Genomic DNA, 230,686 nt, shown 5'->3' on the forward strand with positions numbered 1-230,686 from the left:
GCACTTGTCCTCGCGCACGGCAAAACTGGTAAAGCCGCATTGACGCATGTGACTCAATTGATCACGCAGTACATCTCCGATTGCACGCAACTCCCCCTGCCAACCCAAGCGCGTGCGCAGCAGATATGCCTGACTGTAGCCTCTGCCATCCCGAAAGCTAGGGAAGTCCAAAGCGATCAAGGGCACGACACCACGCCAAAGCTCGAGGCTTTCAACATCATCATCCGGGCCCAGCCATACCCCATGCAGACTCATTCGCTGCTCGCCCGCCTGATGTTGTCGCCAGCGAACCAACGGCAAAATCAATGGCCCAGCCGGGAGGATCCCATCGCTGTCGCGCACCAGAGTCCAATGGTCGTGCGCAACTAACTGCGCATTGCCGTCACTGAGCTTGAGTACGTTTTTCATGCCCCTGCCCCCGCTTGCGTATGGTAAACGCGCGACTTGAAGGGCTCGATGCCGATACGCTTGAAGGTGTCGATGAACCGCTCCCCTTGGCACCGGTAGTCGACAAAGGTTTCGACGATGTGCTCGATCACTTGGGGCACCTGCTCGGCGCTGAATGAAGGACCAATGACCTTACCCAACGCCGCGGTTTTGCCCTGTGCGCCGCCGAGGGTGACCTGGTACCACTCCTGGCCGTTCTTATCGACGCCCAGAATGCCGATATTGCCGATATGGTGGTGCCCGCAAGCGTTCATGCAGCCCGAGATATTCAGGCTGAAATCACCCAGATCATGGAGGAAATCGAGGTCGGTAAATCGGGCTTGTATCGCCGCCGTGATGGGTAACGAACGGGCGTTGGCCAACGCACAGAAGTCGCCGCCGGGGCAGGCGATGATATCGGTCAGCAAACTGGCGTTGGCGATGCCCAGGCCTTGCTCGCAAGCCAGCGTCCATAACGCCAGCAGAGCGGATTTGCGCACATCGGGCAAAATCAGGTTTTGCTCATGGGCGATACGGACCTCGCCAAAGCCAAAGGCCTCGGACCAATCGGCAACCGCGTCCATTTGCTCGGCGGTCAAGTCGCCGGGCGGGGTTTCGGCGCCTGGTTTGGTCGACAGGATCACGCTGGCATAGCCAGGCACTTTGTGCGCCATCGTATTGCTGGATATCCAGCGGGCGAAGGCTGCGCACGCCATGCGCTGACTGTCGAAAACCAGAGGGTCTTCTACTGCCGCTTCGTAGCGCGGCATCAGGAAAGCATCGGCGACGCGTTGATACTCGGCTTCGGTCAGCTGTGCCGGGCCGTCCTTCAGATGCAGCCACTCCTGCTCGACCTCTGCGGCGAATGCCTGAATGCCCAGCGCCTTGACGAGGATCTTGATCCGCGCCTTGTACTTGTTGTCGCGCCGACCATGGCGGTTGTAGACCCGCAGCACAGCCTCGACGTAAGACAGCAAATGCTGCCAGGGCAGGTCTTCGCGGATCTGCTGCGACAGGATCGGCGTGCGCCCAAGACCACCCCCGACCATCACCCTCAGACGCTTTTCACCCGCGGCGTCGAGGTACAGATACAGCCCGATGTCATGCATCATGATGGCCGCACGATCCTGCTCGGCAGAACAGATGGCGATCTTGAACTTGCGTGGCAGAAACAGAAATTCCGGGTTGATGGTCGACCACTGGCGCAGGATTTCCGCCAGCGGTCGAGGGTCGATGATCTCATCCGCCGCGACTCCGGCGAACGCTTCGGTAGTGATATTGCGCACGCAATTGCCGGAGGTCTGTATCGCATGCATGTCCACTTCAGCGAGGCACGCCAGGATATCCGGGACCTGGTCGAGTTCGATCCAGTTGTACTGAAGGTTCTGCCGCGTGGTGAAGTGGCCGTAGCCGCGATCGTACTGGCGGGCGATGTGTGCCAAGGTGCGCAGCTGACGAGCACTCAAGGTCCCGTAAGGGATAGCCACGCGCAGCATGTAGGCATGTTTTTGCAGATACAGGCCATTTTGCAGCCGCAGCGGCAAGAACTCCTCCTCGCTCAGCTCGCCTGCCTTAAAGCGTTCCACCTGATCGCGAAACTGCGCCACACGCTCGACCACCAAGGCGCGGTCGTAGTCATCGTATTGATACATCCTCAAGGCCTCATCAGCGCCTGCCCTCTGTGACGGAGCAGATTCGATGAAGCCACTATCCTCTGATGCTGATCCGCATCACAGATTCACATGCTTGATAAAAAAACGGATCAGATTCACCCAAACGCCGCACCGGTGCGGCGATCAGTCGCCTTGCAACGACCTGATGATCTTGCCCAGCAACTCCATGGCCCGCTCACTGGCAGGGCTCCATGGATAGCCGTAATTGAGCCGCACGCATTGATTGAAGCCTTGGGTCGCGGAAAATATCGGCCCTGGTGCCAGGCTGATTCCCTGTGCCGACGCCAGCTTGAACAACTGCAACGAGTCCACCGCACCGGGAAGCTCGAACCACAGGAAATAGCCACCTGCGGGCCGGGTGACCCGGGTGGCCGCCGGAAAGTGCCTGGCGGCGGACGCCAGCATGGCCTCTTGCTGGATTTCCAGGGCATGGCGCAACTTGCGCAGGTGTCGGTCATAGCCCCCATGCTGAAGATAATCGGCGATGGCCGCTTGCGCCGGAACCGAAGGCGAGATGGTGGTCATCAATTGCAACTGCGCGATCTTCTTCGCGTAGCGCCCGCCGGCCACCCAACCCACCCGGTAGCCCGGCGCGAGGCTTTTGGAAAACGAGCCGCAGTGCATCACCAAGCCGTGCACATCGAGGCTTTTCATGGGTTTGGGTGGCTCATTGCCGAAGTAGAGCTCGGCATAGACGTCGTCCTCTATCAGCGGCACCTGATGCTCGGCCAACAGCCCGTAAAGCTCGACCTTTTTATCCTGGCTCAAGCTGGCCCCCAAGGGGTTCTGCAGGCTGCTCATGAACCAGCAGGCCTTGATCGACATGCTGTCGAGCGTCTGGCGCAGGACCCCAAGGTCGATCCCTTCGCGCGGGTGCACCGGAATTTCCACGGCCTTGAGCTTGAGGCGTTCGAGGATCTGCAGCGACGCGTAGAACGCCGGCGCTTCGATTGCTACCAGGTCCCCGGGCTCGGTCACTGTCTGCAGGCACAGGTTCAAGGCTTCCATGGCACCGTTGGTCACGACCAGGTCATCAGCCGGCAGCATCACACCGCTGAGCATGTAACGCAGAGCAATCTGACGGCGCAGGTCGGGGTTGCCAGCGGTCATGTCAGCGATGATTTCACTGGGGGATAGTTTGCGTATCACCTGGGCCATGGACCGCCCCAGCCTTGCCATGGGATACAGATCGGGGCTGGGGAACGCTGACCCGAAAGGCACGGTAGCGGGATTTTTCATCGATTCGAGCACTGAGAACACTAGTTCGCTGACGCCCACTGGAGTCGCCTGCAAGTGGTGCCGGCCGACGTCCGGCTCCTGCAGTTTACGGGTGGCGTGCTCGCGCACGAAGTACCCTGAACGCTGGCGAGCATGGATCAAGCCACGATCCTCCAGCAGGTAGTAGGCGCGGAAAACCGTAGCCGGGCTGACGCCATAAGTGCTGCTGGCATGGCGCACCGAAGGTATTTTCTCGTTGGGCGCCAGCACACCGGTACGGATCAGTTGCTCGATCTCATCGGCAAATCGCTCATAGCGTTTCAACTTGTGCATGGTTAGTGCGCCCCATCCTCTAAGAAGCGTCGCAGTGTCCTCCTCGCCCTGCACTGGTAACAGATTCAGAAACGCCGAATAAAGCCATATCAGCGCTGGCCTGCTCCGCTTTTTTAACTGCCATCTGCTGCTCCCCGTGGACGCTACCAGCGCCCATCATATTGCGCCCGGCCCATGCCGGTACTTCCCCCTCGCCTACGCTCAGGCCATTTCACGTCATCCGCGAGGGGCAACTGAATCCTGCCCAGGAGTCGAAATGTTTGGAAAGCTGAGTTTGTCGGCCGTGCCCTACCATGAGCCGATCATCATGGTAACGCTCGCCTGTGTCGCCGTATTGGGACTGGGGCTCGTCGCCGCCCTGACCTATTACCGCAAATGGAATTACCTGTGGTCGCAGTGGTTGACGTCGGTCGATCACAAGAAGATCGGTGTGATGTACATCGTGGTCGCCATGATCATGCTGGTGCGTGGCTTCGCCGATGCCTTGATGATGCGTGCGCAGTTGGCCACCGCCACCGATGGCGCCACGGGCTTCCTGCCGCCCGAGCACTACGATCAGATCTTCACCGCCCACGGCGTGATCATGATCATTTTCATGGCCATGCCATTCTTCACCGGGCTGATGAATATCGTCTTGCCGTTGCAGATTGGCGCTCGTGATGTGGCCTTTCCGTTCCTGAACTCGCTGAGTTTCTGGCTGCTGGTTTCTGCCGTGGTGCTGATCAACTTGTCCTTGGGCCTGGGTGAGTTCGCCAAGACAGGCTGGGTCGCTTACCCGCCGCTATCGGAGGTTGCCTATAGCCCCGGCGTAGGGGTGGATTACTACATCTGGGCGCTGCAGATATCGGGTATCGGCACTACGCTGACCGGCGTCAACTTCATTGTCACGGTGCTGAAAATGCGCACCCCGGGCATGAAGCTCATGCAAATGCCGATCTTCACCTGGACCTGCACTTGGGCAAACATCCTGATCGTCAGTTCGTTCCCGATCCTCACCGCCACGTTGGTGATGCTCACGCTTGACCGGTACCTGGGCTTTCATTTCTTCACCAATGAGCTCGGCGGCAACCCGATGATGTACGTCAACTTGTTCTGGGCCTGGGGCCACCCGGAGGTTTACATCCTGGTGTTGCCGGCGTTCGGGGTGTACTCCGAGGTGATCTCGACGTTCACCGGCAAGAAACTCTTCGGCCACAAGTCGATGATCTACGCCAGCGGCGCGATCACTGGGCTGGGCTTCATGGTCTGGCTGCACCACTTCTTCACCATGGGCTCGGGGGCCAACGTCAACGCCTACTTCGGCATGGCGACTATGGCCATTTCGATCCCCACCGGAGTCAAGCTATTCAACTGGCTGTTCACTATCTACCGTGGCCGATTACGTTTCACCTCCCCGGTGTGGTGGACGCTGAGCTTTATGGTGACCTTCTCGATCGGTGGCATGACGGGGGTGCTGCTAGCCATTCCGGGTGCAGACTTCGTTCTGCACAATAGCCTGTTCCTGGTAGCGCATTTCCATAACGTGATCATCGGCGGGGCAGTGTTCGGCTACTTCGCCGGCTTCGTCTTCTGGTTCCCGAAAGTGTTCGGTTTTACCCTCAACGAAAAATGGGGCAAAGCCGTTGTCGCGTTCTGGACCTCGGGCTTTTTCCTGGCATTCATGCCGCTGTACGCGCTGGGTTTCATGGGCATGACCCGCCGCTTGAACCACACCGACAACCCGCTCTGGACCCCTTGGCTGCACGCGGCTTTCTTGGGAGCGGTGCTGATCCTGATCGGCGTGGCGTGCCAGTTCATCCAACTGTACGTGAGCATTCGCGACCGCGAGAAAAACCGCGACCTGAGCGGCGACCCTTGGAATGGCCACACCCTGGAGTGGTCGACCTCGTCACCGGCGCCTTTCTACAACTTCGCCACCCTCCCCGTGGTCGATGACATCGATGCGTTCTCGGCGCAGAAAAAAGCCGGCACCGCTTACCGCCAACCCGAGCGCTACAAGGCGATCCATATGCCTAACAGCACTGCTTCCGGGCTGGTGATCAGCGCCTTCGTGACGCTGTTCGGCTTTGCGATGATCTGGCACATCTGGTGGCTGGCGATCGTTGGCGTGGTCGGGGCTATCGTGAGCTACATCGCTCATGCACTACGTGATGATCAAGGTTTCATGGTGCCAGCCAAGCAAGTGGCAGGCATAGAGGCGACTCACCTGGCGGCCTTGCCGAAGGCCGCATTGCATTCGCGTGAGCGAGAGACAGCCTGACAGACCCACGGTGTGCATTGGCATTGGCCGATGCACACCCCTTCAACGTGCCAACGGGCCCATCGAACTCATCTTCGAGACTTTCGCCATGAACCTCATGATGCTTTTACCTACCCTCACTGGACTGATGGTGGCAGCGACCACTTTTCGTTCCGGATTACCCAAATTCGCGATAGCGATCGCCGCTTGCCTGCTGCTGGGCTTTATCCTGATCAGCAGTGATTGCGAAGCGCTGGGGTTCGTGTTGTTCGCCGTGGCGCTGGGACTGATTGCCTACAGCAAAAAGCTCATGGAGACTTACAACGTCGGTCCGTTTTCCAGGGACGATGACCGATAGACCGCTTCTGGGTTCTATCAATTGGCCAATTAAACACATAACGAAACCCAATGAATTGAAGAGCCAACAGGGCTAATGCCTGCGCTATAACCCCATAAAACATCGCTAATAGCCGATAGCACTACCTTTATTCGCCTGCTAGTTATAACGATAGGCCATCATTCGCCTGTACTTTCCGCGTTCTAACTTCCTAGAATCTCTTCTGCCGAGAACGGTCATAGGCGCGACGCCGCACCGCACGAGCCATTCGAGCTGGTCAATCAGGTCATGACTCATCAGTAACCGCGAAGGATTTTTTATGTTCAGGACCGCCATTGCCCCCCCGCTGTAGTGGTGGCTATCGCCGCTCGACAAGCCAGTGCCACGGGCTTCCTGAAAGACCGGAAAACGAACTTCCCCGCCCTGCCGCCCTTCGTTCAGATTTCGACATCCAGCGCGATCAGGATCGCAAACGGGTGATCGTCAGCTACATCCTGTCATTGTTTTGAAATTGTAGCGCCCTTGCCCTCACACGCCCCCATGGGCTATAGGTAACCCCATGCATAAAGCTTCGAAAAAGCCCAGTGTGCTCCGCACGCTTACCGCAGCACTCTGCACCAGCGCCATTCTGAGCGCTGCCGTGCACGCCGACGAAACCTTGGACAAGATTCAGGCAAGACACAAAATCTCTGTCGGAGTGATGCTCACCGGGCTGCCATTCGGTACCATCGACCCCGCCACTCGCCAACCGATCGGCTATACGGTCGACCTGGCCAAAGGCGTTGCAAAAGGCCTCAACGTCGACCTCGATGCTGTCTCGGTACTCGCGCCCAATCGCGTGCAGTACCTGCAGCAAGGCAAGGTCGACATCCTTATCGCTAACATGGGTTTCACCCCCGAGCGCGCCGAGATCCTTGGCTATGTACCCACCCCCTATGAACAGATAGGCGGAGCCTTGCTGACCCGCAAGGATAGCGGCATCAAAGACTGGGCCGACCTGCAGGGCAGGCAAGTCTGCGCGTCCCAGGGCGGGCGCTACAACGAACCTCTGGTCCAACAGTACAAGGTCGAGCTCAAGGCATTCCGCAGTCAGGCCGAGTCCCTGCTGGCATTGCGCGGCGGCGGCTGTGATGCTGCCGTACACATCAGCCCGACCATGCACGCACTGCTGGAAAAACCGGATTGGAGCGATTACCACATCGGCGCCACCGCAGACCTGCTGCCTGCTTCATCGGTCATTTGGGTACGCAAGGGCCAGAACGATACCATCGCGAAAATCGACGCCATCGTGCGCCAATGGCACGCCAGCGGCTGGCTGATCGAAACCGGCAAGCACGACGGCCTGTATCCCTCCAGCGCAGTGCTCAAGATGCATGAACTACTGAGCAAGAATCCACAGGCGACGCTCCCATGACTGACGCCCGCTCTGATATCGAGCTGTATTACTGGCCCACTACCAACGGCCTCAAGATCAGCATCCTGCTGGAAGAGCTCGGGTTGCCCTACCAAACTCGTCTGGTCAATATTCGCGAAGGTGAGCAGCACCTTGCGCAGTTCAAGGACATCAGTGCGAGCGGCCGCATTCCGGCCATCATCGACCATCGCCCCGCGCTGGAAGAAGCACCGCTGGCACTGTTCGAGTCTGGCGCCATCATGCTCTACCTGGCCGAAAAGACCGAGCGCTTTCTAGGCGGGCCGCGAGGTCGTCACTTACTGAACCAGTGGCTATTCTGGCAGGCAGCACATATCGCACCCACCCTGGGCAAATTGCAGATGTTGCAAGAGAAAGCTCCACAGCGATTCGAGTGGGTCATCGAGCGCTTCCACACCGAGGCGAATCGGGTCTATGCCACCCTTGATAGCCAGTTGGCCGGAAAAGACTACGTGTTGGGCCACGAAGTTTCGCTGATAGACTTTGCCCTGTTCCCGTGGATCCTGCCAAAGCGCCAAGGGATCGATATAACCCGTTATCCCGCTGTTGCCCGTTGGCGCGAGAGGTTAAAGGGACGCCCAGCCTTGCAGTCAGCTTATGCAAAAGGTAGGGCATCGGCTCCACGGGAGCACGCGTTGATAGACGAATAACCATTTGAAATATTCTTTAGCATGGACGCTATAAAAAAACGGTCTGCTTGCGCTATAAAAACCCCTCCTCTAACTGTGAAAATTTCATTAACCTCCCTTCGCGTTGTTTTCAAGCAGAAACATATACACCGGGAGTCAGCATGCGCAGTTCAACTTTGGCGGTCGCCATTGCAGGAAGCTTATTAGTTCAACAGGCGGTTGCCGCGGGCTTTGTGGAAGATAGCAAAGCTTCTATCAGTTCGCGCACTTTGTATTATGACAATGACCCACATCAGGGTGGCGCCGATCAGAAGGAAACCGGCACGGCGCTGCGTGCCGATTTCATTTCCGGGTTCACCCAGGGCACTATCGGCTTCGGGCTCGATGTGCAGGGTGTGTCGGCATGGCACTTGGACGGTGGCCGTGGCCATCACCCCACCAACAACACACTTTTCCCCAGCGACAGCGATGGGTCCTCTGAAGATTCCTTTGGCGCCGTGGGCGCAACCGGGAAACTGCGCTTCTCCAAGACAGAAGTTAAGTACGGCAACACCTTGACTCCGAATTTGCCGATTCTGGTCGCCAACGATGCGCGGCTGCTGCCGCAGGTCTTCGAAGGGGGCAGCATCACTTCCAAGGAAATCAAGGACCTTACCCTGACGGCGGGCCAGTTGGAGCACCAGCGCGGCCGGGCCTCGACCGACTATAGCGGCCTGGCCCTCGCTGGCGGCACTCAGGAGAGCAACAAGTTTCGCTTCGCCGGTGGCGACTGGAAAGTGACCAAGGATCTGACGCTGCAGTACTACTATGCCAACCTCGAGGACTACTACAAACAGAACTTCCTCGGGCTGCTGCACGTGCTGCCAATTGGCGAAGATCAGTCGCTGAAGACCGATTTGCGTTATTTCAACAACCGTTCCGATGGCAAGAATTCCAACCATACGGCTGGCTATTCGTTCAACAACAATAGCGGTTACGCCAGCCATCCCGGCGAGGTAGACAACAACACCTGGTCGGCCATGTTCACCTATACCTTGGGTAGTCACTCGCTGCTGCTGGGCCATCAGCAAGTATCCGACAACGGCGGCATGGTGTACCTGGGTCAGGGCAGCCTGGCGGACGCGGAAGGCGCCGGCGGATCCAGCTTCTACTTGTTCACTGACTCCATGATCAATGGGTTCAACCGTGCAGGTGAAAACACCAGCTTTGGCCAGTACAGCTACGACTTCGCTCATGCGGGTGTGCCGGGCCTACGAACCTCGATTTCCTATCTGTACGGTAACGATATTCGCAGGGCCGCAGGCAACGGCGGTGATCAGCACGAGCAAGAATCAGACCTGCGCGTCGATTACGTGGTGCAGTCAGGGCCGTTCAAAGGTCTGGGCACTTCGCTGCGCCATGGCATCTACCGCGGCGAAGTTCTCAACAGCAATGGCAGTAAAGTCCAGGACGCCAACCAGACCCGCTTGATCTTCAACTACACCTATAACTTTTTTTAAACAGAGCACCCCGCCAGCCAGCTAAAGTATGGATACATTGGTAGTGACTGCTAATGTATCCAATCATGTCCTTGCGCCCTACTCCATGCCCCCTGCCAACTCAACTCGCGCCATACAACTCACTGTTGTATGAAATGGTAATGATCGCCCTTCTTATACAAGCGATAATCCTGAAAGCGCCCTTGCGCCGAGCCTGCTTACATAGGCCCGAACGTGCCCCATCATCCTTCGATTTCAGGCGGTGACATGAACACGCAGCACCTTGAGGCCTTTCAGCTTCTGGAAAAAGCCACCAATACGCTCAATCGCCGTATTGCCTTGGAGCTGTTGCGCTGGGATCTCAGCGTTATACAGTTTCAAACGTTGGACCTCATCGCTTCCCGAGATGCCTGCATACCCACTCATTGCTCCCATGCCTTGAGCATCTCCACTTCGGGTATTACACGAGTGCTGGACCAACTTGAAGGTAAATCGTTGCTTACACGCGAGCGAATTGGCCAGGACAGGCGCCTGGTGTACCTGACCCTGACCCCGGGCGGCCGGCTACTGCTGCAAAAGGCCAGCGCGGGACTCAACGAACGCTGCATGGATGTTGCCACTCGCTTTCCGGTGGCCGAACTGTCGGCGCTCAATAACGCGCTGAAGAAGCTTTCGAAAGCGATGGACGGGCCCTCCTACTCCTTTGACACCCAGGATCAATCGCCCACCCCATCGCTCAGGGTGCTGCGCGCGATCTGAACTGAAAGGATTGCGCTGCTGACCAACGGGGTATTTCAGAATGCCCGCGATGGCGCGCCGCTAAAACTGGTCCATCCCTACGAAGGCATCTTTACCATGCCCTCCGTCGCTGCGGTCACCAAAGGCGCCACGCATCCGAACGAGGTAGTTGCGCTTCAGAGGGAAGCCGTCATGGACCAGGACTCGCGATACCCCTGATCCGAAACAGTTCATTGCGTGAAATCGCATAGATCAAAGCGCGGGCGGTCAGTAAAAATATAGCTTGATGATGTGCCGGCGAGCATTTCAGTACTCGCTCCGCCACGCCAGCCTCAGGCCCATTGACACGAGCAACGTCGTAGCAAAACCTGCAACGCTCCGCCGCCCTTCCACCGTTGATGCCTGCGCCCAGGCCCGCCATGCAGCGGTCGCCATGCTCGAGCCTGACTGACGTCACCCTGAATACTTATCGTGAGCGACCGATCACAGCCAGGCGGTCGCCTTTTTCTACCGCTGGCTGCAGAGGTTTTGTGCCGATGAACATTTTCGAGGCGCCAGGTGCGGGATCACGACCTGCCAGGCGTAAATGCGCCACGCAGTTGTCGCTGGCCATGGCCCTGGTACTGCTTGGGGGCTGCGGCTACAGCGGCCTGAAAACCCAGTCGCATATGCTTGAGCCGGACGCTGCGCAGCAGACTCTGGCCGATAGCAGCGTGCCGTTGTCCCCCGCTGCCTGGCCTGCCAGTGACTGGTGGCGCAGCTTCAGCGACCCACAGCTGGATACGCTGGTGCGCGAAGCCCTGGCCGACAGCCCGACGCTACGCTCGGCGGCTGCCCGTGTGCATCAAGCCAGCGCGTTCGAGGCTATCGAAGGCGCCTCGCTGCTACCCGACGCCGACGTGAAAATGAGCACGGCCCGTGAACGTTTCAGTGCCAACGGCACCACCCCGGCACCGGTCAAAGGCACCTGGCAAAACATCGACCAGGCGACCTTCAATGTCGGCTACGAGCTGGATTTCTGGGGCAAGAATCGCTCCGCTGTCGAAGCGGCGGTCGGTCGACGCCACGCCCTGGAAGTGGACGAACACGCCGCCGCACTGATGCTATCAGCGTCGATCGTGCAGGCCTATATCAGCTTGCACAATACCTACCAACAGCTTGATGTGGCGCAGGCCCTGCTACACCAGCAAGAGCAGATCGAGCAGCTGACACAGCAGCGTTTCACCGCCGAGCTGGGTACCCAGATCGATATCAAGCAATCCCAAGCGTCCCTGCCAGCGAGCCGTGCGGCCATCGCGGCGCTGAAAGAGTCCATCGAGCTTGATCAGAACAAGTTGGCATCCCTTCTCGGCAAGGGCCCTGACCGCGGTCGCAGCATCACCCGGCCGACGCTGCAAGCCAGCGACAACTTGGCGTTACCGACGAATATCGCCGCCGAACTGATCGGCCATCGCCCGGATGTTGTCGCCCAGCGTTGGCGCGTCGAGGCAAGCGGCCATGAAATAGACGTAGCCAAGGCGCGATTCTATCCCAACGTCAACCTGACTTCGTTCATCGGCCTGCAAAGCCTGGCATTCGATACCTTCAACGATCGCAGCAGCCGCATTCTGGGTTTTTCCCCGGCCATCAGCCTGCCGATTTTCGAAGGCGGGCGGCTGCGCGGCAATCTCGATGCGCAAGACGCCGCCTACGACCTGGCGGTAGAAAACTACAACCAGACGGTGATCGACGCACTGCGCGATATTGCCGATCAACTGGCTTCACTGCGCTGGCTCAAGGAGCGCCTGGCCGAGCAAAGCCAGGCAGTCGCCACAGCCGAGGCCGCTTCGGCTCTGGTCAACCAGCGCTATGGCGCCGGCCTGGCCACTTACTTGCAAGTCTTGGCCACGCAAAACGCAACCTTGGCTGAACGGCGTCGGTTGGTCGATCTGCAATCTCGGGGCCTGTCGCTGCAGGCCAATCTAAGCCGAGCGCTGGGCGGCGGCTACCGCCCCGAAATCGCGACGCCAGCCAACGCCTCCCCATCACTTGCAAACAAATGACCGCTATGACGACTGAACCTACCGCAACTCCATCTTCACGCCCCCGGCTACTGCTGGTTTTGGGCATTGCCGCATTGATCGTCGCGCTAATCGCCTGGTACGCATTTGGACTGGACTCGGTATCGACCGATGACGCCTACGTCAACGGCAACGTGGTCCAGGTGACTTCGCAGGTCAGCGGCACGGTGATCGCCATTGGCGGTGACGACACCGACCAGGTCGACGCCAATGCGCCGCTGGTGACATTGAACGACGTCGACGCCCAGATTCAGTACGAGCGCAGCAAATCCAACCTGGCCCGCGCAGTGCGCATGGCCCGCACGCAGTACTATCAGGTGCAGCAGTTGGAAGCCGAAGTCGAACAGCGCCGCAACGATGTCGGCAAGGCCCGCGACGATGTTCGCCGCCGCAGCCAGTTGGCCTCCAGCGGTGCCGTGTCGCGTGAAGAAATCAGCCATGCCGAGGATATTCTCAAGAACGCCACCGCTGGGCTGGACGGCGCCCGCCACGCCTTGTCGGTACGCCTGGCGATGGTCGATGGCACCACCCTGCGCACCCATCCCGACGTGCTGGTTGCCGCGAGCAACCTGCGCGACGCCTACATCGCTCTGCATCGCACGAAAATCTACTCTCCCGTGGCCGGGTTGATCACCAAGCGCAGTGTGCAGGTAGGGCAACGCATCAATCCGGGGGTTGCCTTGATGTCCGTGGTGCCAATCGAGCAGGTCTGGGTCAACGCCAACTTCAAGGAGTCGCAGATCGAGCATCTGCGTATCGGCCAGCCCGTGGAGTTGCGCGCCGACGCCTACAGCCGCGACCTGTTGTTCCACGGCACCGTGGTCGGCATGGATGCTGGTACCGGCAGCGCCTTCTCGCTGATGCCCGCGCAGAACGCTACCGGCAACTGGATCAAGGTCACACAACGGGTGCCAGTCCGGATCGCCTTGGACCCGCGCGAGGTAGCTGCCCACCCGCTGCGCCTGGGCCTGTCGATGCGGGTGTCGGTCAACACTACCGACTGTACTGGCAGCGCGCTCAACCACAAGGCGCCGAGCCGGCCGAGTTACAGCACCGACATCTTCGAGAACGAACTGAAGGATGCCAACGCCGTAGTCGAGCAAGTGATTGCCGGTAATGAAGGTAGCGGGCCGGCTGCCGTCAGCCGCAACGACTGAGGGGGCGACCATGTTGCGCAAAAATGCCACGCTGTTGCTGGCGATCGGTGTGCTGGTGGCGCTGGAATATCTGCAAGCCGGCATGATCGCTTTTGCCTCGGCACCGATCCGCGGTGAGATCGATGCCAGCCCCGAGGAGTTCACCCTGGTCGCTGCGCTCTATGCGTGCATCGCGGTAGTGGTGATCTCCAAGCAACGCTGGCTGACCGAACGCCTGGGCTGGCGCAATTTCATGCTAGGCTCGATCAGCATAAATGTGCTCGGGGCCTTTGTGTGCAGTGTCAGCAGTGACCTCAGCACCTTTACCGCCGGGCGGGTAATCATGGCCCTGGGCGGTGCGTCGTTCATGACATCGGCCCGCGTATTGGTCAACCGGTTGCCGCCAGGTCCTGGCCGCTTCATGGGTGTGAAGGTATTTGCCACCGGCTTGGCAGTGGGCACCGCGTCTGCACCGTTTCTGTCGTCGCTGGTGGTGGTCCAAGACACCTGGCACGGGATCTTCTGGATTCTGATCGCGGGCGCGTTGAGCGCTGGAGCACTGTGCAGCCGATTCCTGTCCAATACACCAGTGCCGCTCGAGGAGCGCACCCCTTCCAGCCCCGCCAACGTGTTGTTACTGGCAGTCAGCAGCTTCTTTCTGCTGTATATCCTCCAGCGCTCCTACTACGACTTCTACAACGAGACGTTCATTCTCGCAGCGTTCGCGTTGCTGGCAGCGCTGGGGTTGTATATTTTCTTTCACACCGAACACCAGAAGCATCAACCTTTCCTCAAGGTCCGTGATTTGATGCAAGCCCGCTATCTGCAAGGCGTGGCGTTGTTCTGTTTCACCTATATCGTGCTGGGCAGCAATAACTATATCCTGCCCTACTTCCTGCAATCGGGCTTGGGTTACTCGTGGGACACCATCGGCACGTTTCAGGCATTCGGTCTGGGCGGCGCGTTACTGACCTGGCTGGTCATGGCGGTCGTGATTCCCAAGTTCCCAGCACCAAAGAAGTTTTTCGTCACTGGCTTCGCTGCACTGATCGGGTTTGGTTGGCTGCTGTGCGCGCTGACGACCGAAGCCAACATGTGGTCCAATATCCTGCCCGCGTTGATACTCAACGGCTGCTTCGTGATGCTGGTGCTGGCGACCGCAGCGATGCAAACCTTTCGCGACGTCAGCCATCACGACACTCTGTTCACCCATGCGTACCAGATCAAGAGCATGCTCGGCCAGATTGCCATGGCCATGGGCACTGCATTCGCCACGCTGTTTCTGCAATGGCGCACCACGACCCAATACAACAATCTCAATCTGTTCTTTAGTCCGGATGACCCTCGCTACCAGGAGCAGCTCCAACACCTGACGCACGCCCTCACCCCGCAAGTGGGAGTAGGACCTGCCGGGCAGATCTCAACTTCGGTGCTGGCCCAGACGCTGCAACAGCAGTCGACCCTGGTGGCCAGCATGGAGTACTTCTGGGTAGTGATAGGCGTGGCAGCACTCGCACTGGTGGTGTCGACGGTTCAAAAGACGTTCAAGTAACCCAATAAAAATGGCGCCCGATGGAGGGCGCCATTATCTTGCAGCTTACTACGCTTCAGCGACTTTAGGCCTCAGCGGCAGTCATAGGCGTTGGCGGCGTCCTTCGCTCCACCTACGTAATGAAGCTTTTTCGGGTACTGGCACAGCGGATGCTCGACCGTATCGTCCGCGTTGGCAATAGTGATGCCGTCAGGTTCGGTACCCTGCTCGACCCACTTAACCAGATGGCTGTAAAGCTGCTGCGGGCGCGGCAGGGGCGGGTCGGCTTTCGGGCTCACGCCAGCAATACCATCGACCGAACCCACACCACCGCAATGGCCCATGCCCGGCACGGTGTAGAACCGGTAGAAGCTATCCGTTTGTTTCTGCCCGCCGGCCGCTTTCACCACCGACTCGTAATAATGCTCAGTACCTTGAGCCGGAATCACTGGATCTGCCAGGCCATGAAATACCATGATCTTGGCACCCCGGGCGTGGAAGGCCTCGAGGTCGACCTTGTCGGTGTTGATATGGGCAAAAGAGTTCTGCAAAGCGACTCCCTGCTCGTAGGCCCTGGCGAGATCAGCGTAGCTCAGCTTCTTCCAGCCATCGGCACCCTGCTGCGCGGCATTGACGAAATCCGGCGTTGCCACGGTACCATCCTGCAGGTTGAGCGCGACCTGATGGGCTGCGATCGGGAACGGCGCGCCTTGGCCATTGCGCGAGCCTGCCAGCCCGGCAAGGCTGGATCCGCGCTCCGGGCCGAACCACAGATGGTTGGCGGCCAATGTCGCATGGTCGCCGTTGTCCTGTCGCGGGTCGGGAACGCTGCCGTCGGTGGTCTGGCCAAACCAGATCTTGTTGATGGCATTGGCCTGGGCCGTGGAGATGCACTGCGCACTGGCGTCGTTGCCACCACTGGCCTTGCAAAGCACTGCTTTGTCGTTGGCCGGGTTGTAGTGGCAAGCCGAAGGATCAGCGATGTACCCCAGGTGCTGACCGTTCAAGCCGGTGTCACAAGCGCTGACGGCTGCGGCGGATACTCGGTTGAGTTGCTCCGAGCTGATGGGGCCGCCCAGATCTTGCTGCATGACGACCTGAGGGTACAGGTCGGCATTGATGAAACGGGTCCAGTTGATAGCGGGTGAGCCCGCGATGATGCCGTCGTAATCATTCGGGAAGGCCTGCGCATGCTTGTGCGCCTGGCGGCCACCCGTCGAGCAGCCTTCGAAATAGGCATGTTTGGCAGGCTGACCGTAGAAGCCCGCAGCCAGCTTCTTGGTCAGTAGCGCGGTCTGGTGTATGCCCCGTTCCGAGAAGTCCTGCCATTGAGTGGTGTTGATAGCCCCCGTGGCGGTCATCAGGAACGACCCATCCATGGAAGCCGTGGCCGCGTTGTCGACCTTGTGACCCGTGTCGGTAATGGCACTGACCGCGCCCTCGCTACCAGCGATTTGCGACGCTGCGGTGACGCGGCTGACGGCGGGAGCGATCCCATCCGTCGCAGATATCTGCGGCAGGCCGACGAAGCCGCCACCGCCCACGTTATGGATGCGGCCGTTCCAATTGGCAGCAGTGGGCAACCATATTTCGATGCCGATACCGGCCTGGGTCGAAGGCGCACCGGCAGGGCCAGGTGAGCCTGGGCCAACCCGCAGTTTAACCAGGCACAGGTCGTTGAGCGCTTTGGGGCTCTTGTCGCCCAGCTCGGCTGACAGCGGCGCATCTTTGGCGTAAGCCCGGGCCGCGAGTACTTGCACATCCGGTTCATCAGCTAGCAGCTTGCCGATCTGGCCAGCGCCGCAGTTGGCGAATACCGGCGTAGCCGCCACCGCGGGACCGCCGCCCATGAAAACCGCGACCATGGCTGCCGTGGTCAGCAGTTGACCTCGCGTGGTGAAGTAATGTTCGAAGAGGCTTAAAGACACAAATCATCCTATAGCTAGCGGGTAAGAGGAAAAGTTCAGGCAACGATTAGGCGATTGGCGCACGCATTAGTTCGCCGTGCGGCTTCGTTGAACGCGCTGCGGTGGCGATGATGTATCGTGAGGCCAGCTGACGACCTCGGCAGGGCGATAAACTTGCGCTAGCGCCGCTTCGGAATATTGCGCGGTGCTGCGTAATTCACGCAGTGATCTGGCTGCTGCATACAACCCTAAACAATGATCCACGCAGGCGGAAAACCAGATCATGTAGGCAAGCAGCTCAAGGCTTTCCTCGACCATGGTCTTGGCCAGTCTCGCGTAGCCATCGCGTAGAATCAGATGCCACAGATCGCCCATGCCAAAGACACGGGAGAACACCAGCACCAGCCCACCAGAGACCATCGCGCCACATGCCGGTGTTTTGAGAAAACGCGCCAACGCGTTCACCGTATCGACTCGATTGCTTGCCGCCAGCCCTCCTCTCAGGCTAACCCACAGCACCAGCATGAAAGGCCCGCACCAGGCGCTATGGCTGATGGGATCGAACAATCCATCAAGCTCGCGCATCAGCAAGCAACCAAAAAAACCAGCGCCCAACACAGAAAAACCTTTCTGCCCAGCAACGCGCGAGCAGCGCAGGAATATCAGCGCGCAAGCGAACAACAACAATTCTTGAGTGATTTCAGTAAAGGAGATCTCCAGGATCTGGGTCCGGAACACTGCGACATCCAGCCAAATCATAGCTAGGCCGAACAAGCACAGAAATATCTTCAAGACCGTGGATACTACGGCATACCTGATTTCGCTCTCATGGAACTTCAAAATCACCTCTGATTGCGTTGCCTCGGCAGAGGCGATTGAATGAAAACAGCCGTCGGGGATTTTAGCGTCCGCAAGCCACCGGCTACCCCCGTTTCATACAAAAGTGCATTGCGCAAAACACATCAATGGCGCAACTGAAGGGCAACACCAGTTCAGGCAAAGTAGCGCGGATCGCTGAGGATCAGTTCATGCTCGGCGAATACTTTCGGCAATTCGACCTTGAGGAAATCTATCCAAGTGCGAACCTTGGCATCCAGAAACCGCCTGGACGGGTAAACGGCATAGACCGACCGCTCACGCAGTCGATACTGGCTCAGCACCCTAACCAGTTTGCCCTCCTTCAACGGCCGCGAAGTCGTGTAGAAAGGCAGCAGACTGATGCCCATGCCGGCCTCGCAGGCATTGACCATCGCTTCGGCGACATTGCACTCAAAGGTCACGCCGGGGGTGACCGACTGCTCTTCACGCTCATTGCGAAACAGCCACTGATCACCATGAATGGGATCGACCATGCGCAAGCAGCGATGGTTGGCAAGATCATCGGGAACCTGCGGCACGCCATTGCGTGCGATGTAGGCCGGCGACGCGCAGGGGATGCTGTAGATCTCCCCTACACTTTGCGCCACGAATTGGGAATCTGGCAGTGCCTCGGCGATGGAGATCACCACATCGTGGCCGTCTTCCAGATGATCGGGATGACGTTGCGAGAGCGTCAGTTCGAAGTGCACGTCTGGATACTTCTCGCAGTAACGGGCAATCAAAGGTGTCAGCAGGCCACCGATGCCATTCATGCTGTGCACCCTGAGCCGGCCGCTGGGCTTGAGGTGCGCGCCACGGGCTTCATCGGTCGCGGCCTGCATCTCTTCGAGGATTTGCCGGGCGCGTGGCAGGAATCTTTCGCCTGCTTCGGTGATGCCGATCTTGCGGGTGGTGCGCTGCAGCAGCCGAGCCTCTACATGGGTCTCAAGTTCGGCGACCAATCGCGATACCTGGCCGGTGGACAGGTCAAGAATATGCGCGGCGGCGGTAAAGCTGCCGACATCCACAACTTTTACAAATACCCGAAGGCTGTTGAACAAATCCATCAAATAGAATCCTGTCGTGAGGCATCATCCGGCTTGCGCGACATCTGCTTGTTCAACACTCGGTACAAGGTGGTACGCGACAGTCCGAGCAGCTTGGCTGCCTGGCTGACATTACCGTTGGTCTTGCGCAGCGTTTCCAACATATGCAACTCGGACATCTCCCGCAGAGAGCTGGCATGGCGCGTCACCGGCATGGCATGCGCCGGTGTGACGCCGCCCTCAAGATGCCCTTTGGTATAGAACACGATGCCATTCTTGAGGCTTGACTGCAGGCATTGACCGTCGATAAGCAACTCATCCACGAACAGGTCCGTGACGTTAAAGCGCTGGCGGAAGGGGTCGATATGATCGAGCATCTGGGCCGCACTGCGCGTCACAGAAAGAATGTCGCCATAGCCATTGATCGCCATCAGCCCAGCTTGATAGGTGTCGATGAAATCAGCATCGTGGTGAATCCGTATCACCTGATTGGCGCGGTGAGCGTCCAGGAACAGCCGGTTCTCGACCTTGACCGCCGCGCTGGTCAGCTTGGTCTCCACCAGCGAGGATTTGAACTCCTCGCTGCCGGTGATATTGATGACCCCGACCACCGTTCCCCACGGCCCCCAGACCGGCACCGCACAGCAGAACAAATGCGCGAACTCGTCCAGAAAGTGTTCAGCCCCCACCAGTGTGAGGGAGCGCCCTTCCCGTAACGCACAGGCGGGTGCGGTGGTGCCGATGTCACCTTCCTGCAGCCGACGGCCCACCTGCAGCGTAAAGGATCGTGATGCCGGATTGCTCCCGTGGCGCGCACGGACGATAACGCTCTGCTCGTTGGTTACATACACCACCCAGTTCGCGCCACCGAACGAATCCCAGATTGAATCGATCTCCTGACCAGCGATCGCGGAAAGATAACGGTCCTGTTCATCGATCACATGCAAGTGACTGTCGGGCGCGGTCAGTAATTGATCGGCGGGATCGATGCCGTGAACGACGTGGCTACGCCGCCAGGACTGCAATAAAAAGACAGGTATAGCGGCATCGACTGCTGGGGTGCCTTCTAGAAGGGCACGTTTCGCCTGCTGCAGAAGAGTACGGTATCCATCTGAAATCGCACCATATACGGGCTTTCTATCCATTGAACTAACCCTAAACACGATAATTGTTCACTTTCGCAACACTATACATGATTAGTGTTTCGATAAAGCACACTAATACGTTCTAAGCTAAGACTCATGTCACATGGCAGCCTGCGTCAGATTGCCGCACCATTTTCTCAATGAATCAACAGCCATTGTCAAAGGTGTACAAGCATGACAACTCAAAGCTTTGACGTAATTATCGTTGGTAGCGGTGCGGCAGGTTGCGTGGTCGCGGGTTATCTGGCGGAGCAGACCAAGGCCAGCATTGCGGTCATCGAAGCAGGCGGCAAAGATAGCGACCCGCTGATCCATATCCCGGCAGGCTTCGGCAATATCCTCGCCCACGACAAGCATGTGTGGAAAGACAACACCATTCCACAGCACGGCAGTGAGCGGCGATTTCGTTCCGGCAAAGTGCTGGGTGGTGGTACGTCGGTAAATGCCATGTGTTACGTACGCGGGCAAAAGCGTGACTTCGATGCCTGGGAGCAAGCCGCGCGCGGAGAAGGCGGCTGGTCTTACCAAAACATGTGGAAGGCGTTCATCGAGCAAGAGAAGAACGATACCTTTCACAACGAGCACCATGGCATCCGCGGCAACCTGGCGGTGCAGCTGCCCAACGGCATCAACGAACTCAACCAGTACTGCCTCAAGGCTTTTCAGGAATACGGCCTGCCTTATAACCCGGACTACAACGGCGCCAGCCAGATCGGCGTGGCGCCGGTGCAATCGAACATCGAGAACAAGCGCCGCTGCAGCGCGGTGGAGGCTCACCTGCGATGCCACCTGGACAGCGGTCGCATCACCTTACTGACCAAGACCACCGTGACGCGCGTGCTGTTCGAGCAGAACCGCGCCGTCGGTGTAGAGGCACTGGTGGGCAACAGCCGCAGTGAAATCCGTGCCAAACAAGTGGTGATCAGTGCAGGCGCCGTGCACAGTCCCAAGATCCTTATGCATTCCGGGATCGGCCCGCGCGAACAGCTCGAGAAGTTCGGCATCCAAGTCAAGTTTGACCTGCCGGGCGTGGGGGAAAACCTGCATGACCACCCTATCGTGCCGTTGAGCGCCTATGTCACCGGCGACCTCGGTTATCAAAAAGCGGCGCAGGGCCTGGGCACGGTCAATGCCGGACTCCGCTACATCTTGACCAAGGACGGGCCCGCTGCGGGCAATGGCATCGAAACGGTCACCTATTGGGACCCACTGGATTTCAGCGCTGAACCTACCGTGCAGTGCTACCACGTGCCGATCATCTCCAAGGACGGCCTGAGCCCCACCGGCTCGCGCGCCGGGGTCACGTTCGAACTGGTGGTGCTACAACCCAAGAGCCGTGGGCACATCCGCCTGGCTGATAGCGATCCCACCTCCACGCCGTTGATCCACCCTAATTTCATTGGCCATGAATACGACCTCAAGGTCGCCGTAGAGTCGGTCAAGGCCATGCGCGAGGTGATGAAACAAGAATCGCTGGCGCCAGTCATCGACGAAGAAGTGTCACCCGGTCCGCAGGTGCAAACCGATGAACAGATCGGCGAATGGGTCAAAAGCGTTGCCACTACCATGTGGCACCCGGTGGGGACTTGCCGCATGGGCTACGACGAGCAAGCCGTGGTGGATGCCCAGCTACGCGTCCATGGCGTCGACCACCTGCACGTCATCGATGCCTCGATCATGCCCAACATCACCAGTGGCAACACCAATGCGCCGACACAGGCGCTGGCTCTGCACGCGGCGAAGATGTTGGTGGCGGCTTACTTCAAGCGTTGATTCATTCCGCTCACGAATAGAGCCCCAGGAGCATCGCCCTGATGAACGCGACACGGATAATCAAAGCTCGCGCCAGCACGCTGGCTTGCCTGTTTACCCTGCTGCCGGCCACCTGCATGGCCCTGGATATCGACGGCGGCGACTACACGCCGCTGCCTCCCGGCAGCAACATGGCCCTGCTCTACTACCAGCACGGCTACAGCCACAGCGCCTACGCCCACGGTAACAACGTAGGCGGCGGCACCCACCTGACCCAGGATATCGGCATTTTGCGGATGATCCACTTCATGGAAATCGGCGGGTTCACCATGGACCCGCAATTTCTCCTGCCTTTTGGACATGTCGACGGCAAGCAGGCCGGCAGTGACCTCGGTACTGGCAACGGGGTCGGCGACCTGATCCTGGCCAACACCGTGTGGTTGGTCAATAACGCGGCCTCCGGCACCTACTTTGGCGTGACGCCGATGGTGACGTTGCCCACGGGCAGCTATGACAAGGACGACGCCCTGAACATCGGCCAGAACCGGCATAAATACACGTTACAACTGGGCCTTAGCCAGCGCCTGATGGACAAGCTGACCCTGGACCTGGCGTTCGACGGCACTCACTTCGGCGACAATGACCGCTATGGCGGCACCGCCGCGACCTTGTCACAACACACGTTGTACCAAGGCCAGACGATCCTGCGCTACAACCTCACACCCAACCTGGACCTGCGCACTTCGTACTCGCGGGAATGGGGCGGCGAGCAATTCGTCGACGGCGCCAGCCAAGGCCGCCCGGGTGAAAGCAAATACTCCGTAGGCGCCGCTTACATGCTCCCCACCAAAACGCAGCTGATTCTCAACTGGGGCCGGGATACCAGTGTCGACAACGGCTTCAAAACCCAAAGCCAGTTGAACTTGCGCATTGCCCAAGTCTTTTGATTCCAATGAGGTACTTCCCCATGAGCTACACCGACAACCAGACCATCGACGATGCATTCGCCGACCAGAAGGCCTTCTTCGCCTCACGCGCGACCTATGACATCGCCTTTCGCAAACAAGGCTTGCAGCGCCTTAAAGACTCCGTGCTGAGTCACCGAGAAGCACTCTACACGGCGCTCGAGGATGACCTGGGCAAGCCTCGCGAGCATGTCGACCTTGCGGAGATCGGCGCCGTCGTGCATGAAATCGACTTTGCCCTGGAGCATCTGGATGACTGGGCCACCCCCCAGCCCGTCGAGACCCCGGCCAGCCTTGCGCCCTCTACAAGCTTCGTCACCCAGGAGCCGTTCGGGGTCGTCTACGTCATTGGCCCTTTCAATTACCCGGTAAATCTGACCCTGACCCCTCTGGTCGGTGCGCTCATCGGCGGCAACACAGTGATTCTCAAACCCTCCGAGACTACTCCGCGCACCTCGGCTGTGCTGCAAGACATCATTGCCCAAGCGTTCGACCCGGCGTATGTCACCGTGGTCCAAGGTGGGCGGGAACAAAATACTCATCTGCTCGGCCTGCCCTTCGATTTCATCTTCTTCACCGGCAGCCCGAACGTCGGCAAGGTGGTCATGCGCGCTGCCGCGGAGCACCTGACGCCCGTGGTACTGGAGCTGGGAGGCAAATGCCCCTTGGTGGTGCTGCCAGACGCCAACCTGAACCAGGTGGTCGAGCAACTGTTGTTCGGCAAGTTCATCAACAGCGGTCAGACCTGCATTGCTCCGGATTACCTCTACGTGCATAGCAGCATCAAGCAGGATTTGCTCGGCAGGCTGGTCGAAGCGATCGCCCAGCAACTGCCCGACATCGATTCCACCGGCAAACTGGTGACCTCGCGTCAAGTCGAAAAACTGCAATCGCTGCTCGAACACAGCCGCGGTAAAACCCTGATAGGAGGCCAGGCCGATGCGCAGCGGCGCGTCTTCAGCGCGACCGTAGTGGACGAGGTGCAGTGGGACGACGCACTGATGGCCGAGGAGCTGTTCGGGCCGATACTGCCGGTACTGAGCTTCGAAACGGTGAATGAAGCGGTGGAAGGCATCAACCACAACCATGCCAAGCCCTTGGCGTTGTATGTGTTCACCGGCGATGCCGAGCAGGCCAAGCCGATCATCGCCAACGTGCAATCTGGTGACGCCATGGTCAACAGCGTACTGGTGCATGTGTTCTCGCCATACCTGCCTTTCGGCGGCGTGGGCAATTCCGGGATGGGGGAATATCACGGGCACTACAGTTTTTTGACCTTCACTCACAAGAAGTCGGTGCGCTTCGTGCCTTGAGGCGGGTGATGCAACGCCCGCGAGCGTGACTACGAGGCCTGATTCTTGCTTCGATTTTTATCACTAGAAGTCGTGCAGGAATCAGGCTGATGCCTTCGCAACTGAACACCTCCGAACTGGACCATGTCGCCGAGATCACTTGGCGACTCTGCGAGTATCGCGGCAAAGCCGACGCCAGGGCAGCAGTGCTCGATCGCGTCAGCCAGCTGCTGCGGGCTGACTATGCGGCCTCCTTCGTCTGGGACGAAGGGCTACAACGCTCTACCCGACGTGTATCGCGCAATATCGATGAACGCCAGTTGCAGGCCTATGATAGCTACCTGCATCAGGTGGATATCGTCACCCCGGCACTACGGGCCACTGCTTGCGCCACCAACGTCGACCGCGTCATCCGGCGCAGCCAACTGGTCCATAGCCAGTTCTATTGCGACTTCCTGCGACCCGCCGGCATGCATCATGGGATCAACGTGTACTTCTTCGCGAAAGGCCAGGATGTGGGCGATCTGCGGATCTGGCGTGGCGCTGGCGACCCGCCTTTCGGCGAGCGAGAGGAGCGTATCCTTAATGAGTTGACGCCGTATTTCGTCAGGGCGCTGGCGCCCGCGCCCGCGGTTGACCCGCGGCTGTCCAAGCGTGAAGCCGACGTCGCGCGGCTGGTCGCTAGTGGTGCAAGCGACAAAGAAGTCGCACGCATACTGGGCATCGCATTCACCACAGTCAGAACCCATTTGAACAGCGCCATGGGTAAACTCGAGTGCGCCAACCGCACGCAATTGTCCCGTCATTTTTGAGCTCGCCGAGCCCTCCTCAATCTTGAGGAAGCCAACGCCCCCAGCCAATCGTTAAGTTCGTCCCATGGCAGCAACGCCGCTGTTATCGAAAGGGACGAGCTATGCGATATACCCAATGGCTGAAAGGTGCCCCTCTGGCACTCGCTACCACCAGCGCTTGCGCTGCCCATCTGCCTGACGATCTGTTCGAGCTCACCGCCAGTGAAGCCGCCGCGCTGATCTGCGCTAAAGCCGTCAGCAGCCGGCAACTGACCCAAGTGTGGCTACAACGTATCGATGCGCACGCAGGCCTCAATGCCTTTATTTCAGTAGACGCTCAGGCCGCGCTGGCCAAAGCGGACGCCTACGACCGCTATCTGGCCAGCGGTGCAGCCTGCCTGCCGCTGGGCGGAGTGCCCATCGCCGTCAAGGACAATATACAGGTCCAAGGGTTTGCCAACACCGCCGGAACACCTGGCCTGGCGACGTTTTACCCGCAGCGTAACGCACCGATCATCGACCGCCTGGTAGCCGCCGGCGCGATCATTATCGGCAAGACCAATATGCAGGAACTGGCCTACGGAACCTCGGGCTACAACACTGCGTTCCACGTACCGGGCGTGATCGGAGTGCGTAACGCTTACGATGCCAGCCGTATTGCCGGTGGCTCCTCATCAGGCAGCGCCGCCGCAGTCGGGGCGCGCCTTGTACCGGCGGCGTTAGGGACCGACACCGGTGGCTCGATACGCCAGCCGTGCGCGCTCAATGGCTGCGTTGGCTTGCGCCCCACCGTGGGCCGCTATAGCCAGGAAGGCATCACTCCTATCTCCCCGACCCGCGATACGGCAGGGCCCATGACCCGCTCGGTCGAGGATGCGATCCTGCTGGATCAGATTATCACCGGTCAGGCCCCTGCTCCGGCGCTGACCGCCAGGCAGATACGCCTGGGCGTGCCCGAGCAATTCTGGCAAACGCTGGAACCGGCCGTTGCGTCTCGCAGCCGCGAGGCGTTGGCACAACTCGAACAAGCGGGCGTGCAACTGGTCCCCGTATCGATGCCGGGGCTGCTGGAGCTCGACGCCTTGGTCGGTATGCCGATCGCGCTATACGAGGGCAAGTCGGCCCTGGATGACTACCTGCAACGCAACGATACCGGCGTCACGCTCGAACGACTGGTGAGCCAGATCAGCAGCCCGGATGTGAAGTCAATTTTCGACCGCTTCATCATGCCGCAAAAAATCCCCACCGCCGATGGCCATACGGGTGACTTGCACGCGGCGTATCGCTGGGCCATGGACCATGGCCGCGGGCAGATGTTCGAGCAGTATCAAAGCGTGTTCAGCCGCCACGGCCTGGATGCGCTGATCTTCCCGACAACACCGGATCTGGCCATCGCCAGCAACCCCGAGGCTACTCGTTTCGAGGCATTCGGCCGAATGATCCGCAACGCCGACCCAGGCAGTAATGTCAGCTTGCCGGGCATCAGCTTGCCTGCCGGATTAGCCGGTGAGCCTGCACTGCCGGTAGGCCTGGAGATTGACGGCTTGCCCCACAGCGATGCCCACCTGCTCGCCGTCGCGCTGACGCTGCAAGGGATCCTCGGCCGCCAGCCGGCGCCAGCGAACTGATCCGAGATCCACGAGCCTTCTACCTTCTGATCGAGCCAAGACCATGAACGTACCGCCCCGCTACGTGCGTACCTCCCTCTATAGCGCCGCCGCCTCATTGGCGCTGCATGCCACCAGCGCCAATGCCTATCTAGTCACCACCGAGCCGGGCGACTCCGCCACGCTGCCTGCCGGTACTAATTTGGGTGTGCTGTACTACCAGCACGCCGAGCGCAACAGGGTGATGGTGGACGGCCATAAAGCCAACGGCGACTTTCGTCTGGACAGCGATATTGTCCTGGCTCGCTACGTGAAATGGACCACATTAGCGGGCTTTCTAGTGACGCCCCAGGTGATCGTGCCTTGGGGCCATCTGAAAATGGGCGGCGACAGTCCTGGCTCCGAAAGCGCCTTTGGCGACCCGTTCGTGGGTGGCAATATCTGGTTTCTCAACGATACGGTCAATGAGCGTTACTTCAGTCTCGGCACCTACATCGGCGTACCGATAGGCAGTTACGACGCTGACAAGGGAGCGATGAACATCGGCGAGAACCGCTGGAAAGGTGCCTTCGAAATCAACTACGTGCAGGCGCTTATCCCGCACCGGCTATACGGTGAAATGACCCTGGAGCGTGACTGGTTCGGCACGAACGACGACTACCTGGGCGCAACGCTAAAGCAGGACCCGATCTTCGAGGTCCAGGCGCACCTGCGCTATGTCGTCAACCCCATCAACCAAGTGGGGCTGACCTACATCCACACCACCGGCGGCGAGAACCGGCTGGACGGCCAGGCGCTGGATGACGGCCTGAACACTGATCGCTACCTAGTGACCTGGGCTCATTCCTTCACGCCCAAGATCCACCTGCAAACCCAGGCTGGACAAGACCTCAACGTCAACAACGGGCCCAAGGAAAACCTGCGGGTCAACCTTCGCCTGGCATATTTATTCTGAACGGGAGTATCGATCATGACGGTTCAACAACGTTACAAGGTCGCCGCGGTACAAGCTGCGCCAGCCTTTCTAGATGTGGAAAAAAGCATCGACAAAGCCATCGAGCTGATTGCTCAGGCCGCCGATCAAGGCGCCTCGCTGATCGCGTTTCCAGAAGTGTGGATCCCTGGCTACCCATGGTGGATCTGGACCGAGGCGCCGGCCAGCGGCATGCGCTTCGTACAGCGCTATTTCGGGAACGCGTTGGAGGTCGACAGTGAGTCTTTTCAACGCCTGGGTCGCGCAGCGCTGCGATACCACATTCATCTGGTGATGGGGTATGTCGAGCGCAGCGGGGGAAGCCTTTATCTGTCGCAGGCCATCTTCAACGACCAGGGTCAGTTGGTCGGTAACCGACGCAAGCTCAAGCCCACCCACGTCGAGCGCTCGGTTTTTGGCGAAGGGGATGGTAGCGACCTGGCGGTTTACCCTACTGCATTGGGCCGTCTGGGCGCGCTCAATTGCGCGGAGCATCTGCAGCCGTTGTCCAAATTCGCGATGTACGCCCAACACGAGCAGGTGCATGTTGCCGCATGGCCAAGCTTCTCGGTCTATCGTGGGGCCGCGTTCCAGCTCAGCGCAGCCGCCAACAATGCCGCCTCGCAAGTCTATGCGCTTGAAGGTCAGTGCTTCGTGCTGGCACCGTGCGCCATTGTCGATAAGGCTATGCTGGAGTTGCTGGTCGACAGCCCGGAAAAATCCGCGCTGCTGCGCGAAGGCGGCGGCTTTGCCATGATCTACGGTCCCGACGGCGCGCCATTATGCGAGCCCATCCCGGAAACCGAAGAAGGCATCCTGTACGCAGACATCGACCTGGGCGCAATCAGCGTTGCGAAAGCGGCCCTGGACCCGGTGGGCCACTACGCCAGACCCGACGTGCTGCAGTTGATGGTCGACCGTACTGCGCGACGGCCGTTGCTGACGCGAAACACCGAGCAGGCCGCGCCGCTGCTAGCGGCGAAGCTCATCGTCGACGAGCCCGACGCTGACGATTGAGCGACAAAGCAGGCCCTGGCGCCAGCTTTGTCGGTCCTGTGGGCACTGAGGGGCAGCGCTTGCCTAAAACAGTTTCCAGGTGTAAGTCGCGATCAAACGGTTTTCATCGAACTCTGCCCCATAGCGTGCCTGGGTCGCTATATGCCTTGCCTCAAGGCCAAGCCCCTGCAGCGGACCACTCTGCACGACATAATTGAGGGTGATGTTCCCTTCGCTCTCGACGTTGTCCTGCAGATTGGCGCCGCGCTTGATGTCAGTGCCACGCAGGTAGCGCAGCATCAGTTTGAGGCCGGGGACTCCCATGGCCACGAAGTCATAGTCATAACGAGCTTGCCACGATCGCTCCTGGGCCTTGTAAAAGCCCAGTACCGACCAATTGACCAGGTACTGCGCGGGCACATAGCCGTTGAGCAACGGGAACGCATCCTCGCCGTACATGCGCTGGTAGCCCAGGGTGTAGGTGGCCGCGCCCTTGCGCAGGGCGGTCATCACCCCCAGCGACCGATTATCGACGCGGCCGGCCACTTGCTGACCGTCTTCACTGTTGTGGTAGTACCGAACATCGCTCTTGAGGCTATACCCGGCGCCCAGATCGGTGGTTTGCGCCAGGCCAAGATAGTGCTGCTGATAGATGTCCTGCAGGCGGCTGTAGTAATAAGTGCCATTGAAGGTCGGGCTGAAGTCGTACCGCGCGCCTGCGAAATCAAGCCCGTCACTGTGCTGCGCAGGGCTGCGCCCGAACAGGTAAATGTCTTCCTGATTGGTAGACTCCCGCGTGGCGATCTTCCAGAACCGCCCGGCGTTGAGGGTCAGCTTGTCCCATTCACGGGACTCGACTGTCGCCCCTTGATAGGTCGTCATCAGCTGCCGGGAGTCGTCGGTGTAGGCCACCGGCAAGGTTGGCCGGTGCTCGCCCACCCGCAGCTCGGTCTTGGAGGCTCGCACTTTAGCCGTAACACCGGATCGACCGTAGTCATGTACGGGCTCGCCTTTGCTGGCGTCGTAGGGCAGAACGCTGTCGGGGCCACGCCCCCCTCCGCCATCCAGGCGATAGGCGAACTGGGTGCTGGCCTCAAGGCCGAACTGCACCGGTCCGTCGGTGTAACCGGAGCGGTACTTGAGGTCAAAGCCTTGGCTCCAGCTCCCGACCCGGGATTTAGGTGCATCCCGTTGCTTGAAGTCACGGTCGACGTAAAAGTTGCGCAAGCCCAAGGTCATCTGGCTATCGGTGAAAAAGTCTGCACGTGCCGTGGGGCCCAGGCACAAGCTGACCATGGCACTCACTGCGCCGTAGCGTACGGACGGTTTCATGTCCTACTCCTGTTGCGATCTTGTTGTTGTTTTATAAGCAGCAGCAAACGCCCAGGCCTGGCTGCCCGTCATGGACTGACGGCGCGGCCGGCTGGCACCCTTATAGACCTTGCTGGGGTCGAGCTCGAGAGGTCGCGGTCGCCATTGAGGGACGGTAGGCCACCAGGAGTACGGCGAAGACGGCCACCACTGCTGGCGCAGCGAAGACGATGAAGTTCTGCTCGAACGGCAGACCCAGACTGAGCAGCAAGCCGCCTACCAGAGGCCCTGTAACGGCGCCGCACCGCCCCACCGCCGCAGCCATGCTAACCCCGGTAGAGCGCACGTGGGCAGGGTATAGGTCAGCCGCCAGGGTATGCACCACCGACAGGCACCCCACCGTGGAACCGCCAGCTAGCAACAGCAGGGCGTAAAGCGTCGTCATGTCTGGGCGAATGCCGAGCAACGAGATCGACAGCGCCGCCAGCGCGAAGAACAGGACGAGGGTCTTTTTGCAGCCCCACCGGTCCGCGATCACGCCACTGATCAAGGTGCCTATCAGCGAACCGACGTTCATCACCACCAAAAAGACGATACTGGAACCCAACGGATAACCGCCGCTGCTCATCAGCTTGGGCAGCCAGGTATTCAACCCGTAGACCATCAACATGCACATGCCGAAGCCCAGCCAAAGCATCAACGTACTCAACGCGCGAGCATCGTCGAACAAGACCACCAGCGAGGTTTTTCCGGCAGCCCCCTGTTCGGTAGTATCCAACAGGTAGATGACCTCACCCTCGGGCTTGTGTTCGGTATTGATACGGCGCAGCACGGCGTCCACTTCGGCTTGGCGGTCGCGTTGCAGCAAGTAGGCGACCGACTCGGGAAGAGTCTTGTAGAGCAACGGCAATGCGAGCAATGACAGCCCGGCGAGATAGAACGGCGAGTGCCAGCCTGCCATGGGGATCAGATAGATGCCGGCCAGCCCCGACAGCAGCCCGCCCACAGCGAAAAAACTGAGCATCAAGTTGATCAGCCGATTACGGCATGACCCAGGCGACATTTCCTTGAGAATGGTCACCAGATTGGGTACCACACCGCCAAGCCCGGCACCGGTCAGGAAACGACACGTTGCAAAACTGCCAGGCCCGGTTGCAAACGCGTTGGCCAGCGCCGCCAGACTGAACAGCGCCACGCAAAACAGGATCATACGGCGTCGCCCGAAGCGGTCCGCCTGGGTACCCAGTGTAACGGCGCCAAACATCATGCCGGCCATCGAACTGGCACCTAGCACACCGGCTTCACCTGGAGTCAGGGACCACTCACTCATCACATGGGGCAGGACCGACCCATAAATGACCAGGTCATAGCCATCGAACATCATGATGAACGAACACCAGAACACCAGGAGGTAATGGAAGGAATTGAGCCGCGCAGCATTGACGACTTCAGACGCATAGATCGCACGCATGGGAGGTACTCTTATTATTGTCGGTGCAGGCCTGGCGCAGTGGGCAGGTTCCTGTTCGCCGACAATATGGATACACTCCGGATAGATCAAATAGATATTTTTTTGTTACAACTATAAATACAGGCTATACGGATAATCATGATCGATCTCAATCTGGTCCGCGTGTTCGTCACTATTTTCGAAACCGGCAGCGTCAGTGGCGCCGCCGATCGCCTACATGTGACCCAACCCTCGGTGAGCTATGCGCTGGCACGCCTGCGCGACCTCCTGAACGATCCACTGTTCAAGCGCAGCCGCGATGGCATGCAACCGACTTTCCTGGCCACTCAGCTCTACGCCAAGTTTCGCTATTCGCTCTCGGAAATAGAGCGCGCCATTGCCCAGACCAGCCACTTCGACCCGCGGGTATCCTCGCGAGCCTTTCGTCTGGCGTTGACCGATCTGGGTGAGGTGTATTTCCTGCCCTATATCCTGCAGGCGCTGCAAAAGCACGCGCCCCAGGCCGAACTGGAAATCATCCAGATCGAAATCACCAGGCTGGGCGAGTGGCTGAAAACCGGCAAGATCGATGCTGCGATCTGCAACCGTAGTGAGTCTCCCCTGGACGCCAACTGCGATCTGATTTTCCATGAGCGTTATGTTTGCCTGGTCGCAGAAAACCATCCGCGCATAGGCGCCAGCATGACCCTCGAACAATACCTGGACGAACGCCACGCGGTGGTCTCCGAAGGGACTGGCCATCACGTCGTTGAAGACCGCTTGCGCGAGGCTGGCCTGGAACGCCAAGTGCGCCTACGCGTGCCGCATTTCAGCGTGCTGCCCGAGGTGGTGTCGAGCAGCGCTTTACTGGTGACGCTACCCTCTCGGGTCGCGCATATGTTCGCGTCACGCAGCGCCACCAGGGTGGTCGACCTCCCCCTGCCTGTCCCTCCCATCGAGATCAGCCTGCAATGGCACGACCACGACAGCGATATCCTGGCGCAGCGTTGGTTTTGCGGACTATTGAAAGAAACACTGAAGGACCTATGAGCCAATCACCTCACGCACAAAAATAGATAATTCGTATATTTATCAGAAATACCATCTATTTGATCTATTCAAGTTCTGCTCTTACCGTAGGGGCAGAAACCTTGAACGAGATCACTGCAATGACGACTGTGCACGCCACGAGTTACGACCTGCTACGCAAGCAAGGCATCACTACGGTTTTCGGCAACCCCGGCTCCAACGAGCTGCCGTTCCTCAAAGACTTTCCCAAAGACTTCACCTACATCCTCGGCTTGCAGGAAGCCGTGGTAGTAGGCATTGCAGACGGCTACGCCCAGGCCACCGGTATCCCCGCGTTCGTCAACCTGCACTCCGCCGCGGGCACCGGCAATAGCATGGGGGCGCTGAGCAACGCCTGGAACTCCCATTCGCCACTGATCATCACCGCAGGCCAGCAGACCCGCGCAATGATCGGCGTCGAGGCCTTGCTGACCAACGTTGACGCAACCAGCCTGCCACGCCCCTTGGTCAAGTGGAGCTACGAGCCAGCCAGTGCGCAGGAAGTGCCGCACGCCCTGAGCCGGGCCATTCATATGGCCTCGATGGCGCCTCAAGGTCCCGTATACCTGTCGGTGCCTTATGACGACTGGGCCCGCGAAGCGGACCCGCAGTCGGTGCACCTGCTGGAACGCAAGGTGGTCAGCGCCGGTCTGCCTTCCGAGGAACTGCTCAGTGACCTGGTGGCGCAATTGGCCACGGCGCGCAACCCGGTGCTGGTGCTGGGCCCCGACGTGGATGCGGCCAAGGCGAACGATTATTGCGTGGCCCTGGCCGAGCGCCTCAAGGCGCCGGTGTGGGTAGCGCCTTCGGCGCCGCGGTGCCCCTTCCCGACCCGCCACCCGTGCTTCCGCGGGCTGCTGCCAGCCGGCATCGCCGCGATCGGGCGCCTGCTCGGCGAGCACGATCTGATCCTGGTACTCGGCGCCCCGGTGTTCCGCTACCACCAGTACGACCCAGGCCAATATCTGGCCGATGGCACCCGTTTGATCTCGATCACCTGTGATCCACTCGAGGCGGCGCGCGCGCCCATGGGCGATGCCATCGTGGGTGACGTCGGTCTGACCGCGCGTGAGCTTGCTTCGCGTGTCAAAGAAGCGCCAGGCCCTCTCCCATCCGCGCTGCCGGCGCCTGAGCCGGTGGTTCAGGGCAGCGGCCGTCTGCGTCCCGAAGTAGTATTCGACACCCTCGACGCAATCGCCCCGGCAGATGCTATCTATCTGAACGAATCGACCTCCACCACCGCACTGATGTGGCAACGGCTGTCGATGCAGAACCAGGGTAGCTACTACTTTGCGGCCGCTGGCGGCCTGGGCTTCTCGATGCCAGCGGCAGTAGGCGTGCAACTGGCCGAGCCGGATCGCCAGGTGATTGCGGTGATCGGCGATGGCTCGGCGAACTACAGCATCAGCGCGCTGTGGACGGCGGTGCAATACAACATCCCGACGATTTTCATCATCATGAACAACGGTACTTACGGCGCCTTGCGCTGGTTCGCCGGCGTGCTGGAAGTCGAAGACGTGCCAGGCCTGGATGTGCCGGGGATCGACTTCTGCGCGCTCGCCAAAGGCTACGGCATGAATGCTGTGAAGGTAGACACCCAAGGCCAGTTGCGCGATGCACTCGCCAGCGCGCTCGCCGCCAAGGCGCCCATCCTGATCGAAGTCAGTACCTTGGCGCCCAACGCTTGAGGAGCCCCGAAAATGCCCAATAACGCCCCCCTCAACATTGCCGACTACCGCGAACTCGCGCGTAAGCGGCTGCCCAAGATGGTTTTCGACTACCTGGAAGGCGGCGCCGAAGACGAAACGGGGATCGCCCATAATCGCAATGTGTTCGAGCAGATCCGTTTCAAGCCCAAGCGCCTGATCGACGTCAGTCGCCGGGACCTGAGCACCCGTGTGATGGGCAAGAAACAGGCGCTGCCGCTGTTGATCGGGCCTACAGGCTTGAATGGCGCACTGTGGCCAAAAGGCGACCTGGCGCTGGCAAAGGCTGCGACCCGCGCCGGTATCCCCTTCGTGCTGTCCACGGCGTCGAACCTCTCTATCGAAGAAGTCGCCAACAGTTGCGATGGCGAACTGTGGTTTCAGCTATACGTCGTGCAGATTGACCTCGCCAAGCAAATGATCCAGCGCGCCTTTGCCAGCGGCTACACCACGCTGGTGCTGACCGCCGATGTGGGCGTCAACGGCTATCGCGAACGGGACCTGCGCAATCGCTTCAAGATGCCCATGAGCTATACCCCCAGCGTGATGCTCGACGGCTGCCTGCACCCACGCTGGTCGCTGGATCTGCTACTGCATGGCATGCCGCAGTTGGCCAACTTCGTCAGCAGTGATGCTTCGAACCTGGAGGTCCAGGCGGCCTTGATGAGCCGCCAGATGGACGCCAGCTTCAACTGGGAGTCGTTCCGCTGGTTGCGTGACCACTGGCCACATACGCTGCTGGTCAAGGGCATCCTCAGTTCCGAAGACGCTGCGCGCTGCATCGCCGAGGGTGCCGACGGCGTGATCCTCTCCAACCACGGCGGACGCCAACTCGATACGGCGATTTCGCCCCTCGAAGTGCTGGCCGAGACAAAACGCCAGGTCAAGGAGCCGGTGTTGATCGACAGTGGCTTCCGCCGTGGCGCCGATATCGTCAAGGCACTGGCCCTGGGCGCCGAAGCCGTTTTGCTGGGGCGCGCCACCTTGTACGCATTGGCGGCCCGGGGCGAGGTCGGTGTCGACCACGCCCTGACCCTGCTCAAGGACGACATCGATCGCACCCTGGCACAAATCGGCTGCCCCTCCATCGCCGCACTGTCGCCCGAGTACCTCCACCAGCCCGCGCCTGTCGAGCCCCTTGCCACTGCTTCAGCGAATCACTCCCTCAGCCAATCAAGAGCGTGAAGAGATGTCTGATATAAAAATCACTGGCCTCACCTCCCGAGCGGTCGACGTTCCGCTCACCTACCCTATTCATACTGCCGTAGGCACGGTGGCCACCGCGCCATTGGTACTGGTGGACCTGCATACCGACGCGGGTGTCACCGGCCACAGTTATCTGTTCGCCTACACCCCCGTGGCGCTCAAGGCGCTCAAGCAGATCCTCGACGACACCGCCGCCCTGGTCATCGGCCAATCGCTGAGCCCCGTCGACATCGAACACCAGCTGAGCAAGCGCTTCTGCCTGCTGGGCTTCACCGGCCTGGTACGGATGGCTGCCGCGGGCATCGACATGGCGGCCTGGGATGCCTTGGCCAAATCGCAGAACCTACCCCTCGCGAAATTGCTCGGGGGCTCGCTAAAGCCCATCCAGAGCTACGACAGCCATAGCATGGACGGCGAACAGCTGGCCACCTCGCGCGCCGTCGACGCGGCCGAAGCCGGGTTCCGCGCAGTCAAGACCAAGATCGGCTATAGCACCCTGGCAGAAGACCTGCGCGTATTACGCAGCATGCGCAAGGCCGTAGGCGAGGACTTCGCCATCATGGTCGATTACAACCAGAGCCTGGACGTACCCGAAGCGATACGTCGCGGCCTGGTACTGCAGCAAGAAGGCGTGAGCTGGATCGAAGAGCCCACCACGCAGTATGACTACGAAGGCCACGCGCAGATCAACGCAGCGCTGCAAGTCCCCATCCAGATGGGCGAAAACTGGTTTGGCGCCGAAGAGATGTTCAAGTCCATCAAGGCCCGCGCCAGCAATCTGGCCATGGCTGACCTGATGAAGATCGGGGGTGTAACAGGCTGGCAACGGGCCTCGGCATTGGCGCAACAGTTCAGCCTGCCGCTTTCGAGCCATCTGTTTCAGGAGTTCAGCGCGCACCTGCTGGCCGTGTCGCCCACGGCACACTGGCTAGAGCGCCTGGACATCGCCGGCGCGGTGCTTGAGCCGACCCTGACCTTCACCAAGGGCAACGCCGTGATCGCCGACCTGCCCGGCGCCGGGATCATCTGGAGAGAGAGCCAGATCGCCAAATACGCTATCTGAGCCCCGCCCCTGGGTGGGGCGGCAGCACTTGTCGCGCGCGTTACAAAGCGCTGCCACCCGCCCCCTTTCGACTCCCTCAAAGAGAGCCACCATGAACTACCCCGCGTCCAGCACCATCGATACCCTGTTCAATCTCCAGAAAGAGTTCTTCGCCACCCGCCAGACTTACGACCTGGAATTTCGCAAAGCCAGCCTGCAACGCTTGAAAGCGGCGGTGCTCAACAACCGTGAGGCACTTTATGCCGCTTTGCAAGAGGACCTCGGTAAGCCACGCGAACACGTCGACCTGGCAGAAATCGGCGAAGTGATCCACGAGATCGATTTCGCCCTTGCGCACCTGGATGAATGGGCTGCCCCACAACAGGTACCGACCCCGGAGATCATCGCCCCGTCGCAGTGCTACATCACTCAGGAGCCCTTTGGCGTGAGCTACATCATCGGGCCGTTCAACTACCCGGTGAACCTGACCCTAACCCCCCTGATCGGCGCCATCGTCGGCGGTAACACTGCGATCCTGAAACCCTCGGAGACCACACCGCACACCTCCCAGGTGCTGGAAAAGATCATCACCGAAGCCTTCGAACCCGAGTACGTCGCCGTGGTACAAGGCGGTCGGGCGCAGAACACCCATCTGCTCAGCCTGCCCTTCGATTTCATCTTCTTCACCGGCAGCCCGAACGTCGGCAAGGTGGTCATGCAGGCCGCAGCGCAGCACCTGACCCCGGTGATTCTGGAGCTGGGTGGCAAATGCCCGCTGATCGTGCTGCCGGACGCCGACCTCGATCAGGTGGTCGAGCAACTGATGTTCGGCAAGTTCATCAATAGCGGCCAGACATGCATCGCGCCGGACTACCTGTATGCCCATGCCAGCGTCAAGGACGCGCTGCTGGGTAAACTGGTGCACGCGGTCAAACGCGATTTACCGGCGCTCGACGCGACCGGCAAGGTGGTCACCGGCAAGCAGGTCACCCGCCTCGAAGGGTTGCTGCAACAGAGCAAAGGCAAGGTACTGGTAGGTGGGCACAGCGACTCCGAACAACGGCTGTTCAGTGCCACGGTAGTCGACCAGGTGGGTTGGGACGATGCGCTCATGGCCGAAGAATTATTCGGGCCGATCCTGCCAGTGCTGAGTTTCGATTCGGTGGGCGAGGCGATCGAGTCGATCAACCGCCATCATGCCAAGCCCCTGGCCGTCTACGTGTTTACCCGTGACACTGAATCGGCCAAGCCGATCATCGACCACATCCAGTCAGGGGATGCACAGGTCAACGGCGTGATGCTCCATGCGTTCTCGCCCTACCTGCCGTTTGGCGGCGTCGGCGCCTCCGGGATGGGGGAATATCACGGGCACTACAGCTTCCTGGCGTTCACGCACAAGAAGTCGGTGCGCATCGTGCCTGGCACCTAGCCCTCAGCCGCGCCCCTTCAACAAGCGGTTCCAATAGAACCACGGTAGAAAACGCGCCTTGAGCCACCACATCGAGCGCCTTGCGACACGGGTATCGAAGGGAAAACTGGGCAGCAGCGCCCCTCCATAACCGAACTCGGCAAGGATCACCTTGCCCTTTTCGACCGTCAGCGGGCACGCACCATAGCCGTCATAAGCCGCAGGCAAGGCCCGCTGCGCGCGAAGTGCAAGGAGATTGGCGCTGACCACGCGGATCTGATTGCGAACGGCCGCAGCAGTCTTCGCATTGCTGGTGCCGCAGGCATCGCCCAGGCCAAACACGTTGGCGTAGGTGACATGCTGCAGGCTGGCAGGATCGACCTTCAACCAGCCAGCATCATCCGCCAGCGGGCTGGCGCTCACACAGTGATGCGGACGCTGTGGTGGCACCACATGCAACATGTCGAAGGGCTTGTCGATGCTGTGTACACCACCGCCCGCCAGCGCTACTTCGAAGGTTGCTATCTGGTTGCGCCCGTCCACAGCGATCAAGCGGCTATTGAGCTGCAGGTCCACACCATACCGAGCGATATAACGGCTGAGCGCAGGGACAAAATGCGCGACCCCGAACAGCACCGCGCCTGCCGAATGGAACTGCGCGTCGACACCCTTGAGCACCCCGCTGCGACGCCAATGATCACAGGCCAGGTACAGGGCTTTCTGCGGCGCTCCGGCGCACTTGATCGGCATGCTCGGCTGCGTGAACAGAGCAGTGCCCTGGCGCAGATCGCGCACCAGCTGCCAGGTATAGGCCGCCAGGTCCGCTCGATAGTTTGAGGCTACGCCATGCTTGCCCAGGCTTTCTTGCAGGCCGGGGATCTCCTCCCATGCCAGCCGCAGGCCAGGGCAGACGATCAGTTGCTGGTATTGAAGCGCACGTTTGCCTTCCAGTTGCACTTGATTGCGCTCTGGTTCGAAGCCAGTGACCTGTGCCTTGATCCACACGGCACCCGCAGGCATCAACGCTGCGGTGCGGCGGCGCAGCGACTCGGGCTTGAACACGCCGGCGCCCACCAGGGTCAGCCCAGGCTGGTAGGTATGGAAATCTGCAGGCTCGATCACCGCGATACGCAAGTGCCCATCAGCCTTGAGCAAATGCGCACTGATACCGATGCCCGCAGCGCCACCGCCGACCACGACGATATCGAACGAGTCAGCCGCCGGCAGCGGTACGGCTGAAGGATGAGGGGTTGTGGATGAAGTCATGTTGGCGTCCCTGGCAAGTTTGAGAAGTGGGCTTTATCCGCCTGAACCCTACAAAACTCCAATAAAAAAACTCGGATAAATCATTAGCAAAACCGATACTAAAACCTCGTCACCGATAAAATATCCAGAACATAAAAATAATTTTCCTTTAAATACATATATTTATAAAATCACAGCCCACAGATCAAATTAAACCCATCGAAAAAGCATAAGCATATTCAAAGCCAATCGTTGGGTCGCCCCGATTGGATTGCTAGTCTCGCCCCCCTTCAAGTGCCAGAGCTCATCAAGAAGCATGTGCACCGTTCTCAATTTGCGACACCGGGGGATTTTCATGCGCAGGATCGTTTGTTCGCTAGTGCTGTGCTCACTCACACCCAGCTTGTATGCCCAAGGCTTTTTCGACGACAGCAAGCTGACGCTCGATAGCAGGATACTGTCCTATAACCGCGACTGGCGCACCGGCACGGGGACCTCGTTCGGGCGCGAAACCGCCTCGCTGACCCAGCTCAAGTTCCAGTCCGGCTATACGCCCGGCCCTGTCGGCTTCGGGCTCGACTTGACCGGCATGGCGGCGGTACGCCTGGATTCGTCAAAGGCTCACTCGGGGGTGTTGCTCAAGCGCGACGACGATAAGGATGCCTACGATTTTGCCGGCAAGGTGATGCCGACCCTCAAGGTCAAGGTATCCAACACAGTTATCAACGCCGGCAGCATGATCAGCTACCTGCCGGTGTTGCTCTACGATGGGGCCGTGTTGCCACAGGTTTACCGCGGCGCCAGGGTGAGCTCGCAAGAGATCCCCGGCCTAACCTTGAACGCCGGCCACTTCACCGAGGTGATGAACCGCAGCACCACGACCTATGAGCCGATCCAACTGGCAACCACCAACGGACGGTACAAGGCCATCGGCAGCCGGGAGAATTTCGACTACGCCGGCGGTGAATACAAGTTCCAGGGGCTGGGCCTGAATACCCGCTATTACTACGCGCGATTCGAAGATGTCTACAATCAGCAGTTCTTCGGCGCGACCAAGGGCTGGGATCTTGCGCAAGGTAATCTGACCGCCGATGTGCGGGTGTTCAACAGCAAGGACGACGGTAACCAGTTGGGCGGCAAGGTCGATAACCTGCTCTACAGTGGTCTGGTCAGCTATGCCGCCGGCGCCCACAAGGTCAGCGCCTCGTATCAGCGTTCGACCGGCGACACCGCCTTCCCGTATATTTCTGGTACCGACCCCTACCTGACCAACTACCAGTTGATCGGCACCTTCAGCGAAATCGGCGAGCGCTCCTGGAAGGGCCAATACGATTACAACTTTCGCAATCTGGGCGTTCCCGGCCTGACCGTCAGCAACATGTACATCAGTGGCGATGGAATCGAACGTGCCGGCTATACCGGGCGCGAGTGGGAACGCAACACCGACACTACCTTCGCCTTCGACTCGCACGGCCCGTTGAAGAATTTCCGCCTGAAGTGGCGTAACGGTACCTACCGATCCAACTTCACCCGTGGCATCGACGAAAACCGCTTCTTCATTTTCTACACGGTAGCGCTCAAATGACCCCGACTCGATTTCTACTGACCGGCCTGTTCGTCGTCACCGCGCTGATCGGCCAGGCCAGCGCCGCCCAGTTGAACGTGGCCTTGGCGGCACCAGCGACCTCCCTCGACCCGCTATTTTATGTCGGCGGTTCGAACAGCGCGCTAGCGCGCAACATCTTCGACCCGCTGATCATTCAGGATGCCAAGCAGAACCTGACACCGGGCCTGGCGCTGTCCTGGAAACCGCTGAGCGACACCGAGTGGGAATTCAAGCTGCGCCCCGGGGTCAAGTTTCACGACGGCTCGGCGTTCGGCGCGCAGGACGTCGCGGCTTCAATTCGCCGCGTCACCCTGGCGGCGCAAAGCAGCCCCAGCTCGTTCCTGCCCTACGTCAAGGACATCACCGACATCCAGGTGGTCGATGAGCTGACCATCCGCTTCAAGACCGCCGCTGCCACACCGCTGCTGCCCAACAACTTGAGCCGGATCAGCATCTTGCCGCGCGGCGAGGAGCACTTCACCACCCAGCAGCTCAATGAAGGCCAAGGCGTCATCGGCACCGGGCCGTTCAGGTTCGTCGGCTGGCAACGTGACGACCATATAGCGCTGGCCCGCAACGACGGCTATTGGGCCGGGCCGGCGCAATGGGACAAGGTCACGCTGCGCTTTATCGCTGCCGACGGTGCGCGCGTATCGGCGGCACTGGCCGGAGATGTCGACGCCATCGAGAGCATTCCGACCCCAGACGTCGCCCGCCTCAAGGCCAACGCCACACTGAACGTGGTGTCGGCGCCGAGCAACCGGGTTCTGTATCTACACCCGGATCAGGACCGCGAGGTCTCGCCATTCGCTGCCGGCCCGGACGGCAAAAACCCGTTGCGCTCGGTCGATGTGCGCCGTGCCATGGCCCTGGCAATCAACCGTGAGGCCTTGATCGCGCGCATGGCTGACGGTCAAGGCACCATCGCCGAGCAACTGGTGCCCAAGGGCTATTTTGGCTGGTCGCCGAACATCCAGCCGATCCCCTACGATCCGGCGCAGGCCAAAGCGCTGTTGAAAAAGGCCGGGCTCGAAAACGGCTTCAAGCTGACCTTTCATGCCTCCAACGACCGCTATCCCAATGATGCCAAGATTGCCCAGGCACTCGGCCAGATGTGGAGCAGGGTCGGCATCCAGACGCAGATCGTCACGCTGCCGGGCAGCGTGTATTTCCCCCAGGCCGCCAAGCGTGAATTCAGCCTGGTAATGGGTGGCGCGGCCATCGAGACCGGCGAAGCCTCCGGCGTGCTCGGGCCGTTGCTGGCGACCTTCGGCCCGCAACGTGGCCAGGGCAACCGTGGTCGTTATTCCAACCCGCATTTCGATCAACTGCTGGACCAGGCGCTGGTCACCCTCGACAACGAAAAACGCGAGGCACTGCTGCGCCAGGCCGGGGAAACCGGGATCAATGACCTTGGTGTGATCCCGTTGTTCTTCATCACCAACAACTGGGCGCTGCGCAAGGGCCTGGCCTACACCGGCCGCGCCGACGGCTACACCCTGCCCTATTACATCCATTCGCAACCCTGATCCTGGCCAAGCTGGAGGCTGATATGTCGCAAGCAGAATTTCATGGCGTTTACCCTTATCTGGTGTCGCCCATCGACGCCAACGGTCGAGTCGATCGCAAGGAGCTGACGCGCCTGGTCGAGCACCTGATAAACAAGGGTGTGCACGGCCTGACCCCGCTGGGCAGTACCGGCGAGTTCGCCTACCTGACCCTCGAGCAACGCTACGAAATCGTCGAAACCGTGGTCGCTGCCGCCGCGGGCCGGGTTCCGGTGATCGCCGGCGTGGCCGCCACCACCACCGTCGACGCAGTGGCCCAGACCGCGCACATGCAGACCCTCGGCGTGCAGGGCATCCTCGCGGTCATGGAGTCGTACTTTCCGGTTGGCGATGCTGGCGTCGAAGCCTATTTCCGCGCCATTGCCGGCGCCACCACGCTACCGGTGGTGCTCTACACCAATCCGCAGTTTCAGCGCTCGGACCTGTCGCTGCCGGTGATCAAGCGCCTGGCCGAAGTGGAGAACATCCGCTACATCAAGGACGCTTCCACCAACACCGGGCGATTGCTGTCGATCATCAACCAGACCCAAGGTCGCTTGAAGGTCTTCGCCGCCTCGGCGCACATCCCGGCCAGCGTCATGCTGATCGGCGGCGTGGGCTGGATGGCCGGCCCGGCGTGTCTGATCCCAGCGCAAAGCGTGCGCTTGTACGAACTGGCCAAGGCCGGGCGCTGGGACGAAGCCATCGTGCTGCAAAAGCAGTTGTGGGAAGTCAACGAAGTGTTCGCCAAGCACAGCCTGGCGGCCTGTATCAAAGGCGGGCTCGAGCTGCAAGGCTTCGCTGTCGGCAAGCCGTTGCTGCCCCAAGCGCCGCTGTCCGATGCCGGGCGCGATGAAGTGCGCGCGCTGCTGGAGCGCATCGATGCCCTGTGATACCGCCATCGGGAACCGCCCGCTGCCGGTGATCATCGATACCGACCCCGGTATCGATGACGCTATCGCCTTGCTGCTGGCACTCGCCGCGCCGGAACTCGAGGTGCTGGCGGTGACCACCGTGGCCGGTAACGCCCCGCTGAGCGTCACCTTCATTAATGCCCGGCAGATCTGTGCGCTGGCCGGGCGTGCCGATATGCCCGTGTACGCAGGCTGCAGCGCGCCGGTGCTGCGCGAGCCGATCCGCGGCAAGTTCAGCGGCAGCGGCGGCCTGGGCAGCCTGAGCCTGCCGGCGCCGACAGCACCGGTGCAGACGCTGCATGCCGTGGACTACCTCATTGAGACATTACTGGCCGCGCGGGCGAACGGCCGCAAGATCACCCTATGCATGTTGGGCCCGGTCACCAATCTGGCGGTGGCGCTGCGCAAGCAGCCGAACATCGTCGAGGGGTTGCAGCAGGTGCTGATCATGGGCGGCGCCGCCCGTGAGGCCGGCAACCGTACCTGCTGCGCCGAATTCAATATTCTCAGCGACCCGCACGCCGCGCACATCGTGTTCAACAGCCGCGTCGACTTGCGGCTGTTCCCTCTCGATGTCACCCACCAGGCCATGACCACTGCCGCGCGCCTGCGCCCTTTGCAGGCGATGCGGGGGACGGTGGCCGATGCGGTGAGCAAACTGTTTGCCGACTGGGACCGCAACGACAGCGCTCGATTCGGCAGCGCAGGCGGCCCGCTGCACGATCCGCTGGTCATCGCCGCGCTGCTGCGCCCAACGCTATTCAGCGGCTACAGCGCCTTTGTCCAGGTCGAACTGTCCTCGCCGCTGACCCTGGGCCAGACAGTGGTCGACCGCTGGAACACCAGCAACCAGCCGCACAACCTCCATATCGCCGACACCGTCGACGCCGACGGTTTCTTTGAACTGCTGTGGCAAAGACTCTCCAGCTACCACGAAGACTGACATGACCCTCAAGAACATCATCATTGACACAGACCCTGGCATCGACGACGCCGTCGCTATCCTGTTGGCACTGGCCAGCCCTGAACTTCAGGTACTGGGCATCACCACGGTAGCGGGCAACGTCAGCGCACCGGCAACCGCCAACAATGCCTGCAAGATCCGCGAACTGGCGCGACGGCCAGAGGTGCCGGTGCTGCAGGGCGCCGCCGGGCCGATGATCCGCCAGCAGATCTATGGCAAATACACCGACCACGACGGCCTGGGTGCCGACGTGCTGCCAACCCCGCAACAGGGACCGGACGCCGAACACTCAGTCAGCTTCCTGCTGCGTCAATCCCGCGAAGCCAGGCTGCGCAACGAGAAGATCACCCTGTGCTGCATGGGGCCCTTGACCAATGTTGCCTTGGCGATTGCCCAGGATTGCGAGTGGGCCGCCGGCATCGAAGAGGTGGTGATGATGGGGGGTGCCTTCGGGGCCATGGGCAACCGTGTGCCATGGGCCGAATTCAACGTGCTGGCCGACCCGCACGCGGCGCACATTCTGTTCAAATCCGGCCTGCACATTCGCTTGCTGCCGCTGGACCTGACCTTCAAGGTGCTGGTCACCGAACAGCGCCTGCAGCGTATCGCCGCTTTGCCCGGCCACGTGGCCGCCAAGGTCGTGCAACTGCTGACAGCCTACGACCGCAATGACCCCAAGCGCCTCGGCTGCCTGGGCGGCCCGCTGCACGATCCAGTGGTGATCGCCGCGGTGCTCGCCCCGCAGTTGTTCGAGCAACAGCATGTGGCAGTCGGCGTCGAAATCCATAGCCCGACGACCTTGGGCCACACCTATGCCGACTTCTACGGCAAGCTGGACAGCACACCGAACATCCATGTGCAAACCGACATCGACGTCGACGCCTTCTTCGACTTGCTGATCGAGCGCCTCGGTCGCTATGGCCAGCTGGGAGACTAACGGTGCTGGCATTCATCATTCGTCGCCTGCTGCAAAGCGCCGTGGTGCTGTTGGCCATGTCGCTGGTGATATTTTTCGGTGTCTACGGCATCGGTAACCCGGTCGATCTGCTGATCAGCCCGGATGCCGACGCTATCGAACGCGCCCGCGTGATCAGCAGCTTCGGCCTCGATCAGCCGGTGTGGTGGCAGTATTGGCTATTCCTGAAAAACGCCATGGCGGGCGACATGGGCCGTTCATTCGTGTACGGCTCGCCGGCCTTGGGGCTGATCCTCGAGCGCCTGCCGGCGACCCTGGAATTGGCCGGCATCGCGCTGGTGATCGCAGTCGGCGTCGGGGTGCCGTTCGGCTTGTGGGCCGGCTTGCGGTCGCACACCTTCGCCGGCAAATCGATCATGACGGTGTCCATTCTGGGCTTCTCGCTGCCGACATTCTGGGTCGGCCTGATGATGATCATGTTGTTCTCGGTCAAGCTCGGCTGGCTGCCCACCAGCGGCCGTGGCCAGACCGCCGAGTGGCTGGGCATCACCAGCAGCCTATTCACCCTCGACGGCTTGCGCCACCTGGCCATGCCGGCGGTCAACCTGGCGCTGTTCGACATCGCGTTGATCATTCGTCTGACCCGCTCCGGTACCCGCGAAGTTCTGCTGCAGGACTACATCAAGTTCTCGCGGGCCAAGGGCTTGAGCGAGGGGCGCATCGTTGGTGTACACGTGCTCAAGAACATCCTGATCCCGATCGTCACCGTGTGCGCCTTGCAATTCGGCGCCACCTTGGCGTTCTCGATCGTCACCGAATCGATCTTCGCCTGGCCAGGCATGGGCAAGTTGTTGGTGGATTCGATTCGTGCGCTTGACCGGCCGGTGATCGTAGCGTTTCTGTCGCTGATTGTCGGGCTGTTCATCGCCATCAACCTGTTGGTCGACCTGCTGTATTGCCTGCTCGATCCACGGGTGCGCCTGACCGAGAGCAAGGGGTAGACCATGCACGCCTTTACTGACTCATCGCCTTGGCGCGCCGTGTTGCGGCGCTTTGCCGAAAGCCCTGTGGCACTGACCGGGCTAGTGCTGCTGATCGTCATCTTGCTGCTGGCGCTGTTTGCGCCACTGCTCGCGCCACAGAACCCCTACGACCTGCAACACCTGGACTTCATGGATTCGCGGCTCGCCCCCGGCGCCGAAGCCGCCAGCGGTGCCCAGCACTACTGGCTGGGTACCGATGACCAGGGCCGCGACATGCTCTCGGCGATTCTCTACGGCCTGCGAATTTCGGTGGCGGTGGGCTTGGTCAGCACGCTGATCGCCGCGGCCATCGGCCTGGCCCTGGGGTTGCTGGCCGGCTATGCCGGCGGACGCCTCGACAGCCTGATCATGCGCGTGGTCGACATGCAACTGTCGTTTCCGCCGATTCTAGTGGCGATCATCCTGTTGGCACTGACCGGCCGCGGCGTCGACAAGATCATCATCGCCCTGGTGGCCGTGCAGTGGGCTTACTATGCCCGCACGGTGCGCAGCGTGGCCCTGGTGGAACGTAGCAAGGAATACATGGAAGCCGCGCTGCTGCTGGGGTTGTCGCCCCCGCGCAAGATCTTTCGTCACTTGCTGCCCAACTGCTTGTCGCCGGTGATCGTGGTCGGCGCCTTGCAGGTGGGCACGGCCATTACCCTGGAAGCCACGCTGTCGTTTCTGGGCGTCGGCCTGCCGGTCACGCAACCCTCGTTGGGCCTGCTGATTTCGAACGGCTTCCAGTACCTGCTCAGTGGTGACTACTGGATTAGCATGTTCCCGGGTCTGGCCTTGGTGCTGACCATCATCGCGATCAATCTGGTGGCCGATCGCTTACGCGATGTGCTCAACCCACAGATGCAGCTGCATTGAGTAGTCCGCCATGCATACCTTATTGAAAGTCGAACATCTGCAGACCCACTTCCATACGCGTGCCGGCGTGGCGCGCGCCGTCGATGACGTATCGTTCAGCCTGCGCGCCGGTGAGGTGCTGGGGCTGGTGGGCGAATCGGGATCGGGTAAATCCATCACCGGTTATTCGCTGATCGGCCTGGTGAGCAAGCCCGGCAAGGTGGTCGGCGGGCAGGTCCTGTTCAAGGGCGAGGACCTGCGCGGCCTGTCCGGCAAAGCCCTGCGTGGCATCCGCGGCAACCGCATCGCGATGATCTTCCAGGACCCGATGATGACCCTCAACCCAGTGCTGCGCATCGACACGCAGATGATCGAGACCATTGTCGCCCACCGTTTGGTGAGCCATGCACAAGCCCGCCAGGACTCATTGCAAGCCTTGCAGCGAGTGGGTATCGCCGCCGCCGATGAACGCCTGCAGGCCTACCCGCATCAGCTGTCCGGCGGCATGCGCCAACGCGTGGCGATTGCCATCGCGCTGCTCAACGAGCCCGACCTGATCATCTGCGACGAGCCGACCACAGCACTGGATGTGACGATCCAGGGGCAGATCCTCCATCAGATGCAGACACTGTGCCGCGAGAGCGGTACCGCGTTGATCTGGATCAGCCATGACTTGTCGGTGGTCGCTGGTTTTGCGGACCACATCGCGGTGATGTACGCCGGGCGTATCGTCGAGAGCGGCCCCACCGATCAGGTGCTGAGCGCTCCGCGCCATCCCTACACCCAAGGCCTGATTGCCTGCGCGCCTTCACGCAACGCGCCTGGCCAGCCGCTGACACAGATCCCTGGCGCGACGCCTTCGCTGCTCGATTTGCCCCCCGGGTGCGCGTTTCGCCTGCGCTGTGGTTACGCCGATGCTGCCTGTCTACAAGTTCCCCCTGACGTGCAGGATGGGCCCCGCAGCTTGCGCTGCTTCCATCCGCTGCCGCGTCCGCTGGAGACCCCCACCGTATGAATCCGTCAACGCCTCTACTCGCCCTGCAAGGGGTGAGCAAGCGCTTCGCTACACCGCTGGACGCCGTCAGCCGTGGGCTGAACCTGCTCGGTCGCCCATTTGGCTATCATGCCGCTGCACCGGTCGTGCATGCCGTCGATAACGTCGACCTGGCCCTGTTCAAGGGAGAAGTCGTAGGCTTGGTGGGTGAGTCCGGCTGTGGCAAGTCCACATTGGGACGCATTGCCTGTGGGCTGCACCGGCCCTCGCAAGGTCAGCGTTTGTGGCAAGGCCTGCCGCTCGCACCGTTGGGCGACCGCCACGGCGCCGAGCAGTTGGCCATTCAGATGATCTTCCAGGACCCCTACGCCTCGCTCAACCCGCGCCTGCGGGTGGTCGATCTAGTCGGTGAAGCCCCGGTGGCGCACAAATTGGTCGCCCGCAGCGAGCGCGATGAGTTCGTCGGCGCGCTGCTGCACCGGGTGGGCCTGGACCCCGCCAGCATGAACCGCTTCGCCCATCAGTTTTCCGGTGGGCAGCGGGCGCGGATCGGTATCGCCCGCGCGTTGGCGGTCAATCCGCAACTGCTGGTATGCGACGAGGCAGTAGCGGCGCTGGATGTGTCGATACAGGCTCAGGTGATCAACTGCTTCATGGCGCTGCGCGCCGAACTGGGCCTGACCTATCTGTTCATCAGCCACGACCTGGGCGTGGTCCGGCACATCTGCGACCGGGTGGTGATCATGTACCTGGGACGCGTGGTCGAGAGCGCCACCAGCGGCGAGATCTTCGCCAGGGCCAACCATCCTTACACCCAGGCGTTGCTGGCTTCGTCGCCGCGGCTGGAGGTCGGCAAGCGTACCTTTTATGCCGTCGAGGGCGAGATTCCTTCGCCGCTCGATCCCCCCCGAGGCTGCCACTTCCACCCGCGCTGCCCGCATGCCAGCGCGCGCTGCCGCGAGGAAGTGCCCGCACTCAAGGAGGTGGCCGCAGGGCACCTCTCGGCCTGCCATCTCAACGATTGAGCGTGTCGCCCAGGTCGAAGGTGGATTTGAGAATGCCGTAGGCCTGGCGCACGAACGGATTCACCGCCTTGGGGCGTATCCACAGGTAGTAGCTGATGGTTGGCAAGGTCGGCAGCCCGTCCTTTTCCCCGAGGATGCGCATGTTTGGTGCCAGCGCCTCGATGCCCCTGGCGGTAACACCAAGGCCGGCATGGATCGCCGACTTGATGGCGATCAGGTTGGAGGATAAAAACGCCTGGCGCCAAGGCACCTGGTGCTCCTCGAGCGCCGCCAGGGCGTATCGGGCGAACAGGCTCGGACCGTCCGCCAGAATCAGCGGCAACGGTGCCCGACGATCGTAATTGTAGTGCTCGGAACAAAACCACACGATCGGCGAGGTGCGCAGGATCGCGCCTTCGAGTTTGTCGTCCTCGCGGGTCGAAATGCACATGTCGATTTCGCCGCGGTGCAGCGCTTCCATCAGTACCGCACTGTGCTCGATCTTGATCTCGACATCGATATGCGGCGTGGCTTTGACGATATGGCTGAGCAACATAGGCAGGATCGAATCGGCAACGTCATAGGGCGCGCCGATGCGCAGGTGCCCCGTGAGGCTGTTGTCGTACATCGAGCGCACCGTTTCGTCATGCATGGCCAGGAGCTGGCTGGCGTGTTTGAGCAGCTTCTGGCCATGGGGCGACAGCTGCTTGCTGCGCCCGCTCTTCTCGAACAACGGTAACCCCAGCTGGTTTTCCAAACGCTGCATCTGCTGGGAAACCGCCGACTGGGTCTTGTTCAACCGCACCCCGGCCGCCGAAAACGAGGAGGCCTCGGAGATAGCCACAAAGGTTCGTAGCAGCTCCATGTCAATGTTGATATTGAGTGGGTTCTGGCTAAGTAGCTCGTTACCTGGGGACACCCTGGATCACTCTGTTGGTGGGCAAGCATCCAAGGGTACTGTGCCTGATCCCCCGGCTCAATCGCAGCTTATCCAGCCACCGCTACTTCAGCGACCCAGCGCGACTGGCGCAAGCGGGTCGCTGCTCCACTCGCTCCATGAGCCGGGATATAACTGCCCCCCCGTCAGACCGGCGATCTCCAGGGCCAAGAGGTTGTGGCAGGCCGTAACCCCCGAGCCGCACTGCTGCACTGAGCTACTGGCCTCGGCGTGGCCCAGCACCTGGGTAAACTCTTCGCGTAGCCTTACCGGCGATTTGAAGCGGCCGCCATCATCCAGGTTGGCGCGAAAAAAACGATTCCGGGCCCCCGGTATGTGACCAGCGCGAGCATCGAGGGTCTCATTTTCGCCACGAAAGCGGTCCGCCGACCGAGCATCGATGATCGTCAGCGTCTTGCCCTTCTCCAGATCGGCCAACAGCTCCCGGCGCCCGATCGTGCCCACCAGAGCCGCCATACTGGCAAATGAACCCGCCGGCAGAGTGGGCTCCTGGGTCTGCAGCGCCAGACTACTGGCGACCCATGCAGGTAACCCACCATCGAGCAGGGCCACGGCCGAATGCCCTAGCCAGCGTAGCAGCCACCAAGCGCGGGCGGCGAACATGCCGCCTTGCGCGTCATACACGATTACTTGTTGCCCGTGCTGTAGGCCAAGGCTACGCAACCGCGCAGTCAGGCACTCCCGATCGGGAAGCGGGTGGCGGCCGTTACTACCGGTCTGCGCACCGCTCAGATCTCGATCCAGATGCAGGTACCGGGCGCCGGGCAGATGGCTATCGGCGTAGGCAGCTTCGCCGCTGTCAGGTGCGCTAAGGTCAAAGCGGCAATCGAAAATCATCGGCGCCGGGCCTTGCTGCAGCAGTAACGCCAATTGGTCGCAGTCGATCAGTGTGGTGTATTGAGGCATCGCTCAGGTTCCTTCGATAAGTTGGGGGGCGGCCACACAGGGCCTATGCCAGCTGCGTATCGGCCTCAAGCCGCCGGTTGGCGATGAAGGGCAAGCCAAGGTTCTCGCGCAGCGTCTGTCCCGCGTACTCCTGACGAAACAGCCCGCGCCGTTGCAGCTCTGGCACCACCAGCTCGGCGAAATCACTGATACCGCGGTGCAGCCCGGAGAACATCACATTGAAGCCGTCGGCGGCGCCACCTTCGAACCACTGCTGAAAGTCATCGGCAATGCTCTGTGGGGTCCCGATCAGGATCCGATGCCCGCCGGCCGTCAGCTGGTTGAACAACTCGCGCACGGTGGGACGCTCACGACGGATCAAATCGACCACCAGCTTCTGCCGGCTCTTGTGGCCGTTGGTGTCCAGTGGTTCGGTGGGCAGCGGCACCACGGCGTCGAACGGCAGCTCGGAGAGATCGAAGCCCAGGCCGGTGAAACGCGAAATGGAGCGCAGAAACGCCGGCGGATCGAGCAAGGCTTGTTGCTGCTCATAACGGTCCTGCGCCTCGGCCTGGGTACGGCCGACCACGGGGGACACACCAGGCAAGACTCGCACGTGTTCGGGGTTGCGCCCCAGGGCTTGAGCGCGGGCCTTGATGTCACGATAAAACGTGCGCCCCTGCTCGACTGTATGTTGCGCGGTAAAGATCAGCTCCCCTGCCCGCGCCGCCAAAGCACAACCGGCCTCGGACGATCCCGACTGGGCGACCACCGGATAGCCCTGTACGCTGCGCGCCGCATTGAGTGGACCACGCACTTGAAAATGCTTGCCGTGGTGATTGAGGACGTGCATTTTTCCGGGGTCGACGAAGCGCCCCGCGACCTTATCCTGCACGAAAGCATCGTCCTCCCAGCTGTCCCACAAGCCGGTGATCACATCGTAGAATTCTTCGGCGCGCTCGTAGCGATCGGCGTGCAGCACGTGGGCGTCGAGGTTGAAGTTTTCGCCCCCACCCAGTGACGTCACCAGGTTCCAGCCCACCCGCCCGCCGCTGAGGTGGTCGATATTGGCGAGCTTGCGCGCGAGGTTGTAGGGCTCGTTATAAGTGGTGCTGGCGGTGGCGATGAGGCCGATCTGCCGGGTGCTGACCGCCAATGCCGGCAGCAGCACCAGCGGGTCCCAGCGCACGCTGGTCGGGCTGCCGGCCAGCGAGGCGCGCTCGGGTTCGACGTTCACTGCGTCGTTGAAAAACACCGCGTGGAATTTCGCCGCTTCGAGTGTCTGCGTCGCCCAGCGAAAATGCTCGAAATAGCGAAACAGGTCGGTGTGCGCGTCCGGGTGGCGCCATATTGCGCTCATGTACCCGGCACTGGGGAGGAAGGCGCCGAGAATCATCTGCCTGGGCGAAGTGCTCATGTATTGCTCCTAAAAGTCAGGCTGCTCAGTCCAGCAGGTCCGGTTGCTCGCGCACGATGCGGTCCCACAACGGCAGAAAGTTAAGCCAGGCAAAGAACTCCTGCCCGGCGCGATCATCCTTTCGGGGCGCATCCATGTCGGGGACAATCGGAGTGCCTGCGGCATAGGCCAGCAGGTGCGCACGGGCGGTGTCGTCAGCCAGGATGCAACGCCAGGCGGCGGTCTCCACGCTCTGGCCGACCGTCCACAGGCCGTGGTTCTGCCAGAACAGCAGGTTGTTCTGGGCGAAGGTCTGCACAAAGGCCTGGCTGACCCGCTCGCGATTGCGCTCGATGTGGCCCTCGGCGTTGCGCAGGGCCAGGCGCTCGAAGATCACCTGGTCGCCGATAAAGGCATTGGACTCGGCGATGATGGGTTCGAACAGCTTGCCCAAAGATGACCACACTCGGCCATGCAAGCCGTGCACGTGGGCGATGCCGACCACATCGGGCCGCGCTTGTTGCAGATCGTAATGCAGCTCCAGCGCGCTGGTGTTGAGCACTCCTTCGCCCTCCACGACCTCGCCCTGGCCATTGACCCGCTGCAGATGCGACACGCAGATCTGCGAGAACGGCACGCCGAACGGGTTGATCCAGAAATGATCCGGTTCGATCGGGTCGCGCGCGGTGAAGTGCCCCGCTACGCCGACCTCGAAGCCCAACTGCGCGAACAGCCGATACGAGGCCGCCAGGCGTTGTTTGCGGTGCAAGCGCTCTGCCAACGGATCATCCAGGCGCGGCGGTTCGCGTAGGGTCAGGCGCTGGCGATCGGTCGGCAAGCGGTAGGCGCTCTGGGAAAACAGTGGGTTCATGTCGTCAATCCTCATAACGTGTACGTCAGCCGCTCGATCAGCGCGCCGGGGACCAGCAGCGTCTGAATGTCGCGCTGCTGGTGGGTACGGGTGCTGATGCGCAAGGTCTGCTCGCGCGTCAGGGCCAGCAGTTGCGCACCAAAGATCTCGTAGAGGGAGTCATCGAAACGCAGGGTGTCGATGGGCGCGACGATCTCGCCGTTCTCCACCCAGAAGCTGGCGAAACGGGTCATGCCGGTGACGCGCGCCGAGCCCACGTCCGAGTAATTGAGGTACCAGAGGTTGCCGATATACAACCCCGTGCCCAGCGCCTTCAGCACCTCGGCACTGGGCAGCTCGCCGCCGGCCATGACCAGCGAGCCGGGCGATTCGCTGCCATCGACGCCGTTGGCCTGCAAGCCGTACTCCAGCGCCGAGCGCGAGCTGACCAGCTGGCCAGCCAATCGGCCCTGGGTAATCAGGGCCAGGTCCTGGCGCTGCGCCCCTTCAGTGTTGAACAGCGGTTCAAGGCCGTTGGAGGCCTGCTCGCTGAGATTGAAGCGCGGCGAAAACTGCAACGTGCCCAGCTGCAACGCCTGCAGGGGGCTGCGACGGGTATTGAGGGCGCGCGCCGAGAACCCGCCGCGCAGCATATTGAGCATCGCATTGACCGCTGCGGGCGCGAGGTAGGTGCGGTATCGCCCTGGCGGCAGGAGCTTGCGCTCCTTGCCCAAGTGCGTCAGTTGCTCGCGACCAAATGCGAACTGCGCGGCCAGGGCCGCCACGTCCCACTGACTCGCCGCGTAAGTGATCTTCACCGCCTCGCCGTTGGCATGGAACAAGCTGAAGTCCAGGCTCGCGCTGATCGACACGTGCCAGCTGTGGCTCCCCCAGGAGCTGGCGAAACCGCGGTACATCGGCCCGCCGGCGTAGAAGCCGACCATGTCCAGGCCCGCGCTCAGGGTCGCTACTTGCTCGATCAGCTCCTCGGCGCTGGGAAGCTCACCCTCGGCGTGGCGATCACTGCTGAACGGCGGCTGCTCGGCCTGCAAGAATGGGTCGGCAGGCAATATCGCCAGCAGTGCACGCAACTGCTCCAATGTCGCCGCAAGCCGAGCCTGGTCGGTATCGGCATCGCCCGTGAGGCTGAGGCTTTCACTGGCATGGCGTCCCTCGCTGATCAAGCGCAAGGTGACATCCATCTGCCGGACCTGGCTGGCCTGGCGCACCTGACCGTGGTTGAAGCGGATGAACTGCGATGCCTCGGCACTGTAGGCCAAGGAAAACTGCTCGCCCACCGCCAACTGGCGCTGCACCCATTGCTGTAGCACGTCGAAGGCCTGCTGATAGAAAGCGTGGCTCATCAGGCCTGCCCCCCGAATACGTCGATCTGCTGGAACACGCACGCCGGCGTCGCGTGGCCGACCGTGATCGACTGGCTAGGCTCGCCCTTGCCGCAGTTGGGGGTGCCCAATACCTCGAAGGTGGAGCGGTCGCCCACGGCGCTGAGCTTGCGCCAGAACTGCGCGGAGATACCCCGGTAGTTGGGGTTCTTGACCACCCCCGCGAGCTGGCCGTTTTCGATCAACTGCCCCCATTCGCAGCCGAACTGGAACTTGTTACGGGCCTGGTCGATGGACCAGGAGCGGTTGGTGGCCATAAGGATTCCGTGTTCGATGTTACCGATCAGTTGCGCCAGGCTCTGGTCACCCGGCTCGATGTTGAGGTTGGCCATACGGTCGATGGGCGGGCGATTCCAGTCGCAGGCGCGGCTGTTGGCGACCCCTTCCATACCCGTGCGAGCCTGGGAGAGTGCAGCGCCAAGAGGACGCTTGAGCACACCGCGCTCGATCAACAGCTGCTTGTGAGCGGGCAGCCCTTCGTCGTCGTGGCTGTAGCTGCCCAGCTCATCGGGCACGCCGGGGTCGAAGCTGACGTTGAGCAGCGGCGAGCCGTACTGGTATTGGCCGAACATGGCCTGGGTGACAAAGCTGGTGCCGGCCAGATTGCGCTCATCGCCCAAAATGCGGTCCAGTTCCAGCGGATGGCCGATGGATTCGTGGATCTGCAGGATCATCTGGTCAGGCATCAGCAATACATCGCGCGGGCCTTGAGGGGTATTGGGTGCGGCGAGCAGTTGCAGCGCCTCGTCGGCCACTTGCTCGATCTGCCCGATAAATCCCGACTCATGCACCAGCTCCCGGTCGCCTTGGCGCGAGAAGCCCCAACTGCGGCGCTGGCTCTGCCGGCCGTCGAAGGCGGTGACATCGAGCCGTGGATGGAACACCCGCTGATGGGTGCTGATCTCGCTGCCGGTGCTGTCGAGGTACAGCTGCTGGCGGTCGGTGATGCGCAAGCCAGCGGACCAGTTCACCAACCGCTCGTGGCGCCGCACCCGCGCCGACTCGCCACGCAGCACGTCCAGCCAGTGGCGGGTGTCGGTCAACGGCGATCGAGCACCGGGTGAACGATAGTCGGCCTTGAGGCCTTCGCCCTGCAACGGCGCAAGGTGCAGCAGTGCATGGCCGGCCTGCGCCTTGGCCAACTGCAGGGCCTCTTGGTAGGCCCGTTCGAGGCCTGCCTCGGTCAAGTCGCTGGTGGCGGCGAAGGCTTCATTGCCGTCTACACGGACACACAGCATCACCCCTTGGCTGTAATGGCGGCGCGGTGGATCCACGATGTTGCGGCTGACTGACACGCCAAGGTGGTCCTGCTGCACGTAGCGCAGCGAATGGAAATGGCCTTCACGCAACCGTGACAGCCATGCCCTGAGGGAGGATGGAGCTTCGAACATTGAGTCGACTTCCTGTGCCGTTTGTCCAATGACCCGCGCGTCAGAACGCTGGAGCCTGTAGGTGTGAGGGCTGAGCGGGCGTGGCATCGTCTGCCGCCGGCAGTGGACAGCCCGGCCTGAACGCAGCCGCCAGCAGCTGTCGGGTGTAGGGGTGGGTTGGCGCATCGAACACCTGCGCGGTGGCGCCGCGTTCAAGGATCTGGCCGTCCTTCATGACCAGCAGTTCGTGGGCCAGGGCCCGAACCACCGCCAGGTCATGGCTGATGAACAGGTAAGTCAGGCCATGGTCTTGCTGCATGCGCCGCAGCAACTCGATGATCTGCTTTTGCACGGTTCGATCCAGGGCCGAGGTGGGCTCATCGAGCACGATCAAATCCGGCTTGAGCACCAGCGCCCGGGCGATGGCGATGCGTTGGCGCTGTCCACCAGAGAATTCATGGGGGTAACGGTGACGCACGGCGGGGTCGAGGCCGACCTCATGGAGCACTTGCACCACGGCTTCTTCGCGCTGCGCGGGGGTCAACGGGGTGTGGACGCGCAAGCCTTCGGCGATGATCTGCAGCACGCTCAGGCGCGGGCTCAGGCTAGCGAACGGGTCTTGAAACACCACCTGCATGCGCTTGCGCCAAGGGCGCATCTGGCGGCTGTCGAGCCCCTGCACGGAGGTGCCCGCGAACGACACTTCACCGCGCGCCGGGATCAAGCCGAGGATGGCCTGGCCGAGGGTCGATTTGCCCGATCCGGATTCGCCGACGATGCCCAGGGTGGTGCCACGCCGCACACTCAGATCGAGCCCCCGTACGGCGTGCAGATAGCGCCGGCGCCAGAACGGCCCGCCCAATGGGAAGCGCACGTCCAGCCCCTTCACGTTCAGCAACTGAGGCGATACCGCCACCGGCAACGGTTCGGCACCTGGCTCGGCATCGAGCAATTGTCGGGTATAGGCATGCGCAGGGCGTTGGAACAGGGCTTCACATTCGGCCTGCTCGACGATCTCGCCATCGCGCATCACTGCCACCCGGTGGGCAATATGCCGCACCAGGTTGAGGTCATGGCTGATCAACAACAGCGCCATGCCCAGTTGTTGTTGCAGGTCCTTGAGCAGCTCGAGAATCTTGCGCTGCACGGTCACATCCAGTGCGGTGGTGGGTTCGTCGGCGATCAGTAGCTTGGGCTCGCACGCCAGGGCCATCGCGATCATCACCCGCTGGCGCTGGCCCCCGGACAGTTCATGCGGGTAGGCATTGAGGCGCTCTTCGACCTGCTGCAAGCCGACCTGCCGGAGCAGCACCAAGGTGCGTTGGCGAATGCCGTGGCCGTTCAACCCGGTGTGCAGGCGCAGAGCTTCGCCGACCTGTCGCTCTACCGTATGCAGCGGGTTGAGGGAGGTCATGGGCTCCTGGAAAATCATCGCCACCTGGTTGCCACGCAGGGCTTGCAGGCGCCTGGCGCTGGCCCCCAGCAGCTCTTCTGCACCGAGACGAATGCTGCCCTCCATGCGCGCGCTGGCCGGCAGCAGCTGCAGAATGGAATGGGCGGTCACCGACTTGCCTGAGCCCGACTCGCCTACCAGCGCCAGGCATTCACCCCGGTGGATCTGCAAATCGATGCCACGCACCACCGGCTGGTCGTCGAAGCTGACCTGCAGGTTGCGGATATCCATCAGGTGATCGGTCATTTCAGGCTCTCGGGTCGAACGCATCGCGGCAGGCCTCGCCAATGAATACCAACAGGCTCAGCACCAGGGCCAAGGCGAAAAAAGCGGTCAGGCCCAGCCAGGGCGCCTGCAGGTTGTTCTTGCCCTGGCTGATCAGCTCGCCCAGCGATGGCGTGCCTGCCGGCATGCCGAAGCCGAGGAAATCCAGGGCCGACAAGGTGCCGATGGCGCCGGTGACGATGAAGGGCAAGAACGCGAAGGTCGCTGTCAGGGCATTGGGCAGCACATGGCGAAACATCACTTCCAGATTGCTCAGGCCCAGCGCCCGCGCTGCCTTGACGTACTCCAGACTGCGGCCGCGCATCACCTCGGCGCGCACCACGTCGACCAGATGCAGCCACGAGAACGCCGTCATGATCCCCAGCAGCCACCAGAACCCCGGCTGCACGAAACCCGAAAGAATGATCAGCAGGTACAACACCGGCAGGCCGGACCAGATCTCCAGTGCGCGCTGCCCGAACAGGTCGACCCAGCCGCCGTAATACCCCTGCAGGGCACCGGCCACGATCCCGATCAGACTGCTGATCGTCGCCAGGGCAAAGGCGAACAACAGCGACAGCCGAACCCCGTAGATCACCCTCGCGGCCACGTCCCGAGCTTGGTCGTCGGTGCCTAGCCAGTTCTCGCGGCTGGGCGCTGCGGGGGCGGGTGTGCGCAGATCGAAGTTGACCGTAGTGGCGCCGAACTCGATGGGCGCGAACTGCATCCAACCGTGCTGCTTTTCGATCAACTGGCGAAAATAGGTGCTGCGGTAATCCGGCTCGAACGGCAGTTGTCCGCCCAGTTCCTTCTCGGTGTAGGTCTCGAAAACCGGGAAGTACCAATGGCCCTCGCTGACCAGCAGCAAGGGCTTGTCATTGGCCAACAACTCGGCCCCCAGGCTAGTGATGAACAGCGTCAGAAACACCCACAGCGACCAGTAACCCCGGCGGTGAGCCTTGAACTTGCGCCAGCGGCGTTGATTGACAGGCGATAATTGCGGCATCACTTGCCCCCCGCGGAAAAGTCGATACGTGGGTCAATGAGCCGATAGCAGAGGTCGCCCAGCAGTTTGATCAGCAGCCCGGCCAGGGTAAAAATGAACAACGAACCGAACACCACCGGGTAGTCCCGGGACACTGCCGCCTCGTAGCTCATGCGGCCCATGCCATCGAGGGAGAACAGCACCTCGATCAGCAACGAACCACCGAAGAACACGTGCACCATGGCGTTGGGCAGGCCGGCCACCACCATGAGCATCGCATTGCGCATCACATGGCCGTACAACACCTGGCGCTCCCCCGCCCCCTTGGCCCGCGCGGTGATGACGTACTGGCGCGCCATTTCATCGAGAAAGCTGTTTTTGGTCAGCAACGTCAGGGTCGCGAAACCACCCACCACCAGCGCGGTGACCGGCAGCACCAAATGCTTGAAGTAATCCAGCACCTTGCCGAACGCCGACAAGGACGCAAAGCTTTCCGAGACCAGGCCGCGGATCGGGAACCAGTTCAGGCCGCTGCCGCCGCCAAATATCAGGATCAGCAACAGCGCGAACAAAAAGCCGGGCAAGGCGTAGCCGATGATGATCGCCGCGCTGCTCCAGACATCGAAGGCGCTGCCGTGCTTGATAGCCTTGCGGATACCCAGCGGGATGGAAATGCCGTAGGTGATCAGCAATGCCCACAGGCCCAGAGAGAGGGTCACAGGCATCTTCTCCAGGATCAGGTCGGTCACCTGGGTACCGCGAAAAAAACTGCTGCCGAAGTCCAGATGGGCATATTGGGTAATCATCAGCCACAAGCGCTGCAGGGGCGGTTTATCGAAGCCGTACTGGCGCTCGATATCGGCGATCAGCCGGGGATCGAGCCCGCGGCTGGCCGAGGAACCGGCGGGCGTATTCAGGGTGTCGACCGTGGCCGCGCCTGGGTCCTGCCCGCCATCCAGGCCTTGCAGCCGCGCAATGGCTTGCTCGACCGGGCCACCCGGCGCGGCCTGAACGATGGCGAAATTGACCAGCAAGATGCACATCAGCGTGGGCAGGATGAGCAGCAGGCGCCGCACGCTATAGGCCAGCATGGCGTTGTTCCTCGAGTCGGGCTTGCATCTGCACGTTGGTCAGGGGCACTTCGCTGACCTGCCACCAGGCGTCGGTGGTGGAGTCATCGGCCGAGCCCGTGGGCGGCAGGCCGAAGCGGTTCCACCACACCACCGGGCTGCCCGGCGGGTAGAAATTGGGCACCCAGTAGTAGCCCCACTGCAGCACCCGATCCAGCGCCTGGGCGTTGTCCCGCACTTGCTCGCGGGTGTCGGCCTTGATGATGTGCTCGATCAGGTCATCGACCACCGGGTTGCGCAGCACCATGTAGTTGTTGGAGCCTGAGTCCGCGGCGGCGCGGGAGCCGAAGTAGTTCAGCAACTCGCCACCTGGCGTGGCTGACACCGGGTAGCTGGCCATGATCATGTCGTAATCCCGTGTGCGCAGACGGTTGACGTACTGGGCGGAGTCGACCGTGCGAAAGTCCAGGGTGACGCCGATCTGCATGAGGTTGCGCTTGTACGGCATGATCAGCCGGCCGAACGTGGCGCCCGACGTCAGGAAGGTGAAGCGCAGCGGCTGGCCCCGCGCGTTGACCAACTGGTTGCCACGGGGCCGCCAACCGGCGGCCTCCAGCAGCGCCAAGGCCTGTAACTGCTTGTCGCGCAGCATGCCGCTGCCATCGGTGACAGGCGGCTCGAAGGCCTGGCTGAACACTTCATCGGGAAGCTGGCTGCGCCATGGCTCCAGCACCTTGAGCTCGCCAGGTCCGGGCAAGCCTGTTGCCGCCAACGGGCTGTTGGAGAAAAAACTGCGCTGGCGACGATAAGCGTTGTACAGCAGGGTGTGGTTGGTCCACTCGAAGTCCCACAACAGTGCCAGTGCCTGACGCACACGGCGATCGGCAAATTGCGGCTTGTCGAGGTTGAAGAAAAACCCCTGAGTGTTGCGGATGGCACCCGGTGCCAGATGATCGCGCTGCAAGCGCCCGTCGTCGAACGACTCGCCCTGGTAGCCCGTCGCATACTGCGCCGCCGAGCTGACACCTTGCACATCGAAAGCCCCGGCCCGAAACGCCTGGGCCACGCCGCTGCCACCGTTAGCGTAATACTCGATGCTGATCCGGTCGAAATTGAACTGGCCGCGGTTGACCGGCAAATCGGCGCCCCACCAGTGCGCGACACGCTCCAGATGCACGGTGCGGCCCGGGTCGACTTTGCTCACCCGGTAGGGTCCGCTGCCGGGCGCGGGCTCGAAACCACCGCCATTGGGCAGGTCGCGCTGCTTCCACCAATGGGCTGGCAGCACCGGCATCGTCGACAGTTCAAGCGGCAAGGTCCGGTCGTCACCATTGGCGAAATCGAAGCGGATCTGCCGCGGGCCTTCGACCGTCACGTGGCTGACATTGGCGAACTGGATGCGGTAACTCAACTTGCCGTAGGCCATCAGTTGCTCGAAGGTGTAGCGAACGTCTTCGGCGGTGATCGGCTTGCCGTCGTCGAACTTCGCCCGTGGGTCGAGGCGCAACCGCAACCAGCTACGGTCAGGCGCCAGCTCCAGGGTCTGGGCGACATCGCCGTAGACGGTGAAGGGCTCGTCCTTGGCGCGCTGGGCCAACGGCGCGTATAGCCAGCCATCAAGCTTGTCGACCCCCCGACCTTTGTCGACATAGGGAATCAAATGGTCGAACGCGGCAGCCTGGGAGACCAGACTCAAGTGCCCGCCCTTGGGCGCGCGCGGGTTGACGTAGTCGAAGTGCTCGAACTGGCGGGCGTATTTAGGCGCCTCACCATAGACGGTCAGGTAGGTCTGCGGCTGGGCGTGCACCAGCGGAGCCCCCAGCAGCAGCAACCAGACACATCGCGCCAGTTGGCGGATCGTCACTGCACGGCCAGGCTTAGTAATCGAAGCTGACATTGAGCGACACCGTGCGCGGTGCCCCTAGATAGACGGAGTTGTCGGAGGCATAAGCCCAGTAGCGGCGGTTGGCGATGTTGTCCATCGATGCGCGCAGCGTGACTTCGTGGCGGTCGACCGGGATGCGGTAGCTGGCACCGGCACCGAACAAGGTGATGCTGGGCACCTCCAAGGTATTGGCGCTGTTGGCTTGAGCCGCGCTTTTGTACGTCGAGTTGGCGTAAACCTTGAGGCCGTCGACGGCCGTGACCTTCTGGCTGACTTGCAAGCTTTGCTGGAAGCGCGAGACTCCCGCAACTCGGTTGCCGATCAGGTCGTCTTCGCCTTTGGTGAACTCGGCATCCAGCCAGGTCGAACTGCTGGTCAGCGTAGTGGTGTCGGTGGCCTCCAGACGCCCGTTGAGTTCGATGCCCTTGAACACCTGTTGGCCGTTCTGAACATAGTAGCCAGCACTGTTGCCGTACTCGGCACCGCGCTCCAGACGGAACACGGCAAGCGACCCACCCCAGTTCCTGCGATCGGTCTTGACCCCCACCTCATACTGCTTGCTTTGGACCGGCGCGAGGGTCTCGCCCGAGTTCAGATAAGTGGAGCCTGCGGTACTGCCCGCCTCGAGTGCCTCGACGTAGCTGGCATAAAAGGTGGTGTCTGGCCGTGGGCTGTACATCAGCGCGATGGTCGGGGTCAGCGGGACTTGCCGATAATGGCTGGTATTGACCCCGGCAACGTTGAAGGTGTCCTGGATATAGGTGGTCGAACGCAAGCCACCGAGCAGCGACCAGCCGTGGGTCAGGTCCAGGGTATCGCTGGCGAACAGCGAACGTTGTTCGATATCGGAGACGTGATAGGTGGGGAAGTCAGTCTGGCCGGTGTAGTCGATCGGTACCGGCGTGGTGTAGATATTAGTGTTGCCAATATAGGTCCCCAACGACGTGGTGGACGAGCGCCGATCATAGGTTTGCCGCGAGGCGCCCAACACCAGCTTGTGACCGATCGGGCCGGTACTGAAATCGCCCTGCAGCATCGCCTGGAACTGCTCGTAGTCCGCTGTGCCATCGCCGGTATTGAGCTGTTCGCGGGCATCGCCGGCCTTGTTCAGGATCGTCGGATACTCGGACAAATAGTGGCGGTTCTGGAAGAAGTGGTTGTAGTCCAGCGACCCCGACCAGGTGTCGTTGATATTCCAATGCAGGCCCGTGGCGACCATCCACATGCGCGTGTCGAAGGTCGTGCCTTCGATGCCCGGCTTGGTGTCGCGCGGGTTGGGCACCCTCGGCAGGCTGCTGCCAGTGTAGAGCGGCAGACGGTAGTTCTGCTTGCCGCCCGTGATCAGCCGCTCCTGATAGAGTGTGTCGGCAGTCCAGGTAAGGTCTGGCGTGATATGCGCGTCCAGCGACAGGGCGAACGAGTCACGATGAACATGGGAATTGGTGGGCGTTTCACCCTCTTCGTGAACCGCATTGAGGCGGTACCCGAACACATCGTCGGGACCGGTGCGCCCGCCTAGATCCACGTGTTCGCTATAGACGCTATCGGAGCGAAAGCCGGCGTCCATGCTCAATTTGGTTTCGTCGGTGGGCTTCTTGGTGACGTAGTTGACCACTCCGCCCGGCGCGCCGAAGCCGTACATGAAGCCCGATGCGCCCTTGAGCAATTGCACCGACTCGAAGGTCTCGAACGGCAGCTCAAGAGTGGTGATGAACACCGGCAGGCCATTGATCTTGTAGCTGCCGCCATTGTCCAGGCGTACACCGCGTACAGTCACGTTGCTGGCGGTGAGCGAATAGGTATTGCCGTTGGAGCCCACCGAAGAGTCGCCGCTGAACACATCGCTCATCGCCTTGACCTGGCGCTCCTCGAGTTCGGCGCTTTTGACCTCTACCACGGAAAACGGCGTCTTCAATGCGGTAGCATTGCCGAGCGCCCCACCGATGATATCGGGCCGGCGAGCCTGCCCCACGACCGTCACGGTCTTGAGCTGGGTTTGCGTGGCGGGGCGCGGTGCATCGCGTTCGATACTCAGGCCGACATCGCTGCGCACCTGATGCAGACCGGTTCCTTGCAAGGCCCGATCAATCGCTTGCCCGACCGTCAGGTCACCTTCGATGGCGCCACTCTTGAGCCCGCGCAGGGTGTTCTGCTCGAACGAAATGGCCACCGCGCCCTGCCGAGATATCTGCAGCAGCACTTGATCCAGCGCGCCGGAAGGTAACGCGAAATGGACCACTCCAGACTGAGCCAAAGCGTCCGCCGACGCTGATGGGACAGACGTCCCACCCAAAAGCCCCATCACCAGCCACGGCGCCAACACCGCTCCGTTCACATATTTCATCCCGCCGTATCCCTATCGTTTGACTGATGGGCATAGGTGCAACTGGGCGGACGGATTTATAGGGGGGGCGTGAATTTTTTTTTTGCGGCCGTGGCGCAGACGGCAAAACCGGCCCGTCGGACCGGTCAGACAGCGCATGGGCGGTTAGACCCGCGGTTCGATATCGACCCAGAATGGGCTGTGGTAGCGTACCGTTACCGGTAGCGAGCGCTCCAGCAGCTGCAGCGTCTGGTCACTGTCATCAAGGAAATAGACCCCACTGATGCGCAGGCCGGCGATTTTCGGATCCAGCACGATAATGCCCCGGCGATATCGCCGCAGCTGCTCGACCACGTCGCCTAGAGAGGCGTCACGCACCTGTAGCACACCATCGACCCAGGCGCTTTCATAGCCGCTGGCGGCAGCGGTGGCCAGATACGCCGATTGATTGAAGCGCACGCTCTGGCCGGCTGTGGCGATTTGCTGCAGGCCAGAGCGCGTGGTGATCTGGACTTGCGAATGGAGCATCACCAGACGCGTGGCATCGGCTCGGTGAGCCACCAGAAAGCGGGTGCCCAAGGCGCGCATCCGCCCGTGTTCGGTTTCGACCACGAAGGGCCTGAGCGGGTCCCGCGCGACGTCGATCTGCAACTCGCCTTGATCGAGGGTCAGCAGGCGCTCGCGCTCGTTGAAGCGCACCGAAACGCGGCTGCGCGCGTCCAGGGTCAGCGTGCTGCCATCTTCGAGCATAAAGGTGTGCCGTTCAGCGGTGCTGGTCTGCAGCTCGCCCGGCAGTGTTACATAGCCGCAGAGGCGCCCCAAACTCAAGCCTAGGGCAGTGAAGCCCAAGGCCGACAAGCTCTTGCCCAGGAACTTGCGCCGGCTTGAGGGGGCGTTGACGCTGTTGAGCAGCGTCGCCCGCGGCACACCGCGCAAAGCCTCGACGGGCAGCTGCTTGAGCCCGCCGCCCATGCGGCTGAGGATTTCGGCGTGGCGCGGGTTACTGTCGCGCCAGGCCACGAATGCCTGGAGTTCCTCGGGGCTGGCCTGGCCGGACTGCACCAACGCCATCCACTGCGCGGCCTCGTTGATAGCACGGGGATCGACCAGACTCATGTAGGCGTTGCTACCTGATAGAGGCGTTTGAACGCCTGCGCCATGTACTGCTGCACCCGGGCGCCCGAGACACCCAACTGCGCGGCAATCTGCGCATAGGTCATGCCGTCCAGTTGGTGGTACAGGAACGCCGCCTTGGCATTACTCGACAAGCCGTCCAGCAGTTGATCCACCGTCAGCAGCGCCTCGATGATCAGCGCTTGTTCCTCGGCAGACGGGTGGTAAAGGTCACCTTGGTGGGCAAGGCTTTGCAGGTAGGCCTTTTCCAGATCGCGGCGGCGCCAGCCTTCATACATCAGCCGCCGCGCGATAGTGGTGAGGAAAGGTCGAGGAGCGCGCACCGCCAGGACATCGGTAGCCGTCAACACTTGCGCAAAGGTTTCCGAGGCAATGTCTTCGGCACTGTGCGGGCAACCTATGTCTCGCCCAATCCATGACCGCAACCACCGATAGTCACTGCTGAACCATTGGCCGATCAACAGGCTGCGAGATTTATGATCGACATCCACGACTTGACTCCCCCACACCCACTTGTCCTGAAAAGGGGGCCACTATGCTCTGAGGACAAAAAAAATCAAAAGAACAAATAGAACAGGAGCTAGTTATAAAAACACTATGGGCTATCCATATGACGGCGCCACCAAACGCGCGCTCACCCGGCTGCTGAGCGCGCTGAAACGAGCATGGGCTACGACGTCCGGGATACCCACCAAGGGTTAGCTCATCCAGTTCCCACCATCAACGTTGTAGGTCTGGGCGACCACGTAGCTGCTATCGGCAGAGGCCAGGAACACAGCCATGCCGGTCAGGTCCTCGGCTGTGCCCATGCGCCCGAAGGGCACTTCCTGGCCAACCAGTTTTTTCTTCTCCCCCAACGGCCGATTCTCATGCTTGGCGAACAACGCATCGACCCCGTCCCAATGCTCGCCATCGACTACACCCGGGGCGATGGCGTTGACGTTGATGCCATGCTTGATCAGGTTCAGCCCCGCGGATTGGGTCAGGCTGATGACCGCCGCCTTGGTTGCGCAATACACCCCCACTAGGGCTTCCCCACGCCGGCCGGCCTGGCTGGCCATGTTGATGATCTTGCCGCCCTGCCCTTGGCTGATCATCTGCTTGGCCGCCGCCTGCAGAGTGAATAGCGTACCGGCAACGTTGATCGAGAACAGTCGCTCGTAACTGTCGCGGGTAATATCAACGATGGGCGCGAGATCGAACAGCGCGGCGTTGTTGATGAGGATATCGAGTTTGCCGGCGTGGCTGACGACCGCAGCAATGGCCTGGTCGATGGACTGTTGGCGGGTGACGTCCATCTCCACGGCGTAGGCATTCGGGCCCAGCTCGCTGGCGGTGGCCTGGGCGCGCTGCAGATTGATATCAGCGATCGCAACGGTGGCCCCTTCATTGATATAGGCCAGCGCGAAAGCGCGACCGATTCCGCGTGCTGAGCCGGTTATCAACGCGCTTTTACCTTCGAGTCGTTTCATGAATTTTATCCTTGGCGGTGGGGTCGAGGCGCTATCGCCTCCAGAAGAGTTCAGGCCGCGCGCAGCTTCAAGGCACGCATCGCTTTGCCTTGGGCGTCGAACAAGTGGCAGTGGCTAGCGTCAATGCCGAGACGGCGCCTCTCGCCGTAGGCGACTTCGCAATCACCTTGCACGCGCACCGTCAGCGCCTCGCCGGAGATGGCGTTGACGTGACAGAAGGTGTCACTGCCCAAGCGCTCGGTCACATCGGTGGTCACCGGCAACGCGCCTTCCGGGTCCAAGCTAAGGTGCTCGGGGCGAACACCCAAGGTGACAACTTCCCCTGGTGTCAGATCACCTGGATCGCGAGGAATCAACAGGTGCGCACCGCTGGCCAGCTTCACTTCGACACCCCGGTGGTTGGGGACTACGACTGTGGCATCGAGAAATGCCATCTTGGGCGTGCCCAAAAAACCCGCCACAAATCGATTCGCCGGCTGGTGATACAGCTCCAGCGGCGAGCCCACCTGCTCGATCTGGCCGGCGTTGAGCACCACCACCTTGTCGGCCAGGGTCATGGCTTCGACCTGGTCGTGGGTGACGTAAATCATGGTGGCTTGCAGCTCTTTGTGCAGGCGCGACAGCTCCAGGCGCATCTGCACGCGCAGGGCTGCGTCGAGGTTGGAGAGGGGTTCGTCGAACAGGAAGATTTTCGGGTTGCGCACGATCGAGCGGCCGATCGCCACGCGCTGGCGCTGGCCGCCGGAGAGCTGCTTGGGCTTGCGCTCCAGCAGCGGGCCGAGTTCGAGGATGCGCGCGGCGTCGTCGACCTTGCGGGTCACTTCGGCCTTGTCCTGGCCGGCCAGGTTGAGGGCGAATGCCATGTTCTGGCGCACGGTCATGTGCGGATACAGCGCGTACGACTGGAACACCATGGCCAGGTCACGCTTGGCCGGGGTGACTTCGGTGATGTCGCGGCCATCGAGCTCGATGGTGCCGCTGGTGACGTCTTCGAGCCCGGCGATCAGGCGCAACAGGGTGGATTTACCGCAGCCCGACGGGCCGACGAACACCACGAATTCCCGGTCGCGGACTTCAAGGTCGACGCCCTTGATGATCTGCAGCCCTTCGAAGCCTTTTTTCAGGTTTTTTATTTTCAGCGTGGCCATGTCTGTTGCTCCTTATTTTTGTGAACGCCTCTGTGGTGAGGGGGCTTGCTCCCGAGGGGCCAAGCCTGCCTTGCTCGGTGTGTCAGTACCGGCCTCTCGGGAGCAAGCCCCCTCACCACAGGGTTGAAGTGGATATCGGGCATGGTCATTTCACTGCGCCGAACGAGAGGCCGCGCACGAGTTGCTTCTGGCTGATCCAGCCGAAGACAAGGATGGGCGCACAGGCTAGCGTCGACACCGCCGACAACTTGGCCCAGAACAACCCTTCAGGACTGGAGTACGAGGCGATCAACGCCGTCAGCGGCGCCGCCTGGGAGCTGGTCAGGTTGAGCGACCAGAACGCCTCGTTCCAGCACAGGATCAACGACAGCAGCACGGTCGAGGCCAGGCCGCCCTTGCTGATCGGCAGCAGCACCCGCACCATCTCTTGCCACAGCGTGGCGCCGTCCAGCCGTGCGGCTTCGAGGATGTCCTTGGGGATGTCCTTGAAGTAGGTGTAAACCATCCACACCACGATCGGCAGGTTGATCAAGGTGTAGATGATGATCAGCGCCGTACGCGAATCCAGCAGCTCCGCACCCTTGGCCAGCAGGTAGATGGGCATCAGCACGCCTACCGGCGGCAGCATCTTGGTCGAGAGCATCCACAGCAGGGTCTTCTTGGTGCGTTTGGTCTCGTAGAAGGCCATCGAGTAGGCCGCCGGCACGGCGATCAACATGCACAGCGCGGTGGCGGTGAACGAGATCAGCACCGAGTTCCAGGCGAAGTGGAAGTAGTCGCTGCGCTCCTGGATGTGCAGGTAATTCTCCAGCGTCGGCGTGAAGAAGAACTGCGGTGGTGTGGCGAAGGCGTCAATCTCGGTCTTGAAGCTGGTGAGGATCATCCAGAAAATCGGGAAGAAGATCACCAGCGCGATGATCCACGCCAGGCTGCCGAGCAGCGCGCTTTGCAGGCGCCGCGATTGTTTGAGCGTCATCATGGCGTCGTCCTCAGGTCTTGTCGGTCAGATTCTTGCCGATCATGCGTACCAGCACGATCGCCGCGATGTTGGCGATCACTACCGCGATTAGGCCGCCCGCCGAGGCCATACCCACATCGAACTGCACCAGCGCCTGGTTGTAGATCAGGTACGCGAGGTTGGTGGACGCGAAGCCCGGGCCACCGTTGGTGGTGGTGAAGATTTCGGCGAATACCGAGAGCAGGAAGATCGTCTCGATCATCACCACCACTGCAATCGGCCGCGCCAGGTGTGGCAGGGTCAGGTGCCAGAAAATCGCAATGGGCCCGGCACCGTCCAGGCGTGCGGCTTCTTTCTGCTCCTGATCCAGGGACTGCATGGCGGTCATCAGGATGAGGATGGCGAACGGCAGCCATTGCCAGCTGACGATGATGATGATCGACAGCAGCGGATAGTTGGCCAGCCAGTCGATGGGCTGCAGGCCAACGGCCTTGAACAGGGCGGCAAGAATGCCCGAGACCGGGTGGAAGATCAGGTTCTTGAACACCAGCGCGCCCACCGTGGGCATGATGAAGAATGGTGAAATCAGCAGCACCCGCACGATCCCGCGCCCGACGAAGTCACTGGCCTCCAGCAGCGCCGAAATCAGCACCCCGAATACCACGCTGATGAGCAGCACACTGCCCACCAGCACCAGGGTGTTCCAGGCGCCGGGCAGGAAGCCTGAGTCGGTGATGAAGAAGCTGAAGTTGTCCAGCCCGGCGAACTCGTTCTCGCCGGGGTTGAGCAGGTTGTAGCGGATCAGCGAAAAGTAGACGGTCATGCCCAGCGGCACGATCATCCACAGCAACAGGAGCAGGACCGACGGGCTGACGAGGAACCAGCCGGGGTTGATCAAGCGGCGCTTGGCGGTGTCCTTGGGGACATGCAGTTGCGCCTTGGCGGTGTGGGTGTTCATTGTTCTTGTACCTCAACGTGCGCAAATCCAAGGACCTGTGCAGATCCAGTGTGGCGGGGGGGCTTGCTCCCGATATGGTGGGTCTGCAACAACTTCGGCGACTGACATACCGCCTCGGGAGCAAGCCCCCTCACTACAGGGTTGGCGTCCAGCGGCGTGTTACTTCGGATACCCGGCGCGCTTCATGTCGCGCTCGGTGCTGCTCTGAGCGGCTGCGAGGGCCTGCTCCACCGACATCTGCCCCGTCAGAGCCGCCGAGAACAGCTTGCCCACGGAGGTACCTATCGCCTGGAATTCCGGAATGGTCACGTACTGGATACCCGTGTATGGCACCGCCTGCATTGACGGATGCACGGGGTCGGCATGTTTCATCATCTGCAAGGTCACCGCGGCGAACGGGGCCGCCTTGAGGTAGGCGTCGCTGTAGGTCGATTGACGCGTGCCTGGTGGCACGTTGGTGATGCCATCCTTCTCGGTCACCAACTGGATGTAGGTCTTGGACGTCGCCCAGGTGACAAAAGCCTTGGCCGCTTCCTTGTGCTTGGAGCTGGTGGGAATGGCCAGCGACCAGGCATACAACCACGACGAACCTTTGTCGGTTTTTTCCACCGGCGCCGGCGCAAAGCCGACGCTGTCGACCACCTTGCTCTGCTCCTTGTCGGTGGTGAATGAACCGGCCACGCTGGCATCAACCCAGATGGCGCACTTGCCACTGTTAAATAACGCCAAGGTCTCGTTGAAGCCGTTGCTGGACACCCCAGGCGGGCCATTCTTCTTCAAGGTGTCGACATAGAAGTTGGCGGCTGCGGTCCATTCAGGGCTGGTCAGCTGCGCCTGCCACTTTTCATCGAACCAACGCGCGCCAAAGGCATTGGCCATGGTGCTGAGCAGTGCGATGTTCTCGCCCCACCCGGCCTTGCCACGCAGGCACATACCGTACTGGTCCTTGCTCTTGTCGGTGAGTTTGTCGGCGAACTCGCCAAGCTGCGTCCAGGTGGGTTTTTCCGGCATGCTAAGGCCAGCCTGCTTGAAAAGATCGGTGCGGTAATAGGTGACGGTACTTTCACCGTAGAACGGCAGCGCGTAAAGGGTGCCATTGACCGATAAACCCTGGCGGACCGCGGGGAAGATATCCTCGACGTCATAGTCGGCGGGCAGGTCCTTCATCGGCTCCAGCCAGTTCTTGGCGCCCCACAGCGGGGTTTCGTAAGTACCGATGGTCAGCACATCGAACTGCCCGCCCTGGGTAGCGATGTCGGTGGTCAGGCGCTGGCGCAGGACGTTTTCTTCCAGCACGACCCAGTTGAGTTTGATATCGGGATGTTGCTGCTCAAAGACCTTGGACAGGCGCTGCATGCGGATCATGTCGCCGTTGTTGACGGTGGCGATCGTCACCGTGTCGACCGCAAAGCTGAGCGATGCGTAAGACAGGCCAGCCGAAAGAATTAACGCGGGGGTAATCTTCATGGGGCTCTCCGCTCCTGGCTGATGCAGCTGGAGCTATTATTTTTGTTGTTGACCACCGTTGTGCAAAACCGCACGTCACATCGGTGATGGACGATTCGATTAAAGCACCTGCCAAGACCTTCAACAAACGAATCAAGAACCGCAAAGTGATACTTTTTTAACCGAAGCCACCCCCCTACCCTCGAATCAAAAAAGTATCACCGCTCGACAAAATCGCCCCTAGGCACGTTGATGGATTTAAACGTATGGTGACGGCATCAGAACTCAAAAAATTATAAAAGAGGCCCCAGATGCCTGATACCCGCACGGCACTGTTCGAGCACCGACCGGCTGAACTCGAAGTCATATTGCCGCCCCCGGACCAGAGCTTTCGCTGGTACGAGCATGACTATCCGTACGAACTGGCTCGCTGGAACCACCATCCTGAATTCGAGATACACCTGATCCGCCAAGGCAGCGGCAAGCTGCTGGCCGGTGACTACATCGGCCCCTTCGGCCCCGGCCATGTCGCCCTGATCGGCCCGGACCTGCCCCACGACTGGATGGGTGACGTGGCGCCGGGCGAACACCTCGAGGGGCGCGACGTGGTACTGCAATTCGAAGGCACCGCCCTGGTGGCGCTGCGCAGCGCCTGCCCCGAGGTCGGCGAGCTCAAGCAGTTGTTCGAGCTGGCCCGCCGCGGCCTGCAATTCCATGGCTCGACGGCGCTGCAGGCCGCCGCGCTGTTGGAAGATATCGGTGGCGCCCAAGGCCTGGCACGGCTGATTCTGTTCCTGCAACTGCTCGACACCTTGGCCAAGGCACCCGCCCCTGACGTGCAAATACTAGCGAGCGCCTGCTATGCGCCGTCGCTGGACCCGCGCAGCTCGGCGCGCATCCATCAGGCGTTCGACTATCTGTTGAGCGAACTGACTGGGGACCTGCGGGTATCGGTGATCGCCGAACGGTTGCGGATGAGTGAGCCCGGTTTTTCGCGGTTCTTCAAACGCATCACCGGCCATTGCTTCATCGATTTGATGCGCAAGCTGCGCATCCAGCGCGCGTGCCGCCTGCTGGTACAGACCGAGCTGTCGGTAGCTGATATCTGCTTTGACGTCGGCTATGGCAACATCTCCAACTTCAACCGGCACTTCCGCACGGAAATGCAACAGACGCCAAGCGATTATCGGCGGGAAGCTGCCCGTGAGCTGTTCAATAGAGGCGGCCGCCATGCGCCGTTGCCGGGCTCGTCCTACGGCCATGTCCCGCGCTGACGACCGCCACGAAGTGAGAGGGCTGCTCAGATGAACAGCTGAGCGATCACCGTCGCTCCAAGAAACGTACCGGCGTTGGCCACAAAGGAAACCAGAACAATGCGCCAGCCCAGCCGGCGAAAAGCGGGGAGGTCTTTGGCCAATGCCAGCCCCGCCAACGTCAGCAATGGTGTCGCCATGGCCAGGAAATCCACCTTGTTTGCGAAGGAAACCACCGTGGCAGCCCAAGGGAACAGCGGCGAACTGAAATACATCGCCACTAGCGAAACGATTCCCACCGCTGGGATTTTACCTTTCAGCGTGCGAGCAAGTGTATGGCCGGTGATGACACAACCAAGCATGATCAACATGCCTGGGAATGGCGCCCAGAATTCGTTGTGATTGAGGATCGTACTACCCAGCAGCGCGATCAGCGCAATCACCGCCCAGGCAATCAGGCGCTCGCCGGCCGTCAGCGACTGCGCGTTCTCGACGTCTTCGACAGGTGCCAATGGTTTGAGCGAGGCGCTGCGCTTGGAAAATCGACCAATCCGGGGCTCCAGCACTCGATACAACCAGGTCGCCACTGGCAACGAAATGAACAGCGTGAAGTAAGTACCGACAACCGAGGTGAGTAAATTGCTGGCCGCTGCAAATGCGAGAATGGTCTTGCCCATTTCCGGCGGGTGTGCGGCGGCGATAGCAGCGGCGGCGGCTGCCATCACGGTCCCGCTGCCCACGCCCGCGCCCATTGCCAGTGCCTTGGCATCAAAAATATGCAGGCTGGCAATGAAACTGGCCAGCACGGTGATAAAAATCGCTCCGAACAAAGTGCCGGTCAGGTACTCCGCCAACACGCCACGACCTTCAGGAGAATTCATGCCGCGTCTTTCGCCGATGATGGCCAATGCTGGCTCGCGACCGATGGAAAAGGTTGCACCAATGGCCTCTTTCTTTATGCCAAGCAGCAACGCGAGGGGCAACGCCACGATCATCGTCCCGGCAAAATGACCCAGTTCCTGGAACAGCAGCGACCACCCGGAATTAAGCAACACGGGTAGCGACCCACCGACCAACAACCCAGTCTTGGCGGTAAATAGCAATAACCCGACTTGCAACGCACCGGCAGCCTTGAACTGCAACGGCAGGTCGAGCTTCAACGGGGCAGGCAAAACGGACCGCGCCGCGCCAACGGCACCGCCAATAATGATCGCCCAGATCATCGGCAACATTACCAGCGATATAGAACCTAGCTTCAAGGTGGTGGCGCCAATCAAATCGGCGACCACCACAATGGTTAACATGAACAGATAGAGACGGACCGTATTGAAGGACCTTCTCTGCGGGACGGCCGCAGATGCGGTTTGCATGATAGTTGCACCTAGTAGGCAGACTTTGAAAATGCCGGACCATCCTTACAATTCAGCGAGGATGTCGGCGCGCACAAAACAGCGCGAGATATTCGCATGTGCCGCAAAGCAACCAAAGTGACCAGTTGCTCTAAGCTTAGACAGCTAATACAAATGAATAAAACCAATAAAACGGCACTAGCATTAGATTAACCTTGACTAGAACGCAGCCGCCCATCCATCTCGTCGCGGATCTGAACCTGCAACATAAACACCGCCATCGAGCACCCGGATGCAGGATGCGCTGCCCATGCCCTCCAGCGGCGCGATCGGGTACAGGGTGTGGCCCTTGGCCCGGAGCAATCTCTGTTCAGCCATTGGAAAGTCGCTCTCGACCGTCAGCATATCGCCGCCACCGTGCGGCCAATTCGCATCCTGTCCGGGTTGCGAGCTGCCCCAGCGCGGTGCTTCGACCACGCTCTGCGGCGGCTGGTCGAAATCGACCAAACCCACCGCGATCTGCAAGTTGATCTGCACCTGATCGTCTGCGCCAGGCGTGCCGAAGACTGCCCACAACTTTCCATTCTTCAAGATCATTGGAGCGTTCATGGTATGGCGGACCCGTTTGCCGGCTACTAGCCCGTTCGGGTGCGCCTCGTCCAGATGCCAGCAACTCATGCGGTTGTTCATGACAATGCCCGACGCTGGCAAGGTCACACCAGAACCAAAAGTGCTGTTCAAACTTTGAATCGCCGACACCGCGTTGCCGTGTCGGTCGACGACACAAAAATACGTGGTGTTGCCTTGATGGGCGTACGTGCCGACGGGCAACAGCGCCGCCTGGGCGAGGTCTACACGGGCGGCAAGGCGAATGGCGTTGGTGTCGGATAGCAGGCTGTCCAGCGGGATCTCGAGGTGGTGTGGATCGCCGCCATAGCGCTCCCGATCGATGAAGGCCAGCTTCTTGGCTTCAATCAGGATATGCGCGACGTCGGCTGAAAGGTGGGCGCAGTTGCCGAAATCAAATCGCTCTACAATATTCAATGCCTCGAGAAGAACGAACCCGGTGGAATTGGGCGGCGTCTGTCTGAATTCATATCCGCGGTAGGTGCTGGCAATAGGCACCTGTCGCTGAGCGTCGAAAAGTTGCAGATCCGGTGCATTCACGGGAATGCCAACTGCCATAAAATCACCCAGCAGTTGATCGGCAAGCGCACCGCGATAAAAGCTCGGGGCGCCCTCTTGGGCAAGTCGCTCCAATGTCCGAGCCAGGCGCTCTTGGACCACGAAATGACCCAGAGCCGGGATCTCGTCCTGATCAAGGAAAATACTCGCGCTCAGCGCATTGGCTCGCAGACTGTCGAGTGCCCGCTCAGCGTAACGTTGGTAGGTTTGGGTCACCCCAAAACCGCCCCGCGCAGCCTCGATGGCTGGCTGCAGCAAGTCTGCCCAGGCCAGCGTACCCTGCTCTGCGTGCATCATGCCTAACGCCCCTAATGCCCCGGGGACCGAGACGCTGCATGGGCCGTTGAGCGGCAGTTCGTTGACCTTGTACAGCGCCGAGCCAAGTGGCGCGGTACCAGAGCCGTTGTACACGACGCCCTCCCCCGTACGACCGCGCAAGGTGTGATAAAAGCCGTCCCCGCCCAGTCCGGACATGTGCGGTTCAACCACACCCAGGGTCAAGGACACCGCAACGGCGGCATCCACCGCCGTACCGCCCGCTCGGAGGATATCCAAGCCCGCTTGTGTCGCGAGCGGATGATTCGAGGCGACAGCGCCCTGTTTACCGATGATCGATGGGCGGTGAGTGCGTTTGACTTGCATAGTGTTCCTTACTTGCAGAGCATTGATGATTTAAGCCCACCCCGCCTTTTTACAAGTACAACCGCTGCCAGGCAACTTACGGCTGAGTGTTCAAATAGCGTCCTGTGCCCCTTTGACCTTAATGGCTGTTTGAATAAGCCCGCGCAACTGCTGCGTGAGCAACACTTACCGAGCAAACTGTTGGATTATCAACACTTAACCGCCAGCAGAGTTTTCCTTGAATTTAAATGTTACACCCGCATTCATTGCCCCAAACCTAAGTCATTCAATGATTGGCACGGCCGTTGCAAATAGCGACGACTACAAAGGGCGAGCTGCCCCCTGTTTTGACCAGGCCGACTTACCGATTTCAAACCCATCGTTCAACGAAGACCTCATGAAAAACACCAAGTACTTGATTGCTGCCTGCCTTTCGCTCTGCGCGTCCTTCACTTCTGCCGCCTACGCAGGCAGCGACCTCGATGCTATCCGTGCCCGCGGCGTGCTGATCTGTGGCGTCACGCCCGGCACGGCGGGTTTCGGGGTACCCGGCAGCGATGGTAAATGGAAAGGCCTGGATGTCGACCTTTGCAAGGGCATCGCCACCGCGATCCTCGGGGACCCGGAAAAAACCCGCTTCGTGCCGCTGTCTGATCAGGTGCGGTTTGCCGCGCTCAAGGCGGGTGAAGTGGATGTGCTGACCCGTACCGCGACCTGGACGCTGCAGCGCGACGCCGGCCTGGGCATCGACTGGGAAGGCATCAACTTCTATGACGGCCTGGCCTTGCTGGTCAACAAGAAGCTCAATGTCAAAAGCGCCACCGAGCTCAATGGTGCCACTATCTGCCTGCCACAGGGCGGCACTGGTGAAGCCAGTTTCCGTAATTACTACACGGCGCTAAACAAGAAATTCACCCCGATCGTTTTCGAAAGCCAGGCCGAGCTGGTGTCGGCGTACTTCTCCGGGCGCTGCGATGCACTGGGTTACGACTCTTCGGGCCTGGCGGGCTTTCGCGCTACCCGTGCGCCCAACCCGGATGATTACGTGATCTTGCCAGAGCGCATCGCCAAGTCGCCATTGGGCCCGGTAATCCGCGAAGGCGACAGCCGCTTTGGCGATATCGTGCGCTGGACGCAGTTCGCCATGGTGGCCGCCGAGGAGCTGGGCGTGACCTCCAAGAACATCGACACCCCCGCCATCGCCAACAGCCAGAACCCTGATATCAGGCAACTGCTGGGGGTAGTGCCGGGCAACGGCAAGGCATTGGGCCTTGACGAGAAGTGGGCCTACAACATCATCAAGGACGTCGGTAATTACGGCGAATCCTTCGAGCGCAATCTGGGCCCTGGCACACCACTGGGGCTGGACCGCGGGCTGAACGCGCTGTGGTCCAAAGGTGGGTTGCAGTACGCGCCGCCACTGTGATGGCCGAACCTGTCGCGCTTGCCACCACTGCCGACAAGCGGCGGCTGGCAAAGCGCGGGGCGACCTGGGCCGGGGCCTTGCTACTGATACTGCTGGTGGGCCAATTGCTGTCGGCTTACTTGCGCTCCCGTGGCATGCCAATCAGTTTTGGCTTCCTCGATTATCCATCGGGGTTCGATGTCAGCGAGGCGCTCATCGACTACTCGGGCGCCGATACTTATGCCCGTGCATTCGTGGTCGGCGCATTGAACACGTTGAAAGTCAGCGCGCTGGGTATCGTGTTGACCAGTGTTCTGGCACTGTTGATCGCGCTCTGTCGCCTCGCGCAAAACCCGTTGCTATCAGGCCTGGGCCGCGCATGGGTCGAGACGACACGTAATATCCCCCTGCTGCTGCACCTGTTCGCCTGGTACGCGGCTATCACCTTTGGCCTGCCCGACAGTCGGAGCGCGCTGCACCCTTTACCGGGCGTGGTTCTGAGCAACCGCGGAATATGGCTCCCCGCTATCAATGCCGCAGGCCAGGGTTGGCTGCTGTTCGGCGTGGCGGTGGTTTGGCTGCTAGTGGTACGCCTGGGCATGGCCGTTTGGCAACGCCAGCGTCCGGGCTTGGCGACTGCGCTGTGGGGCCTGAAGTGGCCGGTGGCGGCGCTTGGCGCGCTAGTTGGCAGCTATGCGACCAGCGCACTCATGGGCCTGACGCTGTCGATCAGTACCGCCCACCTAGATGGCTTCAGCATGTCCGGCGGCGCGGGTATCTCAACCGAGCTCGCCGCGCTGCTGATCGGCCTGACGGTATACACCAGCGGTTCCCTGGCCGAGGTGTTCCGCGGCGCTATCGTCGCGGTGCCCAAGGCGCAGACCGAAGCGGCCATCTCCGTCGGCCTCGGCGCCGTGTCCCGGCTCCGGCTGATCGTGCTGCCCCAGGCGTTGAAGATCGGCATACCGCCGACCATCAATCAGTACCTGAACCTGATCAAGAACAGCTCGCTGGCCGTCGCCGTGGGCTATCCCGACCTGGTCTCGGTGGGCAATACGGCCATCAACCAGACGGGCCAGGCCTTGGCGATAGTTTTCATTTTCCTGGCGTTCTACGTGGCACTGGGTTTTCTGGTGACCGCGCTGATGCGCTACCTGACAAAGCATCTCGACCATGTTGCATGAAAATGTTGCGGCGCGCGCCGCGCCGCCCCCCGGCGCACCATGGCATCGCCACCCTGCTCTGTTCCCTTGGTACAACGCGCTGATCACCGCCGTGCTGATCGTGCTGCTGCTGACGCTGGGCTGGCAAGTTTGGCATTGGGCGGTGGTGGATGCCATTACCCTGCCGGCTGGCCCGGCTGAATGCCGCGCCGGGCATGGCGCCTGTTGGGCGTTCATCGAAGACAAGGCGGCGCTGCTGTTCTTCGGCCTGTACCCACGGGAAAGCCTCTGGCGGCCGTTGCTAGCGATCCTGCTACCCGTGCTGTTCTTCGCCGTGCGGCCGCTGTTGCCGGCACGGCGGTGCATCAGCACGCTAGCCTGGGGGCTGATCGCCCTGGCGGCGGGGCTACTATTGCACGGTGGCGCGGCCGGCCTCGCAGCAGTCCCCTCGGACCAATGGGGTGGCCTGACGCTGACCTTGATCCTGGCCGTGGGCAGCACGCTGCTGGCGTTGCCGGCGGGTGTGCTGCTGGCCCTGGCGCGGACCTCGAAGGTGCGCGCGCTGCACCTGCTTGCCACCGGTTATATCGAGTTGATGCGCAGTGTGCCCTTGCTTGCGGTGCTGTTTGCCGCGGCGGTGGTGGTACCGTTGTTGTTGCCCCCACAAACCGACGTACCCAAGGTGTTGCGGGCCCTGGTCGGCATTGCCTTGTGCATGTCGGCCTATATCGCCGAGGCGCTGCGCAGCGGTCTGTCGACGTTGCCCAAAGGCCAGTTCGAAGCGGCGCACTCCATCGGCCTGGGCTACTGGAAAACCCAAGGCCTGATCATCCTGCCGCAAGCTTTAAAGGCGGCCCTGCCGGCGCTGACCACCACCTTCCTGGACTTTTTCAAAGGCACCTCGCTGGTGCTGATCATTGGCGTATTCGATTTGATGGGCGCCTCGCGCGCAGCCTTGGCGGATGCTCAATGGCAGGCGTTCTTCCTGGAGCTCTACCTGGCAGTCGGGGTTATCTACTTCTTAATGAGCTTTGTGATTTCAGCGGCTTCCGCACGCTTGGAACGGCGACTGAACAACGGAGCTAACCACTGATGAGCCCTTTCTCTCTTGTGCACGGGAGCACCCACCTGTGAGCGGCAACCCTGTAGTGACCCTGCAAAACGTTAACAAATGGTATGGCGATTACCACGCCCTGGTCGATATCAACCTGCAGTTGGCCGCGCGTGAGCGCGTGGTCATCTGCGGCCCATCGGGCTCGGGCAAGTCGACGCTGATCCGCTGCATTAACAGGCTAGAGGCGCATCAGCATGGCACCATCACCGTCAATGGCATCGTAGTCGATGAGTCCGCCAAGAACCTGCGGGCCATCCAGCGCTCGGTGGGTATGGTGTTTCAACAGTTCAATCTGTTCCCCCACCTCAGCGTTCTGGAGAACCTGGTCACCGGCCCCATATGGGCGCTGGGCCAAAAGCGCGAGGTGGCCGAGGCCAATGCCGTCGCGCAACTGGAGCGGGTGCGAATTCTCGAGCACGCCCACAAGTTTCCCGCACAGCTGTCCGGCGGGCAGCAGCAACGGGTAGCGATTGCCCGCGCACTGTGCATGAACCCGCAGGTGCTGCTGTTCGATGAGCCCACCTCGGCCCTCGACCCAGAAATGGTCAAGGAGGTCCTCGACGTCATGACCGGGCTGGCGCAGGACTCGGGTGTGTCGATGATCTGCGTGACCCACGAGATGGGCTTCGCGCGCCAGGTCGCCGACCGGGTGATCTTCATGGACCGCGGGCAGATCATCGAGGAGAACGCGCCTCAGGCTTTTTTCGAGGCTCCGGAGCATCCCCGCACGCAAGAATTTCTTCGTCAGATCCTGCACTGAGTCCAGTGCCCAGATAGTTACTCAAGGTCGTCCCCTATGAGCTTTCAAGACTTCCCCCGCTACCCCCTGGCGCATCTACCGACGCCACTGCAACACCTCAAGCGCCTCAGCGAGCAGCTGGGCGGGCCACAAATCTGGATCAAGCGTGACGACTGCACCGGCCTGGGCCTGGGCGGCAACAAGGTGCGCAAGCTCGAGTACTTGGTGGCCGACGCCCTCAAACACGGCGCCACGCATTTGCTCACCGCCGGCCCCCTGCAATCGAACCACTGCCGCCAGACCGCTGCCGCGGCGGCCAAGGCCGGCCTGGGCTGCGAGTTGATCATCGACGACCGCCTGGCGGACGCCGACCACAACTACCGCACCAACGGCAACATACTCCTGGACCGCCTGCTCGGCGCAACCTTCCGGGTGGTCGCAGGCGGCTCCGATCTGGACGCCGAACTGGCTCAGGCGGCCGCTGAGGTGCGAGCCCGTGGCGGCGTTCCCTACACCATCCCGGTTGGCGCCTCGGCCCCCATCGGCGCATTAGGCTACGTCAATGCCGCGCTGGAGTTACAGGCCCAGGCCGACCAGGCCGGCCTGCGCTTCGATCATATCTTCCATGCCAGTGGCTCTGCCGGTACGCAGTCCGGGCTGCTGGCCGGCCACGTCCTGTTGAGGAGCAGAACCCGCATCCATGGCGTGAACATTCTCGGCGGCCCGGACCCGGTGCGCCGTCGCGTCGACGAGCTGACCCGCGAAACGCTCGCCCTCATCGGCCATTCGCCAGCCCTGTTGCAAGCCGAGGACGTCATCGTGCATGACCAGTTCGTGGGCGACGGCTTCGGAAAGCCCACCCCTGGGATGCTCGAGGCGCTCGACCTGCTCGGCCGCCAGGAAGCCGTTCTGCTGGACCCAGTGCACACTGGCAAAGCCATGGCTGGCCTGATCGCGCTGGTCCGCCAGAAGGCCTTCAGGCCCGACGAGGCCTTGCTGTTCATCCACACCGGCGGCCAGCCGTCGCTGTTCGCCTACGCCGATCTGTGGAGCAGCACCCCTATCGCCTACCAGAACAAGAAGGATTGACCGCCATGTCGCAAATCGACGCCGCCTGGGGTGCCGGCCCCGGCGCCGACTACGAGGCCCTGGCCGAGCGCTTCCGGCCGCTGTTCGCGCGCATTCGCGAGACTGCGATCAAGCGCGAACTCAATCGCCAATTGCCTCACGAACAACTCGCCTGGCTCAAGGACGCTGGTTTCTTCGCCCTGCGCGTGCCCACAGAGCACGGCGGTAGCGGCATCGATCTGGCGCACCTGTTCGCGTTGCTGATCGAGTTGGGCGAGGCTGACTCCAACCTGGTACAGATCATCCGCGGCCACATGGCCTTCGTCGAAATCGTACTCAATAGTCACCAGGCCGCATTCCGCGAGCGCTGGCTGCCGCGCCTGGCCGCAGGCGAAACGGTCGGCCAAGCCACCAGCGAGGTCGGCGACGCCAAACGCGCCGAGTTCACTGCCACGGTGGTCCGCAAGGACGACCACTGGATACTGAACGGGACTAAGTTCTACACCACCGGCGCACTGTACTCGGACTGGATCGATGTCGGCGCGACTGCGCAGGACGGTACCCGCTCCAGTGTCTACGTCAACCGCCATGCACCCGGTGTGGAAATCATCGACGACTGGGCCGGCTTCGGTCAGACCCTGACCGCCAGCGGTACCGCGCACTTTCGCGATGTGCGGGCGGAGCTCATCGACGTGATCGCCGTTGAAGACCGCTTCCGCTACTCGCCGGGTTATTTCCAGCTGTTCCACCTGGCCAACCTCGCCGGGCTGGGCCGCGCGATGACCAGCGAAGTCGCCCAAGCGGTCGCACAACGGACCCGCACCTTCAGCATCGGCAACGCGCCGCGGGTTGCGCTTGATCCGCAAATCCTGCAGGTGGTCGGCAAAGTCCGCAGCGCGGCTTACTGCGCGGGGGTGATCGTGCTGAAGAACGCCGAGGCACTGCAGCGCGTCGCTGACTTGCGCTTCAGCGACGACCCGCTTCGCGAAGACAAGGCGAGTGAGGTAGCAGAACTGGAAGTTGGCCAGGCCTTGACGGTAGTCAGCGATCTGATTCTCGACGCTTCCACTCTCCTGTTCGATGCCCTGGGCGCGTCAGCGACCTTGCGCCCACTAGGCCTGGATCGCTTCTGGCGAAATGCGCGCACGCTAACGTCGCATAACCCGCGGATTTACAAAGAGCGCATCGTCGGCGACTTTGCCGTCAATGGCAGTGCACCGCCGCCGCAATGGCGGGTGGGGGTTGCATAGGGATAAATGACGACCGCCGGTACCGCGCGGTACACCAATGAAGGGTGTGCCGGCCAAGGCGGGTCAGTGTGGCAGCTTCCAGGAAGTGCAGAATTCAGGCACGCATTATGGGCAGCCTGCGCACGCCACCCGCACAACTAGACGTCAACCCCCTGCCGCGGCTCGCCTCGGCTGATTCCATCACGCACCAAAACTGCCAGCCCCTGCAGAATCGCCAGCTACTGAGCGGGCGCTGCTGGCAGCCAACGCTCAAGCCCCGATGCGATCACATCACGAATGTCGTCACGGCGCCTGGACCGATGACCGCCTGGCGGTGGATCATCCGCCGGCCGCGCCGACGCAGAACCGGGCCGGGAACACAAGCGGCCAAGCCCCAGGACGGACGCAGACCTGCCCGTAAATGATGCGATGACCGCGCAGGGACTTGGCGTCCGGACTCCGGACGCCCTGGGAGGTCTGGCAGCGGTAGAGGCGCCGCTGGAGGAGGTGGCGGCTTTGTTGCCGTTTTCTGCTCTCCTCGCATCACGCTATTGTTCGTCCTACGGCGAGCCTCACCATGGCGTATCTATCGGGTCTGCAGGGGGATGCCATCAACGAGTTTTTCGGCGACCTTGAGGGCAGTTGCGTCCAGCCCCCGACCAACCCAGTCCGATCGTGCGCCGCTGGCCTGCCAAAGTACCTGCCGGTCCGCTACCCGAATGACTGCGAAAGTAACTCCGACCGCCGGTCCGCCAGCGCCGTTGCCCCGATAGCCCCACTCTCCGATGACAGAAGTCAGGATGTATTGGATGCCATTGCCCCTCGCCCAGCCAACCGCCGCTTCCAGGCTGGACGCTTGGTAGGCCTTGACCACGGCTGGGTAAGGCCGGCCAACAATATCCCGCCGTGCCAGCGCGGCACCGAGCATTTGCTGGAGAATCAGATCGGCGTTGGCCGCACCCGCGAGGTTATCGGGCCCGGCGACCGCCCAGCTCGAGCCTTGCGGCAATGCCGGACCGCGAGGTTTGATATAGGTGCTGCACGCCGATAGAGAGACTATCAATCCTGCCACCAAGGCCGTTCGTATCCCCTTGGCGATCTTAGACATGTTGCCCTCCATCGATCTGAATCTCCGCTCCGTTGATATAGGACGCTGCTCTGGAGCACAGAAAGAAAATGGTCTGCGCCACTTCTTCCGGGCTGCCGAGGCGCTTCATGGGGATCTGGCTGTCGACGATGGCCTGGGTGCCGGCCGACAGAATCGCAGTGTCGATTTCACCTGGCGAGACGGCGTTGACACGTATGCCAAAAGGGCCGAGGTCATGGGCGAGCTCGCGGGTAAGCGACGACAAAGCGGCCTTCGAGCAGGCATAGGCGCCCCCCGCGAACGGATGCACCCGCGTACCGGCGATAGAGGTGACATTGACGATCGAGCCGGCGCTTGCCTGTAACTCGGGCAGTAACCCGCGAGACAACACCGCGCAGGAAAAGAAATTGACATTGAAGACCGCCATCCATTGCTCGAAATCGGTTTCAAGAGCGCCCAAACGCTGCCCTTCGCGGTTTTTTGGCGAGATGCCTGCGTTGCACACGATTGCATTCAGGCCCCTGCCACCCAGGCGGCTTCTGATGCTGGAAATCAGTGCGGGATAGGCCTGGATATCCGCCAGGTCGGCCTGGATATGGTCCTGTGCGCCCGACGACCATGGGCACTTGCCATCCAGGGGGGTACGGGACACGGTGATGACCCGCCAGCCTTGCTCTTCGAAATTTTGCGCGGTCGCATGGCCAATACCGCGGCTTGCACCGGTCAACAGGACGGTCTTAGGAGTTGCGGCCGCGTCGATCATGGCTACTCCACTTCCTTGAGAATGTTTTCGACATTGCTCAGGCGGCGCTGGATCTGCGCCAGGCTGTCGCGCACTTCGATCAGCGCAGCGGCGTTGCTGTCGGCAGCCTTGATGGCGTTTTCCAACAACTGCGGATTGGCCGACGGATCACCTGAACGCTTACGCGACAAGTAAAAGAATTTCATGCCGAAGATAAGTATCACCGTCAGCAAAACCAGACACGTAGTGATGAAAATCATCGAGGATCTGTCCATGTGCGCTCCTAGCAATCAGTTGGGTCAGCGGCTTGCTCGGTACTCAACGTATGAGCCGATTCAGCGATGAGTGAAGGCGTAACGGTCAAGGCGAAGGGCGCCACTTGGTAGAGGCTGATAGCTTTGCCGTCCTCGGCAGTCTCGACGGTCCAAGTGACCAGCCCTGCGGCTTCCAGCTTGCGCAAGTGCAGGTGCATCAGCGGCCGACTGATACCGATGTCCCTGGCAAGCTGGCTGATATAGGCCGGCCCCGCACGGGCGAGCCGGGCCACCGCCCGCAGCCGGTGTCGGTTGGACAGGGCTTCGAGGACCTTGAGCAAGTCATCTCCTGATGTAGTCAATGGGGGAACTCCGATAGGCGTCAGAAATACCTTACGGCTTACCCTGCATACCCGTCAACAAAAAATTACGGGTTATCTGGGTTGACCTCATTTCCGTACCGGGCGCGCATTTTCCAATGGCCAAAGCAGCGCCCGCCCCGTTCGGATATACGACGGGGCGGATGCCAGGAGGGCGTTGCAGGGCAACGGATGATCTTGCCTCCTGAGTTGGCAGCCTGCGGCTGCGCGGGTGATTAGGCGTTTACCCCTCCGTCGACGCTCAGCCCCGTACCGGTGATATGCCTCGCGTCAGGGCTGGCAATGAAGGCGACGGCGACCGCCACGTCCTTGGCGGTACCGTAGCGCCCCAGCGCAATATGCGATCTCATCGCCGGCGCACCGTCGCCATCGGCGGGGTTCATGTCCGTATCCGTCGGGCCCGGATGCACTGTATTGACGGTGATGCCGCGCGGTCCCAGTTCGCGAGCCAGGCCACGGGTAAAAGACAGTAGCGCGGACTTGGACATGGAGTAGACAGTCACCGCTTCGAACGCCACCCGTTCGGCCAAGCATGAACCGATGTTGATGATCCTTGCGCCTTCGCGCAGATGAGGAATGGCTGCCTGAGTCGCAAGCACCACAGCTCTGATGTTCACACCGATGATCTGGTCGATCTGCTCCAGCGGCATGTCCTCCAGCGGGCCTATGAAGGCAACGCCAGCGTTGTTGACCAGGATATCCAGCCCGCCCAACAAGGACACAGCGTCGTCCACTGAGGTTTTCACGGCGTCGGGGTCGAGGCTATCCGCCTGGATGGCAAACGCCCTGCCCCCCAAGGTTTGAATTTGCGCCGCTAGTTGCTCCGCCGCCGTTGCCGAGCGCACATAACTGAAGGCGACATCCGCGCCCCTTTGCGCCAACTCGATGGCAATGGCCGCACCGATACCACGCGCCGCGCCGGTGACGAACGCACGTTTTCCTAAAAGATCTTTCATGACTGGCCTATTCGCAGGTGAGTGAATGTTCGCTGATCCATTGCGTTTACCGATGTCCAACACCCCAGCGTAAGGGCAGGTCAGACTTTGACAAACGACGTATATCCCTCGATTTACGCCGCCCGCAATACGATGGAGGCGCCGCTATTGGAGGGATAAATGTCTTTTACGGCCTGCGCAATGTGGCCGATGATTGCGACCGATGCCGGGGGCAGATAGGGCTGCGCGTTGTGCAAGAGCGACCTGGGCAGCGAGGACCTGTGATGCGCCTGGGCCGGATAAAATCCCTTACCTGCGCAGAATCCCTCCATGTTGAAAGCCATCGCTTTTGAGGCGGCCCTATGCTCTGTCCTCTCCGTGCTCGGTACAAATGAATGCATCGCCGACGGCACGCTCGCCACGCCACCTGTCAACGGACCAACGCTTACCTTGGATACCATCGAAGTCACGACCACCCGCCTGCCAAGGGTGCGCCCGGGCGACGCTGCGACGCTGATGCCCCAGGCCCCCGGCGGTCAGACTGCCACGGGTAACCGCCTGGGCGTCCTCGGCAACCGTACTGCGCTCGACACCCCATTCAACTTGACGGGTTACACCGCGCGGTACGTAGACGACAGTCAAAGCCGCAGTATTGCCGATGTGGCGGCAGCGGATCCGTCAGTGCGGGTCATTTTTCCCAGGGCCAGTTACCGCGATGTCTATTCGATTCGTGGCTTTAATCTGTTCTCTTACAACATGGGCTTCGACGGGCTCTACGGGATTGCGCCAAAACAGCGCTATCCAGCGCAATTCGCCGAACGCATCGAGATACTGAAAGGCCCCGATACGTTCTTGAATGGTATCTCGCTCGGCGGTTCGGTCGGTGGCGCGATCAATATAGTGCCCAAGCGAGCCACCGATACCCCGGTCACTCGCCTGACGACTGGACTGGAGTCCGATGCTGCCCTGAGTTCGCACTTGGATGTAGGTCGCCGGTTTGGCGAAGAGCACGCATGGGGCCTGCGGGTGAACGGCCTGACCAGTGGCGGCGACCAAGGCATTGACGATCAATCGGAGCGCAGCACCGCCATGGCCACCAGCCTTGACTACCAGGGCGATAGAAGCCGGTGGTATCTGGACCTTGGCCAGCAACGCCAAACGCTGAACGCCCCGGACTGGGCCGTGACACTGGCTCCTGGGGTCTCATCCCCGCCCAAGGTCGACAACCGCACTAACCTGGGGCAACCCTGGGCGCGCATTCGCACCACCGATCACTATGGCGCCGTCCGTACTGAATATGACTTGAGCGAGCAATGGACGGCATTCCTCGCCCTGGGAACGAGTAAAACCGAGACCACCGGCCTATACATCCAACCCACGGCGTTGCAGGCCAACGGTGATTACCATGCGGCGATCAACTCGTTCCCGTCGAACGGCGAGCATATTTCTGGGCAGGCAGGGCTACGAGGGGCTTTCGAAACCGCCACCGTTAACCATCAGGTAACGTTGGCAGCGGCCTATTGGCAGCAGAACCTGAAAGCCGTATTCGCCCCCCTGGGCGGTTATTCCTCCAATACCCACGAGCCTCGAACCGTGCCCCGGCCCGATGCGGCCACCGTGCCTGACCTGGATCACCTGCATCGGACCTCGCAAGCCCGCTATGGCAGCTGGCTCATGGCCGATACCCTGGGCCTGGCAGACGACCGATTGCAGCTCACCCTCGGCGCCCGCCTGCAAGCGATTCGCAGTGCCAACTTCGCTGCGCAGACCGGCGCACGCACAGCACGCTATGATCAATCCGCGGTATCACCGGCCTATGCCGCAGTCTACAAAATCACCGAGAGTGTCAGCCTGTACGCCAATTATGTAGAAGCGCTGCAACAGGGCCCGACTGCCCCGGCCGGGTCTATCAATGTCGGGCAAACTTTCGCACCCGTGGTGGCCAGGCAAGGTGAAGTGGGTATCAAAGCTCAATGGAGCACTGGGTTTACCAGCCTGAGCGCCTTTCAGATCACTCAGCCAAACGGCACGACCGATACCGTGAGCGGCGTTTATGGTGTGAACGGCCGGCAGCGCAATCGCGGCCTGGAATGGAATGTCTCGGGGCAGCCGGCAGAGCGTTGGCGGATGCTGGGCGGAATCATGTGGCTCGATGCACGCCAAACTAAAACGGGCACTGGCCAATACGATAACGACAAAGCGGTTGGCACACCCGCCTATCAAGCCAATGCCGGCATCGAATATGATACCGACGTCCCGCACTTGACCCTGACCGCGCGCGCCATTCTGACCGCCAAGCAGTACATCGACGCCGCCAACAGCCAGCACATACCGGCCTGGACGCGATCCGACCTGGGCCTGCGTTACTCGCTCGAAGGCGTCACCCGCCAGCCCATCGTGCTGCGGGCATCGGTTGAAAACGTCGCTGACAGAAGCTACTGGGCTTCGGCAGCCTCCGGCCAGGCAGCGGGCATCTCGAGAGGTTCGCCACGCACACTGTTGTTGTCTTCCACCTTCTCGTTTTGAACGAGGGGCCATGGCTTTACGCCTTGGTGCGGCGCCGTCGATAAACGTCGGTGACCGTGGCGCTATCCGCTGAGCCCCAGGCGCCGGCCGGCCTTGACCGCCGCATTGCGAGCTTGCTCGTCCATCCAGCGCCGGCTGTGCAGAACCTCGGCCGTGCGCTGCTCTCCGGCTTCTGCGGGGGTGCCATTGCTGAACGGCGGCTGGGGGGCGTATTCGATGAATAGCTGCACGCGCCTTGCCAGTTCCTCGCCCTTCATCTCTGCGACCAGCGCCAGGGCAAAATCGATCCCGGCGGTTACGCCGCCCCCGGTCATGCGATTGCGATCCTTGACCACACGCTGATCGACATGGCGCGCGCCCATCAGGGGCAGAAGCTGTGCGACCGGCCAGTAGGCGGTGGCGTCATAACCCACCAGCAGGCCGGCGGCGGCCAGCACCAGGCCACCCGTACACACACTGGTGACCCATCGCGCACGCCCCCCGCGGTCCGCGAGGAATGCCAGTACCTGAGGGTCGGCCATGCAGTCGATGGTGCCCATGATTCCCCCGGGAATGAACAGCACATCGACGTTCAAGGGGCACTGTTCGAATGTGTGGGTGGCAACCAGGGGCAGGCCAACGTCGGTCGAGACCGGTTGTTGGTCCTTCCAGACCAGATGCAGATCGAACCTTGCAATCTTGAAGATGGTCATCGGCCCGATCAAATCCAGGGCGACCATCTTGGGATAGATCAACATCGCCACCTTGGGGGCATCAGGTGGGATCGAGTTCATCATTCGCAAGTGTTCGGCGCCGGGCCGATCATCGCCCAGTGCAGGCAGCGCCATGGTCGCCGCCCAGCAGGAAGCGAGTGTCAATAATGTCCGGCGGTCCAGTGAGTCTGGCATAGCATCAGTCCTGCTTTGACAATTGAAAAATCAGTGAACGCTCTCACGGCAGGCGCCGAAGACGAGCGCAGTCACCCGCGCGGCCGTACGGCAGCTGTAGCGGTATCGTGCATAAGGGGGCCACCCATGCACACAGGAGCGGGACTCGGCTAGGCGGTCACGCCTTGCTGCGCGGCAAGGCGCCGAATGCTCTGTGGCGGGTGCCCGGTCACCCTGATAAACGCCCGGCGCATGCGTTCCGGGTCTTTGAAGCCCACTGAACTGGCGATCAATTCGATAGGTTCGAAGCCGCGCTCTACCCGTTGCCGAGCGACCTCGACACGCAAGCGTTCTACGGCTTTGGCGGGCGTTTCGCCGGTTTCGGTGAGGAACGCTCGGCCGAACTGGCGCAAGCTGAGGCAGGCGATCGAGGCCAGGTGCTCGGTAGACAGTGGCTCGTGCAGGTGCTCGCGCATATAGGTAAGCACCTCGCGCATGCGATCGGTGGTCGGCTCCATATCGGCCATTGCGGAAAACTGGGACTGCCCTCCGGGGCGACGGTGGTACACCACCAGATAACGGGCGACCTCGTGGGAAACGGCGCTTCCCAGATCCTCTTCAACCATTGCCAACGCCAGGTCGATACCCGCGGAAATACCCGCTGAAGTCCAGATCTGTTTGTCCTTGATAAAAATCCGGTTGGGTTCGACCCGCACCTTGGGAAAACTGCGTTGCAGCCGCGCCGTTTGCTTCCAGTGGGTCGTCACGCGGCGACCGTCCAGCAAACCGGCGGCGGCCAGCAGAAAGGCCCCGGTACAAACGCTGGCGATACGCCGCGTCCCCTTGAGCGCGGCGTTGGCGAGGTGATCGGAAATCAGGGGCATTTCGTGGGGCCGGGACGGCAACTCGGTACCCACCACGATCAAGGTATCGTAGGGTGTCGATCTGATCTTTCGCGAGCTCACTTCCACGCCGGCCGAACTCATCACAGCCCCTCCCGTCAGTGACACCACCGAGCAGCGATAAGGCTGTGGCACGCCTATTCCATTGGCGATCTCGAATGCGGCCAAGGGGCCACTCAAATCCAGGATCTGAAATCCCGGGAAGATGAAGAATGCGATGTCGCGCATGAGCTTACCTTTCCAACAGTTGTGCAACGAAGTCCAAATCACCCGCTCAGCTCACCAGCGGGATGCGGTCCAGCCGCGCCACGCGGGAAAATCATCCTACAAAAACGCCCCTCAGCAAACCCCATAAATCCCTCATAAAGCGTCACCACAACCTGGGCACGGTGTCGGGCATGGCAACGCACGCCCGCGTTCTTGCCCCTGGGCGCCCATGACGCTAATGGAGGGAACTACGTCCTTTCTCCGGCCTGGGCGATCGCGAGACCATCCAGGCTTCGTCAGCAGGAGAAATGCCATGGTATGGAACTCCAACCGTCTCTCATGGCCGTCAGGATGGACCCGATGAGCGCATCGAAGCCAGCACCGAGCAACCCACAACCCGAGGCACGCTCAGTGGCCCCGAACGTACCGGTGTTGGCGATCGCACAGGGATTGTTCACGGCGGCACTGGCGATCGATCTGACGTTGACTGGGCTGACGGGATATCAACTGGCGCCTGACAAATCGCTCGCCACCCTGCCCTTCGCCCTCATTACGGTGGCCGGCGCGGCTGCGGCCTATTTCGCCTCCTCGCTGATGGAGAAAGCGGGCCGGCGTTACGGGTTCGTGCTGGGCGCCGTGACAGGCGCGGTGGGCGGAGTGGTCAGTGTCTGGGCCGTTTTGCAACAGGCGTTCTGGCTGTTCTGTCTCGGGACGGCTGCCGTCGGCGTGTTTCAAGCCTTCGCCCAGTATTACCGGTTGGCGGCAACAGATAGCGAGCCCATAGCGCGCCAGCCACGGGCAATTGCCCTGGTGCTGGCCGGCGGGGTCATGGCTGCGCTGCTAGGGCCGCTATTGGCGAGTTGGAGCAGGGACCTGTTGCCGACCCTGTTCGCAGGCTCCTACCTGATGGTGTCGCTACTCGGTTTGGCATCCGCCCTATTGCTGTGGCTGGGTTACCGAGACGCCAGCCCAGGCATCGCCCACCCTGGGCAGCCGCTGGCGCCACCCCGTCGCCTGATCACAGTGTTGGCATCGCCCATTTCCCTGGCAGCGCTGGCCAATAACGTGATCGGGGGCATGGTGATGATGTTCATCATGACCGCAGCGCCCTTGGCCGCGATTGCCAGCCGGCACTCGATGGATGATGGCGCCAACATCATCCAGTGGCATCTGGTAGGCATGTATGCGCCCTCGCTGTTTGCCGGTCGATTGATTACCCGGTTCGGCCTGCCTTGGGTGCTGTACGCAGGCATGGCACTGAGCGCCGGCTGTGGCGTGATAGCGAACCTTTCCGACAGCCTCCTGGGGTTTTACACAGCCTTACTGCTGTTGGGCCTTGGCTGGAACTTCATGTTCGTGGGCGGCACTGCGCTGTTGACGGCGTCTCATCTTGCCGCGGAACGCGCGAGGGTGCAGGGAATGGCCGAATTGATTCGCTATGGGTTCACGGCCATCGCCACGTTGGCCGCGGGCCCCGCATTGCAGTGGCTCGGCTGGAAAAACATGAACGCGCTCGCTTTTCCACTGCTCGCGGCGTGTGCGCTGGTCACGCTGAGGTGGATACGGACCAAGCAAAAGGCCTGCCCCGCTTAGCTGTTCACCCGGCCAGCGAAATGGACCGGACGCCCATTCCAACAATATTCACACCCACGTTCACCCCTTTGGAGCATTCATGAGCGCTAAACCCAGGCCCTATTTGAAAGGGTTGCTCTATTCGGCCACCGGCATGTTCATTTTGGCGGCCGTTGGATATGGCACCCTTACCGGGCCCCATCGCGCTCTGGCCAAGGACGGCCGGGGCCCGCTGCAGGAAGTCGACGTTGCAGTGGTTAGGCGAGCGGCGGTCACCGATTGGCAGTTCTATTCCGGCCGTTTGGCGGCAGTGGAAAAAGTCGAGGTCCGGCCTCAGGTCGCGGGCGCTATCATCGCGGTTGGCCTGCACGATGGCCAGTTGGTGAAAAAGGGCGACACGTTGTTCGTCATCGACCCTCGCCCCTATCAGGCACAAGTGGACCGCGCCAGCGGCCAGGTCGCTGCTGCCAGGGCGCGCGTCGCCTATACGCAAAGTGAATGGCAAAGGGCTCAACGGCTGATTGGCGACAATGCCATCGCCAGACGCGATTACGACGAAAAGAACAATGCCGCACGGGAAGCCGCCGCCAATCTCAAAACCGCGCAAGCGGCATTGGACGCAGCGCAAATAGACCTGGGCTACTGCCAGGTGACCGCGCCCATTGCGGGCCGGGTCTCCAGGGCTGAGTTGACGCTGGGCAATATCGTCAGCGCCGGTGCGAGCGCTCCGCCCTTGACGACGATTGTTTCTGTCGACCCAATCTATGCCGAATTCAATGCGGACGAACAAACTTATCTCAAATATATAAGCAGCGTCAGCCACGACGCTAATATCCCCGTCGAGCTGGGCCTCGCGGATGAGAAAGGCTACTCGCGGCGAGGGGTGATCCAATCCGTCGACAACGAACTGGACACGTCGTCGGGCACCATCCGCATGCGCGCCCGGTTCACCAATGTCGACGACGCCTTGCTGCCGGGCCTGTACGCGCGCGTAAAAGTGGGCGGCAGCGAACCCTACAGCGCACTGCTGGTAGACGATGCCGCCATTGGCACTGATCAAGACCAGCGATTCGTACTCGTGGTCGATCAACACGAGCAGGTGATCTATCGGCCGGTGACCCTGGGCAACCTGCAAGGCACTGAACGCGTTATCACTTCCGGGTTGGCGGAAGGAGACCGCGTAGTCGTCAACGGCATCCAGCGAGTTCGACCCGGAACCCAGGTACAAGCCAAGTTACTCAGCCCCAGCGGCGCACAGGCCAGCACCCAACGCTGATCACCCACGTCATGTAACAGCGCGCTGATCGAATGTCGATGGAACAGCGAGCGCTCTCGTCTTGAGTCCCGTATGAATATATCCAAGTTCTTCATAGACCGTCCCATCTTCGCGGGCGTGCTATCGGTATTGATCCTGCTAGCAGGGCTTATCGCACTGTTCCGCTTGCCGATCTCGGAATATCCAGAGGTGGTGCCCCCCTCGGTAACCGTCAACGTCCAGTATCCGGGGGCCAATCCGAAGATCATCGCCGAGACGGTGGCAGCGCCGCTGGAGGAGAAAATCAACGGTGTGGAGAACATGCTCTACATGCAATCCCAGGCCAACAGCGACGGCAACCTCACCATTACCATCACCTTTGCCCTCGGCACGGACCCGGACCTGGCCACCCAGTTGGTGCAGAACCGCGTCAATCAGGCCCTCCCGCGATTGCCCGAAGACGTCCAGCGCCTGGGCGTGACGACGCTCAAAAGCTCTTCTTCGCTGGTGCTGTTCCTGCACCTCGTGTCGCCCAATGACCGCTACGACACCACGTACCTGCGCAATTACGCGGTACGTAACGTCAAGACCCGATTCGAACGAATACCGGGTGTTGGCCGCGTCGATATGTGGGGGGCAGGTGATTACGCCATGCGCGTCTGGCTCGACCCGCAAAAGGTGGCCCAGCGTGATCTCACCGCCACTGATGTCGTCACCGCCATACAGGAACAGAATATCGAGGTGGCGGCAGGTGCCGTAGGGGGAGCGCCGGCGTCGCCAGGTACGGCCACCCAATTGACGATCAACGCGCAGGGCCGGCTGAAGACGGTCGAGGAATTTAGCGCCATCGTTCTCAAGACCAGCCCGGACGGCGCCGTAACGCGTTTGCGCGACGTCGCGCGCGTGGAACTGGCGGCAGCGGAATACGGCCTGCGCGCCTTGCTGGATAACAAACCGGCGGTTTCCCTCGCGGTCTACCAACTGCCGGGCGCCAATGCGCTGGATATTTCCGAGCGTATCCGTGCCGAACTCGCAGCGATGAGCGCTGACTTCCCTCCCGGGCTCGATTACCGGCTGGTTCATGACCCGACGCGATTCGTCAAGGCCAGCATCCTGGCTGTCATCCATACCCTGCTCGAAGCCATCGCGCTGGTAGTGGTGGTGGTGATCGTATTCCTGCAGTCCTGGCGCACGGCGATCATTCCGCTGATAGCGGTACCCGTCTCTATCATCGGTACCTTCGCCCTGCTGCTGCCGTTCGGCTTTTCGATCAACGCGTTATCGCTTTTCGGTATGGTGCTGGCTATCGGTATCGTCGTCGATGACGCTATCGTCGTGGTGGAAAACGTAGAAAGGAACATCGCCAATGGGTTATGCCCCCGGGACGCCACCTACAAGGCCATGCAGGAAGTCAGCGGGCCCATCATAGCCATCGCCCTGACCCTGGTTGCGGTGTTCGTCCCACTGGCATTCATGAGCGGCCTGACCGGCCAGTTCTACAAACAGTTCGCGATGACGATCGCCATCTCCACGGTGATCTCGGCCTTCAACTCATTGACTCTCTCGCCGGCACTCAGCGCCTTGCTCTTGCGCAGCCACGATGCCAAGGAAGACCGCCTGACACGGGTGTTGAATGCTCTGCTGGGCAGGTTCTTCAGGGCCTTTAACATAGGCTTCGAGCGTGGCTCGGAACACTACTCCAGAGGGGTGGCTGGTGCTCTCGGCCGCCGAGGCTGGATGCTGATCAGTTATCTGCTCTTACTGGGTTTGACTGTATTCGTAGCCCGTGCAGTGCCCACGGGCTTCTTGCCCATGCAAGACAAGGAATACCTGATCACCATCGCTCAGCTACCCAATGGCGCCTCACTGGACCGAACCGAGCAGGTGATTCGGCAGATGGGTGACATCGTCATGCAGCAACCTGGCGCCGCGCACGCCGTAGGTTTTCCTGGCCTGTCGATCAATGGATTCATGAACAGCGCCAGTTCGGGGATTCTGTTCGTACCGCTCAAGCCCTACAGCGAGCGTCTGAGCAAGGACGAGTCAGCCAGCGCCATCGTTGCCTCGCTCAACCAGAAGTTCGCCAGCATCAAAGGGGCCTACATCGCCGCCTTCCCTCCACCCCCTATCCTCGGCCTGGGTAGCCTGGGCGGCTACAAGATGCAGCTCGAAGACCAAGCGAGCCTAGGCTACGAAGCGCTCGACAAAGCGACACGGGCCTTCATGGCAAAGGCCGCGGCGACCCCCGAACTTGGAGGCACCCTGACCAATTACCAGATCAACTTTCCGCAACTCAAAGTTGACCTCGACCGCGTTAAAGCCAAGCAGTTGGGGGTCCCGGTGGCCGAAGTTTTCAAGACTTTGCAGGTGTATCTGGGCTCGCAGTACGTTAACGACTTCAACGACTTTGGCAGGGTCTATCAGGTGAGAGTGCAGGCTGATGCCCCCTACCGTCAGCGCGCGGATGACATCCTGCAACTCAAGACCCGTAACGATCATGGTGACATGGTGCCGATGTCTTCATTGGTGACGATCAGCTCCACCTATGGTCCCGATATGGTGGTCCGCTACAACGGCTATACGGCGGCGGATATCAACGGCGGCCCAGCGCCGGGCTATTCCTCCGGACAGGCCCAGGCGGCGGCGGAGCGTATCGCCGCCGAGGTATTGCCCCAGGGCATCAGGTTCGAATGGACGGACCTGACCTACCAGAAGGTGATCTCAGGCAATGCCGGGCTGTGGGTGTTCCCCATCAGCGTGCTGCTGGTGTTCCTCGTGCTCGCCGCCCTGTACGAAAGCCTGACGCTGCCCTTGGCGGTCATTCTGATCGTGCCGATGAGCATCCTGTGCGCGCTGACGGGGGTCTGGCTGACCCAGGGCGACAACAACATCTTTACTCAGATCGGCCTGATGGTACTGGTCGCGCTGGCATGCAAAAACGCTATTTTGATGGTGGAGTTCGCCAGGGAGCTAGACCAGGCCGGCTACACTCCACTGCAGGCCGCCATCCAAGCCAGCCGGCTGCGCCTGCGGCCAATCATGATGACGTCGATAGCATTCATCATGGGCGTGGTGCCACTAGTGTTCTCCACGGGAGCTGGTTCAGAGATGCGCCAGGCGATGGGTATTTCGGTGTTCTTCGGAATGCTGGGTGTCACACTCTTCGGTCTTGTGCTGACACCGGTCTTCTACGTGATGTTGCGTACGTTCACGGGCGGCAACGCGCAAACGGCGGCTAAGTCGTAATACAACGCGCCACGGGGGTGAGTGTTTAGCGGGCAAGTTCAAGCTTTAGCACGCGCTCCCGGTAAGCCAGCCCGGGTGGCGCCCCGCCAGCAGTCCCGAGCAGCCCCGTGAACCGCGGCGTGCGCCGGTTCCGGGGCCAGGCGTGGCGACCCTGAGCGTGAGTGATGTAGCAAGGCCAAAGGTTGCACAGCGTAAAGCGCAAGCTCGTCGGCTCGCAAATCGCGACGCCACAAGCGCTCAAGCACTCAAGCACTCAAGCACTCAAGCACTCAAGCACCCAAGCACCCAAGCACTCAAGCATAAACCTATCGACAATAACGAAATCCGAGTGCCCAGCTTTTTGAACAGAATTGCTATTATGAACGCTTCAACGCTGCCACAACCTTTATCTCGATTTTCAGCTCAGGCCGTCCCAAGGCTTCCACACCAATAAGCGTCCACGCCGGGTACGGTTCTACAAAATAGTGTTGTTTGACCGGCAAAAACTGATCCAGATTACTTTTGACGTCAGTGTGATAACTCACCACCTCGACCAGATCGTTCATACTGAGACCTTGGAGACGCAGCAACTCTTCAATTCGTTTGAACGCCAGGTCCGTCTGTTCGGCCACCGACTCCGGAATCGAGCCATCAGCCCGGACACCAACGGTGCCAGCAACAAACAGAAGCCCTCCAGCGCGTACCGCCGGAGAGTATTGCCAGTCCTGGAACGCTTGTGTGCTCACGCCGTACACCGGATTGTTCTCAGGTATGCTAACAATCGACTTAGTCATATAAAGCTCCTTACTGACTCGACAAGTTCGTGAGATACGACCGCAGCGGTCGGACACTCATGAGAATGAGCGTTCTGATACCCCAATCTACTATATCGAGCCCGTCACGATTATATACGACACAAATACCTCAAATCGGGACACGCAGCGCGCGGCCCTAGCAGCTCAAGTTACAGGGTTAGTAAATATTTTCCTTTCCCTGGTCCACCACGATACGTGCCCATAATACTCGACTGCATTGCAGTCGCCTCAGCCGTTGATATGGCTACCTACTGTGGCATGTACTGACTCGTGCGGGCCTGACTATTGCCCCACGCCACGGCCAATCAGCCCCTGCGAAGCATCAGTAGCGACTTGAGTTCGAGCAGCTCGCGGTCTTGTGCGGACAACGTGGTTTGCAGTTGTGCCAGGTCCGCGCGCAACTGATCGATGCTGCGGTGGCAATGGCTAATGACTGTGCCCACGATCTTGAGTAGGTTCGAATGGATAGACTCTTTCAGATCTGTATGAAGGTCCGCGTAGTCTGGCGTTCCTGCCTGAATCCCGTAGACCGCTACGCCATCGAGCTTTGGCGGGATCAATGCTGGATCAAGGCCGATATCGAAATCGGCGAATACTTCATCGATTGCCTTCGCTGCGGTTTTGCCGAGCCATTGCGCGGCTTGAGTGCGGGCCGCCGCTGCATCCCCCGTACCGGCATGGTCTTCCAATAAGCGGGGCAATTGCGCAACGATGCTTCGCCAGGCAACAGAGAGAAACTGATCGCGTTGCCGCTCCAAAGTGGCATCCCACTGCAGCAGTTGCTGCTGCAACTTGGCCAGGCACGGTAGCAGGCTACTTCTAAAGTCGCCGGCAATGTGCTCGTCCAAATGGTGCAGAAGCACCGCTGCCGGTTTGAACCGTTTGTATGTCAGCGCGGGCTCGGTAATGGCCATAAGCGCGGCGTACAGGCGTTCGAAGCCTGCCGCCTGCATTGCTTCTGCCGTTTGCCCCTGCTGGCGTGCGACGTAGGCGGAGATCGATACGGGGTTTTCCAGTAGTTCGATGTTAACTCCCAGCTGTGCCAGCTTTGCCCTCGCCCGCTCGGCCACATCGGCCTCCTGCAGTGTCCGGTTGTGCCCTGCCTTGTTGCACAACAGCCTGACGATTTGATTGTCGACCTCGTCCTCTTCGTATACATCACTGCGAGTCAACACAGGCAACAAGGGCTTGTCTCGACGCAGTTCGCGAGCCAGTTCATCCAGTTCCTGTACCTGCCCTGGCGAGGCGGAGCTGGTCAGCCATAGAACACCATCAGCGCTATCGGTGAAACGACCAGTCAGCGCCGCATTCTCCGGCGTCATCGAATGCAGGCCGGGCGTATCCAGCAACACCAGCCTTTCGCCCAGGCAAACGCCTTGCAGTCGGGTGGTGGTTTCGGTCGATCCCTCTTGGAACGGGCCAGCTGCATCCTTTATCGTTGCGTCTTGCACATAAAAATGATGCACCGCTTTGCCTCGCGCCACGAAGCGTTCCGCCAGGAAATTGCAAAGTGAACTCTTTCCAGCATTGAACTTGCCGAACACAAGTAGCAGCACTTTATCGTCAAACACCTCGGCCAGTTGCTGCGCCGGCTCTAGTTCGGCCCATTGACGAGGCCAGTTTTCCAGACACGCAATCACCATTGAATTCAACGCTTCGACCTGCTGCGCCAACGCACTGCGGTTGGCAATGCCTGGAAACCGTATCCGGGCTGAGCTCAAGAGCCTCCCTACGCCCTTTTCCCACGCTCGCAACCGATCCAGTATTTCGCCTGGACTGTGTCCGATAACATCAACGCTCGCAGCTTGGGCAATGAAACGCTCTTCGTAGCGGGTATTGTCGTTCATGTTGCGGGTTCCAACACGCGCAAGGCTGCGAGCGCCTTTTCAGTCAAGGTGATCTGCGTTTCATGGTCGGTGACCGCTGCGGCCAGTTCAACGCGGTCTTTCGACAACTCGAAGTAGCGTAGGCACTCCTGTTGCAAACGGGCCGACCCTTCTGCCTCGCAGAACATGCGCCGCAAATCGTTGCGAAATTTTACCGACACCCCCATCAACGCTACCATCACCGAGTCCATTGCCCGAATACCGGTCTGCTGTGAGCCGGGCAGCTCAGCCACACCCTGCCCCGTGAGGTAACTGTCGATCTCGATACAGGCACGGGAATACGCCACTTGGATACGTGCCCGTTCCTGCTTGGCGGCCGTGCGCCGGTAGTGTTCTTCGGCAGAATCCGCAGTTTGCGCATGATCCGGGCCCGGGGCGTCGATGATCTCGAGTATATTGGCACCGATCTTGGCGAACACCGCCCTCAAGCCTTGAACGAAATCTACGCGCTGTTGCTGCTCAAGCGCTTGCGATTGCGCCAGCCCTGACTTGCGGTGGGAAAGCAACGCCTGTAGCTGCGCGTGGATCTCGCCGAGCAACACGGCAGTCTCATGAGCACGGGCCTCATATACAGCGGTCAAACATGCCGCCAACTCCTCGCGCAACCGCGAGAATCCGCTACGTTCGAGCATCAATCGCTTACCGTCTTGTACGCCAAGGCGATGACGGGTGGACGAGGTCGGTATCGGGATGGGGCACGGTATCTGCGACCGGAGGACGCCAATCACCCTCCCCAATTCAGTCTCGTCGGCCAATTGGTCCACTTGAGTCAGCACAAACAGGGTCTTGCGCCACGTGCGGTCGGCATCAGCATTGAGCTCTTGCAGTAACGCCAATTCCCGCGCGTCCAACTCGCCTTCTTTCGCTGAGTGCACGAACAGACGAATATCGGACTTCAGCCAGGTCGCTTGCATAGCATGGCGGTCATCCTCGACGCTGACGTCAGCGTCGATCCCCGGCGCATCGAGCCAGCGCACGCCTTCGTGCTCGTAGTCAGCCAGCGTAACCGTCTCGCGCCGATCAGCCACGGCGAAAGTGTCGCGGTTCAACAGCTCGTTGAGCAGGCGACTCTTGCCATGATTGTATTTTCCGATGACGGTGACGATGGGCATGCCGCCCTCAGCCACCACCCGGAGTCGAGCCAGGTCGTGTGCTCGTGCGGGCAGCATCGCGAGGATGTCGCATTGCGCTCGCTCGTAGGGGCACATTGGGGTAGAAGCAGCGCCGCCGATCGCTACTGGCGTATCGTCACGCGGAGCGAACGCTGCTTGCGCACAGGATTCGAGGGCCTTTTCGATCATTGATATGCCATTTTGATAGTTATCCTTATTGGTATGCCTTGACGGGCTGGCACAGACAACTGCGCACCTCCCTGGCGAGGGCGCTGCGCATGCCATGAACCTGAATCGGCAATGGCACGCGCGCCCACGTGGCTTGCGACTTACGCGGCCTTCCCTTCTGCGCGCGCGCGGTGCACGAGCTGGTTGTCCACGCCATTGAGCTGGGGAGTGAGGATGAAGTCGAACTCGATTTCTTTGTAGGCATCGGTCTTCAGTCCGAGCGCCGCGCCACCGGTCTTGTCGGACACCGGTGGAATCAATTCCTCACGCGTGGCATAGGCGAAGTCATCCCAGATCAGCGGGTCGCCTTCGAAATTAAACTGCGTGGTGAGTTTGCGAAAATTGTCCGTTGTGACGAAAAAATGCACGTGTGCGGGCCGATTCCCATGCCGCGCCAACCTATTGAGCAGTTGCTGAGTGGCGCCCTGCGGCGGGCAACCGTAGCCAACGGGCATCAGGGTACGAAACTCATACTTGCCATCGGCGCCGGTGCGCACGGCACCCCTCAGGTCGAAATCGGGTAGCTTGCCGGTAGGATCGAAGTGCGAATAAAAGCCCCGGGAGTCCGCGTGCCAGCACTCTACCAGGGCATTGCTGACGGGCTGGCCATCGGGTCCGATTACGGCACCGCGGATCACCAGTGGGCCCGCATCCGGGTCATCGACGATATCCATCTTCGCCACGCCCTCCTTGACCGGCGTTCCTGCGGCGTATAACGGCCCTTCGATGGTTCGTGGCGTGCCTCCGGTGAGTCCCAGCGCGGCATCTTCAGCGTCGAGGCGGATATCGATGTACTTTTCCAAACCAAGTCCGGCGGCCAGCAGAGCGGCCTCGCCATCGGCACCTAGCTTATTGATGTAGTTCACTCCTAGCCAGATTTCGTCGGCGGTGATATCCAAGTCATCAATGGCCTTGAACAGATCGCTCAACAAACGGTGGATGATCTTCTTGGCACGCTTGTCTCCATCTTCGCCTTCGAGGTTGGTGGCTGACTTCAGCAGATCCTGGACGTCTTTATTATTGAATACCTTGGTGCTCATTGGCGCTCCTCTTCGTTGGCTTGCAATTGAAGCTATCTCCAGAATCCGTCAGGAGAACCTGTCGTGCGGCACCTAATCAGGTGTCGTCACCAGAGGCCGACGACGGATACCGAGACAGCCGCGCGGGTGCTGTGATGATGTCCGCCGCAAACGGCAACCCCGTCAGCAGTGTGCACGGTTGCTCACGGTTTGACGGCTGGGCCATAACTTCCACGGTCAGCAGCATTGGCCCGAACAGCTCGGCCCTGCACTTCAACTCATTGTTGATTCAGGTAAAAATGTGGTAAATGCTTTGCCACGCACTCCATCAATGCGTAGGACGCACGGGTGTACGGCTGTTTGGTAGCACCCTGATATGGGGTTAGTATTCCGTTCAACGCAATCCTAGTGAGAGGCGCAACGGTGCATCCTGATCTGAACTTGCTGTTCGCGCTGGACATCTTGCTGGAAGAGGGCACCGTGGTCGGCGCGGCGAGGCGTATGAAACTGAGCCCTCCGGCCATGAGTCGCACGCTAGGCCGCATCCGCGAAACACTAGGCGATCCGGTACTGGTACAGGCGGGGCGCAAACTCGTACCCACTCCGCGGGCGCTGGCGCTGCGTGAACAGGTGCGCGCGGCGCTCAAGCAAGCTACCCAGGTACTCACACCTCCCGCCGATATGGAATTGAAAACGCTTGAACGGCGCTTCAACGTGCGGGCCAACGACGTATTCGTGGGAATGCACTCGGGACGCTTGCTGGAGGCGGTGGCGGCGGATATGCCGCGGGCCATGTTGCGTTTCTCTCCCGAAGAAGACGACGTCGACGATGAAGCGCTGCGCAGCGGGCGAATTGACCTGTTCATCAGTGGCTCGCGCAAGCTCGGCCCGGAAATTCGCGTTCAGCCATTATTCACCACAAACTTCGTCGGCATTGCCCGCGCAGGCCACCCCATCTTCGAGAACGCCATCACGGCCGAACGGCTTACGCGCTGGAGCCACATCGGTGTGTCACGGCGTGGCAAGTCCACAGGCCCGATCGACACCGCGCTAGAGGCGCTGGGCCTGCGCCGACATGTCGCCCTGGTGGTGTCCACACCCTACACCGCCTTCTTCGCTCTGCAGGATTCCGATCTGCTGCTGCCGTTGCCCGAGCACCTGGTGCGCAGTGCCCTGGCGGCTGGCTTGCGCATCCGCTCATTTGATCTGCCCATACCGTTGGAGCCCGTGGTACTCACCCAAGCGTGGCATCCGCGGTTTCAGAATGACCCTGCCCATCAATGGCTTCGCCGCACCATACGTGACCTTTGCGAAGACGATGGTTGCCGTGATCACATCAGTTGACCTGAGACATACCCCGGAAAATCCGGGATGATCACGGTATAATTCTTCGCTAACTTGGGTGCAATGCGCCTCCAAGCAATATGGGGCTGCGGATAGTCGTGAAGGAGCAATACGGGCGGGCCTTCGCCACCGATCGCTCCAGCGAATTGCATGCCGCGGCCTCTACGTCGATAGGCCGAAACACAGAAAAAGGGTGCGGGTAGTTTCCCCGGATTAGGCATCAGGCTCTTAATGACGGTCATCATGGGCAGCAAACTCAAGCAGATCTGCAGTTTCCTGGGGCATGAACGAGCCCCATGAAAGACAGGACACCGTTCCCCCCTTAAGATAAGGGATAGGCAAACGGGTATGTATATGACTAACAGCAACGATAAGGGTGGAGAGCTGCTCGGCCAGGAACGCCGACGCCGTTGGAGCACCGACCAGAAGCTGGCCATGGTTCGCGAGAGCCTCGAACCCGGACAAAGTGTATCCGTGGTGGCCCGGCGCAACGGTATCAACGCCAACCAGTTGTTCCTGTGGCGCAAGCTGTACCAGGACGGAAGCCTGTCGGCGGTCAGTGCCGGCGAAGCAGTGGTACCGGCGTCGGAACTGAGCGATGCGCTCAAGCAGATCCGCGAATTGCAGAGGATGCTGGGCAAGAAGACCATGGAAGCCGAAGTCCTCAAAGAGGCCGTGGAGATCGCCCGGTCGCGAAAATGGATTGCGCACTCACCCTTGTTGCCGGGGGACGACCAGTGAAACTGGTCAGCGAATGTCTCGGTGTGTCGCGCTCGCAATTAACGGCTCGGATCAAGCAATTGGTATCGCCCAAAGTACGGCAACGTCGGCTCGTGAACGATACGGAGTTGGTCGCCGAGATTAAGCAGCAAGTCAGCGAGTTGCCAAGTTATGGCTACCGTCGGGTTTGGGGGTTGCTGCGCCGCGAGCGTGAAGTCCGGTTACTGGCCCCGATCAATGTAAAACGGGTCTACCGCGTCATGCGCGATCACAATCTGTTACTGGAACGACGCATCAAGCAGCCTGGCGTGCAGCGCCGGCATGAAGGCCGAATTGCCGTTACTAACAGCGATACACGCTGGTGCTCGGACGGCTTCGAGTTTCGCTGCGACGACGGTGCAAAGTTGAGCGTGACTTTTGCCCTGGACTGCTGTGACCGCGAAGCCATCGGCTGGGTCGCCAGCCCGACGGGCTACAGCGGTGACGACATCCGAGACTTGATGTTGGAAAGCGTGGAGAAGCGATTTGGCGATCAACTACCGAGCACGCCTGTGCAATGGTTGAGCGATAACGGTTCGGCCTATATCGCCGAACAGACGCGTCTGTTTGCCCGTCAGATCGGCTTGCAGCCGGTGACCACACCAGTACGCAGCCCGCAAAGCAACGGCATGGCAGAGAGCTTCGTGAAAACGATCAAGCGAGATTACGTGGCGCACATGCCCAAGCCGGATCGAGAAACGGCGCTTCGCAATCTGACGATTGCCTTCGAGCATTACAACGAGCAGCATCCGCACAGCGCTTTGAAATATCGATCGCCGAGGGAGTTTAGGCGCTTGGCAGCAGCATCAATTTAACGGGGAGTTGGTGTCCGGTTTTGTAGGGGCAAGTCCAGGGCATATCCACCATAACGTCATGCCCGCAATTGAATGTGTAAGTCGCCACCCGCTTGCTACCCTAACGCGCTCATGAATAGGACCGAAAGGCCCATTCCATCCCGTCGCAAATACATACGGCGATTAGTAACCATGTAGGCATGATAGCGAAGCGTTTGATGGCGAAGCGCGGAGGCCAATTGAGGGTTGGGCCGACTGCGCTGCTCATTCCCGAAAAAACGAGCGCTGGTTGTAAGTTAGTGGCGGATTTACCACTCTTGTACCAACCAAGTGGTACAGCAAAGCCAGCGCCGGAAGCTTCGAGTTTGTTACATTTTATTTCAGATCATGCACTGTCAAGAAAATTACACTACTGGCTCGACCCGATGAATAAAGGACAATCTATAAACACCTATCTGACCTGTCCGATTTTTTGACACCTCTCGGTGAGAGTGTTGATCTAGAGCACTTGCTCCAGGCTCTTGCTTTTCCTACGCTTGCCCCCTCCTGAATGGAGTTTATTACGGACGCCTGAGTCTGATATGAATTCGCTCATCGCCTGGGGCAGTTCAGCGAAGGGCTAACAGCTTTTCATGCTGCAACTAACGGCGTCTCGCTGAGCACATAACAATAACGATTTCGCCCGCGTCTTTAGCGGTGAATCGATACGACTAATGCGAGAGGCCATCCTAAGGAATAGGAGGTCCCATGTGCCGACAATGCTTGGATCCGCATTTCAAATTGCTCTACACCCCTATCGAGGCAGCACTGCGTTGGTGTGGGCTTCAAGCGTTCGAGACACAGATCTGCCAGGCAAACTGGTTATATCCCGAACAACTTCTGAAGATCTTTCCCCGATGGCCCTGCCTGGCGACACATGTCGGCATGATCCTGGATGCCGTGCAGCACCAAGAGCTGCCCAGTCATCCGCAGGCGTTATTGCCTGGGCCTGATACCAATCTCGGCCCAAGGTCGCTGCGCATCCGCCACGGCGAACTGAAGGCATGGATGAGCCTTTACCACCCAGACCAGAAACCGCCTTTCCTGTTTACCTACGCAGCAGACGCGGAGGGCTCGGTGAAATGGGGGCACTATCTGGTACTCAAGGCTGACAGGGACACGCTCCAGGTTCTGTGCAATCGGCTGACGAGGTCTCACGCTGAAGTGGTGGAGCAACTCGCCACGCTCGGGGTCGAGGTGGAGCAGCTTCGCGCCTCCGCTGAGGAGGAAAAGCCGGCGGATGCACGTACCGAAGCTGGCTTGCTGGATCTGATTGGCGTCCTGCTGAGGCTTTTGCTCAACGGAAGTCCTGGAGAAAAAAATAAGCCTTTTTTTGCCAGCCAGGACGCGATCGTTGCCGCTATCCAGCAGCAACACCCTGATCATCCAGGCTTCAAAAAAAGGACGTTGGATCAACGGTTTGCGGACGCAAACAAGAGATTCAAATAGAGCACCTGCACCCAATTGCAATGCAATCGTCCGCGATTGCATTGCAATGACAAGCTCGATTTCCTGGTGTTGACTCATGTCACTTCCCATCGCAAGCCATCTGGCGCCAAGGAGTGACACGTATGCAAACCCAAACTGACGTGACCGTTAGCCCCGCCCAAACCGACCGCTACATCATGCGCCGTGATGAGGTCGAGAAACGTACTGGATTCAAACGCGCCCACATCTACAACCTGATGAAGGAAGGCAAGTTCCCCTTGGCCCGACGCATTGGTATGCGTGCCGTCGGTTGGGACTCTGCCGAGATCGACCGGTGGATCGCGGAACGCCTCGGCGCGCAGGCGTGACGGTGAAGGTGCTATCCGTAGTGTCGACCAAGGGCGGCGTCGGCAAGACGACAGTCACCGCCAATCTGGGTGGCCTACTGGCCGATGCCGGACTGAGGGTGTTGATGATCGATCTGGACAGCCAACCGACGCTGTCCAGCTACTACCCGCTCACCTGCGCTGGCACTGCGGGCAGTGTTGAGCTGATCGGCCATCGCCTGGTAGATCTCAGTCAGATCGTTTCACGGACCTGTGTCGAAGGCTTGCACGTGGTCCTGTCCAACGATCCGCTTGGCCAGTTGAATACCCTCTTGTTGCATGCCGCCGATGGCCGCTTGAGGCTGAAAAATCTGATCCATGTCTTCGAGCCATTTTACGATGTGGTGCTGATCGACACACAGGGCGCGCGCAGCGTCATCGTCGAGATGTCAGTGCTGGCCTCGGACATGATGCTCAGCCCCATCCCACCCGAAATGCTCGCGGCCCGAGAGCTGCACCGCGGCACGCTAGCGCTGCTGCAAAGCTTGGCGCCCTATTCGCAGTTGGGCGTCCGCCCTCCCCCGGCACGGCTGCTGCTGAACCAGGTCAATTTGAGTCGCCGTGATACGCGGCTGATCATTCAGAGCCTGTCTGCAGACTTTTTTGCACATGACCAGGTCACCATGTGTTCCGCGGTGGTGCTCGATCGCGTGGCCTACCTGAACGCGGCCTCGCTGGGCCTGCCCGTGCACCGGATCGACTATCGCCCTTCTCACTCTGGCGGGTTGAGCGCGGCGCAGTCGATGCGGCAGCTAGCGCTTGAGCTGTTTCCCGAGTGGCACCGACTGATCGACCCGGCGTCAGCACCGGATGCCTGTGCCCGCTACTGAAATCTTCCGACTAACTCATTGGAGCTCGCCATGCATGAGCCACGCTGCGTGATCCCATCGCCATCAGCTTCTCCCCATCGCGAGGTAACAGAACCCTGTTATTGCACCGTGGTGTTCGACCTCCCGGGCGGTCACCCCGCTATCACCGAGCTGTTGCATGAGCTCAGCCAACACTTCGAATTGCCGGGCACAGCTTTCGTGGTCAAGTTTGAAGTTGGCGACAAGTTACCGCAGGCGTAATTGAGGCCCATCATGATCAAACCCACCCAGGAGCAGATCAGCACCGGACTGCGCCCGCAAACGTTGTTGCGCAGTCCCGGCGAAAGCGCGGCGCCGGAGTTCGACCAGGAATCGGAGATCGTCGTGAGCCTGGAACAATTACGGCCCTACGAGCGCAATCCCCGATTCATCCGCAACCCGCTGTATGACGATATCAAGTCGTCGATTCGTGAACGCGGACTGGACCAGGCGCCTTCCATCACCCGACGACCCGGCGAGACGTATTTCATCATCTTGAATGGGGGTAACACGCGCTTGGCGATTCTCAACGAATTGTGGAAAGAGACACGTGATGAGCGCTTTTTTCGAATCGCCTGCCGCTATCGTCCCTGGACCAGCGAGACCCACGCCTTGCTCGGGCATCTGGCTGAAAGCGATCTGCACGGACAGCTAGCGTTTATTGAACGCGCGCTGGCGGTAGTCAACGTGAAAGCATTGCTAGAGGAAGACGGCACGTCCCTTTCGCAACGCGAACTCTCCCAGGCGTTGGCATCGGGCGGGTATCCGGTCTCGCAATCGCAGATCAGCCGCATGTTCGACACCGTCGAATACCTGCTGCCCAGTCTGCCTAATGCCCTGTGTTCAGGGTTGCCGAAGCCTCAGATCGAGCGGCTAATTCTGCTGCGCAAACGAGCTGAGCAGGCGTGGAACCGCCTGCTGGCCCCGCTCGATCAACTGCTTGTGCTGTGGCAGCAGACGCTGTCCAATTTCGACACGACGTCCGACGAGTTCGACTGGGACGAAGTACGCGGCGCCTTGTTGGCGCAGATGGCCAAGGTGCTGGACATCACGCCGCGGCTGATGGAATTGGAACTGACGCAGAACGGCTCTCACGCTACGCCGCCGAGTGAACCCTCCACCACTGAGCAGCCCACCGCGACGGTAAACGAATTGCTAGATGCCGGCGCCAAACCCGCAAGCGCGCCTCCGGTGGTTCACAGTCAGACACCGCTAATGCCATCCCCAACCGATCAGGTCCGGGACGATGACGGGCCGGTCGACGAGGACCCGCTCCGGTTGGACGATATTTTCGGTGGTCTGCGCCCAGGTAGCACAGAGGTGATCGAAGCACAGACGACCAGTACCTCATCGCTCCCTTCTCTGTCACACCTGATGGATTTCATCGCGCCACTGGCCATCGCCGAACTGCGCAGCCTCGCCGCCGAATTGGCGCAGTCATTGGCCCACTACGCGGCACTGACAGACTTTGTCGTGGGCGCAGAGCATGGTCTTGGATTCACGCTCCACTGGCAGGCCGCAGAGGCAACCGACCCCCAAGGCGTGGCCGTGCATCTGCTGCTCACCTCCATTCTGCGCGCGCAGGACGGGGTCGAATGGGAACTCAAGCAGCAGCTTCCCCCGACCCTGGTGGGCCAACTGCTGGTCGGTGACTATCTGACCTCGCTCGTGGGCAACTCAAGACTCACCTTCGAACTTCAGCGCCTTCCCGACGCGCAACTGAATCAGTGGATCCAGTTGGTGGTGCTGGCACGACGTATCGTGGACCTGAGCCAGGCCACATCTCAGGACGATTCGGAGACACTCTCATGAACGCGATCTTCGCCCTGCTGAATAACACCATGCTCAACCAGGTGTTGCATGAGTTGCGCCAAGGCCACCTTCAGCGCTGTCGCGCGTTGGGCTTGGCCGAAGAGGACCTGGAGATCTTGCAATCCCTGCCACCGACCACGCTCTCGCGTTTAGCCCATGCCGCAGTCCCCTGGGTGGAAATCAAGGTCGATACCGCAGTGATGCGCCGGCTGATCGAGCACGCCGACCGTGACGAGCAAAACGAACGCCTGATCAATCGCGCACTCAAGCTCGGCGCGAGCTCGCTGATCATGAACAAGTGCTTTGGGCTAGACCACTCCGAAACCGCCATGCGCCGGCGGCTGCTGAAGATCGAGGTCAGCCGCGGTCGCCCACGGAGTCTGACCGAAGCCCAGGAACATGCGCTGTGGCAGCGCTGGCGTCAGCTGAGACAGGAGGACGGTACCGCCGACAAGCTCGACACCATGATGATGCTCGCCGAGGAGCAGAGCGTCACCCTGACCATGGTCTGGCAACAGTTGCACCTGTACGGAGAGCAGCTATGAGGCACGGTCTCAGCTTGGAGGATCTAAAACGGGCCATGCGCCAGTGCGCCCAATACATGCAGGACAACCCTCACCTGTTTCCACTCCCCTCGCCGCCCAAACCTAAGCCACCGCCCGACACCTCGATCCAGTTTCGCTACATCGGCAAACCCCAGAACATCATGCCCCGCTCTCTGCTGCTCGATACCCGACTCACACCGCTGGAGCGCAATGCCTGGCAGGCCCTGCACTTCATGATCGTAGAGCGCGGCCTCAAATACCCCCGCTACGAGGACCTGCAGCCGTATCTGTCCGCCGTCCCCTGCGGCGAGAAAGCTTCACGCGAGACAGTAGCACGTGTACTGCAGAATCTACGACTGACCCGTTGGCTCAGCCTGGTCACGCATCTTCGCGATGATCAAGGTCGGTTGCGGCCGCCCATCTATGTCCTGCACGACGAGCCGCTGACGCCGGCCGAAGCACTACAGTTGGACGAGGGTTACGGTGATCTGATCAAGCGCAGCCTCAAGCACGCCGCGAAGGGCGTACGCATCACCGCCGGACATGTGCTGGGGGAACTGCGGCGCGACCAAACGGTACCGGCGGCCTATGTACCCAAGGTGCTCGCCCTGGTGCCGTTGGCGCCTGAGCAACAACCACTCGAGCTCGAGGCGCCCTCTCCTGCTCACGAATCCGAACAGCCTTCGCTGGATGTCGCTTCCTTGCCCTACGCGGCACAACATCAATCCGAACCGCCAGCGAAAGCCTCGGATTTAGCGGTGGTTCGGATTCCGAATCCCCCTAGTACTGTACAAGGGCGTATAGAGCAAAAGAGTACGGTACTTCGCGAAGAGGAAAGATCCGAACTCGAGTGGCCAGCGAATCTGCCCATCAGCGCGAGTGATCGGCAGATCGCCTTGCAGGCCATGACCCCATTGCCCAATGAGGCCAGGGTGGCCGTGCTGCAGGAGGCTGTGGCCCGGTGCACGACGGGGGGCGTGCGGCGCCCGGCCGCTTACCTGATGGGGTTGATCAGGAAAGCAATCGAGGGGGATTTTAGACTGTGGGCCGCCAGAGATATCGCGGCCAAGGTGCCGCCCCCAAAAGCTGTGCGCGTCCAAAAGACAGTGCCAGAGCCGAAGATCGCTGAACGCGGCGACGCACCGCGATCGGCGTCCCCCGTTGCACGGGCCTGCCTGGATCAACTGCGCCAACAATGTGGGCTGATGAGTAGCGCTTAATGGATTTGATGCCTGAGGCATCAAATCCATACTGTTCCTGTAGCCATGGCTTATCCGAACACAGGTCCTTCAGGTTTTCGGCAGTCACGCCGGTGTTTGCCCGGCACCGTGTCCTCACCCGCCGACTTGAGGACCTGCCCATGGCCGACCATTTCCAGCTCAACCTGGGCTCGCTGCGCAGCACCATCACCCTGACCCTGCACACTCATCACGCCGCTCGGCTGTGGCAGGGCCGCCTCGCCCGCGAGGGCAGCCATCCGATCATGAGCATGGCGGCCTACATCAACATCACCAACATCCTCAAGCAAGCGGCGGCGCAGGACGACCCTTTCGCTGACTGGTTCATGCTGATGCTCGAGGACAAGGTGCTGCGCGCCAAGGCACAGATGGGCCAGTTGATGGAGCAGGTCAGCCATCTAGAAAAACTCCTGCCCTCGCAAATCGACGTGGGTGACAACCTCAACATCCACCCCGTGACCCTGCCACTGTTCATCGCCAGCCAGCTAGGATTTCTGGCGGTGTACCTGCTCACCGATTACGACACGCTGGTCAGGCGCGTGCTGCTGGCCCATCACACAGCGCTTATCGGCCGACCGGACATGGAAGGCTGGATCGACCAGGGCGCCCACCAAGTGCGCAGCTTGTTTGGTATCGCCCATCGATGCCGCGTGTCCGGCGTCACCCGCAGCGATGTGGTCGCCGACAATGCTCGCTTTCAGGAAGCGGTCAATAAGTACGGTCGCCCGCCTCAGGATGTGCTCGATGGCGAGCGTCGCTCGCAGTTCGCCCCGCCCATCATCGCGGTGGCGGGATCGACGGAGAGTGAGCCGGCTAGTGCAAGTGATCACGTTCCGGCGGACGACGAGACAGAAGCGACGGATAAGCCGTCATGACCCCACGAGACTTCCCCGCCGATCTGACCCTAGCACCCACTGCCTATCGGGACATCGAACACGCTGCCTCCCTAAAAGGCCTTTTAAAGCCTTTTAAGGGTAAGGGGGAACTGGTCCAGCTGACGAACGTCACGAGGGAGCTTGAACAGCGTGTGGCGCAGCTCATGGGCACCCAGGTGGCGATCATGGCGCTGCCGCCCTTGTCGTTGCTGGGCATTCGCCTGGTGGTGCAGAACACCGGCGCCGGCACCACCTTTCTGCGCTGGCGCACTCAGGACTTTTCCCGCATGGGCGCCCTGGTCTGGGAGCGGCTGATGCGCAATCCGCGCCTGCACCCAGACCTGCGCACTGCGCTGTTCCAGCTCGAATGCAACCGCATCGCGCTGAACCTGCAGATGAGCGTGCTGCATTCCCTGCAGCGCCAGGCGCTCGACTGCAGCCACAAGATGGCCAACGCCGAGAGCGTGCTGCGCCAATCCCCATCCGGAACGGAGACATCATCATGAGCACTTTTTTTGTCGGCGAAGGCAACATCGGCAGCGCGCCGGACTTTCAGGAATTCACTTCGGGCAATGATGAGCCGCGGCGTCTGCTGCGCCTGAACGTCTACTTCGACAACCCGGTACCGCGTGAGGGCGGCTACGAAGACCGAGGTGGATACTGGGCCCCGGTGGAACTGTGGCACCGCGATGCCGAGCATTGGAGCACGTTGTTTCAAAAAGGCATGCGCGTGCTGGTCGAGGGGCGCACGGTGCGCGATGAATGGGAGGACAGCGAGGACAACGCACGGGTGACCTTCAAGGTCGAGGCGCGGCGCATCGGTATCCTCCCGCATCGGCTGGCCAGTGTAAGCATGCGCGAAAAGTCCTCCGAAGCCGCGCCATCGGGCTCGGCCGACAAATCGAGCACCGGCAATAGTCGCAAAGGAGGTCGAGCCAAGAGCTGATCAGTGGACCTCAGTGGAATGAGCGCCTCACCGCGCGGCGCTCATCCAAACCCTGCACCATCGACGCGCGTCACTTCAATGCCGTGTCAAACCCGCACTGTATTGCAACAACATCGCCTCCAGTGCCGTCTCCAGCACGTCCGGATCCTCAGCGACTTTCGCCAGCGCCTGCCCCAGTTCCCGAAACGCCTGCCGGTGCGTAGGGCACTGTTCCAACCACTGCGCCAAGGCGCTGAGCTTGTCCTTGTCATCGGGTGATCGATGAATCTCCAGAAAGCGCCGAAGCGCCTGCAACCGCGCTTGGCCCATCAGCCCATCGCCCGCTGTATCCACGTGAGTTTCCTTGTACGTCAACACGCGCCTCGCGCGCGCAGCGACCGCCACTGATTCTTGCCCATTTTCAGCAATCCACATACTCAATTGAACAAATACAACCCATATCGCCCGGAGTCAACCCAATGGGTTGTTCATCTTGCGAGGTCTTTGTTCGACCATTCAGGTTGAATGGGAGACCCACACAGTTGCCGAAAATCATCGCCGCCGCCGATAAGCAGATTGGCCAAATGATCGCCAAGCGTCGCCGCGCCCTGGGTCTGACTCAGGACCAGTTGGCCGAACGCCTGTCGATGGGTCGTGAGGCCTATTCCCGGCTTGAACTGGGCAAGACGTCGCTGTCGGTCCCTAAGCTGATTCAGCTTTCGGGCGCGCTGGATTGCGGGTTGGCCGAGTTGGTGACCGACTTCAGCCCGCGCCCCAGTGATCAAGGTCACAAGATCGGCTTGCTGCTCGCGCCCCTGTCCGATGCCGATCGGCAGTTCATCCTGTCTTCGACCGAGCACCTGATTGCCCACCTTAAGCAGCGTTAGTCTGCCGCAACCGTCCAATTGGACCCCGCACATTCAGTTTTAAGCTGGCACCCTTCCCCCTGAGCGTCACCCTGCTTCAGTCATCCGACTGGAGCGAAGCCATGCAATTGTTCATCTGCGAAAAGCCCTCCCAGGCTCGCGACATCGCCCGCGTGTTGCAGGCCGGCCGGCGTGCCGAAGGCTGCCTGGTGGGCGAACGGGTCACCGTCACCTGGTGTGTCGGGCACCTCCTGGAGACCGCGCCACCTGAAACCTACGGCAGCCACCTCAAACGCTGGGCCCTGGAAGACCTGCCGATCCTGCCCCAGCAGTGGAAGGTGTTGCCAAAGCCCAAGGTCGCTTCCCAACTCAAGGTCATTCGCGGCTTGCTGGGCCGGTGCGACGAGGTGGTCATCGCCACCGACGCAGATCGCGAAGGTGAGATGATCGCGCGCGAGATCCTGGAACTGGAAGGCTACCGGGGGCCGGTGCAGCGCCTGTGGTTGTCGGCGCTCAACGATGCCTCGATCCGCCAGGCGCTTGCGGCGCTCAAGCCCGGTGCGGAAACCTTGCCGCTGTATCACTCGGCCTTGGCCCGTTCGCGGGCCGACTGGCTGGTGGGCATCAACCTCAGTCGATTGTTCACCCTGCTTGGGCGCCGCGCGGGTTATGACGGAGTCCTGCCAGTGGGGCGCGTGCAGACGCCGACCTTGAAACTGGTAGTGGCGCGTGATCGGGCCATCGCGAGCTTCGTGGCGCAGCCGTACTGGACGCTGGATATTCGCCTGGCCGCAGGAGCAGCAGATTTTCAGGCTCGCTGGCAACCACCCCCTACGGTCTGCGATGACCAAGGCCGTTGTACCCAACAAAGCGCCGCCCAACAGGTGCTGAAGAGAGTGCTCGAGGCCGCACAGGTGCACACCGACAGTGTCGAGACCGAGCGGGTACGGGAGTCCGCCCCGCTACCGTTCGACCTGGGCACGCTGCAGGAAATCTGCTCGGCCCGGCTCGGCCTGGGCGCTCAGGAAACACTGGAATGTGCCCAGGCCTTGTACGAGACCCACAAGGTCACCAGCTATCCTCGAAGCGACTGCGGCTACCTGCCTGAGAGCATGATCGACGACGCGCCAGCGGTGCTTCAGGCACTCACCGAAGCCGATCCGACGCTTCGGGATCTCCTTCAAGATCTGAACCTGTCCGTGCGCTCGCGCGCCTGGAACACCGCCAAGATCACCGCCCACCACGGCATCATCCCGACCGCCGTGGCGTTCCGGATCGACAGCCTGCCCCCGCGCGAACGTGCGGTGTACGCGTTGATCCGCGCCCGGTACCTGGCGCAGTTCTGCGCGCTGCACGAGTACCTGAAGACCGAAGGGTTGTTCATCGGGGCCGGTGAAACCTTCAAGGCCACTGGCAAGCAGATTCTAGTACCTGGCTGGAAGCCCTGGATCAACGAAGCCGACCCCACTGGCCAGGCCGAAGCCTCGCAGGCGCTGCCCCCGTTGCACGAGGGCCATGCCCTGACCGTGTGCTCGGCCAAAGTCGATGCCCGCACCACACAAGCGCCCAAGCCCTACACCGAAGGCACGCTGATCAAGGCCATGAAATCCATCGCCAATCAGATCGAGGATCCGCGCCTGCGCCAACGGCTCAAGGACAGCATCGGTATCGGCACCGAAGCCACCCGGGCCTCGATCCTGCAGGGGCTGATCGACCACGGTTACCTAGTGAAAAAGAAGCGCAGCCTGTCGGCGTCGGCGGCCGGTCACACGCTCATCGAAGCCGTGCCGCCCGAAGTCACGGATCCGGTGATGACGGCGCTGTGGGAGCAGGCGCTCGAGCACATCGAATCCGGCCGGCTGACCGTGGACGCCTTCCTCTTCAAGCAGGGCGAATGGCTCAGCCAACTCATCAAGCACCACGCGACACTCAAGCTCAATGTACCGGCGGCGCGCGGACCGGGCTGTCCGATCTGCAAGACGGTGATGCGCAAGCGCACCGGGCGGACTGGCACCTTCTGGTCGTGCTTGCGTTATCCCGACTGCAAGGGCACCAGGCCGTTGGCCAAGCCCAAGGCGTCGAAGCCCAAATCCAAGGGACCGTGACCCTCACCGTGCACTTGACGGGTCTGGTCGAGGCTGTTGTAGTGAGGACGCCCTTCGCCATTGGCGAGCCAAGACCGATTCGCTCCGGGCAGCTCGGTCGGACTCCATGAGTTCGGAGCCACTTCTTCCTGCAACCTGGTTGCCCTTCACTGCCCTGCATATCGCTACAGCGAATGACCCGTGCCGCTTTTCACCAGGCCGCAGGGGTCATTCGCTTCGGCGATGACGATCAGCTCCGGTGCCCGCCGGCGAAACACTGGGCGCCTTTTGTGCGCGGATGCGTGCCAGAAAATTCCGACCCAGGCCACGACAAGGGTTGGTTGGTCAGGTCCTGCCAACGTGTGCTTGTCACGAGGAGCGACGTTGTCGCGATTGGCCAAAGGTGGTCCCTTTTTATCCCCAGCCCGATGACCGTCGGGCTATTTTTCGCCAGCGACGTTTCCACTGTGTGCCACTCGAATCTGGGCCAACAGCCTTTGCTCGATCGGCTGTTGACGTCCCATTGATCGCGTTTTATAGATGGGCTGCACTTGCTGTCGATGACAGCGCCCAGGCAGCTTGAACCTTCAAGGCTGCGCCATTTCGATGGTGGTTCTCCCAAGTGCGATTCGCGTTCGGCAGCTCGCACGGTCATCGATTCGTCGGTGATGAGCGCTGATTGTTTTCGCAGCCCTTCTGGGCCTACTTGTCATCCCCCTGCGGAATTCACCTCCCGCCGGGACGGTGGGTTTCCGCGTTTCTTGCAAACAGGAGATTCACCATGACGCAGTCCACTACCCAAAACCAAACTCAAGCTAGCAGCTACTTCAATTTGCACACTCAAGGCATCGGCTATCTGAACCGCGTGCGTGAAGTCACGGTTCGTCGCGGCCAGCCGTTCATGGCCTGTGATATCGCTGCCCTGCATGGCGCCAGCGATGACGTGGAATACACCCGCTTCGACTGCAAGGTCGCCGGTGGTGAAGCGGAAAGGCTGATCCGCCAACACATGGCCGACGTCCAGGCCGAACGCAAAGTCCTCTTGGGTTTTCGTATCGGTGATCTGTGGACCGATGCATTCATCTACGAAAAAGGCGAACGCCAGGGTCAACCCGGCGCCAGTCTCAAAGGCCGCTTGATCTTCATCGAGTGGATCAAGGTCGACGGCACCTTGGTGTACAAGGCCCCGGCCCGCACGCCCATTGCCGCCGATACGGAGCAACCCACCGCTGATGCAGATCACGCACAGCACCAGGACGAATCGCAGGCACGACAAACTGCCTGATCCGTCCGCTATCCCGCAACAGGCGCTCTCCCCGAGCGCCTTTTCTTCCACCATAGGAGGCTTCCATGGAATCCTTCTGGCTCTGCCAAACCTGCCTGTTTGCCGTCGCCTATGACGATTTCAGCGCGCTGTCTTTGTATTACACCGATAAGGAACTCGAGCAGCGCATGGCCGCAATCCATGAGGGTGTTCGAGAACTGATGCCCTTGAGTGCCGACTTCGACTCGGAGACCGGTCTAGGCATCGACGACTTTTCCACGTCACCTTGTGATGCGTGTCACTGCTCACTTCATGGCACCCGCCACCGTTTCACCCGACTGTGATTACTGAAATCCAAAACTCTTTCACCCAACCCATCAGGGGCCATCACGCCCTGGGGGTGTGCCCCTTTGCGACTGGAGGATCACACCATGCACGCTCCCCTCACCTTGATCGACGGTACCGATGTCACGCGCCGCGGTGCAGAAGACCAAATGATTGCCGAAGCGCTTGACCTACTGGATCGGCGTTATTTCACCCGTGGTGAATGCCTGTTCAGTCCGACTGCGGTGGCCGACTACCTGAAGCTCCAACTGGCCGGGCATCACCAAGAGGTCTTCACCATGGTCTGTCTGGACGCACGTCACAGGACCCTGAGTTTTGAAAAACTGTTCTTCGGCAGCATCGACAGCGCCAGCGTGTACCCGCGAGAGATCGTGATTCGCGCCTTGGCCTGCAATGCCGCCGCCGTCATTTTCGCCCACAACCATCCTTCGGGGTGCGCCGAACCTAGCCAGGCCGATCGCAACCTTACGGCACAGCTCAAGAATGCCCTGGCCTTGGTAGAAGTCCGCGTTCTGGATCACTTCGTGGTGGGTGAGGGAAAACCCGTGTCGCTCGCCGAGATGGGTTGGCTCTGACTTCCCGTGCAAACGCTTCACCCTGCCGGGGAAAATCTCTTCCCCGCTGGGGAGGCGGTGACTCCGGTTTCACTCAACCGAAACAGGAGAATCACCATGGAACTGTCCATCAATGATCTGGCGGGCGTTCAGTTTGTGGAAAACCCGTACGCACCCGACACCCTGCTGCGACGCGACGTGTTCGAGCGTCAATTCGTGGTGATGGGTCAGGGCGAGATGATCTTTTCCAAAAGCAGCTTTTGCTCCCAGGCCTTCCAGGAACGAGCGCTGGTGGTGCTGGGCTACTGCGGCCTGATCACCGAGGGCATGGCGACTGCTCACGATTGCCTTCTCAGCGACACCTTTGGGCTGCGTGCATTGGAGCAGGCGTGCGCGGTGGATTTCAGAATCCACCAGGTCAACATCGTCGACCTGCAGCGCCGCACCGTGCTGTCGGGCGTTGTCCGTGAAGCAAGCATCGAGTGGCTGTCGCCCTGTGTGACTCGAACCGAACGGATGCACGCCAGACTGACCGCTCAGGACCTGTTGAATCGGGCACAAGTGCATACCCACGACGGTCTGCACGAGGCCGCCCGGCAACTGCGCAACGAGGCCGAAGAGTGGCAAGGCCGGATGATCGCCGAACACTGGATACCTCACGCGCTGCAAGCGCTCTCGCACTGACCCAGACCCGACCGGGGAGTAACCTCCCCATCGGGCGGACTCTCCCGGCTTTTCGATCAACTTGGAGAGACAGCATGAACCTTCATGTACAGCACTTCGATGGCGTCGCTTTCGTTCACAACCCCTATCTCGCTGGAACAGCCCTGTGCCAGGACATCTTCGAACGTCAGTTCCGGGTGCTCGCCCACGGCCAGGCAGAACGCGCCGATGATGATGGCTTTGCTCATACCTTATGGATGCCGCTGACAATCGAGCTCGCACAGTGCGCCTTGCTCGAGCAGTGCCCGCTCAAGGCCCTGCATTACCTGGTCTCGGGCAACGCTGGCTTCATCGGCGATGCAGTGCTGGACTTTCGGCCGGAGCGCATCTCGATTCAAGATCGCGATGGTCGAACCGTAATGTCAGGCCTCGTCAGGCAGTCCACGCTGACCTGGTTGCCGCCCTACTGCACCGGTGACGAATTGCTGTTAGCCGAAGCGCAAATAAGGCGCCTGCTGGCAGATGCCATCGACGAAGATCGTTGGGACAACCACAGCACCGCAAACAACCTGCGGCGTCAGGCAAACCATCTCCAGGCCCGCATCATCCCCACTCGCTGGCTACCGCACGTGTTGAAGCTGCTGAACATCTGACTATCAACTCACATCCCTTGGGGGCCTTTCCCCTTTGGGATAGGTCCTCCTCACCTTGTGGAGAACCCAAGCATGAACAACACACCTGCAAACCCTTTCGCCCGTGGCTACCTGGCCATGGTCAGCGAACGCGTGCTGATGATCATCTACGACGACAAGCAGCCGCCCTGCTACCGCACGCTGCACCCGTCACAGCTTCATCTGAGCGACGAGCACATCGAGCACCTTGCCTGCCGTTTCAACGACGACATGGTATGGGTCGGTACTGATCCAAAGCCAGACCCTGATCTGGAAGCGCAATGCATGTCCGAAGGCACCGTCGCGGCAGTGATCTACCAGGTAACGGCTGACGATTTCGGTAGCGCTGTGCACCTTGGGGATTTCCCCACCGAGGCTGCTGCGCAATCGGCGATCCTGCAGATGGCGTTTGAGACCGGCCACTACAGCCGCAGTTGGGAAATCAGCAGTGCCCACCTGCCTCAGCCGGACCTATGGACTTTTTGCTTTCCGGCCAGCAGCGAGCGATCGATGGGCTACTTCGAGTGCTTCAGCCTACCGGGCAGTACCGCGGTCGGGTTCAAGCTCTACTCGACTCCGTGGTCGGCAAATCCTTCTCGACGTTCGTTCGATGCCAACAGTAGCGATGTCGAAGCGCGCCTGCGCAGCGAAGGTGTGCCCGAGGCGCTGATCAGGATTCTGATGCTGGCAGGTGAGGCTGATGTGCGGTTTTTGTTCCTTGATCCTGACGCTGCGGCAGTGCCTGGATTACCTATCTTCCCTGATGATTGAACGAAAGGCGCCCTTGATACGGGCGCTTTTTCTGCGTGGCGCACCGGCAACTACTTGAGGCTAACGCATCCTGTAGTTCAGAAAAGTGGCCAGGTTGAATTCGGGTTTCTAGTAAGTGCAGCTTCATCCTGACTGCCATGGTTAGCCCTCGCAAATGCCGAGAGCTCATCATGAACCTGAATGTTTCCATCAGTCTCGCGTTGGCCCTCGCACTGACGGGGTGTACCACCGCCCGCACTGACGCTACACCTGTGCCCAAGACGGCAGCGCCTGTGGTATCCAGCTCTACTAAGCCCAGCCTCAAGTCGAGGTCAGCTCCGGAAATCGCCCAAGGGCGCTACGGCCTGGTGAGCACCCAGCCAACCGTGGAACAACGTGATCCATTGCTTCAGATCATCGACATCCATATCACGCCGACGCTCAACGCCACGGTCGCCGATGCCTTGCACTTCGTCCTGCAACGATCCGGGTACTCCCTGTGCGCCGCTACCCCTGGGGTCCAGATGCTGTTCAGTCGTCCACTGCCGTCAGTGCACTACCAGCTGGGGCCCATCTCGCTGATGGACGCCTTGGACGTGTTGGGGGGCGAGGCCTGGCAATTGCAGACGGATCCGGTGCTTCGCACCGTGTGTTTTACCCAGCGGCAGGTCGTTATCAACGACCCATCGCTAACGGCCGAGGGCCAGCCATGAAACCGACTTCCTTTCAGGCGCTGGTTGTCGGCGCCCTGTGCCTGTGCACGTCGGGACTGGCGGCGGTGGCCGTTAATCAGCATCGGCAGCTACAAGCGTTGCAAGCCAAACCGCAGGACGAAATGACGGTCTCCGAGTACCAACGCCAATGGAGTGAGCTGAACGACAAGCAAGGCTTGGCTGATACCGCCATCGCGCAACTGCGTAGCATGTTATCCAAGCTGGCCTCGACACAAACCGAGCACGGTGAACAGACGGTGCAACTGGCCAGCGACATCGAATCCCTCAGGGTTGCCAAGCAGGCACCAACTGCCAATCTCGACCTGCAGCCCTTGGAGCTACGGGTCTCGCTCATCGAGGAGCAACTGGCTCAAGTCCGTCTGCAAGCGGCGCCTCGGCCGAAGGCGAGACCCGCCAGCGTTTCAAGCAAGTCGCCGGCCGTCCCACGCCCACAACCGCCAACGCCCCCCTTCTCGATCATCGGCAGCGAGCTTCGCGGGCCAGAGCGCTTTCTGTCGCTCCTGCCACTGGGCGACAGAACGCTTAGTTCGGTACGCCTGATTCAAACTGGGGAGACCTTTGGTGGATGGCGATTGGACAACCTGAACACGAGCACTGCCGTGTTCTCGATCGCCGGCCAGGCTCAAACCCTGCCCATTCCATAGGGAGGCGCCATGAAAACCTTCGTGTCGTTATCCGCCTGGTCGATGGGCTGTTTCTGCCACCTGGCCCTGGCCGCCCCTGACATCTCGACCGCAGACCACACTGCACCTGAGCGGCAAGCATTGCGGGCTTCAGCCCAGCACTCCCAGGAGATATGGGGGCTCACCGAACAGGAATGGGCCAAATTCGAATCGCTGCAAGCGGGTCCGCGCCGCTATTGGAGCCCGCAACTCGATCCTCTGACGACCCTCGGCGTCGAAGCTGAGACGGACCAGGAACGCCAGCGCTATGCTGAGCTGCAGGTTCGCCTTGAGGCCCAGCGTGCCGAACGCGAGCTGGCCTATCAGAAGGCCTATACGCAGGCGTGGGCCAAGCTGTACCCCGATTTGATGCCAATCCAGGGCATGGCGACTACCGCTGGCACCGTCTCTCAAACCGCAGCACGCAGCGCGCTCTTCGTCAAAGACGATTGCGACAGCTGCATGAGCGCGGCGAAGCGCCTGCAGGACCAAGGTGTGGCGTTTGATCTGTATCTGGTAGATAGCGACGGCGATGACGATTCGGTCCGTCGCTGGGCTAAAACAGCTGGGATTGTCCCAGCCAATGTTCAACGTCGGCAGATCACCCTCAATCATGACCGCGGTCGCTGGTTCAGCCTGGGTGCCTATGGCTCGCTCCCCGCCCGCTTCGAACAGGTCGATGGCCAATGGCAGCGCATCGAATAGCCTGGCTGGCCGTGCTGCTGCCGGTGCGGCTGGTGCTTGCTGAGAGCATCCCGCCGCCGGCTTACCAACTCGTCGCAGCGCGCGCTGGCGTCCCGGCGACCGTGCTGTTCGCGGTGGCGCTGCAGGAGAGCGGGACGCTGCTTCGCGGTCAGCGCATCCCCTGGCCCTGGACACTGAACATTGCCGGTCAGGGGCAACGCTATCCCACGCGTGATGCAGCCTGCCAAGGGATACACAAGGCTGCGAGGCAACACGATCTCAAACGTATTGATGTCGGCCTGGGGCAAACCAACCTGGGCCATAACGGCGCACGCTATTCATCCCCATGTGCCGCCCTGGATCCGCAGCAAAACCTCATCGTGACCGCTACGCTACTGCGCGAGCACTACGATCTGACCGGCGATTGGGTTCTAGCGGCCGGCCGCTACCACCGTCCAGCGGGTGGTGCGATTGCCGAGCGCTACCGCGCCCAGTTTCGACAGCAGTTGCAGCAGTTACAGGCCTCTACCTCTCCCCCCTTGGAATCCTCACCATGATTGGACATGACCTCAATCGCCTTTTGCTGTCTCTGGGTATCGCTGCGCTGTGCGCTGCACCCGCAGTAGCGCAGGACAACACAGGAAAGCTCAACCTGGTATCGCCGTCGATCATCCATACCGACATGCCCCTCCCTTCGGGACTGCACTGGATCCTGCCGGTACGCAGCCCCAAGATGAGCCCAGGCAATGTTGAAGCGAGAACGCTGCATATGCCGGGCCTTAAACCTTTCTTCCTGGTCGGAGAGGATGCGACATCGTTGGATTGGCTAAGCAGCAATGCCACCCGCCTGACAGAGCTAGGCGCCGCCGGACTCGTGGTGGACGTGACTGACGCTGGCTCTCTGCAGCACATCCAGTCGCTGGTACCCGAGCTCACCGTCATGCCGGTGAGTGGCGATGACATCGCCGAGCGATTACAGTTCTCCCATTACCCGGTACTGATCACCGCCACTGCGCTGGAACAGTAAGGTACCCGTCATGGCCGATCACGTGATGGAGTCGTTGCTACGCCCCGCCGTCGAGCTGTACACCGTGGCGGTCTGCGGAGGGGCCGCTGCGCTGTGCCTGCACTCCCCTTGGGCTGTCGCGCTCTCTCCGGAGATCGGCGCCGGGATGGCCATGGCCTACACAGCCTTCGGCCTCAAGCGGCTCAATGAAGCGCGCATGGTGCTGCGCTACCGGCGCAATATCCGGCGCCTGCCCCGCTACGAGCTGACCAGCCGCCAAATACCGGTGAGCCGTAAACGACTGTTCATGGGCAGGGGCTTTCGCTGGACCCGCCTTCACACACAGCGCCTGGTCGAAGCTCAGGATCCGGATGTCGCCCGTTACGTAAACCAATCGTTACCCCATCGCATGGCGCGGCACCTCGAAAGGCGCCTGGAATGGGCGCCCTACCCGCTCACTCTCCTGGGCCGCGCCACTGCCTGGGACAGCGCCCTCAACCCCGTCAGACCGCTGCCGCCGGTGGGTGGCTCGCCGCTGCTGCATGGGGTCGAACCCAACGAAACCGAAGTCAGCCTGCCGCTGGGCGAACGCGTTGGACACACCCTGGTGCTAGGCACCACACGGGTCGGTAAAACGCGATTGGCAGAGGTGTACATCACCCAGGATATCCACCGGAAAGCGCCCGAGGTGGTGATCGTGTTCGATCCCAAGGGCGATGCCGATCTGCTCAAGCGCATGTACGTCGAGTCGCGCAGGGCCGGTCGTGAAAAGGAATTCTATGTCTTTCACCTGGGCTGGCCCGACATCTCCGCGCGTTACAACGCAGTCGGTCGTTTCGGCCGCATCTCAGAGGTGGCCACCCGCATTGCCGGCCAACTGAGCGGCGAAGGCAACTCGGCGGCGTTTCGCGAATTTGCCTGGCGCTTCGTCAACATCATCGCCCGCGCGCTGGTCGAGCTGGGTCGCCGGCCTGACTATCTGCTGATCCAGCGACACGTGGTGAACATCGACGCCTTGTTCATCGAATACGCCCAGCAGTTCTTTGCCCGGCATGATGCCAGTGCCTGGGAAGCCATTGTGGAAATCGAGGGCAAGCTCAATGAGAAGAACGTCCCGCGGCACATGGTCGGGCGCGAAAAGCGTGTGGTAGCGATCGAGCAATACCTGGCCGCCAAGCGCATCTTTGATCCGGTCATGGATGGTCTGCGCTCGGCGGTACGCTATGACCGCACCTACTTCGACAAGATCGTGGCTTCCCTACTGCCATTGCTGGAAAAGCTCACCAGCGGCAAGACCGCGCAGTTGCTAGCCCCCAACTACACCGACCTCGAGGATCCGCGGCCGATCTTCGATTGGATGCAGATCATCCGCAAACGAGGCATTGTTTACGTCGGCCTGGATGCCCTCACCGACGCAGAAGTGGCCGCGGCAGTCGGCAACTCCATGTTCGCGGACCTGGTGTCGGTCGCGGGTCATATCTACAAACATGGCGTTGACCATGGCCTGCCGGGCGCCGATGCCTCCGGGCAAAAACTCCCGATCAATCTGCACGCCGATGAGTTCAACGAGCTGATGGGCGATGAGTTCATTCCGCTGATCAACAAGGGCGGTGGCGCCGGTATCCAGGTGACAGCCTATACCCAGACCTTGAGCGATATCGAAGCCAGGATCGGCAATCGCGCCAAGGCCGGTCAGGTCATCGGCAACTTCAACACGCTGCAAATGCTTCGTGTGCGCGAGACCGCGACCGCCGAGCTGCTCACGCACCAACTGCCCCGGGTCAATGTGCAGACACGCACCCTGGTCTCGGGCGCCACTGATACCGCGGATCCCGATGCCCATACCGACTTCACCTCGTCCTCCCAGGATCGCGTCAGCACCACTGCCGTGCCGCTGATCGAACCCGCGCACATCGTCAGTCTGCCCAAGGGCCAAATGTTTTCCTTCCAAGAAGGCGGACAGCTCTGGAAGGTGCGGATGCCCCTGCCTAAACCGGCGGATGACGATGCCATGCCCAAGGACCTGCAGGAACTTGCCACCCGCATGCGTGCGGCGTACAACGCCCACGCGAACAAGTGGTGGACCGCCAGCGGCGGTGGTCCGACCGTGGACTATGACCCAGAGCAACCCCCGCCTGGACGCCGACGTGGATAGCGGTATTGCACAGTCCCTATGCAAGCGGCTAGTACCGTGAGCGCCGATCCGCCGCGGCAGGCCCCACCGCAGCAACGTCCTGGCCTGATCATGTCGTTCATTGCCGGCGTGCTAAAAATCATCGGACTGCTCTTCATGTCCTTGCTGGCGTCGATCATCATGGAATACATAGGGCTGATCTGGTTCTGGCCGGAGCAAGGCTGGCACCACAGTTATGCGATGCTCGACAGCGAGCTCGCGTGGCTCAGCAGCCACTTCAAGAACTCGCTCATTGTTGAGCAACCGGGTGCAGAGACGCTGAAGGTTTTAACCCTTCTGGAGGAGTGGCTCATCGAGCGAACCGGGCTAGCGCACCTGGATGCTCGCGCCGGCGAGATCGGTCAATCCGATAGCTTCTGGGCGTGGGTCGGCGGCATGTATGTGCTCACGAAGGACTATATCCTCGCCGCGGTCTACACGACGATGACTTTTGCGGTGCGCCTGGTGGTGCTGACGTTAGCGACACCGCTGTTTTTGCTCGCGACGCTGACGGGGCTGGTCGACGGACTGATGCGCCGGGACTTGAGAAAGTTCGGCGCCGGCCGTGAGAGCAGCTTTATCTATCACCGGGCCAAGCGATCGCTCATTCCCCTGATGTTTATGCCCTGGATTATCTATCTGTCGTTGCCGACCAGTGTAAACCCGCTATGGGTATTCATACCATGCGCTGCCCTGCTAGGCGTCATGGTGGCCGTCACAACTTCGACCTTTAAAAAATACCTGTGATAGCCAGACCAATTAGCGCAAAGCGCTAGCGCGCACTTTTTTTTCTCGCACTGGGGGATGTTGCGGGTTGAAATTGACCTGCAGTAGCTTCACACTTTAGCTCTCATGGGAGAGCACACATTGAATTCACAAAACCAGTTAAAATATAACTCTATACCGCTTGGATTAAAACCGACGATCTCGATGGATATTGCATCCGAAGTACGCAGGGCCTACGCATATCAAACTGCGGCGGGAGTAACGCTTATCTGCGACGCGCTAAAAAGGGATAACTATAAAGAATTTTGGTTCGAACACCATGACGATATCATAGGCGTAAACCATAGCGGAAAATATGATATTTTCCAAGTAAAAACCAGAGAGTCCACCAAAAAATGGACACTCCGCGATAAAGAAATTGTAAAAGCCATTACGAAATTTGGAAAACTTGAAAATGATTTCGGCAGACACATACAAAATTATTTTATCTACTCTAACACACCTCCATATATCCCATCAGAATCCTCACCACCAAGCCCCAAACAACAGATCAGCCTGGTATCACTCAGAGAAGCTATCGATAGCTCCACCAATAAAGATGAAGCATTATCGAGCATAGAAGAACTAGAAAAACTGTCCAAATCTATTGGGCAAACCATAAGCATCACCAGAAGCATAATCTTCAAACTTGAGTTCATCAAAGGACGTAGTCTAGAGGACTTTCGTGAGGGCCTGGCAGCCGACCTATTTTCCCTTCCCCTACTTGATGGACTCTCGATATCTAAACTTCAAAAACTAGGAAATCTCATTTTTCAACGAGTGGAACAAGCTAGCACCCTAGATCTACCGGGACTTGATATTCTCACATCCATCACATCTCCAGCAGGCCTTCCTTCTCGGCTCATAGAAAATAAGTGCGTCACCATCAACGCTGTGAGAGCATTACTAGATGAAGAGACCCGCCGCAATAGAAGAAGCTATCACCTAAAGATCGGCAGCGCGGTTAGTATATTGATTATCTGTACAGCGTTTACCGGTTTGTTTTTTTACAAACCAGACTCGGAAACGTTATTGGAAAAATCCTTAAGAGTAGTCCATTCCGCCAGGAACGCTTCGCTCCCTCCCACATTCGCTGAATCGATATCTGCAATAAGAGCTGCGAAACTCCCTCTAGACGGGATGGACCTCAGCGGTGCCACTCTTCGGTGCCAGGATATGTCAAAGCTAAATTTAAGTCGAATTAATGGCCAATCAATGCACGCAACCGGGGCTAAATTCCTCGAATCGCAATTGTATATGGCTGACTTTTCACAAAGTGAGCTCAACGCCTCATCTTACGCGAGAGTGACAGCAGATAGTGCGATATTTGACAATTCAAATATGCTTTCTACAGATTTCTCCGACTCCATTGTCAGATGGGCGAGCTTTAAAAATGTCACATTAAACGGATCAGAATTTTCGCGATCAGACCTATCTCAGTCCGACTTCACAGATGCGGACCTTACTCTTACGGAACTACAGAACACCAACCTTTCCGGAGCAAAATTTAACAATGCAAAGCTGGACAAATCCAACATTTCCGGAGCAAATTTCAAAGGCGCTATTGGATTGACACAAAGCATGCTAAACGTGGCGTGCGTTGACTCTTCCCCACCGACTTTAGACTTCGACTTAAAGGCTCCTATCACCAAATGCTTTACTGATGACGACTCAAAAGCAAAGCGCGCGGTCATGCAACAAGTGTATGCAGTGATCGGACAGATGGCTGTATTGGGTGGCTATTGCAAAGAAGGCCAGTTCATCCCTCGAGCACCGGACGGGCATGGACACATAGAGCAAGAGCTGCCTTTCTTTATACCATTGAGACCAAAAGACTAATAACGACTACCAGCCACTACGGATTCCCTTCGGATAAACTTATCCTCCACTTGAGGACCCCAGCCACCCTGACGGCTGCACACCGCAATGCAATGTTGCCCCCTGACGTATCACTCAAAACTTATTTGGGCTACTCCTATTCACTTTATTCAAGGTTGCAGTGACTAAAAACCCATAGGCTCTCGCTCAGTACCCACTGAGACGAGCCTTATGCCTGTGCTGAAACTTAGAAGCTATCTGCTCAGCCTAACCACTCTGGCATCCCTCAATGCGATGGCGTATGCCGGCGATGAACGCGCAGAACTGGACCTCATCATTCAGCAAATCCGAACGATCAATCAGATCGCGCAGCGTGCCGACCAATCGTCGAACTCGACTGCGCGCTACCGATTTGATTACCCCCGGTTTCGCCAGGACCTTCGGCGTATCGAGGCAGGCCTCCAGGATTATCTATCCCCTCGCCGTGCCCAACCTGCCGATCCCACCGAACTGATCGGCGATTACACCACCGAGCCCGCCCGCGAGTCATCGCCATGAGCATGAGCGATGCACAAACCGCCGCCTTCCAAGGCGCCGCCGGCTATACCCCGCAGCTGAGCTCCGGGCTCTGGATTTCGCTGACGCTGGTGATCGCGCTGCTTTGGTGTAGCTGGGCGTTGTGGACCGGCTACCGAGGCTGGGCAGTGGGTCATGTGAGTTTCGGGGCACTGGGCGGCAGTGCCGCCCGGGTGTCCGTCGCATTGTTGGTCCTGATGTTTTTCACGTTGTCCTGATGCCCTGGAGGTAATGCCATGATCCCCACCGTCCTCAACACTGCGCTGATCAAATCCCGCTACACACAAGCCAAGCAGCAGGCTTTCGGCTTGGTCCTTATTCTAGGGCCAGGCATGGCGTTGGCCGAGTTGCCCGCCATGGAAGCGCCCTCTCGCGGCGAAGGCGGCGGCTTGATTGAGACCATCAAGAACTACGCCTATGACGGCGGCATCATGATCGGGCTGCTCATCGCCGTACTGGCCTTTCTGGGGGTCGCCTGGCACTCCCTGACGGTCTACGCCGACGTGCAAAACCAGCGCAAGACCTGGAAGGATCTGGGCGCGGTGGTCGGGATCGGAGCTCTGTTGGTGGTGATCATTCTCTGGTTCCTCGACAAAGCCGCCACCATTCTGTGAGGCCCACATGAGTGACGATATCGCTCGCCTGGCAGATGGCACCTTGAGCTTCCTGCCAGAGCGTTTGAACCGGGATCCTGCCGTACTGCGCGGGCTCACCAACGACGAAATGTGGGTGTCATTGGGTGCCGGCGCAGTGATCGGCCTTGTTTTCGGCGTGCCGCTGGCGATCGTCACGTCGTCGATCGCCATGGCGCCTACGGGAATGATTGTCGGCATGGCGATCATCCTCTTGGTCAGCGGCACCCTGCTGCGCCGCGCCAAGCGTGCGCGCCCTGAGACCTGGCTGTACCGCAACCTGCAATGGCAGTTGGCCGTTCGTTGGCACATCGGCCAGGAGGCACTGGTAATCCATTCCGGCCCTTGGATGGTTCGTCGTACGCGCCGCCTGCGAGGACCAAGACCATGAGCCGATTCCGCAACAAGGTGGATGCCCAGCAGGCTCATATCATCAGTCTACGCATGGGGGTGGTTGCGCTGACCCTCGTGTGCGCCGGCCTGTGGTATGGCTGGCAGTCTGCGCCGACCTCGCTGACGGTACATGTGCCACCGGACCTGCGCTCAGGCAGCACGCGCAAATGGTGGGACGTGCCTCCCGAGAACATCTACTCGTTTGCGCTGTACATCTTCGGCCAGCTCAACCGTTGGCCCACGGATGGTGAAGCTGATTATCAACGCGCCATCTATGCCTTGCAGTCCTACCTGACACCTTCGTGCAGAACGTTCCTGGAAGGCGACTTCGAGTTTCGCAAGGCCGCCGGCGAACTGCGCGATCGAGTGCGGGGGGTTTATGAAGTACTTGGCCGCGGGTACAGCGACGACCCCGAGTTGCGGGTCGCCCAACTCGACGCAGATTCCTGGTTGGTGAAACTGGATCTAAACGCCGACGAGTATTACGCCGCGGAACCGGTAAAGCGCGTTGTGGTGCGTTATCCATTGCGGGTCATCCGCTTTGACATTGATCCCGAACGGAACAAATGGGGCCTGGCGCTCGACTGCTACCAAGGTACACCACAGAAGCTGATATTGCCGGGAGGTGATTCATGAACCCACATTCGTGGCGCACTCTGCTAGCGCTGTGCCTGGGGATCAGCACTGGCGCCCAGGCCGTCGAGGTCAAACAATGGGACCGCCTACCGATCGCCGTACCCCTGATCGTTGGACAGGAACGCATTATCTTTGTCGACCAGGACGTCCGAGTCGGCATGCCGGGGGGCATTGCCGGCAAGCTGCGAGTGCAGTCGATCGGAGGCACGGTGTATCTGCTGCCGTCTGACTTGATCGGGCCAACGCGGCTCCAACTGCAATCGATCAGCACCGGCGAAATCATTTTGCTGGATGTGGACGCTCAACCCGGCGAGCGCGCTTTGGAACCTATTCAAATCGCGACCACATCTTCGACCACTGAAGCCGGTGGAACAGGTAGATCCGAACGTCCACCGCAGCGTACGCCCGTTCCCGTCGCCCTGACCCGTTACGCCGCCCAAAACTTGTATGCGCCCTTGCGCACAGTCGAACCGCTTCCCGGCGTTCGACGTATGGCGTTGAAGGTCCCCACCGACTTGCGCCATTTGCTTCCCACCCAACACGTTGCGATCACCCCGCTGTCCGCCTGGCGACTCGATGACTTCTGGGTAACCGCCGTGAAGATCAAGAATCTAAGCCTTCAGGTTATTGAGCTGGATCCTCGCGAACTGCAAGCTGAATTGTTCGGTGCTGCTTTCCAACACTCGACACTGGGTCGATCCGGGACCGCCGAAGACACCACCGTCGCCTATCTGATTACGCGCGGCAGTGGCCTGGATCAAGCCGTTCTGCTGCCACCGACCCCGCCTGTAGGTGACGACCATGAAGGCTAACGCACTGCTTAAGTGGCTCGTACCAGGCGCCCTGGTGGCCGTGGTGCTGATTATTCTCCGCTCTTGGGTCAGCGATGCCCCAACCTCTAGCTCTACCGTCTCAGCGGAAGCGGAGCCGGTGCAACTGACCGCCGACCAAGCGAAGTCCTTGGGCATCGCCGGTGACACCCCCCGCGACACGGTCGCAACGCTGGTGGGACAGGTCAAAGCGATGCGCACCGAGATGCTGTCACTGAAGAAAAGCAACGATTCCCTGCAATCGGAGAACAATCGTCTGCGCACACGCGAAGGGAGCATCGATACCCGTATTCAATCAGCATTCGGCAGCGTGACGCAGCAGGTCAGCGAGGAGCGCAAGCAAGCCGATGCGGCACGCCAGAAAGCCGAGCAGGACAACCGCGAGGCCAAGTCCTTGTTGTCCCAGTTGAAGGATCAACTCTCCGGATTGGGGGGAAAGAACGATGATCTGCCAGTGGGATTCGGCCTGGAACCCGGCGATGGGGACCGATTCAAGTCAGCGGTCAGCGAGAACGATGCCATGCGCTGGGTCGAACCCTCGGACAGAGCCGCTTCCGCCAAGCCCGGCGAAGGCTCGACTGCGCTGTCCAACCTTCCCTCGCAGTTCAAGCTCGACGGGTTGAAAGACAACGCCATCGATCGTGGCCAAAAACAACTCCGCGCCACCTCGAAGGGCGAGCGCGACCTGGACGGCAAGACCGACCGCACTGAGGGTGCCCGCCCCGTCTACACCATTCCCGAAAACTCGACCCTCATGGGATCGGTGGCGATGACCGCACTGATCGGCCGGGTGCCAGTGGACGGTACCGTCAACGACCCCTACCCCTTCAAGGTGCTGGTCGGTCCGGAGAATCTCACCGCCAACGGCATCGATCTGCCCGACGTGGCAGGAGCGGTCATGAGCGGCACGGCTTCAGGTGATTGGACCCTGTCATGCGTACGCGGCCAAGTCGAATCGATCACTTTCGTCTTTCAAGACGGCACCGTGCGCACCGTCCCGCAGCCGCAAGCAGTGGTCAACCGCAATACGGCCGCTACACAGTCCAGCAGCACCGAAAAAATCCGCGGCGGCCTGGGCTTTCTCTCGGATCCTTATGGTATCCCCTGCATCGCCGGCGAGCGCCGCTCCAACGCGCAGCAATATCTGGGCAGCCAGAGCCTGATCACCGCCGCCGGCGCCGGACTGGCCTCGGTGCTGAGCAATGAGCAGAACAGCACCAGCGTGATCAGTTCAGGCAACACGGCGCTGGGCATGTCTCAGAGCAACGGCAACAGCGCTTTGAACTCGGTGCTCAGCGGCGGCATCAGCGATATTCGCGAGTGGGTCAACAAGCTCTATGGCGAAGCCTTTGCCGCGGTTTATGTGCCGCCGTCGGCCAAGGTGGCGCTGCACCTGGACCATGAGATCGCAATCGACTACGAGCCCAAGGGCCGGAGGGTGAACCATGAAAGCACATCGGTTTCGTCACTGGATCTCGACTAGCCTGCTGCTGGTATTTTTGGCTGGCTGCTCTACCGACAAGGAAGCCATGCTGCCCCACGGAGAGCAGACCATGATGGATATCTGGAACAGTGCTGGATCTGTCGGCACCCAGCAGCAGTTGTTCGATGCACGCAGCGCGCTAAGACGCCCGCTGGTGGATCCTTCCTCAAATGCCGGTGAGCAGGCCAGTTACACCCGCACGGCTAAAACCGAGATTCATAATTTGTTCCCTCGACTGCCTAATCCGGACCTCGTGCTCTATGTCTATCCGCACCTGAGCGGCTCCGAGCAGGCGCCGGTGCCAGGGTACTCGACGGTGTTTCCGCTCTATCGGACGGTGCAGTATGCGCAGCCTGGCGAACGCGTGGATGACCTGTGATGGCGGAGGATCAAGCGGGTGCTCGGCCCTTCTGGAAGCCCTGGCGCGATGATCGACGTCGCCGCGCCACCCAGGGCGACGAGTCAAAGTTCTATGATGCTAATCCCAGCTTCACGGATCATCTTCCCTGGGTGGAATACCTGGAGGAAAGCCAATGCTTTTTGCTCGACGACAACCGTTCCGTCGGTGCCGCGTTCGAACTGACTCCCATTGGCACAGAGGGGCGAGAACCAGAATGGCTGATGACCGCGCGTGATGCCCTCGAAGATGCCCTGCAGGACAGCTTCGAGGAATTGGATCGTGCGCCATGGGTGGTGCAGTTCTTTTGCCAGGACGACAGCGACTTCTCGCCGTACCTGCAAAGGCTGTCGGATTACATCCAGCCGAGTGCCCGCGGAACCGCCTTCACTGAAGCCTACCTTGAACTGACCCGGCAACATCTCAAGGCCATTGCCAAACCTGGAGGATTGTTCGAGGACACGGTTGTCTCGCACCTGCCATGGCGTGGCAGCAATCGTCGCGTTCGCTTGGTGATCTATCGCCGCGTGCAGAGCTCAGACGAAGACGCAGGGTCGCCGGTCGCATCTCTGGAGCGCGCCTGCGAGCGCATATCTGCATCACTGCAGGCCTGCGGTGTTGCACCACGGCGTGTGGACGGTAAAGCTTTCTACGCCTGGCTTCTGCCTTGGTTCAATCCCGCACCGACGCTTACCGATGAGGCGCCCGCTGACTTCTACGCCCGTGTCCCCTATCCCGAGACGTCTGACGGCGAATCCCTAGAATTGCCCTTCGATCATGACTTCACTGAGCGACTGTTCTACAACGAACCTCGGTCCGATGTGAATCACGGACGATGGTACTTCGACAATCAGCCGCACCGGGTGATGGTGGTGGACAAACTTCGCAAGCCGCCACACATCGGCCAGGTCACTGGTGAGACTCGCAAGGGTGAGGCCTTGAACGCGCTCTTCGATCAATTGCCCGACGACACCATCATGAGTTTGACCATGGTGGTGACGCCGCAGGACGTGCTCGAGGAACAACTCAATCGCCTGTCCCACAAGGCCATTGGCGAGAACCTCGCCTCCACTCAGACCCGACAGGACGTTGAACAAGCGCGTGCGATCATCGGGCGGCAACATAAACTCTACCGAGGAACGCTGGCGCTCTACCTTCGAGGTAAAGACGATCGCGAACTGCATCAGCGATCAATTCAGGCGGCCAACGTCTTACTGGCGGCTGGGCTTCAACCTGTGCGCGAAGGTGACGAGGTGGCCGCCTGTAACAGCTATCTGCGCTGGCTGCCCATGACCTATAACCCCATCCAGGACAAACGCAATTGGTATACCCGACTGATGTTTGCCCAGCACCTGGCCAATCTGCTGCCCCTGTGGGGCCGTAGCATTGGTACCGGCAACCCCGGCATGAGCTTCTTCAATCGTGGCGGCGCACCACTGACCGTGGACCCGCTGTCACGCCACGACCGTGCCATGAACGCGCACCTGCTATTGTTCGGTCCCACTGGCTCTGGTAAGTCGGCCACTCTCGTCTCGCTGCTGATGCAGGTCATGGCGATCTACCGTCCGCGGCTGTTCATCGTTGAGGCGGGCAATTCCTTTGGGCTGCAGGGTGATTACTTTGCGACGCTCGGCCTATCGGTCAACAAGATACAGCTCAAGCCTGGTACCGGCGTCAGCCTGGCGCCTTTCGCTGATGCGCGGCGTCTGGTCGATGAACCGCACAAAGTAGCCTCTCTGGCAGTTGAAGATCTGGACGAAGCTGAGGATGACAGTGATGAACAACGCGATGTCCTGGGCGAACTGGAGATCACCGCGCGGCTAATGATCACTGGCGGTGAAGCCAAAGAAGATGCTCGGCTCACCCGCGCCGATCGCAGTCTTATCCGTGAATGCATTCTGGATGCAGCGAGGGCTTGCCAAGTCACCCGAACACCTGTCAGAACGAGACATATCCGTGATGCACTGCAGCATGTGGCCGGCAACGCACACTTGCCTGATAAACGCCGTGACCGAGCTCAGGAAATGGCTGAATCCATCGATCTGTTCTGCCAGGGATTCGAAGGTGAGCTGTTTGACCGCGAAGGCACACCGTGGCCCGAGAGCGATGTGACCATCGTCGACCTCGCGACCTATGCCCGAGAGGGATACGAGGCACAGATGTCGATCAGCTACATCAGTCTGATGAACACGGTGAACAACCTCGCCGAGCGTGACCAATATCTTGGCCGCCCAATCATCATGGTGACTGACGAGGGGCACATCATTACCAAGAATCCCCTTCTCGCCCCATTCGTGGTGAAGGGGACCAAAATGTGGCGCAAGCTTGGGGCCTGGTTCTGGCTCGCCACACAGAATCTCGCAGACTTTCCAAATGCCGCTCAGACCATGCTCAACATGATCGAATGGTGGGTATGCCTAAACATGCCACCGGCTGAAATTGAGGAGATCGCGCGCTTCAAGAAACTTACGCCCGCACAGAAAGCGCTCTTGCTAACCGCAAGTAAAGCGTCCGGCAAGTACACCGAAGGCGTCATCTTATCGAAGAAAGTCGAGACTCTATTTCGTGTAGTCCCACCGAGCTTGTACTTGGCGTTAGCTATGACGGAGCCGGAGGAAAAGGCGCAGCGTTGGCAGGAAATGCAGGCCATGCACTGCTCCGAACTTACCGCAGCCATCCGCGTCGCTGGGAAAATCGATACAGCGCGGGGTATCTATTAGCGGCCGGGTTAGTACTGGTAAAAAATCGAGGGCGCTTCATCGACGATTGCAACACACGGCTATCGGCCAGGACTAGACGCTTGTGCATGCTTCCAGCATGCCGATGTCATGATCCTGCGAAACCGTGTGAGCTTCAGTAACGACAGGGCTAGAAGGTGTCCGTATCTTCCTCACAATTTGAAGCCGGACATAATAGGACATGCTGGAAATGCCGGTTCCAGCATCAGAACGTAACGTCGTGCACGGGTAACCCCAACGCGAAGGATTTTCCGGCTGCGGTCGTATGGTGGTGGATCACCTCTCCAGACCAATGAGGAGCGAAACTCCCTGGCGCCTTGCCTGATGCTTTCGCGAACCAGGATCACCGCATCAAACTGCTTCCCCTTCGATTTGTGGATCGTCATGACATGTATGCCTCCGGTATCGTTCCCGTCCGCCAGCAACTGGTCCAGCACCAGTGCGTTATCCAGCCCCTGACGGGCTTTGGTGTACGCACCAGACGTCATCCACATCTCAGACAGGTTCGCACTGATTCGCTTGCCACGATTGAAAGCGATCAAATAGTCGAGGGCTCCTGCGACCTGTTTGAACTCAGTAACGCCGGTCCGGTAGAGCAGCGCTTTGATCTGAATCCAATCCCTGCCAGGATCACCGGTAAGCACCAGGTCAGCAGCACCATTGATAAGTGCTTCTGCGCTCTTCGCGAGATTGGTCTTTGGGGGCTTACCTGCTCCGATGTTGGCACTCCACATCAGGTAGGTTGCTGCCTGCTTGATCGCCGTAGCACTTCCATCCGCACGCCTGATTGAGGAAAGCAATTCGAGGCAGGTTGCGATATCAGCTGCACGCCGCTCAAGAAGCTTGGGCTCCAGAAGGAATGCGGCCAATCTGGCCGAAAGCAGAACCCCGGCCTCGTCGAACAACACTTTGTGGGGAATAGGCTTGGCGCCCCCGTTTAAGGCGGCTGAAATTTTGGCGACGCCACTGCCGGTGGTTGCGAGGATGACCAAGTTTTCTAATTTCAGACCATCAGCTTTAGCGCCACTGAAAAATCGACCGAGCGCTACACGTATCCACTGAACTGGTTCCTTTTTTGGGTCGTATAGCATGCGACCAACACCGGTATATGAGGCTCTACTCGGCGTCTTCGCCAAGATGTCATTGCCGAACGCAGCGATGTCTGTCCCAGGGCTGCGATTGTTGTCAGAGCCAAGATCCACGAAAACGGGTGCTAAAGCCTCTTTGATTTTCTCGATTCGCTCCGGACCTACACCTTCCAAGTGGTCAAAAATCTGCTGATCAAGATCAGCCAGGCAAATGATTTGGCAGAGGTCGGCCAGTTTCTCAATGCAGCCCCAAGCCGCATTGCCGGTGTCTTGAGCCTCATCAACAATGATCACAGGATGAATGTCAGCTACCAGCTCACGGAGCAGCTGACACCTTTCGAGCAGTTCACCGGATTTCGGGGCAAACCAGTCAAAACAAATTTGCCCGTCTTCCGCGAATAGCCGCTCCCGCTCGGTTTGCCACGCGAGCCACTCGGCTGTCCCCTGCTCTCCTTTCTTCGGCGCTTTCACACCACCGGACAACGCCTTTTCATCTTGAGGCAGCAGGATCTTGAGCTTACCCTTCGGTGAGCCAAGCAGGTAGCCATGGCTTTTGAGCAATGACCAGCAGAAGGAATGGAAGGTCTGGAGACTGAGTTGCGAACGTACCGTCTTATCGACTAGCAGACTCGACGCCTCTGCAACCCGTGCCACCGCAGCCCGAGAAAAACTGAGAAAGAGTATCGACTGCCCCGGCTTCAATCCAGCAGCAATAATCTTCGTGGCCTTGTAAAGGGCGATGGTGGTCTTCCCGCTGCCAGGTCCCCCGACAATAAGGAGGTGGCCATTCTCATCCAGAATCGTCTGACGCTGCTCGCAGATAATCATAGGAGGTCTACCAAGTCTTCTTCATCTTCCTCTTTAGCTGGTTCATCGCCAGGCGGAGCGGCGAGAACAGGTTTAGGAAAGTCGTTGTAAACGCGCGCTAGGAAATCTGTAATGCCAGTGGGGAGCTCGTGCAGCTCGCAAAGGTCCAGCAACCGGGCTGCATATCCATTCCCCTTATTGCTCTTGAGCGCTTTGAGCATGTTGTCCTTAACTCCCTTGTCGTCAGGGCGCTCGGCAGGAATGCCAATATTCCCCTGATCACCAGAATCACGAAGGGCGGACAGGAATGTCCACTGTTGCTCGACTGGTGTCTGAGTTACCAGGAGCTGCTCGATGTTTGGGTAGGGAATCTCGTTTCGGAAATCAAAGGCTTCAGCAAACTTCTGATTTTCCTCTGCCTTGCGTGGCTTGTAGTCATAGAACGCGTACGTTCGGAGCCCGAGAGCCTTGAAAAAAGCACCGAAATTAGGCAGCGAACCGTCGCCCTCAACCGGGAAAATTGTGATGCCTGCTAGGTCCAAGGCGAACAGATCCGGGTTGGCCTGCTCCATCTTTTCAGCGACTGCAACCAAGGCACTGTGCTCAGTGATCCCCTCCGCAACAATCACCCCAGGGCCCAGCATCGCTTCCGCCAGTCCACGGCGCGCATGGCGCTTGTACATCTTGCCTTTCAGCGTGGTGCCGGATGCTACGGTCGTCGAATCCACCTTTGCCTCACCATTACGCCGCAGGATGATGATCTGTGAGGGATCAAATCGCTCAATCACATATGGCGAATGCGACGTCACAAAGCACTGAGTTGTCTCTTCCAATAGGTACTTCGCAATTCGGCGCTGCGTATGCGGTGGCAGGGCTATCTCAGGCTCTTCCATAGCGAAAATCACGTTGTCCTTTTTCACCTCGGCAATGAATGACAGCAGTGCAAGTACAAGAGTGTTCAGCGTACCTGTCCCTACATGCTGGAAAGGGACTGGCTTTTGGTCAGCAGTAATTGAAAGAAAGAATGACATCGTCTTGCGCAGGTGCTCCCTCGTCAGCTGCGAAACGAACAACTGGGTCACGTTCCCAGCGCCACCTACAGATATATACTGAGCAAGCCTTTCCTCAATCGAATCCAGTACTGGTCTAAGGTCAGCAGCATCAGAATCAATTGGAGGATCAAGCTCCCGAAGCCGCTTGATGGACTTTTCCCATAGACCCGTGCGTACGCCTCGCAACCGGAGGATCAGGTCGAGCAGAGAACCACGTTCAAGACTGAGAGCACGTGAACCTGTGCGCAAGGTCCGGAGATAGATGAATCCAAACAGCCGCTTCACCGTTTTCTTTACGCGCTGAAGCTCCCCGTCATCGAGGCTGGGGCTGTATGAGAAGAACGTGTCCGCCTCGAACTCATCCTCCCCCGGGTTGTAGAAGGCTTGGGTTTCAATGCGCAGGCATCGAATAACCTCAGGAGGCGCGGCGGCATCCACCTCACCAGCCTCCAGCAGGCGTTGCTCCTTGACATGCCACAGCTCCGTATGAGCACCACAGGTGCGCTCAACCTCGCCACTGAGGTCTATCAGCATGACTTCGATCTTGATCTTTACAGGGATGGCCCCGTCAGCATCCAAGTACGAGGCATTGTAAAAGTCAAATTCTTGAACCGGGGGAAAGCGGGATAGCCTGTCGGGGCTTAGAACTAGATCCAAGGCTTCGCAAATCGTACTCTTCCCGACGTTGTTTCCCCCTACCAACAGGGTGTGCCTGTCAAACGTAAGGTCAGCCGACTTCACACCACGAAAATTCTCAATCTTCAGATTTATGACGCGCATTTCCGCAAATCCTTGTGCTGGATGGTCGCTTCAGCTTGGCTCATTCAGCCGACGCTGCCTAGCCACAACTGTGGGAAAATTGGCCATCATTAGACATGGACCAACTCATCCTGACGCGCTCGCTGAGCATGTTTCAAAGGGATAACAAGTTCCCTATTGACATTATGAACGCTTGATTGGCTTAAATATCCGGCCGGCCGCTATTGGCTGAGAATTCAACCAGCCGGAAGCAGGCTCTGGCGACATCCTCATCGCGTAGGTAATCCGTCCAACGTCGACTTGAGGGCGTTCTGCAGCAGATGACCGCTGACAACGGTACCGCATAAACATGGAGGCTGGAGTTAAGCTGGTTCAGTAATTCTGTGCCGCGACGTCCAACGAGCATCTCTCCCCGGATAATCGGGGTCCGCGTTTTCAATTTAAAACCTTCTCTGTGCTCAACCTCCGACGATGCTAACGCCTTTCAACACCCGCTGTTGAGGATGTCAGCCAATGCACGCTCCGCCTGCTCTAAAGACAAAACTCCGAAGCCGCGGTGCACTCGGCCAAGCCAGCGCGTTACTACTGCTCGCCTTTAGCAGTAGGGCCGTTGCGCTTGCAACTGCAGGAATTACTTCGTCTGTGGCATCGCTGCAATGCCTGGAGTACCGCGTCGTCGGAATCTGCTTCTGGCTGTTCTGTACGAACTTTGGCTGCGAAGTCCGCACGTCCACCAAAGTGAGACATTTCATTCCCGAGCTGGTGGTGTCGAGCTATGCCGATACCGGGGGCAGCCCTTGGACCGAGCTCGCGGCGCTTTCGAGTCCGATAGCCGGCTCCGAGGGCGGCGGAAATCTGATAACACCCAATCCACTCCGCGACAATCTTCCCCGTTTTAAAAATGTCGACGGCATCGGTCATCCCGGCGGCGCAGCAGCGACTCAACTGGCCTCCCAGTCCGGTTACGCCTGCCCAAGCGGCGCGACCGCCTTCATGCCCTATTACCTCAGCACGCTGGATCCATTGGGTTGGCGCTACGGCATCCCGGAGTCGGTGTACCCCGAGTCGTTGGTCCCTGGCATGCGCGAAGTCGGCAGCCAGGCAAATGGTGAGATGTGGGGGAATGTCTATCCACGCCAAGGGTTCCTGGTGCAACCCGACGACTTCAAGGCTGGGGCAGTCATGGCCCAGCGCGCTGGCGACTTCATCACCCGAAGCGGTCAGCCGCATGTTTACCTGCCACTCACGCCAACCGCTCGTGACGGATATTGGCCTCCCGGGCCGATCCAAGAAAACGACATCACCACGCACAAGTGGCAGTTGCTGTACCCGCAATTGCAAATGACCTGCGCAATCTTCCCCAGCGAAGCCTTACAGAGCGAAGACGGTGGCTACGCCTGGTCGTTGTGGCGTCCATACAGCTGCTGTAAGCGCGAGGGACAGACCTTCCTGTTCAGTATCGACTTCGAAGGAGGCGACTCATGAACCTTTGCTTGATCGCTCAGCGGCTGTTTTTCTCGACTGTGCTTGGGTGTGCCGGCATTGGCGTCGAGCGTTCCGCGCATGCGGCTGAGGGTGACTATCGACTGGGGAATCAGGGTGAAATCATTGACGACCGCGTGATGTACACGGTCGGTGGTGGCTCGGCAGCTGGCGCACCGACCTCGCTTTTTCGCCCGAGTGGTCTCGGGGTGGGCGTCTCGTGGCGGGCCAACATGATGTGCGGCAACATGAACCTGTCGAACACCTTGCAGAACCAACTCAACGGCGCCACCGAGGGGTTCCAGCAGATCATGGGCAGCGTCGTCCAAAACGCCACCCAGGCGGTCATGTCCTTACCGGCGCTGATCATTCAGCGCGCCAATCCAGGGCTTTATGAGTTGCTCAGCAACGGCGTCATGCAGGGACGAATCGACTTTGACCGCTCGAAACTCACCTGTCAGGCCATGGCCGAAAAGATGGCCGACAAAGTCGATCAGGCGGGCTGGGGCGCACTAGCCAAGAATCAGGAAATGCAGAGCAATCTGGAGCAGAGCGGCGGCGACGCCGTCACGGCGGTACGCAACACCGAGACCCGCAATGGCAACAATGGGGTGAGCTGGGTCGGCGGACAGCGCGCCGGCGGCCATACGCAAAGTGCCATTCATGTCACCGCCGACGTGGTCAGGGCAGGCTACAACTTGCTGCACAACCGATCGGTCGAGGACACCTCGAGCATGAACGACTGCCACGGCGGAGCCATCTGCCAAACTTGGTCATCCCCAGAACAAGCGTCGGAATGGGCGACGCGCGTGCTGGGCGAAACGGAAGTGGCCACCTGCGATGACTGCGAGACCTTGCGCAGCACAGCGGGTGCTGGTCTTTCTCCCTTGATTCAGGAGACCTACGAACAGCATCTGGAAGGCCTCCAACAACTGCTCACCGGAAGCGCCGACCCATCTCCTGAAAATCTCGCGAAAGTCTCCAGTCCGATGTTGCCAGTGTCCCGCGGCGTCATCGAGGGGTTGCGTGACGATCCCGACCAGGATGTGTTGGCGCGCCGGCTGGCCAGTGAGACGGCGCTCTCGAAGGTGATCTACGAAGCCCTCTTGCTCCAACGCACATTAGCCGCGGGCAGCCGCGAGCCTAACGTCGCTTCGGCCGCACCGGCCCAAGACTCCCTGCAGAAAAACATCTCCGCACTTGATCGTGAAGTGCAGATGCTGCAGACAGAGCTGCAGGTGCGACAGTCGCTGGCCACCAACACCGCAAGCCTGGTACTCGATCGGCATGCGGGAGGGGCCGAGGGCTCTCGGACCATAGAGCAGCGTGATCCAGAACCCGGCCGCCTGGAACAAGCTGATAAAGCCCATGGGAGGCCGTGATGCGCTCATCGCTTCGGTCGCTGCTGCTCGCCGTACTCATCACCATTGGAGCCTGCGTAAGCGCCATCTTCATTGCATGGATCGTATTGAGCACCGTTGGCGATGCCATCCGCTGGAGCGAGTTCTCCAGGCGTTTCGAGATCGGACTGACTATCGGCCGAGCACTGCTTTACAGCGCCCTATTCACGGGCTGGTGGGCGAACCGGAAGCGACAACAACACCCTGCCCGGCGCCGATTGCTCGATCGCACCGGCCTAGCGGGTTTCGTCAGCATCCTGCTCGTTGAGCTCAATCGTATCCAAGGGTGACGCCATGACCATGAGTACCAACAGCTATCTCGAGTTCTACCTGTCGTTACTGGCCTGGATCATCAACAACGGGATCTGGAACACCCTGGTCGATACGGGCCTCTATGCGGCCCCGTTTGCTGCCATCATCCTTCAGGAATGGCTCTCGGCGCGCCAGCAAGGCGCCGACGAAGGCAACAAGGGCCTGCTTTCAATCCCGCGGGTAGAGAATCGATTGTGGCTTGCCTATGTCACGCTGATGTTTGGCTGCATGCCAATACTGCCAATCAATTTGGCATCGATGACACTCGATGCGTCGAACAGTCAGCGCTGCGGTGTATCGCTGTCCACTCCCGCACAAACCGCATGGGACGCGACGTTTAATACGATCGGCGATAAATCTGCCACCGTACCGATTTGGTGGTTCCTAGTGCATACCCTGAGTAAAGGGGTGACGGCTGCGGCTACCGCATCGATTCCCTGTGCCCCCGATATTCGCAAGATGCGCATGGATATCGATGCCACGCGCATCGATGACCAAGTGTTACTCCAGGAGGTCGCGGACTTTACCCGTGATTGCTACGGCTATTCCAGGTCGAGGATGTTTACCAACCGGCCGGATCTGGATAAGGCCCAAAGCTACGACGCTGCGTGGATTGGCTCGAGTTACCTAGTGAACACCGCAGGTTATTACGACATCGACCGGTCGAGAACGCCGCGGGTGAATTGGCCCTATGACGACATACGGGACACCTCCCTGGCTCGTCTTCCCAACGGTGCAGGCTACCCGAGGTGTCGTGAATGGTGGAGCGACCCCGAAATCGGGCTTCGCGATCGCTTGGTGAACCAGGTGGATGCGACGCTATGGACATCCCTGAAGGGATGGCTCTCGGGAAGCTCAGCAAGCGAAGTAGAGGACGCGACGCTTCGCCAGCTTGTGAGCCCGCAACAACAGTCGCTGACCATGTCACCCGGGCAGGTCTATCAAAGCTATGGCGCAAGCGCGCGTGGCGGTTCCGTGAACCAGGGACTTAACAATCTGGCAACCAACACTGGTTTGGCCTTGGGATCCTTCAGCAACTTCCCTGCGATGAACGCACTACGTTCGGCGCTACCGATGATTCAAGCGTTCCTGATCATGGGGACGGTCATAAGCCTTCCGCTAGTGCTTTTGATCAGCACCTTTCAGCTCAAAACCGTGATGACGGTGACGTTTGCGCTGTTCACCTTGCACATGCTGACCTTCTGGTGGGAGCTTGCAAGGTGGATCGACTCGAGCATGCTTGATGCCCTGTACAATCAGGTTTCGACGACGGATCAGGTGCTGCTATCCCTTCCCACATCCGGGGTGATGGATGGGACGGTTACTGCACAGGTGATCGAGTACGTGATGGGTGCGATGTTTATAGTGCTACCCATGATGTTTCTCGGTGCCATGAGCTGGACCGGATACAACGTGGGTAGCGGAATCCAGGGAATGCTGACTAAAGGCTCGGATGCTGCGCAGGTTCAGGCAAGCAAAGGAACGAATCAGTTAACCGGGGCGGTCAGAAAACTGAAATGAGGATCCGAGACTCTCATTTCAGCGATCCATACTCATCATATAGCTCTGGATAACGAAGATAGTGATCGGGGTGATCCGAATCAACTATAGAAGGACCGACCTCCTCAGATGAGATTGGCAAAGCCGCAAGTACAAACAATACGATTACAAATACCGACGCGGATACTGCGAAGCTCGCGACTAGACAAACGACAGTGACCTTAAGAAGTACAAATGCCAACTTTCTGACCCGCACCGGTATACAGCCGAGGGTTGGCGACTGAAGTGCGCGAACCTCCAGCCACTTCGTTACGCGAATCAGCTTTGCTGCGACCTTGCCGGCGCTTTGAGCAATAGCCGGAATTGCGCGCGAAGTACTCGATTGCTGAATGGCCATGGGATCTGCCCCATCCGAAAATTCGTTATGAAAATACTACTCCGGACCGCAGTCCATGTCTGACCGCTCGTCAGTCTGCATAGCCGAGGGAAACGATATAGAGCTCCGTGGACGCTACCCCGGGCTGGCACGGGGAATTAGCATTGACGCGTCGGATCATCCTGGATATCTAAGAGGTGCAATGCGCTGGCCAGCCAGCATCCCAAATAGCCAGGACCTGTAAAGCTAAGTCACCCCTGTGATGGTCCAGCCCAAGTGCGATCCGCGTTCGGTAGCTCGCACGGTCACCTTCGGGTGATGAACGCTAACTGCACCCCCCGTGGGCTCGTTTCCACGACCATGCCACATCACACCACACACTCCATGCGAGGGATGTTCTCCCTCCATGGGACAGATGCCCTCGCGACTCTATCGAGGACATCCGTCATGTTGAAATTCAACGGCTCCGACTTGCGCGCGGTTCTGCTCGAGGCGCGCACCCATCAATGCCGTATCGTTCTAGCCAAGGATCAAGGCGTGTACCTGCTCTCCGAGTTCGGCGAGAAAGTAGCCGACGGCCCCCGCAAGCATCTGGCGTATGCCGTAGGCTGTAACCCAGAGGTCGATGCCTTTGACGACTGGTGGAGCAGAGCACGCGCGGAACTCGGTGGTGATGATTTCGCCGAGTACTTTGACCCGCAGGACGCCGTCCTTGCCAGAGCTTGGGAAACAGGCGGCGATCTGGTCTTGGAAGCGACCGAAACACACATCACCCTGGCGGTGGAAAATACGCCATCTAAAAAACGCTAGCGTGTTTTTCAGCCCCTCTTTCGAGGGGCTTTTCTTTGATCGGTGGTCAGCACCAAACACCTAAAGCGGTTATGCGGACATGGACCTTTTGTCGGCCAAATGCCGGCGAGGTTCGCCGATGGAATCCGGTAGAACGTCAGGCCCTTTGTCTCGCCTCAATGGCGTTGACCCTCCCCCGGCTTAACGTTAAATACTCGATTGCACCCTGCTGCAAACCGCAGCCAGACAGCCCGAACCTTCAAGGTTGAGTCACCCGGTGACCGGTTCATCCCAAGTGCGATTCGCGTTCGGAAGCTCGCACGGTCACCCCGCGGTGATGAGCGCTTACTCACCCTTCGCGTCTGCTGACGGTACTGCCCACTCCGCGTCCAGGGGTCCCCTCCCCATCGCGCGTATCTGTTCATCATCCTGCGAAAGGCTTCGCGGACGAAGCTGCGCAGGGTCATTTCAGGAAGCCACACCATGCTCATGAAGACCACTCATGCCCCCTCGGTCGTCTGCTCCGCTCTAGCCTGGGAGCAAGCCGTTCTGCTTGATCCACCGCGCGAGCAAAGCGATCTGCAGGAGCAGAGGCTGAGCTCGTTGATCCGTACCGCACTGGAACTGCATCAACTGAGGCCTGACGAATCCAGCATCGGCTTCGACGTCTTGTTGCCGGTCCCGGGAAACCAACCACCGCGGGCGCTCTCCCTGCTGCTGCAAGTCATCCACTCGCCAGCACGGCACCCTGCGTTGCTGATTACCCTCGACCACGAGCATCACTGCCCCCCCCCAGGCTCTGCCTGACCGACTGCACCACCCTCACCCGCTCGGGAACACTTCCCGAGCGGGAGGCGTTCCCTCTTCAATCCTGGAGAACGCCATGTCTGATATCTACCTCGACGTCACACAGAAAATCGTCACCGCGCTCGATCAAGGAGTCATTCCTTGGATCAAGCCGTGGTCACCCGCGCACCACGGGGCGCTCCAGCCCTTCCCTGTCAACGCCGTCACTGGCCGCGCCTACTCGGGCATCAACATCCCCTTGCTGTGGGCTGAAGCGCGCCTGAAGGGCTACACGCAGGATCGATGGCTCACTTTCAACCAGGCGCGCAAGGCCGGCGGACACATCCTCAAGGATGAACATGCGACCTTGGCCGTGCTGTACAAACCGATGAGCCGCGAGCAGCAGGACGACACCGGCCAACCGGTTCTGGATGAACAGGGCAATGCCAAACAGGTGCAATTCGCGATCCTGAAGACGCATTGCCTGTTCAACATCGAGCAGACCGAGAATGTCGAGAACCTGGATGTTGAGACCATCGCCCCCGATGAAGGCTCGCCGTTCGTGAACCACGACCTGGCAGAGCAACTGCTGATCGACTCGGGGGCTCGGATTGATGACCGTCCTGGTGATGAAGCGTTCTATCAACCGATCGCCGACCGCATACAGTTGCCGACCAAACCGCAGTTCAACACTGAAGGCGATTACTACGCCACGGCGCTCCATGAATTGACCCATTGGACGGGTCACCATTCAAGGCTCAAACGCGAAGGCATCGTCGGACAGCACCGCTTTGGTACCACCGAATATGCCTTCGAGGAATTGGTGGCGGAGATGGGCGCAGCGTTTCTATGCGCCCTGACCGGCATCCAAGGAGAACTGCGGCATGAGGGCTATATCGCCTCATGGTTAAAACTGCTCAAGGACGACAAGCGAGCGATCTTCCGCGCCAGCGGCCATGCCCGTGATGCCGCGGACTTTCTGCTTGAGCTGCAACACCGGAAACAGGAGGACCTGCCGCAAAGCGCATGAAGGATGAGTGTCACGAAAACAACAAAGCCCAGCGTTGCTGGGCTTTGTCGCTCATGTGGCCCTCAGAGGAGCGCCTTACCGGATCACTCCAGCCAGCTTTCGACCGTGTCGCCACCAAATTCCTGCTTCCAGGCTTTCAGGGTGCGGTGATTGCCGCCTTTGGTCTCGACCACTTCGCCGATGTGCGGGTTCTTGTAGCGCTTGAGCTCACGCGGTTTGCGCGACTTGACGGCCGAAGCGGTCGACGAAGCCGGGGCTGCACGGTAGTGCGGATCCAGAATTGCGATCACCTGCTTCAGACCGACGTTGTATTCGGCGAGCAGCTCCTGAAGCTTGGTCTCGAACTCGATTTCGCGCTTGAGGCCCGAATCATTTTTCATCTGGTCCAGCTGCTGCAACTGCGCCGCCAGTTGTGCTTCCAGCGCTTTGAACTCTGCCAGCTTCGACATGATGAATCCTCATACTCAATTAATTAATAACAATCTACAGATTAGGAGCAAATCCTGAGACAACACGTTCGTGACTAGTAGCGATGGCTCCGCATACGACCCTAACGTTACTCGATATCAAGCGTCGCACACAGGTGCGCGACTAGCTCACGGGGCGCTGAGCTATCCACCACCTTATAGATCAGTTCGCGTTTGCTGCGTGGCAACTTCTTCACGCAACGCTTCGCGGCTGGCCGGATCGCCTCATCGGTACCGTGAATGCGATCGGCCAGCAACAGGATCAATGTAGCATCACTCAGCGTCACAACTGCGCCTTATGTTTCTGAATAGGACGATTCTACGCCGAGAAGGAAACAGCCGCCCATAGGTGGTTCAACTTTTAAAATGACGGAATGCATACCGATATAGCACTAAAAAGGTAAGGAGCCAGCATGTTAAAGGGAATGGCAAAGAGTCAATGGATGAAGGGAACGGGGATCAAGGGTAAGAGGCCTATCCGCGAAAAGCCAAAAAGGCCCTGCCCTGCCAAAACGGTGGAGACTTGATGCGCAAGCTGTTTGAACGGAAAAAGGGCCCTGTACCGTCAGAGCCTGGTCATGGGGTACCGTTAGGCTGGACGCCGGTGCACCCTCCTACCCATTTGTTGGCTGAACCACACCGTCAACGGCTGATGGAACGTATCTGGCAGTACACCGCGTTGTCGACGGAACAGTTCGAGCAGCTCTACCGACAGCCGCTGTTACGCTATGCCGAATACGTCCAACTGCTCCCCGCCAGTGAAAGCCATCACCACGCCTATACCGGCGGCATGCTCGATCATGGCCTGGAACTGGTGGCCACCGCGCTGAAGTTGCGTCAGTCCCACCTCCTCCCTGCCACGGCCGCACCCGAGGATCAGGCCGTGCAAGCGGATGCCTGGTCGGCAGCCATCGCCTATGGGGCACTGCTGCACGACATTGGCAAGGTGGCCGTGGACTTAGAGGTGGAGTACCTCACCGGCCAAGGGTGGCACCCGTGGCATGGCCCCTTGGAACATCCCTACCGGTTTCGCTATGTCACCGGTCGCGACTACAAACTGCATAATGCGGCTGCAGGCCTGGTCTTCTCCCAGATTCTCGATCGGGACATTCTGGACTGGCTCAGCGCTTACCCTACGCCCTGGTGCAGCCTGCTTTACGTGCTTGCCGGCCAGTACGAGCATGCCGGCGTGCTCGGCGAGCTGGTCACCCAGGCTGATCGCATCTCCACCGCACAGAATATTGGTGGCAATCCCGCAAAGGCGTTGCAAGCCCCCGTACGGTCACTACAGCACCATTTACTCAGTGCACTCCGTCACCTAGTGAAGAACGAGCTCAAGCTCAACCAGGCCGGTGCGGCAGGTTGGCTGACAGACGAAGCACTGTGGCTGGTCAGTAAGGTAGCTGCGGATAAAATTAGAGTGTACTTGCTCGCTCAATCCATTGATGGTGTGCCGTCATCCAACATTGCGCTGTTCGACGAATTGCAGTCCCACGGGATGGTAGAGGCTAACAGCGAAGGTAAGGCAGTTTGGAAGGCCACTGTCGTCGACGGTGATTGGCAGCAACAATTCACCTTCTTGCGACTGCAGCCACCACTCATTTGGGCAGATGAAACCAGGCCACCGGAATTTGTCGGTACGGTAGCCCCCATCGTCGATATCGAGCCTGTGCACATTCAACCACCGGCATCAATTGCCGCTTACAGCCCCTCCCTACCCGCAGCCAGCCATTCCCCGCCACACAGTCAACGAAGTTCGGATCCATCGGAAATTTATCCCGAAGCAGATTACAGTGACTATCTAGGGCCGCTACTGGAGCTGTTCGAGACGCCCGATCTCGATCAAAGTGCCGTGCTGTCCAAAACGCCGATGGCCGAGGAGCAAAACAACAACGATCTCGGCAAACGTTTCCTAGAGTGGTTGCGGGCAGGTCTGCAGAGCCATGCGCTGATCATCAATGACAGCAGAGCCAAGGTGCACACCGTCGACGGCACTTACTTCCTGGTAACCCCGGGTATATTCCAACGCTACGCCATGGAGTGTCAGGAGCAAGGAGTTCATATCGACAGTACACAAGACTGGCCAAGGGTGCAGAAAAGCTTTGAGAAAATGAACATTCACCGGCGCAGGCCAAACGGCGAGAACATCTGGGCCTGCCATGTACAAGGTCCCCGAAAGCGCGGAAAATTGAACGGTTACTTGATAAAAGACCCGCTAGAACTCAGTACAAACAGGCTGAGTAACAACCCATTTCTTAGATTGACCGATAGCTGAGGATCGGGTGTCATCTGCATAAACTCGAGCCGCCCTATTTTTACGAGTTCAGAGATGCAGTTTTGCACACTTCGTTACGCCGTTTTGAGGGAATAGCGCTGCGTGCCTGGTGAATTACGGCCTGCCATCGCTGCGCGGCAAGTTGATCGGAGCTTCGCTAGCTGAGTATGTAATACCCGTCATCGCATTTGCGAACCCCGGCTCGCTTTTCCGGAGCCAGCCCCTCCTGGATAATGTAATACAGGTCACGGAACACGGGGGAGGTGGCGGCGATGTAGCTATGCCCAAGCCCGAACAACTCGCCGGCGACGGCTGTGACATCGACCGTCGACAGCCCTGTCATGACAATGGGGGGATTGGCATCTCCTGCCCTGGGCAGTGATTTGACAGCCCTGGAGACTTGGATGGCCCTATCGTCGCGCGAGGCGTACAGCGTTACCTGATCATAATGGCCAAACACCTTGGCGATTTGCTTGAAACGCCCCGTATCTACATCGGGAGCAGCCAGGACTATCTGGCTGATCGGCGTTTCTCCCTCCACGTGCTTCCAGGTTTCAAGCACGGCAAGCAGAGCTCGATTCCCCATGCTGTGCGCGATGATATGGAGCCGCCTCAGGCCGAGGTTTTGGGTGATGGTGTGCAGGAACTCGCGAAGGTGGGCCACCGACCAGTCAATCGTTGCCTCGTCTGTTGGATAACTCAGAACCCTGCCGCAAGACGCCCACGAGTAACAGAATTTGCGCCCGGCAAACTTCAGGTCATGACAGAGCTGACTGGTGCGCCAAAGCGCCTCATCAAAGGTGACATTGAAGCCATGTATGAAGAGCAGGCCATCAGCGTCGGTCATCTTCGCTGACTCAATCCAGTCCTGTAGGGTGCGGGTGCTAAGTTTGTGGATGACGATATGCAGGTTGGGATTTTCAGTTGTTGCGAAGAGCCTGAATTTTTTTTTCGGGCGCTCGATGCTTCCTTCGCTATGGACGTGAGGGATCGAAACCTCTGCGACGCCATAGGTGATGCCGGCTTCGTTTCGCGCGTCGCCAAACTCGGATTTTAGGTGGCTGGAGATATGGTTCCTGTCCGTCCCAAAAAAGACGCTATGGGTCGTAGCGTCCGGCGCAGTCACTCCAAATCCTTGGGATGTGAACGGAGCCGGGTGGATCTGGCTCAAAGGTTTCACACGGATGCCTGGAGTTTCTGGGACTGCAGTGGGTCGACCGGCTTTGCGTTCGGAGTGATGGGTGTCAGCGGCGTCAATGCCCAAGCTGCCTACCATCTCAGATGGCAATGTGATGGAATCCCTCACCACCTGTTTGAAGCTGTGGGTTCTGGCGTAGCTGGAAAACTGAGCTTCTGACATGCTGTTCAGCCGGAGCAGCAGCTCGTCAGACTCGGGGCTCAGTCTGAGATCCTGCAGATGAGCTAACAGACGCTCTAGAACCATCATGCTGGATGTTTTTAAGCTGAAAACAAGCTTGCTCTGAAACTCGTCGGCAGGTGCGTTTTGCCAGACACGATAGACCCCAATAGAGCTCACAATCCTATCAGTGGCTCTAGCGGAATGAATGTTAAGCCACAATATTGCGGCTGCGAGTTTCAGATCCTCTGGTGTCCTCATTTCGTTCCCTGACAATCCTGTTCTATTCGCCATCGACAGCACAGCTAGGTTTAAGCTTGGCGCATTGGCATGATGGCGAATTGTACACTGCCTGACCGGTGCTCGATCCAGCCAATATATGCGTTAACCGTTGCGAGAGTCGGAAGCCTGTACGTGTCCGGTTTTGGCTTTGGTCTGGGCGACGGGCAGGTATCAGTGTGAAACGTATACGGCACTTGGCTCATGGCGCGTTCTCGGGCCTCCAATCTCGACTCAGCCAGTTGCGCGTTGACGGGCCTCCAGTTTTGCCTGATTGCGTGCTTGAACCTGTGCAGCGAGGACGGTCTCAATTTGTGTGTAAAGCTGCGCTTCTTCATTGTCCCGATCGGCGACAGTCACCACGAGTGCGTAGTGTTCCTTGTCCAGAACATCGGGGTGATTCCAGTCTCTGTCTGATCGGGTGACAACGACGAACCACTTTTCTTTGGGGTTGCGTTGTTTGAACGTCCACCGTGAGGATTGAACTGTGCCTTTACTGCGCAACTGCGCCGAGATATCACGATTTCCGGTCATGTCATCGTTGCGAGTCGCTTCGTCCTTCTGGTAGGCGTGATTGAAGGACTTCTGCACCGCTTCCAGGGAATCCCCCTTTACCAGTCGATAGCTGATCTGAGTGGCGACGTACTCAATTCGGGTTGTTCGAACAGCCGGCGTGTAAGCCAAGGTGATGCTGAGCTCTCTCTGCCCGCGTGACGCGCGAAGGAATGAGGGAGGAAGAGGGAGTTCATAGAATTGGCTGGAATCGCGCTCAATGGCTTCTTCACACATCAGCACGACGCAATGGTCGGAAGATCGGAAAAGATCGTTGTCGCTGATCTGGCCATATCCACCGACGTCTCGGGCAATTTCGCGCTGCCAAGTCGCCTTATCCTTGTGGTAAGCCTTCTTCATTTCGTCAGTGAAGGTTGATTCAACTTCCGTCGGGAAATAAGCGTGATTGACAAGCATGGCTCGAAGCAGATTCGCCGACGCCTCAGGGTATTCGTTCAGCAAGCGCCCTGCCAAATGCGTGACGTATGGGGCCGAAAAGCTCGTTCCGCTGATTTCCTTGAAGACGGTGTTGCCCTGAAACGCATTATTGAGCGTGAGTACGCCAAGTCCTCTTGTGCTGGGATCCCATTGCTCCCCATCGCGCCGCATCGGGCTAGCGAGATTGCCGCCAGGTGCTACCAGCTCAGGTTTGAGTGCGCCTTTCACAGATGGGCCGTGCCGTGTGAAAGGGGATGGCTGTGATTCGCTAGCCGGCGAAAGCTGATGGATGTCAGGGTATTTCTGGCTATCCACGGTGGCGTTGTGGCGAGCAACGCTTCCCACCGTCAACACGTTCAGCGCCGGGGCTGGATCGATGATCACGCTTTGCGAGTTCAGGAGATACTCCGGGTACTCTTCTCGCCAGCTGTTCACGGGAACAGGCGGATCCATTGATCCGCGAAAGTTTCCGGTCGACACCACAAACAGGACGTTATGTTTGCGTGCAAGAACATCGAGGATGTACGCCAGTCCTCGGACATGCATACCGTCGTAGGGCGCGTTTGAATTGCCTAGCGACAGGTTGAAAATCCTACAGCCGAGGTCAATGAAATGTTCGATGGCATTGGTGAGCGTTGTTTCGACCGCGTGTTCATCAAACACTGCCTCGTCTGAGTGCTCACACTTGCGCATCACTTTGGCGTTGAACAGCCAAAATGCGGGATGCCAGTAGTTGCTTTGATCGCAAGCTTCAACGTCGCCATACAGCACGATTCCTGCCACCGCTGTACCGTGGCCCGCCTCATCAAATTCATCCTGACCACGAACAAACGAGTGGCTCTCACCGATAGCGGAGCGCAGCAGCGGGTGGTTGGTGTTGATACCGCTGTCCAAGATGCAGACTCGGGCAGCATCCGCGTGGGGCGCGAGAATGTTGAGCGGAAGCTCTGCGATATCACGGTCCAGTTGGGGAAAACTGATACCAGTCTGAGGAATGAGATCTACCAGCCGGACGTCGCGATGATCCAGTAACTGATCGGCCTGTTCCTGGTTAACCTCCACCCGATACATGAGGAGGCTGTCCAGGTTGATGCGATCAATTTGCCTCGCGCCGATGCCAGCCAGCCAGGCTTCGAAATTGGTGTGGGTTCTGAGACGGACGGGATGGTTGGCCGTATGATACGGCCAGAGCTCCACATCGAGACCGAATGTCTGCGTTTGGGGCATTCCTTTGTTCTGAAGTGCCCAACTCATCCGATCCTCGGCAGACCAGCTGTCAATGCCCTCAATCGCGGTCAGCACCTGTTTGTAGGTGAGGCTTTCGCCTGAAACCCCCAACTTGTTCAGATGCTCCTGGAATTTGGCGAGACCTTCTTCGGTAGCGAAGACAACGCATAATTCCTTGCCCTCATGGCTTACAAACTCTAGGCCATGGATGTTGAGGTGCTTAAAGTTTAATGCCCCCTCATAGCGAATTTTCAGGATATAAGTGGCGCTGTCTTGGGAGGCGTTCTGATTTTGGACTTCAGCTTTGGCGGTCGCGAAATAGCGATTGAGCTTCTGCCCATGGCCTCTGAGGTCATCAATCTTTCGCGGGGGAGGCGCTTGTCTCGTGCGACGATCATTACTAAGCTGCTCACGATTGATCGTGAGGTGTTTGTAGGTAGCCAATTACATCATCCCTGATTTGGGTGGTTAATGTTTTCGAAGTCCTTCGCGAACAAGAGCGCTGCGCAATTCTTTGATAGTAAGGAATTCTTGGCCCCTCAAAATCATTCTTTTAACGGCCCTGCGAACCACACGCTCCAGGTCGGCCCCGCTTTTCCCTTCAAACTCTGCGAGCAGCTCGTCGTCGTCCAATTCAAACTGCCGCCGAATGCCCCTCAATTTGAGCTTAAGTAACATCGTCAATTGTGCGCGGTTCGGAAGCGGGAACTCGATCGCCTCATCAAAACGACGCCAGATGGCCGAGTCCAGGATGCTCTCATGGTTGGTTGCAGCAAGGATCAAACTTTTGCCGTCGTAGGCATCCATCATCTGCAGCACCGCATTGACTACACGACGAAGCTCGCCGTGCTCAGCACTATCGCCACGTTCTTTACCAATCGCATCAAACTCATCGAAAAGTACGACAAGCGAATGGTCGGCAATGAATTCAAAGACTTTGCGCAGGTTGGCAGCCGTCTCGCCCAAAAACGACGAAACGAGCGCGTCCAGGCGAACAATCGCCAGTGGTCTATCCAGCTCAAAGGCCACCACTTCGGCTGCGAGCGTTTTACCGCAACCAGGAGGGCCGAAGAAGATGACCTTACCCGAAGGCCTCATACCGTAGCTGCGCAGGATGTCCGAGCGACGATGCTCCTCTAGCATTTCTTCAACCATTGCAGAGCTGGTTTCTGGAAGGATGATTTCTTCCAGTGAGCGTTTGGGGGGACGAATGTCGAGCAGGGGGAGCCCACGCTCTTTATCCGTAGGAATGTCGAACTCAAACTTTGGTTTTCTCGGGGAAGACTGGTTGTGCAGGTCTCCACCGTAGAGGATCTGTTCCAGATCGTTAGCAAGCAGGTGATGCTGCTTCTGGCGCTCTTCTTCAATGATCGCTTCGGATGCGAGGCGAAACGCCGCTGGATCACCTAGGGTGCCGGCTTTGAAGAGTTGCCTGAGGATTTTTCCGTTAGCCATTTTTGGTTCCTGCAGTAGATAATTTTCTGAGCCGTTGGCTCATGAAACTAATCCCTGATCAAGATTGATCTCAGCAGAAATGCGCTAAAAGGAGAGACAGGTCTGAGCGAACATCATCGTGGACTCCATTCCAAATATAAAGTTTAAGGTAGCACCGCTAACTAGTTGATGAGCGTCTGAGTATCACTCTTTATTCTTCGAAACAGCGTATCGAAATGGTGGCATTTTGTCCAGCACACGAAGCTGGGCTGGTGTCATTTTGCTATCGCCAGGTCTGGCGGCTTAGCTGTTCATTCACGAGGTGCCCATTTGGCGCTCGTCAGAACGAAAATGCTAGGGCGTTCGTGGGGTACATAGGGCTTCACGAGCGGCCTCACGCCGTGTGCGTTGCATCTTGCTCCCCTTCTGAATAGGCATAAGCGGACTCCATCGCACGTATGTCCCCGACGAACGGTAGCCGCCTGTATCAAATTGATTTTCGAAGGGCGGGGATTCGCAGCGCAAGGGCGTCTAGGGTGCGCTATGAGCCGGGTCGGTATTACGGGCAATGGGTTCGCCGCAGTTGATCTGCCCACATCGGTGAATGTGAATTAGCGTGTCCCGGGTGGGTGAATCGGTGATCCGGCCCCCGGGTCGGCCTATATATGGAAGGTTCATCCGCTGCGCAGCCAGCTCATCACATCGATCAAGGTTTTCAGCTTGCGATAGAAGTTGTCCGCGCCGATCAGGAAACCTAGTTCCTTGGAAAGCTGCGCTATCTCGCTGATCAAGGCTTGCGTATCGGCATCAGCCTGGCCTGCGACCCTCTCCTGATCAACCTCGCACAGCCGGCGATGTCAGGTCTCATTAGTTCACTACATACACACCCACGTCTGGCGTGATGTAGATGCGCTATTCCATTACGTCAGCAAAGTACTTGCACCCACTGGCGTTGATTCCAGAGCAAGTTTGGACATACGTTGATGGGCCGTTAGAACGGAGGAAAATCTGGGTGGGGCAAAAAGTGGGGGCAAAAACGTGAGCGGGGAGAAAATCTTGGACATAAAAAAATCCAATAACGGCTAAGCTCTTGGATGTCTTCAGAATAAATGGTCGGGACGGAGTGATTCGAACACTCGACCCCTTGCACCCCATACTAGGGATAGAGAGTTTCACGCTACTGCCGAGGGTGGACATAAATTCTCCGTAGCAGCGCTTCGTCTAGCCAACGCCAATACCTTCCATAGTGTCCTTCGCTCAAAATTCGAGTCAGCCCGCGTCGTATTTTCGGGCTTCCCAGCAGGCAAAAACGGTCAATGTGAATAGCGCCCCAGCCCGAGCGCCCCACATTAGGAGACCAAGGATGAACACCGTTTTCCTGCTAATGGCTCAATACGAAGGCAAAGCTATCATCCCGCTGAGCGCCGTCTGTGCTGACTACTTCACCCATCTCACGATAGAGATGTTCCAACGCAAGGTACTGGCAGGGCAAATCAAGATCCCCATTACTCGCTTGGAGCCAAGCCAAAAGAGCGCCAAAGGCATCCACATTACAGACCTGGCCAACTATTTGGATGAGCAACGAGAAGCCGCGCTCAAAGAGTGCCGTCAACTCAACGGTGCTTTCGCCGTGGCGCGACGTTGACCGCGACCCTCGAGCCTAGCTCTACAGGCGACTTGATCATCCTCTCGATCCATTCCCACTCCAGCCAAACATCACCGCGACGCTTGAGGTGCGTGTAACGTCGCATCGAGTTCCAATCGCGGTGACCAGAGACCGAGGCTACCCGCGGGATGTCCCACTCCATTTCAAAGAGCCGGCTGACGCCTTCATGCCTCAAGTCATGGAAATGCAGGTCCTCAATGCCTATGAACTTGCATGCACGGGTCCAAGAGGCGGAAATGGAATCCGGGTTGTAGGGAAAGATCTCCGCACATTTCCTCGGCATGCTTTGCAGGATTTCCCACGCAGGATATGGAATGTGGCACCACACATTATTACCGATTTTCTGCCCTGGGTTCTTCATGTCTCGGACGAGTATCCGGTGCTCCTCCTCATCTAAATCGGCCCATCGAATACGGGTGATTTCATCCTGGCGCCGAGTTGAAAACATTGCGAAACCTAGCACCTTGACCATGTTGATCGAGGTAGGCCTTATCTTCTGACCAGCACTGAAATGCTGGAGAAGATTCTGCAACTCATCCTTGGTGGGCCGGCGCGATCGCTCCTGGCTTTTCATGTCATAGCCGAGTTTTTTCAGGACCTTTCTGGCGTCGGCCATAGCGTGCTGGTCAACTTGATAGCCCCAGGCAGGCTTCGCGACCGAGAGCACAGCCCCAAGGTGAGCCATATCGTTCGCTGCGGTCTGCGGCTGGACATCTCCGCCAGCCTTGCTCATCCGCCAAAGCGCGTACTCGACCAGACGCTGACTATTGATCTGCGAATCCAATACCTGACCCAGAGTGGTCAGTGAGATCGCTTTTAGCGTTGCGCGCTTGGTCTTCCCTAATGGGCGGGCCTTTTCGACCTCTTGTAAGTAGCGATCGATAATCTCGGCCAGCGGGATACCGACCCTGTTGGCCTTTTCGATCGCGTCAGGCTCGTAGAGCTCTGCCTCACGTCGTCTAATCCAGGCTTGTGCGGCCTGTTTTCGTACGAACGACTGGGTCTCTTGGTAGACTTGCGCCCCATCACGCTTGATGCGGATCTGAGCGGTGTAGCGAACGGTCCCGTCCGCCAGTTTTCTCACTCGAATAGTAGCCATGGCAAAAGTGGTAAGAGTCGATGTCGAAGTGGTAAATCTTACCACCGACCTCGAAAAAATGCCCGAAAACGCCCGAAAATGGTAAAAAATACGCAGACCAAAATGTCATTAAAAACAGAGTTAACCCCAGTAAACACGCGGCCTGAGCCCTCAAGACGCTTCAGCGTTGCCCCCATGATGGACTGGACAGACCGCCACTGCCGCCACTTCCTGCGCCTCCTCTCCCGCAACACCCTCCTGTACACCGAAATGGTCACCACCGGCGCCTTGCTCCACGGCGACACCGACCGTTTCCTGCGTTACGACGACACCCAGCACCCCCTCGCCCTGCAGCTGGGCGGCAGCAACCCCGCCGACCTTGCCGCCTGCGCCAAGATCGCCGAGCAATATGGCTACGACGAGGTCAACCTCAATGTCGGCTGCCCGAGCGACCGTGTGCAGAACAACATGATCGGCGCCTGCCTGATGGGCCACCCGGCCCTGGTGGCGGACTGCGTCAAGGCCATGCGCGATGCGGTGTCGATCCCGGTCACCGTCAAGCATCGCATCGGCATCAATGGCCGCGATTCCTACGCCGAGCTGTGCGATTTCGTCGGGCAGGTGCGGGAAGCCGGTTGCCGCAGCTTTACCGTGCATGCGCGTATCGCCATCCTCGAAGGCCTGTCGCCGAAGGAAAACCGTGATATTCCGCCCTTGCGCTACGACGTCGCCGCGCAATTGAAGCAAGACTTTGCGGGGCTGGAGATCGTGCTCAACGGTGGCATCAAGACCCTGGCCGACTGCCACACCCATCTGCAGACGTTTGACGGCGTGATGCTGGGCCGCGAGGCGTATCACAATCCGTATCTGCTGGCTGAAGTCGACCAGCAGTTGTTCGGCAGCATGGCCCCGGTGATCACCCGCAGCGAAGCGCTGGATCAGCTGCGCCCGTACATCGCCAAGCATGTCGCCGAAGGCGGCACCATGCACCATGTGACCCGCCACGTGCTGGGCCTGGCGCTGGGCTTCCCGGGGGCGCGCAAGTTTCGGCAGATGCTGTCGGTGGACATTCACAAGCATCCGGACCCATTGCAGGTGCTGGATCAGGCGGCGTTGATCATCGAGGGTAGATGAAACCTGCGGAACCAGTGACCGCGTCGGCACTCGAACGATTATTGACAGCCGAATACCTAATCGATTCAGCAGCGGCGCGCGCCAAGCCTTCAGGGCCTTGAGGCGCCGCAACTGCTGGAGTATTGTCGTCCAACCGCAAAAGGACTAGAGAGCGCTCATGACTTCCAAGCTGGAACAACTCAAGCAATTCACCACGGTGGTCGCGGACACTGGCGATCTGGACGCCATCACCCGCCTCAAGCCAGTTGATGCCACCACCAACCCGTCGCTGCTGCTCAAGGCCGCCTCGATCGCCGGCTACGCGGACATCCTCAAGAAGGTCGTCGAAGGCAACAACGGCGATGTGGGCCTGGCCTGTGACCGTTTTGCCGTGGAAGTGGGCAGCGGTATTCTCAAGGTCATCCCTGGCCGTATCTCCACCGAAGTGGACGCGCGCCTGTCGTTCGACACCCCGGCACTGTTGAAGAAAGCCAACCAGCTGATCGAGCTGTACGATAAAGCTGGCGTCAGCCGTGATCGCGTGCTGATCAAGCTGGCTTCCACCTGGGAAGGCATCCGCGCCGCCGAGCAGCTGGAGCGCGACGGCATCCAGTGCAACCTCACCCTGCTGTTCTCCTTCGCTCAGGCCCAGGCTTGCGCCGATGCCGGTGTGTTCCTGATTTCGCCGTTCGTGGGCCGAATCTACGACTGGTACAAAAAGGCCAACAACACCGATTACACCGGCAGCGATGACCCGGGCGTGAAGTCGGTGACGCGCATCTACGATTACTACAAGACCAACGGCTACGAAACCGTGGTCATGGGCGCGAGCTTCCGTAACCTGAACCAGATCGAGAAGCTGGCCGGCTGCGATCGCCTGACCATCAGCCCGGAACTGTTGCAGAAGCTGTCCGAAGATCAGGGCGAGCTGCCACGTGTACTCAAGCCGGGTAGCACTGGCGAAGCGCGCAAGACCTTGAACGAGGCGCAATTCCGCTGGGAGTCTAACGAGGACGCCATGGCCACGGAGAAGCTAGCCGAGGGCATCCGCCAGTTCGCACGCGACCAGGAGAAACTGGAGGCGTTGCTGCAAGGCAAGGTCTGATCAAGCTTGGGGATGTGAAAAGGGCGACTCGCAGTGAGTCGCCCTTTTTTGTGCCTATAGCCAGGGCGGGGTCAGCTGCGCTCGAGGGCGTTGACCAGGTCGTGGAAGGCTTCGCGATTGGAGTCATTGAGGCCCATGAGGATCTTGTGGGCTTCGAGGACCTTGGCCTTGACGATGTCTTCGGACTGATCCTGCGATGGCAGGTCGGTCAGGCAATCGGTGCAGGGAATCGGACGATTGACGATGTTGAACACCTGATCGAAGCCCATGGACGACAGCAGGCGCGTGATGTCCTCGTGAGTCGTCACGACAGTGGGGAGCAAACCGACTTTCTGCCGCGAAAGGATCGACAACTTGGCCAGCAAGCCAAGTGTAGTGCTGTCGATACTGCGGGTTTCGGTGAGATCGATGACGATCGCAGAGAAATTCAGGGCAGTGAAGATTTTTTCAATAGTCGCATCCAGCGCCGAACACAACGTCAGACGCACTTCACCGACAAACTTCAGAACGAACGTACCATTCTGCTCGGCGAACTGGATTCTACCAGTACTCATTCAAGGTTCCTGCTTAACACCAGGAGGGCGATATCGTCCGGCATCTCCCCCAGTGTGGCCAATCCAAACTTTTGACGTAACCCATCCAGGGAACCGCCTGCTGCTTTGACTATTTCAGGCAAGGCAGTCTCTTTGTCTTTGAGCGTTTCACCCGGCAAAAGATCCAGAATGCCGTCAGACAGCAGCGTCAAGCTGAAACGTTCCGGCAATTCAAGGACATGGTCGGTGTATGTGGCCTCGTCGAAGAGACCGACCGGCAGGCCACGACCATCCAGGTACCGCACCTGATCTTCAGTATAGAGCACCGGGAGCGGCAGATGGCCACCAATGCTGTACGTGAGAAGACCAGTATGCTCGTCAATCACGCCGCCGACCATGGTCACGTGCTTGCCGAGCTTGCAATTGATCAGACCGCGGTTGATATGCCCCAACACATCCGACGGCTTGAACTCGGGCATGCTGCCCCCACGCCGCGATTCGAACATCAGCCGCGTGGTCATGAACTTCAACAGCACCGTGACGAACGCCGAAGAGGCACCATGACCTGACACGTCAGCCAGATAGAATGCCACGCGGTGCTCATCAACGCGAAAACAGTCGACGAAATCACCCGACAGGTACAGCGAGGGGATTATCTGGTGCTCGAACTTGAAGCCATCGGTCACCCACGGGTTGACCGGCAACATGTTCATCTGCACCTGGCGTCCGGCGTTCTGGTCCTCCTGCAGCAAGTGCAGGCTGGCCTCCAGCTCGCGATTGGCGGTTTCCAGCTTGTCGCGGTACCGCTGGTTCTCCACCAGTAGACGGGAACGATCCAGGGCCCGGCGGACCGAATGCTCCAACACGGCGAGGTCTTCGAGGGGCTTGATCAGGTAATCGGCGGCGCCCAGTCGCAACGCTTCGACCGCGTCGTTCATCACGCCGGCGCCCGAAAGCACGATCACCGGGATTTGCGGGGAGCGCTCGGTGACCTGACGAATCAGTTCGAGGCCGCCCACCTGAGGCATGCGCAGGTCGCAGATCACTAGGTCGGGCTGCTTCTGCTCGAACACCTGAAGGCCCAACAGGCCATTACTGGCCTGCAGGACACTGAAGCCGCTGTCGTCGAGGTAGGCTGCGAGGCTCTCGCGCACTACGTCGTCGTCATCGATTAACAGCAGCGTGGCACTGGTTTTCTGCATGTGGGCAAACGGCGCCAGAAATAGGTGGACGTAGGAGTTTGGCCTGGGCTGCACTCGCCTACTGGATTCACTTCCAGCCTCTCTTATACTGGAGGCAGCGGGACTGGAATCCCTGCTGCGGCAAATATTAGAGGTGCCCTGTAAGGCGCAGACGGTACTCCCATCCGGCAGGGGTTTCAAGCTTGCACCGATGGTCGCCTGACGACTTTACACGGCAAATGACCGGGAGTTATAAAAACCCCCTGAACAGCAACGATATGGAAGTATGAAGCATGAGCCAGAGCGACAGGGATTACAGCGAAAAACGCGATTACATCCGCATGACTATCAATGCCAACGTCACATTGCATTTCAAGGGGCTGGAGTTCAGCGGGGTGTGCGTCGACCTGTCGAGCAACGGCATGCAGGTCCAATCCCGCTCGCAATTGGCCGTGGGGGATGTACTGGCAGTGCATTTGCCCTCGCCCACCCCCAATCTGGATCCGTATAACGTCGAGGCCGAGGTGGTGCGCGTCGAAGACTTGGGTGACGGCAACCAGATCCTCGGGCTGGCCACCGCGCCCGCGTGATCGCCGCCCACCAAAAAGGCGACCCTGGGTCGCCTTTTTTTTGTATCAGGACAAATCAGAAATCGTCTTTGACCTGACCATCCTTGACCTTGAACTCGCGATTCTGCATGAACGCATTACGCACGAAGGTGTAGCGATCGCCATTGATCAGCTTCTCCGAGGACAACAGGTTCGCACGGGTATCCAGCAGATTGATGCCGAACGCGGTGTTGCGCACTGGCACATCGTTCACGTACCGATACGGAGCGGTGTAGGTGTCCGGATACTTGGCGAAGGCGTCGCGCACGGTGCTTGGACCAAAGAACGGCAGGACCACGTACGGGCCGCTGCTTACGCCCCAGTAGCCCAGAGTCTGACCGAAGTCTTCGTCGTTGCGCTGCAGGCCCATCTTGGTGCCGACGTCGATGAAACCGAGCAGGCCGAAGGTGGTGTTGAAGATCAGACGCGCGGTGTCGACACCGGCCGCGCGAGGCTTGGCCTGGAACAGATCGTTGGCCAGGTTGGTGACGTCGCCGATGTTCTGGAAGAAGTTGTGCACGCCATCCTGAACGAACTGCGGAGTGATTTTCTGATAACCCTGAGCCAGCGGCTTGAGGGTGTATTTATCGACGAAATCGTTGAACTTGAACACTGGACGGTTGAAACCGGCCCATGGATCAGGATTCGCCTCATCCGCAGCCTGAGCCGCCACCGGCGCGAGGAACGCGGTCGCCAGCACACAGGCCATTGCCAATCGATCCAGGGTTGCCGAGCCGATCTTGCGCATATACATACTCCCTTTAAAAACAATTGGCAGGCACAAAGGCCGGTTCTAAAAAAACCCAGTATAAGGCCGGTTGAAACATTTTTGCCTATCAACAGCATAAATGACCGGTATCAAGCGCAATGAAAGTCCATGGATTATGCTCATGTGGTGGCCATGGACCTTTGCAACCGCGCTGCGGTCAATGGTTATGCCTATCCTAGAAGGGAGATCCACATGCCTGTCCGTGAACTGCAAGAACAATTGATCGCCCTGCGTGAACAGTTGGACCAGAACCCATCGCTGACGCTGGAAGAGCGCGAGCGAGTGCAAGACCTGATGCAACAGATCGGCAGCGAAATCGAGCTTGAAAAAGCCACCCAGGAACGACCGAGCATGGTCGACAGTATCAATGTGGCGGCGGAGACGTTCGAGGTCGAACACCCTACGGTGGCCGGAGTGTTGCGCAACATTGCGGTGACGCTGGGCAACATCGGGGTATAAGGCCTACACGGTCCTGTAGCGAGGGGGCTTGCCCCCGATTCGGTGGGACAGCCACACAGAATGTTGCTGGCAGCCTTTTCGGGGGCAAGCCCCCTCGCTACAGAAACGGCATTACTGGCGGACCAAACGCACGTTACTCACATCCAGCGCCTCGGTACTGCGGTACGGATTGATATCCAGCCCGCCACGTCGCACATAACGCGCATACACCGTCAGCGATTGCGGCTTCAACAAACGCTGCAGATCCAGAAAGATCCGCTCCACGCATTGTTCGTGAAAGTCCGAATGCTGGCGAAAGCTCACCAGATAGGCCAGCAGGCTGGCGTGATCCAGCGCCGCGCCCTTGTAGCTCACCACCACGGTACCCCAGTCCGGCTGACTGGTGACCGGGCAATTGGACTTGAGCAGGTGGCTGTACACAGTCTCCTCCACCAGGCGATCGGCATTGCAGCGCAGCAACTCGGGTTGTGGGTGCTCGTACTGGCTGACGCTAATGTCCAGATCATCGATGCACACCCCCGGCAGCTTCGCCACGCCATCCGCCTGCACCTCGTCGAGGCTGCGAATCCTTACGCCTACCGGTTTACCCGCAGCGGCTGACAGGTCCTTCTCCAGCACGACCTGGAGTTGCGCGGCGCTGACGAAGGGCGTCTGATTCAACGAATTCAGATACAGCTTGAAGGACTTCGACTCGATGATGTTCGGCGAGTCCGCGGGGATACTGAACTCGCCGATCGCCACCACCGGCTTGCCGGATGGCAGCAGCCAGGACAGCTCGAAGCAGTTCCAGAAGTCCACACCCTGATACGGCAGGGTCTCGGCGCTCAGGCCCAATTCGGCCCATTTCGCCGCGCGCGGAATGGGGAACAGCAGCGACGGCGTGTAAGTGGCGATGTACTCGCTGGACTTGCCCAGCGGAGAGTGTTCGGCGGCGGGGTGCATGGCAAAAACCTGGCTGAATAAACCCGGGCAGTTTATCGGGTTTGCGTGCCGGTTTCAGCGCCCAAGGGCCGACGGCGCGGTTATTTGTCGACTTTCAGCTGGCCGACCATGCCGGCCTGGTAGTGGCCCGGTTCGTTGCAGGCGAACTCCAGCGCGGTGGCGCGCGTGAAGGTCCAGGTCAGCTCGCCGCTTTCACCTGGCTTGAGGGTAATGCTGTTGGCGTCGTGATGCATGCCGGCCATGGCGCCATGGGTGTCCTTGTCATGCCCCATGGCGGCCATCGCCAGCATTTCCTTCTGGTGACTGGCCTGCAAGGCCGCATCACCGAGGGTGAATTCATGCACCACGGCGCCAGTATTGGCCAGTTCGAAGCGCACCGTCTCGCCGGCCTTGACCTCCAGCGTGTTGGGGCTGAAGGACATGTCCGCGAGGGTGATCTTGACGGTGCGGGTAGCCTGGCTGGCCTTGGCTGCATGGCCGAAATCGAAGCTGGCCTCATTGGCGATGGCAGAGCTGGCGAAGGCGCTACCGGCCAAGGTAAGCGTGACGATGCTCAAGTGACGAATGAAGTTCATGCGCGGTCTTCTCCAGATCCGTGGCAAAGCGACTCCTGGCCCAAGGGTGTTAGGCCTCGGGCTGCAGGCTATGGGACACTGTAGGCCGAGCGCGCTGGCAGTCGCCTGACAGGCGCATTACAACTTTGTCAGCTAACCCGCCCACTGCCGTGCTCAGGGTATAACGCCCGTGCACCTCCCTCGCCTGCCATCACCGAGCGCCAGATGAAACTGCTGATCGTCGAAGACCAAGTCAAAACCGGACACTACCTGCGCCAAGGCCTGCAGGAGGCCGGCTATGCGGTCGAACTGATCAACGACGGCCTCAGCGGCCAGCACCTGGCCTTGAGCGGCGACTACAGCCTGCTGATCCTCGACGTGATGCTGCCGCAACGGGACGGCTGGCAGATACTCCAGGCGGTGCGCAACGCCGCAATGGACGTGCCGGTGTTGTTCCTGACCGCCCGCGACAGCGTCGCCGATCGCGTGCATGGCCTGGAACTGGGTGCCGACGACTACTTGATCAAACCCTTCGCCTTCGCCGAGTTGCTGGCGCGGGTGCGCACCCTGCTGCGGCGCGGCGCCCAGCCCACCCAGGAAACCAGCCTCGAAGTCGACGACTTGCGTCTGGATCTGATTCGCCGCCGCGTCGAGCGTGGCAACCAGCGCATCGATCTCACCGCCAAGGAATTCGCCCTGCTGGAGTTGCTCATGCGCCGCTGCGGCGAGGTGCTGCCCAAATCGCTGATCGCCTCCCAGGTCTGGGACATCAACTTCGACAGCGACACCAACGTCATCGAGGTCGCCATCCGCCGCCTGCGCTTGAAGATCGATGACGAACACCCGGAAAAACTCATCCACACCGTGCGCGGCATGGGTTACGTGCTCGAGGCCAGGCGGTGAAGCTGTCCCTGAGCGCACGCCTGGCGCTGTTGTTCGCCGCCTGCACGGCGGCGGTCTCGCTGGTTGCCGGGCTGTTGTTCAATGCCGCCAGCGAGGCGCACTTTCTCGAACTCGATCAGCAACTGCTGGACAGCCGTATGACGAGCCTGCGCGCCGTGTTGGTTGGTGCCGAAGATCCAGCGAGCTTCGAGGCACGGCGCGCGATATTGCAACTCGAGCTGGCTCGGCAACCTGACGAGGGTTTGCGCGTGATTGGCTCTGACGGCATCGAGTGGTTCAACAGTCGCCCCGCCCTGCCTGCCGCCGCCCGAAATGCGCAGCTGGCGACCCTGCATACCGGCCATGGCGAATTTCGCACCTACAGCGCCGCCCTCGATCCGCAACAGCCGGGATCGCCACGCCTGACGCTGCTGCTCGACATCACCCACCACCAGCACTTTCTGCAGCGCATGCACGGGCTGATCTGGTTGACCGTGGGGCTCTCGGCGCTGGCCACTGCACTGCTCGGCGCCTGGGCCGCACGCCTCAGTTTGCGACCATTGCGGCGCATGACCGACGTCGCCGCCGGCGTTTCGGCGCAGTCGCTGACCACGCGCTTGCCGGTCCAGGGCCTGCCGCCGGAACTGGCCGACCTTGGCCAGTCGCTCAATGCCATGCTCGCGCGCCTCGACGACGCCTTTACTCGGCTGTCGGCGTTCTCGGCCGATATCGCCCATGAACTGCGCACGCCGCTGTCGAACCTGCTGACCCACACGCAAGTCACCCTCACCCGCCCACGCTGCGCGCAAGACTATGAAGAGGCCCTGCACAGCAACCTCGAAGACCTGCAATGGATGGCGCAGCTGGTCAATGACATGCTCTACCTGGCCAAGGCCGAGCACGGGCTGATGCCGGCCGGGCGCGAACCGCTGAAGCTGGCGGATGAGGTGGATGCTTTGCTGGAGTTCTTCGCACCGCTGGCCGAAGACGCCGGGGTGCGGCTGTTGCGTGAGGGCGATGCCGAGGCGCTAGGTGATCGCGCCATGCTGCGTCGAGCGCTGTCCAATCTGCTGGATAATGCGCTGCGCTTTACCCCGACCGAGGGGCAAGTGCGCATTGCGCTGAGACAGGACGATACCCGAGTGACCATCGAAGTCGCCAACCAGGGTGAACCTATCCCGGAGCCGGCGATAGCGCGGCTGTTCGATCGCTTCTACCGTGCCGACCCGTCCCGCAGCGGCGGCCAGAGCGAGCACGCCGGGCTGGGCCTGGCCATCACCCGCTCGATCGTCCGCGCCCATGGCGGCAGTATCGACTGCAGCTGCAGCGACGGCTGGACAGCGTTCAGAATCATCCTCCCGCTGACCCTGTAGCGAGGGGGCTTGCCCCCGAAAATCTGCCTGCCCCTTAGATGGCGCTGACTCGACTGTTTTCGGGGGCAAGCCCCCTCGCTACAGGACTATCTGCGCACGCACTTACTCGTACCGCAACGCCTGCGCCGGCTCGACCTGCGAGGCCCGCCAGGCGGGGTAGATAGTCGCCAGAAAGCTCATGATCAACCCCGCCGAGCAGATCAGCGCCACGTCGCTCCACTCCAGCTGCGACGGCAGGTTGCTGATGAAGTACACGTCCGAGGTGAAGATATGCTCGCCGGTGACGCGCTCCACCCAACCGACCATGGCGCTGACGTTGATCGCCGCGATCACCCCCAGCACGCCGCCGATCAGCGTGCCGACCACACCGATCACCGTGCCCTGAACCATGAACACCCCCATGATCTGTCGCGGCGTGGCACCGATGGTCCGCAGGATGGCGATGTCGGCGCCCTTGTCGTTCACTACCATGATCAAGGTGGCGATGATGTTGAACGCCGCCACCGCGACGATCATCAGCAACAGCAGGCCGATCATGGTTTTCTCCATTTTCATGGCGCTGAACAGGCTGCCCTGGGTGTGAGTCCAGTCATCGGCCTGGTAACCGGCGCCCAGATTCGCAGCGATGGTTTTCGACACTTGCGGCGCGGCATACAGATCCTTCAGCTTGAGCCGCACGCTCTGCACCTGGTTCGGCTGCCAGCGCTGCATGGTCGCGGCATCGGCGACATTGATCAGGGCCATGGTGCTGTCCAGCTCGGCACCGACCTTGAATACGCCCACCACCGTCAAGCGTTGCAGGCGCGGAGTGATGCCGCCCGGCGCGGAGCTGATCTCGGGCACGATAAGGGTGAACTTGTCGCCCACGGTCAGGCCGAAGCGCCGCGCGGTGATATCGCCGACCACCACGCCGAATTCGCCGGGGCGCAGATCCTGCAGATTGCCGCGAGTGATGTGCTGGGCGACGATCGACACCTTGCCTTCCTGGGCCGGATCGACACCGCTGATCTGGATCGGCTGCATGCCGCCGCGAAAGGAAATCATGCCGTCCATTTCAGTGAACGGCACCGCCGCCAGGACTTCGGGATTCTTCAACGCGGCGTCGGCCACCGGGCGCCAGTCGTCCAGCGGCTTGTCGCCGACGACCATGGCGTGGGGCACCATACCGAGAATGCGATCGCTCATCTCGCGCTGGAAACCGTTCATCACCGACAGCACCACGATCATCGCCAGGACACCGAGGCCCAGGCCGATCATCGAGGTCATGGAAATGAACGAGATGAAATGGTTGCGGCGCTTGGCGCGGGTGTAGCGCGCGCCGATGAAGATCGATAAGGGTCTGAACATGAACGCACCGTGACAAAAAGAGTGAAGCAGGCGCGCCACCGACCAGCGGCGCGTCAGGCGAAGCCGATCAGATTGGGACCAGGTGGCCGTCTTCGAGCTTCAGGACGCGATCCATCTGCCGAGCCAGGCTCAGGTCGTGGGTCACCACCAGAAACGCCGTGTTCAAAGAAGTACTGAGTTCCTGCATCAGGTCCTGGATACCCTGTGCCGTGTGCTGATCGAGGTTGCCGGTGGGCTCGTCGAGCATCACCAGGCCGGGACGGTTGACCAGCGCTCGAGCGATGGCCACGCGCTGGCGCTCGCCACCGGACAGTTCGGCAGGCTTGTGGGTCAGGCGATGGGCCAGGCCGACGCGGGTCAGCAGCGCCGTGGCGCGCTCCTTGGCCTCGGGGATCGGGGTCTTGCCGATCAGCAGCGGCATGCACACGTTCTCGAGCGCAGTGAACTCGGCCAACAGGTGGTGAAACTGGTACACGAAGCCCAGTGCGCGATTGCGCAACAGGCCGCGGTCACGCTCGTTGAGCGCCGACAGCTCCTCGCCGGCCAGCCATACGCTGCCCTGACTTGGCGTGTCGAGGCCGCCGAGCATGTTCAGCAGGGTACTTTTGCCCGAGCCGGAACTGCCGACGATGGCCACGCGCTCGCCGGCCCGCAGCTCGAGCTGCAGATTGGCCAGCACCACCACCGACTCAGGGCCTTCTTCATAGGACTTGCCCAGATTGCGGCAACTCAGAACTGCTTTATCACTCATGCCCAACTCACTCATAACGTAACGCCTCCGCAGGCTGGGTACGCGCTGCGCGCCAGGCCGGATACAAGGTGGCGAGGAAACTCAGGACCAGCGCCGCGCCGCAGACCATCACCACGTCCTGGCTTTGCAGCTGCGACGGCAGGTAGTCGATGAAATACACATCCGCGTTCAGGAATTTGTGGCCGATCGCGCGCTCCAGCAGCGCCACGCCGGCACTCACGTTGAGCGCCGCGAGGATGCCCAGCACCGCGCCGACCAGGGTGCCGACCACACCGATCACCGTGCCCTGAACCATGAAGATCGCCATGATCTGCCCCGGGGTCGAGCCCAGGGTGCGCAGGATGGCGATGTCGCCGCGCTTGTCGTTGACCACCATCACCAGCGTGGAAATGATGTTGAACGCCGCCACCGCCACGATCAGCAACAGCAGCAGGCCGATCATGGATTTTTCCATGCCGATGGCCTGGTACAGGTTGCCGTGGGTGCGCGTCCAGTCCCGCGAGTAATAGTCGCCATCACCCAACTGCTGGGAAATTTCGTAGGCGGTGCGCGGCGCCTTGAACAGGTCGGTGAACTTCAGGCGCAGGCCCTGCACTTGCTCCGGTTTCCAGCGGTGCAGCAGGCTGAGGTCCTGGAGGTTGGTCAGGCCGACATAGCCGTCCAGTTCCCCGGCGCCGACATGGAAGATACCGATCACGGTGAAACGCTTCATGCGCGGGAACATGCCGCCGGGGGTGACGGTGACTTCAGGCGAAACGAAAGTGACCTTGTCGCCCAGGGTCACCCCCAGCTTGGTGGCGGCCTTGTCGCCGAGCAGGATGCCGAACGCCCCGGGCTTGAGATCGTCCAGCGTGCCTTGCTTGATGAACGCATCGATGATCGACACCTTGCGCTCTTGCGCCGGGTCGATGCCGTTGAGCAGCATCTTCTGCACGCGGCCGTTGTTGGTCAGCAGACCCTGCATCTGGGTGAACGGCGCGACCGCCTCCACCTGGGTGTTCTGCTTGACGCGCGCAGCCAGGGCCTGCCAGTCGTCGATAGGTTTGGCGGACTCGATGGTGGCGTGTGGAACCATCCCGAGCACGCGGGTTCGCATCTCATGATCGAAGCCATTCATGACCGAGAGCACGACGATCATCACGACAACGCCAAGGGCGAGTCCGATCATCGAGGTCAGGGAAATGAATGACACAAAATGATTACGGCGTTTGGCACGGGTATAACGCGTGCCAATGAAAACGAAGAGAGGTCTGAACATGTCGGGGCTTGTTCGGGTGAAAGAAGAACGTCCTTGTGGCGGGGCTTGCCGAGCGGCCTTACACTCAGAACACCGCCAACACCATGGGTTCAACCATGTCGACATTAGATGAAGAAGATCGCCGCGAATACTATCGCATCAACGATCATATCGCACTGGAAATTACCCCATTGGCGGAGACTGACGCTACGGGGGCAGAGGTGTTGCAAGATGCTTCGCCGCTGTTCAACCTGCTCAGCGAGCTGCATCTGAGCGAGTTCGAATCCCAGCACTTGTTGCGCCAGCTGGGCGACAGCGATCGCACGCTGGGCAATTTTCTCCGGGCCCAGAACAAGCGTATCGACCTCCTCAGCCAGGTGGTCGCCCATACCCTGCTGGGTGAACTGGGTGACACCCTGCCGGTGGTCATTTCCGAAGGCGGCCTGGAATGCCAGGTACCCCAGTCGTTCCCCGTGGGCAGCCTGGTCGCGGTGAAGATCGTGCTCATGCCGCAGGCGTTGGGCTTGCTGCTGCGCGCACGGGTCACCCGCGCCGACGCGGTAAGCCTTGGGCATTACGAACTCGGCCTGGAATTCGATGGCATGACCGACGCCCAGCGGCAACTGCTGGCGCGCTATATTCTGCAAAAACAGGCGGCCGAACGGCGCCTGGCACGGGAGCACAGCGACGACCAGCCTGCGGTCTGACGCCGGCTCCCGGGGCAACATCCTAACGCCAGTGCGGCATCCCTAGACGTATTTCATCAAGGAACAGACGTGACCCTAATCTACGGCCACCGCGGTGCCAAAGGCGAAGCACCGGAAAATACCCTGACCAGCTTTCAACGCTGCCTGGAACACGGCGTCAAGCGCTGCGAACTGGACTTGCACCTGTCCAGCGACGGCGAACTGATGGTCATCCACGACCCGACCCTGAAACGCACCACGGAACGGCGCGGCAAGGTGATCGAGCAGACGGCCGCCGACCTGGTCACCTTCGACGCCCGCAAGGGTGGCCCCGGCTGGGTCACGCCTTGCCCTATTCCCACACTGGAGACGCTGTTCCAGGAGTGCCAGTTCGAGCACTGGCAACTGGAAGTCAAGGTCGCCTCGCGCACTCGCGCCACCACCACCGTGCTGGCCATTCGCGAACTGGCGCTGCGCTACGACCTGCTGGACAAGATCACCATCACCTCGAGCTCCCGCGAAGTGCTGCGCGCCGCCCAGCAGTTCACCCCGGACATTTCCCGCGGGCTAGTGGCCGAGTACGCGTGGCTCGACCCACTGAAGGTCGCGCAGAATTATGGCTGTGAGTTGCTGGCGCTGAACTGGACGCTGTGCAGCCCCGAGCGCCTGCAGAAAGCGCAGCGCCAGGGTTTGCATGTGTCGGTATGGACGGTCAACGATGCGGCACTGATGCGCCGCCTCGCTGACTTCGGCGTGGACAGCCTGATTACAGACTTTCCCGGTTTGGCCAGCGCCACGATCGGGAATCGCTGAAATCGGTCTCTCCGGCCGGCTCAGGCCACCGGCCGGAGCCGCTCAAAAAAGCCGGTTGAGGCCGTCATAGGCGGCTACCCGATAGGCTTCGGCCATTGTCGGGTAGTTGAACGTGGTGTTGACGAAGTACTTGAGGGTATTCAGTTCGCCCGGCTGGTTCATGATCGCCTGGCCGATATGGACGATCTCCGAGGCCTGGTCGCCGAAGCAATGCACACCCAGGACCTCCAGGGTTTCACGGTGGAACAGAATCTTCAGCATGCCCACCGGCTCACCGGAAATCTGCGCTCGCGCCATACCCTTGAAGAACGCCTTGCCCACCTCGTATGGGACCTTGGCCTGAGTCAGCTCGTGCTCGTTCTGGCCGATCGAGCTGATCTCCGGAATGGTGTAGATCCCGGTCGGCACATCGTTGACGAAACGCCAGCTGCCATTGTCGATCGCGCTGCCTGATGCCGAGCGCCCTTGGTCGTACGCGGCGCTGGCAAGGCTCGGCCAGCCGATCACGTCACCGGCGCCATAAATGGTCGGGACGCTGGTGCGATAGGCTTCATCGACATTGATCTGGCCGCGGCCGTTGACCTTGATGCCGATGTTTTCCAGGCCCAGACGATCAGTGTTGCCGGTACGGCCGTTGCACCAGAGCAAGGCGTCGGCCTTGATCTTCTTGCCCGACTTGAGGTGCAGGATCACACCGTGCTCCAGGCCTTCGACCCGCTCGTACTCTTCGGTGTGGCGGACCATCACGTGGTTGTTGCTGAAGTGGTAGCTCAATGCCTGGGAGATTTCCGAGTCGAGGAAGCTGAGCAACTGATCGCGGTTGTCTACCAGCTCGATCATCACCCCCAGGCCGCTGAAGATCGATGCGTACTCGCAACCGATCACGCCGGCGCCGTAGATGATCAGCTTGCGCGGGGTGTGGGTGATGCTCAGGATGGTGTCGCTATCGTAGATGCGCGGGTGGCTGAAATCGATGTCGGCCGGGCGATAAGGCCGCGAACCGGTAGCGATGATCACCTGCTTGGCGATCAGCTTCTCCTGCATGCCGTTGGGGCAGATGACGTCGATGGTCTGCTCGTCGGCGAAACTGCCGGTGCCGAAGAACACATCGACCCGGTTGCGCGCGTAGTACGCGGTGCGCGACTGAACCTGTTTGGCGATCACTCGCTCGGCGCTTTTGAGCACATCGGGGAAGGGAAACCAGCGCGGCTCGCCGATCAGACGAAACATCTCGTTGTTGTTGAAATGAATGATCTGCTTGACCGAGTGGCGCAAGGCCTTGGACGGGATGGTCCCAAGGTGGGTGCAGTTGCCGCCGACCTGACGGCGGCTGTCGACCATGGCGACCTTACGGCCTGCCTTGGCGGCGTTCATTGCCGCCCCTTCCCCGGCAGGACCGGACCCCAACACCACGACATCGTAGTTATAGACAGCCATGCGTACTCCTTCCTCTCAGGCCACGACGTCCTGCCGGACGCCTCTGGCGCAACATGCCACGGTCGGCATTGAAAAACTCGGTGTGCAGTCTAATGGACACATGATGGCGCGAACATTAACCCTTGGTCGCGCCACAGGCAATTTTTGTCTGTGGCTTTTTGCCGCAGCTCACCTTCTGACAACCTTTGCCGAAGGACGAACGCATCCGTATGTAGCGAGGGGGCTTGCCCCCGAAAGCGATAAACCGGCCGCAGGAATACCGCAGGCGTGTTTTTTTCGGGGGCAAGCCCCCTCGCTACGGGGTTTAACCCGAAAACAAAAACGCCCCGAACCAGTCGGGGCGTTTTTATTGGCGCGGCAGCGTTACTGCGGGAAAGCTGGCGGGTTGACCCCAGCCATGTCTTCCATCACGCGTACCACCTGGCAGCTGTAACCGAATTCGTTGTCGTACCAGACGTACAGCACGACACGGTTATCGTTGCAGATGGTGGCTTCGGCGTCGACCACACCGGCATAGCGCGAACCGACGAAGTCGGTCGATACCACTTCCTGGGACGCGACGAAGTCGATCTGGCGCGACAGATCCGAGTGCAGCGCCATATAGCGCAGGTACTCGTTCATCTCTTCGCGGCTGCTGGCCTTCTCCAGATTCAGGTTGAGGATCGCCATCGACACGTTTGGCGTCGGCACCCGGATCGCATTGCCGGTCAGCTTGCCGGCCAGTTCAGGCAGCGCCTTGGCGGCGGCAGTGGCGGCACCGGTCTCGGTGATCACCATGTTCAGCGCGGCCGAACGACCACGGCGATCGCCCTTGTGGAAATTGTCGATGAGGTTCTGGTCGTTGGTATACGAGTGAACCGTTTCGACGTGACCATTGACGATGCCGAACTTGTCGTTGACCGCCTTGAGCACCGGCACGATGGCGTTGGTGGTGCAAGAGGCTGCGGAGACGATCTTGTCGTCGGCGGTGATGTCGCCATGGTTGATGCCATGCACGATGTTCTTCAGCTTGCCCTTGCCCGGCGCGGTCAGCAGCACGCGGTCGATACCCGGGCAGGTCAGGTGTTGGCCCAGGCCGTCGGCATCACGCCAGACACCGGTGTTGTCCACCAGCAGCGCGTTGCTGATGCCGTACTGGGTGTAATCCACCTCGGTCGGGTTCTTGGCGTAGATGAACTGGATCAGGTTGCCGTTGACGGTCAGGGTGTTGGCTTCTTCGTCGACATGGATGATGCCGTCGAACGAGCCATGCACCGAATCCCGACGCAGCAGGCTGGCACGCTTGGCCAGATCGTTGCTGGCGCCTTTGCGCACGACCACGGCGCGCAGGCGCAGGCCATCGCCACCACCGGCCTTCTCGATCAGGATGCGCGCGAGCAGGCGGCCGATACGACCGAAACCGTAGAGCACGACATCGGTGCCCTTGCGCTCGCCGACGTTCTGTTGACCGACGACCGGGCCCAGTTCTTCGCGCACGAAGGCTTCGGCACTGCGACCTGCGCCTTCAGTCTTGAACTTGACCGCCAGCTTGCCGAGGTCGACCGAAGCGGCGCCCAGATTGAGCTCGCTCATGGCTTTGAGGAGGGGGAATGTTTCGTGGACCGACAGCTCGTGGGAGTCGGCCTGGCGGTGACGGGCGAAGCGGTGGGCCTTGAGCAACTCGATCACGGATCGGTTGATCAGACTACGGCCGTAGATCGAGGTGACGACATTGTTATTACGGTATAGCTGGCCGATCAAAGGAATCATCGCTTCGGCGAGTGCTTCACGATCGATCCATTCACCAAGACACTGGTCGGGCTTCTGAGTCACGGGAACCTTCCACATGTAGGGGCTGAGAAAAGGGGCTACATTATGGCTTTAACAGGGCAACGGGAGCAATGCGCCAGGTCGCGGGGAGAAACGTTTCAGCGGAAATTTTCCGACGAGTTTCTTTTGCGCAGCCGAAACTGACAGGGGCACAAGGTGCCGGTACAATCGATCTCTTTGTCGTAACGCTTGGAGCTCGATCGCCCGTGTCTGTCCTGCGTCTACCGCTACTCCCTACCGCCGCGCAAAAAACCGCGAGCAAACAGCTCTGGGGCAACCTGCCCGGGGCCGCGCTGAGCCTGGCCATCGCCGAAGCAGCGAGCGCAGCCAAGCGTTTCACCCTGCTGCTGACCGCCGACAGCCAAAGCGCCGACCGCCTCGAACAGGAACTGCGCTTCTTCGCCCCCGAGCTGCCGGTGCTGCATTTTCCCGATTGGGAAACCCTGCCCTACGATCTGTTCTCGCCGCACCAGGACATCATCTCCCAGCGAATCTCCAGCTTGTACCGCTTGCCGGAGCTCGTGCATGGGGTTTTGGTAGTGCCGATCACCACTGCCCTACATCGCCTGGCGCCCACCCAGTTCCTGCTCGGCAGCAGCCTGGTGCTGGACGTCGGCCAGCGGCTGGACGTCGAGCAGATGCGCACGCGCCTCGAAGCCAGCGGCTATAGATATGTCGACACCGTCTACGAGCATGGCGAATTCACCGTGCGCGGCGCGCTGATCGACTTGTTCCCGATGGGCAGCAAGCTGCCGTACCGCATCGACCTGTTCGATGACGAAATCGAAACCCTGCGCACCTTTGATCCGGAAACCCAGCGCTCGATCGACAAGGTTGACTCGATTCGCCTGCTGCCGGCCCGGGAATTCCCGCTGCAAAAGGACGAAGTCACCCGCTTCAAGGCGCGTTTTCGCGAGCGCTTCGACGTCGATTTCCGCCGCAGCCCGATCTTCCAGGACCTCAGCAGCGGCATCACCCCGGCCGGCATCGAGTACTACCTGCCGCTGTTCTTCGAGAGCACCTCGACCCTGTTCGATTACCTGCCCCAGGACACCCAGGTGTTCTCCCTGCCAGGCATCGAGCAAGCCGCCGAGCAGTTCTGGAACGACGTGCGCAACCGTTATGAAGAACGCCGCATCGACCCGATGCGCCCGCTGCTGCCCCCCGCCGAGCTGTTCCTGCCGGTGGAGGACTGCTTCGCACGGCTCAAGACCTGGCCGCGGGTGATCGCCAGCCAGGCCGAGGTCGAGGGCGCCCAATCGTTCCCCGCCAGTGCCCTGCCGGACCTGGCAATCCAGGCCAAGGCTGCCAACCCGCTGGCGGCGCTGTCCGGTTACATCGAGCAATTCCCTGGCCGCGTGCTGTTCACCGCTGAATCGGCGGGCCGCCGCGAAGTGTTGCTGGAGTTGCTCGATCGCCTCAAGCTGAAACCGCAGACGGTCGATGGCTGGCAGGAGTTCGTGGCCAGCAAGGCGCGCCTGGCCATCACCATCGCGCCGCTGGACGACGGCCTGCAGCTCGACGACCCCGCACTGGCGCTGATCGCCGAGAGTCCGCTGTTCGGGCAGCGCGTGATGCAGCGCCGCCGCCGGGAAAAACGCAGCGACGGCAGCAACGATGCAGTCATCAAGAACCTTACCGAACTGCGCGAAGGCGCGCCGGTGGTGCATATCGACCACGGCGTGGGCCGCTACCTGGGCCTGGCGACCTTGGAGATCGACGGCCAGGCCGCCGAATTTCTCACCCTCGAGTACGCCGAGAACGCCAAGCTCTATGTGCCGGTCGCCAACCTGCACCTGATCGCCCGCTACACCGGCAGCGATGACGCCCTGGCGCCGCTGCACCGGCTGGGTTCCGAGGCCTGGCAGAAGGCCAAGCGCAAGGCCGCCGAGCAGGTGCGCGACGTCGCCGCCGAGCTGCTCGACATCTATGCCCGGCGCGCCGCCCGGGTCGGCTATGCCTTCGCCGACCCGGCGCTGGATTACGAGACCTTCAGCGCCGGCTTCCCGTTCGAGGAAACCCCGGACCAGCAGACCGCCATCGAAGCCGTGCGCCTCGACATGCTCGCCGCCAAGCCCATGGATCGCCTGGTGTGCGGCGACGTCGGCTTCGGCAAGACCGAAGTCGCCATGCGCGCGGCATTCATCGCCGTGCACGGCGGCAAGCAGGTGGCCATTCTGGTGCCCACCACCCTGCTCGCCCAACAGCACTACAACAGCTTTCGCGACCGCTTCGCCGACTGGCCGGTGCGGGTCGAGGTGATGAGCCGCTTCAAGTCCACCAAGGAAGTCAACGACGCCGTGGCCGAGCTGGCCGAAGGCAAGATCGACATCGTCATCGGCACCCACAAGCTGCTGCAGGACGACGTCAAGATCAAGAACCTGGGCCTGGTGATCATCGACGAAGAACACCGTTTCGGCGTGCGTCAGAAGGAACAGCTGAAAAACCTGCGCAGCGAGGTCGACATCCTTACCCTCACCGCCACGCCGATTCCGCGCACGCTGAACATGGCGGTGTCGGGCATGCGCGACCTGTCGATCATCGCCACGCCACCGGCCCGGCGCTTGTCGGTGCGCACCTTCGTCATGGAACAGAACAAGAGCACGGTCAAGGAAGCGCTGCTGCGCGAGCTACTGCGTGGCGGTCAGGTGTACTACCTGCACAACGACGTCAAGAGCATCGAGAAATGCGCCGCCGAGCTCGCCGAACTGGTACCCGAGGCGCGCATCGGCATCGGCCACGGGCAGATGCGCGAACGCGATCTCGAACAGGTCATGAGCGACTTCTATCACAAGCGCTTCAACGTGCTGATCGCCTCGACCATCATCGAGACCGGCATCGACGTGCCCAGCGCCAACACCATCATCATCGAGCGCGCCGACAAGTTCGGTCTGGCGCAATTGCACCAGCTGCGCGGCCGCGTCGGGCGCAGTCACCACCAGGCCTACGCCTATCTGCTGACGCCGCCGCGCCAGCAGATCACCGGCGATGCCGAGAAGCGCCTGGAAGCCATCGCCAATACCCAGGACCTCGGTGCGGGCTTCGTGCTGGCGACCAACGACCTCGAAATCCGTGGCGCCGGCGAACTGCTGGGCGAAGGCCAGAGCGGGCAGATCCAGGCCGTGGGTTTTACCCTCTACATGGAAATGCTCGAACGCGCGGTCAAGGCCATCCGCAAGGGCGAACAGCCTAATCTCGATCAACCGCTGGGCGGCGGGCCGGAGGTCAACCTGCGCGTGCCGGCCTTGATTCCCGATGACTATCTGCCCGATGTGCACACGCGCTTGATCCTGTACAAGCGCATCGCTTCGGCGGCTGACGAAGAAGGTCTCAAGGACCTGCAGGTGGAGATGATCGACCGCTTCGGCTTGCTGCCCGAGCCGACCAAGAACCTGGTGCGCATCACCTTGCTCAAGCTGCAGGCGGAAAAACTCGGCATCAAGAAAATCGACGGCGGCCCGCAAGGTGGGCGTCTGGAATTCGCTGCCGAAACGCCTGTCGACCCATTGACCCTGATCAAGCTGATTCAGAGCCAGCCCAAGCGTTACAAGTTCGAAGGCGCCACGCTGTTCAAGTTCATGGTGCCCATGGAGCGCCCCGAGGAACGCTTCAACGTGCTCGAAGCGCTGCTCGAGCGCCTGACCCCGGTACCGGCATGAGGGCGTTGTCAATGGGCTTGAACCCACCTGCCACGATGGCCCGCTGAGATGCCCGAGCGCCTGATCGATGACCTCGCGCCAAAGCCTCGGCTGTGGCTGGGCAGTGTCGAGTTCAGCGCCTTCGAGCCGCGCAACGGGCGCATGCAACGCTACGTGCAACATCGCGCGGCGCTGGCCTACGGCTATGCCGGTGAATACGTCGCCACCAATGGCCATGGCGGCGGCGCCATCATCAAGCGCGAGGCAGATGACACCTTGCGCATCCAGCGCCAGCCACTGGCGGAAAAGGCTCTGCGCGAGACCCTGCAGCAAATGGGCTTCAAGATCGCCACGCGGCAGAGCAAGGCGTTACCCGAGAGCGCGGGCGACATCTTCGAACTGCCCAGCGACGGCGCCTGGTTGCGCTTCGTGCTCAATGAACTGCCGGGCCTGCGCCGCCAGGGTTGGGAGATCGAGTATTCAGAAGAGTTCGCCTTCGACCTTACCCCCGTGGACGACTGGTATGCGGTCATCGACGAGGGCCCCGAGCGCGATTGGTTCGACCTCGAACTGGGCATCGTGGTCAATGGCGAACGCCTGAGCCTGCTGCCGATCCTGCTCAACCTGCTGCGTACACACCCTGAATTGCTCAACCCGGCGCAGATGGCCCGGCGCCGCGACGACGAGCAGATCCTGGTGCCGCTGCATAGCCATCAACCGGGCAAGCAGCGCCCGGTACAGGTGGCCCTGCCCTACGGCCGCTTGAAGCCGGTGCTGGCGACCCTCGGCGACTTCTATAAACAGGAGCCGGGCGAGACCAAACTGCGCCTGTCGACCCCCGATGCCCTGCGCCTCAACGCTCTGCAGCAACTGCCGTTGAGCTGGGAAGGCGGCGAGCGCATACGGGACTTTGCCGAGCGCCTGCGCGATGTACGCCAACAGGCGGCCGTTGCGCCTGATGGCCTGCGGGCGCAATTGCGCCCCTATCAACTCGACGGCCTGAGCTGGATGCAGGCGCTGCGCGAGCTGGACGTCGGCGGCATCCTCGCCGATGACATGGGCCTGGGCAAGACGCTGCAGACCCTTGCCCATCTGTTGCTGGAAAAGAACGCCGGACGTCTCGATCGCCCGGCCATGGTGGTGATGCCTACCAGCCTGATCCCCAACTGGCAGGACGAAGCCGAACGCTTCGCCCCGAACCTCAAGGTGCTGGCGCTGCATGGGCCGTCGCGCAAAAAGCATTTCCCCGACCTGGCGCGCTACGACCTGCTGCTGACCACCTATGCCCTGCTCCCCAAGGATCTCGAGGACCTGGCCAAGGTGCCGCTGCACGTGCTCATCCTCGACGAAGCGCAGTACATCAAGACGCCCGGCAGCAAAGCCGCCCAGGCCGCACGCCAGCTCGATGCCCGCCAGCGCCTGTGCCTGAGCGGTACGCCGCTGGAAAACCACCTGGGCGAGCTGTGGTCGCTGTTTCATTTCCTCATGCCCGGCTGGCTGGGGGACGCCAGGTCCTTTACGCAGGATTACCGTACGCCGATCGAAAAACATGGCGACGAGTTGCGCCTTCAGCATCTCAACACCCGCATCCGGCCATTCCTCTTGCGCCGCACCAAGGAGCAAGTCGCCACCGAGCTGCCGGCCAAGACTGAAATCACCCACTGGGTGGAGCTCAACGATGCCCAGCGTGATGTCTACGAGACGGTGCGCCTGGCCATGGACCAGAAGGTGCGCGCCGAAATCAACCGCAAGGGGGTCGCGCGCAGCCAGATCATCATTCTTGAAGCGCTGCTGAAGCTGCGTCAGGTGTGCTGTGATCTGCGCCTGGTCAACAGCGTGCCGCATCCCGCCCAAGGCAACAGCTCGGGCAAACTCAGTGCGCTGATGGAGATGCTCGACGCGCTGCTGGCCGAAGGACGCCGGGTACTGCTGTTCTCGCAGTTCACCTCGATGTTGGGCCTGATCGAAGCCGAGCTGCGGGCCCGGGATATACCCTACGCCCTGCTCACCGGTGCCACGCGCAATCGGCGCACGCCGGTGCAGGACTTCCAGCAGGGCAAGTTGCAGATCTTCCTGATCAGCCTCAAGGCCGGCGGCGTCGGCTTGAACCTGACGGCGGCCGATACCGTGATTCACTACGACCCCTGGTGGAATCCGGCGGCCGAGCATCAGGCCACCGACCGTGCGTATCGGATTGGGCAGGAGAAGCCGGTATTCGTCTACAAGCTGATCACTCGCGGCACCGTGGAGGAGAAGATCCAGCACCTGCAGCAGGAGAAGTCGGCGCTGGCTGCGGGGGTGCTGGAGGGGCGCCAGGCTGGGGAGTGGCGCATGCATGCGGAGGATATCGACGCATTGTTCGAGCCGCTGCCGGGGCGCAAGCGCAAGCGCTGAATCAAGAGCTTCGCGGGCAAGCCTTGCTCCTACACTGCAACCAGTTCCAACGCCTTACACCTGTGGGAGCAAGGCTAGCCCGCAAAATACCTGTGGGAGCAAGGCTTGCCCGCGAAGAGGCCAGCGCTGCCGAAACAAATCCTCAATCGATCAACTGCGCCGCACGCAACGCACCCACCGCGGCCAGCCAGCGCGGCTGCTGGCGATATTCGATACCGGGCGTGGCCTGTCCGCGCATGCGGGCAATTCGTGGTGACGGCTGCACGCCCATGCGCTGCGCCGCCGACAAGGCCAGCTCCGCCGCCGCGCGATCGTTGCACACCAGCCCCATATCGCAACCCGCCGTCAGCGCCGCTTCGATACGACTGGCGGCATCGCCCACCACATGGGCACCGGCCATCGACAGATCGTCGCTGAAGATAACCCCGTCGAACGCCAACTCGCCGCGCAGAATGTCCTGCAACCAGCGCCGGGAGAAGCCAGCCGGCTGCGCATCGATCTGGGGATAGATGACATGGGCCGGCATGACTGCCGCCAACTGTTGGCTGAGCCGAGCGAAAGGTACCAGGTCCTTGGCGCGGATCTCGTCGAGGCTGCGCTCGTCGGTAGGGATGGCGACATGGGAGTCGGCCTCGGCCCAGCCGTGCCCCGGGAAATGCTTGCCGCAAGCGGCCATGCCGGCGGCGTTCATGCCGCGGATGAAGGCGCCCGCAAGCAGCGCAGCGCGTTCGGGATCACCTTCGAAAGCCCGAGTGCCGACCACCGCACTGCGCTGGTGATCGAGGTCCAGCACCGGCGCGAAGCTCAGGTCCAGCCCGACCGCCAGCACCTCGGTCGCCATGACCCAGCCGCACTGCTCGGCCAGATACTCGGCGTTGGCGTTGTCCGCCAGGGCGCGCATCGCCGGCAGCCGCACGAAGCCCTGACGCAGGCGCTGCACGCGACCGCCTTCCTGGTCGACGGCAAGGATCAGATCGGGGCGTACGGCACGAATCGACGCCGTCAGCTCGCGCACCTGACGCGGGCTTTCGATATTGCGGGCAAAGATGATCAAGCCGGCGACTTGCGGCTGGCGCAGCAGGTGGCGGTCTTCGGCGGTCAGCCAGGTGCCGGCGATATCCACCATCAACGAGCCTTGCAGGCGGGTACTCATGGGTTGTCCTTGAAACGTAAGGGCAGGAATTCGAGCCGCCTAGCTTAGCGCAAGGCGAAGGGCGCGGACACCTCGGGAAGATTGCGCCGGACGCGGGGGCCCCTTCGCGGGCAAGCCCTGCTCCCACAGGTGTGTGGCGCTCGACTAATGGATTAGGAGCACGGCGTTCGACCTATAGTGTGGGAGCAGGGCTTGCCCGCGAAAGGGCCATTCGCGGCCACGCAGGATTACCGTGGTGCGATGCTCAAAGGGCTTTGGCCAGAGGCGCCGAGGAAGTCTTGCTACGGGGGCGCAATTGCGCGGCGGCCATGGCCGGATCGCTGACACCGCTATCGGCGCGCATGCCCGCCGCGAGGAACGGCACCATCAGACGCATGACCTGCTCGATGGAGGTATCGACGCCGAAATCATTCTCGCCGATCGCCCGCAGGGCCTTGATCCCGGACATGCTGAAGGCGGCGGCGCCAAGCATGAAGTGCACGCGCCAGAACAGCTCCAGCGGCGGAATGCGCGGCGCCGCCTCGTTGACCAGGACCATGTAGCGGCGGAACACCTTGCCATACATGTCCTCCAGATAGCGGCGCAAGTGCCCTTGGCTCTCACTGAAGGCCAGGCCCAGCAAACGCATGAAAATCGACAGGTCATTGCCGCTGCGAGGCTGCACCACCATGGTCTGCTCGACGAGAATCTCCAGCAGCTCCTCAAGGCTGGCCTTGTGCTCCGGGCGCGCCTGGCGGCGTTCGAGCTCGCGATCGAGGCTCAGGCAGAAAGGCCCGAGGAAGCGTGAGAACACCGCCTGAATAAGGGCCTTCTTGGATCCGAAGTGATAATTGACCGCCGCCAGATTGACCCCTGCCTTGCTGGTAATCAGCCGCAAAGAGGTTTCGGCGAAGCCTTTTTCTGCGAACAGCTGCTCGGCGGCGTCGAGGATACGCTCGACGGTTTCCGACTGGGCCATGATCACTCCGGGTCTTAAAGCTGAAAAATACGAACAACTGTTTGAAACATACGTATCAAGCCCTGGCATTGTCAAGGCTGCAGGGGCAGTCTGTCGCGGTGTCGTTGCGATATTTAACCACATACAAGCCGGGTAATTGTTCCCTGGACACAAAAGGGCGATTGCCAAGGGTTCAATACTGTATATAATCCCAGTCACTGTATAAAAAGACAGAGCGATAGACATGCTGAAACTGACGCCACGCCAAGCCGAAATTCTCGCCTTCATCAAGCGCTGCCTTGAGGACAACGGTTTCCCCCCTACCCGTGCGGAAATCGCCCAGGAACTGGGATTCAAGTCCCCCAACGCCGCCGAAGAGCATCTCAAGGCGCTGGCACGCAAAGGCGCCATCGAGATGACCCCGGGCGCATCGCGCGGCATCCGTATTCCCGGCGTCGAGGCCAAGCCCGACGACAGCTCGCTGCCGATCATCGGCCGCGTCGCCGCGGGTGCGCCGATCCTCGCCGAACAGCACATCGAGGAATCCTGCAACATCAATCCGGCGTTCTTTCACCCTCGTGCCGACTACCTGCTGCGGGTCCATGGCATGAGCATGCGTGACGTCGGCATCATCGACGGCGACCTGCTGGCCGTGCACACCTGTCGCGAAGCGCGCAATGGCCAGATCGTGGTTGCCCGGATCGGCGAAGAAGTCACCGTCAAGCGCTTTCAGCGCGAAGGCAACAAGGTCTTTCTGCTGGCCGAGAACCCTGAGTTCGCCCCCATCGAGGTCGATCTCAAGGATCAGGAGCTGGTCATCGAAGGTTTGAGCGTCGGCGTCATCCGCCGCTAACAGGAGGCATCATGATGCAGTTCCCACAGTCACAGCCGCCAGCAGCGCAACAGGCACAAATGTCCTTGTTCGAGGCTTTCATGGCCCAGCCACAGACTGCACCCGCGCCCGTATTGGCCACACTTGAAGCCCCTTGGGTCACCGAAGATCCAGAGGTGTTCAGTGAGCTTTCGTTACGAGGTGCGACAGGGAATTGCCTGAGCCTGCTGGCGCCCATGCTGCGTGAGTTGAGCGAAGAGCAAGATGCGCGCTGGCTGACCTTGATCGCGCCGCCAGGAAGCCTGACTCATGCCTGGCTGCGGGACGCCGGCCTTAATCGTGAACGCATCCTGCTACTGCAGCCTCGCGGCACGCAGAGCGCGTTACAGCTCACCTGCGAGGCACTGCGCCTGGGCCGCAGCCATACCGTGGTCAGCTGGCTGAACCCGCTGAGCAGCACCGCTCGCCAGCAACTGATCGCGGCCGCCCGCGTGGGCGATGCCCAGAGCCTCAACATTCGCCTCGGCTGAGCACAATGTAGCGAGGGGGCTTGCCCCCGATAAGTCGCAATGACACCTAGATCTGGGTCAGTGCGGCAAATCGGGGGCAAGCCCCCTCGCTACATCATCTGTGTGCACAAGTATCAATGCAGAACGCGCGGACCTTCGTCGCGATCGACTTCGCCTTCCACCAGCTTGCCGGCCATTTGCACGCCAACGCTGAGCATGGCCTTGGCCACTTCAACATGCTGACCTTGCAGGAAGACCTTGGCGTCTTCAGAGAACGCCAGGGTGACCAACGAGCCTTCGTCATCGGCCCGGCGCAGCTCGATCCGCCCGTCAGGCAACTCGACAATTTCTAGAAAGGACGTTGGCATAGGGAATCAATCTCCACGAAAGGCCGACATTGTAGCAGTGCCGAAGCGAATCAGCACTCACTCAGCCCATCGCGGTAACGAATGGCCAATCCCTTGAGCTGCTGACGCCAGCTTTCGAGCTCCGCTCGGTCCAATGCCGGAGCCGCCTCTTCATCATCCAGGCTGATCGCCTGAATCAGCGGCTGCGTGACATCGCCCTTGGGCTTGCGTGGCGCCTGGGGCGGCAGAAACAGCTTGGAGTACTCCGATATCAAGCGTGCCAGCCAGCTTCGCGGCTGCTCCGCCATTTCCACCAGTTCGGCCATTTCCGGAATGGCGATCGCCGTGAGCACTTCACGGGTCAACAGCAACTCGGCACGGGGGGCATTGGCCTGGGGCAAACGATAGAATCCGGCAATTTCATGGCACAGCCCGAGCAACGCGCCGTACAGATGGAACAGCGCCGCCTCGCGCTCAGCCTGCAACAGGCCGGGCGCATTGACGGCGGTGCCCTGCTCGGCCTTGCCCAAGGCTTCGAGCGCCAGGCCAGCGAAGAAGATCTTTTGATTGGTGCGGGTGTAGAGTTCGTGGGCCATGTCGGCACTCTCCAAATATCCAACCATTGTAGCGAGGGGGCTTGCCCCCGAAAGTCTTCTCGGCGCACTCACCTGGGGGCGTTGAAGATTTCGGGAGCAATCCCCCTCGCAACAGCCGTGAGGCTTAGCGCTTGTCTTCGACCTTCCAGGCCGAACCGTCATAGAAAGCCTTCCAGCCAGTCGGCTTGCCCTCTACCTCGGTCTGCACATATTGCTCTTTGGTCTTGCGGCTGTAACGAATCACCGCCGGACGGCCTTCAGGATCCTTCTTCGGCGCGTCGAACAGGAACGCGTATTTAGGATCGATCTCGTCCTTGTGCGGGATGATCTCGATCACCAGCGGCGCGCGGGTCTCACGGTTTTTCGGGAACTGGCTGGCCGCCAGGAACAACCCTGAAGCGCCGTCACGCAGCACGTAGGTGTCGTTGACCTTCTCGCACTTGAGCTCCGGCATCTTCACCGCATCCATCTTCGGCGGCGCCGCTTCGCCACTCTTGAGCAGCTTGCGGGTGTTCTTGCACTCGGGGTTGGTGCAGCCGAAGAACTTGCCGAAACGGCCGGTCTTCAGTTGCATTTCGCTGCCGCACTTGTCGCATTCCAGGCTCGGACCTTCGTAGCCCTTGATGCGGTAGTTGCCCTCTTCGATCTCGTAGCCGGTGCAATCCGGGTTGTTACCGCAGATGTGCAGCTTGTGCTTTTCATCGAGCAGGTACGCGTCCATCGCCGTCGAGCAGATCGGGCAGCGATGCTTGCCCAACAAGACCCGGGACTCCGATTCGCCTTCGTCATCGGCAGCGATCTCGTCGCCCGGCACCAGGTTCACCGTGGCCTTGCAACGCTCCTTGGGTGGCAGGCTGTAGCCCGAGCAGCCGAGGAACACGCCAGTCGACGCGGTACGAATCATCATCGGCCGGCCGCACACGCGGCAGGCGATGTTGGTCAGGGTCGGCTCGTTGGAGCGCATGCCACTGTCGGCGGCGCCCGCCACTTCGAGCTTGTTCTTGAAGTCGCCGTAGAACTCGTCGAGGACGTTCTTCCAGTCGCGCTCGCCCTGGGCCACGTCATCGAGGTTCTCCTCCATGCCGGCGGTGAAGCCGTAGTCCATCAGGTTGGCGAAGCTTTCGGACAAGCGCTCGGTGACGATATCGCCCATCTTTTCCGAGTAGAAGCGGCGGTTGTGCAGCGCGACGTAACCACGATCCTGAATGGTGCCGATGATGGCGGCGTAGGTGGACGGCCGGCCGATACCGCGCTTTTCCATCTCCTTGACCAGGCTCGCTTCGCTGTAACGCGCTGGCGGCTTGGTGAAATGCTGGGTCGGATCGAGGGCGATCAATTTGAGCACTTCGCCCTGGGTCATTTCCGGCAGGACATCGTCGTCGCCCGGCTTGCTGATCTGCGGCAGGACGCGGGTGTAACCGTCGAACTTGAGGATACGGCCCTTGGCGCGCAGCTCGAAATCGCCGGCAGCGACGCTGACGGTGGTCGACAGATATTGCGCTGGCGGCATCTGGCAGGCCAGGAACTGGCGCCAGATCAGCTCGTAAAGGCGCTCAGCGTCGCGCTCCATGCCGTTGAGCTTGGACGGGTGCGTATTCACATCGGATGGACGAATCGCTTCGTGAGCCTCCTGTGCGCCCTCCTTGCTGCCGTACACCATGGGCGACTCAGGCAGGTACTTCTTGCCGAATTCCTGCTCGATGTAATCGCGAGCCGCCGCAACGGCATCGACCGAGAGGTTGGTGGAGTCGGTACGCATGTAGGTGATGTAGCCCGCCTCATACAAGCGCTGCGCCATCATCATGGTCTTTTTCACGCCGAAGCCCAGGCGATTGCTCGCCGCCTGCTGCAGGGTCGAGGTGATGAACGGTGCCGATGGCTTGCTGCTGGTGGGCTTGTCTTCGCGCTTGAGCACGCTGTAGGACGAGTCCTTGAGCTTGGCCAGGGCGGCCATGGCCTGGGCTTCGTTCAGCGGCTTGAAGGCTTCGCCTTTTTCCCGGGCCACGGCGAACCGCACCTTGGCGTCCTTCGCGGTGCCGAGGTCGGCATGGATGTCCCAGTACTCTTCAGGGATGAAGGCACGGATTTCCCGCTCGCGCTCCACCACCAGCTTTACCGCCACCGACTGCACCCGGCCGGCAGACAGGCCACGGGCGATCTTGGACCACAGCAATGGCGAGACCATGTAGCCCACCACGCGATCGAGGAAGCGCCGGGCCTGCTGGGCGTTGACGCGATCGATATCGAGTTCGCCCGGCTGCGAGAAGGCCTCCTGAATGGCCTTTTTGGTGATTTCGTTGAACACCACGCGCTTGTAGCGGCTGTCGTCACCACCGATGGCTTCGCGCAGGTGCCAGGCAATGGCCTCCCCCTCGCGATCCAAGTCGGTTGCGAGATAGATGGTGTCAGCATCCTTGGCCAGGCGGCGCAGCTCGTCGATGACCTTCTCTTTGCCCGGGAGGATCTCGTACTTGGCTTTCCAGCCATGTTCCGGATCGACCCCCATGCGAGCGATCAGCGTATTTCGCGCCTTTTCCTTGGCCGTCAGCACCGGGCCCTCGGCCGCCGCCTTGCCGCGCTTGGCAGCGGGCTCCTTGCTGGCGCTCGCCGAACCGCTGGTGGGCAGGTCTCGGATATGGCCGATACTCGACTTCACCACGTATTGGTTGCCCAGATACTTGTTGATGGTCTTGGCCTTAGCCGGGGATTCCACAATGACCAGCGATTTGCCCATGGATCGGAAAATTCCTGAATACAGATAAATGAAAGGCGCTTGGCGCCTGTCGAGGCCCCGCTATATATAGTGGCAAAACCATGAGGTCAAGCGAGATAGCTAAAGGCCACTACTTTTTTCGGTGTTCCACGGAGTACTTTCGGCTTGCACCAAAGCAAAGCGCGGCACTTGCTCGCCGTCAACTTCGACAGACTCCAGAAACATGCTCAGCGGCCGCACCCAAAGCCCGAATTCGCCGTACAACGCTTGATAGCACACGACTTCGTCTTCCGTCTCGGAGTGACGCGCCACGCCGAAAACACGGTACTGCGGACCTTTGTAATGACGGTAAAGTCCGGGTTGCAATTGCATCCTGTGCCTCGCTTGAAAATAAATATCCCGAAAAACAAAAAACCGGGGCACCTGGCCCCGGCTGTCACACCGATCCGATCAGATTCGTTCGAAGACAGTGGTGATGCCCTGGCCCAGACCAATGCACATGGTAGACACCCCAAGGGTGCCGCCGTTCTGTTTCATCACGTTGAGCAGGGTGCCGGAAATCCGCGCACCGGAACAGCCGAACGGGTGACCCAGAGCGATGGCGCCGCCGTGCAGGTTAACCTTCTCGTTCATCTTGTCGAGCACTTTCAGATCCTTGAGCACTGGCAAGGCCTGCGCCGCGAAGGCTTCGTTGAGCTCGAAGAAGTCGATGTCGGAGATGCTCAGACCCGCACGCTTGAGCGCTTTCTGGGTAGCTGGCACAGGGCCGTAACCCATGATTGCCGGGTCGACACCAGCGACCGCCATGGAGCGAATCACCGCCAGCGGCTGGATGCCCAGATCCTGAGCGCGCTGCGCCGACATCACGATCATGCACGAGGCGCCGTCGGTGATCTGCGAAGACGTACCCGCCGTTACCGTACCGCCCTTGGGGTTGAACGCCGGCTTGAGCGCCGCGAGGCTTTCCAGGGTGGTATCAGGGCGGATGGTCTCGTCGTAGTCGAACACCTTGAGGAAGCCGTTCTCGTCATACCCCTGCATCGGGATGATCTCGTCCTTGAACTTGCCCTCCAGGGTGGCCTTGTGCGCCAGTTGGTGTGAGCGCAGGCCGAAAGCATCCTGCGCTTCACGGGTGATGCCGTGCATCTTGCCGAGCATCTCGGCGGTCAAGCCCATCATGCCCGAGGCCTTGGCCGCGTAGAGCGATAGGTGCGGGTTGGGGTCGACGCCGTGCATCATGCTGACATGCCCCATGTGCTCGACACCGCCGATCACGAAGACATCGCCGTTGCCGGTCATGATCGCCTGCGCCGCAGTGTGCAGCGCGCTCATCGACGAGCCACACAGGCGGCTGACGGTCTGCGCTGCGGACGTATGCGGGATCGGCGTCATCAAGGAAGCCATGCGGGCGATGTTCCAGCCCTGCTCCAGGGTCTGATTGACGCAGCCCCAGATGACGTCCTCAACCTCATTGGGATCGACCTTGGGGTTGCGCGCCAGCAATTGGGTGATCAGGTGCGCCGACATGTCTTCGGCGCGGGTGTTGCGGTGCATGCCGCCCTTGGAGCGGCCCATGGGAGTACGACCGAAGTCGACAATCACCACATCTCTTGGATTCAAGCTCATAAATTCTATCTCGCTCAGGTGTCGGGCGGCTCAGCCGAAGAAACGCTGGCCGTTCTTGGCCATTGCACGCAGTTTTTCGGTGGGGTGGTACAGCGGCCCCAGTTCGGCGTACTTGTCAGCCAGGGCGACGAACTCGGCCACGCCGACTGCATCGATATAGCGCAAGGCACCACCACGGAACGGCGGGAAGCCAATGCCGTAAACCAGGCCCATGTCGGCCTCGGCGGCGGTCTCGACGATGCCGTCTTCGAGGCAGCGCACGGTCTCGAGGCACAGCGGGATCATCATCCAGTTGATGATGTCCTCGTCGCTCAGCTCACGCTGCTCGTAGATCACCGGCTTGAGCACCTCCAGCACCGCCGCGTCGAAGACCTTCTTCGGCTTGCCGCTCTTGTCGGTTTCGTAGGAATAGAAGCCCTTGCCGTTCTTCTGGCCCAGGCGATTGGCCTCGTACAGCACGTCGATGGCGCTGGCGCGCTCGTCTTTCATGCGGTCCGGGAAGCCCTCGGCCATAACATCACGACCGTGGTGGCCGGTGTCGATTCCGACCACGTCCATCAGGTAGGCAGGGCCCATCGGCCAGCCGAACTTTTCCATGATTTTGTCGATGCGCACGAAGTCCACACCAGCACTGACCAGGCGGGCGAAGCCACCGAAATACGGGAACAGCACGCGGTTGACCAGAAACCCCGGGCAATCGTTGACGACGATCGGGTTCTTGCCCATTTTCTTCGCATAGGCAACGGTGGTTGCGACTGCTTCTTCGCTGGAATGCTCGCCGCGAATGACTTCCACCAGCGGCATCATGTGCACCGGGTTGAAGAAGTGCATGCCGACGAAATCCTGCGGACGCTTGAGTGCCTTGGCCAGCAGGCTGATGGAGATGGTCGAGGTGTTGGACGCCAGAATGGTGCCCTCCTTGACCTGCCCTTCGACCTCGGCCAATACCGCTTGCTTGACCTTGGGATTCTCGACCACGGCCTCGACGACGATGTCGACATGGCCAAAATCGCCATAGGACAAGGTCGGGCGAATGGCATTGAGCGCCTCGGCCATTTTAGCCGGGGTCAGACGCCCCTTCTCGACGCGCTTGCCCAGCAGCTTGGAGGCTTCGGCCAGGCCCTGCTCAATGCCCTTCTCGTTGATGTCCTTCATCAGGATCGGCGTGCCCTTGAGGGCCGACTGGTAGGCGATGCCGCCGCCCATGATGCCGGCGCCGAGCACCGCCGCCTGGGACACGTCACGAGCGATCTTGTCGTAGGCCTTGGCCTTGCGCTTGAGCTCCTGATCGTTGAGGAACAGCCCGATCAGGCTCTCGGCAGCCGAGGTCTTGGCCATTTTCACGAAGCCCGCCGCTTCGACTTCGAGTGCCTTGTCGCGGCCGAAATTAGCGGCTTTCTGGATGGTCTTGATGGCTTCGACCGGAGCCGGGTAGTTCGGGCCGGCCTGACCCGCAACGAAGCCCTTGGCGGTCTCGAAGGCCATCATCTGTTCAATGGCGTTGAGCTTGATCTTTTCCAGCTTGGGCTGGCGCTTGGCCTTGTGATCGAACTCGCCGCTGATGGCACGTCCGAGCAGGTCCAGCGCGGCCTCGCGCAGCTTCTGCGGAATCACGACGGCATCGACCGCCCCTACTTTCAGGGCATCATCGGCACGGTTTTCCTTGCCGGAGGCGATCCACTCGATAGCATTGTCGACGCCGATCACCCGTGGCAGCCGCACGGTGCCGCCGAAACCCGGGTAGATGCCGAGCTTGACTTCCGGCAGGCCGATCTTGGCCTCGGTGGACATGACGCGGTAGTCTGCCGCCAGGGCGATTTCCAGCCCGCCACCCAGGGCGATGCCGTTGATCGCGACCACGGTCGGCACGGCGAGGTCTTCGAAATCGCTGAAGATCCGGTTGACTTCGAGGTTACCGGCCAGCAATTCGGCGTCCGGCAGTTTGAAGTTGTCAACGAACTCGGTGATGTCGGCACCGACGATGAACACGTCCTTGCCGCTACTGACAAGCACGCCTTTGACCGACGCATCGGCCTTGATGGCCTCGATGGCCTGGCGCAGTTCGGTCAGGGTCAGACGGTTGAATTTGTTGACGGACTCGCCCTTGAGGTCGAACTTGAGTTCGACGATGCCGCTTTCAAGAGCCGTAACCGTGATGGCTTTACCTTCGTAAATCATCAACTGATCTCCAGGATAGGGGAGCTGAACGGTACACGCCGAGCGCGGACTGCTGGCACGCCAATGGCTACGAAGCCGTTGACCTGAACCTGCACCTGCAACACCCGTCGGCGCTTATTGTAGGGATTCTGTAGAGCGCTTCCTGCTGCCAAACGCTCAATTCATACGCCCGTTTGATTGGGTTTGCACACCTTCACGGAAATTGGCGCGATTGTCAATTGCACTAAACATCCGTCGGGGGAGCGACTTGGCGGTCACTTTTCGAACGCCACAATGCATCGACCGCAGAGGCGATCAGCAGTGCGCTTGAAGTTACAATAGCAGGCCGGGATGACAGGATAAGCGCGAGGAATCAGTAGAAATAAATTGCTAGCGATGGTTGAAATAGGCGAGATTTTTATTCTCCGCAGGCGTATCATCGCGGGCAATGAATTACCGGCCTGCCTGGCCACCCCCAGCCCGACGCTTGCTATCGGGCTTTTTATTGTCTGCGATGTCGCGAAAGGCTTGCTCTCGATTACGGCTCGCCAGTCATTGATGTACAGGACGCAGCATTTTCGGGGGCAAGCCCCCTCGCTACAGGGTTTTTGGCAACAATCAGGCTAGTGCGTCCAGCACTTGTGCAATATCTTGAAGCACTTCTTCTTCGCCCTTCTCGCCCCAATACAACGACAGCAGCTGCGGCCCGGCCTCTACCTTGAACACGTTGCCTGGCAACCGCGCGAACAGCGCCTGCAGGCGTGGTTCCTGCAAGGGCTCACGCCACTGATTGAGCCATTCGCCGGGCGTGCTTTGCCAATAAACCCACTCGTCCGCTCGGCCTGTGCGCCGTGGCCGGTGGTACTGCGCACAAGGATCGGGTGCCGGCTGGCCCAGCCAGTGCGGCCACTGCACAGGCGTCAACTGCATCGCCAGGCCCATGCGCCGCGCGGCCATGCGCAGGTTCATTTTGCCACTCTGATTACGGCTCGGCCGCAGCCAGGCCAGCGGACTTAAAATCAGCGCAAGGATTGACAGCACTATCCAGACCGTCATATGAGTAGCCCCCACAAAGCGTTTTGAAATGAGTAGCTTGGCGGTGTTTTGACCCGCTCGGCTGGAAACCGGCCATACTAAAGCCTATAGAATCGTCAGGAGTGCTCCCATGTCCTATCAACATATTCTGGTCGCCGTGGACCTTACCGAGGAGTGCGACCCGGTCATCAAGCGCGCTCGTGACCTCGCCGCCTTGTCCCAGGCCAAGCTGTCACTGGTGCACATCGTCGAGCCTATGGCGATGGCCTTTGGTGGCGACGTGCCCATGGACCTGTCGCAACTACAACAGCAGCAGTTCGACCAGGCCAAGGAGCGCCTGGAGCGGTTGATCGCCAAGTATCCGGAGCTGACCAAAGAGAACTCGCACCTGACCTATGGCCAGCCACGCCAGGAAATCCATGGCCTGGCCAAAGAGCAGAGCTGCGATCTGATCGTGGTAGGCAGCCACGGCCGTCATGGCCTGGCGTTGCTGCTGGGCTCGACGGCCAACGACATTCTGCATGGCGCCTCGTGCGATGTGCTCGCCGTGCGCCTGGTCAAAGACAAGACCACCGACAAAGCCTGACACATCAGCACTATGTAGCGAGGGGGCTTGCCCCCGATGGATAAACCGGCCAACAAAAATGTTTGGGCTGTTCATTCGTCGGGGGCAAGCCCCCCCGCTACAAAGTCGTATCAGCTGTCGAGTTCAGCCCACCGCTCGACCAGGCCATCCAGCTGTACCTGGGCCAGCTCCAGCTGCGCCAACACTGCCCCCGTCTGCTCCGACGACTTCTGATAGAAGCCTGGCGAAGCGATATCGGCTTCCAGCGCCGCGATCTTCTGCTCCATCTCGTCGATCTGGCTCGGCAGCATCTCCAACTCGCGTTGCAGCTTGTAGCTGAGCTTTTTCTTCGCCGGTGCTACGGCTGGCGCATCAGGCGCTGGCGTAGCGTCGGTCTTCTCGACCACAGCGCTGTTGAGCTCGGCCTTGCCGGACTTGTTCTCGGTCACGCCCAGCAATCGCGGCGAGCCGCCCTGACGGATCCAGTCCTGATAGCCACCGACGTACTCGCGCACCAGGCCCGCGCCTTCGAACACCAGGGTGCTGGTGACCACGTTGTCGAGGAATGCCCGGTCGTGACTGACCATCAGCACGGTGCCCTTGAAGTTCGACAGCACTTCTTCGAGCAGCTCCAGGGTCTCGACGTCGAGGTCGTTGGTCGGTTCGTCGAGCACCAGCAGGTTGGCCGGCTTGCTGAACAGCTTGGCGAGCAGCAAGCGTGCCCGTTCACCACCCGACAGCGCCTTGACCGGGGTACGCGCGCGCTGGGGGCTGAACAGGAAGTCGCCCAGGTAGCTCAGCACGTGCCGGCTCTGACCGTCGATATCGATGAAATCCCGCCCTTCGGCGAGGTTGTCGATCACGGTCTTTTCCAGATCCAGTTGCATGCGCATCTGGTCGAAATAGGCCACTTCGATCTTGGTCCCCTCACTGACCTTGCCGCTTACCGGCTGCAGATCGCCAAGCATCAGCTTCAACAGCGTGGTCTTGCCGGTACCGTTGGCACCCAGCAGACCGATGCGATCCTGACGCTGCAGGACCATGGAGAAGTCCTTGACCAGGAACGCCCCCCCCGGATGGGCGAAGCTGACGTTCTCGAGCACCATCACCTGCTTGCCCGACTTCTCGGCCACATCCAGCTGGATATTGGCCTTGCCGGTGCGCTCACGGCGCTCGCTACGCTCGTTGCGCAACGCTTTGAGGGCGCGCACGCGACCTTCGTTGCGGGTGCGGCGGGCCTTGATGCCCTGACGAATCCAGACCTCTTCCTGGGCCAGCTTCTTGTCGAACAAGGCGTTGGCGGTTTCTTCGGCCGCCAATGCCGCCTCTTTGTGCACCAGAAAACTGGCGTAATCGCCGTTCCAGTCGATCAGCCCGCCGCGATCCAGTTCAAGAATGCGCGTGGCGAGGTTCTGCAGGAAGGAACGGTCGTGGGTGATGAACAACACGGCGCCGCCGAAACCGCTAAGGGCCTCTTCGAGCCAGGCGATGGCGCCGATGTCCAGGTGGTTGGTCGGCTCGTCGAGCAGCAGCAGATCGGGCTCGGAGACCAGCGCCTGGGCCAGCAGCACGCGACGGCGCCAGCCACCGGACAGCTCGGCCAGGGTCTTGTCGGCCGGCAGTTGCAGGCGGCTCAAGGTGCTGTCGACCAGTTGCTGCAGGCGCCAGCCGTCTCGGGCTTCCAGATCGGACTGGACGTGCATGAGCTTGGTCAGGTCTTCATCGGTGACGATGTTCTGGCTCAGGTGATGGTATTCGGCGAGCAACGCGCCCACACCATCCAGACCCTCGGCGACCACGTCGAACACCGTACGCTCGTCGGCGCGCGGGAGTTCCTGGGGCAGCTCGCCGATCTTCAGCCCGGGGGCCCGCCAGATCGAGCCGTCGTCGGGCTTCTGGTCGCCTTTGACCAGATGCATCATGCTCGACTTGCCAGTGCCGTTGCGGCCGATGATGCACACCCGCTCTCCTCGGGCGATCTGCCAGGACACTTTGTCCAACAACGGCATCGCGCCGAAAGCGAGGGACACTTCGCTTAATTTGAGCAGGGTCATGAGCTTCTCCAAAATCGGGGGCGCATTCTACCCGTTATACGGGCTCAGCGCAGTAAGTGACGCGATAATGCCACGCCCCGGGGCCGCCGCGCAGGCAATCCGACCGCTCACAATCAGATACAAGCACAGCGCTTTCATCGCGAAGGGCTAACGGCTAAGCTAGAGCGCTATTGTGTAACGCCCATGGTATGTGACGCCCTGCATGGCGCCGCCTGTTCTGTTTTATCTGCCCGGAAGTCTCATGCGCAGTCGCCTGTTCTGTCTGTTGTCCTGCCTTGTCTTGTCCACGCTCGCGATCAACAGTGCCCAGGCAGTCGACCTGACACTCCAGCGCCAGTACTACGACGACGCCAAACGCGCCCTCGCCAAGGGTGATTCCGGGCCCTACCTGCGCAATCGAGCGGCCCTGGCCGACTATCCGCTGGAGTCCTACCTCGCCTACGACGAGCTCACCGCTCGCCTGAACACCGCCAGCAATGATGAAGTCGAGCAATTCCTCGCTCGGCATGGCGACCTGCCCCAGGCCAACTGGATGATCCTGCGCTGGCTGCGCATGCTGGCCGACCGTGGGGACTGGGACACCTTCGTCAAGTACTACGACCCAAAGCTCAACTTCACCGAACTCGACTGCCTCTATGGCCAGTACCAACTGAGCCACAACCTGCGCGCCGAAGGCTATGCCACCGCCGAAAAACTCTGGAACGTCGGCAAGGACCAGCCTGCCACCTGCGATCCGCTGTTCGCACGCTGGGCCGCAGAAGGCCAACTGACCGAAGAGAAGCGCTGGGATCGTGCCAAGCTCGCGGCCCAGGCGCGCAATTACGGGCTGGCCACGCGCCTGGTCAACAGCCTCAATACCCTGGCCCCGCAAGGCAAACTGCTGCTCAGCGTCGCCCAGAAGCCTGAACTGCTGAACCAGCCGGGGCTGTTCGTGCCGGCGGACGAGGCCATGTCCGATGTCGTCAGCCTGGGCCTGCGCCGCCTTGCCAAGCAGGACCCGGATCAGGCCATGGGCGAGCTGGACAGCTACGCCAGCACCATGCACTTCTCCCGCGATGAAAAAGTCGCCATCGCCCGGGAAATCGGTCTCACCCTAGCCCGCCGTTACGATCCGCGCGCACTGGACCTGATGACCCAGTACGATCCGGAACTGGTTGACGACACCGTCACCGAATGGCGCCTGCGCCTGCTGCTGCGCCTGGGGCGCTGGCAGGACGCCTACGACCTGACCCGCAAGCTGCATGGCGACCTGGCCACCAGCAATCGCTGGCGCTACTGGCAGGCCCGCGCGCTGGAACTGGCGCAACCGCAAAACCCGCAAGTACCAGCCCTGTACAAGGTGGTCGCGCGCGAACGTGACTTCTATGGATTTCTGGCGGCCGACCGAATCCAGGCGCCCTATCAGGTGCTGAACAAACCGCTGGTCTTGAGCCAACAGACCGTCGCTACCGTACGCAAGGCACCGGGCATTCAGCGTGCGCTGGAGCTGCTCGATCGTGGCCAGATCGTCGACGCGCGCCGCGAGTGGTATCACGCTACCCGCCGCTTCAGCCGCGACGAAATGGTCGCCCAGGCGAAGATGGCCTATGACATGGGCTGGTACTTCCCGGCCATTCGCACCATCAGTCAGGCGCAATACTGGGACGACCTGACCATTCGCTTTCCGATGGCGCACCGTGATGCCCTGGTGCGTGAAGCGGGGCTGCGTGGCCTGCATTCAAGCTGGGTATTCGCCATCACTCGTCAGGAGTCGGCATTCATGGAGGACGCCCGCTCCGGCGTCGGCGCCATGGGCCTGATGCAACTGATGCCCGCCACCGCCAAGGAAACTTCGCGCAAGTTCAGCATTCCGCTGGCCTCGCCCACACAGGTGCTCGACCCAGACAAGAACATCCAGCTGGGCGCCGCCTACCTGAGCTCGGTGCATGCGCAATTCAATGGCAATAGGGTACTGGCCACCGCGGCCTACAATGCCGGTCCCGGCCGCGTGCGCCAATGGCTCAAGGGTGCCAACCACTTGAGCTTCGACGTGTGGGTAGAATCGATCCCCTTCGATGAAACCCGCCAGTATGTGCAGAATGTCCTGTCATACGCGGTCATCTACGGACAGAAACTCAATGCGCCGCAGCCGATCGTCGATTGGCATGAGCGCTTCTTCGACGATCTATGATCTGAGCAGCGCTACTCGAGCACCTCGACGGGCATCCCGATCTGCAGATGCCCAGAGCCATCCGGCACCAGGTTCTGGCCGAACATGATGCCGTCTGCCTGCTTGCGATAGGTCAACAATGTAGTCAAAGGCTCACGATCGGCACTGCGCTCGCCGGTCTGCGGGTCCAGGGTGGTGAGGATGCAGCGACTGCAGGGCTTGACCACCCGAAAGTCGGTCTCGCCGATGCGAATGCGCTTCCAGCCATCTTCGGCGAATGCTGCGCTTCCACCAATCACCAGATTGGGTCGAAACCGCAGCATTTCCATCGGCCGGCCGATACGGCCGGACAGATCCTCCAGCGACGCCTCGCCGATCAGCAACAGCGGAAAGCCGTCGGCGAAGGCCACTCGGTCGCCCGGCTCGCCATAACTCGCCTCCACAGTCCGCGCGCGTGACTCGGGCACCTGCACCAGACGCGTCCGGGTGCCAATGAACTCACTCAACCAGGCAGCCGCCTCGTCGCCTGCATCCGGCACGCGTAGCGAGTCTTTCCAGATGGTCACACCGCGCAGATTCTGATCGGCCGCCGGTAGCGCCACCGACAGGGCCGGCATGCCCGCAGCACTCAGGGTCAACCCGCCGCTATCGGTATGGCGCGCACCGAGCTGGCTCATTTTCGCCACGGCGCGCTGGGTCAGGAAACGCCCGGTAGCTTCATCGACGAGCATCCAGCGTCGATCCCCCTGCAAGCCGAGCAGATCGACGGCCGAACCTTGCAAGGGCTCGGCAATGGCGGACTTGAGGGGATAGCGATAGAGGGCACTGAGATGCATGATCATGCCTTGCGATGACGGGAAGGCCCTAGTCTATCCCATGCGCCCATGTGCCCGCAGGCGCAATTGATCAATGAGAAATGGCAGCGGCGATCAGTGCTGATCGAGCATCAGACGCTCACGCACTACATCCACCAGCCGGTCAGGCTGGAATTTGGAAAGGAAATTGTCGCAACCGACCTTCTTCACCATCGACTCGTTGAAACTGCCCGACAGTGAGGTGTGCAAGACCACATACAGCCCCCGCAGACGCGGATCCTGGCGAATCTCGGTGGTCAAGCGGTAGCCGTCCATTTCCGGCATTTCGGCGTCGGTAAAGACCATCAGCAGCTTGTCGGTCATGTTCTCGCCCGAGTCGGCCCAGGCCTTGAGCTTTTGCAGGCCCTTGAGCCCATCGCTGGCGGTGTGCAGCTTCATGCCCAACTGCGAAAGTGTCCCGCGCAGCTGCGACAGGGCCACGCTGGAGTCATCCACCAACAGCACTTCACGACCACGTGCGCGCTCGAGCACCGGATCGGCAAGTTTCTCGCTGGAGACCTTGGCGCTGTAAGGCACGATTTCGGCCAGGACCTTCTCGACGTCGATAATCTCCACCAACTGCTCGTCGACCTTGCTGATGGCTGTCAGGTAATGCTGGCGACCGGCACTGGTCGGCGGCGGCATGATCGCTTCCCAGTTCATGTTGACGATGCGATCCACACCGCCCACCAGGAATGCCTGCACCGAACGGTTGTATTCGGTGACGATGATGGTGCTGTTCGGCCCAGGTACCAGCGGACGCATGCCGATGGCCTGAGACAGGTCGATCACCGGCAGCGTTTGCCCGCGCAGGTTGACCACGCCACACACGAACGCATGGCGTTGAGGCATCAACGTCAGCTTGGGCAACTGCAGGACCTCCTGAACCTTGAACACGTTGATCGCGAACAACTGGCGGCCCGCCAGGCGGAACATCAGGATCTCCAGGCGATTCTCACCCACCAGTTGCGTGCGTTGGTCTACCGTATCGAGAATGCCGGCCATTAAGAAGGGCTCCTGGTGATGGAACTGAGTCAGTGCATGGGAGTCGTATCGGCGTGAAGTACGGAAACTTGACGCGTTCGTCATTATTTATTTCACACTGACATGATATCACTTTAATATCACATCGTGCTGCGGGGCCTGCCCAGGGGTGTCCTAGCCATTCGCATCGGGGAATCCCCTAGCCCCGCCCTCCGGTTCAGCCTGATATTCGGTTTTCAAGATTGTCATTAATGTGACGCCATTCTCATTGTTGAATGGAGCCTCCCCATTGGTCGCTTTCACAAACGGCAGCCCTGGCTTTCCCGTGGGCAGCGTCGTGGAACCGACGCTATGCTTTGGCGACCAGGCCGGATCCGGGAGATCGTGCATGCAAGACAACATTTCAGCACCCGACGGGCTGGCGGAGTTTTTGCAGGATGCCAATGCCTTGCTCAACCGCCTGAACGAGTGTCATAGCCACCTGGAAATGATCGGCAATGATCCGGACGCCGCCCGTGGGCTGTGCAGCGCTCTGGAGACATTGGCAGCCCGCGCACGGGGCCTGGGTATCGCCGAACTTGCCGACTTTTCTTCGAAAATCTATCGCCTGCTCGACACGGCTCATGCGCGTAATCAGCTTCATGACACGCCACTCAAGACCCTGTCGGCCTGCCTCACGCACTTGGCGTGGCAGCTGGAGCTGATCGATCCACGCACCGGTCGTCTCGATCTCGACTCCGAAGAGCAGACGGTACTAGTCGAAGCTTTGGCCGGGACCCTCGAAACCGAGTCGCCGAGTTCGTCGCTGCAGCGCAATAGCTGAGCTATCCTTGGCACTGAAGCATACGGACCGGGCAGTCCATTCCAGGAAATTTGAGTTTCAAAGTGTTACCATGCCGACTCGGGCGCCCCCACCCGCTGTACGCAGGCGCTTATAGCCATCCAACTTCGGCGCCTGCTCTCCGCGCGCCCCTGACGGATTCCCGGCATGACCTGCAACCTCCTGCTGGTGGAAAACCATTTGTTGATCCGCGCCGGTCTGCGCGCGTGGATCGATGAATTCGTCGGCTATGCGGTGTGCGGAGAATGCACCGATTGCGCGCAACTGCTCGATCGCTTGCCGCAACTGACGCCGAATATCATCCTGCTGGACCTGAAACTGTGCCTGAACCTTGGCTTGCAGGGCATAGCCCAGATGAGCGCCAGCTTCCCTGCCAGTCGCTTGCTGATCCTCGCCGACACCTGCGAGCCACAGCTGGTCCTGAAAGTCATGCAAGCCGGTGCTCAAGGCTTCCTGCTCAAAAGCGCCACCGACTCCGAGCTGCGCCAGGCGCTGGATGCGCTGCGCACTGGCGAACGCTACCTGAGCCCCGCCATCGCTCACGAAGTACTCAGCGCAGCGCTGTCGAGCGAGCAGCCACGGCATGGCAGTGCCCCCATCAGCCGCCTCACCGCCCGCCAACTGGAAATTCTGCGCTTGATTGCCCGCGGCAAGTCGACCCGGGAAATGGCCGCGGGACTGGGCCTGAGCATCAAGACGGTCGAAAGCCACCGTTCCCAGATCATGAAACGCCTGCAGATCTTCGACGTCGCCGGCCTGGTACTGCACGCCGTGCGTGAAGGCGTGATCAGCCTCGATGACTGAGTAGCGGCGAATGGGCCGGCAGGTGCACGCGCAGCGCACGCGGCACCGCCTCGAAACGCAGGCTGTCGCCTTGCAGCGGCTCACCGTCCAGATTGATGTTCAGGCCTTGAGAGCTCTTGATCTCCACCCACGGCAAGCGAGCGCGCACGAACATCCGATCCAGCCCCAGACCGCCCGCCAGCAGATCCTTCAAGGTCCCCACCAGTTCGGTCGGGGCCGGCAGAATACTGACATCCAGCAGGCCATCATCCGCCACCGCCTCCGGGCACAACACATGGCCACCGCCGGCTTGGCGGCCGTTGCCGATCCCCAACGCCAGCATCTCACCCTGCCACTGGAAATCCGGCCCGTGCAGCTCGCCGTAGGCGCTGCGCAGCTCGCTGAAGCGCGACAGCCCAGTAAACAGGTAAGCGGCGCCGCCCAGCACCTTTTTCAAGTCTTCGGAGGTATTGGCAGTGACCTGACTGCCAAAGCCGCCCGTGGCCATATTGAGAAACATCTGCCCGCCGACCCGACCCAGGTCGATGGCACTGGCCGGCAAGTCCAGCAACGCCAGCGCCGCACCAGGCTCCAGCGAGACCTCGGCGGCGCGGGCGAAATCGTTGGCAGTCCCCAACGGCATCAAGGCCAGCGACGCCTCGGTATCGGCCTCGGCCATGGCCTGGGCGATATCGCGCAGGGTACCGTCGCCGCCACCGGCGATCAGGTGCCGATAGCCGGCAGCCAAGGCCTCGGCCACCAGACGCTGTGCATCCCCGGCCTCCCAGGTGACTCGCACAGCGATGTCCCAGCCGGCAGCGCGCTTGTCTTCAACGGCGGTGCGCACCGCATCGTTCAAGGCCTGCTTGCCATGCAAAATCAATAGCGCCTTGCGCTCGGTCATGCTCCAGTACTCCATCAATGCAAACAAGATGTGATGTGGACCACGAAGAGCGGAAAAAAAGCCGTGACAGCTTGAAACAATCGGTGCCAGCAGGCATGATGGCACGACAAATTAATGACCCGCCGACCAGAGGCGGTTGAAATTGCCATTAATTTGACTATCATACCGAATCATTCTGCACCCGCCCTGACTGCCACCCTGGCCGCCATGTGGCGGTAGCATCTCTGCATTCCCCCTTACAAGTCTATCGACGCAGCCCCCACGCACCACGGGCGGCTGCGCAATTCTTCCGTTCGCCTGATCCACTACAACGCCCACCCGCTGACGCGACCTGAATCGCGCCGGCGTCGGCGACTTTCCAGATATCGCTCTGCCACTTATCTAGCGCCGCCATCGAGGCGGCGCACTCGACCGATCATGAGGTTTCGTATGGGCACTCTTATTCCCTGCATCATCGCTGGTGGCTCGGGCACTCGCCTGTGGCCTGTTTCCCGTGAGGCCATGCCCAAGCCGTTCATGCGCCTGCCTGACGGCGAGAGCCTGCTGCAGAAGACCTTCAAGCGCGCCAAGGCCCTGCCCGGCGTCGAGCGCGTGGTGACGGTGACCAACCGCGAAGTGTTCTTCCGCACGCTGGACGAACATCGCCTGTTCAATCAACAGGACCCGGTTGCGCTGGACTTCCTGCTGGAGCCCGCCGGACGCAACACCGCCCCGGCCATCGCCGTCGCAGCCCTGCACATCGCCACCCAATACGGCAGCGATGCACAGATGCTGGTATTGCCTGCCGACCACCTGATCCGCGACCAGGCAGCCTTCGAAGCTGCCGTCAGCACCGCACAGACGCTTGCCGATCAAGGCCTGCTGGTAACCTTCGGGCTGCTGCCGACTACTGCGGAAACCGGCTTCGGCTACATCGAAAAAGGCGCAGCGTTGAGCGAGGACGCCTATCAGGTCGCCTGTTTCCGGGAAAAACCTGACCTGGCCACCGCCCAGGCCTACCTCGATGGCGGCCAGCATCTGTGGAATGCCGGCATGTTCTGCATGCGCGCAGGCAGTATCATCGAACAGCTGGAAACCTATGCACCGGACGTGCTGGAAGCCGCGCGCACCTGCCTGGCGCTCAGCCACAGCAAGACTGGCGGCACTGAGCTGCAGCTCGAGCTCGAGAGCACGACCTTCGCCCTGGCGCCGGATATCTCCATCGACTACGCAGTCATGGAGCGCTCCAATCGTGTGGCCGTGATCCCTTGCCAGCTGGGCTGGAGCGATATCGGCTCCTGGCAGGCGGTCCGCGAACTGACCCCTGCCGACGCCAACGGCAACCAGTGCAATGGCGAGGCCGTGCTGCATGACGTGAGCAACTGCTACATCGATTCGCCACGCCGGGTGGTAGGCGCCATCGGTCTCGACAACTTGATCATCATCGACACCCCGGACGCTCTGCTGATCGCCGACGCCAGCCGCAGCCAGGACGTCAAGCTGATCGCCCAGGAACTCAAGCGCCAGGACCACGACGCCTATCGCCTGCACCGCACCGTGACTCGCCCTTGGGGGACCTACACCATCCTCGAGGAAGGCAAGCGCTTCAAGATCAAGCGTATTGTGGTGCGCCCAGGCGGCTCACTGTCGCTGCAGATGCATCACCACCGCAGCGAGCACTGGATCGTGGTGTCGGGCATGGCCACGGTCACCAACGACGATCGCGAGTTCATGCTCGATACCAACGAGTCGACGTTCATCAAACCAGGTCGCGTGCACCGCCTGGTCAATCCGGGGGTGATCGACCTGGTGATGATCGAGGTGCAGAGCGGCGAGTACCTCGGTGAAGACGACATCGTGCGCTTCACCGACATCTACGGCCGCGTCCCCGAGAAGGCCAACAGCTGAGCCGTTTCAGCCCAGTACCTCACTCAAGGGAATGAACAGCACCGGCTCGCCGGCCTGCAAGGTGCGCCCTTCGCGCACCTCCACCAGGCCTTGCGCCCAGGCCGCGCTGCGCAGCACACCTGAACTCTGGTTGGGGTAGATCACCGCCCGACCATTCTCCAGGCGACCGCGCAGATATTCCCGGCGGTTGCCGGCACGGGGCCAGTCAAAACCGGCTGGCACGCTGAACTGCAAGGGCGCGACCTCCTTCACGCCCAGACGGCGCAGCAGATAGGGCCGGGCCAGTAACGCGAAAGTCACCAAGGTCGACGCCGGATTGCCCGGCAGACCGATCACCGGCACACCGCGGAACTGGCCACAGGTCAGCGGCTTGCCGGGCTTGATCGCCAGTTTCCAGAGCGCCAGCTCCCCCTCCTCCCGCAGCGCGATGCCGAGAAAATCAGCCTCGCCGACCGACACCCCGCCCGTACTCAAGATCAGATCGACCCTGTGCAACTCGCTCAAACGCGCTCGGGTACGGTCAAGATCATCCGGCAAGATCCCCGCATCCACCACCTCACACCCCAGACGCGTCAACCAGCTGATCAGCAGCTGCCGATTGCTGTTGTAGATCTGCCCGGGCCCTAACGGCAGCCCTGGCTCGATCAGCTCATCGCCTGTGGACAACACCGCGACTCGCGGCCGCCGCACCACCCGCAATTCAGCCCGCCCCAGCGATGCCGCCAACCCCAGCTCGATGGCACTGAGCAGGGTTCCCGACGTCAGCACCAGCTCCCCGACCCGTGTTTCCTGCCCCTGTGGGCGAACGTTCTGATCGACCGCGATGGGCTCGACAAAGCGCACCCGCTGATCGTCCAGAATTTCGGCGTTTTCCTGCATCTCGACACAGTCGGCACCCGCCGGCAGCGGCGCACCGGTGAAGATCCGTGCACAAGTGCCGGGTTGCAGCGGCTCCGGCGCCTGACCGGCGAAGATACGCTGGCTGACCGGCAACGGCGTGCCGGTCCAATCCGCGCAGCGCAACGCATAACCGTCCATGGCGCTGTTGGGCCACGGCGGCAGGTCAAGATCGGCGATCAAGTCCTCAGCCAGAACCCGTCCATGGGCGGCGGCCAGCGGCAGCGTTTCATGCTCGCCAATAGGGGTACGCTCGGCCAGCGCCAGCAGCTGCGCCAGCGCCTGCTCCAGTGGCATCAGCGGCTTGGCCGCGCCCAACTCAGCCACGGCTGGCGCAGGGTTCAGCCTGCTTCAGATGAACGACGAAGTTGCACGGCCGATGACGTATATCCAATTGCTCGGCGAGGATGCCGTCCCATCCGGTGCGGCAGGCGTTGGTCGAGCCCGGCAGGCATACCACCAGCGTGCCATTGGCCAGCCCCGCCAACGCGCGCGACTGCACGGTGGAGGTGCCGATATCGGCCACGGAAATCTGCCGGAACAATTCGCCGAAGCCATCCACTGTCTTGTCGAGCAAGCAACTGACGGCTTCCGGTGTGCTGTCGCGGCCAGTGAAGCCGGTGCCACCGGTGATCAACACCACTTGCACCACGTCTTCGGCGATCCAGTGCGCGACCTGTGCGCGAATGCGGTAGAGATCGTCCTTGAGCAACACCCGTTCGGCCAGCAGGTGGCCAGCAGCGGTCAGGCGATCGACGAACAGTTGACCTGAGGTATCGGTTTCCAGCGTACGCGTGTCGCTGACAGTCAGCACCGCAATATTGAGCGGCACAAAAGGTACATCCGCCTTGGGTTTCATGGGCTCGGTCCAGTTGTTCGAATAGATGCGCGGTGTTATATCACAGCCTCGCTTTCGACCGCCTGCCGAGACCTGCCATGCCCGATGATCTCTCTCTGTCACCCTGCTCGGTTCTGCTCCTGGCTGGCGGGCGCGGCCAACGCATGGGCGGCCGCGACAAGGGCCTGGTGCATTGGCAAGGGCGACCGCTGATCGCGCATTTGCACGCCTTGGTACGGCCACTGGGCGATGACTTGATCATCTCCTGCAATCGCAACCAGGCGCAGTACGCCGATTATGCGGATCGCCTGGTGAGCGACGACGACGATGATTTCCCTGGCCCCCTGGCGGGCATCCGCGCCGGTCTGGCCGTGGCGCGTCATGGTCATTTGCTGGTATTGCCCTGCGATGTGCCGGGGCTCGACGAAGCGCTCCTGCGTGCACTGCTGCACTGCGCCGCACGCCACCCGCTGCAACCGGTAATGGTGCGTCATGGCGAACACTGGGAGCCACTGATCTGCGTGATTCCTGTGGTGCATGCGCTGCAGTTCGAAAAAGCCTGGCAAGCCGGTGAACGCAGCCCGCGCAAGATTCTTCTGGCGCTTGACGCACAACCGGTGCAATGTTTGGCGGACGATCCGCGGCTGGACAATCTCAATACCCCTGAAGCCTTGGCGCGCAGGGGCGTCGGCGACGCAAGTATTTAAAGAGCTCGGGTATTGAGGAACTTACCACCGCATGCGGACGTCCGAACCTGGGAGAACAAGCATTACTTACCGGAGAACATCCCATGAACCACCGTATTCTGCCCGCCGTCCTGCTCGCTCTGGGCCTGGCCACCCTCGCCGGCTGTGCCAACCCGAGCGTGATCACCCTCAACGACGGGCGCGAAATCCAGACCACCGACACGCCGAAGTTCGATGAAGACACCGGCTTCTACCAGTTCAAGCAACTGGACGGCAAAGAGACCAAGGTCAACAAGGATCAGGTCCGTACCGTCAAGGAGCTGTGATCCCCTGCGTGCTGGATGCTTGAGCTGATGCAAGTATCCAGCACGGACTTTGACGATGGTTTGCCGAGTGTTAAATTGCGTCTAGAGCGCATTGCTCATTTCGGGGTGTAGCGCAGCCAGGTAGCGCGTCTCGTTCGGGACGAGAAGGCCGCAGGTTCGAATCCTGTCTCCCCGACCAGATCAACGACAGCGGTGTTTTGCGCTGACGACAAGAAGCTCGCATTTTGCGGGCTTTTTTGTTGCTTGCGGCCTTGGGGTGTAGGAGATTGCGGTGTGGTCCTTTGCTGCGGGCCTGTGCGGCGTGCCACTCGCCAGTGCGTCGAAGCGCGGGAACCCTGAGCCTAGGCGAAGGGCCAATGTAGGGGCGGCGATCCCAAGGCCGGCTCGAAAGCAGAACCACCCCGATCCCAACCCCCAATCCCCTCTACCGAGCAATGTCCGCCAACACCTGCAACCGCAACGCGCTCTCGAACTCCCGAGCAACACCGGTCAACGGATCATCGAACCGCAACCCACGCGCCAGCAACTGCAGCGGCCGCTGGTAATCATCCTCTGCATCGCTGGGCTGCACATCCGGATAGAAAGGGTCATGGCAGATACTCGCCCCCAGCGACATCATGTGCACCCGCAACTGGTGTGTCTTGCCAGTCACGGGATACAAGTCATAACGCCAAAACTCTCCTGCCTTCTCTGCCACCTGCAGCAAGGTCTCGCTGTTGCTCGCACCGGGCACTTCCTGCATCCGGAAAAACGGCTCACCATGGACCAGTCGACTACGGTGGGTCAGCGGAAAATCCAGTCCCGGCAGTGCCGCCGCCACGGCCTGGTAATGCTTGTGGATACGCCGGGAGGGAAACAACGACTGGTAGGCGGCGCGGGTCTCGGGATTGGCCGAAAACAGCACCAGGCCAGCTGTGTGCCGATCGATGCGGTGCAATGGCACCAGATGGGGGTTATCGAGTCGACGGATAAGACGCCGCAGCAAGGTATGCTCGACGTATTCACCGGTTGGCGTCACCGGCAGGAAATGCGGCTTGTCAGCCACCACCAGATGCTCATCGACATGAAGAATGTGCTCCTGCGCAGGAATGACCTTCTCGTTGGGCACCTCACGAAAATAGTGGATGCGCAAGCCTTGTCGATAGGCAAGATCAACGCCGATCGGTTGCCCGCTCGCGTCCAATACCCGCCCACGGGCGATACGATCCAGCCACTGCTCGCGACTGATCGCCTGAAAATGCGCGCACAGACAATCCAGCACCGTCACCCACGGCCCGGCCGGCAAGCTGAGCGTACTGGCCTGGTGATGGGAAGGATTGAAGGGTGTGACGGTCATGACGGGCTCGGCAGCGGAGGCGGCCGAGCATTATCCTTCAAGCCCTATGCGGATCATAGGCCAGAAACCGCGAGATCTCCTCGGGCTCGAAGGGCCAGTCGAGCTCGGCGCCGGTGTCGAGCCGACGCAGCACCGGAATACGCATTTCATACCGGGCGAACAACTGGGGATGATCGACGATATCGATCAACTCGACCAGCAACCCCTGCTCTACCCACGGCATCAACTCAGCCTCCACCTGCTCGCACAGGTGGCAATGGGCGGTGATGAAGAGCTGGCATTCGGGGTTCATGGTAGACGCGGCCTCAACCGGACTGAAAACTCAGTTTAAGACGCCCTCTGCGCAACAACAACCAGGCGCCCCCTCACTCATGCGCATTCGCGCCAATCCGGTGAATCGACAGATCCGCGCCGTAATACTGCTGCTCCTGGCTCAAGCGAATGCCGGCCACTGCCTTGATCACGCCGTACACCATAAAGCCGCCGACCACCGCCACCAGCACCCCGAGGCCACTGCCGAGCACCTGGCTGACGAGGCTGACGCCGCCCAGGCCGCCGAGCGCCGTCTGGCCGAAAATACCGCAAGCTATGCCGCCCCAGACGCCGCAAATGCCATGCAGCGGCCAGACCCCGAGCACATCGTCGAACCGGCGCTGGCGTTGGGCGGCGATGAAGCACACCACGAACAGCGCACCAGCGATCGCTCCAGTCACCAGCGCCCCCACCGGATGCATCAAATCGGAGCCTGCGCACACCGCCACCAGGCCGGCCAGCGGGCCGTTATGCAGGAAGCCCGGATCATTGCGACCGACGATCAGCGCCGCCAGGGTGCCGCCGACCATGGCCATCAGCGAGTTGATCGCCACCAGGCCGCTGACCGCCTGCAAGGTCTGCGCGCTCATGACGTTGAAGCCGAACCAGCCCACGATCAGCACCCACGAGCCCAGCGCCAGAAATGGAATATTGGACGGCGCGAAGGCCACCAGCTTGCCATCCCGATAGCGCCCGTCGCGTGGCCCCAGCAACAGGATCGCCGCCAGCGCCAGCCAGCCGCCCATGGCATGCACCACCACGGAGCCGGCGAAATCATGGAAGCCGGCACCAAAATGCGCTTGCAGCCAGGCCTGCACGCCGAAGTTGCCGTTCCACATCATGCCCTCGAAAAATGGGTAGACGAAGGCTACGATCAACACCGTGGCGAACAGCTGCGGAACGAAACGCGCACGCTCGGCGATCCCTCCGGAAATGATGGCCGGAATGGCCGCCGCGAACGTCAGCAGAAAGAAGAACTTGACCAATGCGAAGCCATGGTCGACGTTAATGACCGCGGCAGGCTGCAAAAAGGTCACACCATAGGCGACCCAATACCCCACAAAGAAGTAAGCGAGAGTCGACACGGCAAAATCGCTCAGGATCTTGCACAGCGCATTGACCTGGTTCTTGTGACGCACGGTGCCCACTTCGAGGAACGCGAAGCCCGCATGCATGGCCAGCACCATCACGGCGCCGGCGAGAATGAACAGCGTATTGGAGCCGTGGATCAGCGAATCCACAGCAGTTTGAGAGATTTCCATGAGAACGGCAGGCCTGCGGTAATTAAAAGCACTGTATTGGGGCGAAAATGATCAATGCGCACTGCTATGGTTCTTTGCAGATTGACTGCGAACCTATTTGGGGCATCTTTTGCAGCGGGCGCACCAGCGCGTAGCAAAACTTGTACCAGCACTCTGAAGTGAACCTTCCCGGCGCTTGAGTACTCGAACTTCCATAACGCTATCAACGGAGAAACACATGGTCAGCAAGACAGCAAAGACGGCTCAGGCAGTACTGGCGAACGACTTCCAGATCCTCGTGAAGGACGCCGAGAAGCTCCTCGAACACACCGCCACACTGGCAGGCGATCAGGCCGACGAATTACGCGCGCAGATTCATGAAAGCCTGCTCAAGGCCAAGGAATCCCTGAAGGAAACCCAGGAATCCCTCAGCGAGAAGAGCAAGGAAGTCGTGGTTCAGGCCGAAGACTATGTCCAGGCCAATCCATGGCAGTCGATCGGCATCGCCGCCGGTGTCGGTTTCCTTATCGGTCTGCTGGCGTCTCGGCGCTGATCATGGCTCTGGACAGCGATACTTCATCCTCCAGCAGCGGCTCCACCGCGCGCCGTCTCGGTGCGGCGGTGCTGGGCATGCTGCACAGTCATATCGAACTGTTCGGGATCGAACTGCAAGAGCAGAAGTCCCGGACCGTCAGCCTACTGCTGTTCGCCGGGCTGGCGTTGGTATTCGCCCTGTTGGCGCTGGTGGCGCTGTCTGGGTTGATCCTCATTCTGCTGTGGGACAACTACCGCATTCCCGGCATGATCGGCCTGTGCATCTTCTATCTGCTGGCCGGACTGTTCTGCGCGGTACGCCTCAAAGCGGCAATCTTCGACGAGTCATCGCCTTTCAGCGGCACGCTTGAAGAATTGGCCAACGATCGGGAGCGCCTGTTGCCATGAGTGCCCATCCCCCGAGCAAGAATTCACGCCGCGAAATGCGCAAGGCATTGATCCGCTTGCGGCTGGAAATGCACCGCCAGGAAATTCGCCACGAGGCGCGCAGCCTGGTCAACCCACTTACTCGTCTGAAGGGCGCCAGCCGCTCGGTGCAGGAAGGCCTGGGCATCAAGCATGCGCCACTGTGGGGCATGGGCGCGGTGATGCTGATGGGCTTTCTTACCGGCAAGGGTGCCGGCTCGAGCAAGCCTGCCGTACCGGCCACCGTTCACACCGAGGGACGCGTGTCGCGACTGCTGAAGTTGAGCGCCACCTTGATGCCCTTGATCAAGCTAGTCATGAAAGGCGGCGCTGAGAAACACTGATCGGCACCGCACATGCCATCATTTGGCTACATTCTTGCAGTACCTCCCCGTTACGGCCGTCCTGTGCCCTGCACAGCGACGGCCGTGATGGCGTCTTGCGCCCGCCCTACCCGCATAAAAAACTCACAGTGTTTAAGGAGTCGCCGTGATCGACGGGCAACCGCTCGCATGTTTCCAGCCGTTTATCGACACAGCCACGGGTCGCATCGCCGGGATTGAGGCTTTGGGGCGCCTGCGCCAGGCCGACGGCCAACTGTCTTCGGTCGGCCCGCTGTTCGCCGACCCGCGTACACCGGCCGCGGCGCTGCGCAAGCTGGACCGCATGATCCGCGACAATGCCCTGAGTCGACTGAAGGAAAGCCCCGAAGACTGGTTCCTCAGCCTGAACATGTCACCGCGCTGGATCAGCCGTCTCAAGCCCGGACAAGCCCTGCCCAGCCTGCGACAGCTGGAACGACACGGCATCGACCCGCGGCGGATCGTTTTCGAAATCACCGAATTCAGCGGCGACACCGAACGCCTCAGCGAGGTGGTACGCCGCTACCGCGAGGTCGGCGCGCGCATCGCCATCGACGACTTCGGCGCCGGCTATTCGCAGCTCGACCGCGTGCTGGCCTTGCAACCGGACATCCTCAAGCTCGACATGCGCCTGTTCCAGGCCGCTGCCCGAGGCGGGCCGAGCAGCGAGGTGGTCAAGGCGCTGGCACTGATGGCGGAAAAGACCGGCTGCTGGATCATCGCCGAAGGCGTCGAGACCGAAGCCGAACTGGATTTCGCGCTCGAATGTGGCTCACGCTATGTACAGGGCTATCTGTTCGCCCGCGCCGAACCACAGTTTTTCGAACCTGATGCCTTCGTCAGCCGTTTCGCCGAACTGCGCGAGCATTATGTATTGCGCAAGGTCGAAGAGCGCGCCCGGCTGATGGCTTTGCGCAAGCAACTGGTCAAGCTCATGGGCCATCTGCAGACCTGGGCCAGCGCCAATGCCCCGGTCAGCGAATTGCCCCACTTCGTCGACAGCCCCTGGCTGCTACGCTTCTATCAATGCGATCGCCAAGGCACGCAACTGACTCCCAACCACGAATGGCGAGACAACGCCTGGCAGACCGACCCCAGCTACCTGGGCCACAACTGGTCGTGGCGCCCCTACTTCTACCACCTGCTTGCCGAGGGCTGGGACGAGCGACGGCTGATCCTCTCCAGCACCTATCGCGATGCCACCAGCAACCAGTATTGCCTGACTGCCGGGCAGTTCTTCGACAACGGCAGTCGCCTGCTGCTGATCGACGTGGACGCCGCGGTGCTGTAGTTCTCTGCCCTGCCCGCGACCGACGATACATGCAGATATGCCTGCCACCCTTGCGCGACGGCGCGCCAGGCCTGAAGCTAGGCGCTTGATCCCGTATTGGAGTACCTCGCCTTGGATTGGCCCGAACTGCTCAACCGTGAACGCCTCGGCAAGGTGCTGCACAGCGCCGAAGAGCTGGGCCGCAGCCCCTTTCACAAGGACCACGACCGGATCATCTTCTCCGGCGCCTTCCGCCGCCTGGGGCGCAAGACCCAGGTGCACCCCGTTACCAGCAACGATCACATTCATACGCGCCTGACTCACTCATTGGAGGTCAGCTGCGTCGGCCGCTCACTAGGCATGCGCGTGGGCGAAACTCTGCGCGAGCGCCTGCCCCAATGGTGCGACCCCAGCGATCTGGGCATGGTCGTGCAATCCGCCTGCCTGGCCCACGACATCGGCAACCCGCCCTTCGGCCACTCCGGCGAAGACGCCATTCGCAGCTGGTTCCATCAGGCCGCCGGCCGTGGCTGGCTGGATGCGATGACCCTCGCCGAGCGTGAGGACTTCCTCAATTTCGAGGGCAACGCGCAGGGCTTCAGGGTGCTTACCCAACTCGAGTATCACCAGTTCGATGGCGGCACCCGCCTCACCTATGCCACCTTGGGGACCTTTCTCAAATATCCCTGGACCGCACGCCACGCCGATTCGCTGGGCTACAAGAAGCACAAGTTCGGCTGCTATCAGAGCGAGCTGCCGCTGCTCGAACAGATCGCCCACAAGCTCGGCCTGCCGCAGATCGAAGACCAACGCTGGGCACGCCATCCGCTGGTGTACCTGATGGAGGCCGCCGACGATATCTGCTACGCGCTGATCGACCTCGAAGACGGCCTGGAGATGGAGTTGCTCGAATACGCCGAAGTCGAAGCGCTGCTGCTGGGGCTGGTGGGCGATGATATTCCCGAGACCTACCGCCAACTGGGCCCCGGCGACTCCCGGCGCCGCAAGCTGGCGATCCTGCGCGGCAAGGCCATCGAACACCTGACCAACGCTGCCGCCCGGGCGTTCGTCGAGCAGCAGGACGCGTTGCTGGCTGGCACCCTGTCAGGCGATCTGGTCGAACACATGCACGGGCCGGCCAAACGGTGCGTGCTGAGCGCCAAGGACATGGCCCGCAAGAAGATCTTCCAGGACAAACGCAAGACGCTGCATGAAATCGGCGCCTACACCACGCTGGAGATTCTCCTCAACGCATTCTGCGGCGCAGCCCTGGAGCAACATGATGGCGGAGCTCCCTCATTCAAGAGCCGGCGCATTCTCGATTTGCTGGGTAACAACGCGCCGAGCCCCGGTCTGCCGTTGCACACCTCCTTCCTGCGCGTCATCGACTTCATCGCCGGCATGACCGACAGCTACGCCAGCGAAATGGCCCGAGAAATGACCGGCCGCTCGAGCCCTGTCTGACACTCGCCCCTTGCGGCATCCGCTGCAAGGGGCACCGCCACCGACCGCCATGAACACCTGCCAGGCAACCCCAGCAGGGACTATGGAAACAGCTGGAATCAATCACTTGTATTGACACCAGCAACGCTTATTGAATCGCTATCTACCAGATACTATTCCCGTAAGAATCTTCTTATATAAGCACTGCTGGCCCTTATCCTTATGCGCCACTCCTCGCAACTGCGCTAATGTGCGAGCACTTCCCGTGCCCAGCCTGGAGCGCATCATGCACTCGATATTCATCGTTGACGATCACCCGGTCATTCGCTTCGGTATGCGTAAAGTACTGGAGGACGCCGGTTATCAAATAGTGGGCGAAACCGACAACGGTGCCGACGCCATCCAGATGCTGCGCGAAACCTCGCCCGACCTGCTGCTCCTCGATATCCAGATGCCGCGCCTCGACGGGCTGGAGCTGCTCGCCCGGCTGCGCACCATGAACCAGCACGTGCGCACGCTGATGTTGACGGTGCAACCACCCGCGCACTTTACCCGCCGCTGCATCAGTCAGGGAGCGGCCGGTTTTGTCAGCAAGAAGGAAGACCCTACCGAACTGCTCAGTGCAATCAAGGCGATATTGTCCGGCTATAACTACTTTCCCCGGGACGCCATGAATGTGACGGACGATGGTGCTGATTATTCAAAAGAAATGGGATTGTTCAAGTTGGTGAATGACCGAGAGTTGATGGTGCTGCAACTGTTCGCCCAAGGCCGGACCAATCATGAAATCGCCGAAAGTATGTTCTTGAGCAACAAGACCGTGAGCACCTACAAGAAGCGTCTGATGCAGAAACTGCAGATCGACTCGGCCATCGACCTCATCGAACTGGCCAAACGTCATGAACTGGCATGAAGGCACCCCGCGCTTGATTTTCCAGTGCCTGCGGCATTTGGCGCGCGAGACTTGTCAGGGCAGCATCAAATTGACATTATCGCCATCCAGGACTGCCCGCCTGCCTTGCGCCCCCTGAAACCGGCACACATTGGCGCCAGCCTGCGCATCCCTCAGGAGAGATTCTCGATGCACTGGCCCACGCAACGCCGCTTTCCCCTGCACGTCCACATCAGTGTCATGCTGACCTTGATGCTGTTGTTGATTGGCACCTTGCTTGGCCTTTTCAACTATCGCCAGGCGTCGCAGATCATTCTCGGCAGCAGCCAGCAACTCTTCACGCGGGTTGACCAGGATGTGCGCCTCGACCTGCAAAACACTTATCAACCCATCCGCAACGTACTTAACCTGCTCGCCTTGGCCGACCCGGGCCCCAGCGCATCGCTGGAGCAACGCCTGAAACTGCTGGCGCCCTTCAATCAAGCGTTGACCGACAATCCGAATCTGACCTCGCTGTTCATCGGCGACACCGACGGCAGTTTCTTCATGGTCCGGCCCTTGCGCACCAACGCCTTGAAAACCCTGCTCAAGGCGCCGACCGGCGCGCAACTGCAAGTCTGGAGCATCGAGCGTGACGCGCAAGGCGTCGCGAAGTCGCAATCGCTCTTCTATGACGGCCAACTGCAGCTGATCGCCCGCCAGCAAAACGGCAACGAGCAGTATGATCCGCGCAAACGTCCCTGGTTCATGGATGCCAACAGCCAAGACGGCGCTATCACCACGGCCCCCTACGTGTTCTATTCCGGCCATCAGGCGGGCACTACGCTGGCGCGGCGAAGCGGCACCGGCACGGTAATCGCTGCGGACCTGACCCTGGCGCAACTGAGCGCAACGCTGGGCAAGCACAAGATCACCCCAAGCACCCTGGCGGTACTCTATGACCCGCAGGGCAACGCGGTAGCCTACCCGGACAGCAGGCAATTGGTGGTCGAAGGCGGCACCCCGCATCTGGCCAGGGTCGCCGACCTGTCTCCGGTGCTGGCGCAGCTCCTGGCTCAGGGCGTACCTGCCGATCAGCGCCTCACGGTCGCGCGGCGCACCTGGGTCGTCGGCCACAGCCTGCTGCCGGAGGGCGGGCCGGGTGGCTTGCAGTTGGCGTTACTGATGCCCGAGGACGAACTGCTGGCCGACGCCTATCGATTGCGACGCGACGGCGCCCTACTGACGCTTACCGCGCTGCTGCTGTGCCTGCCATTCGGCTGGTTGGCGGCGCGCTTGATGGTGCGGCCGATGCGGGCGCTGGTGAAAGAAGCCGAAAGCGTAAGGCGTTTCGACTTCGAACGCAGCCTGGCCCAGCCTTCGGCAGTACTCGAAGTGGATGAATTGAGCGCCGCGATGCAGCGCATGAAAAGTACCCTGGGCGAGTTCTTCAGCGTCGCCAGCCGCTTGTGCGCCGAGCCGCGGTTCGCACCGCTGTTGCAGCGTCTGCTGGAAGAAACGCTGACCGTCAGTCAGGCCCATGCCGGTCTGATCTACCGGATAGACGACAACGGCTCGCGGCTGTCGGTCAGTGGCGTGATCATCCAGCAACAGCGACTGGCGCCCTCGGCGCTGAATCTACGCTCGCGCCTGGACACCGACCTCGACGCACCGGACTGGCTGCGTCAGGTCTGCGCCGGCAACACCGCCCTGGTGACCTCGCTGGGTTTCGAGAACGCCCAGGACCTGCAAGCCATCATGAGCCGCCTGCAAAGCCCGCGGGTGCACCTGGTGGCAATCCCGTTGCGCAACCATGACCAACTGCTAGTGGGTTTGCTGGTGCTGCTGCACCGTGACACCGGCATGCTCGCGGAAACGGATACGCTAGGGCCGGACCGGATCGCTTTCATCCGCGCAGTGATCAACACCGCAGCCGCTGGCATCGTCGGTCACGAAACGCAGCCATTGCCTTTATCGGCGGGGTAGTTCGAGCTGAACAACGCCCATGGTCATCAGGGCAAAAGTCATCTGGGGCAAAAGCAGGCGGTGGCGAACGCGAACCGCGCGAGGATAGATCTACAACGACAAGCGAACGGCCGACGGACCACCCGTATGGGCAGTCCGCCGGTCAGGGCATCAGGCAACCGGATTGATCGGCTTTTCCGGATACCAGACGTCCAGCAACGGGCTGACGTCAACGCTGGTCAACTCGCTACGCGCCTTGAGCCAGGCTTCAACGGTGGCACGCTGCTCTTCACTGACCGAGCCGCGCTTCTCGAGGCAAACCAGACCGAAGTCATCGCCGCCGACATAGCCAAGGCCGTTGGCCTCCATGGCGTCTTTCAGGAACGCTTCGAGGAATGCATCGATTGCCTCTTCAGCCAGCCCTTCCTTGAACTCGAGATTCAGCTCGAAACCCAGCTCCTGGAATTCATCGACGCACAGTTTCTTGCGCAGACGTTGGGAACGATTAGTGGCCATGAATACAATCCTCTTGAGTAATAACGCGCGGCACTTTAGCAGTTTATGCGCAAGATTGCCGAACCTTCGCTCCCCCCGCCCTCGCTACAGGCGAGCACGCAGGGCATAATGCCTGCGCGTATTTTTTTGAATGAGGGCCTTCATCTTTTTTCGCCCTCGACTTTTCACCCTTTTTCACGCTGGGTCTCATTGCAGATGATCAAATCTTTACGTCCCCTCTTGCTCGCCGGCCTCCTCCTGCCGTTGCCCTTCTCACTTGTCGCCGCCCCGCTCAACACCACCCTGCCGCCCAAGGTTCAACAGGCCTTGCGCGCCGCCAAGCTGGATGACAATGCCCTTTCGCTGGTCATGGTGCCCTTGAGCGGCCCCGGTACACCGACGGTCTACAACGCCGACGTGTCGGTCAATCCGGCCTCGACCATGAAGCTGGTGACCACCTACGCCGCGCTGGAACTGTTGGGTCCCAATTACCAGTGGAAGACCGAGTTCTACACCGACGGCAAGCTCGACAGCGGCATCCTCAACGGCAACCTCTACCTCAAAGGCGGTGGCGATCCAAAACTCAATCTGGAAAAACTCTGGCTGCTGATGCGCGACCTGCGCAACAACGGCGTACGGCAGATCACCGGCGATCTGGTGCTCGACCGCAGCTACTTCAACCAGCCGCAGCTACCGGAGTTCAACGACGATGGCGGCGACGACAACAAGCCGTTCCTGGTCAAGCCCGATGCGCTGATGATCAACCTCAAGGCCATGCGTTTCATCGCCCGCAACGACTCGGGCAAGGTGACCGTCTCGGTGGAGCCACCGATCGCCACCATTCATATCGACAATCAGGTCAAGGCCATCCCCGGCACCAAGTGCGGCGGCGACGTGCGCTACAACCCGGTTCCGCAGGCCGATGGCATCTCGGTGGTGGTGAGCGGCCAATTGGCCGAAGGCTGCAGTTCGCAGACCTACCTGTCGCTGCTCGATCACCCCGAATACGCCGCCGGCGCCGTGCGCGCCATCTGGAACGAGCTCGGTGGCAGCATCCAGGGCCACGACCGCCAGGGCGAAGTGCCGAAGACCGCCAAACTGCTAGCCCGGGCCTTCTCGCCGGATCTGGCCGAAATCATTCGTGACATCAACAAATACAGCAACAACACCATGGCTCAGCAGCTGTTCCTCAGCATCGGCGCGCAATATCGCAGCGATGCCGACGGTGACGACGCCAAGGCAGCCCAGCGCATGATCCGCCAATGGCTGGCGAAAAAAGGCATTACCGCGTCGCACCTGGTGATGGAAAACGGCTCCGGGCTGTCCCGTGACGAACGGGTCAGCGCCCGGGAAATGGCGATGATGCTGCAGTCGGCCTGGCAGAGCCCGTACCAGGCCGAGCTCATGAGTTCGATGCCACTGGTGGGCATGGACGGCACCATGCGCAAGCGCCTCAAGACCACCGCCATGGCCGGCGAGGGCCATATCAAGACAGGCACCCTGAACACTGTGCGCGCGATCGCCGGCTTCAGCCGCGACGACAACGGCGTCACCTGGGCGGTCGTGGCCATCCTCAACGATCCCAAGCCGTGGGGCACCTCATCGGTACTCGATCAGGTGTTGCTGGACCTGTATCGACAGCCCGCCAGCAGCACATCGTCGATCTCGCTGCAGAACTGATCGCCGTCAAGGCAGCTCCGGCTGGACGCCATCGCGTCCAGCCTGCTTGGCCGTGTAGACGCCAGAGTCGGCACGCAGCAGCAGGGTGTCGGCGCCCTCCCCACGGCGCCAGCCGGCAATACCGAAGCTCGCCGTGACCACTCCGACACCACCGACAGGCGCCGAGCGCAGTCCTTGCCACAGCTCCAGCGCCAACCCATAGGCCTGTTCGCTGCTGCTGCCTGGGCACAGCACCATGAACTCCTCGCCACCCAATCGGCAGAACACGTCGCCACGGCGCAGGCGCGGGGCGATACGCTGACACAGAGCCTGCAGGACGCGGTCTCCCTCGGCATGCCCATACTCATCGTTGATGTGCTTGAAGTGGTCGATATCCAGCATGATCACCGACAGGTTCGCGCCATCGCGCTCGGCACGGCTCAGTTCGGATTTTAGCCGCTCCTGGAAATACCGGCGATTGTAGATACCCGTCAGCACATCGGTAATCGACAGCGCACGCAACTCTTCTTCCACCCGCTTGAGGTCGGAAATATCAGTGAAATAGCCGTGCCAGAGGGTGCCGCCATCATCCAGTCGTTCAGGCATCGATTCACCTCGAATCCAGCGTATCCCGGCCTTCGGCAACACCACCCGGTACTCCTCGCGCCACCGGCTCAAGTCTTCGCAGGAGCGAGCGATGGAAATCCGTACCCTGGCGATATCGTCGCGGTGGATCCGCTCGAACGCCTCCTGGGCGTCGCTCAGAAGTTGCTCGTGGGTCATCTCGTACAGGTTGCACAGGCCTTTGCTGGCATACGAGAAGCGTGAAGATCCGTCCAGCCGCTGCAGGAACTGATAGATACCACCGGGCACCTCGGCGCTGAGTTTTTGCAGCAGTCGATCACGCTCCTGCAGCTGTGTGGTGCGCTCATGGACCAGCGCCAGTGCGCGCTGACGCTGACTGATCAGGCTATAGAGCAAGGCGCTGAGCAGAAAACTGAGCAGACTGCCCAGCAGCAGCACGGTCAGCTGCGCGTTGGAGCGATTGGCGTGAGCGAAGACGTCGCTGGGCCGCAGCATAATTTCGTAGGAGCGATCCCCCAGCGTCATGAAATGGATAGCCGCCAGATCCAGTTCGATCGCGGCGACGGCAGATTGAAACAACAGGCCCTCGGCGGGCGGCGCGGACAGATCACGAATACGGACCTGGAGGTTATCGTCCGCCAGTGTCGGCAGGCCATCCGTCATCAGCAACGGCACGCTGATGATGGCGCTGACGAAACCTTGCACCGGGCGCGCAATCGTCGGCTCGGCGCGGCTGGGGCCGATCACCGGTGCGACCATCAACATGCCACGGCTGTCCAGTTCCTTGAGCCCTAGCAGCGTGATAGGCGGCGACAGGGCGAAACCACCGCTGGCCTCGGCGCGCTCGAAAGTCTGACGCCGCGGCTGATTGCCGAGCAGGTCATAGCCCAATGGCACATCCGCCTGCACCTTGCTCTGGGTGAAGAACACCGGAAGATACTCGTCACGCTCGGCGGCGGGTACCAGCTCGCCGTTGCCTGCCAGATCGCGAATGCTGAACCCGGCCAGACCTTCAGACCGCGCATCGCGCTCGAAGGCATCGCGCTCGCTGCGGGCGATGCGCGGCGCCCAGGTATACGCCAAGGTTCGCCCCAGCAGGGGTTTGACGTATCCATTGAACCGGTCTCGGCTGACTGCCTGGGAATGGACCATAAAGCGGCGCAAGCCGTCCAGTCGCGACACCTGATCGACGAAACGCTCTTCGATACGGGTAAAACGCTCGCCGGCAAGCAACTCGAAGCGTTGGCGCAGCTGACGCTGGAAGCTGTCGTGGCTCGACCAGGCAATGAGCCCGGTGCTCACCAGGCCACCGGTACACACCACCACAGCCACCAGCCACGCAGCCGCATCCACGCTCATGAAGCCGAGAATTCTTGGATGCGCACCAGGCTGTGACATAGGCAGGACTCGGTACGCCAGCGAGGCAGAAAGTTCGCATGGCTCGCACCGACTTATAGCGATATGCCACTACTTTGACTAGTGGCCAATCGTGATATTTCAACCGCGCCCGGCCGACTCGCGGCGGATTTGCCAACTTTGCGACGGGCTGCACGCCAACGACGCGTAGCAGCCTTGTCGAGCAATCTGCCAGCCTTACTTGGCCTGGATTTTCCAGGCGCGGTGGATCTTGGTGTTGCGGGCGAAGTCCGGGTCCAGCGTCTGGGCGCTGATTTCCTCGACGGCATAGCGCGTGGCGAGATGCTCGTCGAGCTGGAACTTGCGGAAGTTGTTGGAGAAGTACAGCACGCCCCCCGGCGCCAGCCGCGCCACGGCCAGATCGAGCAACTGCACGTGGTCGCGCTGCACGTCGAACACCCCTTCCATGCGCTTGGAGTTGGAGAAGGTCGGCGGATCGATGAAGATCAGCTCGAACTCGTCACGGCACGCTTGCAGCCAGGCCATGACATCGCCCTGCTCCAGGCGGTTCTTGTCGGAGAAGCCGTTGAGCGAGAGGTTGCGCCGCGCCCAATCCAGATAGGTGCGCGACAGGTCGACGCTGGTGGTGCTGCGGGCGCCGCCCTTGGCAGCATGAACGCTGGCGGTAGCGGTGTAGCAGAACAGATTGAGGAAGCGCTTGCCGGCTGCCTCGCGCTGAATCCGCAGACGCATCGGGCGGTGGTCGAGGAACAGCCCGGTGTCCAGGTAATCCGTAAGGTTGACCAGCAGCTTGACGCCGCCTTCGCTGACCTCAGTGAATTGCCCCTGGGCGCTCTGGCGCTCGTACTGGCGCGTGCCACTCTGGCGCTCGCGGCGCTTGACGATCACCCGGCTCTTGTCGATGCCCAGAGCCTGGGGAATCGCCGCCAGGGCGTCGAACAGACGCGCCTGAGCCTTCTCCGGATCGATGGACTTGGGCGCGGCATATTCCTGCACGTGCACCCAGTCGTGATACAGGTCGATGGCCAGGGAATATTCAGGCATGTCGGCATCGTAGACGCGGTAGCAATCGACGCCTTCGCGCTTGGCCCATTTGCCCAGCGCCTTGAGGTTCTTGAGCAAGCGGTTGGCGAACATCTGCCCGCCTTCGCTCAGGCGTGCCTGCTCGACCACGGGCGCCGGCGCCGGCTTGATCGGGTTGCCATTCTTGTTGACCCGCGCATAGGGGTCGGCGGCCGGTGCGGATTGCTCCACCTGCTCGCTTTGTTCGCGCTCCAGCTGACGCTGCTCCGGGGTGCGACGCTCACCGGTAACGAACTGATCGGGAGTGACCTTGATCAGCAACAGCTTGCACGGCAAGGCGCCGTTCCAGAACGCATACTGCTTGTGGCTGCGAATGCCCATGCGCTTGCCCAGGTCCGGGGCGCCGGTAAACACCGCAGCCTCCCAGTTCAGGCACGCCTGGCGCAGGCGCTCGCCGAGGTTCTGGTAGAGGTACAGCAGGCTGGCTTCATCACCCAACCGCTCGCCGTAGGGAGGGTTGCAGATGATCAGGCCTTTCTGGTTCTGATCGGGGCGCGGCTCGAAGGTTGCCACTTCGCCCTGGTAGATCTTGATCCACTCGCTCAGGCCGGCGCGTTCGACGTTGTTGCGACCCGGCTGAATCAGCCGCGGGTCGGCTTCGTAACCGCGAATCCAGCTGGCAGGCTTGGCCAGGCCGGCGGCCGCGCGGGCCAGCGCTTCGTCGTGCAGCTTGCGCCACAAGGCCGGCACGTGACCAAGCCAGGCGCTGAAGCCCCAGCGGGTGCGCTTGAGGTTGGGGGCCATGTCGGCGGCAATCATGCCGGCCTCGACCAGAAAGGTCCCCACGCCGCACATCGGGTCGGCCAGCGCGCCGCCCGCCGCCGCGATGCGTGGCCAGCCAGCACGGATAAGGATTGCCGCCGCGAGGTTTTCCTTCAGCGGCGCCGCGCCCTGCTGCAAGCGATAGCCGCGCTGGTGCAGGCTGTGCCCGGACAGATCGAGGGAGAGGATGGCTTCGCCGCGGTCCAGGCGCAGGTGAATGCGCAAGTCCGGATTGAGCTTGTCGACACTCGGGCGCTCGCCGCTGGCGGTACGCAGTTTGTCGACGATGGCGTCCTTGACCTTCAGGGCGCCGAAGTGGGTGTTGTCGATACCGGAACCATGACCGCTGAACTCGACCGCCAAGGTACCGTCCGGCAACAGATGGTCGGCCCACTCGACGTCGTGCACGCCGTGATACAGGTCTTCGGCGTCTTTCATCTGAAAGCGCTTGAGCACCAGCAACACACGGTTGCCCAGACGCGACCACAGGCACAGCCGATAGGCGGTTTCCATGTCGGCCATGCCACGCACCGCCGAGGTGTGCTCGCGGGCCTCTTCCAGGCCAAGGCCAGTGGCTTCCTCGACGAGCAGGCCTTCGAGGCCCTTGGGGCAGGTGAGAAAGAGTTCAAAACGATCCGACATGTGTCAATCCAAGCCTTGGCAGTCATTGAGGCGGCAAGCGCATTGCCGTCTCCAGGTTGAGTAAGCGCCCTTCCAGCAAGGCGCCCATGTGGCACCCTCACGGTGCCGCACCACCCGCAAATTCGCCAGTACCGTCAGACGACGGCCAGCCTGGATCTGTGGGCAGGGTATTCGATTCAGCTACGACGAACGGTATGCAAATGACCCTTCGTCGCCCAATAGTTCGCTGCAAATAGCCATCATTCGCAATGGCACGATGATCGCAGGGCCATGCAAGAGCCTGATCATACGGGGTTTGCACGCCATGGGCGATGACGCAAATATTTACTTATGGTCATGACGACAAAATCGTTACCGCGTTATGACAAAAAGATCGTTCCCAGCGCCTGCTCATTTCTTTACAACTCAACAGTCGCCACCGCAACGGGACGATATCCAGGCTCGCGACGCCGGCAGCGAGCGCATCACCGGCAGAAAGAATCTGCCCGACCTATTGAGGTCGACGGGACATAACAGTCAACAAGTGAGGGCTACACCCTATGAGAAGACTCAAGCGTGATCCGTTGGAAAGAGCATTCTTACGCGGCTACCAATACGGTATCCATGGCAAATCCCGCGAGCTTTGCCCTTTTACTCTACCGTCGGTTCGTCAAGCCTGGATCAATGGCTGGCGCGAAGGACGCGGCGACAACTGGGACGGTATGACCGGCACTGCGGGGATCCACAGGCTCAACGAACTTCACGCTGTCGGCTGAGCGACACTGCGATCCGACTTTTTTCGTTTAACCATGCACGCCCGACCCGGGCGGCGGGCTAGCGCCCAAAGGGCCCCTTGATGGGGCCCTCTTTTTTGCCGATCAGAGCGTGCGTGCCGCAATGGCATCGACGCACTCACGGATCAGCGCTGGCCCCTTGTAGATGAAGCCCGAATAAATCTGCACCAGGCTCGCACCGGCGGCGATCTTCTCGGCCGCGTGACGCCCTTCGGTAATGCCACCCGCAGCGATGATCGGCAACTTGCCGCCGAGCTCCTGGGACAGCACCTTGACGATATGGGTGCTCTGTTCCAGCACCGGCGCACCGGACAAACCACCTGCCTCGTCACCGAAGGGCAAGCCTTCCACGCCCACGCGGCTGAGGGTGGTGTTGGTGGCGATCACCGCATCCATTCCCGACTCGATCAACGCACCGGCCACCAGGGCCGTTTCTTCGTCGCTCATGTCCGGGGCGATCTTGATTGCCAGCGGTACCTGACGGCCATGCTCAAGGGCCAGTTGCTGGCGCCGCACGGCCAGTGCATCGAGCAACTGCTTGAGCGACTCACCGAACTGCAGGCTGCGCAGCCCCGGCGTATTGGGCGAGCTTACGTTGACGGTCACATAGCTGGCGTGGGCATAGACCTTGTTCAGGCAGATCAGGTAATCGTCGACGGCGCGCTCGACCGGGGTATCGAAGTTCTTGCCGATGTTGATCCCCAGGGTGCCGCGGTATTTGCTGGCCTGTACCCGCGCGACCAGGTGGTCGACACCAAGGTTGTTGAAGCCCATGCGATTGATGATCGCGGTCGCCTCGGGCAGGCGAAAGATCCTCGGCTTGGGATTGCCAGGCTGAGGGCGCGGCGTCACGGTACCGATCTCGACGAAGCCGAAGCCCAACTGGGCGAAGCCGTCGATGGCCGCGCCATTCTTGTCCAGCCCCGCAGCCAGGCCCACCGGGTTGGTGAACTGCAGCCCCATCACCGTCACTGGCAACGCCGCTGGCGCCTTGGTCAGCAGGCCATTGAGACCGAGACGGCCACCGGCGCCGATCAGATCCAGAGACAGGTCATGGGAGGTTTCCGGGGACAGTTTGAACAGCAGCTGGCGGGCCAGGTTGTACATGGGCGCAATGGACTCGGCAAGACGAAATGAGGAAGGGATTGTAGCAGCCGGCGCACTAAATCGCAGGCAAAGAAAAGCCCGGCATGAGCCGGGCTTTTCTGGAGCTGTGGGCTAATTACTTAGCTTGAGCTTCTACTTTAGCTTCTACGCGACGGTTAACGGCGCGACCAGCTTCAGTGGCGTTGTCAGCGACTGGACGGGTTTCACCGTAACCGATCGAGTTGACGCGGCTCGACTCGACACCGTACTGGTTGACCAGAACTTGTTTAACGGCGTTTGCACGACGCTCGGACAGTTTCTGGTTGTAAGCGTCAGGACCGACGGAGTCAGTGTGACCTTCAACAGTGGTGGAAGTCTGTGGGTACTGCTTCATGAAGTCAGCCAGGTTTTTGATATCACCGTAGCTGTTAGGCTTGACGACAGCCTTGTTGAAGTCGAACTTGACGTCCAGCTCAACGCGAACGACTTCAGCCACTGCCGGGCAACCGGTAGCGTCAACGGTGACGTTGGCTGGAGTGTTAGGGCACTTGTCGACGTTGTCGCAAACACCATCGTTGTCGCTGTCGGTGCAGACGTCAGCAACTGGAGCAGGAGCAGGAGCCGCTTCGTGCTTGCCGCCGCTGCCGCCGAAGTTCACACCCAGGCCAACGGTAGGAGCGTAGTCCCACTTGCCGTTGTCCAGTTTGTACGAAGCATCAACACCGGCACGAGCGTACAGGTTGTTGGTGAAGTACCACTTGGCGCCAGCGCCGATGGTAGCGAAAGTCGACTGGTCGCGACCGCTGTGGCCGTCAGCTTCGACGTTGCTCAGGCTCTGGTGAGCGAAGCCACCGGAAACGTATGGACGGATCGAGTCGCCAACAGCACCGAAGTGGTACAGGGCAGACAGGGAACCGGTGTCACCGTGGATCTTCTGCGAACCGGTACCGTCGTTTGAACGGGTGTAGTTGGTTTTGCCGTAGCCCAGAACCAGTTCTACGTCGTCGGTCAGGAAGTAACCGATCGAACCGCCGGCGGTGCGGCCGTCTTCAACGTGCTTGACGCTGTCGTTGTAGTTCTTCGAGTAGAAAGCTTCGCCTTCTACTGCGCCTTGGCCTTGAGCCAGAACGCCGAAAGAGGTCGCAGCTACCAGCGAACCGATAGCCAGGCCCAAAGTGTTTTTCAGTTTCATCCGTTAAATCCCCATCTGGTGATTGTTAGCAACCTCAAAAAATTCAGAGGCAACTGGTCGGCAAGTCTAGCAGAACTCGCCGAATGGTTAGAGATATTTGCTATGGACTAAGTTTCAGCCATTCCCGCAAATTTCTCTCGTAGCTTGTCCAACGCGCGCTTGTAGCGCATTTTGGTGGCGCTCAGACCCATGTGCATGATGTCGGCTATCTCCTGAAATTCCAGCTCCGCGACGAATCGAAGCACCAGAATTTCCCGATCTATCGGATTCACATGCACAAGCCAACGGTCAAGACCGCCCCTTTCTTCTGGCTTGGGCGTCGTCTCCTCGGATGCTTCCTCGACCGGGTCGAGACTCAGGGCATCCAACAAGCGGCGCTTGCGCCTCTCCTTTCTGTACTGCGTGATGCACTCGTTGTAGGTGATGCTGTAGAGCCAGGTCTTGAATTTCGATTTACCTTCGAAATTCTTCAAACCGTAAAGCACCTTCAGCATCACCTCCTGACAGACATCGTCGGCGTCACGATCGTTCCCTAAATAGCGTGCACAAACGTTGAAGAGGGTTCGCTGGTAGCGTCGCATCAACTCTTCATACGCCCGCGTCACATGAAACAGTTCGACGTGCGAACGCTCCACCAGCTCCTCATCGGACAGCTCGCGGGGATCGTAGCGCAAGGGCAGCGAATGTACGTTATTCAAAACAAGTCGGGCCGGCAGTGTTCAATGTCCGCCACAACCCGGAGATCGGGCCATTTTGCGGCGGCATACATTAGCAGGAATGCCGGGTTAGCGGCTACTCACTCGCTGCTCCAGCAAGATCTTGTTCGACAACGACACCAGCTCGCCTTCGTCGGTCAGCAAGGTGGTCTTCACCGTGCCGATCTCTTCAATCTGTCCCTCGACCTCTCCAACTCGCACCTGCTGACCGACCTGGTACAGCTCGCGAACATAAATACCGGCCAGAATCTGGCTGGCGATATCGCGACTGCCAAGGCCCATGGCCAGCGCCACCGCCAGACCGACGGTAATCAGGCCGATCACGATGACATGGTTGAGCAGGTCGGTCTTGATCTCCAGCTGACTGATGGCCACCGAGATGCTGATGATGATCACCAGCCACTGCGCGACACGTCCCAGCCCCGCCGAATAGTCCAGCCCGACACCTTCGGCGGCGCCGCGCACCAGGCCGTTGGCCAACTGCGCCAGCAACACGCCGACCAGCAGCACCAGCGCCCCGGCGAACACCTTGGGCAGGTACAGCGCCAGCACATCGAGAGTGGCCGATACTCGCTGCAGGCCCAGGGACTCGGCCGCCGAGACCAGGAAAATCAACAGCACGAACCAGTAGACGATCTTGCCCACCAGCGTCGAGATCGGCACCTTGATACCGGCACGGCTCATCAGCTTGGTCAGGCCGGTGCCGCCCATGATGCGGTCCAGCCCCAGCTTGGCCAGCAGTTTGGACAGCAAGGTGTCGAGCAGCTTGGCGACGACGAACCCGAGCAGTACCACCACCAGCGCCCCGAACAGATTGGGGATGAAGTTGGCGATTTTGGTCCACAACGCCGTCATGGCGGTGACCAGGCTCTGCGTCCAGAGATCGAGTTGCATATTCATTCAGCCTTATCTGCGGGTCGCGCAGAGTTTTTACGCCGCGATACCGGCGCGACATGCCCGGAACCGTTGTTGACCGCAATCATGCAAGCCTGCAACCAGCGCCCCATGAGGCCGAACAGGTCCTGCGCGCCAACCTGACGATTGGCAGTCTTCAACACGCGGCCCAGAGAAGCATCGTGGTCGCGATTGGACGAGGATGCATTGAGCATGTCGCGCAGGGACTCTTCAAACGGATCGACCATGGGCACCTCGCGAATTTCATTCAAAGACGATCCACAATGCGCATGGGTCACATTGACGCGGAATACGTGCCAGATTTTTTTTGTAACCATCTGGTTACCCAGCTCCCGTCATACCCAACGCAAGCGCCGGAACAGCCACCACTGCCCTAGCGCGACCAGCATCATCAGCGAGCAGGCAATCTCGAACCCATGTGGGCTTTGCGCCAAGGGAATCGCCCCGACGTTCATGCCCAGCAAGCCGGTAATGAAGGTCATGGGCAGAAACACCCCGGTCACCACGCCGAACCGGTACATGGTGCGGTTCATGCGCTCGCTCAGGCGCCGGTCCTCGGCCTCCAGCAGCAAGCCGACGCGCTCGCGGGTCAGCTCCAGCTCCTCGAGGTAACGAATCAGGCTGTTGTTGAGTTCGTTCCAGTAATCGCCGTCGTCATCCTCGAACCACGGCAGCTTGTGCCGCGCCAGCTGTGCATAGATATCACGCTGAGGCGCCAGAAAACGTCGCAGCCCGGCCGCACGCCGACGGAAATGCAGGAGACTGCCATGCTCGGGCGCGTAGCGTTCATCGGCATCGACCTTGTCTTCTTCGTTATCCACGGCTTCGGACAGGTCACCCACCAGCGCCTGGACCTTTTCGGTCAGGTATTGCGCCAGATAAAGGATGACTTCGGACGCCGTCTTCGGCCCGACACCGGCCTGCAACTGAGCCAGCAATTCATCCGTGGCGCGCAGTGGTCGCAGACGCAACGACACCACCCGCTGCGCCTCGGCAAAAATGCGCACCGAGACCATGTCTTCGGGCTCGGCACCCGGGTTGAGATTGACCCCGCGCAAAAACAGCAGCAGCTGGCAGTCCGGCAACGGCAGCAGGCGCGGCCGGGTGTTCTCTTCCAGCAGCAAGTCGCAGGTGAACGCGTTGAGCCCGCTGCTGGTGCGCAGCCAGCTCTGGGTCTGCGGATGGCCACGATCCCAGTGCAGCCAGAGGCTCTCGGCCGGCTGCAGTACCAGGTCATCGATCTCGGTTCTAGCTATCGCACGCGCACCGCCCTTGCCGTCCAGCACCAGGGCATGCACCAGCCCCCACTGCGCGTTTTCTTCCTCGAACATCCTCACTCCACAGCCTGTACTACGGGTTATTCGGGCATTTTCAGCGGTTCGGGCGATACGATAACGCCGTTATTGTCGGCGTAGATGAATTCTCCGGGGCGAAACGTGACACCGGCGAAATGCACGATGACATTCAGGTCGCCGATGCCGCGCTTGTCGGTCTTGCGCGGATGGGTGGCCAGGGCCTGCACCCCGACGTCAAGCTGCGCGATCATGTCGACGTCACGGATGCAGCCGTAGATCACCAGGCCCTCCCAGTGGTTGTGCGCCGCCTTCTCGGCCAGCATGTCCCCCAGCAGCGCACAGCGCAGCGATCCGCCGCCGTCGACCACCAGCACCTTGCCTTTGCCATCTAGCTCGACCTGGGACTTGACCACGGAGTTGTCTTCGAAACACTTGACCGTGACGATCTCACCGCCAAAGGAATCTCGACCACCGAAATTGCTGAACATCGGCTCCAGCACGGTGACCAGATCGGGATACGCATCGCACAGATCGGGTGTGAGGTAATGCATGGGGTAACTCCTGTCACTTGAGGATGGGAGACGCGTTTGCAGTCTAGCAAATGGATCGGCAGAACCTGTAGCGGGGGGGCTTGCCCCCGAAAAATCGTTCATTTCTCAAAGGCGCCGATTTCGGGGGCAAGCCCCCTCGCTACATGGCATGCTGCAACGGCAGCGTCTCGGCAGCGTCGTTATCCTGTAACCACTGCGCGACCAACGGCCAGACCTCGGCCTGGGCCGGTTTGCTGATCAGCATCTCGACATGGCCGAAGTCGTCGCTGTAGCCCGCCTTGCGGCCCAATTCGACAAAGCGCTTGCTGTCGCCGCCGAACTGTTCGAACAGCCGGCGGCACTCCTCGACCGGATCTTGCAGATCCCCTGCCGCCGCCACCGCCATCACCGCCACGCGGTTATCCGCCAGCCCCGCCCACCAGTCGCTGTGGCGATCGCGAAACTTGCCGAACAGGCCGTACCAGCGCATGACTTCCAGCACCAGGCCGATAGGCTCATCCTCAGGCCCGCGCTTGAAACGCGCGCCCGACAAATGGGGGAAACGCTTGAGCAGCATGCGCCCCGCCCAGGCCACCGGCGGGATCTTCAACGGCCAGTAATTGCGCGTGATCTGGCTGCCGAACAAGGCCACCGAAGCCACCTGCTCTTCGCTTAAGTAGCGCCCACCCAACGCCGCCGCGAGGGTCGTACCGCCCAGCGAATGACCGACCCAATGCGGCTTGTGACCGTTCTGTTCATGAACGAAGGCATTGATGACCGGCAAATCGTACTGCGCGTAATCGGCTACACGGTTACGTTTGTAGTCGAGGTTGCGCGGCGACAGACCGTGGCCGCGCATCTCCGGGATCCACACGTCGAAACCCTGACGCGCCAGCCAGGCGCCCAGGCCGATACTCTTGGGCGAATACCAGAAGCGCCGATTGGCAAAGCTGCCGTGCAGCAGGATCACTGGAATGCCGCGGGCGGCGGGCTGATCGGCCAGCCCCAGACGGGTAACGGCCAGTTCGACGCTGGCATCCGGGCTGTTGGCCGCCTTGATGCGGTAGACGTCCTCGCTCAGATCACCGCGCCGATCGGCGCTGAGCAAGGCCACGGGATAAAGTTGACTGCTGCTTTGCATAGAATGGGGAATGACCAGAACTGAAGGAATCGCCACATGAAATGTAGCGAGGGGGCTTGCCCCCGAAAGATCCTCCAGTCGCATTGCTGTGACTGACAGACCTGTCGGGGGCAAGCCCCCTCGCTATACGACCAAGGCGTGATCAGGATATCAGACCGCAGCCTCTTTCTCTGCCAGGAAGAACCAGGTTTCCAGCACCGAGTCCGGATTGAGCGAAACACTCTCGATACCCTGCTCCATCAGCCACTTGGCCAGATCCGGATGGTCCGATGGCCCCTGGCCGCAAATGCCGATGTATTTGCCGGCCTTGTTGCAGGCGGCGATGGCATTGGCCAGCAGCTTCTTGACCGCCGGATTTCGCTCATCGAACAGATGCGCAATGATCCCCGAGTCGCGATCCAGGCCCAGGGTCAACTGGGTCAGGTCGTTGGAGCCGATCGAGAAGCCATCGAAGAACTCCAGGAACTCTTCGGCCAGAATCGCGTTGGATGGCAGCTCGCACATCATGATCACGCGCAGGCCGTTGTCGCCGCGGGCCAGGCCGTTCTCGGCGAGCAGATCGACCACCTGCGACGCTTCGCCCAA

Annotated in this window: 206 protein-coding genes and 1 tRNA gene (2 of these 207 only partly in view); 115 read left to right on the forward strand and 92 right to left on the reverse strand. The window is 60.5% G+C overall.

The window, feature by feature from the left end:
- The 3 genes from AC3WJP_RS02800 to mapR all read right to left on the reverse strand — a co-directional run.
- Positions 1-408 carry the 5' portion of a DUF934 domain-containing protein gene (locus AC3WJP_RS02800; protein ID WP_493719709.1) on the reverse strand. Its footprint begins 90 nt before the window's first position, so the window shows 408 of its 498 coding nt (coding positions 1-408); its start codon is at positions 406-408; its stop codon lies beyond the left edge, outside the window.
- A complete protein-coding gene (locus tag AC3WJP_RS02805; RefSeq protein ID WP_493719710.1) occupies positions 405-2,078 on the reverse strand; it encodes a nitrite/sulfite reductase in 1,674 nt (557 codons plus the stop codon). The genes AC3WJP_RS02800 and AC3WJP_RS02805 overlap by 4 nt, the downstream gene beginning before the upstream one ends.
- Positions 2,079-2,222: 144 nt before the next feature.
- Positions 2,223-3,641 (reverse strand): GntR family transcriptional regulator MpaR, encoded by a 1,419-nt coding sequence (gene mapR / locus AC3WJP_RS02810; protein WP_493719997.1) that lies wholly within the window; start codon positions 3,639-3,641, stop codon positions 2,223-2,225.
- A gap of 265 nt (positions 3,642-3,906) precedes the next feature.
- Here mapR and cyoB point away from each other — a divergent pair, with 265 nt between their 5' ends.
- The 9 genes from cyoB to AC3WJP_RS02855 all read left to right on the forward strand — a co-directional run bounded on the left by cyoB (position 3,907) and on the right by AC3WJP_RS02855 (position 15,251).
- The gene (gene cyoB / locus AC3WJP_RS02815; RefSeq protein WP_493719711.1) at positions 3,907-5,910 is read left to right on the forward strand and encodes a cytochrome o ubiquinol oxidase subunit I; all 2,004 of its coding nucleotides are present in this window, start codon (positions 3,907-3,909) and stop codon (positions 5,908-5,910) included.
- Between the two features lie 88 nt (positions 5,911-5,998).
- The gene (locus tag AC3WJP_RS02820) at positions 5,999-6,247 is read left to right on the forward strand and encodes a hypothetical protein (RefSeq protein WP_493719712.1); all 249 of its coding nucleotides are present in this window, start codon (positions 5,999-6,001) and stop codon (positions 6,245-6,247) included.
- A 538-nt stretch (positions 6,248-6,785) separates the two neighbouring features.
- Positions 6,786-7,640 carry a transporter substrate-binding domain-containing protein gene (locus tag AC3WJP_RS02825; RefSeq protein WP_493719713.1) on the forward strand — a complete coding sequence of 285 codons (855 nt, stop codon included), beginning with the start codon at positions 6,786-6,788 and terminating at the stop codon, positions 7,638-7,640.
- The gene (locus AC3WJP_RS02830; RefSeq protein ID WP_493719714.1) at positions 7,637-8,308 is read left to right on the forward strand and encodes a glutathione S-transferase family protein; all 672 of its coding nucleotides are present in this window, start codon (positions 7,637-7,639) and stop codon (positions 8,306-8,308) included. Before AC3WJP_RS02825 ends, AC3WJP_RS02830 begins: the two co-directional genes overlap by 4 nt.
- Positions 8,309-8,448: 140 nt before the next feature.
- Complete coding sequence (locus tag AC3WJP_RS02835; RefSeq protein WP_493719998.1) at positions 8,449-9,786, forward strand: OprD family outer membrane porin; 1,338 nt, start codon at positions 8,449-8,451, stop codon at positions 9,784-9,786.
- A 246-nt stretch (positions 9,787-10,032) separates the two neighbouring features.
- Positions 10,033-10,524 carry a MarR family winged helix-turn-helix transcriptional regulator gene (locus AC3WJP_RS02840; protein WP_493719715.1) on the forward strand — a complete coding sequence of 164 codons (492 nt, stop codon included), beginning with the start codon at positions 10,033-10,035 and terminating at the stop codon, positions 10,522-10,524.
- Between the two features lie 515 nt (positions 10,525-11,039).
- Positions 11,040-12,545, forward strand: a complete 1,506-nt coding sequence (locus tag AC3WJP_RS02845; protein ID WP_493719716.1) for an efflux transporter outer membrane subunit — start codon at positions 11,040-11,042, stop codon at positions 12,543-12,545.
- Positions 12,542-13,720 carry an HlyD family secretion protein gene (locus AC3WJP_RS02850; RefSeq protein ID WP_493719717.1) on the forward strand — a complete coding sequence of 393 codons (1,179 nt, stop codon included), beginning with the start codon at positions 12,542-12,544 and terminating at the stop codon, positions 13,718-13,720. The genes AC3WJP_RS02845 and AC3WJP_RS02850 overlap by 4 nt, the downstream gene beginning before the upstream one ends.
- 10 nt (positions 13,721-13,730) lie before the next feature.
- Positions 13,731-15,251, forward strand: coding sequence for an MFS transporter (locus AC3WJP_RS02855; protein ID WP_493719718.1), 1,521 nt, complete (start codon positions 13,731-13,733; stop codon positions 15,249-15,251).
- Between the two features lie 71 nt (positions 15,252-15,322).
- On the opposite strand, the gene AC3WJP_RS02860 is transcribed toward AC3WJP_RS02855, so the two are convergent.
- The 4 genes from AC3WJP_RS02860 to AC3WJP_RS02875 all read right to left on the reverse strand — a co-directional run bounded on the left by AC3WJP_RS02860 (position 15,323) and on the right by AC3WJP_RS02875 (position 20,186).
- Positions 15,323-17,158: a tannase/feruloyl esterase family alpha/beta hydrolase gene (locus AC3WJP_RS02860; protein ID WP_493719719.1), complete on the reverse strand. Its 1,836-nt coding sequence runs from the start codon at positions 17,156-17,158 to the stop codon at positions 15,323-15,325.
- Between the two features lie 66 nt (positions 17,159-17,224).
- Positions 17,225-17,875: a hypothetical protein gene (locus AC3WJP_RS02865; protein WP_493719720.1), complete on the reverse strand. Its 651-nt coding sequence runs from the start codon at positions 17,873-17,875 to the stop codon at positions 17,225-17,227.
- 254 nt (positions 17,876-18,129) lie between these two features.
- The gene (locus tag AC3WJP_RS02870) at positions 18,130-19,062 is read right to left on the reverse strand and encodes a LysR family transcriptional regulator (protein ID WP_493719721.1); all 933 of its coding nucleotides are present in this window, start codon (positions 19,060-19,062) and stop codon (positions 18,130-18,132) included.
- Entirely contained in the window at positions 19,062-20,186 is a 1,125-nt protein-coding gene (locus tag AC3WJP_RS02875) for a helix-turn-helix domain-containing protein (RefSeq protein ID WP_493719722.1), read from the reverse strand. The genes AC3WJP_RS02870 and AC3WJP_RS02875 overlap by 1 nt, the downstream gene beginning before the upstream one ends.
- Positions 20,187-20,360: 174 nt before the next feature.
- Here AC3WJP_RS02875 and AC3WJP_RS02880 point away from each other — a divergent pair, with 174 nt between their 5' ends.
- The 7 genes from AC3WJP_RS02880 to AC3WJP_RS02910 all read left to right on the forward strand — a co-directional run bounded on the left by AC3WJP_RS02880 (position 20,361) and on the right by AC3WJP_RS02910 (position 28,583).
- Positions 20,361-21,959, forward strand: coding sequence for a GMC family oxidoreductase (locus tag AC3WJP_RS02880; RefSeq protein ID WP_493719723.1), 1,599 nt, complete (start codon positions 20,361-20,363; stop codon positions 21,957-21,959).
- A 41-nt stretch (positions 21,960-22,000) separates the two neighbouring features.
- Entirely contained in the window at positions 22,001-22,885 is an 885-nt protein-coding gene (locus AC3WJP_RS02885; RefSeq protein WP_493719724.1) for a transporter, read from the forward strand.
- 20 nt (positions 22,886-22,905) lie between these two features.
- Positions 22,906-24,216, forward strand: coding sequence for an NAD(P)-dependent benzaldehyde dehydrogenase MdlD (mdlD, locus tag AC3WJP_RS02890; RefSeq protein WP_493719725.1), 1,311 nt, complete (start codon positions 22,906-22,908; stop codon positions 24,214-24,216).
- A gap of 89 nt (positions 24,217-24,305) precedes the next feature.
- The gene (locus AC3WJP_RS02895; RefSeq protein ID WP_493719726.1) at positions 24,306-25,007 is read left to right on the forward strand and encodes a helix-turn-helix transcriptional regulator; all 702 of its coding nucleotides are present in this window, start codon (positions 24,306-24,308) and stop codon (positions 25,005-25,007) included.
- 101 nt (positions 25,008-25,108) lie between these two features.
- Positions 25,109-26,614, forward strand: a complete 1,506-nt coding sequence (gene iaaH, locus AC3WJP_RS02900) for an indoleacetamide hydrolase (protein WP_493719727.1) — start codon at positions 25,109-25,111, stop codon at positions 26,612-26,614.
- A 43-nt stretch (positions 26,615-26,657) separates the two neighbouring features.
- Positions 26,658-27,548, forward strand: a complete 891-nt coding sequence (locus AC3WJP_RS02905) for a transporter (protein ID WP_493719728.1) — start codon at positions 26,658-26,660, stop codon at positions 27,546-27,548.
- A gap of 15 nt (positions 27,549-27,563) precedes the next feature.
- The gene (locus AC3WJP_RS02910) at positions 27,564-28,583 is read left to right on the forward strand and encodes a carbon-nitrogen hydrolase family protein (protein WP_493719729.1); all 1,020 of its coding nucleotides are present in this window, start codon (positions 27,564-27,566) and stop codon (positions 28,581-28,583) included.
- 63 nt (positions 28,584-28,646) lie between these two features.
- Here the strand turns inward: AC3WJP_RS02910 and AC3WJP_RS02915 are convergent, their stop codons facing one another.
- The gene (locus tag AC3WJP_RS02915; protein ID WP_493719730.1) at positions 28,647-29,894 is read right to left on the reverse strand and encodes an OprD family porin; all 1,248 of its coding nucleotides are present in this window, start codon (positions 29,892-29,894) and stop codon (positions 28,647-28,649) included.
- Between the two features lie 100 nt (positions 29,895-29,994).
- Positions 29,995-31,344, reverse strand: a complete 1,350-nt coding sequence (locus AC3WJP_RS02920; RefSeq protein ID WP_493719731.1) for an MFS transporter — start codon at positions 31,342-31,344, stop codon at positions 29,995-29,997.
- A gap of 138 nt (positions 31,345-31,482) precedes the next feature.
- On the opposite strand from AC3WJP_RS02920, the gene AC3WJP_RS02925 reads away from it, so the two are divergent.
- The 5 genes from AC3WJP_RS02925 to mdlD (AC3WJP_RS02945) all read left to right on the forward strand — a co-directional run bounded on the left by AC3WJP_RS02925 (position 31,483) and on the right by mdlD (AC3WJP_RS02945) (position 37,774).
- Positions 31,483-32,373 (forward strand): LysR family transcriptional regulator, encoded by an 891-nt coding sequence (locus AC3WJP_RS02925; protein WP_493719732.1) that lies wholly within the window; start codon positions 31,483-31,485, stop codon positions 32,371-32,373.
- A 119-nt stretch (positions 32,374-32,492) separates the two neighbouring features.
- Positions 32,493-34,079, forward strand: a complete 1,587-nt coding sequence (gene mdlC, locus AC3WJP_RS02930; protein WP_493719733.1) for a benzoylformate decarboxylase — start codon at positions 32,493-32,495, stop codon at positions 34,077-34,079.
- Between the two features lie 12 nt (positions 34,080-34,091).
- Entirely contained in the window at positions 34,092-35,282 is a 1,191-nt protein-coding gene (locus AC3WJP_RS02935; protein WP_493719734.1) for an alpha-hydroxy-acid oxidizing protein, read from the forward strand.
- 4 nt (positions 35,283-35,286) lie between these two features.
- Positions 35,287-36,366 (forward strand): enolase C-terminal domain-like protein, encoded by a 1,080-nt coding sequence (locus AC3WJP_RS02940; protein ID WP_493719735.1) that lies wholly within the window; start codon positions 35,287-35,289, stop codon positions 36,364-36,366.
- 91 nt (positions 36,367-36,457) lie between these two features.
- Positions 36,458-37,774 carry an NAD(P)-dependent benzaldehyde dehydrogenase MdlD gene (gene mdlD / locus AC3WJP_RS02945; RefSeq protein ID WP_493719736.1) on the forward strand — a complete coding sequence of 439 codons (1,317 nt, stop codon included), beginning with the start codon at positions 36,458-36,460 and terminating at the stop codon, positions 37,772-37,774.
- A gap of 3 nt (positions 37,775-37,777) precedes the next feature.
- Here the strand turns inward: mdlD (AC3WJP_RS02945) and AC3WJP_RS02950 are convergent, their stop codons facing one another.
- Complete coding sequence (locus AC3WJP_RS02950; RefSeq protein ID WP_493719737.1) at positions 37,778-39,019, reverse strand: NAD(P)/FAD-dependent oxidoreductase; 1,242 nt, start codon at positions 39,017-39,019, stop codon at positions 37,778-37,780.
- Positions 39,020-39,353: 334 nt separating this feature from the next.
- Here AC3WJP_RS02950 and AC3WJP_RS02955 point away from each other — a divergent pair, with 334 nt between their 5' ends.
- The 9 genes from AC3WJP_RS02955 to AC3WJP_RS02995 are packed head-to-tail and all read left to right on the forward strand — an operon-like array spanning position 39,354 to position 48,841.
- Positions 39,354-40,583 (forward strand): OprD family outer membrane porin, encoded by a 1,230-nt coding sequence (locus AC3WJP_RS02955; RefSeq protein WP_493719738.1) that lies wholly within the window; start codon positions 39,354-39,356, stop codon positions 40,581-40,583.
- The gene (locus AC3WJP_RS02960; RefSeq protein WP_493719739.1) at positions 40,580-42,133 is read left to right on the forward strand and encodes an ABC transporter substrate-binding protein; all 1,554 of its coding nucleotides are present in this window, start codon (positions 40,580-40,582) and stop codon (positions 42,131-42,133) included. Before AC3WJP_RS02955 ends, AC3WJP_RS02960 begins: the two co-directional genes overlap by 4 nt.
- A gap of 23 nt (positions 42,134-42,156) precedes the next feature.
- Positions 42,157-43,044, forward strand: a complete 888-nt coding sequence (locus AC3WJP_RS02965; RefSeq protein WP_493719740.1) for a dihydrodipicolinate synthase family protein — start codon at positions 42,157-42,159, stop codon at positions 43,042-43,044.
- A complete protein-coding gene (locus AC3WJP_RS02970; RefSeq protein ID WP_493719741.1) occupies positions 43,034-44,008 on the forward strand; it encodes a nucleoside hydrolase in 975 nt (324 codons plus the stop codon). Before AC3WJP_RS02965 ends, AC3WJP_RS02970 begins: the two co-directional genes overlap by 11 nt.
- 1 nt (position 44,009) lies before the next feature.
- Entirely contained in the window at positions 44,010-44,966 is a 957-nt protein-coding gene (locus tag AC3WJP_RS02975) for a nucleoside hydrolase (RefSeq protein ID WP_493719742.1), read from the forward strand.
- Positions 44,967-44,968: 2 nt separating this feature from the next.
- Positions 44,969-45,946, forward strand: coding sequence for an ABC transporter permease (locus AC3WJP_RS02980; RefSeq protein WP_493719743.1), 978 nt, complete (start codon positions 44,969-44,971; stop codon positions 45,944-45,946).
- Positions 45,947-45,949: 3 nt separating this feature from the next.
- Positions 45,950-46,843, forward strand: coding sequence for an ABC transporter permease (locus tag AC3WJP_RS02985; protein WP_493719744.1), 894 nt, complete (start codon positions 45,950-45,952; stop codon positions 46,841-46,843).
- A 10-nt stretch (positions 46,844-46,853) separates the two neighbouring features.
- A complete protein-coding gene (locus AC3WJP_RS02990; protein ID WP_493719745.1) occupies positions 46,854-47,837 on the forward strand; it encodes an ABC transporter ATP-binding protein in 984 nt (327 codons plus the stop codon).
- Positions 47,834-48,841 (forward strand): ABC transporter ATP-binding protein, encoded by a 1,008-nt coding sequence (locus AC3WJP_RS02995; RefSeq protein WP_493719746.1) that lies wholly within the window; start codon positions 47,834-47,836, stop codon positions 48,839-48,841. Before AC3WJP_RS02990 ends, AC3WJP_RS02995 begins: the two co-directional genes overlap by 4 nt.
- Here the strand turns inward: AC3WJP_RS02995 and AC3WJP_RS03000 are convergent.
- From AC3WJP_RS03000 to AC3WJP_RS03085, 18 genes are all read right to left on the reverse strand, one after another.
- A complete protein-coding gene (locus AC3WJP_RS03000; RefSeq protein ID WP_493719747.1) occupies positions 48,831-49,685 on the reverse strand; it encodes a LysR substrate-binding domain-containing protein in 855 nt (284 codons plus the stop codon). The genes AC3WJP_RS02995 and AC3WJP_RS03000 overlap by 11 nt on opposite strands.
- A 141-nt stretch (positions 49,686-49,826) precedes the next feature.
- On the reverse strand, positions 49,827-50,684 hold the full coding sequence (locus AC3WJP_RS03005; protein WP_493719748.1) for a sulfurtransferase: 858 nt from the start codon (positions 50,682-50,684) through the stop codon (positions 49,827-49,829).
- Positions 50,685-50,727: 43 nt separating this feature from the next.
- On the reverse strand, positions 50,728-52,080 hold the full coding sequence (locus tag AC3WJP_RS03010) for an LLM class flavin-dependent oxidoreductase (RefSeq protein ID WP_493719749.1): 1,353 nt from the start codon (positions 52,078-52,080) through the stop codon (positions 50,728-50,730).
- Between the two features lie 25 nt (positions 52,081-52,105).
- Positions 52,106-52,930, reverse strand: a complete 825-nt coding sequence (locus AC3WJP_RS03015; protein WP_493719750.1) for a class II aldolase/adducin family protein — start codon at positions 52,928-52,930, stop codon at positions 52,106-52,108.
- Between the two features lie 11 nt (positions 52,931-52,941).
- Positions 52,942-54,273, reverse strand: a complete 1,332-nt coding sequence (locus AC3WJP_RS03020) for a TldD/PmbA family protein (RefSeq protein WP_493719751.1) — start codon at positions 54,271-54,273, stop codon at positions 52,942-52,944.
- Complete coding sequence (locus tag AC3WJP_RS03025) at positions 54,273-55,703, reverse strand: TldD/PmbA family protein (RefSeq protein ID WP_493719752.1); 1,431 nt, start codon at positions 55,701-55,703, stop codon at positions 54,273-54,275. The genes AC3WJP_RS03020 and AC3WJP_RS03025 overlap by 1 nt, the downstream gene beginning before the upstream one ends.
- 40 nt (positions 55,704-55,743) lie before the next feature.
- The gene (locus tag AC3WJP_RS03030) at positions 55,744-57,381 is read right to left on the reverse strand and encodes an ABC transporter ATP-binding protein (RefSeq protein ID WP_493719753.1); all 1,638 of its coding nucleotides are present in this window, start codon (positions 57,379-57,381) and stop codon (positions 55,744-55,746) included.
- Between the two features lies 1 nt (position 57,382).
- Positions 57,383-58,405: an ABC transporter permease gene (locus AC3WJP_RS03035; RefSeq protein WP_493719754.1), complete on the reverse strand. Its 1,023-nt coding sequence runs from the start codon at positions 58,403-58,405 to the stop codon at positions 57,383-57,385.
- Complete coding sequence (locus tag AC3WJP_RS03040) at positions 58,405-59,475, reverse strand: microcin C ABC transporter permease YejB (protein ID WP_493719755.1); 1,071 nt, start codon at positions 59,473-59,475, stop codon at positions 58,405-58,407. Before AC3WJP_RS03040 ends, AC3WJP_RS03035 begins: the two co-directional genes overlap by 1 nt.
- The gene (locus AC3WJP_RS03045; protein WP_493719756.1) at positions 59,462-61,351 is read right to left on the reverse strand and encodes an extracellular solute-binding protein; all 1,890 of its coding nucleotides are present in this window, start codon (positions 61,349-61,351) and stop codon (positions 59,462-59,464) included. Before AC3WJP_RS03045 ends, AC3WJP_RS03040 begins: the two co-directional genes overlap by 14 nt.
- A complete protein-coding gene (locus AC3WJP_RS03050; protein WP_493719757.1) occupies positions 61,332-63,593 on the reverse strand; it encodes a TonB-dependent siderophore receptor in 2,262 nt (753 codons plus the stop codon). The genes AC3WJP_RS03045 and AC3WJP_RS03050 overlap by 20 nt, the downstream gene beginning before the upstream one ends.
- A 234-nt stretch (positions 63,594-63,827) precedes the next feature.
- Positions 63,828-64,778, reverse strand: coding sequence for a FecR family protein (locus AC3WJP_RS03055; RefSeq protein ID WP_493719758.1), 951 nt, complete (start codon positions 64,776-64,778; stop codon positions 63,828-63,830).
- Complete coding sequence (locus AC3WJP_RS03060) at positions 64,775-65,287, reverse strand: sigma-70 family RNA polymerase sigma factor (RefSeq protein WP_493719759.1); 513 nt, start codon at positions 65,285-65,287, stop codon at positions 64,775-64,777. Before AC3WJP_RS03060 ends, AC3WJP_RS03055 begins: the two co-directional genes overlap by 4 nt.
- A 207-nt stretch (positions 65,288-65,494) precedes the next feature.
- Positions 65,495-66,268: an L-iditol 2-dehydrogenase gene (locus AC3WJP_RS03065; RefSeq protein WP_493719760.1), complete on the reverse strand. Its 774-nt coding sequence runs from the start codon at positions 66,266-66,268 to the stop codon at positions 65,495-65,497.
- 50 nt (positions 66,269-66,318) lie between these two features.
- Positions 66,319-67,416 (reverse strand): ABC transporter ATP-binding protein, encoded by a 1,098-nt coding sequence (locus AC3WJP_RS03070; RefSeq protein ID WP_493719761.1) that lies wholly within the window; start codon positions 67,414-67,416, stop codon positions 66,319-66,321.
- A 145-nt stretch (positions 67,417-67,561) separates the two neighbouring features.
- Complete coding sequence (locus AC3WJP_RS03075; RefSeq protein ID WP_493719762.1) at positions 67,562-68,395, reverse strand: carbohydrate ABC transporter permease; 834 nt, start codon at positions 68,393-68,395, stop codon at positions 67,562-67,564.
- 10 nt (positions 68,396-68,405) lie between these two features.
- Entirely contained in the window at positions 68,406-69,332 is a 927-nt protein-coding gene (locus AC3WJP_RS03080) for a carbohydrate ABC transporter permease (RefSeq protein WP_493719763.1), read from the reverse strand.
- A gap of 159 nt (positions 69,333-69,491) precedes the next feature.
- A complete protein-coding gene (locus AC3WJP_RS03085) occupies positions 69,492-70,799 on the reverse strand; it encodes an ABC transporter substrate-binding protein (RefSeq protein ID WP_493719764.1) in 1,308 nt (435 codons plus the stop codon).
- Positions 70,800-71,089: 290 nt separating this feature from the next.
- Here AC3WJP_RS03085 and AC3WJP_RS03090 point away from each other — a divergent pair, with 290 nt between their 5' ends.
- A complete protein-coding gene (locus AC3WJP_RS03090) occupies positions 71,090-72,052 on the forward strand; it encodes a helix-turn-helix domain-containing protein (protein ID WP_493735664.1) in 963 nt (320 codons plus the stop codon).
- A gap of 26 nt (positions 72,053-72,078) precedes the next feature.
- Here the strand turns inward: AC3WJP_RS03090 and AC3WJP_RS03095 are convergent, their stop codons facing one another.
- Together AC3WJP_RS03095 and ggt are read right to left on the reverse strand one after the other, a co-directional pair.
- Positions 72,079-73,401, reverse strand: a complete 1,323-nt coding sequence (locus AC3WJP_RS03095) for a DUF3100 domain-containing protein (RefSeq protein WP_493719766.1) — start codon at positions 73,399-73,401, stop codon at positions 72,079-72,081.
- A gap of 198 nt (positions 73,402-73,599) precedes the next feature.
- Positions 73,600-75,207, reverse strand: a complete 1,608-nt coding sequence (gene ggt, locus AC3WJP_RS03100) for a gamma-glutamyltransferase (RefSeq protein ID WP_493719767.1) — start codon at positions 75,205-75,207, stop codon at positions 73,600-73,602.
- 376 nt (positions 75,208-75,583) lie between these two features.
- Between ggt and AC3WJP_RS03105 the strand changes: the two genes are divergently transcribed.
- From AC3WJP_RS03105 to AC3WJP_RS03130, 6 genes are read left to right on the forward strand one after another with little or no spacing between them, the layout of a single operon-like run.
- Positions 75,584-76,612: an amino acid ABC transporter substrate-binding protein gene (locus tag AC3WJP_RS03105; RefSeq protein ID WP_493719768.1), complete on the forward strand. Its 1,029-nt coding sequence runs from the start codon at positions 75,584-75,586 to the stop codon at positions 76,610-76,612.
- Positions 76,612-77,775, forward strand: coding sequence for an amino acid ABC transporter permease (locus tag AC3WJP_RS03110; RefSeq protein ID WP_493719769.1), 1,164 nt, complete (start codon positions 76,612-76,614; stop codon positions 77,773-77,775). The genes AC3WJP_RS03105 and AC3WJP_RS03110 overlap by 1 nt, the downstream gene beginning before the upstream one ends.
- Positions 77,765-78,847, forward strand: a complete 1,083-nt coding sequence (locus AC3WJP_RS03115) for an amino acid ABC transporter permease (RefSeq protein WP_493719770.1) — start codon at positions 77,765-77,767, stop codon at positions 78,845-78,847. Before AC3WJP_RS03110 ends, AC3WJP_RS03115 begins: the two co-directional genes overlap by 11 nt.
- A 37-nt stretch (positions 78,848-78,884) precedes the next feature.
- Positions 78,885-79,628 carry an amino acid ABC transporter ATP-binding protein gene (locus AC3WJP_RS03120; protein ID WP_493719771.1) on the forward strand — a complete coding sequence of 248 codons (744 nt, stop codon included), beginning with the start codon at positions 78,885-78,887 and terminating at the stop codon, positions 79,626-79,628.
- 36 nt (positions 79,629-79,664) lie between these two features.
- Positions 79,665-80,696, forward strand: a complete 1,032-nt coding sequence (locus tag AC3WJP_RS03125) for a D-cysteine desulfhydrase family protein (protein WP_493719772.1) — start codon at positions 79,665-79,667, stop codon at positions 80,694-80,696.
- 5 nt (positions 80,697-80,701) lie between these two features.
- Positions 80,702-81,925 carry an acyl-CoA dehydrogenase family protein gene (locus AC3WJP_RS03130; protein WP_493719773.1) on the forward strand — a complete coding sequence of 408 codons (1,224 nt, stop codon included), beginning with the start codon at positions 80,702-80,704 and terminating at the stop codon, positions 81,923-81,925.
- A 565-nt stretch (positions 81,926-82,490) separates the two neighbouring features.
- On the opposite strand, the gene AC3WJP_RS03135 is transcribed toward AC3WJP_RS03130, so the two are convergent.
- The 5 genes from AC3WJP_RS03135 to AC3WJP_RS03155 form a co-directional block, all read right to left on the reverse strand.
- Positions 82,491-83,012: a hypothetical protein gene (locus tag AC3WJP_RS03135; RefSeq protein ID WP_493719774.1), complete on the reverse strand. Its 522-nt coding sequence runs from the start codon at positions 83,010-83,012 to the stop codon at positions 82,491-82,493.
- Complete coding sequence (locus AC3WJP_RS03140) at positions 83,005-83,754, reverse strand: SDR family NAD(P)-dependent oxidoreductase (protein WP_493719775.1); 750 nt, start codon at positions 83,752-83,754, stop codon at positions 83,005-83,007. The genes AC3WJP_RS03135 and AC3WJP_RS03140 overlap by 8 nt, the downstream gene beginning before the upstream one ends.
- Before the next feature lie 2 nt (positions 83,755-83,756).
- On the reverse strand, positions 83,757-84,008 hold the full coding sequence (locus AC3WJP_RS03145) for a hypothetical protein (protein ID WP_493719776.1): 252 nt from the start codon (positions 84,006-84,008) through the stop codon (positions 83,757-83,759).
- Positions 84,009-84,016: 8 nt separating this feature from the next.
- Positions 84,017-84,349 carry an ArsR/SmtB family transcription factor gene (locus tag AC3WJP_RS03150; protein ID WP_493719777.1) on the reverse strand — a complete coding sequence of 111 codons (333 nt, stop codon included), beginning with the start codon at positions 84,347-84,349 and terminating at the stop codon, positions 84,017-84,019.
- A gap of 233 nt (positions 84,350-84,582) precedes the next feature.
- Positions 84,583-85,323 (reverse strand): SDR family NAD(P)-dependent oxidoreductase, encoded by a 741-nt coding sequence (locus tag AC3WJP_RS03155; RefSeq protein ID WP_493719778.1) that lies wholly within the window; start codon positions 85,321-85,323, stop codon positions 84,583-84,585.
- A gap of 309 nt (positions 85,324-85,632) precedes the next feature.
- Here AC3WJP_RS03155 and AC3WJP_RS03160 point away from each other — a divergent pair, with 309 nt between their 5' ends.
- Complete coding sequence (locus AC3WJP_RS03160; RefSeq protein WP_493719779.1) at positions 85,633-87,828, forward strand: TonB-dependent receptor; 2,196 nt, start codon at positions 85,633-85,635, stop codon at positions 87,826-87,828.
- A 62-nt stretch (positions 87,829-87,890) separates the two neighbouring features.
- Here AC3WJP_RS03160 and AC3WJP_RS03165 read toward each other — a convergent pair whose 3' ends face one another.
- Together AC3WJP_RS03165 and AC3WJP_RS03170 are read right to left on the reverse strand one after the other, a co-directional pair.
- Entirely contained in the window at positions 87,891-88,715 is an 825-nt protein-coding gene (locus AC3WJP_RS03165; RefSeq protein WP_493719780.1) for a DJ-1/PfpI family protein, read from the reverse strand.
- A 149-nt stretch (positions 88,716-88,864) separates the two neighbouring features.
- Entirely contained in the window at positions 88,865-89,824 is a 960-nt protein-coding gene (locus AC3WJP_RS03170) for a GlxA family transcriptional regulator (protein ID WP_493719781.1), read from the reverse strand.
- Between the two features lie 339 nt (positions 89,825-90,163).
- Between AC3WJP_RS03170 and AC3WJP_RS03175 the strand changes: the two genes are divergently transcribed.
- The 3 genes from AC3WJP_RS03175 to AC3WJP_RS03185 all read left to right on the forward strand — a co-directional run bounded on the left by AC3WJP_RS03175 (position 90,164) and on the right by AC3WJP_RS03185 (position 95,876).
- Entirely contained in the window at positions 90,164-91,396 is a 1,233-nt protein-coding gene (locus AC3WJP_RS03175; RefSeq protein ID WP_493719782.1) for an MFS transporter, read from the forward strand.
- Positions 91,397-91,475: 79 nt separating this feature from the next.
- On the forward strand, positions 91,476-92,651 hold the full coding sequence (locus AC3WJP_RS03180; RefSeq protein ID WP_493719783.1) for an efflux RND transporter periplasmic adaptor subunit: 1,176 nt from the start codon (positions 91,476-91,478) through the stop codon (positions 92,649-92,651).
- 72 nt (positions 92,652-92,723) lie between these two features.
- A complete protein-coding gene (locus AC3WJP_RS03185) occupies positions 92,724-95,876 on the forward strand; it encodes an efflux RND transporter permease subunit (RefSeq protein WP_493719784.1) in 3,153 nt (1,050 codons plus the stop codon).
- Between the two features lie 356 nt (positions 95,877-96,232).
- On the opposite strand, the gene AC3WJP_RS03190 is transcribed toward AC3WJP_RS03185, so the two are convergent.
- The 4 genes from AC3WJP_RS03190 to catA form a co-directional block, all read right to left on the reverse strand.
- Positions 96,233-96,649 carry a RidA family protein gene (locus AC3WJP_RS03190; protein WP_493719785.1) on the reverse strand — a complete coding sequence of 139 codons (417 nt, stop codon included), beginning with the start codon at positions 96,647-96,649 and terminating at the stop codon, positions 96,233-96,235.
- A 326-nt stretch (positions 96,650-96,975) separates the two neighbouring features.
- Positions 96,976-98,517 carry a GTPase gene (locus tag AC3WJP_RS03195; protein WP_493719786.1) on the reverse strand — a complete coding sequence of 514 codons (1,542 nt, stop codon included), beginning with the start codon at positions 98,515-98,517 and terminating at the stop codon, positions 96,976-96,978.
- Positions 98,514-99,857: a GTPase gene (locus AC3WJP_RS03200; protein WP_493719787.1), complete on the reverse strand. Its 1,344-nt coding sequence runs from the start codon at positions 99,855-99,857 to the stop codon at positions 98,514-98,516. Before AC3WJP_RS03200 ends, AC3WJP_RS03195 begins: the two co-directional genes overlap by 4 nt.
- Before the next feature lie 140 nt (positions 99,858-99,997).
- Positions 99,998-100,936, reverse strand: a complete 939-nt coding sequence (catA, locus tag AC3WJP_RS03205; RefSeq protein ID WP_493719788.1) for a catechol 1,2-dioxygenase — start codon at positions 100,934-100,936, stop codon at positions 99,998-100,000.
- A 402-nt stretch (positions 100,937-101,338) separates the two neighbouring features.
- On the opposite strand from catA, the gene AC3WJP_RS03210 reads away from it, so the two are divergent.
- Entirely contained in the window at positions 101,339-102,259 is a 921-nt protein-coding gene (locus tag AC3WJP_RS03210; RefSeq protein ID WP_493719789.1) for a LysR family transcriptional regulator, read from the forward strand.
- On the opposite strand, the gene AC3WJP_RS03215 is transcribed toward AC3WJP_RS03210, so the two are convergent.
- On the reverse strand, positions 102,247-102,504 hold the full coding sequence (locus tag AC3WJP_RS03215) for an alpha/beta fold hydrolase (protein WP_493719790.1): 258 nt from the start codon (positions 102,502-102,504) through the stop codon (positions 102,247-102,249). The two genes, AC3WJP_RS03210 and AC3WJP_RS03215, sit on opposite strands and share 13 nt — an antisense overlap.
- A gap of 109 nt (positions 102,505-102,613) precedes the next feature.
- Here AC3WJP_RS03215 and AC3WJP_RS03220 point away from each other — a divergent pair.
- The 10 genes from AC3WJP_RS03220 (at position 102,614) to AC3WJP_RS03265 (ending at position 111,929) form a co-directional block, all read left to right on the forward strand.
- Positions 102,614-103,833 (forward strand): IS3 family transposase gene (locus tag AC3WJP_RS03220; RefSeq protein ID WP_493719791.1). Its coding sequence is split into 2 segments (ribosomal slippage): positions 102,614-102,959 and positions 102,959-103,833, totalling 1,221 coding nucleotides; the frame shifts between segments, so codons are not numbered across the junction.
- 741 nt (positions 103,834-104,574) lie between these two features.
- A complete protein-coding gene (locus AC3WJP_RS03225) occupies positions 104,575-105,300 on the forward strand; it encodes a hypothetical protein (RefSeq protein ID WP_493719792.1) in 726 nt (241 codons plus the stop codon).
- A gap of 122 nt (positions 105,301-105,422) precedes the next feature.
- Entirely contained in the window at positions 105,423-105,647 is a 225-nt protein-coding gene (locus AC3WJP_RS03230) for an AlpA family transcriptional regulator (protein ID WP_200656371.1), read from the forward strand.
- A gap of 2 nt (positions 105,648-105,649) precedes the next feature.
- Positions 105,650-106,495 carry a ParA family protein gene (locus tag AC3WJP_RS03235; RefSeq protein ID WP_493719999.1) on the forward strand — a complete coding sequence of 282 codons (846 nt, stop codon included), beginning with the start codon at positions 105,650-105,652 and terminating at the stop codon, positions 106,493-106,495.
- Between the two features lie 252 nt (positions 106,496-106,747).
- Entirely contained in the window at positions 106,748-108,325 is a 1,578-nt protein-coding gene (locus tag AC3WJP_RS03240; protein WP_493719793.1) for a ParB family protein, read from the forward strand.
- Positions 108,322-108,870 carry a DUF2857 domain-containing protein gene (locus AC3WJP_RS03245; protein WP_493719794.1) on the forward strand — a complete coding sequence of 183 codons (549 nt, stop codon included), beginning with the start codon at positions 108,322-108,324 and terminating at the stop codon, positions 108,868-108,870. Before AC3WJP_RS03240 ends, AC3WJP_RS03245 begins: the two co-directional genes overlap by 4 nt.
- The gene (locus tag AC3WJP_RS03250) at positions 108,867-110,090 is read left to right on the forward strand and encodes an STY4528 family pathogenicity island replication protein (RefSeq protein ID WP_493719795.1); all 1,224 of its coding nucleotides are present in this window, start codon (positions 108,867-108,869) and stop codon (positions 110,088-110,090) included. Before AC3WJP_RS03245 ends, AC3WJP_RS03250 begins: the two co-directional genes overlap by 4 nt.
- Before the next feature lie 140 nt (positions 110,091-110,230).
- Positions 110,231-110,983: a PFL_4669 family integrating conjugative element protein gene (locus AC3WJP_RS03255; protein WP_493719796.1), complete on the forward strand. Its 753-nt coding sequence runs from the start codon at positions 110,231-110,233 to the stop codon at positions 110,981-110,983.
- Positions 110,980-111,489 (forward strand): DUF3158 family protein, encoded by a 510-nt coding sequence (locus AC3WJP_RS03260; RefSeq protein WP_493719797.1) that lies wholly within the window; start codon positions 110,980-110,982, stop codon positions 111,487-111,489. Before AC3WJP_RS03255 ends, AC3WJP_RS03260 begins: the two co-directional genes overlap by 4 nt.
- Positions 111,486-111,929 carry a single-stranded DNA-binding protein gene (locus tag AC3WJP_RS03265; RefSeq protein ID WP_493719798.1) on the forward strand — a complete coding sequence of 148 codons (444 nt, stop codon included), beginning with the start codon at positions 111,486-111,488 and terminating at the stop codon, positions 111,927-111,929. The genes AC3WJP_RS03260 and AC3WJP_RS03265 overlap by 4 nt, the downstream gene beginning before the upstream one ends.
- A gap of 75 nt (positions 111,930-112,004) precedes the next feature.
- On the opposite strand, the gene AC3WJP_RS03270 is transcribed toward AC3WJP_RS03265, so the two are convergent.
- Complete coding sequence (locus tag AC3WJP_RS03270) at positions 112,005-112,262, reverse strand: DUF4880 domain-containing protein (protein ID WP_493719799.1); 258 nt, start codon at positions 112,260-112,262, stop codon at positions 112,005-112,007.
- Between the two features lie 230 nt (positions 112,263-112,492).
- Between AC3WJP_RS03270 and AC3WJP_RS03275 the strand changes: the two genes are divergently transcribed.
- The 25 genes from AC3WJP_RS03275 (at position 112,493) to AC3WJP_RS03395 (ending at position 134,614) form a co-directional block, all read left to right on the forward strand.
- Positions 112,493-112,795, forward strand: coding sequence for a helix-turn-helix domain-containing protein (locus AC3WJP_RS03275; RefSeq protein ID WP_226439370.1), 303 nt, complete (start codon positions 112,493-112,495; stop codon positions 112,793-112,795).
- Between the two features lie 101 nt (positions 112,796-112,896).
- On the forward strand, positions 112,897-114,879 hold the full coding sequence (locus AC3WJP_RS03280) for a DNA topoisomerase III (protein WP_493719800.1): 1,983 nt from the start codon (positions 112,897-112,899) through the stop codon (positions 114,877-114,879).
- 760 nt (positions 114,880-115,639) lie between these two features.
- On the forward strand, positions 115,640-116,143 hold the full coding sequence (locus AC3WJP_RS03285; RefSeq protein ID WP_493719801.1) for an STY4534 family ICE replication protein: 504 nt from the start codon (positions 115,640-115,642) through the stop codon (positions 116,141-116,143).
- Positions 116,144-116,208: 65 nt separating this feature from the next.
- Positions 116,209-116,466 (forward strand): hypothetical protein, encoded by a 258-nt coding sequence (locus AC3WJP_RS03290; protein WP_493719802.1) that lies wholly within the window; start codon positions 116,209-116,211, stop codon positions 116,464-116,466.
- Between the two features lie 87 nt (positions 116,467-116,553).
- A complete protein-coding gene (gene radC / locus AC3WJP_RS03295) occupies positions 116,554-117,042 on the forward strand; it encodes a RadC family protein (protein ID WP_493719803.1) in 489 nt (162 codons plus the stop codon).
- Positions 117,043-117,138: 96 nt separating this feature from the next.
- Entirely contained in the window at positions 117,139-117,705 is a 567-nt protein-coding gene (locus tag AC3WJP_RS03300) for a hypothetical protein (protein ID WP_493719804.1), read from the forward strand.
- A 74-nt stretch (positions 117,706-117,779) separates the two neighbouring features.
- Positions 117,780-118,337: a hypothetical protein gene (locus AC3WJP_RS03305; RefSeq protein ID WP_493719805.1), complete on the forward strand. Its 558-nt coding sequence runs from the start codon at positions 117,780-117,782 to the stop codon at positions 118,335-118,337.
- A 72-nt stretch (positions 118,338-118,409) separates the two neighbouring features.
- Positions 118,410-119,126 (forward strand): DUF5983 family protein, encoded by a 717-nt coding sequence (locus AC3WJP_RS03310; protein ID WP_493719806.1) that lies wholly within the window; start codon positions 118,410-118,412, stop codon positions 119,124-119,126.
- A 170-nt stretch (positions 119,127-119,296) separates the two neighbouring features.
- Complete coding sequence (gene pilL2 / locus AC3WJP_RS03315) at positions 119,297-119,818, forward strand: PFGI-1 class ICE element type IV pilus protein PilL2 (protein ID WP_493719807.1); 522 nt, start codon at positions 119,297-119,299, stop codon at positions 119,816-119,818.
- Entirely contained in the window at positions 119,815-120,483 is a 669-nt protein-coding gene (locus AC3WJP_RS03320) for a hypothetical protein (protein ID WP_493719808.1), read from the forward strand. Before pilL2 ends, AC3WJP_RS03320 begins: the two co-directional genes overlap by 4 nt.
- Before the next feature lie 9 nt (positions 120,484-120,492).
- Positions 120,493-121,206 carry a TIGR03759 family integrating conjugative element protein gene (locus tag AC3WJP_RS03325; RefSeq protein ID WP_493719809.1) on the forward strand — a complete coding sequence of 238 codons (714 nt, stop codon included), beginning with the start codon at positions 120,493-120,495 and terminating at the stop codon, positions 121,204-121,206.
- The gene (locus tag AC3WJP_RS03330; protein WP_493719810.1) at positions 121,188-121,742 is read left to right on the forward strand and encodes a lysozyme family protein; all 555 of its coding nucleotides are present in this window, start codon (positions 121,188-121,190) and stop codon (positions 121,740-121,742) included. The genes AC3WJP_RS03325 and AC3WJP_RS03330 overlap by 19 nt, the downstream gene beginning before the upstream one ends.
- On the forward strand, positions 121,739-122,212 hold the full coding sequence (locus AC3WJP_RS03335) for an integrating conjugative element protein (RefSeq protein WP_493719811.1): 474 nt from the start codon (positions 121,739-121,741) through the stop codon (positions 122,210-122,212). The genes AC3WJP_RS03330 and AC3WJP_RS03335 overlap by 4 nt, the downstream gene beginning before the upstream one ends.
- A 10-nt stretch (positions 122,213-122,222) precedes the next feature.
- A complete protein-coding gene (gene traD / locus AC3WJP_RS03340) occupies positions 122,223-124,346 on the forward strand; it encodes a type IV conjugative transfer system coupling protein TraD (protein ID WP_493719812.1) in 2,124 nt (707 codons plus the stop codon).
- Between the two features lie 18 nt (positions 124,347-124,364).
- Entirely contained in the window at positions 124,365-125,111 is a 747-nt protein-coding gene (locus AC3WJP_RS03345; RefSeq protein ID WP_493719813.1) for a TIGR03747 family integrating conjugative element membrane protein, read from the forward strand.
- A gap of 120 nt (positions 125,112-125,231) precedes the next feature.
- Positions 125,232-126,968: a dsDNA nuclease domain-containing protein gene (locus tag AC3WJP_RS03350; RefSeq protein WP_493719814.1), complete on the forward strand. Its 1,737-nt coding sequence runs from the start codon at positions 125,232-125,234 to the stop codon at positions 126,966-126,968.
- Positions 126,969-127,178: 210 nt separating this feature from the next.
- Entirely contained in the window at positions 127,179-127,505 is a 327-nt protein-coding gene (locus AC3WJP_RS03355; RefSeq protein WP_493719815.1) for an integrative conjugative element protein, RAQPRD family, read from the forward strand.
- Positions 127,502-127,741 (forward strand): TIGR03758 family integrating conjugative element protein, encoded by a 240-nt coding sequence (locus tag AC3WJP_RS03360; protein WP_493719816.1) that lies wholly within the window; start codon positions 127,502-127,504, stop codon positions 127,739-127,741. The genes AC3WJP_RS03355 and AC3WJP_RS03360 overlap by 4 nt, the downstream gene beginning before the upstream one ends.
- Before the next feature lie 18 nt (positions 127,742-127,759).
- The gene (locus AC3WJP_RS03365) at positions 127,760-128,137 is read left to right on the forward strand and encodes a TIGR03745 family integrating conjugative element membrane protein (RefSeq protein WP_236470415.1); all 378 of its coding nucleotides are present in this window, start codon (positions 127,760-127,762) and stop codon (positions 128,135-128,137) included.
- Positions 128,138-128,144: 7 nt separating this feature from the next.
- Positions 128,145-128,546, forward strand: a complete 402-nt coding sequence (locus AC3WJP_RS03370) for a TIGR03750 family conjugal transfer protein (RefSeq protein ID WP_493719817.1) — start codon at positions 128,145-128,147, stop codon at positions 128,544-128,546.
- Positions 128,543-129,184 carry a PFL_4703 family integrating conjugative element protein gene (locus AC3WJP_RS03375; protein WP_338743833.1) on the forward strand — a complete coding sequence of 214 codons (642 nt, stop codon included), beginning with the start codon at positions 128,543-128,545 and terminating at the stop codon, positions 129,182-129,184. Before AC3WJP_RS03370 ends, AC3WJP_RS03375 begins: the two co-directional genes overlap by 4 nt.
- Entirely contained in the window at positions 129,181-129,996 is an 816-nt protein-coding gene (locus tag AC3WJP_RS03380; protein ID WP_493719818.1) for a TIGR03749 family integrating conjugative element protein, read from the forward strand. Before AC3WJP_RS03375 ends, AC3WJP_RS03380 begins: the two co-directional genes overlap by 4 nt.
- On the forward strand, positions 129,986-131,497 hold the full coding sequence (locus tag AC3WJP_RS03385) for a TIGR03752 family integrating conjugative element protein (protein ID WP_493719819.1): 1,512 nt from the start codon (positions 129,986-129,988) through the stop codon (positions 131,495-131,497). Before AC3WJP_RS03380 ends, AC3WJP_RS03385 begins: the two co-directional genes overlap by 11 nt.
- Positions 131,460-131,876: a TIGR03751 family conjugal transfer lipoprotein gene (locus AC3WJP_RS03390; protein ID WP_493719820.1), complete on the forward strand. Its 417-nt coding sequence runs from the start codon at positions 131,460-131,462 to the stop codon at positions 131,874-131,876. The genes AC3WJP_RS03385 and AC3WJP_RS03390 overlap by 38 nt, the downstream gene beginning before the upstream one ends.
- A complete protein-coding gene (locus tag AC3WJP_RS03395) occupies positions 131,876-134,614 on the forward strand; it encodes a conjugative transfer ATPase (protein WP_493719821.1) in 2,739 nt (912 codons plus the stop codon). The genes AC3WJP_RS03390 and AC3WJP_RS03395 overlap by 1 nt, the downstream gene beginning before the upstream one ends.
- Before the next feature lie 170 nt (positions 134,615-134,784).
- On the opposite strand, the gene AC3WJP_RS03400 is transcribed toward AC3WJP_RS03395, so the two are convergent.
- Positions 134,785-136,548, reverse strand: coding sequence for a UvrD-helicase domain-containing protein (locus AC3WJP_RS03400; protein WP_493719822.1), 1,764 nt, complete (start codon positions 136,546-136,548; stop codon positions 134,785-134,787).
- Positions 136,545-138,359 carry an ATP-dependent nuclease gene (locus AC3WJP_RS03405; protein WP_493719823.1) on the reverse strand — a complete coding sequence of 605 codons (1,815 nt, stop codon included), beginning with the start codon at positions 138,357-138,359 and terminating at the stop codon, positions 136,545-136,547. The genes AC3WJP_RS03400 and AC3WJP_RS03405 overlap by 4 nt, the downstream gene beginning before the upstream one ends.
- A gap of 492 nt (positions 138,360-138,851) precedes the next feature.
- Between AC3WJP_RS03405 and AC3WJP_RS03410 the strand changes: the two genes are divergently transcribed.
- The 4 genes from AC3WJP_RS03410 to AC3WJP_RS03425 are packed head-to-tail and all read left to right on the forward strand — an operon-like array spanning position 138,852 to position 143,053.
- Entirely contained in the window at positions 138,852-139,823 is a 972-nt protein-coding gene (locus AC3WJP_RS03410; RefSeq protein ID WP_493719824.1) for a TIGR03756 family integrating conjugative element protein, read from the forward strand.
- Entirely contained in the window at positions 139,820-141,202 is a 1,383-nt protein-coding gene (locus AC3WJP_RS03415) for an integrating conjugative element protein (protein WP_493719825.1), read from the forward strand. Before AC3WJP_RS03410 ends, AC3WJP_RS03415 begins: the two co-directional genes overlap by 4 nt.
- Positions 141,202-141,510: a hypothetical protein gene (locus tag AC3WJP_RS03420; RefSeq protein WP_493719826.1), complete on the forward strand. Its 309-nt coding sequence runs from the start codon at positions 141,202-141,204 to the stop codon at positions 141,508-141,510. The genes AC3WJP_RS03415 and AC3WJP_RS03420 overlap by 1 nt, the downstream gene beginning before the upstream one ends.
- A 4-nt stretch (positions 141,511-141,514) precedes the next feature.
- The gene (locus AC3WJP_RS03425; RefSeq protein ID WP_493719827.1) at positions 141,515-143,053 is read left to right on the forward strand and encodes a conjugal transfer protein TraG N-terminal domain-containing protein; all 1,539 of its coding nucleotides are present in this window, start codon (positions 141,515-141,517) and stop codon (positions 143,051-143,053) included.
- Between the two features lie 13 nt (positions 143,054-143,066).
- Here AC3WJP_RS03425 and AC3WJP_RS03430 read toward each other — a convergent pair whose 3' ends face one another.
- Complete coding sequence (locus AC3WJP_RS03430; RefSeq protein WP_493719828.1) at positions 143,067-143,429, reverse strand: hypothetical protein; 363 nt, start codon at positions 143,427-143,429, stop codon at positions 143,067-143,069.
- A 426-nt stretch (positions 143,430-143,855) separates the two neighbouring features.
- Between AC3WJP_RS03430 and AC3WJP_RS03435 the strand changes: the two genes are divergently transcribed.
- From AC3WJP_RS03435 to AC3WJP_RS03445, 3 genes are all read left to right on the forward strand, one after another.
- Positions 143,856-144,218 carry a DUF3085 domain-containing protein gene (locus AC3WJP_RS03435; protein ID WP_177145879.1) on the forward strand — a complete coding sequence of 121 codons (363 nt, stop codon included), beginning with the start codon at positions 143,856-143,858 and terminating at the stop codon, positions 144,216-144,218.
- Between the two features lie 462 nt (positions 144,219-144,680).
- Positions 144,681-145,004 carry a hypothetical protein gene (locus tag AC3WJP_RS03440; protein WP_493719829.1) on the forward strand — a complete coding sequence of 108 codons (324 nt, stop codon included), beginning with the start codon at positions 144,681-144,683 and terminating at the stop codon, positions 145,002-145,004.
- A gap of 76 nt (positions 145,005-145,080) precedes the next feature.
- On the forward strand, positions 145,081-146,013 hold the full coding sequence (locus tag AC3WJP_RS03445; RefSeq protein WP_493719830.1) for an ArdC family protein: 933 nt from the start codon (positions 145,081-145,083) through the stop codon (positions 146,011-146,013).
- A gap of 83 nt (positions 146,014-146,096) precedes the next feature.
- On the opposite strand, the gene AC3WJP_RS03450 is transcribed toward AC3WJP_RS03445, so the two are convergent.
- Both AC3WJP_RS03450 and AC3WJP_RS03455 read right to left on the reverse strand, forming a co-directional pair.
- Positions 146,097-146,462 carry a histone-like nucleoid-structuring protein, MvaT/MvaU family gene (locus AC3WJP_RS03450; protein WP_493719831.1) on the reverse strand — a complete coding sequence of 122 codons (366 nt, stop codon included), beginning with the start codon at positions 146,460-146,462 and terminating at the stop codon, positions 146,097-146,099.
- A gap of 107 nt (positions 146,463-146,569) precedes the next feature.
- The gene (locus tag AC3WJP_RS03455) at positions 146,570-146,767 is read right to left on the reverse strand and encodes a DUF7740 domain-containing protein (protein ID WP_493719832.1); all 198 of its coding nucleotides are present in this window, start codon (positions 146,765-146,767) and stop codon (positions 146,570-146,572) included.
- A gap of 239 nt (positions 146,768-147,006) precedes the next feature.
- Between AC3WJP_RS03455 and mobH the strand changes: the two genes are divergently transcribed.
- The gene (gene mobH, locus AC3WJP_RS03460; RefSeq protein WP_493719833.1) at positions 147,007-148,755 is read left to right on the forward strand and encodes a MobH family relaxase; all 1,749 of its coding nucleotides are present in this window, start codon (positions 147,007-147,009) and stop codon (positions 148,753-148,755) included.
- A gap of 157 nt (positions 148,756-148,912) precedes the next feature.
- Here mobH and AC3WJP_RS03465 read toward each other — a convergent pair whose 3' ends face one another.
- The 3 genes from AC3WJP_RS03465 to AC3WJP_RS03475 all read right to left on the reverse strand — a co-directional run bounded on the left by AC3WJP_RS03465 (position 148,913) and on the right by AC3WJP_RS03475 (position 154,063).
- The gene (locus tag AC3WJP_RS03465) at positions 148,913-150,373 is read right to left on the reverse strand and encodes an alpha/beta hydrolase (RefSeq protein WP_493719834.1); all 1,461 of its coding nucleotides are present in this window, start codon (positions 150,371-150,373) and stop codon (positions 148,913-148,915) included.
- Positions 150,374-150,625: 252 nt separating this feature from the next.
- Positions 150,626-153,052 carry a S8 family peptidase gene (locus AC3WJP_RS03470; protein WP_493719835.1) on the reverse strand — a complete coding sequence of 809 codons (2,427 nt, stop codon included), beginning with the start codon at positions 153,050-153,052 and terminating at the stop codon, positions 150,626-150,628.
- A gap of 24 nt (positions 153,053-153,076) precedes the next feature.
- Entirely contained in the window at positions 153,077-154,063 is a 987-nt protein-coding gene (locus AC3WJP_RS03475; protein WP_493719836.1) for an AAA family ATPase, read from the reverse strand.
- Between the two features lie 1,342 nt (positions 154,064-155,405).
- Between AC3WJP_RS03475 and AC3WJP_RS03480 the strand changes: the two genes are divergently transcribed.
- A complete protein-coding gene (locus AC3WJP_RS03480; protein ID WP_493719837.1) occupies positions 155,406-155,687 on the forward strand; it encodes a pyocin activator PrtN family protein in 282 nt (93 codons plus the stop codon).
- On the opposite strand, the gene AC3WJP_RS03485 is transcribed toward AC3WJP_RS03480, so the two are convergent.
- On the reverse strand, positions 155,656-156,807 hold the full coding sequence (locus AC3WJP_RS03485) for a tyrosine-type recombinase/integrase (protein ID WP_493719838.1): 1,152 nt from the start codon (positions 156,805-156,807) through the stop codon (positions 155,656-155,658). The genes AC3WJP_RS03480 and AC3WJP_RS03485 overlap by 32 nt on opposite strands.
- A 102-nt stretch (positions 156,808-156,909) precedes the next feature.
- On the opposite strand from AC3WJP_RS03485, the gene dusA reads away from it, so the two are divergent.
- Positions 156,910-157,920 (forward strand): tRNA dihydrouridine(20/20a) synthase DusA, encoded by a 1,011-nt coding sequence (dusA, locus tag AC3WJP_RS03490; RefSeq protein WP_493719839.1) that lies wholly within the window; start codon positions 156,910-156,912, stop codon positions 157,918-157,920.
- 157 nt (positions 157,921-158,077) lie between these two features.
- The gene (tal, locus tag AC3WJP_RS03495) at positions 158,078-159,004 is read left to right on the forward strand and encodes a transaldolase (protein WP_493719840.1); all 927 of its coding nucleotides are present in this window, start codon (positions 158,078-158,080) and stop codon (positions 159,002-159,004) included.
- A gap of 71 nt (positions 159,005-159,075) precedes the next feature.
- On the opposite strand, the gene rssC is transcribed toward tal, so the two are convergent.
- Both rssC and rssB read right to left on the reverse strand, forming a co-directional pair.
- Positions 159,076-159,558 carry an anti-sigma factor antagonist RssC gene (gene rssC, locus AC3WJP_RS03500; protein ID WP_493719841.1) on the reverse strand — a complete coding sequence of 161 codons (483 nt, stop codon included), beginning with the start codon at positions 159,556-159,558 and terminating at the stop codon, positions 159,076-159,078.
- Positions 159,555-160,739, reverse strand: a complete 1,185-nt coding sequence (gene rssB, locus AC3WJP_RS03505; protein WP_493719842.1) for a two-component system response regulator RssB — start codon at positions 160,737-160,739, stop codon at positions 159,555-159,557. The genes rssC and rssB overlap by 4 nt, the downstream gene beginning before the upstream one ends.
- A 272-nt stretch (positions 160,740-161,011) precedes the next feature.
- Between rssB and AC3WJP_RS03510 the strand changes: the two genes are divergently transcribed.
- Positions 161,012-161,308: a PilZ domain-containing protein gene (locus tag AC3WJP_RS03510; RefSeq protein WP_493719843.1), complete on the forward strand. Its 297-nt coding sequence runs from the start codon at positions 161,012-161,014 to the stop codon at positions 161,306-161,308.
- Between the two features lie 55 nt (positions 161,309-161,363).
- On the opposite strand, the gene AC3WJP_RS03515 is transcribed toward AC3WJP_RS03510, so the two are convergent.
- Positions 161,364-162,035, reverse strand: a complete 672-nt coding sequence (locus tag AC3WJP_RS03515; RefSeq protein ID WP_493720000.1) for an MlaA family lipoprotein — start codon at positions 162,033-162,035, stop codon at positions 161,364-161,366.
- Positions 162,036-162,287: 252 nt separating this feature from the next.
- Here AC3WJP_RS03515 and AC3WJP_RS03520 point away from each other — a divergent pair, with 252 nt between their 5' ends.
- Entirely contained in the window at positions 162,288-162,554 is a 267-nt protein-coding gene (locus AC3WJP_RS03520; protein WP_493720001.1) for a DUF4404 family protein, read from the forward strand.
- 111 nt (positions 162,555-162,665) lie between these two features.
- Here the strand turns inward: AC3WJP_RS03520 and queF are convergent, their stop codons facing one another.
- A complete protein-coding gene (queF, locus tag AC3WJP_RS03525) occupies positions 162,666-163,496 on the reverse strand; it encodes an NADPH-dependent 7-cyano-7-deazaguanine reductase QueF (protein ID WP_493719844.1) in 831 nt (276 codons plus the stop codon).
- Positions 163,497-163,576: 80 nt separating this feature from the next.
- The gene (locus AC3WJP_RS03530; RefSeq protein ID WP_493719845.1) at positions 163,577-164,071 is read right to left on the reverse strand and encodes a cupredoxin domain-containing protein; all 495 of its coding nucleotides are present in this window, start codon (positions 164,069-164,071) and stop codon (positions 163,577-163,579) included.
- 204 nt (positions 164,072-164,275) lie between these two features.
- Here AC3WJP_RS03530 and AC3WJP_RS03535 point away from each other — a divergent pair, with 204 nt between their 5' ends.
- Positions 164,276-164,953 (forward strand): heavy metal response regulator transcription factor, encoded by a 678-nt coding sequence (locus AC3WJP_RS03535; RefSeq protein ID WP_493719846.1) that lies wholly within the window; start codon positions 164,276-164,278, stop codon positions 164,951-164,953.
- Entirely contained in the window at positions 164,950-166,305 is a 1,356-nt protein-coding gene (locus AC3WJP_RS03540) for a heavy metal sensor histidine kinase (protein WP_493719847.1), read from the forward strand. Before AC3WJP_RS03535 ends, AC3WJP_RS03540 begins: the two co-directional genes overlap by 4 nt.
- A gap of 102 nt (positions 166,306-166,407) precedes the next feature.
- Here the strand turns inward: AC3WJP_RS03540 and AC3WJP_RS03545 are convergent, their stop codons facing one another.
- The 3 genes from AC3WJP_RS03545 to AC3WJP_RS03555 all read right to left on the reverse strand — a co-directional run bounded on the left by AC3WJP_RS03545 (position 166,408) and on the right by AC3WJP_RS03555 (position 169,661).
- Entirely contained in the window at positions 166,408-167,652 is a 1,245-nt protein-coding gene (locus tag AC3WJP_RS03545) for a lipoprotein-releasing ABC transporter permease subunit (protein WP_493719848.1), read from the reverse strand.
- Between the two features lie 67 nt (positions 167,653-167,719).
- Complete coding sequence (gene lolD, locus AC3WJP_RS03550; protein ID WP_493719849.1) at positions 167,720-168,403, reverse strand: lipoprotein-releasing ABC transporter ATP-binding protein LolD; 684 nt, start codon at positions 168,401-168,403, stop codon at positions 167,720-167,722.
- A 7-nt stretch (positions 168,404-168,410) separates the two neighbouring features.
- Positions 168,411-169,661, reverse strand: coding sequence for a lipoprotein-releasing ABC transporter permease subunit (locus tag AC3WJP_RS03555; RefSeq protein ID WP_493719850.1), 1,251 nt, complete (start codon positions 169,659-169,661; stop codon positions 168,411-168,413).
- Positions 169,662-169,756: 95 nt separating this feature from the next.
- Here AC3WJP_RS03555 and AC3WJP_RS03560 point away from each other — a divergent pair, with 95 nt between their 5' ends.
- Positions 169,757-170,347, forward strand: a complete 591-nt coding sequence (locus AC3WJP_RS03560) for a PilZ domain-containing protein (protein ID WP_493719851.1) — start codon at positions 169,757-169,759, stop codon at positions 170,345-170,347.
- A 69-nt stretch (positions 170,348-170,416) separates the two neighbouring features.
- The gene (locus AC3WJP_RS03565) at positions 170,417-171,139 is read left to right on the forward strand and encodes a glycerophosphodiester phosphodiesterase (protein WP_493719852.1); all 723 of its coding nucleotides are present in this window, start codon (positions 170,417-170,419) and stop codon (positions 171,137-171,139) included.
- Between the two features lie 42 nt (positions 171,140-171,181).
- On the opposite strand, the gene sthA is transcribed toward AC3WJP_RS03565, so the two are convergent.
- Together sthA and AC3WJP_RS03575 are read right to left on the reverse strand one after the other, a co-directional pair.
- Positions 171,182-172,576 (reverse strand): Si-specific NAD(P)(+) transhydrogenase, encoded by a 1,395-nt coding sequence (gene sthA / locus AC3WJP_RS03570; RefSeq protein ID WP_493719853.1) that lies wholly within the window; start codon positions 172,574-172,576, stop codon positions 171,182-171,184.
- Between the two features lie 363 nt (positions 172,577-172,939).
- Positions 172,940-174,403 (reverse strand): glyceraldehyde-3-phosphate dehydrogenase, encoded by a 1,464-nt coding sequence (locus tag AC3WJP_RS03575; protein ID WP_493719854.1) that lies wholly within the window; start codon positions 174,401-174,403, stop codon positions 172,940-172,942.
- A gap of 188 nt (positions 174,404-174,591) precedes the next feature.
- Here AC3WJP_RS03575 and mfd point away from each other — a divergent pair, with 188 nt between their 5' ends.
- Both mfd and AC3WJP_RS03585 read left to right on the forward strand, forming a co-directional pair.
- Positions 174,592-178,044 carry a transcription-repair coupling factor gene (gene mfd / locus AC3WJP_RS03580; RefSeq protein WP_493719855.1) on the forward strand — a complete coding sequence of 1,151 codons (3,453 nt, stop codon included), beginning with the start codon at positions 174,592-174,594 and terminating at the stop codon, positions 178,042-178,044.
- Positions 178,045-178,092: 48 nt separating this feature from the next.
- On the forward strand, positions 178,093-180,417 hold the full coding sequence (locus tag AC3WJP_RS03585; RefSeq protein ID WP_493719856.1) for a DEAD/DEAH box helicase: 2,325 nt from the start codon (positions 178,093-178,095) through the stop codon (positions 180,415-180,417).
- Positions 180,418-180,559: 142 nt separating this feature from the next.
- On the opposite strand, the gene nagZ is transcribed toward AC3WJP_RS03585, so the two are convergent.
- Positions 180,560-181,558: a beta-N-acetylhexosaminidase gene (gene nagZ / locus AC3WJP_RS03590; RefSeq protein ID WP_493720002.1), complete on the reverse strand. Its 999-nt coding sequence runs from the start codon at positions 181,556-181,558 to the stop codon at positions 180,560-180,562.
- 256 nt (positions 181,559-181,814) lie between these two features.
- Complete coding sequence (locus AC3WJP_RS03595) at positions 181,815-182,528, reverse strand: TetR/AcrR family transcriptional regulator (protein ID WP_493719857.1); 714 nt, start codon at positions 182,526-182,528, stop codon at positions 181,815-181,817.
- Positions 182,529-182,751: 223 nt separating this feature from the next.
- Here AC3WJP_RS03595 and lexA point away from each other — a divergent pair, with 223 nt between their 5' ends.
- Entirely contained in the window at positions 182,752-183,360 is a 609-nt protein-coding gene (gene lexA / locus AC3WJP_RS03600; protein ID WP_493719858.1) for a transcriptional repressor LexA, read from the forward strand.
- Positions 183,361-183,374: 14 nt separating this feature from the next.
- Positions 183,375-183,869, forward strand: a complete 495-nt coding sequence (gene sulA / locus AC3WJP_RS03605) for an SOS-induced cell division inhibitor SulA (RefSeq protein ID WP_493720003.1) — start codon at positions 183,375-183,377, stop codon at positions 183,867-183,869.
- Positions 183,870-183,982: 113 nt separating this feature from the next.
- Here the strand turns inward: sulA and AC3WJP_RS03610 are convergent, their stop codons facing one another.
- The 7 genes from AC3WJP_RS03610 to AC3WJP_RS03640 form a co-directional block, all read right to left on the reverse strand.
- Positions 183,983-184,216 (reverse strand): hypothetical protein, encoded by a 234-nt coding sequence (locus AC3WJP_RS03610; protein ID WP_226506520.1) that lies wholly within the window; start codon positions 184,214-184,216, stop codon positions 183,983-183,985.
- Between the two features lie 50 nt (positions 184,217-184,266).
- On the reverse strand, positions 184,267-184,791 hold the full coding sequence (locus AC3WJP_RS03615; RefSeq protein WP_493719859.1) for a DUF6586 family protein: 525 nt from the start codon (positions 184,789-184,791) through the stop codon (positions 184,267-184,269).
- Positions 184,792-184,915: 124 nt separating this feature from the next.
- Positions 184,916-187,525, reverse strand: a complete 2,610-nt coding sequence (topA, locus tag AC3WJP_RS03620) for a type I DNA topoisomerase (RefSeq protein ID WP_493719860.1) — start codon at positions 187,523-187,525, stop codon at positions 184,916-184,918.
- Between the two features lie 99 nt (positions 187,526-187,624).
- Complete coding sequence (locus tag AC3WJP_RS03625; RefSeq protein ID WP_493719861.1) at positions 187,625-187,876, reverse strand: DUF1653 domain-containing protein; 252 nt, start codon at positions 187,874-187,876, stop codon at positions 187,625-187,627.
- 78 nt (positions 187,877-187,954) lie between these two features.
- On the reverse strand, positions 187,955-189,130 hold the full coding sequence (gene fadA, locus AC3WJP_RS03630) for an acetyl-CoA C-acyltransferase FadA (RefSeq protein WP_493719862.1): 1,176 nt from the start codon (positions 189,128-189,130) through the stop codon (positions 187,955-187,957).
- Between the two features lie 30 nt (positions 189,131-189,160).
- Positions 189,161-191,308, reverse strand: coding sequence for a fatty acid oxidation complex subunit alpha FadB (gene fadB, locus AC3WJP_RS03635; RefSeq protein WP_493719863.1), 2,148 nt, complete (start codon positions 191,306-191,308; stop codon positions 189,161-189,163).
- Between the two features lie 597 nt (positions 191,309-191,905).
- On the reverse strand, positions 191,906-192,343 hold the full coding sequence (locus AC3WJP_RS03640; protein ID WP_493719864.1) for a hypothetical protein: 438 nt from the start codon (positions 192,341-192,343) through the stop codon (positions 191,906-191,908).
- A 109-nt stretch (positions 192,344-192,452) separates the two neighbouring features.
- Here AC3WJP_RS03640 and AC3WJP_RS03645 point away from each other — a divergent pair, with 109 nt between their 5' ends.
- Positions 192,453-192,908 (forward strand): universal stress protein, encoded by a 456-nt coding sequence (locus AC3WJP_RS03645; RefSeq protein WP_493719865.1) that lies wholly within the window; start codon positions 192,453-192,455, stop codon positions 192,906-192,908.
- A 110-nt stretch (positions 192,909-193,018) separates the two neighbouring features.
- Here AC3WJP_RS03645 and AC3WJP_RS03650 read toward each other — a convergent pair whose 3' ends face one another.
- On the reverse strand, positions 193,019-194,941 hold the full coding sequence (locus AC3WJP_RS03650) for an ATP-binding cassette domain-containing protein (RefSeq protein ID WP_493719866.1): 1,923 nt from the start codon (positions 194,939-194,941) through the stop codon (positions 193,019-193,021).
- A gap of 241 nt (positions 194,942-195,182) precedes the next feature.
- On the opposite strand from AC3WJP_RS03650, the gene AC3WJP_RS03655 reads away from it, so the two are divergent.
- On the forward strand, positions 195,183-197,111 hold the full coding sequence (locus AC3WJP_RS03655; RefSeq protein WP_493719867.1) for a transglycosylase SLT domain-containing protein: 1,929 nt from the start codon (positions 195,183-195,185) through the stop codon (positions 197,109-197,111).
- A gap of 11 nt (positions 197,112-197,122) precedes the next feature.
- On the opposite strand, the gene AC3WJP_RS03660 is transcribed toward AC3WJP_RS03655, so the two are convergent.
- A complete protein-coding gene (locus tag AC3WJP_RS03660) occupies positions 197,123-197,929 on the reverse strand; it encodes an MOSC domain-containing protein (protein WP_493720004.1) in 807 nt (268 codons plus the stop codon).
- Between the two features lie 90 nt (positions 197,930-198,019).
- Entirely contained in the window at positions 198,020-198,949 is a 930-nt protein-coding gene (locus tag AC3WJP_RS03665) for a chemotaxis protein CheV (RefSeq protein ID WP_493719868.1), read from the reverse strand.
- Positions 198,950-199,316: 367 nt separating this feature from the next.
- Here AC3WJP_RS03665 and AC3WJP_RS03670 point away from each other — a divergent pair, with 367 nt between their 5' ends.
- Both AC3WJP_RS03670 and AC3WJP_RS03675 read left to right on the forward strand, forming a co-directional pair.
- On the forward strand, positions 199,317-199,751 hold the full coding sequence (locus AC3WJP_RS03670) for a histidine kinase (protein WP_493719869.1): 435 nt from the start codon (positions 199,317-199,319) through the stop codon (positions 199,749-199,751).
- Between the two features lie 165 nt (positions 199,752-199,916).
- Positions 199,917-200,573, forward strand: a complete 657-nt coding sequence (locus AC3WJP_RS03675) for a response regulator (RefSeq protein ID WP_493719870.1) — start codon at positions 199,917-199,919, stop codon at positions 200,571-200,573.
- On the opposite strand, the gene yegS is transcribed toward AC3WJP_RS03675, so the two are convergent.
- Positions 200,557-201,456, reverse strand: a complete 900-nt coding sequence (yegS, locus tag AC3WJP_RS03680) for a lipid kinase YegS (protein ID WP_493719871.1) — start codon at positions 201,454-201,456, stop codon at positions 200,557-200,559. The genes AC3WJP_RS03675 and yegS overlap by 17 nt on opposite strands.
- 429 nt (positions 201,457-201,885) lie before the next feature.
- Between yegS and AC3WJP_RS03685 the strand changes: the two genes are divergently transcribed.
- Positions 201,886-203,343 carry a mannose-1-phosphate guanylyltransferase/mannose-6-phosphate isomerase gene (locus AC3WJP_RS03685; RefSeq protein ID WP_493719872.1) on the forward strand — a complete coding sequence of 486 codons (1,458 nt, stop codon included), beginning with the start codon at positions 201,886-201,888 and terminating at the stop codon, positions 203,341-203,343.
- Positions 203,344-203,349: 6 nt separating this feature from the next.
- Here the strand turns inward: AC3WJP_RS03685 and AC3WJP_RS03690 are convergent, their stop codons facing one another.
- Positions 203,350-204,537 (reverse strand): molybdopterin molybdotransferase MoeA, encoded by a 1,188-nt coding sequence (locus AC3WJP_RS03690; protein ID WP_493720005.1) that lies wholly within the window; start codon positions 204,535-204,537, stop codon positions 203,350-203,352.
- A gap of 22 nt (positions 204,538-204,559) precedes the next feature.
- Positions 204,560-205,099, reverse strand: coding sequence for a molybdenum cofactor biosynthesis protein B (gene moaB / locus AC3WJP_RS03695; protein ID WP_493719873.1), 540 nt, complete (start codon positions 205,097-205,099; stop codon positions 204,560-204,562).
- A gap of 77 nt (positions 205,100-205,176) precedes the next feature.
- Between moaB and mobA the strand changes: the two genes are divergently transcribed.
- The 3 genes from mobA to AC3WJP_RS03710 all read left to right on the forward strand — a co-directional run bounded on the left by mobA (position 205,177) and on the right by AC3WJP_RS03710 (position 206,268).
- On the forward strand, positions 205,177-205,785 hold the full coding sequence (mobA, locus tag AC3WJP_RS03700; RefSeq protein ID WP_493719874.1) for a molybdenum cofactor guanylyltransferase MobA: 609 nt from the start codon (positions 205,177-205,179) through the stop codon (positions 205,783-205,785).
- Between the two features lie 83 nt (positions 205,786-205,868).
- Positions 205,869-206,090 (forward strand): YgdI/YgdR family lipoprotein, encoded by a 222-nt coding sequence (locus AC3WJP_RS03705; protein WP_493719875.1) that lies wholly within the window; start codon positions 205,869-205,871, stop codon positions 206,088-206,090.
- Between the two features lie 101 nt (positions 206,091-206,191).
- A tRNA-Pro gene (locus tag AC3WJP_RS03710) sits at positions 206,192-206,268 on the forward strand.
- Between the two features lie 246 nt (positions 206,269-206,514).
- Here AC3WJP_RS03710 and AC3WJP_RS03715 read toward each other — a convergent pair.
- From AC3WJP_RS03715 to AC3WJP_RS03725, 3 genes are all read right to left on the reverse strand, one after another.
- Positions 206,515-207,426, reverse strand: a complete 912-nt coding sequence (locus tag AC3WJP_RS03715; protein ID WP_493719876.1) for a pseudouridine synthase — start codon at positions 207,424-207,426, stop codon at positions 206,515-206,517.
- Positions 207,427-207,463: 37 nt separating this feature from the next.
- Positions 207,464-207,718, reverse strand: a complete 255-nt coding sequence (locus AC3WJP_RS03720; protein ID WP_493719877.1) for a glutaredoxin family protein — start codon at positions 207,716-207,718, stop codon at positions 207,464-207,466.
- 73 nt (positions 207,719-207,791) lie between these two features.
- Positions 207,792-209,000, reverse strand: a complete 1,209-nt coding sequence (locus AC3WJP_RS03725; protein WP_493719878.1) for an ammonium transporter — start codon at positions 208,998-209,000, stop codon at positions 207,792-207,794.
- Positions 209,001-209,217: 217 nt separating this feature from the next.
- Between AC3WJP_RS03725 and AC3WJP_RS03730 the strand changes: the two genes are divergently transcribed.
- From AC3WJP_RS03730 to AC3WJP_RS03760, 7 genes are all read left to right on the forward strand, one after another.
- A complete protein-coding gene (locus AC3WJP_RS03730) occupies positions 209,218-209,532 on the forward strand; it encodes an ElaB/YgaM/YqjD family protein (protein ID WP_226506543.1) in 315 nt (104 codons plus the stop codon).
- A 2-nt stretch (positions 209,533-209,534) separates the two neighbouring features.
- A complete protein-coding gene (locus tag AC3WJP_RS03735; RefSeq protein WP_493719879.1) occupies positions 209,535-209,921 on the forward strand; it encodes a phage holin family protein in 387 nt (128 codons plus the stop codon).
- Positions 209,918-210,283, forward strand: a complete 366-nt coding sequence (locus tag AC3WJP_RS03740; protein WP_493719880.1) for a hypothetical protein — start codon at positions 209,918-209,920, stop codon at positions 210,281-210,283. Before AC3WJP_RS03735 ends, AC3WJP_RS03740 begins: the two co-directional genes overlap by 4 nt.
- Before the next feature lie 145 nt (positions 210,284-210,428).
- Positions 210,429-211,592 carry an EAL domain-containing protein gene (locus AC3WJP_RS03745; RefSeq protein ID WP_493719881.1) on the forward strand — a complete coding sequence of 388 codons (1,164 nt, stop codon included), beginning with the start codon at positions 210,429-210,431 and terminating at the stop codon, positions 211,590-211,592.
- Between the two features lie 111 nt (positions 211,593-211,703).
- Positions 211,704-213,035, forward strand: coding sequence for a deoxyguanosinetriphosphate triphosphohydrolase (locus tag AC3WJP_RS03750; protein WP_493719882.1), 1,332 nt, complete (start codon positions 211,704-211,706; stop codon positions 213,033-213,035).
- A 265-nt stretch (positions 213,036-213,300) separates the two neighbouring features.
- Positions 213,301-213,927, forward strand: a complete 627-nt coding sequence (locus tag AC3WJP_RS03755; RefSeq protein WP_493720006.1) for a response regulator — start codon at positions 213,301-213,303, stop codon at positions 213,925-213,927.
- A gap of 168 nt (positions 213,928-214,095) precedes the next feature.
- Entirely contained in the window at positions 214,096-215,871 is a 1,776-nt protein-coding gene (locus AC3WJP_RS03760; protein ID WP_493719883.1) for a hypothetical protein, read from the forward strand.
- Between the two features lie 150 nt (positions 215,872-216,021).
- Here AC3WJP_RS03760 and AC3WJP_RS03765 read toward each other — a convergent pair whose 3' ends face one another.
- On the reverse strand, positions 216,022-216,366 hold the full coding sequence (locus tag AC3WJP_RS03765) for a YggL family protein (protein WP_493719884.1): 345 nt from the start codon (positions 216,364-216,366) through the stop codon (positions 216,022-216,024).
- Between the two features lie 195 nt (positions 216,367-216,561).
- On the opposite strand from AC3WJP_RS03765, the gene dacB reads away from it, so the two are divergent.
- Complete coding sequence (dacB, locus tag AC3WJP_RS03770; protein WP_493719885.1) at positions 216,562-218,025, forward strand: D-alanyl-D-alanine carboxypeptidase/D-alanyl-D-alanine endopeptidase; 1,464 nt, start codon at positions 216,562-216,564, stop codon at positions 218,023-218,025.
- A gap of 6 nt (positions 218,026-218,031) precedes the next feature.
- Here the strand turns inward: dacB and AC3WJP_RS03775 are convergent, their stop codons facing one another.
- Positions 218,032-219,948 (reverse strand): sensor domain-containing diguanylate cyclase, encoded by a 1,917-nt coding sequence (locus tag AC3WJP_RS03775; RefSeq protein ID WP_493719886.1) that lies wholly within the window; start codon positions 219,946-219,948, stop codon positions 218,032-218,034.
- A gap of 234 nt (positions 219,949-220,182) precedes the next feature.
- Positions 220,183-222,453 (reverse strand): bifunctional 23S rRNA (guanine(2069)-N(7))-methyltransferase RlmK/23S rRNA (guanine(2445)-N(2))-methyltransferase RlmL, encoded by a 2,271-nt coding sequence (gene rlmKL / locus AC3WJP_RS03780; protein ID WP_493719887.1) that lies wholly within the window; start codon positions 222,451-222,453, stop codon positions 220,183-220,185.
- A 539-nt stretch (positions 222,454-222,992) separates the two neighbouring features.
- On the opposite strand from rlmKL, the gene rmf reads away from it, so the two are divergent.
- Positions 222,993-223,208 (forward strand): ribosome modulation factor, encoded by a 216-nt coding sequence (gene rmf, locus AC3WJP_RS03785; RefSeq protein ID WP_008368461.1) that lies wholly within the window; start codon positions 222,993-222,995, stop codon positions 223,206-223,208.
- A gap of 102 nt (positions 223,209-223,310) precedes the next feature.
- Here rmf and AC3WJP_RS03790 read toward each other — a convergent pair whose 3' ends face one another.
- The 9 genes from AC3WJP_RS03790 to ppsA all read right to left on the reverse strand — a co-directional run.
- On the reverse strand, positions 223,311-224,333 hold the full coding sequence (locus AC3WJP_RS03790) for a quinone-dependent dihydroorotate dehydrogenase (RefSeq protein ID WP_493719888.1): 1,023 nt from the start codon (positions 224,331-224,333) through the stop codon (positions 223,311-223,313).
- A gap of 115 nt (positions 224,334-224,448) precedes the next feature.
- A complete protein-coding gene (locus tag AC3WJP_RS03795; RefSeq protein ID WP_493719889.1) occupies positions 224,449-225,504 on the reverse strand; it encodes an OmpA family protein in 1,056 nt (351 codons plus the stop codon).
- Between the two features lie 107 nt (positions 225,505-225,611).
- Positions 225,612-226,178, reverse strand: a complete 567-nt coding sequence (gene sigX, locus AC3WJP_RS03800; RefSeq protein WP_493720007.1) for an RNA polymerase sigma factor SigX — start codon at positions 226,176-226,178, stop codon at positions 225,612-225,614.
- 111 nt (positions 226,179-226,289) lie between these two features.
- Positions 226,290-227,114 carry a mechanosensitive ion channel family protein gene (locus AC3WJP_RS03805; protein ID WP_493719890.1) on the reverse strand — a complete coding sequence of 275 codons (825 nt, stop codon included), beginning with the start codon at positions 227,112-227,114 and terminating at the stop codon, positions 226,290-226,292.
- A 2-nt stretch (positions 227,115-227,116) separates the two neighbouring features.
- Positions 227,117-227,362 carry a CrfX protein gene (locus AC3WJP_RS03810; RefSeq protein ID WP_493720008.1) on the reverse strand — a complete coding sequence of 82 codons (246 nt, stop codon included), beginning with the start codon at positions 227,360-227,362 and terminating at the stop codon, positions 227,117-227,119.
- Between the two features lie 108 nt (positions 227,363-227,470).
- On the reverse strand, positions 227,471-228,466 hold the full coding sequence (locus tag AC3WJP_RS03815) for a zinc transporter ZntB (RefSeq protein WP_493719891.1): 996 nt from the start codon (positions 228,464-228,466) through the stop codon (positions 227,471-227,473).
- Positions 228,467-228,492: 26 nt separating this feature from the next.
- Entirely contained in the window at positions 228,493-228,981 is a 489-nt protein-coding gene (gene rraA, locus AC3WJP_RS03820) for a ribonuclease E activity regulator RraA (protein WP_493719892.1), read from the reverse strand.
- Positions 228,982-229,120: 139 nt separating this feature from the next.
- Positions 229,121-230,101, reverse strand: a complete 981-nt coding sequence (locus AC3WJP_RS03825; protein WP_493719893.1) for an alpha/beta fold hydrolase — start codon at positions 230,099-230,101, stop codon at positions 229,121-229,123.
- Between the two features lie 150 nt (positions 230,102-230,251).
- Positions 230,252-230,686 carry the 3' end of a phosphoenolpyruvate synthase gene (ppsA, locus tag AC3WJP_RS03830; RefSeq protein ID WP_493719894.1) on the reverse strand. Its footprint extends 1,941 nt past the window's final position, so the window shows 435 of its 2,376 coding nt (coding positions 1,942-2,376); its start codon lies off the right edge, out of view; it ends in the stop codon at positions 230,252-230,254.

Source organism: Pseudomonas sp. GW821-FHT01A09, from assembly GCF_058986725.1.

What these genes read in the sequence shown, in the direction of transcription:
- AC3WJP_RS02805 (WP_493719710.1), bottom strand. Translation starts at nt 2,078, where the DNA reads ATGTATCAATACGATGACTACGACCGCGCCTTGGTGGTCGAGCGTGTG.
- cyoB (WP_493719711.1), top strand. Translation starts at nt 3,907, where the DNA reads ATGTTTGGAAAGCTGAGTTTGTCGGCCGTGCCCTACCATGAGCCGATC.
- AC3WJP_RS02820 (WP_493719712.1), top strand. Translation starts at nt 5,999, where the DNA reads ATGAACCTCATGATGCTTTTACCTACCCTCACTGGACTGATGGTGGCA.
- AC3WJP_RS02825 (WP_493719713.1), top strand. Translation starts at nt 6,786, where the DNA reads ATGCATAAAGCTTCGAAAAAGCCCAGTGTGCTCCGCACGCTTACCGCA.
- AC3WJP_RS02830 (WP_493719714.1), top strand. Translation starts at nt 7,637, where the DNA reads ATGACTGACGCCCGCTCTGATATCGAGCTGTATTACTGGCCCACTACC.
- AC3WJP_RS02835 (WP_493719998.1), top strand. Translation starts at nt 8,449, where the DNA reads ATGCGCAGTTCAACTTTGGCGGTCGCCATTGCAGGAAGCTTATTAGTT.
- AC3WJP_RS02840 (WP_493719715.1), top strand. Translation starts at nt 10,033, where the DNA reads ATGAACACGCAGCACCTTGAGGCCTTTCAGCTTCTGGAAAAAGCCACC.
- AC3WJP_RS02845 (WP_493719716.1), top strand. Translation starts at nt 11,040, where the DNA reads ATGAACATTTTCGAGGCGCCAGGTGCGGGATCACGACCTGCCAGGCGT.
- AC3WJP_RS02850 (WP_493719717.1), top strand. Translation starts at nt 12,542, where the DNA reads ATGACCGCTATGACGACTGAACCTACCGCAACTCCATCTTCACGCCCC.
- AC3WJP_RS02855 (WP_493719718.1), top strand. Translation starts at nt 13,731, where the DNA reads ATGTTGCGCAAAAATGCCACGCTGTTGCTGGCGATCGGTGTGCTGGTG.
- AC3WJP_RS02870 (WP_493719721.1), bottom strand. Translation starts at nt 19,062, where the DNA reads ATGGATTTGTTCAACAGCCTTCGGGTATTTGTAAAAGTTGTGGATGTC.
- AC3WJP_RS02875 (WP_493719722.1), bottom strand. Translation starts at nt 20,186, where the DNA reads ATGGATAGAAAGCCCGTATATGGTGCGATTTCAGATGGATACCGTACT.
- AC3WJP_RS02880 (WP_493719723.1), top strand. Translation starts at nt 20,361, where the DNA reads ATGACAACTCAAAGCTTTGACGTAATTATCGTTGGTAGCGGTGCGGCA.
- AC3WJP_RS02885 (WP_493719724.1), top strand. Translation starts at nt 22,001, where the DNA reads ATGAACGCGACACGGATAATCAAAGCTCGCGCCAGCACGCTGGCTTGC.
- mdlD (WP_493719725.1), top strand. Translation starts at nt 22,906, where the DNA reads ATGAGCTACACCGACAACCAGACCATCGACGATGCATTCGCCGACCAG.
- AC3WJP_RS02895 (WP_493719726.1), top strand. Translation starts at nt 24,306, where the DNA reads ATGCCTTCGCAACTGAACACCTCCGAACTGGACCATGTCGCCGAGATC.
- iaaH (WP_493719727.1), top strand. Translation starts at nt 25,109, where the DNA reads ATGCGATATACCCAATGGCTGAAAGGTGCCCCTCTGGCACTCGCTACC.
- AC3WJP_RS02905 (WP_493719728.1), top strand. Translation starts at nt 26,658, where the DNA reads ATGAACGTACCGCCCCGCTACGTGCGTACCTCCCTCTATAGCGCCGCC.
- AC3WJP_RS02910 (WP_493719729.1), top strand. Translation starts at nt 27,564, where the DNA reads ATGACGGTTCAACAACGTTACAAGGTCGCCGCGGTACAAGCTGCGCCA.
- AC3WJP_RS02915 (WP_493719730.1), bottom strand. Translation starts at nt 29,894, where the DNA reads ATGAAACCGTCCGTACGCTACGGCGCAGTGAGTGCCATGGTCAGCTTG.
- AC3WJP_RS02920 (WP_493719731.1), bottom strand. Translation starts at nt 31,344, where the DNA reads ATGCGTGCGATCTATGCGTCTGAAGTCGTCAATGCTGCGCGGCTCAAT.
- AC3WJP_RS02925 (WP_493719732.1), top strand. Translation starts at nt 31,483, where the DNA reads ATGATCGATCTCAATCTGGTCCGCGTGTTCGTCACTATTTTCGAAACC.
- mdlC (WP_493719733.1), top strand. Translation starts at nt 32,493, where the DNA reads ATGACGACTGTGCACGCCACGAGTTACGACCTGCTACGCAAGCAAGGC.
- AC3WJP_RS02935 (WP_493719734.1), top strand. Translation starts at nt 34,092, where the DNA reads ATGCCCAATAACGCCCCCCTCAACATTGCCGACTACCGCGAACTCGCG.
- AC3WJP_RS02940 (WP_493719735.1), top strand. Translation starts at nt 35,287, where the DNA reads ATGTCTGATATAAAAATCACTGGCCTCACCTCCCGAGCGGTCGACGTT.
- mdlD (WP_493719736.1), top strand. Translation starts at nt 36,458, where the DNA reads ATGAACTACCCCGCGTCCAGCACCATCGATACCCTGTTCAATCTCCAG.
- AC3WJP_RS02950 (WP_493719737.1), bottom strand. Translation starts at nt 39,019, where the DNA reads ATGACTTCATCCACAACCCCTCATCCTTCAGCCGTACCGCTGCCGGCG.
- AC3WJP_RS02955 (WP_493719738.1), top strand. Translation starts at nt 39,354, where the DNA reads ATGCGCAGGATCGTTTGTTCGCTAGTGCTGTGCTCACTCACACCCAGC.
- AC3WJP_RS02960 (WP_493719739.1), top strand. Translation starts at nt 40,580, where the DNA reads ATGACCCCGACTCGATTTCTACTGACCGGCCTGTTCGTCGTCACCGCG.
- AC3WJP_RS02965 (WP_493719740.1), top strand. Translation starts at nt 42,157, where the DNA reads ATGTCGCAAGCAGAATTTCATGGCGTTTACCCTTATCTGGTGTCGCCC.
- AC3WJP_RS02970 (WP_493719741.1), top strand. Translation starts at nt 43,034, where the DNA reads ATGCCCTGTGATACCGCCATCGGGAACCGCCCGCTGCCGGTGATCATC.
- AC3WJP_RS02975 (WP_493719742.1), top strand. Translation starts at nt 44,010, where the DNA reads ATGACCCTCAAGAACATCATCATTGACACAGACCCTGGCATCGACGAC.
- AC3WJP_RS02985 (WP_493719744.1), top strand. Translation starts at nt 45,950, where the DNA reads ATGCACGCCTTTACTGACTCATCGCCTTGGCGCGCCGTGTTGCGGCGC.
- AC3WJP_RS02990 (WP_493719745.1), top strand. Translation starts at nt 46,854, where the DNA reads ATGCATACCTTATTGAAAGTCGAACATCTGCAGACCCACTTCCATACG.
- AC3WJP_RS02995 (WP_493719746.1), top strand. Translation starts at nt 47,834, where the DNA reads ATGAATCCGTCAACGCCTCTACTCGCCCTGCAAGGGGTGAGCAAGCGC.
- AC3WJP_RS03000 (WP_493719747.1), bottom strand. Translation starts at nt 49,685, where the DNA reads ATGGAGCTGCTACGAACCTTTGTGGCTATCTCCGAGGCCTCCTCGTTT.
- AC3WJP_RS03005 (WP_493719748.1), bottom strand. Translation starts at nt 50,684, where the DNA reads ATGCCTCAATACACCACACTGATCGACTGCGACCAATTGGCGTTACTG.
- AC3WJP_RS03010 (WP_493719749.1), bottom strand. Translation starts at nt 52,080, where the DNA reads ATGAGCACTTCGCCCAGGCAGATGATTCTCGGCGCCTTCCTCCCCAGT.
- AC3WJP_RS03015 (WP_493719750.1), bottom strand. Translation starts at nt 52,930, where the DNA reads ATGAACCCACTGTTTTCCCAGAGCGCCTACCGCTTGCCGACCGATCGC.
- AC3WJP_RS03020 (WP_493719751.1), bottom strand. Translation starts at nt 54,273, where the DNA reads ATGAGCCACGCTTTCTATCAGCAGGCCTTCGACGTGCTACAGCAATGG.
- AC3WJP_RS03025 (WP_493719752.1), bottom strand. Translation starts at nt 55,703, where the DNA reads ATGTTCGAAGCTCCATCCTCCCTCAGGGCATGGCTGTCACGGTTGCGT.
- AC3WJP_RS03030 (WP_493719753.1), bottom strand. Translation starts at nt 57,381, where the DNA reads ATGACCGATCACCTGATGGATATCCGCAACCTGCAGGTCAGCTTCGAC.
- AC3WJP_RS03035 (WP_493719754.1), bottom strand. Translation starts at nt 58,405, where the DNA reads ATGCCGCAATTATCGCCTGTCAATCAACGCCGCTGGCGCAAGTTCAAG.
- AC3WJP_RS03040 (WP_493719755.1), bottom strand. Translation starts at nt 59,475, where the DNA reads ATGCTGGCCTATAGCGTGCGGCGCCTGCTGCTCATCCTGCCCACGCTG.
- AC3WJP_RS03045 (WP_493719756.1), bottom strand. Translation starts at nt 61,351, where the DNA reads ATGTCAGCTTCGATTACTAAGCCTGGCCGTGCAGTGACGATCCGCCAA.
- AC3WJP_RS03055 (WP_493719758.1), bottom strand. Translation starts at nt 64,778, where the DNA reads ATGAGTCTGGTCGATCCCCGTGCTATCAACGAGGCCGCGCAGTGGATG.
- AC3WJP_RS03065 (WP_493719760.1), bottom strand. Translation starts at nt 66,268, where the DNA reads ATGAAACGACTCGAAGGTAAAAGCGCGTTGATAACCGGCTCAGCACGC.
- AC3WJP_RS03070 (WP_493719761.1), bottom strand. Translation starts at nt 67,416, where the DNA reads ATGGCCACGCTGAAAATAAAAAACCTGAAAAAAGGCTTCGAAGGGCTG.
- AC3WJP_RS03075 (WP_493719762.1), bottom strand. Translation starts at nt 68,395, where the DNA reads ATGATGACGCTCAAACAATCGCGGCGCCTGCAAAGCGCGCTGCTCGGC.
- AC3WJP_RS03080 (WP_493719763.1), bottom strand. Translation starts at nt 69,332, where the DNA reads ATGAACACCCACACCGCCAAGGCGCAACTGCATGTCCCCAAGGACACC.
- AC3WJP_RS03085 (WP_493719764.1), bottom strand. Translation starts at nt 70,799, where the DNA reads ATGAAGATTACCCCCGCGTTAATTCTTTCGGCTGGCCTGTCTTACGCA.
- AC3WJP_RS03090 (WP_493735664.1), top strand. Translation starts at nt 71,090, where the DNA reads ATGCCTGATACCCGCACGGCACTGTTCGAGCACCGACCGGCTGAACTC.
- AC3WJP_RS03095 (WP_493719766.1), bottom strand. Translation starts at nt 73,401, where the DNA reads ATGCAAACCGCATCTGCGGCCGTCCCGCAGAGAAGGTCCTTCAATACG.
- ggt (WP_493719767.1), bottom strand. Translation starts at nt 75,207, where the DNA reads ATGCAAGTCAAACGCACTCACCGCCCATCGATCATCGGTAAACAGGGC.
- AC3WJP_RS03105 (WP_493719768.1), top strand. Translation starts at nt 75,584, where the DNA reads ATGAAAAACACCAAGTACTTGATTGCTGCCTGCCTTTCGCTCTGCGCG.
- AC3WJP_RS03110 (WP_493719769.1), top strand. Translation starts at nt 76,612, where the DNA reads ATGGCCGAACCTGTCGCGCTTGCCACCACTGCCGACAAGCGGCGGCTG.
- AC3WJP_RS03115 (WP_493719770.1), top strand. Translation starts at nt 77,765, where the DNA reads ATGTTGCATGAAAATGTTGCGGCGCGCGCCGCGCCGCCCCCCGGCGCA.
- AC3WJP_RS03125 (WP_493719772.1), top strand. Translation starts at nt 79,665, where the DNA reads ATGAGCTTTCAAGACTTCCCCCGCTACCCCCTGGCGCATCTACCGACG.
- AC3WJP_RS03130 (WP_493719773.1), top strand. Translation starts at nt 80,702, where the DNA reads ATGTCGCAAATCGACGCCGCCTGGGGTGCCGGCCCCGGCGCCGACTAC.
- AC3WJP_RS03135 (WP_493719774.1), bottom strand. Translation starts at nt 83,012, where the DNA reads ATGTCTAAGATCGCCAAGGGGATACGAACGGCCTTGGTGGCAGGATTG.
- AC3WJP_RS03140 (WP_493719775.1), bottom strand. Translation starts at nt 83,754, where the DNA reads ATGATCGACGCGGCCGCAACTCCTAAGACCGTCCTGTTGACCGGTGCA.
- AC3WJP_RS03145 (WP_493719776.1), bottom strand. Translation starts at nt 84,008, where the DNA reads ATGGACAGATCCTCGATGATTTTCATCACTACGTGTCTGGTTTTGCTG.
- AC3WJP_RS03155 (WP_493719778.1), bottom strand. Translation starts at nt 85,323, where the DNA reads ATGAAAGATCTTTTAGGAAAACGTGCGTTCGTCACCGGCGCGGCGCGT.
- AC3WJP_RS03160 (WP_493719779.1), top strand. Translation starts at nt 85,633, where the DNA reads ATGTTGAAAGCCATCGCTTTTGAGGCGGCCCTATGCTCTGTCCTCTCC.
- AC3WJP_RS03165 (WP_493719780.1), bottom strand. Translation starts at nt 88,715, where the DNA reads ATGCCAGACTCACTGGACCGCCGGACATTATTGACACTCGCTTCCTGC.
- AC3WJP_RS03170 (WP_493719781.1), bottom strand. Translation starts at nt 89,824, where the DNA reads ATGCGCGACATCGCATTCTTCATCTTCCCGGGATTTCAGATCCTGGAT.
- AC3WJP_RS03175 (WP_493719782.1), top strand. Translation starts at nt 90,164, where the DNA reads ATGAGCGCATCGAAGCCAGCACCGAGCAACCCACAACCCGAGGCACGC.
- AC3WJP_RS03180 (WP_493719783.1), top strand. Translation starts at nt 91,476, where the DNA reads ATGAGCGCTAAACCCAGGCCCTATTTGAAAGGGTTGCTCTATTCGGCC.
- AC3WJP_RS03185 (WP_493719784.1), top strand. Translation starts at nt 92,724, where the DNA reads ATGAATATATCCAAGTTCTTCATAGACCGTCCCATCTTCGCGGGCGTG.
- AC3WJP_RS03190 (WP_493719785.1), bottom strand. Translation starts at nt 96,649, where the DNA reads ATGACTAAGTCGATTGTTAGCATACCTGAGAACAATCCGGTGTACGGC.
- AC3WJP_RS03195 (WP_493719786.1), bottom strand. Translation starts at nt 98,517, where the DNA reads ATGAACGACAATACCCGCTACGAAGAGCGTTTCATTGCCCAAGCTGCG.
- AC3WJP_RS03200 (WP_493719787.1), bottom strand. Translation starts at nt 99,857, where the DNA reads ATGATCGAAAAGGCCCTCGAATCCTGTGCGCAAGCAGCGTTCGCTCCG.
- catA (WP_493719788.1), bottom strand. Translation starts at nt 100,936, where the DNA reads ATGAGCACCAAGGTATTCAATAATAAAGACGTCCAGGATCTGCTGAAG.
- AC3WJP_RS03215 (WP_493719790.1), bottom strand. Translation starts at nt 102,504, where the DNA reads ATGATGACCGTCATTAAGAGCCTGATGCCTAATCCGGGGAAACTACCC.
- AC3WJP_RS03230 (WP_200656371.1), top strand. Translation starts at nt 105,423, where the DNA reads ATGCAAACCCAAACTGACGTGACCGTTAGCCCCGCCCAAACCGACCGC.
- AC3WJP_RS03240 (WP_493719793.1), top strand. Translation starts at nt 106,748, where the DNA reads ATGATCAAACCCACCCAGGAGCAGATCAGCACCGGACTGCGCCCGCAA.
- AC3WJP_RS03245 (WP_493719794.1), top strand. Translation starts at nt 108,322, where the DNA reads ATGAACGCGATCTTCGCCCTGCTGAATAACACCATGCTCAACCAGGTG.
- AC3WJP_RS03250 (WP_493719795.1), top strand. Translation starts at nt 108,867, where the DNA reads ATGAGGCACGGTCTCAGCTTGGAGGATCTAAAACGGGCCATGCGCCAG.
- AC3WJP_RS03255 (WP_493719796.1), top strand. Translation starts at nt 110,231, where the DNA reads ATGGCCGACCATTTCCAGCTCAACCTGGGCTCGCTGCGCAGCACCATC.
- AC3WJP_RS03260 (WP_493719797.1), top strand. Translation starts at nt 110,980, where the DNA reads ATGACCCCACGAGACTTCCCCGCCGATCTGACCCTAGCACCCACTGCC.
- AC3WJP_RS03265 (WP_493719798.1), top strand. Translation starts at nt 111,486, where the DNA reads ATGAGCACTTTTTTTGTCGGCGAAGGCAACATCGGCAGCGCGCCGGAC.
- AC3WJP_RS03275 (WP_226439370.1), top strand. Translation starts at nt 112,493, where the DNA reads ATGATCGCCAAGCGTCGCCGCGCCCTGGGTCTGACTCAGGACCAGTTG.
- AC3WJP_RS03280 (WP_493719800.1), top strand. Translation starts at nt 112,897, where the DNA reads ATGCAATTGTTCATCTGCGAAAAGCCCTCCCAGGCTCGCGACATCGCC.
- AC3WJP_RS03285 (WP_493719801.1), top strand. Translation starts at nt 115,640, where the DNA reads ATGACGCAGTCCACTACCCAAAACCAAACTCAAGCTAGCAGCTACTTC.
- AC3WJP_RS03290 (WP_493719802.1), top strand. Translation starts at nt 116,209, where the DNA reads ATGGAATCCTTCTGGCTCTGCCAAACCTGCCTGTTTGCCGTCGCCTAT.
- radC (WP_493719803.1), top strand. Translation starts at nt 116,554, where the DNA reads ATGCACGCTCCCCTCACCTTGATCGACGGTACCGATGTCACGCGCCGC.
- AC3WJP_RS03300 (WP_493719804.1), top strand. Translation starts at nt 117,139, where the DNA reads ATGGAACTGTCCATCAATGATCTGGCGGGCGTTCAGTTTGTGGAAAAC.
- AC3WJP_RS03305 (WP_493719805.1), top strand. Translation starts at nt 117,780, where the DNA reads ATGAACCTTCATGTACAGCACTTCGATGGCGTCGCTTTCGTTCACAAC.
- AC3WJP_RS03310 (WP_493719806.1), top strand. Translation starts at nt 118,410, where the DNA reads ATGAACAACACACCTGCAAACCCTTTCGCCCGTGGCTACCTGGCCATG.
- pilL2 (WP_493719807.1), top strand. Translation starts at nt 119,297, where the DNA reads ATGAACCTGAATGTTTCCATCAGTCTCGCGTTGGCCCTCGCACTGACG.
- AC3WJP_RS03320 (WP_493719808.1), top strand. Translation starts at nt 119,815, where the DNA reads ATGAAACCGACTTCCTTTCAGGCGCTGGTTGTCGGCGCCCTGTGCCTG.
- AC3WJP_RS03325 (WP_493719809.1), top strand. Translation starts at nt 120,493, where the DNA reads ATGAAAACCTTCGTGTCGTTATCCGCCTGGTCGATGGGCTGTTTCTGC.
- AC3WJP_RS03330 (WP_493719810.1), top strand. Translation starts at nt 121,188, where the DNA reads ATGGCAGCGCATCGAATAGCCTGGCTGGCCGTGCTGCTGCCGGTGCGG.
- AC3WJP_RS03335 (WP_493719811.1), top strand. Translation starts at nt 121,739, where the DNA reads ATGATTGGACATGACCTCAATCGCCTTTTGCTGTCTCTGGGTATCGCT.
- traD (WP_493719812.1), top strand. Translation starts at nt 122,223, where the DNA reads ATGGCCGATCACGTGATGGAGTCGTTGCTACGCCCCGCCGTCGAGCTG.
- AC3WJP_RS03345 (WP_493719813.1), top strand. Translation starts at nt 124,365, where the DNA reads ATGCAAGCGGCTAGTACCGTGAGCGCCGATCCGCCGCGGCAGGCCCCA.
- AC3WJP_RS03355 (WP_493719815.1), top strand. Translation starts at nt 127,179, where the DNA reads ATGCCTGTGCTGAAACTTAGAAGCTATCTGCTCAGCCTAACCACTCTG.
- AC3WJP_RS03360 (WP_493719816.1), top strand. Translation starts at nt 127,502, where the DNA reads ATGAGCATGAGCGATGCACAAACCGCCGCCTTCCAAGGCGCCGCCGGC.
- AC3WJP_RS03365 (WP_236470415.1), top strand. Translation starts at nt 127,760, where the DNA reads ATGATCCCCACCGTCCTCAACACTGCGCTGATCAAATCCCGCTACACA.
- AC3WJP_RS03370 (WP_493719817.1), top strand. Translation starts at nt 128,145, where the DNA reads ATGAGTGACGATATCGCTCGCCTGGCAGATGGCACCTTGAGCTTCCTG.
- AC3WJP_RS03375 (WP_338743833.1), top strand. Translation starts at nt 128,543, where the DNA reads ATGAGCCGATTCCGCAACAAGGTGGATGCCCAGCAGGCTCATATCATC.
- AC3WJP_RS03380 (WP_493719818.1), top strand. Translation starts at nt 129,181, where the DNA reads ATGAACCCACATTCGTGGCGCACTCTGCTAGCGCTGTGCCTGGGGATC.
- AC3WJP_RS03385 (WP_493719819.1), top strand. Translation starts at nt 129,986, where the DNA reads ATGAAGGCTAACGCACTGCTTAAGTGGCTCGTACCAGGCGCCCTGGTG.
- AC3WJP_RS03390 (WP_493719820.1), top strand. Translation starts at nt 131,460, where the DNA reads ATGAAAGCACATCGGTTTCGTCACTGGATCTCGACTAGCCTGCTGCTG.
- AC3WJP_RS03395 (WP_493719821.1), top strand. Translation starts at nt 131,876, where the DNA reads ATGGCGGAGGATCAAGCGGGTGCTCGGCCCTTCTGGAAGCCCTGGCGC.
- AC3WJP_RS03400 (WP_493719822.1), bottom strand. Translation starts at nt 136,548, where the DNA reads ATGATTATCTGCGAGCAGCGTCAGACGATTCTGGATGAGAATGGCCAC.
- AC3WJP_RS03405 (WP_493719823.1), bottom strand. Translation starts at nt 138,359, where the DNA reads ATGCGCGTCATAAATCTGAAGATTGAGAATTTTCGTGGTGTGAAGTCG.
- AC3WJP_RS03410 (WP_493719824.1), top strand. Translation starts at nt 138,852, where the DNA reads ATGCACGCTCCGCCTGCTCTAAAGACAAAACTCCGAAGCCGCGGTGCA.
- AC3WJP_RS03415 (WP_493719825.1), top strand. Translation starts at nt 139,820, where the DNA reads ATGAACCTTTGCTTGATCGCTCAGCGGCTGTTTTTCTCGACTGTGCTT.
- AC3WJP_RS03420 (WP_493719826.1), top strand. Translation starts at nt 141,202, where the DNA reads ATGCGCTCATCGCTTCGGTCGCTGCTGCTCGCCGTACTCATCACCATT.
- AC3WJP_RS03425 (WP_493719827.1), top strand. Translation starts at nt 141,515, where the DNA reads ATGACCATGAGTACCAACAGCTATCTCGAGTTCTACCTGTCGTTACTG.
- AC3WJP_RS03430 (WP_493719828.1), bottom strand. Translation starts at nt 143,429, where the DNA reads ATGGCCATTCAGCAATCGAGTACTTCGCGCGCAATTCCGGCTATTGCT.
- AC3WJP_RS03435 (WP_177145879.1), top strand. Translation starts at nt 143,856, where the DNA reads ATGTTGAAATTCAACGGCTCCGACTTGCGCGCGGTTCTGCTCGAGGCG.
- AC3WJP_RS03440 (WP_493719829.1), top strand. Translation starts at nt 144,681, where the DNA reads ATGCTCATGAAGACCACTCATGCCCCCTCGGTCGTCTGCTCCGCTCTA.
- AC3WJP_RS03445 (WP_493719830.1), top strand. Translation starts at nt 145,081, where the DNA reads ATGTCTGATATCTACCTCGACGTCACACAGAAAATCGTCACCGCGCTC.
- AC3WJP_RS03450 (WP_493719831.1), bottom strand. Translation starts at nt 146,462, where the DNA reads ATGTCGAAGCTGGCAGAGTTCAAAGCGCTGGAAGCACAACTGGCGGCG.
- mobH (WP_493719833.1), top strand. Translation starts at nt 147,007, where the DNA reads ATGCGCAAGCTGTTTGAACGGAAAAAGGGCCCTGTACCGTCAGAGCCT.
- AC3WJP_RS03465 (WP_493719834.1), bottom strand. Translation starts at nt 150,373, where the DNA reads ATGAGGACACCAGAGGATCTGAAACTCGCAGCCGCAATATTGTGGCTT.
- AC3WJP_RS03475 (WP_493719836.1), bottom strand. Translation starts at nt 154,063, where the DNA reads ATGGCTAACGGAAAAATCCTCAGGCAACTCTTCAAAGCCGGCACCCTA.
- AC3WJP_RS03480 (WP_493719837.1), top strand. Translation starts at nt 155,406, where the DNA reads ATGAACACCGTTTTCCTGCTAATGGCTCAATACGAAGGCAAAGCTATC.
- AC3WJP_RS03485 (WP_493719838.1), bottom strand. Translation starts at nt 156,807, where the DNA reads ATGGCTACTATTCGAGTGAGAAAACTGGCGGACGGGACCGTTCGCTAC.
- dusA (WP_493719839.1), top strand. Translation starts at nt 156,910, where the DNA reads ATGTCATTAAAAACAGAGTTAACCCCAGTAAACACGCGGCCTGAGCCC.
- tal (WP_493719840.1), top strand. Translation starts at nt 158,078, where the DNA reads ATGACTTCCAAGCTGGAACAACTCAAGCAATTCACCACGGTGGTCGCG.
- rssC (WP_493719841.1), bottom strand. Translation starts at nt 159,558, where the DNA reads ATGAGTACTGGTAGAATCCAGTTCGCCGAGCAGAATGGTACGTTCGTT.
- rssB (WP_493719842.1), bottom strand. Translation starts at nt 160,739, where the DNA reads ATGCAGAAAACCAGTGCCACGCTGCTGTTAATCGATGACGACGACGTA.
- AC3WJP_RS03510 (WP_493719843.1), top strand. Translation starts at nt 161,012, where the DNA reads ATGAGCCAGAGCGACAGGGATTACAGCGAAAAACGCGATTACATCCGC.
- AC3WJP_RS03515 (WP_493720000.1), bottom strand. Translation starts at nt 162,035, where the DNA reads ATGGCCTGTGTGCTGGCGACCGCGTTCCTCGCGCCGGTGGCGGCTCAG.
- AC3WJP_RS03520 (WP_493720001.1), top strand. Translation starts at nt 162,288, where the DNA reads ATGCCTGTCCGTGAACTGCAAGAACAATTGATCGCCCTGCGTGAACAG.
- queF (WP_493719844.1), bottom strand. Translation starts at nt 163,496, where the DNA reads ATGCACCCCGCCGCCGAACACTCTCCGCTGGGCAAGTCCAGCGAGTAC.
- AC3WJP_RS03530 (WP_493719845.1), bottom strand. Translation starts at nt 164,071, where the DNA reads ATGAACTTCATTCGTCACTTGAGCATCGTCACGCTTACCTTGGCCGGT.
- AC3WJP_RS03535 (WP_493719846.1), top strand. Translation starts at nt 164,276, where the DNA reads ATGAAACTGCTGATCGTCGAAGACCAAGTCAAAACCGGACACTACCTG.
- AC3WJP_RS03545 (WP_493719848.1), bottom strand. Translation starts at nt 167,652, where the DNA reads ATGTTCAGACCCTTATCGATCTTCATCGGCGCGCGCTACACCCGCGCC.
- lolD (WP_493719849.1), bottom strand. Translation starts at nt 168,403, where the DNA reads ATGAGTGATAAAGCAGTTCTGAGTTGCCGCAATCTGGGCAAGTCCTAT.
- AC3WJP_RS03555 (WP_493719850.1), bottom strand. Translation starts at nt 169,661, where the DNA reads ATGTTCAGACCTCTCTTCGTTTTCATTGGCACGCGTTATACCCGTGCC.
- AC3WJP_RS03560 (WP_493719851.1), top strand. Translation starts at nt 169,757, where the DNA reads ATGTCGACATTAGATGAAGAAGATCGCCGCGAATACTATCGCATCAAC.
- sthA (WP_493719853.1), bottom strand. Translation starts at nt 172,576, where the DNA reads ATGGCTGTCTATAACTACGATGTCGTGGTGTTGGGGTCCGGTCCTGCC.
- AC3WJP_RS03575 (WP_493719854.1), bottom strand. Translation starts at nt 174,403, where the DNA reads ATGTGGAAGGTTCCCGTGACTCAGAAGCCCGACCAGTGTCTTGGTGAA.
- AC3WJP_RS03585 (WP_493719856.1), top strand. Translation starts at nt 178,093, where the DNA reads ATGCCCGAGCGCCTGATCGATGACCTCGCGCCAAAGCCTCGGCTGTGG.
- AC3WJP_RS03595 (WP_493719857.1), bottom strand. Translation starts at nt 182,528, where the DNA reads ATGGCCCAGTCGGAAACCGTCGAGCGTATCCTCGACGCCGCCGAGCAG.
- lexA (WP_493719858.1), top strand. Translation starts at nt 182,752, where the DNA reads ATGCTGAAACTGACGCCACGCCAAGCCGAAATTCTCGCCTTCATCAAG.
- sulA (WP_493720003.1), top strand. Translation starts at nt 183,375, where the DNA reads ATGCAGTTCCCACAGTCACAGCCGCCAGCAGCGCAACAGGCACAAATG.
- AC3WJP_RS03610 (WP_226506520.1), bottom strand. Translation starts at nt 184,216, where the DNA reads ATGCCAACGTCCTTTCTAGAAATTGTCGAGTTGCCTGACGGGCGGATC.
- AC3WJP_RS03615 (WP_493719859.1), bottom strand. Translation starts at nt 184,791, where the DNA reads ATGGCCCACGAACTCTACACCCGCACCAATCAAAAGATCTTCTTCGCT.
- topA (WP_493719860.1), bottom strand. Translation starts at nt 187,525, where the DNA reads ATGGGCAAATCGCTGGTCATTGTGGAATCCCCGGCTAAGGCCAAGACC.
- AC3WJP_RS03625 (WP_493719861.1), bottom strand. Translation starts at nt 187,876, where the DNA reads ATGCAATTGCAACCCGGACTTTACCGTCATTACAAAGGTCCGCAGTAC.
- fadA (WP_493719862.1), bottom strand. Translation starts at nt 189,130, where the DNA reads ATGAGCTTGAATCCAAGAGATGTGGTGATTGTCGACTTCGGTCGTACT.
- fadB (WP_493719863.1), bottom strand. Translation starts at nt 191,308, where the DNA reads ATGATTTACGAAGGTAAAGCCATCACGGTTACGGCTCTTGAAAGCGGC.
- AC3WJP_RS03640 (WP_493719864.1), bottom strand. Translation starts at nt 192,343, where the DNA reads ATGACGGTCTGGATAGTGCTGTCAATCCTTGCGCTGATTTTAAGTCCG.
- AC3WJP_RS03645 (WP_493719865.1), top strand. Translation starts at nt 192,453, where the DNA reads ATGTCCTATCAACATATTCTGGTCGCCGTGGACCTTACCGAGGAGTGC.
- AC3WJP_RS03650 (WP_493719866.1), bottom strand. Translation starts at nt 194,941, where the DNA reads ATGACCCTGCTCAAATTAAGCGAAGTGTCCCTCGCTTTCGGCGCGATG.
- AC3WJP_RS03655 (WP_493719867.1), top strand. Translation starts at nt 195,183, where the DNA reads ATGCGCAGTCGCCTGTTCTGTCTGTTGTCCTGCCTTGTCTTGTCCACG.
- AC3WJP_RS03665 (WP_493719868.1), bottom strand. Translation starts at nt 198,949, where the DNA reads ATGGCCGGCATTCTCGATACGGTAGACCAACGCACGCAACTGGTGGGT.
- AC3WJP_RS03670 (WP_493719869.1), top strand. Translation starts at nt 199,317, where the DNA reads ATGCAAGACAACATTTCAGCACCCGACGGGCTGGCGGAGTTTTTGCAG.
- AC3WJP_RS03675 (WP_493719870.1), top strand. Translation starts at nt 199,917, where the DNA reads ATGACCTGCAACCTCCTGCTGGTGGAAAACCATTTGTTGATCCGCGCC.
- yegS (WP_493719871.1), bottom strand. Translation starts at nt 201,456, where the DNA reads ATGACCGAGCGCAAGGCGCTATTGATTTTGCATGGCAAGCAGGCCTTG.
- AC3WJP_RS03685 (WP_493719872.1), top strand. Translation starts at nt 201,886, where the DNA reads ATGGGCACTCTTATTCCCTGCATCATCGCTGGTGGCTCGGGCACTCGC.
- AC3WJP_RS03690 (WP_493720005.1), bottom strand. Translation starts at nt 204,537, where the DNA reads ATGCCACTGGAGCAGGCGCTGGCGCAGCTGCTGGCGCTGGCCGAGCGT.
- moaB (WP_493719873.1), bottom strand. Translation starts at nt 205,099, where the DNA reads ATGAAACCCAAGGCGGATGTACCTTTTGTGCCGCTCAATATTGCGGTG.
- mobA (WP_493719874.1), top strand. Translation starts at nt 205,177, where the DNA reads ATGCCCGATGATCTCTCTCTGTCACCCTGCTCGGTTCTGCTCCTGGCT.
- AC3WJP_RS03705 (WP_493719875.1), top strand. Translation starts at nt 205,869, where the DNA reads ATGAACCACCGTATTCTGCCCGCCGTCCTGCTCGCTCTGGGCCTGGCC.
- AC3WJP_RS03715 (WP_493719876.1), bottom strand. Translation starts at nt 207,426, where the DNA reads ATGACCGTCACACCCTTCAATCCTTCCCATCACCAGGCCAGTACGCTC.
- AC3WJP_RS03720 (WP_493719877.1), bottom strand. Translation starts at nt 207,718, where the DNA reads ATGAACCCCGAATGCCAGCTCTTCATCACCGCCCATTGCCACCTGTGC.
- AC3WJP_RS03725 (WP_493719878.1), bottom strand. Translation starts at nt 209,000, where the DNA reads ATGGAAATCTCTCAAACTGCTGTGGATTCGCTGATCCACGGCTCCAAT.
- AC3WJP_RS03730 (WP_226506543.1), top strand. Translation starts at nt 209,218, where the DNA reads ATGGTCAGCAAGACAGCAAAGACGGCTCAGGCAGTACTGGCGAACGAC.
- AC3WJP_RS03735 (WP_493719879.1), top strand. Translation starts at nt 209,535, where the DNA reads ATGGCTCTGGACAGCGATACTTCATCCTCCAGCAGCGGCTCCACCGCG.
- AC3WJP_RS03740 (WP_493719880.1), top strand. Translation starts at nt 209,918, where the DNA reads ATGAGTGCCCATCCCCCGAGCAAGAATTCACGCCGCGAAATGCGCAAG.
- AC3WJP_RS03755 (WP_493720006.1), top strand. Translation starts at nt 213,301, where the DNA reads ATGCACTCGATATTCATCGTTGACGATCACCCGGTCATTCGCTTCGGT.
- AC3WJP_RS03760 (WP_493719883.1), top strand. Translation starts at nt 214,096, where the DNA reads ATGCACTGGCCCACGCAACGCCGCTTTCCCCTGCACGTCCACATCAGT.
- AC3WJP_RS03765 (WP_493719884.1), bottom strand. Translation starts at nt 216,366, where the DNA reads ATGGCCACTAATCGTTCCCAACGTCTGCGCAAGAAACTGTGCGTCGAT.
- dacB (WP_493719885.1), top strand. Translation starts at nt 216,562, where the DNA reads ATGATCAAATCTTTACGTCCCCTCTTGCTCGCCGGCCTCCTCCTGCCG.
- AC3WJP_RS03775 (WP_493719886.1), bottom strand. Translation starts at nt 219,948, where the DNA reads ATGAGCGTGGATGCGGCTGCGTGGCTGGTGGCTGTGGTGGTGTGTACC.
- rlmKL (WP_493719887.1), bottom strand. Translation starts at nt 222,453, where the DNA reads ATGTCGGATCGTTTTGAACTCTTTCTCACCTGCCCCAAGGGCCTCGAA.
- rmf (WP_008368461.1), top strand. Translation starts at nt 222,993, where the DNA reads ATGAGAAGACTCAAGCGTGATCCGTTGGAAAGAGCATTCTTACGCGGC.
- AC3WJP_RS03790 (WP_493719888.1), bottom strand. Translation starts at nt 224,333, where the DNA reads ATGTACAACCTGGCCCGCCAGCTGCTGTTCAAACTGTCCCCGGAAACC.
- AC3WJP_RS03795 (WP_493719889.1), bottom strand. Translation starts at nt 225,504, where the DNA reads ATGAAACTGAAAAACACTTTGGGCCTGGCTATCGGTTCGCTGGTAGCT.
- AC3WJP_RS03805 (WP_493719890.1), bottom strand. Translation starts at nt 227,114, where the DNA reads ATGCAACTCGATCTCTGGACGCAGAGCCTGGTCACCGCCATGACGGCG.
- AC3WJP_RS03810 (WP_493720008.1), bottom strand. Translation starts at nt 227,362, where the DNA reads ATGGTCGATCCGTTTGAAGAGTCCCTGCGCGACATGCTCAATGCATCC.
- AC3WJP_RS03815 (WP_493719891.1), bottom strand. Translation starts at nt 228,466, where the DNA reads ATGTTCGAGGAAGAAAACGCGCAGTGGGGGCTGGTGCATGCCCTGGTG.
- rraA (WP_493719892.1), bottom strand. Translation starts at nt 228,981, where the DNA reads ATGCATTACCTCACACCCGATCTGTGCGATGCGTATCCCGATCTGGTC.
- AC3WJP_RS03825 (WP_493719893.1), bottom strand. Translation starts at nt 230,101, where the DNA reads ATGCAAAGCAGCAGTCAACTTTATCCCGTGGCCTTGCTCAGCGCCGAT.